Here is a 230,686-nt window from a genome sequence, read left to right on the forward strand (position 1 = left end):
TCTGTAGAAGAGAACATAAAAGTTCTGGGTTTCGGTTATACCGTAAACTTTGTCGTCAACAACCATCGGTAACAGAGTTTCCACGTTTATATTCTTTTCAGCGAACGTGAAGAAGTCGGGGAAGTATGAAAGCGGGAATAGAGCATTTCTTATTGCAAGTTCAAACGGTATCCAGTTGCTGATACTCATTGCAACGTCAGGTACTGTGTTTGCAGCACTTGCTAAGACAAGCTTTTGCTCGTTCGGCATTATGGAGAATATAACCTTAATGCCTGTCTTTCTCGTAAAATCACTGTCTGTGAGATACTGCAATGTCTCAACGTATTGGACTGGTCTGTTAACCCAAACTCTCAAGCTTGCCTCATCGACCTTTTCATATATGGAATAAGCTTCGTTCTTGTTGAAAAGAGAAAGCCATAATTTTTGTAGTTCTTCATAGGCCGTAATCAAGAATGTTGATTTCGGGTAGGCAAATCTATCGAGACTTCCTTGAAAAACATAAATCTTGTCTATGCCCATCGGTTGTTCTTTTAGTCTCATGGAAAGTTCTGAAAGCCTTTGGGCAATGGAGGAAGCTCCTTCGCTAAGAACGTCGATGTAGAACGGCAATTTTTCAGGCTTTCGTAGGATGTTGTCTATTATCCCAGCGCAGACAAGCATATCTGCAATCGATGGAAGTCCCTGTTTGCCGACGATACCGACCAGTTTTTCATGTTCCGCTTTTAGGCTTTGAGATATGTGCGTTAGATCCGGTACTGCGTTTGGCATATATTTCTCAATGTTCCATGTCCTGTTTGGGTCTAAATTATTCCCAACAAGCTTTCTCAATTCCAAACCTATTTCTTGTAACTTCTTTACACTATTTTGTAGAAACTTGATCGTATCTTCGTACATTCCGGTGGTAACTTCCATCGAGAGAATGTGGAACCCTTTGTCGAGATAAACTTCCAGTGGTTCATTTTGCTCATTTTTCAGTACATAATCTTTCCAAGTATAGCCCGTGTAGGGAAATGGATATTCCACGAACTCTTTGAATGGAACTTTGCCGTCTAAGTAAATCCTTCTAAAGATTGGAATACCTCTGTTCGTTGCTTGCTTGTATCTGAACGCGATCTTGTAATAACCCGGAGTCTCAACGTAGAAACTCCAAAAAATCTCTTGCCCGGACTGTTTGAAAGTAGTTTCATCTATAACGTTTATCTTTCTTCTCAGAATTTCATAAGGCGTTACTAAAGCGGTTTGTTCATTGGTTAACGATATTAGCGAGTCTGACTTAAATGAAATCCCTTCAGCTTCTATCACGATAATATCTTCACCGCTTTTACCTTCGTGCCTTTTTACACTTCTATACTCAGCGTACGGTTGACTAACAAACAGAGAGGATCCAGCCACCAAATAAATGCCTTCGATAACTATCGGTGAACGTGTGTTCTTTACAGAAATTAGATTCTCCCCTGCGTTAAGTTTAAGAAGCAGTGGATAGTGTGATATCCTACTTGCGTCTTTGACAAAGGTTAGGTACGTTCCTTCAAAGGGTTTTTGCTCTGGTGTTATTTCATTACCGTATCTATCGTAAACTTTTTCATTGAAGTCATAATAAGTAAAGTTATCCAGAATTCCAAGGTAGGTCTTTTTCTCTACTTCGAACTCCAAAGTTCCACTACTTGTTGTGAAGTTATCATACCTGTATTTAATAACTACCGCATACTCACCATCGTTAGGAACAGAAAAAAGAATTGTCGTCGTTTCATCGTTTCCAAGGACCAGTGGATTTTCAAGATCTAACTTAAACACAGCATTGTTCGTTGTATCAGAAAACCTCAGTTCAGAAAGTTTTTTGTACGCATCAAAACTAGAGATAGTAGATATACCTTGCGATTTGCTTGTGGACTTTTCCACAAGCTGTGCAATTGCGGTAATAAATCTTGTATATACACTTCTACCAGAGAAATAAAGGACTAGCATAACAGCAATTACTGTTAAAGCTATTATCCCAGACCAAATCAGAATTTTCTTCACGTATAATCAACCCCTCATCTGCTTTTTATCTTCCCTTATGATTTTTCACATAAACCCGTCGGCTGGCAGCTATATGAGATTCACCAGAGCGTTTCAGCCGACGGGATGAATCAACAAGATAAAATCGTATTCAGTGTGAATTACTTACCTTCTATCTGTTTTCTTAGTTGTGGGAATTTCTTCTCTGCGTCTATTAACTTCTTTTCGAAAATTGCCCAGTTCTCTTTGATTACTTTATTTGCCTTTTCTTGAGTTTCTGCAGCGACTGCTTCAGGTGTTACCTCTCCGCGCCTAATCTTTTCATTAACGGGGAATATAACATCCCATATTGCTTCGAACCATCCAGGAACGATTTTCCACATATCGACTCGGACACTTTTATCAAGGTTTTTCAGCATCCATTTAATTCCATTCGGTATTTTTAGTGTGTCAAAATACTTCACCACGTCTGGATGCATTGTTGCCGGGATAAACCAATCAACTAGTCTTCCTTTTTCGATACCTTCCGACTCGTAAAGTTTCAGCCTTGCAACGACACCCCTTGGATCGTAAGATAGGAATTTAGCGAAGAGGAACGCTTCTTTTGGATACTTCGTTGTTGCGCTTACAAAGGTGTAATTAATATGTACCGGAAGTCGTATACCAATCTTCGGGTCGAACGGAAGAGGATAATAATCAAAGTTCCAAGGTACTGTATGTAGCCAGCTCCAATCGTAGGTTGCTTCAAATCCCATCAACACTTTTGATTCCCTGAAAGCATCAGCATCTTTTCCGAACTTCTTCTGGTAATCATCGAGCTGACCCTGATTCCTTAGTTCCTGATTTATAAGGTCATCTGATACCAAGCCAGGAATTGATTTGAGTTCTTTTTGCAACTTAATGGCCGGTATCCATCCACCGTTGACAAGGTCAAACTCCCATTTTACCGGGTCGAAACTCCAGAACGTCGTATGCTTGCTAAGAACTGCTGCCATGAATGTGTCAAATTCCCACAACTGATTTATACCAGAATATTCTTTCGTTGTAGCTCTCCGAGCGTATTGTCTGAATAAATCAACTGTCCATTCTTCGTATTTTGGTACCTGCAGATTCAACTTTTTGAGTAGGTCAAGGTTGAGTACTATACATTCAAAATGAAGTCTTTCAGGAAGTGCGTAGGTCTTTCCGCGGTACTTAAACGCTTCCTGTGCACTTGTTGGAACATATTTGTAATCTGGGTCGTTTTTCAAAAATTCGTCCAGTGGATAGACCCAACCTTGTGAGACTGGGTAAGAGAGTGGCTCCCAAGACTCCGCAACAACATCGGGAAGGGCTTGTTTTGCAGAAACACGCGCCGTTAAGAAACTGTTCACTTCCGGCTGGTTTACAACCAGCTTGACTTCGATATCAGGATAGTACTTGTTAAACTCTTTAACTAACTTCTGGTACCTATCTACGTTCCAGCTCCAGACAGAAACTGTGATCGTTGCCTTCGCAAAGAGGGAAATACTTAAGAGCGTCAAGAATAAAATCATAAATACTTTACGCATACGAACACCTCCGAAAATATTCTGCGCTTGCTGACTCTATTAGGAGTTTTATGTTTTGTTTCAACAACCAACATTGTGTTTATAATATTTCAGTAAAGTAAGCTTAATTTTCGCTATAGAACCGCTTCTTACTTCTGTGCCGAAGATCAAGTTAAGGTAGTAAAAGTCTACTAAGGAGAGTGTAAAGTTATCTCTGTCATTATCCTTTTGAATTTAAACATGGCGCAATTAATTATTCGTAGAATCTCTGGGTAACCATGCGCAGATACATGGATTACCCAGAGGGCTGGTTGTTCTCTAGCGGTTTTCAGATTTCATTTCTTAGGGCTTATTGTAATGTCATCGAAGTAAACTGTGGTTGGTACATCCTTTCCAAGTTCAAAACTAAGCGTTACGACAGGATCGCCATCTTTAGGATGAGCGTGTTCGAATGTGAATGTCTTCCACTCTGTTGTGAGTTCAACTTCTTGTGCAAAGTATACACCGTATGGTGCGCCGGTTTGAACTAGCTTAACCCAAATCTTTCTTGGAGTGTCTGCTTTTGCCTTAAATGAGATAACGTAGCTATTCCCTCTTCTCAGCTTTACCCACTGGTTGAACTGGATGTGCCATGTCTCATGTCCAGGATTTTCTACCTTTATAAATCCGATACCATCTACAACGCCGTACTTTTCCACTTTTGCGGGGCTTATATTGTAAGTTGACGCCTGCCAAATCCACCATTCAAACGGCATACTGGCTTGATCATTGATGATTCTGTAAGCAAAATCCCCATCGTTTACAAGATTGTCAGGTTCCTCTTCATCTTCGAATTCATATTCTACGGTTTCAGGTTCTTCTTCTTTGAATTCTTCTGGGACTTCCGATTCATCCACTGGTCTGAGAATGACATCGGCTATGTAAACCGTAGTTACTTCGCCTTTTCCAAGTTCAAAACAGAAATTGACGGTCTCGTCCGCTTTATCTGGGTGCTTATAATAGAACGTGTATGTCTTCCATTCCTTTGTGAGTTCGACTGTTTGAGCAAAGTAATTCACCCAAGGATCGTGGTTCATCAAAATCTTGACGTTGATCGTTCTTGGTTGGTCAGCTTTAGCTTTGAAGGAAATCATGTAGTACTGTTTTTGTTTGAGCTTTACCCACTGATTGAATTGGATGTGCCATGTATCAGACCCGGAAGCTGCGATTTTGATAAAGGCATACCCATCCTTTACACCGTATGCTGCAACACTTCCATCGCTGACGCCATATTTTGCTGCTTCCCACAACCACCATTCAAAAGGAGCGTTTACTTGGTCATTTCTGATATTCGAACAGAAATTCCAATTGTTGAGTAAGCTCGTTGCTGTACCACTTAATTGAAATTGACTGGTACCATCTGCCACCACTTCCCTGTTGTAAGCGAAGAGCAATAGAATAAGAAAAATGCTAATCAGAACCTTTGTCAGTTTGCGCATACAAATACCCCCCTTGATGTAATATTTTCGTTCAATGTTAAGAACGCCAAACGAGTTTCTGAAAAACGTGTGCCCACCAAAAATACTTCCTTCATATCCACGCGCCTCCTCTTTGTTAAGTTCTTCTGTTTCACTTGCCGCTTCGTTTGTGTTAGAAAAACAAAATTTGCATTTATTAATTAAATTAGTGAAACAATTTGAAAGTGTTCCAGCTCCTGTTACATTATACTTTTGAAACTTGTTCCACTCAAATCATCATATATACATAAAAGGTCCTACTTTTGTAGTACTACAGTCAGAAAGCGATTTAATAAAAAAGACCCGTGAAAAATCACGGGTCTTTTTATAATTTTTCGATATGATACTTATTTTCCCTCAACCTGTTTCCTTATTTCTGGAAATTTCTTCTCAACCTCTGCCAACTTTTTGGAAAATTCTGCCCAGGCTTCTTTTATAATCTTATTGGCCTTTTCTTGCGTTTCTGCCGCAACAACTTCAGGTTGTACTTCTCCTTTTCTGACTTTTTCGCTGATGGGGAATATGACATCCCAAGTTGCTTGATCCCAACCGGGTACCGTCTTCCACATGTCCACTCGTACCGCTTTATCAAGTTTCTTCAATAGCCACTTCACACCGTCTGGTATTTTCAATGTATCAAAATACTTAATCACGTCTGGGTGCATCGTGGCAGGGATGAACCAATCAATGTTCCAACCGTTTTCAACACCGTTTGCGTTGTCGATTCTCAATCTGGCCACAACGCCTCTTGGGTCGTATGTTAAGAACTTCAAGAACAAGAACGCTTCCTTCGGATATTTCGTCGTTGATGTCATAAATGCGTAGTTAACGTGAACAGGGAATCTCAAGCCGATTTTTGGATCGAGCGGAAGTGGATAAAAATCGAAATTCCAAGGCAGGGTCCTGATCCAGCTCCAATCCCACGTACCGTGCAATCCCATTAATACCTTCGATTCTCTAAACGCATCAGCATCTTTACCGAACTTCTTCTGGTAATCGTCCATCTGTCCTTTGTTTCTAAGTTCGTCGTTTTTCAAGTCATCTGATACGAGACCTGGTATTGATTTTAATTCTTTTTGCAATTTAATTGCTGGTAGCCATCCGCCATTTACAAGGTCAAATTCCCATTTTGATGGGTTGAAACTCCAGAACGTCGTATTTTTGTTGAGTACTGCCGCCATCACGTTGTCAAAGTCCCATAAATGGTTTATACCAGAATATTCACGGGTTGTAGACCTTCTCAAGTATGTCTTAAACATATCAACCGACCATTCGTATGGTGGTTTTGTTAGGTTCAGTTTTTTAAGTAAATCTAAATTGAGGTAGATGCCTTGGAAGTGAAGTCTTTCTGGAAGTGCATATGTTTTGTTGTTGTACATGAATGCTTCTTTCAATGCTTTCGGAACATACTTGATGTCGGGGTCGTTTTTCAGGAATTCGTCGACTGGATAAATCCATCCCTGTGAAACAGGATACGGTAGGGCTTCCCATGACTGAACAATAACATCAGGAAGAGGTTTCTTGGCAGATACCTGCGCTGTCAAAAAGCCGTTTACATCTGGCTCGTTCACAACGAACTGAACCTCAATATCTGGGTAAAGTTTTGTGAACTCTGCTGCAATTTTCTTGTATTTTTCTAAATCCCAACTCCAAACTGCCGCCGTAATCGTGACTTTAGCAAAAATCGAAACGCTCACAACTAAGAGTATCATCAGAACCAAAAAACTTTTTCTCATCCTTCATCCCTCCCTTTGAAGTATGGTGGTTACAAGGATATTCTTATTCCTTCCAAACAAAAGTGGCTGATGCGTAGCCTGGAAGAACATACGAAAAGAGTTCTGTATCGTCTTTGATAACCTGAATCTTTTTAGCAGTATTCGTTCTATTCGAAATGATGAGAACCTTTGAACCATCTGGGTTCAAGAACGCGACGGATTCCAGTTTGTCCATGTACGTGTAAGAATCTATTCTGTATGCTCCGGGTCGAACAAACTTACTGATGTGTCCAAGCGTGTAGTAATCTACGTTGTACTTAACTTCTCCCGTTTGTTGATTGATTTCGATTAGGCCTCTGCACGTGCTGTTCGATAATATTGTTGGACCTCTTTTCTCATCCAGCGCAATGTTCCACCATACGACGGTCTTTGCCCAATTTCTTGGAATTCTTATCACGTGCATCATTTGGTCCATATACGCGTTGAAAAACGCAGGAACCCAGTCTCCTCCAGAACCTTCTGTGAACCAGATCTCTTTGTCCTGGAACATTTCCTTTATCTTACTCATTGCCTCATGCTTTCCACCGTAGAAATGCCAAGCAGAACCTGCGACGTATTTTGAAGCTTTCTCGTTGGAAAGTACGTACGCAGCGTACGTTGTGTTATCCCAGTTATGGTCATAGCAAAGAATCTTTGTCCTAATCCCCGCACTTTCGAAAGCAGGACCTAAGTATTCACCAATGAAATCTGCTTGCTCAACCCAATCCATTTTCATTCCTGGGTATTCTTTTGGAACATACAGTGGTTCATTTTGAACTGTAATAGCATAAATCGGTATACCTTCAGCTTCGTAAGCTTTTATAAATTTCACAAAATACTGAGCGTAAACTCCGTAATAAGACCTCCTGAGAGAGCCGCCTATCATACTGCCCGTGGTCTTCATCCACCCCGGAGCACTCCACGGGGAAGCCATAATCTTTATTTCAGGATTTATTTGGATGGCTTCTTTTAATAGTGGGATAATGTATTGTTTGTCGTGCTCAATCGAGAAATACTTCAATTCGGTATCTTCAGTAACTCCCGCAGGAAGATCGTCGTAACTGTAAATCTTTGTTGTGTAGTCCGTTGCGCCCATCGGCTGTCGCAAAAACGAAATACCTATACCTTTCTCCCTATCAAAAAGCTTTTCCATAACCTCCCTTCGCTTCTCTGGGGTAAGTTTGTTGTACACAAGATAAGCAGAAGCATCAGTGAAAGAAGCACCAAAACCATCCATCTGCTGATATTTTTTCCTTTCGTCGACAACGATCTTAAACTGCTCTTGGTAACTTGAAGCTAAACTAATTGAAGGATCGACTTCTTTCAAAAGATGCTTCTGGTCAGACGTTGTAAGCCATACTTTCAACTCACTCACTTTTATCTCACCTTCCTTCCTTTCAGAGTATAAAACTGGTGTGGAGCTAGAGGAAATAAAAAGAACTATCATCAAAACGCCCATCAGAAATAGGGAATAGATTCGGAAATTACTGTGCGGCGAGAAATTTAGACGTTTTAACACTTTTTCACCTCACTTTGGGTTAGAAATTATCAACGAAGGATGTTGTGATAAGATTATATTCATGTAACATGTTACATAAAAAAACAAAAAAGTCGCTATTACTTATTGAAGCGGCTAATTTAGTTCGCTCGAATTTTGGAATCCGTTATGTCGTCAATAATGACGCTCTCTTAACACGGGGATTGTTTCTACCATTTAGCCTTTTAATCCCGTTCCAACGAGTGATTTCACAAACAGATCCTGAAGAAGGAAGAAGAGTAACAAGGTTGGGAAAAGAGCGATCATGGTAGCGGCCATAATGACGCCCCAATTATTTGATGATTCTGCGTTCATTATCATGTTTATTGCAACTTGAACGGTTTTCATATCATCTCTCATGGCAACTATCATGGGCCAGAGATACATATTCCATGCGTAAGTGAAGTTTATAATTGCTGCACCACCGATAACGGGGCGAGAAAGTGGAAGGACGATTTTAACAAGGTATTGTATAGGAGTCGCACCATCGATCTTAGCGGCGTCTTCAAAATCCCTCGGGATTGTCTTAAAATGCTGCTGAAAAAGGAAAACATTTGTTGCGCTAGCTATGAATGGCAGTATCATTGCTTGGTATGTATTTACCCAGCCGAGTTTACTAATGATTTGGAAAAGAGGAATTATCAACAAGATTTCAGCAGGCATATATAGAGTTGCAAAAATGATACCGAAGGTCAGTGAACTACCTTTAAATTTGAAATTTGCATAAGCATATCCCGCTAAAATACCCGTAATCAATTTGCCGAGTGTTATGAAAAATGCTACAACAAAGCTGTTCCACATCATCCTCAAGAAAGGAACTATTTTGAATGCCTGGGCATAGTTCTGAAGATGAAAGCCTCTCGGAAGCACCTTCGGAGGATATGCAAATATGAATTCCGGAGACTGAATACTCATTGTAAAAGCAAGGAAAATAGGAGCAAACATGAAAATAGCAAATAACACAAGTGCAATTTCTATAAGTATTGTGTTCAAAATTTTTCTTGTCTTCTTCTTCACTGTTCTCACCGCCCATTTTTTATTGATAGTGGACCGATTTTCTTCCTAGTCGGAAATATATAACCGTCACAACTACCATTATTAGGAAAAGTATTACACTTTCTGCAGATGCTATGCTGGTCCTTGAGAATCTGAACCCGTCCATGTATATTTTGTAAATCATATTAGTTGTAAAATCACCCGGTCCGCCTCTTGTCATGACATCGATAATCGCAAACGACTGGAACATAGCACTTATGATGCTCATAATTACCAAATAGTAAGTAATTGGAGACAAGAGCGGAAAGATTAACTTCCATGTCCTTGTCCACGCATTGGCTCCGTCCAATTTGGTGGCCTCGACAAGTTCATCGGGAATGCTCTGTAAACCGGCAATGTAAAATATTATGTTGAACGGTAACGTCTTCCAAATTGCGGCGGTTATAACCGCATAAGCTGCGTATGGTGCAGTTATGAGCCAGTTGGTTTGAATTCCGAATAAGCGAGTCATGAGATAATTGACATGCCCAACTACAGGGTTCAGGAGAAAACTCCAAAGCGCACCAGCAACCGCTGTGGAAACAGCGTACGGCGCGAATATCAACGTTCGAAAAACTCGCACACCAGGTACTTTTTGGTTTAGTAGAAGGGCTATAAAGAAGGCTAAAAAAATGGAAACAACAACAGTTACGATTGTAAATGTGATAGTAAACGAAAACGATTTTAGAAATCTATCGTCTGAGAACAACTCGATGTAATTTTGAAACCATACGAATTTTTTCCTGTTCCCAAACACAGAAACTTTGAAAAAACTTAGATAAAAAGAATTTAGTGCTGGCAAGTATATGAAAACAGATACTATAAAAAGTGTTGGAAGTATGAACAAATATGGCAGTATTTTTCGCATAGCGGTTCCACCCCTTATTATTGGAACAGATCTAACTGCACCTAAAAGTGTAAAAAATAGGCTGGCTGAACGCCAGCCTACAGAAAAGCCTTTCCCTAGAAGTACTGTTTAATAGCTTTGTTTGCTTCTTTTTCTGCTTCCTCAAGCGCTTGCTTTGGAGTGAGTTGCCCATTGAGCATCTTTTCTACGGCATTTTCTATGGCATTTCTTATTTCAGGAAACACACCGGTAACTGCTCCCATTGTTGCGTACGATGGTATCGTGTCAAGTAGTTGTTTAATTGCTATATAATGCAGAGGATTCTGTTTGTAGTATCCTTCCTTTTCAAGTTTTTCAATAGCATCTAACCTTACTGGGAAGTACCCCGTTCCCTTGTGCCAGGCTATTTGAGGATCAACATCCACAAGGTACTTTATCAATTTCCAAGCAGCTTCAACTTCGGCAGGGTTTTTCTGTTTGATTAACCAGAGGCTACCTCCACCGATGATAACGCCCGCCCTTTGAACTCCATCGGGAATTGGTATGTACGCAGCTCCTATTTCAAATCCTTGCTTTTGTGCTTCTGAAGTGAGTAGTGCAACATCGGATGTCGAAGTGATAATCATACCAACAGTTTGCGATATGAAAAGCTGTCTTGCGGCAGTCCAATCCCCTTTCTTCGTGTTTATCATGAGCCCTTCTTTTGTTAGCGTGTTCCAAAACTCCAAGATTTTCAAACCAGCTTCGTTGTTGAACAAAACTTTCGTTGGTTCGCCAGTCCTACCGTTGTTGTTATCAACCAAAAGCTTATTCTGTTCTGCCATCCACTGCTCGAAGAACCAAGCATAAAGTGGCCAGGTTATCCCTGTCCTCACTATATTTCCTTTTTCATCTTTCTTTAGCAGTTTTCTGGAATATGCAATAACTTCGCTAAAGGTTTTTGGAGGCTTGTTGGGGTCAAGTCCTGCTTGCTTGAACATGGTTTTGTTGTAGAAAAGCAGAGGTGTAGAACTATTCCAGGGCATTGAGTACAGTTTTCCACCGATACTGTAGTATTTCAGCACTTGCGGAACAAGCTTGTTTTTGTCAAACGTACGGTCTTTCTTTATCATGTCTTCAACGGGGACTATAACGCCACTATCGATCATCTTTTTCGTACTAATTTCGTTAAGCTGGACAACGTGTGGTGGAGTCCCTGCTTGCAAAGCAGCGATAGTTTTGGCAAGGATTTCCTCATAACTACCAACGTATTGGACTTCCACCTTGATATCTGGATTTGCTTTCATGAAGTCGTTAACCATTCCTTGAATGAGCTCGATTCTCCATCCGCCCATTGCATGCCAGAACTGGATCTTTACTTCCGAAAAACCAAAAACAACTAAAAGAGCCAGCAAAACCACCAAAAACCGCTTCATACTGCCACCTCCCTTTTTGGATGAGGAAAAAAGAGCCCAAGGTAAGTTAAACACAGAACCTAAGTTAGAGTCATAGTTGTTGCTTTAAATTTACTCGTGGTGTGTTAAGCATATATTAACCATTGATACTGGAATTATACTCTTGTTTAAGTTAAAACCTATAATAAAAAAACGCGAGCTTTCTTTAGATCCTCCGTACAATTGAAAGCTCGCGTTGTAAGGCAACAGTTTTTGAAAAAGTTCAGCGGTTTTTCGCTTACGTTAAGAACTTTCATTTTCCCTCTCTGCAGTTTCAATTGTCTCATATTCGAACGTTATTTCGTCTCCGCTGTTTAGTACGTCTGTAAAACCAACTTTTTCACCATTCTTGAGTAACGTATATCTTCTGACTTTTCTTGGATCGAAATCGAACAGTTTTAAGACGTCTGCAACGATAAAGTTCTGTTCTTCGGGGATTTGCGTTCTTATCTTGTCCCCGTCTTTGATCTCATAATCTGGTGTGACAAGCTGATCGTTGACCCAGACTAAAAACCCATCTTTTGTTAAAACCGTTGGTTGTCCGTTTACTTTTATAACAATGCTTATTTTTTCCATTTCTGGAAGGTCTCGTATCCTCGGATAGTTCAGTACAAGTGCGTACCGAAGTTCTTCTCCCGGTTCAACAGTGTTTTCGTCTCTCAGTTCCATGTCATCCTTAAAAATTTTTACTTCTCCAGCTTCTGCTTCTTTGTACACACCGTTTATGGAGTACTCAATCTTTATTAAATCTTGCGCTAAGAACTCCCTTATTTCTCGGACTTTTATCTTTTCATAAGTTATGCTATCGCCATCTTGAAGTTCAACGTTTTGGAAAACTTCCTTGCCGTTCAATTTTACTCTTGGATAGTATTCAATGACTTGCTCTGTTTCAATCGAACGAAGGTATATAGGTTTCACCATGTCGTACAAACTTGGCTTTGCATCTTCGCCATCGGTAGCCTCCCCAACTTCTATGACATCACCGTGTTTCACAGTATCACGCAATGAAGCGGGGATTCCGTTGATTTTAACGCTGGCAGGTGTTGGCATTTTACCTTTTACAACTACCGGAGTACCGTTTATTTCAATCACAACAGACTTCCCTGGTTTTCCAAGCAGGGCATGGATGTCTTTACCCATTTGTGCCAAAACTTCCCAAACGGTATATGTACCTTTGAATCCTATAAGCTGAACCCTTTCGCCATTTACAGTTACATGTTCAAAGACGCTACCAGTTTTTGTCAATGCTGTGTATCCAATTCCCAGAGGTGTTATGAATTCACTCCCAAAAATTTGACCTGTTTCGTCGATGAAATCCAAGTTCTTCGCCATCTTCAGCGAGACAAATTCTTCATCCATTTCGAGGTGTTTGGCTAAATGATGTGCAAATATCGGTATCTTCGCACCACCACCAACTATCATTACCACTTGTGGCTTTCCCCCGTTGAGCTCAACTATTTCATCTGCAATCTGTTTGGTCATGTAATCTACAATTGGTTCAATTGCTTTCAGCACGTCTGCCCGTCTTATCTCCTTCTCTTTGTCGAGGATGTTCTTAACCTTCAATATCTCGCTTGATTCGAGATTGCGCTTCACAAACTCAGCTGTTGAGAAGTCGAGCAAAAACGTCTTAGTTATGGCCTCTGTGATTTCGTCACCGGCTAACGGAACCATTCCATAAGCTATAATTGTTCCGTCTTTTGATATAGCGATATCGCTCGTTCCTGCTCCGACATCGACAAGTGCGATGTTCAGTATCCTCAAATCTTCAGGCACGGTTATGTTCACTGCAGCAATGGGTTCGAGTGTGAGATGAGTAATTGTCAAACTGACCTTCTTCAATACTGAGAGCATCGCTTCGACTACATGACTAGGCAAAAATGTAGCGACTACTTTTACACTCGCTTGATTACCTTTTAACCCTTCTATCTTTTTAAACCACATGCCGTCGAGTTCGTATTTAACTACTGAGTAACCAACACAGTACATGCTGGGTTCGACATTCTCCATCGTGTTTGCAACAGCCTCAAGTTCCAATTTCGTTACAACATCCGAAGTGATTTCACCAACTTCACTGACATCTGCGGATGCTTCCCCAAAGTACGTTTTCAAAAATCTGCCAGCAAGTGCGACCGCTACTTTGTCAAGTTTCACATTGTTTCTATTTTCCAATTCACTTTTTACAATGCTTACAGCCCTTGCAACCTTTTCAACATCGTGGATTTGACCATCGAGCATGGCTCTATGCTCATGTTCTCTCAGTATCACATCATGTACTATCATTTTTCCATTTTCGTCCATGTCAACAAGTAATCCTGCAATTTTTCTTGTCCCGATATCTAACGCAAAGATCAAGATTTCACCCCCGTTTACTTCTTTGCTTAGCACTCATAATTCGATAACGGTTACACCTACTCCGCCTTCATCTGGTCTGCCAAATCGGTAGTTCTTAATGCGTCTGTCATGCCGTAGATGGTTCCATATTCCGGTTGCAAGCTTTCCTGTACCTTTTCCATGGATTATGTAACCTATTGTAAAGTCGGACATGAGGAGCTGATCTATGAATTCATCAATCTTTTCAACAGCCTCTTCTACTGTCATACCTCGAACGTCTATTTCATTCTTCGTTAGGCCAGAAGAGTAAACTTTTGCCGGGATCTTTGGTACCTGTGTCTGGTGCTTCGTACTTTCAGAATTTAAAACATTCGGTAGCGTGATCTTTTTGAGCTTTTCGGGTTTCACTTCCAGCTTTATTCCATTAAAGTCCACAATCACTTTTGAACCTTTGATATCTACCACCTTTCCGATAGCAGTGCCATCAACAAGTGTTACGGAATCGCCTATTCCAATGCTCTTTTCTTCTTCTGAAAGAGCAGTTTCATAGAAGACTTTTTCAAGCTTTTCTTGGACCTCTTCGATATGCTTTACTTCTCCTTCAATCTCTTTCAACCTTTTTTTGATGAGTTGTTCACTTTCGGTGTTCTTGCTTTGTAGTGTGATTTGTAAGTCTCTTTTTGCCTTCTGAATGTCTTTGTAAACTTCTCGGAGTTCTTTGTCAAACTCCTCCATCTTCTTTATCTTCAAGAGCTTGTATTTCTCCTCAAATTCGCGTTTTTGCTTTTGATAGTCGCGCAAAGTGTTTTCGAGTTCTCGTTTTCTCTGCTCGAGTTCGCTTATATGTTTGTTCAAATTTTTTATCAATTCCTCTATCCTTACGTGTTCCTCATCGAGATGCTCTTTTGCCCTTTCCAAGATTCTGCTGTCCAAACCATACTTTTGTGCAATCTCAAATGCATGTGACGCACCGGGAATGTTCATAAGGATTCTGTATTTTGGTGATAGCGTTTCTGGGTCGAATTCCATCGAAGCTGTGATAAGTTTGTCGTGACTCATCGAATATAGTTTAACTGGAGTTAAATGTGTAGTAACGATGAACTTAACACGTCTTGCAATAAGTTCTTCGATTATACCAAGTGCTATGGCACTCCCTTCGTATGGATCCGTTCCAGAACCGAGTTCGTCAATGAGGACTATAGAATTCTCATCAGCTAATCTCAATGCCTTTGCGATATTTACGATATGGCCAGAAAACGTACTCAAATTTTCCAAGATACTTTGACTGTCACCTATGTCAACGTAGACATCGTAATTTGGAATTCGAGAGCTTTCACCCGCCAGAATGGGGAAGCCACTGCGCGCTAGAACTATTGATAACGCTATAGTTTTGAGTGATACAGTCTTTCCACCTGTATTTGGACCTGTTATCACTATACCGAGTTTGTCTGTTGGAAGTTCAATGTCGATTGGCACTACTTTATCTTCCGGTATAAGCGGATGTCTTGCCTTTGAGAGTTTTAGGTAATTTCCACCAGGAAAGATTATCTGTCCACCTTTCTCAATGACGTATCGCACCTTTGCAAATAACCCGTCTAGCCTTTTTAGAATCTCGATATCACCAAGAAGCGACTGAAGCCTGTCAAACACTTTTGATGTCAGTTCTCTGAGAATTCTTGCGACTTCTTTTGCCTCCTCTTCGGACAGTATCCTCAGCTTGTCGTTGAGCTGTATTAACTCTTCGGGTTCAAAATACAAAGTGGAACCAGAAGAAGAGCTTCCGTGAACAATTCCTTTCAGTTTCCCACGTTCGTTAGCCTTTACTGGCAGTACGTACCTGTCGTTTTTGATAGTGTAAGTATTCTCCTGAAGCAGGTTTTGATGCTGCGAGATGAACCTTTCAACACGTTTTCGTATTTCTCGCAATGTTTCAGAGTATTCGTTCCTGATGTTTTTTAAAAGTAAAGAGGCGCTGTCTTTTACCTTCCCATTATCGTCTATGACTTGTCTTATCCTATCTATAATCTCATCGTAGTTACCTATTTTTAGGACGAAGTTTACCACGGAGTTTTGCAGGTTAAATAATCTTTGGTTTTTGAACATTTCCCTCAAGGATTTAACACCAATGAGAAATCTTAGTAGTAATAGGAATTCTTCTCCTTCTACCAAAAGACCATCTGCGATTTTTTGCAAGATGGGTCTAACGTCGATGAAAGCATCAGATGTAGGATAACCGTTTGCCCTTACAAAATCACAGAGCTCTGAAACATATGACAACTCCTGCTGAGCATCGATGTTGTACGGAGATAATGATTCCAGGTATTCTTTACCAAGCGCAGAAAAGCAATAGGTTTTGTATTTGTTCAAAACAAGGTCGTATTCTATCTTATTCTTTAAGAATCCGAAGTATTCTATCTTTTCATGCTCCTTTTCGTTGAGACTTTTATCGTCCAAAGCTTTATCAAAGTTCCTGCCAAATTCTTCCATTTTGCTTCCTCCTGATGATTCTCTCAGATTTTGTTTAATCGATTATATACACGCTTCCGTATATTCGTTTTGCGTCGATATAAAAATCGGGATTGTGCTTTTTGCTCAAAACGAAAAGGACCCTCCTACTGACTTTCGGCAAATCAACGTATCCATCTGTGAATATTATTATGCCTTCGCTTCTAAATAGATTCTCAGCCATATCTACAGCTGGCTGGAGGTCTGTTTCGCCTCCACCGTAAATCTCAAAGTCCTTCCATCCGCCAGGTTTGTAGTCACCAACGAACGTTACGGACTTATCGACTTGTATAACCTTTAAAGAAACTTCTTGTCTTGCTATAGCATCTAATTCGCTCATAAAGGAATTAATTTCCTCCTCAAGGATGCTCCCACTTGTGTCTATGATAACGCAAAGCTTAGGGGTATATATGTACCTCCAACCAGGCTGGTCGTCATATCGCCTGTTGGGTCTTAACGGTGTGGAATACTTATCCCCTCTTTGTGAAAGCCCGACAAACCTTCTAATCGCTACTTCCCAATTAACTACTGGTTTTCTTATTGACAGCTCGATGTTTTGTTTCATTCCGGATGGCAATTCCCCGCCAAAAAGGTTGAACGCTTTTCCAACCTTTTGTTCCATCAATTCAACAACCATTTCAATCGGTACATCACTTGTAAATTCATGGTTATCTGGCAGTTTGTCAGCGATTGCCTCGATATCAAAATTTCCACGTTTCATGAATTCTTCAATTATGTAATCATGATATTCCTCAGCCGTTCTATTGAGCATAGTCATAGGCGGACCTGCAAATATGATATCGTTATCTGTTCCATGACCTTCCTCAATTAGAACGTTTAACGGGACGCTGAGTGCATCGAGTTGTGGTATGAATTGATTAATTGCAACGTCTTTTGCAAGGTCCCATACAGCCTTGTCGCGCTTATCCTTGGGTTTAATTAAGTAATGCCTATTAATAAAGTGCATTAGCTCGTGCAAGATCAGTCCTTCAATCATCACTTCGCTTTTTGTTGCTATGCTAACTGGATTGTAGATAAACAACAGGTCCCCGTTTCTTGTAACGGTCATTGTTAAGTTTTTTACGTTACCTTCTTTGTATTTAGCCCCCATCAGAATGTATCCATAAAACGCGTTTTGTTTTATAAGTTTGCCGATAATCTCGTTAATTTTTCCTTCTCCACTTGTCAATTCAAAAGCCCCCAAAACATCTAATTGTTTCAAAATCGGATTTTCAATTTTGCTTCAACGTAAGCTGAGTTCTCACCTGTTATAAACGAAGCCCTGTAAGAAAGCCAGCAAAGTGAAGCGAAGTAACCAAAAGAAATCGAGAAAGACGGTTGGATGTAAGAGACCTTGATGTTCAAAGCGGAGCGGAAGATATCGTCGGTATAGACTGTTGGGATGTTCACACTGAACGCTGGGTCGTAGAAAAGATAAAAGGCAGAATAATACGCCGATATAGCAAAGTCAATATTCTCGAAACGTATGGACGTTGCAATACCGATATTGAACCTACCAGTTTCAGTTGCTTCATCTGTTTGCACAATTCTGGTTGACAGTTCCAAAGGTATAGAGACACTTATTTTTTCAACGTTGAAATCTGGACTCAGCCGCATAAAATACGTCGACCTAATAAAATCGTACCCTCCGAATGCTGAGAGGAAGATGGTGTTGGTCTCATCCAAAGGTAGTTTGAAACCGACCTCACTATAGGGAAAACCAAGCAAATAATTAATGGAATCGAAAGAACCGGATATCCCCATCCCATCTCTCGTACTGAAGTAAAAGCTTGCACTGAAACTTAAGATACTAATCGCTGTGATGAGAAAGACAACCAATTTCGATCTGAGAAGAACAAATCTCAAAGACACAAAAGTTCCCTCCCAGTTCTAATTGTTTTAAATTTGCAACTCCACAAAGATGATTATACCACAGACTGAAAGTTCATACACACAAAGAATTCGACAACCACCACAATCTTATTCCCAATTTTCAAAAAGAAAAATCCCAGGTTTTTTTTACTCCCTGGGATTACGTTTCTTCAGAATTGGTAGGACTTGATTAAGAGTAATCAATTCTCACCTGACAAAAAAGCTGAGCAGTGCGGGTATAATAAGGTACATAGAAAAGAACTTTAGGTGCGCTGATATGGTTAGTTGTCTAACAACGATTAAAGCAACCAGACCTGCAACAAATGAGCCTCCGAACCCAGCCAATACACCTGCCGAGAAAGCAATATCTTTGAGTTCGAAAATTCCTGCTGCAAGTGTGACTGGTAAGCTTAATAAGAAAGAAAATCTAAAGGCATCAGTTCGGTTCATTCCGACCAAAAGTGCACCTATCAATGTAAAACCACTTCGAGATATCCCAGGTAATATGGCAATCGCTTGGAAAACTCCTACTATCAATGCGTCAAGGTAAGAAATATCGCTCAGTGACTTTTTTCCAGCTAGCGAGTCAGACAACCATAATGCTGCCGCTGTGACTAGAAAAAATACACCAATTAAAGCTTGAGAAGATAACACTTCCTCGATTTTCTTTTCAAAAAACACACCTACAAGGCCTGCTGGTATGGATGCAACGATGATTTTAAGTGCAAGACTCCACATTGTCGTGTCGAGCTTGATTAAGCCGGTTATAATACTCCACACATCTTCCCACAAGAGTATCAGAACTACCAAGAAAGTTGCCAAGTGAAGAAAAGCAAATAAGGAAAGATTCTGCGATAGTCCGAAAAACTTCGAGAATAAACTCAGGTGCCCTGAACTCGACACCGGAAGAAATTCCGTCAATCCTTGAACGATCCCGAGCAAGAACTCTTTCATTAAATTCTCTCCTTTCAATTCTACTTGTACAAATCAAAGATGATGCCGTTGATCTCTCCTACTTTTTCCGCAAGCTTAAGTGTGTTCTTTTCAGCCTCGATTAGTAAGTTCGTAAGTTGTTCTAATCTTTCGTCGATTTGTTCCGCTATTATGTGTAGCCTTGGCTGAGAAAGTGCGTAATCGTACTTACCAGCTAATTTGTATAAGTTCTTCTCGACATACTTCAAAACGTTTTTGATTTTTTCTTTGTACCTTTTAAGATTCTCTGATGTTGGAGACCTCACGAAATCATTTCCTGCTTCTACAACATCACTTATCATTTCTTCTATGGTCTTTCTAATTGCCTCATTTTCTGCTTCTTCAAAAACACCTAAAAATGAGCTCTTCTCACTCGAGCCTATGTGTTCTTTCTTACTTGTTTTCTTACCTTTTACAGAGGAACTCTTAAATTTTGGATCGTTCGACGGTGGTTCTATGCGCATTATTTATACCACCTTTATGTCTTAAAATTTGATTTTGGAGTTCTCTTTCACTATTTTTCGACAGCTTTCGCTACATTTTCGGCGAGTTCTCTAAATGCCTTTTCCACTTCACTTCCTCTGTAGTAAAGTGTTATTGGTTTTCCTTCGTCAAGTAGTTCGAGTGCCTTGGGGTCCATTGGAATCCTCCCAAGCACAGGCACTCCATATTCTTGGGACAACGTATCAGCACCGCCTTTTCCGAATGGATAGACGATTTCATCTTTACATCTCATGTACGACATATTTTCGACGATTCCTAATACTTTCTGATTCATTGCTCTTACAAATTCTATCGCTCTTCTGACATCGTCGAGCGCAACTTTTTGTGGTGTTGTTACCATTAACACCCCATCAGTTTGACCTATCGTTTGGAAAAGGCTAAGAGCTTCGTCACCAGTTCCCGGTGGTAGATCGAAGATCATGAAATCAAGTTCTCCCCACTTTGTATCGCCAAGAAATTGTTTAATTGCAGAATGTTTAAGCGGGCCTCTCCAAATTATAGGTTTACCCTCCTCAACCATCATGGAAATGGATAAAGCTTTCAAATTTGGTAGCACTTCTGCGGGTATTATCTTATCGTCTTCATCAACCAATGGAACAGCATTCCCACCGAGCATGCGGACTATGTCAGGACCATGTATATCAACATCAAGAATCCCAACTTTGTAACCACTTTCTGCAAGTGCTGTTGCCAGATTCACAGCAACAGTGGTTTTTCCAACTCCTCCTTTTCCACTCAACACAGCAATAAAGTGTTTGACGTTCTCTTTAAGCTCTGAAATCTTTTGATCCGGGTTCAAACTGAAATTTGTGCCCATTTGTTATCCTCCTTTTTCTCCTTTTACACTTAATGTTTTTCACTCTGATTTTGTTTTTTCAATTACCTCTTGATAGCTTTCTACCAAATATTTCGCCGCATCTTCTGGTGGTACAGGGTTGATGTAAAATCCAGAACCCCATTCAAAACCAGCAACACGTGTTAGGCGAGGAATGATTTCGACATGCCAATGGTAGTAAACTTTCCCTTCTTCCATAACTGGTGCGGTATGGATTAAGAAGTTATAAGGTGGATTGTTTAATACGACATAGATCCTATGAAGAACATTTTTCATTATTTGTGCGAATGCTCTAACTTCTTCCGGGTTTATTGAACCAAAATCGTGAGAGTGCCTTTTTGGAAGTACCCAAGTTTCGAACGGAAATCTTGCGGCATATGGTTCAAAAGCTATGAAGTGTTCATTCTCTTCAACTATACGTCTTCCCTCAATTTTTTCTTGGTTTATCATATCGCAGAAGACACATCTTTCTTTGTAGGAGTAGTAATCCTTTGCTCCGTCAAGCTCTTCTTGAACGGTCTTTGGCACAACAGGTGTGGCTATGATCTGGCTGTGCGGATGGGCAAGAGATGCACCACCTTCTTTTCCGTGGTTTCTGAAGATGAGAATGTATTTGACCCTTTCATCTTTCGCGATAGTTCTGAACCTTGTGACGTAAGCCCATATGACTTCCTCAGCTTGTTTGTAGTCAAGTAATGCGAATGTCGCGTTGTGGTCAGGAGTTTCAACAATGACCTCGTGATAACCAAAGCCCGTCATCGCATCGTACATCCCGTGCCCATACCTATCAACTGGCAGCTCGGGGTCTACAGCTGGGAACTTATTTGGCACGACCCTTACCCACCATCCAGGTGTATTGGGTTGTGTATCTGCAGGTCGGAACGCTATGATCTCTGGCGGTGTTGTATGTTCATTTCCGTAGTCAAAAGGACAAAAACCCGTTTTCACTTCCTCTGGCGTTACTTGAAAATCGTGAGGCCTTTTTGCACGTTCAGTAGAAATAATAACCCACCTTTTTACAACTGGGTCTTTTCTGTATTCAGGCATAAAGATTCCTCCCCAAGTTTTTTATTACTGAACTTTTGATTTTGCACGTTGGTAAAGTTTCACATATTCCTTTGCTGATTTGTCCCAGCTCAAATCCGTTGTCATGGCATTTCTAATCAACGTAATCCAGTGTTCTTTTTCGTTGTAGTAATACAAAGCCTTAGCTATTGCTTTTAATAGATATGCAGGGTCGTAAGGCTCAAATCCGAATCCGTTCCCATCTTTAGTCTGTGGGTCGTACTCTTTTACCGTATCAGCTAATCCTCCCGTGTACCTAACTATCGGTATTGTTCCGTATCTAAGGCTGTACATTTGTCCGAGACCACAGGGTTCGTATCTTGAAGGCATTAGGAACATGTCCGCACCAGCATAAATCCTTTGAGCAAGTACAATGTCGAATTTAAGATTTATGGAATACTTTTCCGGGTACTTTTCTCCAAGGCTTTTGAACATCTCTTCGTACTTCTCGTCACCAGTGCCAAGAAGAACAAATTGCATATCAAATAAAGAAACGTAATCCATTACCTCAGCCATTATATCGAGCCCTTTTTGGTCAACGAGCCTATTTATCATACCAATCATTGGAACATCTCTCTCTGGCAATCCAAGTTCACGTTGAAGCATTCTCTTGTTTTCTCTCTTCTTTTCAACAGTTTCCAGGTTGTAATTTACGTATATCCTCTTGTCAGTTTCTGGATTGTATTCTTCGTAGTCAATACCATTCAAGATACCGTACAAGTCTGCAGACCTTACACGCAACACACCATCAAGCTTCTCACCGTATTCCTTTGCCTGAATTTCACGTGCGTACGTAGGACTTACTGTGTTTATAACGTCCGCAAAAAGAATACCACCTTTTAGGAAATTGATATTACCGTAGAACTCTATTCCATCGATGCTAAAAAGATAGTCAGGTAGACCTGCGAATTTCATGTACGACGGTTCAAAAATGCCTTGGTATCCCAGGTTGTGAATAGTTAGAACAGAAGCTATTTTTGAAAGCTTTTCATCGTTCTTGTATACGGATTTGAGATAAACAGGTATTAGTGCAGTTTGCCAGTCGTTGACATGAATTACATCGTAATTAAAGTCCAGTTTTTTTATAGATTCAAGGACTGCATCTGAGAAGAATATTGCCTGCTCTGCCAAATCCGGTCCTTCGTAGACTTCGTTAGCGCTGAAGTAATAGCGATTGGAGATTAGGAAAACGTTCACGTTCCTGCTTCCAGGAAGTGTTGTTTTGTAGATATCAAATTTTTCTTCTGTGAGCAGTTGAGGAACAGGGATAGCTTCGGAAACTTTCTCAATCGTATACCCGAATTTTGGAGCATTCTCATCAACCTTCTTATGGTAAGGCATGAAGATGTCAACCGTCAAACCTTGCCTTTCTATGTATTTAGGCAAAGCTCCAACAACATCTGCAAGTCCTCCGACCTTCGCGAATGGATAAACTTCGTAAGAAACCATAGCAATTCTCATAATTCTCACCCCCTGAAGTAATCGCTGCTTTTTACGTACTCATCATGCGTAAAGACTATATAATCACACTTCCGACCGATAGTATTGATAAATCGAGCACAATCGTCATTCCTCAGCCATCTTATTATATCATAAAACTCTACACGATTCATAACTATGTCTCCGGTGTACAGAATTCTTCCCAAATTTTCTGTATCGATAGTAAATGAACAGTGTTCTTTTGCGTGCCAAGGGGTGTGAAATACGTGGATTTTTCCATCAAATAATTTCACTCCCGCGTCGATCTCCACCACATTTTTCCAAGAGTTTATAATTTCAAGATAGAGCTTACTCTTGATGAGGCCGAACTTATTGTACGGTTTTGATTTGTATGCGGCATGGATGTAAATTGTCGCATTTGTGAAAAGTTTCGTTGCATAAGCATGGTCTAAGTGGAGATGTGTTAACAAGATGTCTGTCACGTCTTCTAAACTGATATTGTGGCTCTCAAAATACTCTTCCAAAAAGCCAAAAGAGACATAGTCACCCGGATCGATAAGAATTATACGTTCATTGTACTTCAGCAGAACCGGTGTTGAGTAAGCTACTTCGACGCTTTTGGGGACTCTTATGCTCCCACCGTAATTTATAATCTCTGCAATCATTACTATTCCCTCCTCGTATAATAAGTTCGGTAAAAATTAAAATTGGTCTTTGAAAATTGAATGCATATTTTTTAACACCTCTGGTAAAATAGTTTCAGGTTGCCCCTCCTTGAGACTTTGTTCTCTTAAATAAGATTGCCTAACTAGAGTACAGCTTTTTACTTGCCGGAAAATGTTTTGCCTCGTTTTCTTATGTACCGCGAGGTTGTAAGGCTGTACTCAATCCGGAGGTGATTCCTTTGGCTATTTTAGCTATTGATGTCTCAAAGAACTATCTTTCTTTCTTTTCTGATTTCATCGGTAGTGGGACTGTTGAGAACTCTCCTCAAGGTATTGTTGAACTTTTTAACAAAGCTTTTGCTTCTTCTTCCGATTTTTCTCTTGTCCTTGAATCAACTGGTGTTTTTTCTTTTAATGTCGCTAACTTCTTCTTTCAAAACAACGTACCTGTCTTTTGGGTTAAAACTGATAACATTAAGCTCTATCGCAAAATTCTCAATCGTCCTAAAACTGACAAAATCGATGCTGAACTTATTTTCTCTATCGCTTCTAAATTTCCTGAGTCTTTAGTCCCTTTTGTCAATAACTCATATATCATCTCTGAGCTTCGTAATCTCACCAGACTTTATTTAAAGTTCAACGAAGATATCGCTCGATTGAAACTTAGGCGTTTCTCTTTATTTCCCTAAACTTGACTTTAAACTAAATAAGACTTTCGAATGCCTGCTTAAAGATTATACAATCGAAGAAATCGCAAACATGCCAATTGAAGAGTTATTTGAATATATTGCGAAAATTTCCAGACACAATGTCTCTTCACAAGTCTTAGCAGAAAAACTCCAAACTCTTGCTAAAGATGCCTTGAGGTTGTCTGTTAATCCTTCAAACACTCTGAGAATATCTATTGTTTCCACTATCGATTTGATACAGCACTATGAAAAACAAATCGAACTAGTAAAGAAAGAAATAAGTAAATTACTTAAAGTAATTTCGAACACACTAACAACAGTCAAAGGGATAGGAGAAATAACTGCAGCTGGAATTATAGCCGAAATAGGAGACATCAATCGTTTCGAAAAAGCCTCAGCGTTAGCATCATACGCAGGGCTTGTATGGACAATCAATCAAAGTGGAAATTACAAATCAGAAAACAACCAACTAACGAAAAAAGGGAACAAGTATCTAAGAACATACCTAGTAATGGCAGCGAACGGAGTAAAGACATACGATCCTGTATACAAAGAATATTATCGCAAAAAGTACGCAGAAGCAACAACACACAAACACATGAGAGCGCTAATATTAACTGCAAGGAAATTAGTAAATTTAGTGTATTATTTACTAAAGAACAACGTACCGTATGTACCGATGAAATAGGTAAAAAGAACGAAATCAAGTATGTGAAGAATGAAAGTGAAATATTAAGTTATTGAAAGTCAAAGTGTTGACTAGGTTTTTTATTTTTCTATTTTTTCTCCTCTTGACTTATTACCGGAAATCTTGAAATTTGTGACACGTTTCTGTGTTTTGCTGGCGATGGTCTTAGGCATAGTTTATTTTAGCACTTAACTGGGTAATTAACAACGCTCTTGCAAAATATTGGTTGAAAATCTTGGTCTTCTTGTGGTATAATACTTCTACCAAGCAACTGAATGGAGGTGGAAATATGAAGTACAGATGCACCGTTTGTGGCTACATTTACGATCCAGAGGTTGGAGATCCAGATTCTGGAATAGCACCAGGTACACCATTTGAGAATCTTCCAGATGATTGGACATGCCCGGTCTGTGGAGTAAGCAAGGATATGTTTGAACCTCTTGAAGAGTAAAACTTTTTGAGGGAAAAAGGGACAAATTGCTACAAATTCTTTCTAATTTTTAAAGTTCAGAATTCGGGGGGCATGCCCCCCGATTTATGTATAGATTAAACTAAAACTTGATTCGGAGGGATAAAAATGGCAGGTGACGGCCAGGTAAGAGTGAGATTTGCGCCAAGTCCAACGGGATATCTTCACGTTGGTGGTGCAAGAACCGCTTTGTTCAACTACCTTTTTGCGCGTAAGGCAGGTGGAAAGTTTATTCTAAGAATCGAAGACACTGATGTTGAAAGGTCTGAGAAGATTTTCGAAGAGCAATTAATCAATGCATTGCGATGGCTTGGTTTGGATTGGGACGAAGGTCCTGATATCGGTGGTCCGTACGGCCCCTACAGGCAAAGTGAGAGAACAGAGCTTTACCATCACTATGCCCAAGAATTAATAAAACAGGGAAAAGCCTACGAAGTTTACGCTTATCCTGAGGAAATAGAGCAGCTGCGCGAAAAACTACTTGCCGAAGGTAAAGCGCCACACTACACACGCGAAATGCTCGAGCCATATAACACATCGGAAAGGAAGAAAGAATACGAGGAGAAAGGATTAATGCCTGCGATATATTTCTCTATGCCAAGAAAAGACTACGTGATAAACGATGTGGTAAAAGGTGAAGTTGTTTTTAAAGCGGGTAGTGTTGGGGATTTTGCACTGCTAAGAAGCAACGGGATGCCGACTTACAACTACGCGTGCGTTATAGATGATGGTCTCATGAAAATTACGCACGTGCTTAGGGGCGATGACCATCTGTCTAACACAGTTAAACAAGTTGCACTTTACGAGGCCCTTGGTTGGCCTGTCCCCGTGTTTGGACATGTATCTATGATTCTCGGACCGGATGGAAGCAAACTCAGTAAACGCCATGGTGCCACATCTGTAGAAGAGTTCAAAGCAAGAGGTTACTTACCAGAAGCTCTGGTTAATTTCTTGGCACTACTAGGCTGGTCGCATCCAGAAGGTAAAGAGATACTCACCAAGGAAGAACTTATAAACAGCTTTTCTTTGGAACGACTAGTTAAGAATCCGGCAATCTTTAACCCAGAAAAACTGAGATGGATGAACTCCGAACACATTAGAATGAAAGACCCTAAGGAACTTGTAAAGATTGCCAAAAGCTTCATCAACAGGGAAGTGGATGATGCTTATTTGGAAAAGATTTTATCAGCTGTAAAGGACAGAATCGAAGAACTTTCGCAGCTTCCAGAACTTACTGATTTCTTCTTTGAACGACCCACAACATTACCTGAGAAGACTACCGAAGCAATTGAAACGTATAAGGTCTTACTTGATGAACTGCAGAAAGTGGAAAACTGGAGTAAAGAGAATATTTACGCTGCCTTCAAGACGGCGATGAAAGGTGCTAAATTGAAAGGTAAAGACTTCTACATGACGCTCAGGCTTATTCTAACAGGTAAGCACGAAGGTCCAGAATTGATAGACATTCTTGAAATACTTGGAAAAGAAGAAGTCTTAGCACGCATTGAAAACTTTCTGAAAGTTTGATTTTTCTGGAAAATCGTTTAAGAAGAGTGGTGAATAGCGCATGAGCAAAGTTTATATCACGGATACTTTAACAAAAGAAAAAGTTCCACTCGAACCAATTGAACCTGGTATTGTGAAGATGTACGTGTGTGGTCCTACCGTTTACAACTATATCCACATCGGAAACGCCCGTCCGATGGTTGTTTTCGATGCATTCAGAAGGTTCCTTGAATTCATAGGATACAAAGTCGTGATGGTCCAAAACTTCACGGACATAGATGATAAGATAATAAACGAAGCGAAAGAATGGGGTGTTGATTGGAAGACAGTTGCCGATACGTTCATCGCGGAGTATTTCCACGATGCACATCTGCTGGGAGTACGGGCTGCCAATTTCCATCCCAGAACTACAGATTTTGTAGATGATATTGTAAATGCCGTTCAAAAGATAATAAAGAATGGTTATGGGTACGTCGCTGCGAATGGTGATGTGTATTTCAGCGTAAGGAAGCTTGCAGACTATGGCAAGCTATCTGGAAAAAATCCGGATGATCTAAGAGCTGGCGCAAGAGTTGATGTGAACGAATTAAAGCGTGATCCGATTGATTTTGTCCTTTGGAAATCGGCTAAACCCGGTGAACCGACATGGCAGAGTCCTTGGTGCGCGGGTAGGCCAGGATGGCATATCGAATGTTCCGTGATGTCTCAAAAATTATTAGGCGACATGTTCGATATACACGGTGGTGGCGAAGATCTCATATTCCCACATCATGAAGATGAAATAGCTCAGAGTGAAGCTCTAACCGGAAAGCCTCCCGCAAAATACTGGATGCACAATGGAATGATTATAGTTCGTGGTGACAAAATGAGCAAGTCACTTGGGAATACCTTCTTGTTACGAGAAGCGGTGAGAAGATATGGAAAAGACGGTGTAAAGCTCTTCTTGTTGTCGAAACACTACAGATCGCCAATTGAATTTTCTGACGACTTACTCGACGATAATTCAAAAGCGGCGCTCAGAGTGCATGCTGCATTAAACAGGTTTAGAGAGAAATATCCATACCCACTTGTCCCAAAAGAAGATGAGGAAATGAAGGGAATGATTCAAAGGTTTACAGAAGCTTTGTCAGATGACTTCAATACTCCTGTCGCACTCTCGGTAATCTTCGATGCACTTCGCGAGTTGAACAAATCAATGGACAGTGGAAATGATGAAAGAGCGTTGAAGATGTATCACCTTATCAAGAGAGTTTTTGGACCTATTCTTGGAATTTTCGATACGGAATCTCCAAAGAAATCGGAAAGTTCAGCTGTTTCAACGAACTTAGATGTTCTGATAAAATCATTGATCGAAGTGCGGAATGAATTTAGGAAAGCAAAACAGTTCGAATTAGCCGATAAGATCAGGAATGTTTTATCCGAATCCGGTGTGAAATTGTTCGATACACCAGAAGGCACAAAATACGAAATCATCGAGCAAGAAAGAAAAATGGAGGGATAGAAATGAAGTATAGTCAACTTTACGCACCAACGCTAAAGGAGGCACCAGCTGATTCTGAAGTTCCCAGTCAGGAGTTACTAATAAGAGGGGGATTCATAAGGAAAATCGCGGCAGGAGTTTACACTTACCTACCACTTGGCAGGCGAGTGCTCCTTAAAATCGAAAGGATTGTCAGAGAGGAAATGGACAGAATAGGTGCTAATGAAATACTAATGCCAATAATTCAACCCGCTGAACTTTGGAAACAATCTGGCAGGTGGGATGACTATGGCCCAGAGATGATGAAACTCAGAGACCGACACGACAGAGAATTTACACTGGGACCAACCCACGAGGAACTAGTCACGTTCCTTATTCAAAACGAGCTCAACAGCTACAAACAATTACCAATGACACTCTATCAGATTGCAAACAAATACCGTGATGAGATTCGCCCAAGATTTGGAGTGTTAAGAGCCCGGGAGTTCATCATGAAAGATGGTTACAGTTTCCATGATAGCTGGGAATCCTTGCACGAAACGTACAAAGCTCACAGACAGGCGTATTCTAACATAATGGAGCGCTTAGGTCTCAAATACGCTATTGTGGAAGCTTCATCGGGAGCTATTGGTGGTAGTGAGAGCCACGAGTTCGTAGCTTTTGCCGACACCGGAGAGAGTAACATACTGTACTGTGACTGTGGATATTCGGGGAACGACGAACGCGTTCCATACGTTGGCGAAGTTGTTTATGAAAGTGAAGAAGAAAAACCTATCGAAAAGACTTACACACCAAACGTAAAGACAGTGGAGGATGTTGCAAATTTCCTCAACGTTCCCGTGAGAAAGATTGTCAAAACACTTATCTACAAGGGTAGAAATGGTTACTTTATGGCACTTGTTCCTGGAGACAGGGAACTTAATGAAGAGAAATTGAAAGCTTTTGTTAACGACCAGTCGTTAGTGTTTGCCACACCTGAAGAGATACTCAAAGACTTTGGAGTGCCCATTGGATTCTTAGGTCCTGTTGGTGTCAAAGGTATCAGAATAATAGCTGATACTCAAGTCAAAGGCATGAAAAATTTCGTGGTTGGTGGTATGGAAAAAGATTATCACTATGTCAATGTGAACGTTGGAAGAGACTTTGTTCCGGATGAATGGACAGACCTTGTTGTTGCCCGTGAAGGTGATCCTTGTCCAGTGTGTAGCAAACCATTGAAAATGGAGAAAGGTATTGAACTTGGCCATATCTTCAAACTGGGAACGAAATATTCAGAAGCGATGGGATCAAAATACATGGATAGAGATGGTCAATTGAAACCGTTTATAATGGGATGCTACGGCTGGGGTATCTCAAGAACAATGGGAGCTATAGTAGAACAACTCCATGACGAAAAAGGAATTATCTGGCCACTTTCAGTTGCCCCATTCACAACAATTATTACACCTGTCAGCAATAACGAAAATCTAATGAAATTCGCAACAGAACTGTATGAATTCCTGCTTCTAAAAGGCGAAGAGGTACTCTTTGACGACCGAAATGTTTCACCGGGTGTTAAGTTCAGCGATGCCGATTTGATAGGTATCCCATTCAGAATCACGATAGGTAAGACGCTAAATGAAGGATTTGTTGAGATTAAATGGAGGACAGGGTATCAACTTAGAGTAGAAGCAGACTTTGAAAAGATATACGAAGCTTTGAATGTTTCAAAAGAGAAATACAACCCACATGAAAGAGTATAAATAACATGCAAACCACCCAAGACGTAACGTCGCGGGTGGTTTGCTTTAAAATCTCTGTACGGATGTTTTTGTAACTTGGTTTTGAGGTGTTCACCTTCAAAAGGAGGTGAGTTTATGTCTGTAACAGGAGCTGAAAAAGAAGGAAAATATGTTTATAGGATCAAGAAAACAGGCAGTATGCGTGTTGACGCGATTATCCTTGCTGATTACGAGACGATAGACGAAGAAGCTATCGAACAACTCAAGAATGTCGCAACATTACCGGGGATTGTTAAAGCAGCATATGCAATGCCAGATATACACTGGGGTTACGGATTCCCCATAGGTGGTGTGGCAGCATTTGATGCAGAAGATGGTGTAATAAGTCCGGGTGGCGTTGGATTCGATATAAACTGCGGTGTTAGAATGCTAGTCGTAGATGGTGACTCAGATATTGTGAAAAGAAATTTGGAGACTCTTATCAAACGCATTTACGAGAATGTACCAGTCGGAGTTGGGGAAACGAGCGATTTGAGGTTTTCGAAGAATGATTTTAAGAAAATCGTTGAACAGGGTGCCAAAAAGGTTGTCGAAATGGGTTACGGAACAGCAGAAGATTTGTTACGAATAGAAGATGGTGGAACGCTAGAGAACGCCGATTTTTCTGACGTAAGCGAAGAAGCGTTTGACAGAGGCAAAGACGAACTCGGAACTCTTGGTGCAGGAAACCACTTCATTGAAATCCAGCAAGTTGAAGAAGTATACGACGAAGAAATAGCAACTGTGTTCGGTATTAAGAAGGGAGATATAACAATACTCATACACACAGGTAGCAGAGGATTTGGTCACCAGATAGCCACGGATTACATAAAATACATGAGGGATAATCTAAAAGAACATAACAAAAATCTTCCAGATAAGCAACTTATCAATGCGCCTTTTAAGAGCGAGTGGGGACAAGCTTACTACAGTGCGATGAACTGCGCTGCAAATTACGCGTTCGTTAATAGGCAAATTATTACACATTTGATTAGAAAAGCATTCAAAAGTGTTGTGGGAATGAATGTGAGGCTTGTCTACGATGTTGCGCACAACATTGCAAAGGTTGAGGAATACGAAATTGATGGAAAAAGAAGAAAGCTTATCGTTCACAGAAAGGGTGCAACACGAGCTTTTGGACCAGGCAATCCTGCACTTGCAGATATATTCAAAAAGACTGGTCAACCTGTCATTATCCCCGGTAGTATGGGAACAGCTTCGTACATATTGGTTGGTACAAAAAAGGCTGAAGAAATGACATTTGGCTCCACTGCCCACGGAGCTGGTAGAGCGCTTGGAAGAAGGGAAGCGACGAGGGAACTGACGGTGAACCATGTTATGCGAGAACTCGAATCAAAAGGTGTTAAAATAATGGCAAAGTCCAAAAAGGGCATAGTTGAAGAGGCTCCTGAGGCGTACAAGAATGTTGACAAAGTTGTTCAAATTGTTGATGAACTCGGAATATCACTAAAAGTAGCCAAGTGTATTCCACTTGGAGTGGTTAAAGGATGAGTACAGAAGGTGCAAGACTGAGATTGCACAAGAATAAGAACGAACTATTTCTAACACTTGAAGGTGTTTTCTCTTCGTTTTATCTGGTTTTGACTCAAACCGCGATATTTACGGCGATAGCCATATACTTTGGGCTCAACGAAGTTTGGTTGGGACTTGCGGCATCTTTTCCTATGGCTTTCCAAGTATTCCAGCTTTTTGCACCAGCTGTAATTGAAAAAATTCCGAGCAAGAAGATACTTCTCGGATTCTTCAATTCCGGACGATTCTTTTGGTTGGTGCTCCTTCCGTTCCTATTCGTTCAGCAGAGGTCTCCAAAACTGTTCATAATTATCTTCGCTCTGAGCCAGATTTTTGCGGCTTTCGCAGGTAACATTTGGGTTAGTATGATTTCTGACATGATACCTGAAGAGCGAAGAGGAAAATACCTAGGTTTAAGGAATTTCTTCGTCTCACTTGCAACGTTATTGATATTTTACATGTTCTCGGTAATAAACGATAATGTTAAAATTCCCTTCAACTTTCTTTTGATAATTACCACAGCAATGCTCGGAAGTTTTGTATCATTATTGACACTTATACCCCTCAAGGAAAGAAGAAGTAGCAAAACAGGTACAGTTAACGATTTAAAACTAGTACTTGCGGATAAGAACTTCATGAGGTTATCCAAAGCGTATTTTGCTTGGAACTTTGTTGTTCTTATGGCAGCACCTTTTTTCCCTTACCACCAACTTCATAATCTTAAATTGCCTATGACTTACATTAGTTACGTTTCTATAGCAGCTTCGGTGTTATCTATGATTTTTTACACCATTTGGGGAAAACTTTCAGATGAATTCGGCCATAAGAGTGTTTTAATCGCAGGGTTATCTATCGTTTCAATTACTCCAGCCATTTGGATCTTGATGAACGAAAAAGATTGGATTTTGGCGATGACTTTAGATGCAATACTGTCAGGTGTAGGTTGGGCTGCTGTGAATCTTGCGTTTATAACACTTCCAATGGAAACGGCTTCTTCAAACTCGCCAATGTATTTCGCAGTCTTTTCTGCACTCGGTGGACTAGGTGGTATGATAGGTTCAATTGTTGGAGGACCTATAGCAAGATTTTTCAATTCATTCGATTTCTATGCGGGAAGCTTTCACATTTACGGACTTCAAATCTTTTTCATAATAGAAAGCGTTTTGAGATACTCTGTAATTCCTCTTTTTGCAAAGATTTCGAGTAGAAAGTACGTTTCTTTGCCAACGTTGTTTACGAACGTTCTTTCTGTTTTGTCTGGTAGGCACGTTGTCAGAATCCAAGAAGGTAACCGCTCAGAAGTCATTATAGGCAGGAGAAGAGTAAATCGTTGGTGGTAAAAACTAAGGGCTGGGAAATCCCAGCCCTATTTCAAAAATTTTTGTATCTAACGTCCTGAGAATTTATTCCTTGGATTCTTCGCTTTTGATCTCCACTACTTCTGGAATTCCTTCTTCTGTTTCTTCATCATCGGACAAAATACCTTTCACGAAAACTATCCCTGGCGAAGCGATTCCGTTGAAATTCGTTCCGTACTCGGTGGTATAAGCACCAGCTGTGTGGAAGTAAACAATATCACCAAGTGTTGTACTCTTCGGCAGTTGGGCATCGTAGTACATTACATCAACGCTATCACACGTAGGACCAGCTAGTACAAAAGTATCGAGTTCTTCATCTTCTTTTCCATCAACCGTTATTCTGTATCGGATGTTTTGAATTGTTTCTGTCAAACCATGAAATACACCAGCATCAAGATACAACCAGTTTTCGTCTCCTTTTTTGCTTCGGAGAATCACTTTTGTGATCATAACACCAGCATTACCCACCATAGACCTTCCAGGTTCCACTATAACGGTTATGTTATCACCTAAGTATTCTTCAACAGCTTCATTTATAACATTCGCGATTTGTTTAACGGTTGGTATATCCCTAACGTATTTGACTGGCATTCCACCGCCCGTGTTGATCATGGACATATTAACTCCAAATTCTTTTGCTTCTTCAAAAACAACGGAAGCTTCTCTTATAGCCGTTCTCCAATTCTCTGGATTGTAGTTTTGTGAACCAACGTGGAAGCTCAATCCAATGGGATTTAATCCCAGCGTTTTTGCGTACTTCACAAGTTCAATTGCATGGCTCACACTTGTTCCAAACTTTCTTGTAAGTGGCCAGTCAGCATCATCTTCCATGCCGTTGGTGCTTATTCTAACATATATATCAGAACCGGGAGCAACCATTGCTATCTTTTCTATCTCCATTTCGGAATCCACTGCAAACATCCTGATACCGTTGTCGTATGCGAATTTTATATCTTCTATCTTCTTAATAGTGTTACCAAAACTCATTCTGTACGGTTCCACACCAAGTGAAAGCAGTTTCTCAATTTCTCCTCTTGATGCGACGTCGAAATAGCTTCCTAGGTCTCTAAGAAGTTTTACGATTTCGATGTGAGAATTCGCTTTAACCGCATAATAAACCTTACAATTCTTTATGTTCTCAATTAGGTTCATATAGTTCTGCCTGATCACATTCAAGTCCATTACCAGGACTGGTGTTCCGTAAGCTTCCGCGATTTGTCTAAGTTTTTCCATCTCTTCCTATACCTCCTCGTATAATAAGTTCGGTAAAAATTAAAATTGGTCTTTGAAAATTGAATGCATATTTTTTAACACCTCTGGTAAAATAGTTTCAGGTTGCCCCTCCTTGAGACTTTGTTCTCTTAAATAAGATTGCCTAACTAGAGTACAGCTTTTTACTTGCCGGAAAATGTTTTGCCTCGTTTTCTTATGTACCGCGAGGTTGTAAGGCTGTACTCAATCCGGAGGTGATTCCTTTGGCTATTTTAGCTATTGATGTCTCAAAGAACTATCTTTCTTTCTTTTCTGATTTCATCGGTAGTGGGACTGTTGAGAACTCTCCTCAAGGTATTGTTGAACTTTTTAACAAAGCTTTTGCTTCTTCTTCCGATTTTTCTCTTGTCCTTGAATCAACTGGTGTTTTTTCTTTTAATGTCGCTAACTTCTTCTTTCAAAACAACGTACCTGTCTTTTGGGTTAAAACTGATAACATTAAGCTCTATCGCAAAATTCTCAATCGTCCTAAAACTGACAAAATCGATGCTGAACTTATTTTCTCTATCGCTTCTAAATTTCCTGAGTCTTTAGTCCCTTTTGTCAATAACTCATATATCATCTCTGAGCTTCGTAATCTCACCAGACTTTATTTAAAGTTCAACGAAGATATCGCTCGATTGAAACTTAGGCGTTTCTCTTTATTTCCCTAAACTTGACTTTAAACTAAATAAGACTTTCGAATGCCTGCTTAAAGATTATACAATCGAAGAAATCGCAAACATGCCAATTGAAGAGTTATTTGAATATATTGCGAAAATTTCCAGACACAATGTCTCTTCACAAGTCTTAGCAGAAAAACTCCAAACTCTTGCTAAAGATGCCTTGAGGTTGTCTGTTAATCCTTCAAACACTCTGAGAATATCTATTGTTTCCACTATCGATTTGATACAGCACTATGAAAAACAAATCGAACTAGTAAAGAAAGAAATAAGTAAATTACTTAAAGTAATTTCGAACACACTAACAACAGTCAAAGGGATAGGAGAAATAACTGCAGCTGGAATTATAGCCGAAATAGGAGACATCAATCGTTTCGAAAAAGCCTCAGCGTTAGCATCATACGCAGGGCTTGTATGGACAATCAATCAAAGTGGAAATTACAAATCAGAAAACAACCAACTAACGAAAAAAGGGAACAAGTATCTAAGAACATACCTAGTAATGGCAGCGAACGGAGTAAAGACATACGATCCTGTATACAAAGAATATTATCGCAAAAAGTACGCAGAAGCAACAACACACAAACACATGAGAGCGCTAATATTAACTGCAAGGAAATTAGTAAATTTAGTGTATTATTTACTAAAGAACAACGTACCGTATGTACCGATGAAATAGGTAAAAAGAACGAAATCAAGTATGTGAAGAATGAAAGTGAAATATTAAGTTATTGAAAGTCAAAGTGTTGACTAGGTTTTTTTATTTTTCTATTTTTTCTCCTCTTGACTTATTACCGGAAATCTTGTGTAAATTGTCGGTCTTATGATAGAATATATTTGCCATAATATACATAAACACGAGTTTAAAATACAGTGCCACTATGTTACAATATGTATAACAGAACATTGGGGGGAAAAAAGTGAACAAAAAAGCTTTGATATTTGTCTCATCGTTATTTATGGCAAGTTTTGTGCTCTTGTTCTTCTCAAAGCCTTTCGTCTTTAGTTATGATGTGCGTATCATTGTGCCGGTATTAGTAGCCATGATTGTTGCTCAGTATATCGAGATTCCTATTGGTGGAATCAGATTTACTGCAAAACCTTTTTTGTACATCTTTTTAATCCCTTTCATAAGTCCTGAAACAATATTGGTGCTTTCTTTAATCACAAGTACAATCAATAAGAATGTTTCCTGGGATAGGAAACTACTCCGGCTCAGCTTTGAGTTTCTTCAGATTTCAGTTGGTACTTTCCTGTTTAAACGGTCTGTTTTTGATTATCTTTCATTAATATATTTCGCAATAGGCTTTTTCGCCACTAATGTTCTTTTAAGTTTCGTTTATGTATACTTTTTCACACGAACAAAATTGAAGAACTACATCATCGTAGCCTTGATTGTCTTTGTTTTGGGCCTTTACGCTTCACTTATAGTTACAACAATTTATCTTCTCCCGGAAGTCAAATTCTCTTACTTGGTCTTTACACTTCTATTATATGCCGGTTTTTTGGTCCAGCTTTACTACACTGTTACAGCACAGGTATGGTATCAACAATTAAAATACGAGCAGGATGAAATTAGAAGAGAAATTGAGAATCTTTCAAAAATACCGGATGTTTTAGAAAAAATCGGTTCAGAGGATGTGGATAGAATAATGAATGACCTTCTCGAGGTAGCATGCAAATTGATAGGGTTTTCCGCAGCGTTATTGAACCTTTTCGACTACAAATCAGGTAGGGTTATAAGAGTTTCAAAGTACGGAATAAAAGATGAAGATTTCGAAATGCTAAGAAGCAAACAACCTCAAATAAAAGATACTCTTTTACTCATGCAGAGTCGATTTGATTTGGGAGGAGTATACTTCATTCCAAAGGGCAGTATCGCTTTAGATCAAACTTACATTTTTAAACCTTCGGATTATGCAGCACTTGACGCCGACAATGCCTGGGATCCTGACGATTTGTTCCTGGTTCCATTGGTGTCAAATAATAGAACCGTCGGATACATAAGTTTTGATAAACCAGTAAACGGTTTGAGACCAACAAAGAGGGAGATCGAACTATCAAAATTCTTTGCTTGGCAATTTGTTCAAATTGTTAAGGAGAGCAAGTATAAGAGTTTATTTGCTGGACACTATGCAGAAGAATCGACGGTTTCTGAGTTTGTTGAAGAAATGGTAAGGGCAATAGAAACGAAGCGAACATTTTCATTCATACACTTAGATATAGACAACTTCGGCAGAATAAACCTTGAAAAGGGTTTCACCATTGGAGATGAAATACTAAGAGAGATTAAGAATGCGATAGAAGACGAAATAAAGAACTACGGGTTGTATACTCGAACTGGAGACGAATTCATGGTCCTACTTTGGACTAAGAGCAAGTCGGATGCGATGATTCTTGTTCAAAAGGTTATTGAAAACATTAAAGAGAAATATCCTTTTGTGAGTATTACAGGCGCTGTTGTGAAATATCCTGTGGATGCTGTAAATTTAGAAGAAATCTTGAACAAAGCCAAGATGGCCTTAGTTGCTGGCAAAAAATCTGGAGGTGGGCGTATAATAAACATATGAGAAGAGTCGCTATAGAATTTGCATACGATGGCTCAGATTTTTTTGGCTATCAACGTCAAAATAGTGTAAGAACTGTACAAGGAGAGCTTGAAAAAGCTCTCGAACGTGTGTTTAAAATCCCTATTCAAACGTATGCTGCAGGTCGCACAGATACGGGAGTTCATGCAACCGGGCAGGTTGCAGCATTCGATTGCCCAAATGATAAGCTTTCAGAGTCAGATATAAGAAACGCATTAAATGCCAATCTGCCAAAGGACATTTATGTAAAGAAGGTTTGGTTTGTAAGCGATAATTTTAATCCCAGGTACGAAGCAAAGTGTAGGATTTACCATTACTTTATTTTAAACTCTAAGATGAACGACATATTCCTAAGAAAGTACACTTGGTGGTTTCCGTACGAATTAGACATCTCGAAGATGAGACAAGGTGCAAAATATCTTATTGGTACGCATGATTTTACCGCTCTGAGCAAAAAAGGAGAAGAGGATACGAGAACTGAGAGAACGATTACGAACATCCGGATCGTGAGACTCAGAAAAAACCTTATACTGGTGAGAGTAGAAGGAATATCTTACCTGCGTGGTATGGTACGAAGCATTGTTGCAAACCTTGTAAAGGTGGGAATTGGTAGCTGGGAACCAGAGAAAGTACTGGAGGTGTTAGAATCAAAGGATCGCTCAAAATCGGCTGGATTGGCACCTGCGCATGGATTGTTCTTGTACAAAGTGCTCTTTTAGGGTTTATTTTCGCCGGTGTTGAGATACCAAATATAAGCCCAGATGAGCACTTGTTGGCTGTCATTGAAAAGTGGCTACAAAGACCTCAGGTTGTGATTTATGATGAAAACATCTCTCCACAACTTTCTGTTTTTGTTGCCAGAGAGCTATCCAAGATAGGTTTTTTCCCAATTAGCATATCTTTTGGCAATACGCAATGTGAAAGTACGAATTGCGTGAATTCAATGACTCTAGAGCCACTTGAAATAAGAATCGAATTGATGGAAGATAAAATCAGATTAAGAATAGGGAATAGTGTAGCTGTGTTCGATTCTGAAGATGATTTTAGAAGTCACTTCGTTAAAAACTTTATAGAAATGACTAATCTCGAGGGTCATATTATCCCGACTGTTGGTGAAACTGGAAATAACGTCCCAGAGACTGTAGTTTATGAGCCAAAGACCAGTAGAATATTTACAGTCGTTCCAGTGGGTTTGCCTTTATTGGTTGTTCCAGATTATGTAAATTTCATACCTGCGGTTGTCACTGTAGATGGAAGTTTTTACAAGAATGGCGTGCTGTACACTTCAGAAAAAAACAATATTCAAGTTGATTCCTTACCGATTCTCTACAACGGTTATTCTATTCTAACAGGCAATTACATACTTAATTTGAGAACAGGTAAGAAAGAGTTTATATCTTCGCCTCCCATATTTAGTTGGGATAAATTTTTAATCTACGCTGATGGTTCAATAACAGATACGACATTAGCCTGGAAGTTGAAGGTCTCGAATGCCCCTTTAGATTTTTTATTAATTGACAATACGCTTTTTTTGCTGGATGTGACGGAAGGTGTTTATGTGGTTAATTTGAAGAGTCGCAAAGTTTCCTTTCTAGGTAATTTCAATGGAGCTCTTTTTCTTACCCTTGACAGGAACTTAGGAAAAGTGATATTAAAGACGCTGAACGGTGACTACGTATTGACGGAAAATAACGCAACCAAAGTCGATAGTGGGTTTGAATATGTTTTTTCAAACAAGGAGGTTTACCCATACTTTACTGGAGTTGAAAATTCAAGGTCCGGCTACTTTTACAGAGGTGTTTTCTTAGGTGATTCTATCTTTTATATGTTTGTTTCAAGAGACACTTTGAACATAGTAACGGAAGTGGGAACGTGGCAGGTAACGCTCAAAAAGAGAGATTAGATGTATTCTTGGCAAGAAATGGACTGGCTGAAAGTAGGAACAAAGCTAAGCAACTTATAAAAACTGGTAATGTTATCGTCAATGGAGAGGTGTGTTTAGAGCCTTCCAAATTGGTCGGTCTTGGTGATAAAATATCAATCGTGGAGTCTCTCAAGTACGTTAGCCGAGCTGGTTATAAACTCGAAGGTTTATTTAAGAGTATGTCTCAAAAAAGCAGTATCGCGAACATAGCCATTAAGGATAAAGTTATATGCGATATTGGTAGTTCTACGGGAGGTTTCGTTGACTTTTTTCTGCAAAACAATGCTAGGAAAATTTACGCGGTTGATGTAAATACTTACCAACTGCATCCAAGGATAGCGACCAACGAGAGAGTGATAAAGATACAAAAGAATGCAAAAGATTTATTTCTTGAAGATTTGGGGGAATTTGTGGATATTGTCAGTGTTGACATTTCTTTTATCTCGGTTAGAAAGATCAAAGGTAACATTCTAAATTTACTCAAGGAAGAAGGGTATGGTATAATTCTAATAAAGCCTCAATTTGAAGTGGGCTACCAGCATCAGGGGGTAATCAAAGATAAGTTAGAACATGTGAGGGTACTGAGAGAAGTTCTAACAGATTTTTTGGCAGGCGGAGGTTTAAGACTTGTCTATGTAGACTTTTCCAAAATTCTCGGTGGCGATGGAAATATTGAATTCTTCGCGGTTTTTCAAAAAGATGCTAATTGTTCTTATAGCAATGTTCTTGATAACGAATTAGTCGAAGTAGTAAACAAAGCTTGGGAGGAGCTCTTCTGATGACAAGGATTTCAAGGTTGGCTTTCTTAAGTATTCTTCTTGTTGTTTTCTTAACAACAGTCTTTGCTGACCCGGACATACTTGACTTGGTTCACAAAGACTACGATTTTGTCATCAGAGTTTCTAATGGCGGCGCCTGGTACGACGAACTGAAGAAGGTACCTTTTTTTTCTTTCGTTCTGAATAGAAAAGGTTTGGGTTTCGAGGATACTTTTTTGCGAATACTTGAGGATATGCGCTACAGAACAGGAGTGCTTCCTTCTGTCATTCAGGAAGCACTTTCATCTGATCTTTTATTTGCTTCAAAGGGGTTACAAATTGACCTAGCGAATGTTATATCGTTTGACATAAACTATTACTTTGATTTTATCAAAACCATTGCTGCCAACAGTTTCTTTGCATTTCAAACGAAATCTCCATCGCAGCTCATAAAAGGATTGGCATACATGCTTTCGGTCAGTTACAAATCTTTGCCAAATAACCAGTATCTCTTGGGTGATTCGTTGTACTGTGGATATAATGGAAAGTATCTTGTAATCGCCGGTAGCAAGACAGCCTTGGAGCTAGCATTGAAAACTTACACGACTTCGGATATGCAGTTGTCGAAAAGTTCAAAGGTTTTTGAAAGGTTGAAGGCAGGAACATTCTTCTTGAGTGGCTACTCAAAACCAGATACTTTGAAATTCAACTTACCTGGTGCATCGATAGATTCTTCAGAATCAGAATATGTTATATTTTATTCCACCGTTTCTGCAGGGAGTCTTAGCATAACGTTTGAGCAGAAAAATAAGAAGCAAGTCACAACTAAACGCATAACTGAAAATATCGGAAACATTCCACTGGCTTGGAATTATTATTTATCGGTCCCTTCAAGTGACACGGAGAGTATTATCGAGATACTCAAACAGTGGTTGCAGGGCTCGAATGCAGATTTGGGAAGGGTTCTTGAATTCGTTTCTTCGCTTTCCAAGACCTCTTCTAATGTCTATGTTGTTGGTAGATTAGAAACTGGAGACTTTCTATTTATATTTGACAACTCAAATACGAAGAACTTGGAAACCAGCATTTCAAAACTTGGAGCTAAGTACGATCCACAAAAGCAGGAGTGGAATATGACTTTCCAAAATTTTAAGCTATACGTATATTCAAGTTCAAACAGAAGCTTTTTTGGAACGATAGACAAAACCAAGTACGAGCAATATGAAAAAACGCGAGGACGGTTGAAAGACCTGCCAGTGTACTACGACTTTTCAAAGCTGTCAACGTACGATTTTAAAATTCTTTTGGATATTGGTGATATAATTAAATCGACAACAGGCTTTAGTGTTTCATCAAAGATGTTATTTTGGAAGTACAGTTCAGGATACTTTAGCTATTATAAGATAATTGTCTCCTAAAAGGAGGGATGAGCATGGGAGAGTACAACGAATATCTCAGTGTTTTCATCGACGAATCAAAAGAGTACATCCAGCTACTGAACGATGCCTTACTAGAGCTAGAAAAGAATACCTCAGATGTTGAACAGATTAACAGAGCATTTCGTGCTTTACATACTCTAAAAGGTATGGCCGGAACTATGGGATTTGAAAGACTTGCAAAGTTATGTCATAGGATGGAAAATTATTTGGATGCTGTAAGAGGCGGGAAGGTGAAAATCACAAGCGACGAGCTGGACTACCTTTTCGCCGGTCTTGATATGATTGAAAAAATGCTCCAGTCAATTGTTACTAAAGGCTCAGATGAGTTGGAAGAAGATAGTGAGGGACTTGTAGATATATTTGAAAGGATCACAAGAGGCGAAAAGGTGGAAAAGGTTACTCAAAAAATCGGAGTACCATCGTCTGAAGAAGGAAATGTAGAGGTGGAAGCGACAACAGAAACTAGAAAACGAGTAGTTGCTGAAAGTTTTACACAAGAGGTTATCAACGACGTTTTAGAGGAAGCAGCCAAAAGAGGTGTACCAGCGTATCATATAGTTGTGAACCTCCAAGAAGGCACACAGCTTAAATCTGCGAGAATGTACATGGTTTTTCATACACTTGAGGAGATCGGTATCGAAATAATCCACTCTGTCCCATCTGTCGAAGATATCGAGAACGAGAAATTCGATTTGACGGTTGAACTCATTGGTGTTGGTAACGTGCCTCAAGAAAAGATATACGAAAAGATAATGGGTGTTTCCGAGATCAAGAGCGTCGTTGTTAAACCGCTTAAAGTGGAAGAGAGAAAAAAGGAAGAAGCTGTTACCACCGAAAGTAGAGAGGGTGAACCACAAAAGGAAAAGGAACAGAAAAAAGTAAAAATAACTCAGACTGTCAGGGTAGACACAGAAAAACTGGATACCTTGATGAATTTGATGGGCGAGCTTGTGATTGCACGAAGTAGGATAGCTGATATACTGAAAAAATACAATATAAAAGAAGTAGATGAATCACTGGCCCAGCTCAGCAGAATTACGCTAGATCTACAGAATATCGTGATGAAGGTTAGGATGGTGCCTATTGAATTTGTTTTCAACAGGTTCCCAAGGATGGTAAGAGACTTAGCAAGAAGTTTAGGAAAAGAAATTAACTTCATTATGGAAGGTGAAGAAACCGAACTCGACAGGACATTTGTTGAAGTTATCGGGGATCCTCTTGTGCACCTTATAAGGAACGCTATCGACCACGGTATCGAAACAAAAGAAGAGAGGATAGCTCTTGGAAAACCACCAATAGGTACTGTCAAATTATCAGCTCGCCATGAGGGAAATAACGTTGTTATTGAAGTTGAAGATGATGGAAGGGGCATGAGCAGAGATAAGATTTTGAAGAAAGCTATTGAAAGAGGTTTAGTAACTGAAGAGAAAGCGGCAGCTTTACCAGATGAGAAGGTTTTCGACTTCATATTCTTACCTGGTTTTTCTACAAAAGAGCTGGTCAGCGAACTTTCGGGCCGAGGAGTTGGAATGGACGTTGTCAAAAACACTATTGAATCTTTGAACGGTTCAGTTTCAATTGAGAGTAAAGTCGGGAAAGGAACAAAAGTTACAATACGCTTACCACTTACGTTAGCCATTATTCAAGCGTTGCTTGTGAAAGTAAACGACTATGTTTACGCGATTCCTATTTCAATAATCGATAGCACGTTGATCATCAGCCCTGGAGAGATAAGGGTTGTTCAAAATGAGGAGGTTATTGTAATACGTGGGGAAGTTATACCACTTATCAAACTGTGGCATGTTTTCAATTTCCCACACGAGGAAAATCCAAGCGAAATGAACGTGGTTGTTGTAAAGCATGGAAACAGAAAATATGGTCTCACAGTTGACACGTTGATTGGTCAGGAAGATATCGTTATAAAGTCGCTCGGAAAAATCTTCAGCGATGTGAAAATCTTCAGTGGCGGAGCTACGCTCGGAGATGGGAGCATAGCACTGATACTGGACGTAGCAAATGTTGTTGAAATGGCATAGAAAAGCGCACTAACCAACAACTAATTAGGGGGTGGAGCCGATGAGTGAGAGCATGGAATTTGAAGTGCTTGTTTTTAAGGCACTTAACCAAGAGATGGCAATTGGTGTTGAAATGGTAGAAATAGTGATAGAAAAGACAGAGATAACCCCAGTCCCGAGGGCTAAAAAGATAATTGAAGGTGTAATAAACCTAAGAGGAAAAATCGTTCCTGTGATAAGCCTTCCAATGTTACTCGCTAACGAGAGCAATGTTGAATACAAAAAGATAATCATCGCAAAAGTCGAAGATGTTGAGTTTGGCTTAATGGTCGATGAAGTTGTTGGTGTTATGAGAGTGAAGAGCGAGGAATTGGAAACTAACCTTGGAAAAATGAACACTTACGGCAAGAAAGCAAAAGGACTCATAAAAAAGGATTCAAGGCTGATAGTTTATCTTAACCTGGAAGAAATAGTCAAAGAAATTATAGGGTCGGAGGTGGCATAAGATGGCACGTATTCTGGTTGTTGATGATGCAGCTTTTATGCGCATGATGTTGAAGGACATTTTGACAAAGGCGGGGCATGAGGTTGTTGGTGAAGCTGCTAACGGTGTTGAAGCTGTAGAAAAGTATAAAGAACTGAAGCCGGATGTTGTGACAATGGACATCACAATGCCCGAGATGAACGGAATCGACGCGATCAAAGAAATAAAAAAGATTGACCCAAACGCCACAATTATTGTTTGTAGTGCAATGGGTCAGCAGGCTATGGTGATAGAAGCCATACAAGCCGGCGCGAAAGACTTCATAGTCAAACCCTTCCAAGCGGCTAGGGTTATTGAAGCTGTTCAGAAAGTGGTGAAATAATTCAAGACGGTTTTTTACTCATAAAATTACTAAGGGAGAGGAAGAAAAATCGGAGGGCTTGTAAGTTTCTTAATTGGCCTCATTTCAATAATAGCGATACTTCTTGGCACATACTGGTTATTGAAAAGAAAGCTCCCCAACACGGTTGGGGGGCGTTTTGCTAAGGTAATTAGCAGAGTTTACTTGGACAGAACTACTTCGTTAGTGCTTGTTAGAATTTTGAAGGAATACTACGTCATTCTTATAGGACCAAACCAGGCAACAGTAGTCAAAAAACTCGATACTATAGAAGAGGGAGAGATAGACACCGAAGCTGGCAGAAATTCGAGCTTTGAATCAATTTTACAAAAATTCGTTGGTGGTAAAAAATGAAGAGATTTGCCGTGTTGCTCTTTATCTTCTTATTAACTACCTCTTTCTTCCCTCAAGACGAGGTGCCTATACCAGGTATACGCATCCAGGTAACACCAAATCAATCCCCAAGAGACCTTGTTGCGACATTAGAAATACTACTTGTACTAACGGTGCTGACATTAGCGCCGAGTATCTTGATGCTTTTTACCTCGTTTACACGGATAATTATCGTTTTCTCCTTTGTAAGAAATGCCTTAGGTACAAGACAAGTTCCTCCAAACCAGGTGCTCATTGGCCTTGCTTTGATTCTTACCTTTTTTATTATGCAGCCTACATGGAACGAGATAAATGCAAACGCGTTGCAACCCTACATGGATGGAAAGATAACTTATCAAGAGTTTTTCTCCCGTACGATGGGAACTGTGAGAAAATTCATGCTAACAGAGCTAGTCAATCACCACAATGAAGACAACGTCTTTGTTCTTGCGAACGCTCTCGATCAAAAGGTTAACAACATAGAGGAAGCCCCAGATTCACTTTTAACGTCCGCATTTGTTTTGGGGGAAATAGAGATAGCCTTTAAAATGGGGATTCTTATTTACGTGCCTTTCATAATAATCGACATGATTGTCGCAAGCATCTTACTCTCACTTGGTATGATCATGATTCCTCCCGTGTTGGTTTCTCTGCCCTTTAAAGTCTTAGTTTTCATATTAGCAAACGGCTGGGAATCGGTGATTGTTAGCCTTGTTAAAAGCTTTGGATGATTGAGTTCCCGAAATTGTTTTGAAGAGCATTTTGACAATTACCATTTTGTGCTTTATAATATGTTTCGATATATGAACATATGTTCATTTATTACAAGGAGGCAAGAATATGCCTGAGAATGCGCAAAAGAAAAGTGTGCCTGAGTACCTTTTCTTCTATCTAAGTGATTTTTTCTCCGCTCTTTCTGATGAAACGCGTTTGAAAATCATTCTTTCACTACTGGAAGGTGAAAGAACCGTATCCGATATTGTATCGGTTATTGGAATCAGCCAGTCTGCTGTATCACATCAACTGAGGATTTTAAGACAGGTTGGAATCGTTAAGTACAGGCGAATTGGGAGGAATGTTTTGTACTCACTGGACGATGAGCATGTGAGACAGATAATAACTAAAACCATCGAACACCTAGCACACAGAGTGCGAACTCCAGATAGTAAAGTATTTGCGTTTTGAAAAGGGGCGTTCCTGGTATGACATTAAAAAATAGTGCAAAGAAAATAATCACACACAATCACGGTGGCCAAAACAACCACGAAGAGTTTAGGGAACATAATAGAAACGGTCTAATTACTTCACACAGACATTCTCATGGACATTCCCATAAGGACGGTCTCCTAAACGGCGAAATTAATATTCATCATTTCTCTATGGTTGTGCTATTAAATTTGGGTATAACATTGGCAGAGTTTGTAGGTGGTATCGTTGCGGGTAGTTTGGCTCTGATCTCAGACTCCGCCCACAACCTTGGTGACACGCTGTCTTTGATAATTTCTTACGCAGCTGCAAGGATTTCGAAACGGCCAAATAATTACCAAAAGACTTTTGGATACAAGCGTGCCAATATAGTAGCTGCGTTCTTAAACTCCACTGCTCTGTTGGTAATAGGTATAGTACTCATAATAGAAGCAATTAAGAGACTTCTTAAGCCTGTATCAATAAACACTAGTATTGTTTTTGTTGTTGGCTTGATAGGACTTATCGCTAATTTCACTAGCATGTTGATACTAAGAAAATGGTCGAAGGGGAGCCTTAACATAAAGTCAGCGTACTTACATATGTTGATAGATTCTCTGTCTTCTATCGCAGTTTTGATGAGTGCAGTTTTTATTAAGATATACAACTTCAAGTTTCTGGACTCAGTAATGACGATTTTAATTGCGGCATACGTGATTAAAGAGGGAATAGAAATCGTGAGAGATTCATTATCGATTCTTATGGAAAGTATGCCTGTAAATATTGATATAGAGAATATCAATTCCGCACTATTGAAAAACCCTGCCATAAAGGACATTCACCATCTACACATTTGGGCGCTCGATGAGAAGAACATCCTTTTTGAAGCTCATGTGAATTTAAAGGAAGACGTTAAGGTAAGCGACACAATGAAGGTATACACTGAAATCAAAGCGGAACTTGAAAAGGTTGGTATAAACCATGTAACTATTCAATTCGAATATAATGGTTGCAAAGGCCAAGGATTGATATCGTGTTACTGAGTGTCACAAAAGCGAAACCATCGATAGGATTCTTCATTCTTTTGATACTAACAAAAGCCCCCACCTTTGTAAGTGGGGGTAACATTATTTTCTTAGCTTTTTTTGTGCTCTTTATAGCCATTTGTTATTGGCAGTCTCCTATCCTTTCCAAATGCTCTTTGTGTAACCTTTGGTCCTGGTGGTGTTTGCCTTCGTTTATATTCGTTTATATTTACCATTTTTGCAACTTCTTTCACTGTTTTTTCATCAAATCCGAGCTTCACGATTTCTTCAACGCTACAATCTTCTTCGACATAGAGTTTCAATATTTGGTCAAGGACTTCGTAAGGAGGCAATTTGTCTTGGTCCGTTTGATTTTCCCTCAATTCTGCACTCGGTGGTTTTATGAACACCCTGTGCGGTATGATCTCTCTTCCAGCCTTCTGGTTTACATATTCGCTTAGTTTGTAAACCATCGTCTTGTACAAATCTTTGATTACCGCGTACCCACCTGCCGTATCGCCGTACAGTGTGGAGTACCCTGTTGCACTTTCGCTCTTATTGCCTGTTGTCAAGACGAGCCAGCCGAATTTATTAGAGAGAGCCATAAGTATAACTCCACGTATCCTTGCCTGTAAGTTTTCTTCTGTTGTATCGAACGGTAAATCGCCAAAAACAGGCTTTAACGTTCGCAATAAGGTATTGTACGCATCGACAATAGGGATTGTCAAAAATCTTATTCCAAGATTTTCCGCAAGTAATTGTGCGTCTTCCTTGCTATGTTCAGACGAAAATGGTCCGGGCATTGAAACGCCAATCACGTTTTCCCTGCCTAACGCGTCAACAGCAATGCAGGCCACTAATGAACTATCAATCCCACCGCTAAGTCCTATCACAGCCTGCTTCATTCCGTTCTTTGTTGCATAGTCTCGTAAACTAACAACCAGTGCGTTGTACACTTCAGCGACATCCGAAAGCAGAGGTTCCACTCGGTTGGTTATTTTGTTCTTCTTTTCTTTTCTCTCAAATGGAATTCCGACAAACTCGATGCACTCTAAATCTTCTTTTGTTACCATAAGTTTATCTTGCCTTCTTCTCGGATCTTTTAAACGCGCTTTATCTACACTATCAACATCCACATCAACTATGAGCAAATCTTCTTCAAATTGCTTTGCTCTAGCCAGAAGTTGCCCAGCTTCATTTAGAACAATACTCGCACCATCGAAGACAAGCTCGTCTTGACCGCCGACAAGGTTTACGTAAGCCACGACTGCAAGGTTGTCGTTTGCTCTTGTGGAAAGCATTTTCTCCCTCCACAGAAGCTTCCCTTGATAGTATGGTGAGGCCGAAAGATTCACTAAGATCTGCGCATCAGCGTAAAGAGCTTCTGCTCGTGCAGGTCCACCAGGATACCAAATGTCTTCGCAAATAGTTACACCCATTCGCACATTATCAAATTCGATTACCAGCGCTCTATTGCCCTTTTGAAAGTATCGCATTTCATCAAAAACACCGTAGTTTGGCAAATAATTCTTGTGATATTTCGCCACAATCTTGCCATCGTTCACGACCGCGGCTGCGTTGTAAATATCTCCATCCTTATCGACAAAACCAATAACAGCGATAAGTGATCTTGGTACGTGCATGGCAATTTCCTCAAGCGCCTTTATGTTGTCCTGAACGAAGTGAGTTTTGAAAAGCAAATCTTCCGGAGGATAGCCGGTTATCGACATCTCCGGAAAAACCAGCACATCTGAATCGTACTCTGCAGCTCTCTTGATAAATTCGATAATCTTTTGTTTGTTGCCATCTACATCACCAACAGTTGTGTTAATTTGTGCCAATGCTATTCTTACTTTTTTCACGAAGAGTCGCCTCCTATCCTAATTATTTCTTGTTTTCGTGATGTCCTTTTTTAAGCCTTTAACCTTCTCAAGTGACAGAAGATAAGGCAACACAGTCAATGTTAATAATGCGGCAGTGGATATTCCCAAAGAAACAAGTATTGCGATTCTTTTGAACATACTCAACTCGCCACCTATTAACAACGTCAAGAACCCTCCTACAATTCCTAGAGCGTTCCCTAATATCGCTGGTCCAACGTTTTTTATCGTTGTGAAGATATTCTTTGTCTTACCGTAATCGTGACCGACGTGGATAGAATAATCAATAGCAAGTCCAATTATTATGCTCGAAGTAAGCGCCGTGGAAATCTCAAGTTTCATCTTGAAAACAGACATATAAAAGAAATTAAGTACAGTTGCAAAAAGCACGGGCGATACCAATTTTAAAGACTCTGAGAAGTCCCTGAATACTACGAGTAGAGTTACGAATACTATGATAAGCGCCGCTACTAAACTTTGAATTTGACTCGCAAGTATATTATCATTTACAGCTTTCCACACAAACGGACTGCCTGCAAGATAGTATTTATAGTTGTATTTTTTCATAATTTCATTGACGACTTGGGTGACTTTCTCCAGATTCTCTGAGCCCATAGGCGAGAGATTTATTGAAAGTCGGATTGTCTTTCCATCGGCTATGTAATGCCTCAACAAAGGTTGTGTCCGTGATGCTAATACAAGTACTGTAACTGGGACTGTTCTCGGAAAGTCAACGCTGCTTATTTCCGGGTATTTCGAAAGCTCTTTAATTATCTCATCTATGTTTTTGTTATCAAACGGTAGAAAAACACCATTTTCTTTTTCTAAAACCAGATAGATAACGTCCTTCATACCGAACTTTTCTTCTAGAAGGCTATACGCTTTCGTTATATCGGAGTTTTTTGAAAAATAATCCGTACTCGTTAGTCCTACCTTTATCTTTGGAATGAAAAAGAAAGACAAGATAATGAAAAACAAGACAGTTGCCAGTATTCCCAAAGCGACCTTATTACCAACGTACCTTATCCCAAAAGAGCTGGGCATTCTTTTTGTCTTCGAACGAGCGTGTAACAATAGTTCGTTTCCGACAGTCATGGTAAGTGAAAAATCAAAAAGAAGTCCAATAGAAACAAGAATTCCGAATTCTCTAAATGCTGGTATCTTTACGAACAAAAAAGATAAGAATCCGACCGCTGTTGTGAACATCGAAAAGAATATCGGAGCGAACATGTGCTTTCGAGCATCTTGGGCTCTGAACAAAGCGTTATAGTAGTGCAGCGGATATGCAGAACCAATGATAATCAAGAATGATGCTATCATTGAGGTTAGGATGTTAAGAATGCCTCCGAAAGCGAAGTGTACAGCATAGGTGTAGATGGAAGCTATTATAGGTATAAAAAGCGAAACCAAGGTAGCTCTGAAAGAGCGAGTTTGATAGAAAAATATTGCAAATATCACGCCGAACATAACAACTGGATAAAACAGCATCGATCTTCTAAGTTCGTCAAAGAGTTTATTGTTAACAGAAGCCTCTGACAGAACGACAACGGGTTCACCTTTTAGTTCATTCGTTATCCTTCTCACAATTGGTTCTACCATTTTATCAACGGAGAGTATAACCAAAAATAGTGCGTATTTACCATCGGATGACACGAAACTATGTAACTCGTTTGGTAAGTTCAGCAGATCCAGGGCATCGTTTTGCATATATCTTTCGGAACCAGGGTAGTTCAGTATAGAAATAACCATTTGAACGTTGGCAAGACTTTCAAGTTTTTTATGTAACCTTTCTAAATCTTTCAAACTTCCAGCATTATCTAAACTGTTATGAGATTTGTATATAATAGACACCGTGTATCTATCACCAAATTTCATGCTCATCTTTACAAGATTTTGCACTGCCGGGTCTTCAATTTCCGTTATTGGTCTTCCGGGTTTGTAACCCGGCAAAAAGGTCTCTATTCTTGTCTCAACCTTACCGTTGTTCAGAATAATAATAATGGAAAGAATTAATAAAAGGACTGAGATGATTAAGAATTTGTATCTGAATATTAAGTCTGGTAGTTTTGATAATGATCTCATCTATTCTTTCACCTCTCCAGTGTTCAAGGAAGTTTTTTTAGACTTTAAATATAAATCATTTTCTTAGTCATCCCGCCATCAACTACGAAATATTGCCCAGTTATAAATCCGCTTTTTTGCTCATCTACCAAGAATGCAACCATCTCAGCTATATCGGAGATTGTTCCGGCACGGCCCGTCAGATGTTGAGAATGTTCTCTTTCTGATATAATCTCACCTTCATGCAAGATCCAGCCAGGACATATCGCATTAACTCTTATTTTTGGTCCTAAAGAATTTGCCAATGCGTGTGTTAATCCTAAAATTCCGGCTTTTGATGCACTATAAGCTTCGTTCCCTGGCTCGGACATCAGAGCACGAGTCGATGAAATATTAACTATGGCTCCTTTTCCCACTGTTTCGAGGATTATCGGGACACCGAAGCGGGCCATCAAAAAATATCCTGTGAGGTTTACATCAATGACCCTTTTCCATTCAGAAACAGAGAGGTCCAGGAAATCTTTGAACCCACCAATCGCGGCATTGTTAACAATTGCATCAAGTCTTCCAAACCTTTCTTTAAGCTGTATATAGAAATCACTTACCGAATACTCATTAGCGACATCTCCGTGGTACAGAAAGACGACCGTTTCATCTTTGACTGGAAAATTCTCAAGGGCCTGTTTGTCATAGTCAATTATACCCACCTTCCAGCCAAGTTCAAGAAATTTCAGAGCAATCCCTTTTCCTATATTCTTAGCACCACCTGTAACTACTATTATCTTGCTCGTGTTATTATCCATGCTATCACCCCGCACTTTCTGATATCCACGAACAATTATATCACTCCTTCCTAAAAGTGGTATAATTTAAAAAAGGCGACACTTCTTAAAGTGGGAGGTGGTCCTCCTGAAACCAAGAAGTGGTCTTCATAAAATTTCAAGAATGCTATTATTGATTTTGGCAATTGTTGGGATCTTCATCATGGATTCTCTATTCTCAAGTGCATCAGTACCTAAGCAAAAAAAGGAGTCAACTATGCAAAATTAAATTTTTGTTTTGAGTGTGAGATAGCATAATCAATATTGAACTTCTCTTTCTTTCTCAACATTGCGTACAACGTTCGCAATAACTTGTGTACTACTGACATTATCGCTTTTTTGTACGGTATACCTTGCTGCCTTTTTCGTTCATAGTATGTTCGGAAATATTCGTTGTGAATCACTACACTCACTGCCATTAGCCATAGTATTCGTCTTAGGTGGGCATTGCCCCTTTTCGATATGTGTCCTTCTACTTTGCTTTTGCCTGATTGGGCAATGCTTGGATCGAGTCCACAATACGCAATGAGTTTTTTGTATGTACTAAATCTTGAGATATCTCCAACTTCTGCCAAGAAATGCATCGCGCTGTTTTCACCAATACCTGGTATTGACGTGAGTATCTCGATATCAAGGTTTATCGCACTACATTCGCAATATTCTTTCATCATCTTGTCGTATTCTTCAAGCTGTTGCTGTAAAAATTGTAGTTCTTTGATATTTTGCACAAGAATCTTTTCTTTCATCGGCCAATATTGAGCAATCGAGTTATTAGCGAGTTCTTTAAGTTTTTGAGCATTAAGTTTTGTACTTCTGCCACGGTCTTTGGAAAAGAACACATCCAGATTACGAGCCTTTTGAATAGCCTTGGCAGAAGGGAAATGAGAAAGAAGATTGAGGATAGTGTCACTGTAGATATTGGTAACTCTTTCGAGTTCAGGGAAAAGAACGTTGAGCAGTTTTTCGATATTGTCTTTAACTTTTGCGATGCGGTGGATAATGTTTTCGCGTGCTCTGACAATATCACGAAGCTCAGAGTTGACAAAAGCAGAAGAAGGAATTTGATGTTGTAGGTAAAACAAAGCAGTAGCGATAATGCGAGCATCGATTTTGTCGGTTTTGGTCTTTCGAAGAGAAGCAAAGTTTTTAACAGTTAGAGGATTAAAAACAGCGCAAGCAAAGTCGTTGGAAGAAAGGAAAGCCAGAAGGTTGAGATGATAACAGCCAGTAGATTCCATAGCGATGATGATGGATTGTTTTGGGAAGGCAGAGAGTTTGTTTGCGAAGGAGGAAAAGCCTTGCTGGGACATATCGAAAGAAGATTCGAAGATGATGGAACTGGGATTAGAGATAGCGCAGACGTTGAACTTATCCTTGGAAACATCGATGCCGACGAAAACAGGGAAGTTATCCATGAAAAATCCTCCTTTCGAATGATGAGGGCAGGGAGCCTGCTGAACCAATCCTCCATGCTGACGAGGGCTGAAAGCCCAACCAACTAATCATGGTTAAAGGCAGGCAACAGACTCCTTAAATGGCTTAAAAGCCAAGGTGACATAAGTTGTCCTGCCCTCAATTTTTTTAAGCTAAATTATTTATACCATATTTTTATGTAGGAGGTGAAACGTATGATAGTTACCTCTGTCTTTAAAAACGGAGACTTTATACCCAATAAATATGCTTGTGAAGGGCAGGATATCAATCCTGAATTGGCCATTTCCAACATACCAGATGGTGCGAAGACAATAGCAATAATATGCGACGACCCGGACGCACCAATAGGCATCTTTGTTCACTGGGTGCTTTGGAATTACCCAGTTACAGATTCAACAATGAAAATACCAGAAGGACTTCAAAAGGTTGAAAAGCTGCCAAACGGCGCAATGCAAGGATACAACGATTTTGGAAGGATTGGATACAATGGCCCATGTCCACCAAAAGGTCACGGTGTTCATCATTACCACTTCAAGGTTTACGCAGTGAATACCTTCTTGGAGCTGAAGGGGAAAGTTACGAAAAAGGACCTTGAAAAGGCGCTCAGTGGTAAGATCATCGCACAAGCTGAGCTCATTGGGTTATACGAAAGAAGATAGAGTCAGAATCTCAAGTAGAAACCTCCAACAAATGTTTTGTTGATGTAGTTTGCGCTTATTCTCAGGTTGTAGAATTCAAGCGTGCCACCGACCCTTGGAAGTAGGGCAAATTGAAAGGTGTTCTCAGAAAACAAGAAAGAAATCTGCCCCAAGTTGAATTTTAGGTAAAATGGACCAACGTTTAGGAATCGATAAGCTCCGAAGGCTCTTAATTCGAAGTAGACGTCTGAAAGGCTTTGTGGGACCGGTAGCAATCTGGTGACGGCTTCAGCAATTAATGAAAAATCTTCAACCTGAAGTTCATAGCCTACAGTTCCAATGAAAATGATTACAGGTACAAAGAGAACGAGCGTAATAAGCATTTCGATACCAGCATACATAAAAGCACCTCCCCGAATGAAGGTAGGTTTATTCTTTACATTTTCATCTCAATTGATTAGACTTCTGAAACGCGTGTTTCGTTTAACATATTTCGAAACTGAACGAGTATTAAACTTTCAGAACCTTTTCATTATCAAAAGCAAGTGGTAAAATTAAAGTTGGTTGATCCACCAAAATAGAAAACTTGGAGGGATTTTGTGGAATCTGTCGTTGTTGTAAGGTATTCAGAGATAGGTTTGAAGGGAAAAAACAGGGAATGGTTTGAGAAAAAACTGATCGATAACATCCTGAAGATTGTCAGACCTGCCGCAGTGAACAAAAGGTACGGAAGGATAATAGTTCGCATCGGGAGGAATGATCCTGAGGTAATTTTAGAGCGGTTACATTATGTTTTTGGTATTCAAAACTACAGTTTGGGATATGCCGTTGGACATGATTTGGAAGAACTGAGGCGTGTGGTTCTTGATTTAGCAAAAAAACATGTAGATGAAGGACTGAAGACGTTTAAAATCAACACACAAAGAGGCTACAAAGATTTCCCATTGACAAGTCTTGAGATTAACCGGGAGTTTGGGGCGTACGTACTCGATGCCTTTCCTCACTTGAAAGTAGACGTCCACAATCCAGAATTTGAAATTGGGATCGATGTGAGGGAAAAGGAGATCTTCGTATTCTCAGGGAAAATACAATCTGCAGGTGGTTTGCCTGTAGGTGTATCGGGCAGGGCTCTGTTACTTTTAAGCGGTGGAATTGATAGCCCTGTTGCAGGATGGTACGCGATGCGTAGGGGATTAGAAATTCAGACAATTACATTCCTAAGTCCACCTTTAACAACTGAGAAATCTGAAGAGAAAATCCTGAGTGTAGGAACAGTTCTGAGTAAATACTTGCCAAATGGGCTGAGGATGTGGATCGTCCCGCTGACTGAAGTTCAAACTTACATAAAAGAAAATGCGCCCGATGAGTATTCATTGATACTCCAAAGAAGGTCTATGATGAGGATTGCGAGTATGATCGCGCGAAGGGTAAAGGCAAAAGCACTCATCACAGGCGAAAATCTTGGACAGGTTGCAAGTCAAACGATAGAAAACATGGCAGCCATAGAAGAAGCAAGTTCACTTATTGTGTTAAGGCCTCTCGTAGGCTTTGATAAAGTGGAAATCACGAAGAAGGCAAAAGAGATAGGAACTTTTGAAATATCGATTCAGCCGTACATTGATAGTTGCGTTGCGTTTGCACCAAAGCATCCGGTGACAAGAGCTAACATAAATGAACTGAAAGGGCTAGAAGCTAAGCTTGAAAAGTTGCATGAACTGGAGTTTGAAGCGTTTAAATCAAGGAAGAGTTATAGAATAGTGAATGAAGAACAATGAGGCACTCACATTGTATTAAAAGGAGGCGATAAACATGCCGGAATTTTCAAACGCATTTAGTGGGCAGAAGTATGAAAGAAAATTAACAAAGGAAGAATTGGTAAGGGCGATCAGGTTTATGATAGCAGCTGAATATGAAGCGATACAACTATACACTCAGCTTGCTGATTCAACGGACAACGAGTTGGCGCGTGAGGTGTTGCTGGATATAGCAAATGAAGAACGTGTTCACGCAGGTGAGTTTTTGAGATTGCTTATGGAGCTTGATCCCGATGAGATGGAGTTTTACAAAAAAGGTTATGAAGAAGTAGAAGAAGAGATAGAAAAACTTAGCTCCAAAGAGTCTGCGGGCAAGAAAAGACAGACAAAAAAGAGTAAATAATTATAAAAAGGGGGCGCTTTTACTTGCGTCCCCTTTTTCTTTTTAACTTCTTATTTTTCCTTGATTATGGTATAATTTTCTCAGGTTGCGTTCGAATTCCTCTAAGAAAATTCATTATCTGAAAGGAGTGGAAAGCATGTACGTGAACACCAAGGATATTTTGGAAAAGGCAAGTAAAGAGTATTACGCAGTTCCTGCTTTCAACATCAACAACATGGAGTTCTTCCATGCAATTCTTGACGGAGCTTTGGAAAAGAGAGCACCACTTATTATCGAAACAAGCGAGGGTGCAATAAAATATGCAGGAAACGGGGACATATTTAAGGGTGCACGATATTTCGTCGAATTAGTAAGATTATTTGCCGATAGCGTCGATATACCAATCGCCCTCCACCTTGACCATGGTAAGCACTTTGAGTATATAATAGCAGCGATAAAAGCAGGTTATTCTTCAGTTATGATTGACGCTTCAGAAAAGCCATTCGAAGAAAACTTGAAAGAGACAAAGGAAATAGTCAAAATAGCTCATGCTGCTGGTGTATCCGTTGAAGCCGAGCTCGGTCAGCTTGCAGGTGTCGAAGATAACGTTGTTGCTGCTGAATCGGTGTTGGTTGATCCAGAACAAGCAAAAATTTTTGTAGAGGAAACAGGTGTTGATTTCTTAGCCCCGGCTATTGGAACGAGCCACGGTGCTTTCAAATTCAAAGGAGAAGCAAAGCTCGATTTCGAGAGACTTAAGAAAGTTAAAGAACTAACAAAGATACCGCTTGTATTGCATGGTGCCTCAAGTGTTTTGCCAGAATATGTAGCGATGGCAGAAGAATACGGCGCAGACCTTGGCGGTGCAAAGGGAGTTCCAGAAGACCAGCTCAAAAAATGTGTTGAACTAGGGATAAACAAAGTCAATACAGATACGGACTTGAGAATTGCGTTCATTGCTGGACTTAGGAAATTTTTGAAAGAAAATCCAAAAGAATTTGACCCAAGACACTATCTTGGAGCAGGCAAGAAGTTAGTCAAGGAAGTTGTTATGAACAGACTTGAATTCCTTGGAGCCGCAGGAAAGGCATAACTTTGCTTGGCGATGGTTGCACGGTTTCAAACATACATAGGATAGAGGAGGGATCCAAGTGCGAGTCTTAGTTGTGAACTGTGGAAGTTCCTCAATTAAGTACCAGTTCCTCGACATGGATACAGAGCAAGTTTTGTGTAAAGGACTTGCTGAAAGGATAGGAATTCCAGGGAGCAGAATTGTTCACAAAAAGGATGACCAAAAGGTTGTCGTTGAAAGACCAATGAAAGATCACGAAGACGCGCTTAAGTACGTACTTGAGTTGGTAGTTGATGAAAAAGTAGGAGGAGTAAAAGACCTTAGTGAAATTGATGCTGTTGGTCACAGGGTTGTCCATGGTGGTGAAAAGTTCTCCGGTTCAGTACTTATTGATGATGAAGTTATGAGAGCACTCGAAGAATATTCATATCTTGCCCCACTCCACAATCCACCGAACATAATGGGTATCAGAGCTATGATGAAACTTCTGCCAGGCGTCCCAAACGTAGCGGTCTTTGATACCGCATTCCATTCGAAGATGCCTGCGAAAGCGTACCTCTATGCAATACCTTACGAGTATTACAAAAAGTACAAAATTAGAAGATACGGATTCCATGGCACAAGCCACAGATATGTATCAAGAAGAACTGCTGAAATTCTTGGACTTGACTACCACAAATCAAAAATCATTACTGTTCATCTTGGTAATGGAGCTTCAATTGCTGCTGTTATGAACGGTCACAGTATCGATACATCAATGGGATTCACACCACTTGAAGGATTGGTCATGGGGACAAGGAGTGGAGATATTGACCCATCGATTGTTACTTTCCTCATGGAAAAAGAAGGTTTGACTGCAGAAGAGGTCTACACAATTCTCAACAAAAAAAGTGGCGTGCTTGGGTTGACCGATGGCTTTAGCTCTGACATGAGAGACATAGAGGATAAGGCTCTTGAAGGAGATCCGGTTTGCAGACTTGCATTAGATATTTACGAATACAGAATCGCAAAATACATAGGTGCTTACGTGGCAGCAATGAACGGTGTTGACGCAATAGCATTCACAGCCGGTGTTGGTGAAAACTCGCCGGTTACAAGAAAAGAGGTTTGTGAAAACTATCTTGGATACCTTGGTATAAAAATTGATGATGAGAAAAATAACATAAAGGGTGAAGAAAGAATTATCACAACACCAGATTCAAAAGTGAAGGTTCTTGTGGTTCCTACAAATGAAGAACTCATGATAGCAAGAGACACCAAAGAAATTGTAGAAAAAGGTTTAAAGCAACTTGAGTATTAAAAACAAAAACATTCTGTGTTATAATAGATGTGAAGATGTTGGGCACTAAGCAGGTGCCCAACATTCTTTTGGTAGAAAAAACATAATTGAGAAGGTGAGGAGTTTGATAATAAAGAAAAGATACGTTTATCTTGATGCTCCTTTAAAGATTGAGAATAAACCGGATATGCCTTCCGAAGGCAAAACAGAGCATGAAGAGCAAAAGGAGAAGCAACTTCTTGAGATTGTTGCAAAAGCCAACCGCGAAGCTGAACAGATAGTGCTAGAAGCTCAAAATCAGGCTCAACAAATCTTGTTCCAAGCTCAGGAAGAGTACAACAGAATCATTGAAGAAGCAAATCAAAAAGCTAATTTAATTTCCCAACAAGCAGAGCAGAGTGCTAAGAATATGCTTGCGGATTTCAGGGCGCAAATAGAACAACTACTTGGTTCTTTCGAAGAGGAATTCAACAGCTTTTTTAACGAGTACTGTGAAAAATTGACATCGATTTCTGTAACTCTTGTCGAGAAGTTTTTAGAGAAAAATGTAGACCCTGAGGTGACGAAGAGAAAATTCGAAAAGCTTCTCACACACTTAGCAGGTTCAACGAAGGTTAAGATACATATTAATCCAAAAGATGTGAAACTTATAGACGAAGAAACACTAGAATATGTGAGGTCGAAAGGATACGAAATCATTTTAAACGATAAAGTTGATTACGGTGTAATTGCGGAAACTGAGCTTGGAACAATTGACGCGACTTTGAGATTTCAACTTACTTTGCTCGATGAGATTTTTGATGAAATATTCAAGAAAGAAGAATGAATTCTCTGAGGGAGATAAGCCCTATGGCTAATAAGAGCATAAACTTTAGAAAATGCTATTCGTTTAAGTTGATGGAACTGTTTGAAGAGAAGGTAAGGGAGATAAACCCATACGAATACATCGGAGAGGTTCAGAAAATCATCGGTCTCACGATAGAATCAAAAGGACCTGATGCTGCTTATGGGGAGCTTTGTAAAATCATCGTCGGAAACAAGAAAGCTCTCGCTGAAGTTGTTGGATTTAAAGAGGATATGACCGTCTTAATGCCTTTAGAAGATATAACAGGTTTGAAAAAAGGGTGCGAAGTTATAAAGACCAACAAAACTGTGAGTGTACCAGTTGGCGAGGAACTCAAAGGAAGAGTTATTGATGCACTCGGAAGGCCGATCGATGGTAGAAGGCTTGTTCTTAGAGAATATAGACCTATTGTGAACGAGGCACCGAATCCCCTTGTTCGGAAAAGGATATTGGAACCGCTCCCAGTTGGAGTTCGTGCTATCGACGGATTTCTTACGCTTGGAAAAGGGCAGAGAATAGGTATATTTGCTGGAAGTGGTGTTGGGAAAAGTACCCTTCTTGGAATGATCGCGCGAAATACAACGGCTGATATAAACGTCATTGCGCTGATTGGAGAACGAGGAAGAGAAGTTAGGGAATTTATGGAAAAAGACCTAGGTGAAGAAGGCTTAAAACGCTCGGTTGTGGTAGTGTCAACATCAGACCAGCCCGCATTACTAAGAATAAAGGCGCTTTTGACAGCAACAACCATAGCTGAATATTTTAGAGACAAAGGTTACGCTGTTATGCTAATGGTTGATTCATTAACAAGATGGGCAATGGCTCAACGTGAAGTTGGACTCGCCATCGGTGAACCTCCAACAACCCGAGGTTACCCACCCAGCGTTTTTGCTCAACTTCCGAAAATTCTTGAACGTGCTGGTAATTCGGACAGAGGAAGCATCACTGGAATATACACAGTTCTTGTCGAAGCCGATGATTTTAACGAACCTATATCAGATACTGTTCGCGGTATTGTTGATGGACACATTATACTTTCGCGCCGGCTTGCAGAATCGAATCATTATCCAGCCATTGATGTTTTGATGAGCATAAGCCGTTTGATGACGGATGTGGTCAAATCTGAACACCTTCAAGCGGCACGTTTGCTGAGAGATGTAATTGCTACGTACAACGATGCGAAGGATCTTATAGATGTTGGAGCATACAAGAAAGGAACGAACCCAAAAATAGACAAAGCTGTGGAGCTTATAGACGAAATTAATAAATTCCTAAGACAGGGAATAAGAGAAAAGATGACGTTTGAAGACACTGTTGAATATTTGTTGTCCATTGCGAGAAAAGTTTGAACTGAAGGGTGATGCTCTGTGGAAATTGAAAAACTTGCCCAGATGTTGAAAAATTCAAGATTTGTTGTTGCCCTAACGGGGGCAGGTGTGAGTGTTCCAAGTGGAATCCCAGACTTTCGAAGTCCCAATGGCCTTTATGCAAAGTACGGTCAGGACATTTTTGACATCGAGCAATTTTATAAAAACCCAGACAGGTTCTACAATTTTGCGAAAGAAGGCCTTATTTCGATGTTACAAGCCGAACCCAACGAAGTCCATCGTATGTTAGCTAAGCTGGAAGAAAAAGGACTTCTGAAAGGGGTTATCACTCAAAACATCGATGGGTTGCATCAAAAAGCAGGTAGCAAGAACGTAGCTGAAATTCATGGTAGTGTAAGAGTTTGGAATTGTTTGAAGTGTGCTAAAAGGTACGAGATTCTTGATGAAAGTCATAGAGAATTTTTATTATCTCGCGACTTCAGGTGTTCTTGTGGCGGACTCACAAAGCCTGATATAACGTTCTTTGGAGAAATGCTCCCCATGAACGAATTTACAAAAGCTCAAAAGTGGGCAGAGAGCAGTAATTTGTTTATTACGTTAGGTACTTCACTGGTCGTTTATCCAGCTGCTCAACTACCAATATATGCCCTAAGAAACGGGGCTAAGCTTGTTATCGTGAACAGAGGAGAAACACCTCTTGATACTTACGCAACGTTTAAATTCGACACCGATTTGGTGGAATTCTCGATTATACTTTCTGAACTTCTTGGCATCTCGTTGAAATGATGAAATAATATAGCTTATTAATATCTTAGAATATCTTCCTTCTAAAATGGCAGTATGGTGCCTTTCCCGTTTTCTCGTAATAATCCTGGTGGTAATCCTCCGCAACCCAAAATGTCGATGCTTTTCTTAACTGAGTTGCAACCTTATACTTCTTCTTCAGCATTTCTATTACGCTCTCAGCCACTTCTTTCTGCTTGTCGTTTGTATAAAAAATAGCGCTTTTGTATTGCTCACCGATGTCTGGTCCTTGCCCATTTTCCTGTGTGAAGTCGTGGATTTCAAAGAAATACTTAACTAATTCTTCTTCACTTATCATTTGTGGGTCGAATATCACTTCTACGGTTTCCAGATGTCCTGTTAATCCTGTACAGACATTTTCGTAAGTTGGATTTGGCCAGTGCCCTCCCATGTATCCAACCCTTGTATCCACGACACCGGGCAATTGTTTGAAAAGGTGTTCAACACCCCAAAAGCAACCACCGGCAAAAAACATCCTGTCGATGGGTGGTTTTTGGCCATCTGGTATAAACCTCAGTGAAACAGAATTCACGCAGTGCCGTACGTTCTTTTTAGTGAATCCTTCTCCATAGAACACATGTCCAAGGTGAGCTCCACAGTAAGCGCAGACAATTTCAGTTCTTATTCCATCCTTATCAACTTGTTTGAACACAGCTCCAGGGATTTCATCATCGAAAGCAGGCCAGCCACATCCAGAATGAAATTTATCGGAAGCATTGTAGAGAGGAATACCACAGTTCTTGCACACATAGATGCCCTTTTCGAAATGGTTCTCGTATTCTCCTGAAAACGGTGGCTCGGTTCCCTTTTCAAAAAGGACAAATTTTTCGAAGTCGTTCAAATTTGGATTGATAAACTTCTTTTTCATATTCCTGCCTCTTTTCGTTTGTGATTTATTCCGAATTTCGCTTTCAAACTTTTTGATTTATTGAGATGACACTTTACCAAGGAATCCGTCCCGGTGCAGACTTTTTTTCGAGTGCTATCCTTGCTTCGGAGATTACAAATTGGTCAGCTGAGTAAACTACGACACCTGACGTGGAAAATGGTTTCCTTACATTTATTTCTCCAGGGCTTATGTAGATGATCGAATTTAACAGAACGCTCCTTCGTAAAGATTCAATTTCTGGTGGTTTAATGGACCAATATAACATCTTCGGTAATCCATTTAGAAACGTGAACCTGTCACCAATTCTAACGATAAAAGTACCTCTGTATCCAAGATTTTGAAGCAAGGTTGCTTTCCCTTGGTCTTCAACTAATACGGGATATGTGAGTTTGCGAGTGATAAGTGATGAAATTAAGTTAGCATCGATTTTTCCCGTACCATCAAAGACAGGAATGATACCAGCGATTGAAAGTCCTGCTGAAAATTTCTCGTAGACATCGGCGGTGATGTAAGGAGATTTATTAACACGGTAAAAGTAATCCTCATCATCAATACTTAGCGTGTCAAGTGGACCGACGATGTAGTAAGAAAAACCTCTCGATTTCACATACCAACCAACATATTTTCCAATGTCCTGAGCAAGCGAAATATTCCCAAGACTTCCTAAAGTTAGCAAGCTGACATCAGCGATGATTTCTTCTAGCCTTAATGTACAAATTACATTACTCTGCAGCTTTATTGTCGCTGGTTGTGTTAACAATATTGGAGTTTGTGTGTCCGCTGGAAAAGTCAATTCCCCGAACATACTCAGGGAAAAGATGCACAAAAGCGTGAAGAACACCATTTTCTTCGTTAGATTTACTAACAAAGTCAGCCACCTCTTTTAACCGCCATACGGCATTCGAAACGGCGATCCTTTTACTGGCCACTTTGAACATATAAATATCGTTCTCGTTATCTCCAAACACGATAGTGCTGCCGAGGTCAAAATTCAGATAATCTGCCAGAAACTTCAACGCGATACCTTTATTAGCATCAGCTGGAACGATGTCTAAGAATATTGGGAAACTTTTGAAAACATTTGCTTTACCGTCCACGATTTCTTTAAGAGGTTCGATTAGCGAATCCAAAATCGCTTCCTCTGCTATTGCAAGCATCTTAATCGGAGGATGCTCAAGAGCTTTTAGGTCTTCTACAACATAGTAAGGGACGTCCGCATGTTTTGCATAAAGCCTTATCTCGTCGTCGTCCTTTTCGCTGTAGAGATTGTCGTCAACGTATGTTTGAATGTGTATGTTCTTTTCTCTCAGAAAATCTATCACTTTATACGCCGTTTCTATATCAAGTGTCTTTTCGTATATAAACCCTTCGCCCGGAACGTATATAACTGCTCCGTTATATGAAATAATCGGAAATATATCTTCACCGAACACATTGTCCAACAGTTTCTTAGCAGATATGTGCATTCTTCCAGTTGCAAAAACAACATTATCACCGTTGCCTACGATATTCTGGACTAAAGTCTTTGTTTCCTTGGGGAACTCGTTTTTAGAATTCAGCACTGTGCCATCCAAATCAAATACAAACGTTCTTTTGCACTTTGATTTATTGCTCAACTCTTCTTCCCTCCATTCCTTCATTTTCCGCCTGTTAACTTCAACCATATTCTCCACAAAGACAAGAATTGTTCTTCTGTGAGTTGTTCGGGCCTTGCGGTTGGTTGTATAATTGCTTCTTCTAACATCATGGCGAGTACCTCATTGTCACGAACAAAAGCTCTCAGGTTATTATATATCGTCTTTCTTTTCTGGGCAAAACTATCGGAAACAAATTTCCAGAACGACTCAAGCTCTGAATCATCTGAAAACGGAAACGGTGTTTTTCTTGTTATTTTCAAAACGACACTATCTACTTCTGGATTAGGAACGAACGCACTTTTGGGAACTGTGAGGAGCTTTTCTATATCCCCAACAGTCTGCAAGACAACGGTAAGAAAACCTCTATTTGAACTGCCCGCTTTTTCAAGCAATCTTTCGCCAACTTCTTTTTGCATCATGATAAAAAGAGCGGAAAAATGAGTAAAAATAAGTTTCTTTAGTATAGGGGCAGTGATGTAGTAAGGAATATTAGACACGCATTTATAACCATCTGGGAGGAAGGATATATCGAGTGCCAAGAAATCAGAAAAAATCAAATGGACATTTGGAAAGATTAAGAGGCGCTCTTCCAAAACAGGCTTAAGCCTTTCGTCAATTTCTATAGCATAAATTGTTGCGCCAGTTTCCGCTAGCGCAACGGTTAAAGTACCAGCACCAGCACCTATTTCCAGTACGGTATCATTTGGTTTTATCTGCGATATCTCAACGATCTTTTTTGCGTAAACCTCGTTCGATAAGAAGTTCTGCCCAAGCGATTTTTTTAAAGTGATTCCGTACTTTTTTAAGTAATCCGATGTCTTCAGTTAAGAACTCACCATCCTGTAGTTTTTACTTTTTCGACTTATTTGCCACCCTTGGAAGTCGGTTGTGCGTTTTGTTGATTTTTTGTTGTTGGATTGTTTGCTGTGTTTCCCACCTGTTCACTCTTCTTTTGAACGACTCTTTCTACAACTATCCCGTTGTTGTATTCCATCTTCACTATTCCGCTTTTATCTGTGGTTATCTTAATGTCTGTACCTTCGTAACTCAACATATATACATTTTCCGAAAGACGCTTTAACTGAGCAACTCCTGAAGCCTTATCTGTCTTCGATGGATTGAAGAGTGCTTGTGGTATGAGGATCTGGAATTGTGGTTGTGGCATCTTTAACAACATCTCAAAATGAGGAATGATGAAGTTGTTATCAAGCAGGACTATATTTTGCTCTGTAAACGTGAATGTCTTTACTGACGGTGATTTTGGATCGTAATACGCGTACAAGGTTATCGTCGTCTTACCTGCCCTGTTCACGCCGAGAATCTTAGCGACGAGATCTCCATTTGTTTTAAATGTCGCCTCGTATATTTCAAAAAAACCGTTCTTGCCATAGACTGTTCTCGTCTCTATCGTGTACTTCTCACCATACTGTATTTCGCTGACACTTATCCATCCGTTTTTCGTGAACTCGACCTGTATTCTACCTAATTCCATGTTATCAATACGCGCTCTGTACTCGATACCGAATGCCGTTGCAGAAAAGGTCAAAATCATTACGCCGATGAACAACAACTTTGCAATTGTAGAAGACTTGATAATGCTCATATTATCCACCTCCAGTTTAATGATACACTAAGAACCTTAAAAAATCATTAGAAATCTGAAAATCTTAGTTTGAATAGTTTCATTCCAATACCTTTTCAATCGTTCCATAGAGCGGGCCGGCTGTGATTTTAGTTACCTTCACTGCAACTGTTTTTCCAATAAATTCTGGAGAACCTTCAAAGGAGATAATTTTATTCCGTATATCTCTTCCGTAAAACAAACCGTTATTTGCCTGAGCCTCAACTATTACCTCAATTGTCTTATCTTCGTATGCCTCATTGAGTTCTCTGTTTATCATCTTCTGCAAGTTCAAAAGATAAGACATTCTCCGAACCTTGATCTTATGAGGCACGTCGTCTTTCAGATACTTCCAGGCAACTGTTCCCTCTCGCGGGGAGTAAATCGCTAGGTTGAGCCTTTCAAACTTAACTGTCTTGACAAGTTCAACGGTGGCTTCAAAGTCCTCCTCTGTCTCACCAGGAAATCCCACGATAATGTCACTCGAGATCGAGGCATCTGGGACGATCTCTCGTATGCTATTTATGAGCTCTATGTACTCATTGCGAGTGTATCTTCGGTTCATAGCTTTCAAGATCCTGTCACTACCATGTTGTACGGGAAGATGTATGGATTTTGCGATTCTCGGATTCTCGACCATCGCCTTCGGTATTTCAAGAGAAAAATCGGTAGGGTAGGATGTCAAAAACCAAAGTCTTTTCACACCTTCTATTTTTCCTGCTTCTCTCAGTAATTTAGCTAATGATGTACCATCGTTTAAATCTTTTCCATACGCATCCACATTTTGTCCGAGGAAGGTGAATTCCTTGTATCCCTTTTCTACGAGAGTACGCACCTCAAGTAACACACTTTCAATAGGTCTTGATTTCTCCCTACCTCTTGTGTACGGCACTATACAATAAGTGCAAAACCTGTTACAACCGTATATGATAGTTATCCAGGCGTGGTGTTTTGAACTTCGAGTATCAACGAGATGATACTGGATTTCATCAAGCGTATCTTCGAGATAAATCCTTCTAGTTCCATTTTTTGCATCAGATAAAGCTTCGGGCATTTTTGCGAGTGCGCGAGTACCGATAACAAAAGATACACCTCTTTTGAAGAGGTTTTCTTTCTCTTTATCGGCAACGCAACCCATTATACCTATCTTCTTTCCCTTTTTTCTAAGTTTTCCTATGTGACTGTAAACCTTATCTTCTGACTTTTTTCTCACGGCGCATGTGTTCAGTATTACCACATCAGCTTCGTCTTCGTTATCGGTAAGCTCGTGTCCTTCATTTAAAAGTAATTGTTTCGCTATTTCCGTATCATTTTCATTCATTTGACAACCGTACGTGTGAATATGAACCTTCATATCAAACCTCCCCAAGACACCTCACTACATATATTTATGCACATACTTGTTCGTAGACTAATTATACTTGATTTTCTGAAAATTTCAATCAAAACAAAGTATATTGTAAAACACAAAACGCCCATCTTCTTAAAAGTCGATGGGCGTTCTTAATTCCTGTTTATAAAAACTATATCAAATTTTGAACGTATTCGACAACGACTTCGATGGCTTTTTCGTTGTATCCACCACGTGGGATAATAATATCTGCATGTTTTTTCGTAGGTTCGACGTACGCGTCGTGCATAGGCTTAACAGTGTTCAAATACTGATCAATGACAGATTCAATAGTTCTCCCACGTTCAAAAATATCTCTTTGCAACCTTCGTATGAATCTTTCATCTCCCTCGGTGTCGACATATATTTTCAGGTCGGCTAGTGCTCTCAGCTCGTCGTAGTAGAGAGCGAAGATGCCTTCAATCAACAGGATAGGTTTTGGTTCAATTTTCGTAGAACTTTCTACCCTTGTGTACAGTGCAAAATCATAATCTGGTAAATCTATTGTTTTACCTGTTAAAAGCTCCTTGACGTGTTTGACAATCAGTGTGTGTTCGATCATATCTGGATGGTCGTAGTTGTATTTCCTTCTTTCTTCTAAAGTTACATGAGACATGTCCCTGTAATAATTATCCATGGGAAGCATAACGCATTTGTTAGTCCCCAGACGTTCCATGATACGTTTTGCCACAGTTGTCTTTCCTGATCCAGTTCCCCCTCCAATGAGTATTATGTACATTTCCAACGCCTCCTGACTATAACTTTCGCGATTTTGAAAAACTCTTTTTTACGTAATTCACAGCTGCCTCCAAAGAGACGCCCCTTTCAACAGCATCCTGTACATGGCCATATCTGACAGAGAGGTTGAAATTTGGAGATAAACTTTTTGCCTTTATTTCCAGTTGATGAGCTAACCATTCGGAACTTCCCTCGCCATAAATAGCGACATTGTTAACTCCCAAGATTAGTGATAAGTTTCCAAGCACGTATGCGAGTCTATCTATGATCTCAGCATAAATTTCCTTTGCCCTACCTTCGTCTGCTTTATGTAAATTCCTTATTATCTTCAAATCGTTCAAATATTTCTCTTCATGCGTAATGAATTCAACAAACGATACCGAACTCTTTGTGTATTTCTTAAAAGCAACATAGTCAGACGCAACCGTTTCTAGACATCCACGAGCTCCACAATAACATTTTTCGCTACCATCGAAATAAATGTGTCCTAACGGTATATTCTTAAACTCGTCTTTGCTAAAAAGTGCGTGATACTCATAGTAACAAGCACCAATGCCTGTTCCGTAATTCAAGACAAAAACACGTTCCTTTCCAGTGGTTTTTGACTCATACGCAGCGATTGCTTCAACATCAGACAGAATTACATACGGAATCCCCAGTGCTTTAAGCTTTAAAGATTTCACAGGGTCATATCGCTCGAGTTTGAGAATTTTTGAGTACACCTTATCATCGACAACGGTTCCTGAAAACGCAATTCCAAGGCTATCGTAATCGTAAAACTTTTCCAATGTTTTTCTTAGCAGTTCGTTTATACCTTCGTTGTTTAGGAACTCGCCTCTAACCTTGTACTCAGTACTTTCCAGTTCTTCGCCTTTACCGTTGTAAACAACCGCCCTAATACGTTCCCTTCCAACGCTCACAGCCAGTATATGCCATGCTTCTTTCGAAATAGAAACGAGTTGAGGAGGCTTCCCCATTGTAGAGGAATCCTCCTCAATCTCAATGTAGTCTTTTAACTTATCGAGAAGATACGTCATTGTCGAAGGATTTACACCGACAATCTTTTCTAATTCTTTCCTTCTTATCTTCTTTTCTCTAAGAATATGGAGTAGTATTTTTGCTTCGTTTTTCAACTCCCTACCCCCAGTTCAAAGTTGGATGTGGATAACTCGAGTTCGTACTCTTTCTTCTCCGAGGTATTATTATACAGCACAAATTTCATTTAACAACAGATTTTATAACTTCCAAATATCTTCTTACATGCGCTGTTGACAAATATGTCCTTCTTACCTTTTCTTTAGCGCGTTTTCCAAATTCGCTAAGTTTCTCCTTGTTTTCCAAAAGGTCACAAATAGCATCTGAGAGTTCCTCGACACTTGTTCTCAAATAGCCGTTGACTCCATCATCAATCTGTATCTTAACGCCACCAACAGGTCTTGCAACAACAGGATGTTCCTTCCACATCATTTCGCTTATTACAAGTCCGAATCCTTCTCTTGTTGCAGTGTGCAATCCCAATGTAGACAATCGTTGGATAGCGTTGACTTCTAAATGCCCAACTCCTTTGAGATCCGTTAGGAAGAGGATATCTTCATCTACACCAGCGTATCGTAGAACGTCTTCAAAGAATATCCATCCTTCTGGGTCATCCTTTGCCATTGCTGAAACTATCGCAAGCTGAACATCATGTCTTTCCTTCACTTTACGATAAACATCAATGGCGGAGAACAAGTCCTTCCATGGATCAAATCTGGCAACAACAGTTATAAGTGGTTTTGAAGTATTTATTTTGAAACGCTCAGCTATGATTTTTAACTCCTCTTCCAACAGCTCTCTGTTCTTTGGGCTAAGAGGATCTATACTTGGGGGAAATTCAACAGCTATTTTATCGAATGGCGGCCTCACGTATTCCAGGATGTGGAAGAGCGCCTTTTGATATTTTGTCATTTTCGAAGTCAAGCGGTTCCACACTTTGAGATTAGGAGTACTTGTATCTATATGGCATCTCCAAATATACTTTGTGTTTGAATCAGGCCTGTAGTATGGTATGTAAGCTGGTTGTGGATCGTGAATTATTACAACATCAGCATCGAGATTGAGCAGTCTTGCATTCTGCTCATTTACTCTTTCAAATAGTTCCCACTCTTCTTCGGATATTTCTATATCTGCACCTTGAAGCGTGTTGTGGAGCTTCTTTGTAACGTTGAAGAATTCCATAGGCGCCTCGAGTACTTCCCAAGAGGCATCTAAACCAGCATCTCGCATCAGCGGGACGATGGTCATAAGCAGTTCAGCAACACCGCCACCATAAGCAGTAGCGTTCACATGTACAACCTTAAGTCCCTTCAACTCTTTTCCAAGTTCGAATATGGCTTCCACGTCTTCCTTAGAAAACACACTGTAATCGGAAAGCTTCTTAACAGGTAGTTCCACAGTCATACGCAACGCCTCCTTTTAAGGTTTCTGGCTTTGGAATACTATTATATTTTTCCATACTAACTTCAAATTTCGAACATTATACTAAACATATTGTACTACACGCTCTTGCTACCATGCTAAGCTAAAAAGTGTCAAAAAACAGTTATAAACGTTCAATAAATAAAACTACATTACAAAAGCTTTACCTAGCTATATAATACACTTCATTATTCGTGATTGACATATTTCACGATTTCATAGTGGCTGTGCTATACTACATTTGAATTTCGAAGATATCCACACTACTCAACGGGAGGTGGCAGTATGAGAAGGTTCTTATTAGTGGTTCTGTTATTAACACTTGCGGTGGTAGCGTTTTCTGCTTCGAGGGTTACCATAACAATGACGGCGGGTGCAGTCGGTAAAGAACTTGAAGTTCTTTATGCTCAACTTGATGTTTTTATGAAACAGAATCCAAACATCAAAGTCTCAGTCATGCCGATGCCGAACTCATCAACGGAAAGACATGACCTTTATGTTACGTACTTGGCTTCTGGTGAAAAAGAGCCGACAGTCTTGATGCTTGATGTTATTTGGCCAGCGGAATTCGCGCCGTACCTTGAAGACTTAACAGCTGATAAAGACTATTTTGAACTTTCAAAGTTCCTTCCAGGTACAGTTAAGGCAGCAACTGTTGGAGGAAAAATAGTTGCTATCCCATGGTTCACAGATGCTGGAATTCTTTATTACAGAAAAGACTTGCTTGAAAAATACGGTTTCAAGAACCCACCAAAAACATGGGATGAACTTGTGAATATGGCAAAAACAATAACAGCAAAGGAAAAGAACATGTACGGTTTTGTATGGCAGGGCGCAAGGTACGAAGGTTTGGTATGTGACTTTATGGAATATCTCGTTTCGTTTGGTGGAGACGTTCTTGATGATGCAGGAAATGTTGTCATTAACAGCCCAGCTGCTGTAAAAGCTCTTCAATTCATGGTTGATCTCATTTACACACACAAGATTTCGCCACAAGCGGTAACAACGTACATGGAAGAAGAAGCAAGGAGAACATTCCAAAACGGTCAAGCTGTCTTCATGAGGAACTGGCCATACGCTTGGGCACTTTTGAACGATCCAAAGGAATCGAAAGTTGCTGGTAAGGTTGGAGTTGCACCACTTCCAGCAGGTCCAGCAGGAAAGTCTGCGGCAACACTTGGTGGATGGATGCTTGGTATCAACAAGAATGCAACACCAGAAGAGAAAGAAGCAGCTAAGAAGCTTATCAAGTTCTTAACAAGCTATGACCAGCAGCTTTACAAAGCAGTTAACGCTGGTCAAAACCCAACAATGATGGATGTTTATAAAGACCCGGCCCTGAAAAAGGCGGCTCCATTCATGTTTGAATTGTATGGAATGTTTGTTAACGCAGTTCCAAGGCCAAGAACAGCAAAGTACAGTGAAATCTCCGACGTTATCCAGAAATACGTTCATGCAGCCTTGACGAGACAGACAACACCACAGAAGGCAATCGAAGATATGGCAAAAGAATTGAATAAAGTGCTCGGAAAGTGAAATGGTAAAACCAAGTAAAACCACGAGTATCAATACCGGGGGTTCATCCCCCGGTTTTTTAAGAACACGGAGGTGGAGCTTTTGAGAGCAAAAACAAGAGAGACAGTTGTGGCATGGTGGATGGTTTTACCTGCACTTTTGGTAATCTCTGTCATTGCGTTCTTTCCTCTTTTTAAAACGTTTTACGATAGCTTCTTTGAATTTGGACTTAGGCCAGACATTGAAAGAAAATTCGTAGGTTTCGTAAATTACATAGAGCTTTTTCATGACGAACGTTTTCTTGCAGCGCTGAAAACAACGATAATATTTACTGTCGTATCAGTCGCACTTGAAACTGTTCTTGGCCTTTTGATTGCTGTTATTGTAAACCAGCCTTTCAAATTCAGAGGAGCTGTGAGGGCTGCCATGCTCATTCCTTGGGCTATACCTACAGCAATATCATCGCAGATGTGGAAATGGATGTTCAACGACCAGGGAGGAATTATGACAAAACTCTTAGAAACGTTGCACATCGTAGAGCCTGGATTCCCAATTCTTGGCTCGCCTGATACCGCACTTTGGGCAATTATCGCAGTGGACGTATGGAAGACCACACCTTTTATGGCCTTACTCATACTTGCAGGTTTGCAGTTGATTCCAGAAGAGTTGTATGAGGCCGCAAGAATAGATGGCGCAAATTTATTCCAGAGATTTACAAGAATTACTTTACCTATGCTGAGTTCAACGATAGCTGTAGCGCTAATCTTTAGAACGCTGGATGCTTTAAGAGTGTTTGATGTTGTATTCATAATGACTCGAGGAAGCGTAGGCACAGAAACACTGGCAGTTTACAACCGAGTCTTGCTGATGGATAGAGCATTCACAGGAGCATGGTTTGGTTACGGTTCTGCCCTATCCGTGGTTATCTTCTTGTTGATTTCTATATTTGCAATAATCTACATAAAATCGCTGAAGTTAAAACTAGACTGAAAGACCTGAAAGGCAAGAGGTGATTGCTATGTCTACAAAAACGAAGAGATTAATTTACAAAGTAACGTTAACTATAGCTGTTATATTCATTTTGCTTTGGTGCATTTTTCCGTTCTATTGGGCTATTATTTCTTCCTTAAAGCCTAACATAGAGCTCTTTGATCCGAATCCAACATTTTGGCCAAGGAATCCAACGCTTTCAAATTACGTAAAAGTTTTCTTGGAGAGGCCGTTTCATGTAAACATCTGGAACAGTATAGTGGTTTCCGGTATAACTACGCTTACAACACTTATATTTGGCTCCTTTGCAGGCTATGCAATAGCACGACTGCACATGAAAGGTAAAGCATTTGTCATGGCCCTTATTCTTTCCGTCAGCATGTTTCCTCAGATTTCTATCTTAGGTTCGCTTTTTGTAATACTTCGAAAGCTTGGGATGATAAACACTTACCAAGGATTGATCCTTCCGTACGTTGCTATCACGTTGCCGCTCACCACTTGGATATTGCAAAACTTTTTCAGAGATCTTCCAAAGGAGATAGAAGAAGCAGCCGCTATTGACGGTTGCTCTCGTTTGAGGACACTTTTCCAAATCGTTTTTCCTATGTCTGCTCCAGGTCTTGTTGCCACAGGACTCTTAACATTCATAACCGCATGGAACGAGTTCCTTTTTGCTTTTACATTTATGCAGAAACCGCAATATTACACAGTTCCTGTTGCCATAGCTTTGTTCGCTGGAAGGACTCAATATGAACAGCCTTGGGGTCAGCTGATGGCCGCCGCCGTCATTGTTACAGTACCGTTGGTAGCGCTGGTTTTGATATTCCAAAACAGAATAATATCAGGACTAAGTGCAGGTGCAGTGAAAGGATGAATCTGACATGATACTTTTTTTTGGAGAACTTTTAGCGGATTTGATAACCCAGGAAGATTTTACCAGTGCAGAACATTTCACTTTAAAAGTGGGGGGTTCACCGGGGAATATCGCAAGGTTTGCATCCCAACTTGGTGTTCCAACTAAAATTGTATCGCGTGTGGGAAATGATCCCATCGGTAATAGGATTGTGAAAAAATTAGAACAGGCGAAGGTAGATATTTCTTCAGTTCAGATAGACAACAAATATGGAACAACTCTTGTCTTTGTTCAGAAGACTGTGGAAAGTCCTGATTTTTTTGTAATTCGAGGAGCAGATAGGTTTCTTAGGTTGAGCGAAGATGAGATAGACAAGATTTTGGATGGAATTAGTATTGTTCATGTAAGTTGTTGGACATTAACTCACAAAGACCTATACGAGATGACAATGAAAGTAGTTAGAAAGGCTGTAGAAAGAGGAATTTCTATCTCTTTTGACCCAAATTGCCGAGACAAGTTGTTTGAGTGCTCAAAAATAGAACGCGATAGAGTGTTTGAACTTTTGAGATACACAACGTACTTAAAACCTTCTCTCGACGATGCGATGGCGATTCTTGGAACACCGTCAAACGAATCGAGAGAATCGAACGAATTCACTGAGAATGTGGTCAAATATTATGTAGAGCAATTTCACAAATGTGGTGCCAAATACGTGGTTTTGACAGCTGGTAGAGGTGGAGCTTTTGCATCCGTTTTTGATGAAAGCAAGTCAGTAACCCATATACCGGCTGTAGCCGAGAGAGTTGTCGATGCAACCGGAGCTGGTGATGGATTTTGGGCCGGTATGTACTACGGGCTAATCAACAAGTACGATTTTATCGAGGCTTGTAAGATAGGTGCGATGGTTGCCGGTTACATCGTACAGTTTGTTGGTGCAGATGTCGATATAAGTGCGTTAAAAGGAGAAATTGAAAAGCAAATTGGAAAAAGATAGAGGTGAGACCTTGAGCGAAAGGTATTTGGTGAAAAAAATAGCATTCTTCAATCCGCAGGGAAATTTTGATAAGAACGATAGTCATCTAACCGAGCACCCAGATTTTGGAGGGCAGCTAGTTTATGTCAAAGAGCTTGCAAAGGCGATGAGCGAGCTGGGGATAGAAGTCGACATTATTACAAGGCAGATAATTGATAAAGATTGGCCGGAGTTTGCGGAAAGCTACGATTATTATCCTGAAGCACCAAATGTTCGTATTGTTCGAATACCGTTTGGAGGGCAGAAGTTTTTACCAAAAGAAGAGCTCTGGAAGTATCTTCCTGACTATGTTGAGAAGATCTACGAATTTTACAAGTCAGAAGGCAGATTTCCAGATTTTGTGACAACCCACTATGCAGATGGTGGTATTTCAGGAGTAATGTTCCTTGAGAAAACGGGAATACCATTTTCATTTACGGCACATTCACTTGGGGCATGGAAGCTTGAAAAGCTTTTGGAATCTGGGATGTCTCAAGAGGCGGCCGAAAAGAAATACAAGTTCTCCGTACGGCTTGCTGCAGAAAATCTTGCTATAAAATACGCTTCTTTTATAGTTTGTAGTACAAATCAGGAACGATATGAGCAATATTCACACAAATTATATGAAGCGGATCCATACATTGACAAATTCAAAGTTATCCCTCCTGGAATAAACCATAAAATCTTCAACCAGGAACCAAAGCCTGAAGATAAACAAATAAACGACTACATCGAACAATTACTTTCAAAGTCTCCTGTAAAAAGGCACAGATTACCGTTTATAATAATGTCCAGTAGATTGGACAGAAAAAAGAACCACATTGCTGTAGTTAGAGCTTTCTTGCAAAACGAAGATTTGAAAGAGAAGGCTAACCTACTTATTGTCGTACGTGGCGTTAACGATGTCTTAGAGTATGTAAGTAGAGAAAGATCAGAAGATGCTTTAATTTTGGAAGAGATCATCGAAGAAGCCGGAAAGGAAATAGGAAAGAGTGTATTCTTTGCTAATATATCGGATCAGAAACATCTGGCCAGTTTATACCGTGTATCAGCTGCAAGAGGTTCTGTATTTGTCTTGCCAGCGCTTTATGAACCATTTGGACTTGCGGTTGTTGAAGCAGCTGCATGTGGTTTGAAAATTGTCGTTACGAAAAACGGAGGGCCAGCTGAGATATTTTCAAATGGCGAAGGATTATTAATAGATCCGACCGATACCAAAGATATTGCTGTGAAATTACTGGTAGCTTTGGAGAAGTTTGATTCCAGAAGATCCATAGAACTTGCACAAAGATATAGCTGGAAGAACACAGCATTGGGATATTTGGAAAATATTCAAAGGGAACTCTCTGAATCACATGGGATAAGGAGCGTAGATGAGAAAGACCTTAAGAAATTCTACGACTTGATTGCTAAACTTTAGAAAGATAAAAAGTGCGAAATTTCTCACTTTTGAGTCCCTCAGATAGTCTGAGGGACTTTTTGTTTAAATCAAAGATCTAAGAATTGCAACAAAAATTCAAAACCATTAGAAAATGGTTTGAGAAGTGCTAAGGTCCCGTCCTCTTGAAGGACTCCGAACTGGTCGGCAGTTGAATAATTCTATAGCGGTGATATAATTTTAACAGCTGACCTAAACTTGCGCTAGTAAAAGGGGTGGATTATTTTGAAACTAAAGCATCTTTTAGAAGCCATCCAAAAGTTTATCGTTTTTGACAACATACCTGAAGAACTAAGAGAAAAGGAAATCACCGGAGTTTACAACAATTCAAAGAAAGCTACTCCCGGTTCATTGTTTATTTGTAGAAAGGGAACCAATTTTGACTCACATACCATAGTCGAGACCCTTTACAGAGAAAATGGAGTTATTGCGTTCGTCACTGAAAGAGAGATTAACAGTAACCTCCCTTATGTTCAAGTTTACGACAGCAGACTTGCTGAAGCCTTCCTCGCTGCAGAATTCTACGAACATCCATACAACAAACTGATAACCTTCGGAGTGACTGGCACGAATGGCAAAACCACGTGTGCTCATCTCTTCCACCATATAATGCAGCAACTTGGCCTTACAGGAAGCTTATCAGGAACGGTCATAAACGATATAGTGGGTGATAAGTTCTACATACACAATACTACCCCTGATGCACTAACAATTATGGAAAACATGTCTAAAACTGTTAAGAAGGGTGGAAGCTATTATTCTATGGAAGTTTCCTCCCATTCGCTTCATCAAGCACGAGTTGAAACCATCAGATTTGATATAGCAGGCCTTACAAATATAACCAGGGATCACTTAGATTACCATCCGACTTTCGAACACTACGTAAACTCAAAGCTTCACCTGTTCGATTTGCTCAAAAAGGACGGAATAGCTGTGGTTCACGAGGATTACGCGCCACTTTTGGTCAGTAAAAAAGTACCAAGGCTCATAACATTCGGTACGAGTGACAGCGCGATTTACAAGATTTCAGATATATCAACCACATGGAATGGAACAACCTTTACGTTAACCTCTCCTTATGGTACGAAGAAAGTTTACACGCAAATGATAGGTGACTACAATGCGTTCAATGTTACTTTAGTTGTTGCAGGATTATTCGAGTTAGGATACGAGCCGGACGAGATTATCAGCTACGTTAGCACATTTAGAGGTGTGGACGGACGATTCGAACCAATACCTGAAGCAAGGAAACTGGGAATTGAAGTGATTATAGATTTTGCTCATTCTCCCGATGCGCTTGAAAAGGTAATACTTGCTGCAAGGAAGTTGGCAAAAGGAAGGATTATCGTTGTTTACGGTGCCGGAGGACAAGCTGATAAAGGGAAAAGGCCGATGATGGCTGAAGTCGTAACAAAACTTGCTGATATTGCAATACTTACAACAGACGATCCTCGCGGTGAGGACCCGGAGGCGATTATAAAAGACGTTGAAAAAGGGGTTCAACCCAATTCACTTTCACTCACTGTTCTTGATAGGCGTGAAGCAATAGACACAGCTATAACTTTGGCAACACGCGGAGATGTTGTAGTTATCACAGGTAGAGGTCATGAACCTTATCAAATATTCACAGAGACATTAAAAGTTCCTTTCAAAGACAGAGATGTCGCTTTGGATATAATTCTTTCGAAGATCAACAAGAATCATATAAGAGACCTGGATAAATAGACAAGTTTAATGGAGTGTGAGAGAACAAAATGGAACTTACGGATCTCGTTGGTCATCGATTTGTTACAGATTCCAGAGAAGTAAAGCCAGGTGATGTGTTTGTCGCTATAAAAGGCAATCGAGTTGATGGGCACGATTTTGTTAAGCAAGCCCTGCAAGCGGGAGCATTTGCAGTTGTTGTAGAACGTGACTTAGGATTGCCAAATCAATTGATCGTTCCGAGCACAGTTGGTTTCCTCGGTATGTACGCAAGCAAGATATTGGAAAAATTCAATCCAAAAATTGTTGGTATAACGGGATCTAATGGTAAGACGACGACAAAAGAGATTGTTGCTGAGGTGCTCAGTGCTGAAATTCGGACCTTTAAAAATGAAGGAAACCTCAATTCAGAAATTGGACTGCCGCTTTCGATAATTAATTCCTACCGTGGAGAACAGATCGTTGTTTTAGAAATGGCTCAAAGAAACGTTGGTGACATTGAATACCTTTGCAAGCTATTCCCTCCCAACATAGGAGTTCTCCTAAATGTGGGAAGTGCACATGTGGGCGTTACGGGAAGCGTGAATGAGATCTTCAAAGGCAAATGGCAGATTGTTGAGAATTCAAAGCAAGCTTTGGTTAATTTTGATGATGAAAGAATGAGATGTGGAAACTGTAAATACTTTGGTACAAAAGGTGGCGATTATGTTCTAAAGGAAAGAACTTTTGATGGACGGAGCACATTATTGACTTTCGAAACGATTGAAGGAGAATTTTATTATTCCCTGCCTGGTTTCTGGACAAAAGCCATGGCGACTTCTGTGCTTGTTGCCTTTGCAGTTGCTGATATGCTTGATATTTTATTTAACCCAATAAGACTTTTGAGTTTTAAACCGTTAAAAGGACGTTTCAACATACATACCTGTGGCAAAGCTTACATAATCGACGACACTTACAACGCCAGTTACGAATCCTTTAAGCATGGGATAGAGGAAGTTAAAGAACATTTTCCAAGGCCTGCCTACGCAGTTGTTGGAGCAATGAAAGAACTCGGTGAGTACTCAAAGCACTACCACGAAATGCTTTCAAATTTACTTGAAGAAGTTGACGGTGTTGTTGTGTACGATAAAGAAGAGGAATCAAAAGATATCACTCCGTCAAATCTTATTTTCAGAAGTGATAAGCAAGAGGAAATCGTAGAGTTCCTTAAGAAAAAAATACTCACCTCCGAATTTTCAGGTACGCTGTATTTCAAGGCATCACGAGCAGTCGAACTGGATAAGATTGTAAATGAACTTCTCGAAAATTCAAACAAATAAAAAAGTTTGAGGAGGAAAGCTAGATGCAGACATCGAATTTATTTTCCGGAATAGTTTTGATAGCCGAATTCCTAATAGGCCTTTTCGTTTTTCCTCGCTATATTAATTACATGAAAAAACTAAGACTTGGACAGTACATCAGACAAGAAGGTCCAGACTTGCATAATTACAAAGAAGGGACTCCTACGGCTGGAGGCATTGTATTTTTAGCGATAGCACTGGTTGCAGGTATTGTGCTTGGTGTAAAAAAAGAACTTTTGTTAACGATGCTGTTCTACGGCTTTATTGGATTTTTGGATGACTTTGTTAGTATAGCGAAAAAACGCTCTCTTGGACTGAGAGCTTGGCAAAAACTCGCATTGCAGATGTTATTTTCGATATGGGTGGCTTACACGGTGCTCCAATACCGCGAGAGTACAGTGTTTGGTTTTTCGGTTCCAAAATGGTTCTTCTACATATTCACAATGTTCTTGATTTCCGGATACTCCAACGCAACCAATCTCACAGACGGGCTCGATGGACTCGCCGGATGGGTGTTCATAACAAGTGCGACTCCTTTCCTAATGCTGGTAAGAAATTACAATCAGGCAATTTCATTGTTGATTCTGGTTATGCCCCTGCTTGCATTTCTCGTATACAACACAAGACCAGCAAAGGTATTTATGGGTGACACGGGCTCATTAGCTCTGGGCGCCTACATAGCAACGTACGCACTGATAACAAGCAATGAACTTCCTCTTATCTTTTTCACCAGTATATTCTTGCTCGAAACGATTAGTGTGATTCTACAAGTCGGTTCCTATAAAATCAGGGGAAAAAGGATATTCAAGATGGCACCTATCCATCATCATTTTGAACTGCTTGGTTGGACTGAAGAAAAGATAGTCGGTGTCTTCAGCGCGTGGAATCTCGCAATTGCCATCACCTATCTTTCTTTTGTTCTGAAATTTTAGAAATGTAGAAATGGTTGATAACGGAGGCTCTTCACTTGAACCAATATTTGGCTGGGTTTACTATTAGTATAGTCTTAAGTGTATTTCTTTCTATCTTGTGCAAGAGATTTAACATCTTGCTTGACCATCCATCGGAGAGGAAAGAACATTCAAAACCAGTTCCACTTGTTGGTGGTCTGGTTCTTTTTGCGTTTGTGATTTATTTGAAGTCAAGTTATGGGTTTTCGGATCTAAAAAGAGAACTAGCGTTATACATAGTGTTTGGAATAGGTTTAATCGATGATTTGATAGAGCTGCCTTATTACACAAAATTGGTTTTACAATCCATCGCAGGTCTTCTTTTTGTGAGCACGTCTCATTTTATATTTACAAACAACTTTGGTCTTGATAACTTGCTTACTTTTCTTTTATTCGTTGCACTCTTGAATGCTTTTAACCTTATCGATGGCATCAACGGACTTCTCGTCGGGGTCGCTATAATTTATTTCGCTTTCAAGCTTGATTTTGTGTATCTTCCTGTCCTTTTTGTTCTGCTTTTTTTCAACATATTCGATCGACTGTTTATGGGTGATTCCGGTGCATTTCTGATTGCCTATTTACTTATTTCACACCAGAATACCACAAGAGATCTTACAAAAGCGATTGTGTTCTTTGGTTACCCGATGTATGAAATAGCCTCCTCATTTCTGAGGAGGCTGGTTTTGGGGAAGAACCCATTCAAACCTGATAGATTCCATCTACATCACATAGGAACGTTGCTTTTTGGAGATGTGTTCTTTTTAATCATCGCTTACTCACTGACATTAGGTTTTGTTTTACTATCAACCAAGAAATTCGGGTTGTTCATATACCTCGGTATCAGCTTTTTGATTTTCTTTTTCCAGCTTTGGTTCATCAGAAACAACAGGTTCATTAACTCCAATGGCGTGTCTAAGGGAGACGAGGGCAACCTCGAGTTGTGAGTCGTCAGGCTCGGCGGTCGTAAGTTTTTGCAAAACCATTCCGGGAACCGCCAAAAACCTCGTTCGCGGATATTTGTCAAAGAGCCTCAAGAGTTCGTAAGAAATACCTGCAACTACGGGTATTGCAACGATTCTGAAGATGATTCGACCAAGCATCGTAACTCCAAAAAGTCCGTAGAGACTATGCACTAGAATTGCGATGATTAAAAATATCATGACGAAATTCGTTCCGCACCTTGGGTGTATCGTTGAATATTTCCTCGCATTTTCGACCGTTAATTCTTCGCCGTTCTCATATGTATGGACAGCTTTATGCTCTGCACCATGGTATCTAAAGACAGTTTTGACATCTTCGAATAGTGAAATAAAGAATACATAGGCCAAGAAAAACCCCAATCTAATCAAACCATCGACTAGCGAAAACAAAAACTCGTTATCCTTAAACCCTAACCACTTTGTTATGTAAGCGGGAAGAACTACAAACAATCCAACTGCCAGTAAAATGGCAAAAAGGATCGAAAAGAAGCCTTCACCCTTTTTCATCTTTTCATCAGAAGATATCTCAGCACTTAAATTCAAAGCTTTCATACCAAAATAAAGCGAATAATAAAGGCTTACAAAACCTCTCAGGAATGGTATTTTCGCCCATTTCCCACGAACATTTGGATAACCAAGCTCACGAATTTCGATCTCACCTGACCGGGTTCTAACAGCTACTACTACCTTTTTTCCCATCATCAAGACACCATCAATTACTGCCTGACCACCGACTTTCAATGTTGTCACCTCTTTCATTTGTGATGTGTTTAAAAAAGGTGCCTGAACGGCACCTATTTTCAAAAGAGCTTATTGTCCTTTTCTGTTTTTGATTTCCTCGTACAGTTCAAGAACTTTCTTGGCATTTTCATCTTCCAATATGATTTTGTAAAACTTGTACGCCTCCATATCTTCCGGTGAATTTCTTGCCATGAAATAACCGACAACCTTGCTACGAAAGTTCTGCAAATCTCCTTCTGACATCCGTGAGATTGTATAAACTATTTCATAGATTCTGTTATCTGTTATACAAGCACTTGCGATAGCCTTGAGCTCTTCCAAGCGTTCCTCCATCTTCCATTACAGTCTTTCGGTTCCAAATAGAACCTTAGAGTTCACTTTTTTTGGAGATAAACTTTAAAAGATATACCTGTTCGTGTTTCGTTACCGATTTGAATTTCAATAAATGCTGGAACTACGTACAAATCCAAGCCTTCTTGCTCCAAAAACCTTCTTGCAACAGCCAAAGACTTAGATGCTTGGTTAACTGCACCCGCACCGATAGCTTGAATCTCAACCTTCTCGTTCTTCTTGAGTGAGCCGACAATAGCACCCGCAACTTTGTTTGGACTTGACTTTGAACTGACCTTCAAAATCTCCATAATGCCTATCCTCCTTGTTCTGTAGAGATTAAAGCTAGTATCATATGTTAATTGGTTTGGCTCTATTTTACCATAAAATTATCAAAAAGGCAAATTCTTTTTGCAAACGCCTGGGTTTGGAGCAGAACAACATAGAAAACAGCGAAAGTTGTCAAAGTTATTTATTTAAGCCAAAGAAGAAAATTTTGGAAACAACAATCGTGGAAAATTTGACATGGTACGTGCTGAAGTGATATACTATGAGCAGTAATGGGGGTACTGGGGATAGGTGGGAGCTGTCTCTATACTGTTGTGTGCACGCCACGGGCGTGCACACGTTTGTTTTTTACACAGGCCACCTGCTCAGCTTATTAACCCGGTAAAACAGAAATGTACTTAGAACCATCGTCTGGAAACACCGTCGCGACGCGTTCTAAATTATACTTCTTTCTAACCAGTACACTTGCAATCAAATTAGCTGCGGCCGAGATACCTGCGAATATACCTTCTTTCCATAACCTAGTTGTCCATTCGATAGCTTCCTGGTCATCTACTTGAACTATTTCATCGATGATTCCGATGTCCAATATTTTCGGTACAAAACCCGCACCAATTCCCTGTATCTTGTGTTTTCTAGCTGTTCCACCACTTACAACAGGTGATTGTTTCGGTTCCACTCCGATGATTTTGATATCAGAACGAAAACTTTTGAGAAATTTTCCAACACCTGTTATCGTTCCACCAGTTCCGATTCCTGCAACAAACGCATCCAGTTGATAATTCATTTGAGTTAGTAACTCTGGACCCGTGGTTAAAAAGTGAGCTTTAACGTTTTCCGGGTTCTCGAACTGGTTTGGTATAAAAGCAGATTTGGAGGAAACGATTTCTCTGGCTTTTTCAATAGCCTTCGTCATATCTTCAGTTAACACAACGTCCGCTCCCAAACTTGTCAAAAGCTGGCGACGCTCGATGGAAACAGTTTCAGGCATGGTAATTATCACTTTTATCCCGAGCTTTGCACCGATCCAAGCAAGTGCAATTCCCGTATTACCGCTTGTCGGTTCGACGATAACAGTATCAGAATTTATCAATCCGTCCTGTAAGGCCCTTAATACCATAAAATACACAGGTCTATCTTTAATGCTTCCAGTTGGATTATTCCTTTCAAGCTTAGCGTACACTGAGTATTTTTCAAGGTACACAAGAGGTGTCTGTCCAATCATTACATTCCGAATTGCGGTTATATTTTTAGAGATTGTCTGGTTAAGAGAAGACGTATTCATTGCTTAGCAACCTCCAAATTTACTAATTCTTCTGGACAAAGGTCATCAGACCTTTCAGATTTTTCTTTTTTATCAGTATACGAAGAAAAAGAGACACTTAGTTTCTCATCATCGCGATAATTTTTATTCACTATTCGCGCTGGAATACCTACGGCAGTGGCATTATCGGGGATATCGGAAATAACAACGCTGTTTGCACCAATTTTTGCATTATCACCGATGTTCACAGGGCCAAGCACTTTTGCTCCCGCTCCTATGATCACGTTCTTTCCAACAGTTGGATGCCGTTTGCCTTTGGTTATGTACTTTGCACCGAGTGTAACGCCGTGGTATAGCACTGTGCCACTACCAACTATAGCCGTGGAGCCAACGACAACACCCGCACCGTGGTCTATCACAACACCTGGTTCCAAAACAGCTGCCGGATGAATATCAACGGTGTACAACACGCGGTTAATGTGGTATATAAAATAGGCTATGAATTTAAAACCAGATACGTAAAAGGCATGCGAGAGTCTGTAAAGCTTTAGCGACCTGAATCCAGCATGAAAACGGTACTGATAAGAAACTTCAAAAGAAGGATCTAAGCGCTTGAGGTATTCTTTATCCAGTTTAATTGCTCTATACATGTTTCTTAGCTCTTTGAAAAGCCTTCTAAGATTTTCCAAAAAACGCACCCCATTCATCATCACTCCCTATACATATGAAGTCACTTACTTAGGTAAGACTAATTTCAGTGTACCACAATCGATTAGAATTGTCAAATACAGAATTAAGTCGCAAGTGTCTTAGAAAATTCACAAAAGTATAACAGAAAAGCTTACTTGAAATCGTTTCATATTCGTGGTAAAATAAACTTGGACTTTGTAAAATTTTATACCGATAACGGGAGGCGGCTGAATGGTACAGATTGATACGAGAAGCGAAATACGCGAATTGTTGAAAGAAAAGGGAGTAAAACCAACGGTTCACAGAGTGGAGATCCTAGAGTATCTCCGTAATACGTATTCACATCCGTCTGCGGACGAAATTTACGAGCATTTTGTAAGAGAGCAGAAATTATCAGTTCTTTCAAGGGCGACTGTTTACAATACTCTTAGAGCCTTAGCAGATGCTGGTTTAGTTAAGGTTATTATCACTCCTGATGCCATCAGGTACGACTTTGTTAGAGAAAATCATCACCACTTTTATTGCACAAAGTGTAAGAAAATATACGATATTGAGCTTAACGTTGAACTGCCCAACATTTCGAATATCGATGGGCACGAAGTGCACAATGTCCAGCTTACTTTGGTCGGTATTTGTAAGAACTGTTTGGGTCATTAATGCAATGAATAAGAGCGAGTGGCAGCTCCCTTTCTCCTTAATATGAAAAAAGGGAGCTGTTTACTAAATTTCAAGGGGAGGTGTGAACATGAGGGATATGACGAAAAAGTTCTTGGAAGATGCTTTTGCAGGCGAGTCTATGGCACACATGAAGTATTTGATCTTTGCCGATGAGGCCGAGAAGTCCGGTTTAAAGAAATTAGCAAACCTTTTTAAGGCTATTGCTTATGCAGAGTTTGTGCACGCAAGAAACCACTTTAAGGCGCTCAAGAAGTTGGGGGATAATCCAGCAAATATTCAATCTTGTATAGCCGGTGAAACGTTCGAGGTAGAAGAAATGTATCCCGTTTACAACGAAACAGCTAAACTGCAGGGGGAAAAGGAAGCTCAAATCAGTACTCACTACGCTCTTGAAGCGGAAAAGATTCACGCAGAAATGTATAAGAAGGCGCTTAATCTTGTGAATGAAGGAAAAGATTACGAGGCTGAGAAGATTTACATCTGTTCAGTCTGCGGTTATACGACGGAAGATGAAGCACCTGAAAAATGTCCTGTGTGCGGAGCTCCTAAGTCCGCTTTTGTTGAATTCTAATTTTCTTGCTTACGGAAGCTTAAGAGACTGAGAGAGGAGGGAGAAAATGATAGGTGATTTTGTAAAATCTGGTGATTTTAAAGGAGAAAAGCACGTTCCAGTTATTTGCGCTCCGGAAAAAGTTAAAAAGGGTGAGTGGTTTGAGGTAGAAGTATCTGTTGGAAAAGAGATTCCGCATCCAAACACAGTGGAACACCATATCGCATGGATCGAACTCTACGCTATGCCGGAAGGTGCACCGTACATCCTTAGAATAGGACGCTACGACTTTTCACCTACACTTGAGGAACCTTTTGTGAAGGTAAAAATAAAACTTGAAAAGACTTCAAAACTTATAGCTCTCTCATACTGTAACATCCATGGTCTTTGGGAAGGTTCAGCTGACGTTGTTGTAGAAGAATAAAATTATTTCTTTATCACAAAGGCCCCCGACTCGGGGGCCTTTTTGTGTTATTTTAAGAAGCTTGTAAGAAAGGTGAGCACAGGTGAAACCAAAAGTGCAGGTAGGTAATTTCCAACTTTCGGATCCTTTATTTCCAATATTCTCAAGCCAATCCCAAAAACCATTAATCCACCTACGGCAACCAAGTCATTCAAGTAAACAGGCGATGTTAAGAACGTGAGTAAACTAGCAAAGAGAGTAATACCGCCTTGTATGACCAAAACACTCAATGCCGAAAGCATAACCCCTAAACCGTAAGTTGAAGAGAGCACTATTGATGAAATAAAATCGAGCAACGATTTGGTGTATATGATATTTCCATCCCCATTTAATCCTGCCGTTATTGAACCTACAATGGTCATAGGTCCAACAAGAAAAAGCAGAGATGACGTTACAAACCCTGTTGAGAAGTCCCCTTCCTTGATGTTGTCACCAATGGCTTTCAGTTTTCCTTCCAAATCAAAAAACTCTCCAATCACACCACCAACAACCATTGAAAACAACACAATAAGAAAGTTATTAGCTCCAAGAATCATCTTTAAACCTATACCGATTGTAGAAAGCCCTACGGCAGCAAAAAGTACCCTTCGAAATCTTTCGGATATTCCTTTTCTGAAAAGGAAACCTATTGAACTTCCAAAAACCACAGCGACCGAGTTAACAATCGCAGGAAGAAGGTACGACAGGTTTCTCATAGTATCCCCCTTTCGTAGGTTAATAAATATGTGGAGAATGACGTTCCACTAAGTGATCTCCGTCAGAACGGCAAATAAACAGCAAAGTTTATAAAACTCTCAGGTTTATCAAACAACTTTTTACCACCAGCTTCTAACAAAAATAATAAATTTTCAGCACCAGAAACTTTGAATGTATACCCCACAGAAAAGTTAACAAATAATGGGGAAGCGTATTTCATATAAAAACCCGGAGAAATGTACAGACCCTGCAATTGTTTAGAGGACAATCTCAGTCCAAAAGTAAGCTGATTTATACCTATATTGGCGTAAAGGTGCGAATACGTATCCGTCGATGCTCTCAACTCCACGCCCACGAAGTTATCTGTACTCAAGAAAACAAATAGCTTTGTCGTAGCACTACTTGCGAAGACGGGACCACAAATGAAGAGTATGAAGATTACTGAGATGAGAAAACCTTTGGTAATTTTCCTTTCCATCGATGTTGTCATCTTTTCCACCTCCATGTCAACTAATCAAAAATTTCGATTAGACCCTTATAAAGCATTTCGTGCAATCTTCTATCGGTTGCTTTAGGGAGTATCATGTATCTGCTTGGCTCCACAGTTTTTGATATGATTTCAGCCGCTTTCAAGAGTATGGTATGTGTAATCTTTCTTTGTTTTTCTACTGCAGCTCGCATAATTCCTGGAAATGCAAGGAGATTATTCACCTGATTTGGAAAATCAGATCTACCTGTTGCAACAATGAACGCACCGTTTTCATAAGCTGTATCAGGCATTATCTCTGGTGTCGGATTTGCTAAGGCAAATATTACGGGATTCTTTGCCATTTGTTTAATATCCTCACCTGTCAGTAGATTACCTTTCGAAACCCCAATAAAGACATCTGCGTCTTTTAAACACTCTTTGAGCGTTGCACTTATATTCTTTGGATTAGTTAACCTGGATATTTCTAGATGATACTCGTGTAAAGCTGTGGATTCATTCAGTAATCCGTACACGTCACAAGGATATACGTTCTTCGCACCGTATTCTAGAAGTAGTTTGGTGATATTATACCCTGCAGCACCGATTCCATTCACCACTATCTTTACATCGGATATTCTCTTACCAGCCAATTTTAGTGCATTTTGCAATCCCGCAAGTACAACTACAGCTGTCCCTTGTTGATCATCGTGGAATACGGGGATTGAAGTTTCACTATCCAAATGTTTCAGTATCTCAAAGCATCTTGGTGCGGAAATGTCTTCTAAATTTATCCCGCCAAACGAAGGTTCAAGTGCTTTTACAATGCTTATTATTTCTTCCGTATTCTGAGTACCAAGACATACTGGAAATGCATCCAAGTTTCCGAATTCCTTGAAAAGCATCGCCTTTCCTTCCATGACCGGTAGTGCACCATATGGTCCTATATTACCCAATCCAAGAACGGCGCTTCCGTCACTTACAACTGCTATTACATGTTTCCGCCTAGTATATATGAAGGCATTACTTGGCTCTTTTGCACACTCCAATGCGACTTCTGCAACTCCTGGTGTATAAAGGTATTTCAGATTTTCTTCTGTAACTTCCAAGGGTATGGTTATCTTGTACTTTCCTTGCAGTAATTTGTGAATATCCAACGGTCTCATCGACGGCACCTCCAGGTTAGTGATCAGAAATTATAGTGCATGACAGAATATCTAGCATATTTTATCTTAATTTTACAATGTTTCCACATTATGTCGCACAAGTTTGCTTTAAGATATGTTATAATTTTTTTGGAAATGGTTTCAAAGAACTTATGAAAACGGCTCAAGAGGAGTGGTTGATATTACGTTGGTTATCAATAAAATATTGGCCTTGGCAGGCGTACTGGTATCTGTTGTTAATTTTGCGTATGTTTTGGATAGAAAGGTTTATAAGATTTCGAAGGTTGCTCTATATATCGCTGTTTATCTGCTACTGTTTAGTGTTATAGAATTTTTCAAGTATGAGGTGTCAGATATTCTATCTCTGGAAAAAGTTCAGCACATATTGCTGCTTTTTCTTCCTGTTGCTTTGTTTTCCTTTACTCTCGACCTGTCTGGCTTTAAAAAATCAGATAGGAAAATGGCAATTATATATTCTGTACCAACATTCTATCTAATTTTAGCATTTACTAACCGATTTCACAAGTTAATTTGGAGTGGCAAGGTAAAAACTTGGTTTTACGGCTCCGAAAAGTTTAGACCCGACGGTACGTTTGTACATTGGATATACTTTACTTTTGCGTTGTTCATACTCATGCTGGCTGCAGGACAAATAATCAAAAGTAAAAAGATCGACAAACAGACGAAGAAATTTGTCGTTTTAGCGTTCGTTTTTGGCATATCTGGTGCCATTGCGGTATATCTTATGAATTTCAACTACACACTGCTTTCTTTCATCTTATCGCATACAATAATGTTTTTAAATCTCTTGACCATAAACTACGTATGGCGAAGGATTTTGCTTTCAGCAAGGTTTAAGGCATACGAACACTCCAAAGATGGATATATTGTGGTTGATAGCGTTAACGAACGTGTTCTTGATATGAACGAAGCTGCCGCAAAACTTCTTGGTTTGGAGAGGGAGGCTACAATTGGTAGAGTAGAAGAAAAGATGAGAAATTTAATTAAGAAAAACGGGGAGGTAATTTCCGAAAATAACAAGTTCCTTAGTATTTCCACAACCGACTTCGAAAAAGATGGTACAGTGCTTGTTATTGTAAAGGATATAACCAGTGAAATGGTTTCAAAGAGGAACATTGAAAAAACTCAAGCATTCTTCAAAACACTTTTCGAGAACATTCCTGATGGTGCTGTGATATTGGACAAAGATGGGATAGTCAAAGAGTGCAACAACCAATTTCTCACCATGTTTGGTTATACCAAGGAAGAAGTTCTTGCGAAACCTATAGACGAATTAATATTGCCAAGAGATTTGGAAACAGAGTCTGATAAACTTAGGAAGTTAGCTCTTGAGCAAAACTTCTTAAGAGTTGAAACGACAAGGCGAAGAAAAGACGGCACGCTGGTTGATGTGAGGATTACGGTCTCTGCAATTGAAAATGATGAAGAAGTGCTTATATACGCAATATACACGGATATCACTGCTGAAAGGGAAGCTATGAACATTGCAAGGAATATTTTGCAAAGAGACACACTAACAGGACTATATTCAAGACACTATTTCATAAGAAAGCTATCCTCAACGATTGAGTTCTCTTCTATAGATGACTACAACGCAGTTATCGCCATAGATATTAGGGATTTCTCCTTGTTCAACAGTACCAGGGGCCATAGCTTTGGGGATGAATTGCTAAGAGAAATTGCAAAAAGATTAAAACAGGTTCTTCGAGAGGGAGACACTATAGGAAGACCTTATGCAGATGAGTTTTGGATTTTGCTCGAAAAAGTTGGAAAAGACTACAAACAAGCAAGGGCAACTGTTGCGAACATCGTGGGAAAGCTTGAAGGAGAATTAAGAAAATTCTACAACGTAAACGGTGAAATCGTGGAGATAAAGTTTTCAACAGGGATACACATCTTTAGCTCGATGGACAATGCGGAAGACGTATTGAGAAAGCTAAACCTTGCACTTTCACGAGCAAAGTCGTCAAGAGATGGTACAGTCTATTACAATGCCCTTATTGACAACGAACTCCAAGAATTGGCAGCGAAGGAGCGGGCACTAAAAGAAGCTGTCTACAATGGCGAGCTGAAGATCTTCTTGCAACCTATTTGTAACTCTTATTCAGAAATAGTTGGAGCAGAGGCGCTCCTACGCTGGTTTCGAAAAGATGGCTCCGTAGTCCCACCACTGGACTTTATAAGAGTTATAGAAGAAAATGGGATGATAATACCTGTTGGTGAAGAGGTGCTAAGGCAAGTCTGTGAGTTCATAGCTAATAACGACGATTCTATAGCATTTGTCGATGTAAATGTTAGCCCAGTTCAGTTAAGACATCCAAATATGGCTGAACGGTTCATTGAAATCATTTCGGCTTATGCGATAAAACCCAAAAAGATAGTTATTGAATTTACAGAAAACATACTTATCGACATGAACCAAACAGTGAGAAGCAATATTGAGAAGCTCTTGAACTTTGGTTGCCAACTGTGCATAGACGACTTCGGAACGGGCTATTCTTCACTATCATACTTAACAGTGCTACCCTTGAAAAAGATAAAAATTGACAGGTCTTTTGTATCGCGAATACCGGATGATTCACGCTCAGTGAAAATACTAGAGGCAGTCTATAACATAGCAAGGTCATTCAACTTAGATGCGATTCCTGAAGGAGTAGAAAATGAAAAGCAGCTCGAAATATTGACGATGATCGGTTACAAGTTGTTCCAAGGTTACTACTTTGGTAAACCTATGTCTGTTGATGATTTTACCAAGGTTTTACACGAAAGGTCTAAATTTACGAAAAATTAATACTCTGTACTAATTGCTACAATACGTTTTTCACTTAATCCCACCTCAGAGGTGTATAATTGTCTCTGAGGTGATTTTTTTGCTTTACACGTTCTTCAACTACAAAGAAGTGGAGTTATTTGAACGGAAAATAGATTCGGAAGTACCTGACGTGATTAAATATTTCGATATTTCGGTAGTAATTGATGTACTACGTGCAACTTCTACGATAATTACTGCCTTATCGAATGGTGCAACATGTGTTATACCGGTTTCAGATATCGCGCAAGCCTTGAGTCTGAAGTATTATAACCCAGGTTATCTTCTGGGTGGTGAACGAGGAGGACAGAAGATTGAAGGTTTCGATTTGGGGAATTCTCCTTTCGAGTACGATGAAAAAACTGTAAAGGAAAAAACTGTTATTCTGACTACAACAAACGGAACTAGTTCTATACTCAGTGCTTCAAGGATAGCTCAGAAAGTTCTATTAGCTTCTTTCCTCAATTTAAGTTCGGTGGTCAACATGCTCAGCGGTTACGACGCTTATACAAATATTGCGATTATTTGTGCTGGGAACAACGGTGAAGCATCTTACGAAGACATCCAAGTTGCAGGAGCGATTATTTTTGGAATTGTTAGAAAACGTTCTCACCGGTTGTCAGATAGCTCCATTATAGCGTTAAAACTCTGGGAATCACTGAAACGTCCAGATTTTTCAGGAGAGCACGCACACAGGTTGCGAGAACTGGGCTTTGAGAAAGATTTGGAATTCTGTCAGATGATAGATCATTTTCGATTAATAGCCAAGTTCGAAAATGGAAAAATAGTCAAAATAGGATAATAAAATTGTTGGACGAGGTGAAAAGGATGTTAGAGCTGGTTGATATATCCTACAGAACTAATGAAAAAGAGATACTAAGTGATGTGACTATGAAGTTTTTACCAGGTTATAAATACGCAGTAATTGGAACAAACGGTGCAGGAAAGAGCACGATAGGATACGTTATAATGGGGCTGAGTTCGTACAAACCCTACAAAGGGAAAATCATGCTTGACGGCAAGGACATTACCAGTTTAACAGTAACAGAAAGAGCCAAGCTTGGAATTACCTTAATGTGGCAAGAGCCTGCAAGATTTGAGGGAATGACCATAGAAAGTTACTTGACATTAGGTGGGAAACTCGCACTCCAAAAAAACGAGGTTATCGAGGCAATGGAGTTCGTAGGGCTCAATCCCAATCTTTATCTTAAAAGGTTTGTTGACAAAACGCTGAGTGGTGGAGAAAGAAAGCGCGTAGAGTTGGCATCAATAATATTGCTAAAACCAAGATACGCGATATTAGACGAACCGGATTCCGGGATCGACTTGATGAGCTTGAACATAATCAACGATGTTGTTAATTACATCGCGCAATATGGTGGAACACCAATTATAATAACACACAGAGAAGAGATGGCTTACAACACAGACTACGGTTATCTAATATGCGCTGGCAAGGTTTTAATGCACGGTAAAACAGAAAATGTCTTAAACGCATTCCGAAATACCTGTGAAGCTTGTACACATCCGAATATTCCTCAAAATAACGAACTCGGGAAATAGGGAGATGAAAGTATGGATGTGAAAAAGGAATTTGAGGCAATTGTTAAAACAGCGGAAAAACTTGGAACTGATGCTTCGAACTTTATGGATAAAAGGATAGCTTCAATCATAATAAGCGGTAACCGTGTAATAGGTCTTAACAACGTCCCAGGTTTGAAATTAGTTCCCACAACAATGCAAGATGGTGTCCAGGTCGATATGGAAATAGAGGAGAATGTCCAAATTCCGTTTCCTATTCATGTTTGCACAGGCTATTTAGAAAAGAAGGGCTACCAGCGTGTTGTGTTCAACATAAGAGTGAAGAAAAACGCCAAGGTTAAATTCACCGCTCACTGCGTTTTTCCGCAAGCTGAGGAATTCACACACGAAGCCGTTTCCAACGTAGTTGTCGAAGAAGGAGCCATCATGGAATATAACGATGAACATTACCATAGTGATGCGGGGACAATAACGCTTAAGACAACAACTAATGCTGTAGTTGAAAATGGTGGAGTATACAGGAATACGTTCCACCTTACAAAGACAAGAGTCGGAAGACTGGAAGTGAAAATGAACCTAACCTTAAAAGAAAATGCCGTAGGTGAACTTGTCAGCAAAGTAAAAGCTTCCAAGAATGATGAAGTGGACATAAACGAAGTAGTTTATCTAAATGGAGAAAGAGCGAGGGGCCTTGCCAAGACTGTTGTTGTCGGACTTGATGAATCTAAAGTAAATGTTCTAAACGAAGCTTACGGCAACGCACCTTATTCCAGAGCTCACATCTCTTGTGAGGAAATTACAAAAGGCGAAAAAGTTGTGGTATCAACTACCCCTATTCTAAAAATAACAAATGACCTTGCAGAGTTGACCCATGAAGCTTCGATAGGCCGTGTAAGTGAGAAGCAACTTGAAACACTTATGGCAAAAGGATTGACAGAAGATGAAGCTACTGAGCTGATTATTAAGGGCCTTCTTATGTGATTTTTCTATCTTCATCGTCCGACGGGTGATATGGATGATAGCAACGATAATCACGATTCATCTGTTTTTCGCTACCGTGTATCTTGTTATAAAAGAGCCTGAAGTTGTTTTTAGAAACAAGAGAGTAGTTTTAGACTACGCAAGAGTATCCTTAGGAGTACTTGGATTGTTGATAGCCTCAGGCATTGCGTCGTTAACGACCATAAAGACAGCTATAATGCCGCAGATGAATATAGTTCCCTGGCAGATACTGATAATATTCTTTGGTTCGGCTTACATATGTGGTTCTCTCGATGCTTCCGGAGTCCTTAAGCTCATTGCGTACAGATTTGCAAGCGTTTCCAAGACGGGGAAAAAGCTGTTTGTAAATCTCGTCCTTATTGCTGGTGTACTTACGATCTTTACATCTAACGATATCGTGACTTTGACACTTACGCCTATTATCGTTTACATAAGCCAGTACGCAGGAATTAATCCGATACCGTATTTGATTTCTGTCTTCTTTGCATCAAATACTTGGAGTATGTTCTTTTACATCGGCAATCCAACAAATGTCATAGTGGCTCAGGCTTATTCACTTAAATTCAACCAATACACCAAGCTGATGTTCCTTCCAACAATTGTAGCCATAATCACATCATTTTTTGGTTTTTATTTCAAGTACAGAAATGTGTTGCCAAAAGAAATCAATGTTGTACTCGGCCCTAGGAACACCGAGAAGGGTGGAGTGGAACTGCAAGATTCAATCAAAGACAAACGATACGCATTCCTGTCGAGTGGTTTTTTTGTGTTATTCTTTATCACAATAGCGATAGGTGATTTGATTGGTCTACAACTTTGGAAGGCAATTTTGATATTTTCAGGGATATATCTTCTTCTGAATACGGCCTTCTCAGATGTACTTTCTGAAAGAGATGAAGTCGTAGTTGAAGTCGGAAGGTTTGATTACAACCTTACTTTCTTAGTTGATACATTAAGACGAGTCCCTTGGAAGATGCTACCGATGGTGTTAACGTTCTTTGTATTTGTGCATATTTTTACAAGGTTTGGAATAACGAAATACGTAGGCTCGCTTTTTAACTTCAAAAACGAACTAGTTGGCACCGTATTGACGACGTTTATTACAGCTTTCGCTGCGAACGTGATGATAAACCAGCCAATGACTATATTCTTTGCGCAAGCATTACACAAAAAGCCAATAAACTACGCTATGAGCCTTGTTGTTGGTTCAAACATAGGTGGAAACATAACACTCATAGGTGCGTTGGCAGGTATCATGTGGTCAAGGATACTGAAACTATACGGTATAGAAATGAACAACAAAATATTTGTGAAAGAAACTTTCTTTGTTGCTGTGCTCACATTATTCACAACAAGCATAGCGATCTATTTGGTCTATGCTCTTTCGCGTTCTTAATATTATGTAGATTCGGCATAATTGGTGGAAAGAGGTGATACAAACTATGTACACATACACCGAACATGGAAAAGCTGTGGTCATTAAGATTGGTGGATCTATCGATATACAAAATGCGCAAAGTTTTAAGGACTGGGTTATCTCTGAATTCTTAGAGAATGGAAAAAAGTACGTAATACTGGATATGACACACGCCACGAATATTGACAGCTATGGTTTAGGTATTCTTGTCGGTATTTATAAAAGATTGGTTTTACAGGACGGATATCTAAAGATTGTTGCCCCCAACAAGAATATTCGAACATTATTCGAGGTAACTGGTCTAGATAGAATCATAAGAATCTACGAGACAGTCAGTAATGCCATTAAAGATGAATAATCAAAGTTAAAGAAGAAGGTTAGGGAGGTATTGGTATGTTCAACGTTTTTGTGCTGTTTTTGGAGTACATGCTTTCAACCTTGATTATTCTTTTGGCACTTCGGTTTATGAAAAGAGAAGGAGCTTACGTAGCTCTAGCCACGCTTATCATAGCATCGAACCTTGGTGTTGCGAAGCTATTCAAATTATTCGGTCTTGAAGTAACTGCTGCCAACATGAGCATGGGCATGGCATTCGTTATCTATTCTATTTTGACAGAAGTTTATGGTAAAGAAGAGGGAAGAAAAGCTGTTTGGACTGGATTTTTTGCGCAACTTGCCTTTGTTTTACTTGGCCTCGTCTATACAAGCTATGTTCCATCTAAAAACGACTTTGCACAGAGCTATCTATCACAAGTCTTTGCTTTGACTCCCAGAATAGCATTTGCAAGTTGGACCGCTTTTATACTCTCCGGTTACACGGCAGTCTGGATACATCACGCTCTTAAAGGAAAAACAAAACTCTGGGTGAGAAATAACGCTGCAACAAAGATAGGACAAATTGTCGATAACCTCATATTTGTGACAATTGCATTCCTTGGACTTGTTGATTTTAAGACGTACCTGCAAATTTTTCTAACAACCAGTGTTGTGGAATTCGCACTTGACTATGTCGATACCTGGGTCGTGTACCTTGGAGTTAATTTTTTGAAAGAAGACGATAGAAATTTTGAAGTGGCAAAGCTTTAACAAGATGCAAAATCAAACAAAATTTCGTGGACTTTTTGTTGGTCTGGTCTTGAGATATGATGAAAACGAAATTACTTAAATATTCGAATTAAAACGAGGGCAAAGCCCCTCGTTCTTTTTTTCTAAATGAACGAACGTTATGATAGAATTATCTGTGTAGAACTTAGTGGACTCGGAGTTACTATTTCTTTAATGTATAAGGAGTCAACTATGCAAAATTAAATTTTTGTTTTGAGTGTGAGATAGCATAATCAATATTGAACTTCTCTTTCTTTCTCAACATTGCGTACAACGTTCGCAATAACTTGTGTACTACTGACATTATCGCTTTTTTGTACGGTATACCTTGCTGCCTTTTTCGTTCATAGTATGTTCGGAAATATTCGTTGTGAATCACTACACTCACTGCCATTAGCCATAGTATTCGTCTTAGGTGGGCATTGCCCCTTTTCGATATGTGTCCTTCTACTTTGCTTTTGCCTGATTGGGCAATGCTTGGATCGAGTCCACAATACGCAATGAGTTTTTTGTATGTACTAAATCTTGAGATATCTCCAACTTCTGCCAAGAAATGCATCGCGCTGTTTTCACCAATACCTGGTATTGACGTGAGTATCTCGATATCAAGGTTTATCGCACTACATTCGCAATATTCTTTCATCATCTTGTCGTATTCTTCAAGCTGTTGCTGTAAAAATTGTAGTTCTTTGATATTTTGCACAAGAATCTTTTCTTTCATCGGCCAATATTGAGCAATCGAGTTATTAGCGAGTTCTTTAAGTTTTTGAGCATTAAGTTTTGTACTTCTGCCACGGTCTTTGGAAAAGAACACATCCAGATTACGAGCCTTTTGAATAGCCTTGGCAGAAGGGAAATGAGAAAGAAGATTGAGGATAGTGTCACTGTAGATATTGGTAACTCTTTCGAGTTCAGGGAAAAGAACGTTGAGCAGTTTTTCGATATTGTCTTTAACTTTTGCGATGCGGTGGATAATGTTTTCGCGTGCTCTGACAATATCACGAAGCTCAGAGTTGACAAAAGCAGAAGAAGGAATTTGATGTTGTAGGTAAAACAAAGCAGTAGCGATAATGCGAGCATCGATTTTGTCGGTTTTGGTCTTTCGAAGAGAAGCAAAGTTTTTAACAGTTAGAGGATTAAAAACAGCGCAAGCAAAGTCGTTGGAAGAAAGGAAAGCCAGAAGGTTGAGATGATAACAGCCAGTAGATTCCATAGCGATGATGATGGATTGTTTTGGGAAGGCAGAGAGTTTGTTTGCGAAGGAGGAAAAGCCTTGCTGGGACATATCGAAAGAAGATTCGAAGATGATGGAACTGGGATTAGAGATAGCGCAGACGTTGAACTTATCCTTGGAAACATCGATGCCGACGAAAACAGGGAAGTTATCCATGAAAAATCCTCCTTTCGAATGATGAGGGCAGGGAGCCTGCTGAACCAATCCTCCATGCTGACGAGGGCTGAAAGCCCAACCAACTAATCATGGTTAAAGGCAGGCAACAGACTCCTTAAATGGCTTAAAAGCCAAGGTGACATAAGTTGTCCTGCCCTCAATTTTTTTAAGCTAAATTATTTATACCATATTTTTATGTAGGAGGGGGACATGTGGTCTATAAACTGCTGCTTTTTATTTCTACTTCTTTCATATTTTTTGGTCTGGTGGTAGGAAATGTAGACTTATTATCGGAGCTAAGTGCTATCATTCACTCACCTGACTATTTAATTACAGACTACTTGGAAATTGCGGGTGTTGGAGGTGCCTTTCTTAATAGCGGTCTCCTTATGCTTTTATTTATACTGTTACTCAAAACACTAACGATACAGCCTACAGGTGTTTCCATTGCTTCAATAATGACAATCGGTGGATTTGCACTCTTTGGAAAGAACATATTCAACGTCTGGCCACTTGTTGCTGGAGTGTTTCTGTATACGTTGTTAATCGGTGAGAATATTAGAACATATCTCTATGTTGCGTTATTCGGTACGGCACTTGCACCTATCACTACACATCTGGTTTTGAACAAGGGATTTAATTTGACGGGATTAGTCTTGGCATTACTAATTGGTTTCTTCTTACCACCTCTTGCAAGTTTCTCGTTAACTTTGCACCGCGGTTACAACCTTTACAATATAGGATTCACAGCAGGATTGCTTGGAATGTTTATAGGTGCACTTTTGAAAGCGTATAACCTCCATCCGGAGCAACGACTTATCTGGCACAGAGAACATCAGCTATTACTTGCAATATTTATATACGCTCTTTTCTACGCGATTTTATTATACGGATTAAAACTAAACAACTGGTCGTTCAAAGGTTACAAAAACATATTCAATTACTCCGGCAAATTGTTGACAGATTTTATACTTTTGGAAAATGCGGCAGTAACATTTATAAATATTGGAATTCTCGGACTTGCTGGTACAACATTCGTACTTCTCATCGGTTCAGAACTAAATGGGCCAACAATAGGCGGCATAATGACGCTTGCCGGTTTTGGTGCACTCGGAAAACATCCGAAGAACATATTACCAATTGTAATTGGCGTACTTATCGGTGCTTTTACTAACGCCCAGGAATTCAACAGTCCTGCCATGGTTTTAGCGGTACTCTTTGGCACAACACTTGCACCAGTAGCTGGGGAATTTGGATTTATTTGGGGAGTTATCGCTGGATACTTGCACAGTGCTCTTGTGCTGAACATAGGTACTTTACACTTTGGGATGAACTTGTACAATAACGGTTTTTCCGGAGGATTCGTAGCACTCTTTTTGCTACCAATAATCGACGCGTTTAAGAACCTGAAAGATACTATTATTAAGAACTTGCTTGAAAAATGGAATAGTGGAAGGGGGCAAAACTGATGGAACTTGAAAAGCTGCTCGTATCGGTGATAAACGAAATGACTTACTATTTACTGAAGAATGGTGCACACATTATATCCTCTGAGATCGTTGCACTTGAAAAGAATTTTTACATAGTCATTGAAGCAAACATGAATATAACAGAAGATATGATGATCGAACTAAAAAAACTTTCGAAAATAAAGGATCATCCTGAATTAAAATACTATTCCTCATTAGCAACACACGTAGGGAATCTACAAGATATATACGCTATTGCACCGTATTTGAAAAAACTCGAAGTTTCAAACGATGAAAACGTGATAAAAATAGAAATTTACGTTGACAGGTGAATCCAGAAGCTAACACTTTTAATACAGTGGGAGTGTGATCATTTGTGTTCTACCTTGAGAAAACAAAGCATCCTCTTACCATATCTAGTCCCGCTGTTTTAATCGTTGATGTTCAGAATTACTTTTTTGATAAAAATTCCCCCGCTTACCTTAGAGGCTCTGAAAGTGTACTTGAAAGAATAAAAAACTTCATCGAAAGTATTCGAGCAATAAACAAATCCCTACCTATAATAGCCACTATTCACAAAAACGGGAGCAACAACATGAAAAAATGGTGGGGTAACATCGTCGAAGAGCAGTGGACGAAGTTATGTATTGACGAAAGGCTAATGGACTTTAAGATAGAAAAGGAAACGTACGATGCGTTTTATCAAACAAATCTCGATGAACTTCTAAAAACACATGGTATTAATCAACTCATTATCACTGGTGTTATGACCCACCTTTGCTGCGAAACCACAGCACGTTCTGGTTTTGTGCGAGGATATGAAATTGTCATGGTGGAAGACTGCCTGTGGGATAAAGACGAGTGGTACCATTACGCTTCACTAAAAAATTTGGCCCATGGTTTTTCAACAATTTCCACGAGCCAAGAAGTTGTTGAAAAGCTTAAAGCATTCTAATTGTTCTAAAACTATAAACAATTCATCCATGTCGAACACTGGTAGAACGCTTCCTAAAAGAGAGTAATATACCAAGAAAAACGGACAACAACGCAGCAACCAGAACTCTATAACTAGCAGGCAGCAAAAATGTTATCGTATGAGCAGGAATCCAGAAAAGTGGAATTGTTTTACCGAGTACGAATTTCACGAAAAAATTCCAATCCACTGCTCGTAAGACTTCATCGAAACTTGTTGAAAACATCTTTCTCAATCTCCCACCAGATAAGTCAATATATCCGTCGGTAATTCTGTGAAATGACATGAACGTTGGGGCAAAGATCAAGTTCATAAGAAGGCTTGTATAGAACGCCTGAAAGAATGCTCTTGCGCTTTCTACATAGGGCAGTAAATTCTTATCTAACAAGACTTTTGTTCCCAAAGCGAAGAGCTCAAAAACAGCCACAAATACGATCCCTAAAAATCCCCAGACTAGGAATCTGTAAAGTACTCCAACTGGAAGAATATATTTCCCCTTAGTTATTCTTAACGACAGAACCTCACCAAATGTGGCCAGAATCCCCACCTTTAGGAAACCCAACAAATATGGATGTGCGGAATTGAGGCTAACGTACGCATTTCTTGTTCTTTCGTTTAACAAAATAACGGCCAGTAGTATGAAGATAAGAATAGACACAACATCTCCCATTTGAAATACCGAAACCCTTTTTGATACTTCCTTACTGTTCTGACCATTTTTCTCCATCTTGTAATCCTCCTTGAAAAATCAGCTATTCAATCCAATTACAACGGCGAACCTTTTCTTTGTCTTTTCTTTGCGGTAAGAATAGAAAAATTCGGTGTGAATATATGTGTCTATGTTTGAGAACTCTATTCTAAATACCCCAACCGAGTTCAGCGTAAGCTGGACAGCTCTCCATAAGTTTACGTATATCTTTCCTTCTACTTCCTTGACAACTTCCTTACCAAACTTCATCAAGAACTCCGCTGCAACCTCTGGACCAACTTCGAAGCTATCAGGTCCAATCGACGGACCGACGGAAACAAATATCTCAGCCGGTTCACTTCCAAATTCTTCGTTCATTTTCAAAATGAGCTCTTTTGCAATTTCCAAAAGTGTTCCCCTCCAACCTGAGTGGGCAACACCTACGACTTTCCTTGTTGGGTCGTACGCAATTATAGGCATGCAATCAGCGTAGGTAGTAACAAGGTAAAGTCCCTTTTCGCTTGTTATAAGTCCATCTACTTCCCGAAGCTTTCTGTTCCAGTAAGGTTCTCCGATATCCTCACTTGTAACCACCTTGACATTCCTGCTGTGAACCTGGTGTGAAAAAACGGACCTTTCTGGAGTGATCCTTACCTTATTTGCAAAGAATTCAAAATATTTCGGAAAATCTTCACAACTGAGAGCCAAATTAAGCTCAGTGAGGTCGGTAGGTTCAGCTTCTGGTGAAATTTTACGTGTGGTTACATAATGTGTAATTTCCGGAAACTGCTCGAGCAATGGTGATTTTGCAACCCAAACGCCGTTGATTTCTTTAAGGATGTAATTTCCTATGTGTTTTGTATTGTTCATGTATTCCACCCTTTCCAATTTCACAGATTCTAAATACCAGCGAAATCGATCCACATCGTCGAGGCCAACTTATTATTAATTATATCATGTTTTCAAATACTATCTAACCATACTTTACGTATTGTTACAAACAGAATAGGCTACTTAGTTCAAAACAAAACCGCTTCTTTCTAACAGCATTAAGATTTCTCCTTTCTAACTTTTCCTTCAGAAATCTCTTTTTTGCTTAAGTATGCACTGAAAATTGTGAGTTCTCGATGTTAGAAAGCGCATGTTAACAATGATATACTGAATATTGGAAGAACGTGAATAATTTGAATTCTTCAATCTTACATTATTGTAAAGGGGGGAACGGACTTGAAAGTAATATCCTTTGACGATGTTGTTGAATTTATCAAGCCAGGAAGCACCATAATGGTTGGTGGTTTCCTCGGTGTAGGTACGCCAGAAGGAATAGTTGACAAAATTGTTGAAAGAGGCATCGGAAATCTGACCATTATTGCAAACGACACTGCATTCGAGGATCGCGGTGTTGGTAAGCTTGTTAAAAACAAGCTCTGCAGAAAAGTCATAGTTTCCCACATAGGTACAAACCCAGAAACGCAAAGACAGATGATTGCTGGTGAATTAGAAGTTGAGCTCGTTCCACAAGGCACTCTTGCTGAACGCATTAGAGCGGGTGGTGCTGGCCTTGGCGGAATTCTTACTCCCACTGGTGTTGGTACCATTGTCGAGAATGGGAAGCAAATCATTGAAATCGACGGAAAGAAATACTTGCTCGAGTTACCTTTGAAAGCAGATATTGCACTGATAAAGGCGAAAAGATGTGACTATTATGGAAACCTTGTTTACAACTTCACGGCAGAAAACTTCAATCCTTTAATGGCAATGGCAGCTGAACTTGTTATTGTTGAGGTTGAAGAGATTGTTCCGGTTGGTACGTTGGCACCAAATGAAATACGAACACCCGGAGTACTTGTAGATTATGTCGTGGTCTCTCAGGGGGTGAAGTGATATGCCAATTGACCCAAAAGAAAAGATAGCAAAAAGAGTTGCTCAAGAATTAAAAGAAGGAGATTTGGTCAACCTTGGAATTGGACTTCCTACACTTGTAGCTAACTACATTCCCAAGGGCGTTCACGTCTTTTTCCAAAGCGAGAACGGAATAATCGGAATGGGGCCAGAACCGGAAAAAGGTTTTGAAAACAAAGATTTGACGAACGCAGGTGCAGGTTTTGTTACCGCGCTACCCGGGGCGATGACTTTCGATAGTGCATTTTCATTCGCAATGATTCGAGGAGGACATTTGGACGTAACTGTTCTTGGAGGCCTCCAGGTTGATGAAGAAGGACACCTTGCGAACTGGATGATACCCGGCAAGATGATACCGGGCATGGGTGGTGCAATGGACTTAGTTACAGGTGCAAAACGAGTTATCGTTGCTATGACCCATACAGCAAAGGGAGAACCGAAAATAGTTAAGAAGTGCACGTTGCCATTAACTTCTATCCGACGAGTTGACCTCATTGTGACAGAACTTGCCGTTATCAGACCAACCGATGAAGGGCTCGTACTTGAAGAAATAGCTGAAGAAACGACACTTGAAGAAGTACTGAAATTGACGGAAGCGAAATTGACAGTCTCCGAAAACTTAAAGAGGTTTTAGTCAAAGATTTGCTGTGGAGGATGAGAAAATGGAAAATGCAAAAAACTCACAGTTGCCGAAAGCAATGATTAGAGTTCGTATGAGCCAAGCAGATGCACACTATGGAGGAAACTTAGTTGACGGTGCTAGAATTTTGCAACTTTTTGGAGATGTAGCCACTGAACTCTTAATCAGATACGATGGAGATGAAGGACTTTTTAGAGCGTATGACAATATAGAGTTTCTCGCACCTGTCTTTGCCGGTGACTATATCGAAGTCTACGGGGAAATTGTGGAGGTCGGTCGGACTTCAAGAAAGATGAAGTTTGAAGCTTACAAAGTCATTCGTTCGAGACCAGATATAAACGATAGTGCGGCTGAGGTTTTGGATGAACCAATTCTTGTTTGTAAAGCAAGCGGAACTTGTGTTGTTCCAAAAGATAAACAGAGATTTAAACATGACGAATGATGAGAAAGCAAACAAGAACAAAACCTCCCCAAATTAGTGAATCAGTTAATCGGTTAACATGCGGGGTGAATACCTATGGAAAAGCTAATTATCACTGTTGCGGTTACAGGTGCAGAAGTTACAAAAGAACAACAGCCTAATCTTCCAATAACTCCTGACGAAATCGCTGAGGAGGTCTACAGGTGTTGGCAGGCGGGTGCTTCTATTGCACACATCCATGCGAGATTGCCGGATGGAACTCCTACTCAATCAAAAGAAGTGTACGCCGAGATCAAACGTAAAATTCAAGAAAAGTGCGACATAATAATACAGTTCTCGACAGGTGGAGCTGTATGGCATACACCAGAAGAGAGAATTCAGTGCTTGGATGCTATGCCGGAAATGGCGACGCTTTCTGCCGGTTCATGTAATTTCGGCAACGACGTCTTCATGAACTCCCCGTCGTTTATGGAACTGCTTGCCAGAACCATGAAAGAAAAGGGTATCAAACCGGAAATAGAAATATTCGAGCCGGGAATGATTGAAAATGCTCTGAGACTTGTTAAGAAAGGATTATTAGACTTACCACTTCACTTCGATTTTGTTTTGGGTGTTCCCGGTGCAATGACTGGAACTATAGAAGATTTGGTCTTTCTTGTCAACAAGCTGCCAGAAGGCTGCACGTGGTCGGTAGCAGGGATCGGAAGGTATGAATTACCACTTGCTGTCCATGCAATAGTTATGGGCGGACACGTGAGAGTGGGGTTTGAAGACAACATCTACTACAGAAAAGGTGAGCTTGCAAAAAGCAATGCGCAGCTTGTTGAACGCATCGTACGTATCGCAAAAGAAGTGGACAGAGAGATTGCAACGCCTGATGAAGCAAGAAGAATATTGGGGATTAAGAAATAAAACGTTGAATTAGTGGAGGTATAGGTATGAAAAACGTTAAAGGGTGCCCATTTGGAACGCACAGGGTTATTGAACCCAAAGGAACACTACCACAAGCTGCAACGAAAATTGACAATACAATGGAGATTTATACCAACGAGATGCTGATTGATGTTAAAACGCTCAATGTCGACTCTGCAAGTTTTACGCAAATTAAAGAGTCTTGCCACGGTAATGTTGAATGCATAAAAGACACAATACTGAAAATCGTTGCTGAACGTGGAAAGTTGCAAAATCCTGTCACAGGTTCTGGCGGCATGTTGATAGGCTTAGTTGAAGAGATCGGTCCAGATTTTCCAACAGACTTAAAAGTAGGCGACAAGATAGCAACGCTTGTTTCTTTATCGCTTACGCCTTTGAGAATAGACAAGATTCTCAATGTGAACATCGACACGGACCAAGTAGATATAGAGGGTAAAGCTATCTTGTTTGAAAGTGGTATTTATGCTAAGCTACCCGATGATATACCTGAAAAGCTCGCGTTGGCTGTACTTGATGTAGCTGGAGCACCGGCACAAACACGTAAACTCGTCAAACCAGGTATGACTGTTTGTATTATTGGCGGCGGTGGAAAATCAGGAATACTGTGTGCATACGAAGCGATGAAAGCGGTTGGAAAAGATGGAAAAGTAATCGTTGTGGAATATTCCCCAGAAAATGCAAAAAGAATAGAGGATCTCGGACTTGCACATCACGTTATCATCGCAGATGCTACCAAGCCTGTTGAAGTATACCAGAAAGTTATGGAAATCACCGGTGGTCAGTACTGCGATGTGGTCATCAACAACGTTAACGTACCCGCTACGGAAATGTCTTCGATACTTATCACAAAAGATGAGGGAATCGTCTATTTCTTCAGCATGGCAACATCATTTACAAGAGCGGCTCTTGGTGCTGAAGGCGTGGGAAAAGATGTCACGATGATAATTGGCAACGGCTACACAAAAGGTCATGCGGAAGTCGCACTCAACATTCTCCGAGAGTCAAAAGAAATAAGGGAACTATTTGAAAAGTTGTACTGCTAAACTAAAGGAGGTATTTCGAGAATGGCGAGACACTTTAAGGAAATTCCACTTTGGAAAAACGTTACAGAAGAAGAATGGAACGACTGGAAATGGCAATTGAGAAACAGAATTATGGATGTTGATACGCTAAAGCAGGTTATAAATCTTACACCTGAGGAAGAAGAAGGCGTAAGGAATGCTCTTAAAACACTTAGAATGGCGATTACTCCTTACTATGCCAGCCTCATGGATCCTGATAATCCAAAATGCCCCATCAGACGTCAGGCGGTTCCAACTGCTAAAGAACTTTACGTATCTCCTTGGGACATGACAGACCCACTTCACGAGGATGAAGATTCACCTGTACCAGGTCTTACACACAGATATCCTGATAGAGTCTTAATGTTGATCACAGATATGTGCTCTATGTACTGCCGACACTGTACGCGCAGAAGATTTGCAGGCCAACATGACAGGGCAAGGACAAAACAAGAGATTGATGCGATGATTGAGTACATAAGGGAAACACCTCAGGTAAGGGATGTTCTGCTATCTGGTGGAGATGCCCTACTTGTTGGTGTTGACATGCTCGAGTATATTCTAAAAGAACTTAGAAAAATCAAGCATGTAGAAGTTATAAGAATAGGAACAAGAGCGCCGGTTGTTTTGCCTCAAATCGTTACTCCAGAACTTACAAACATGCTTAAGAAATACCATCCAATATGGTTGAACACCCACTTCAATCATCCAAAAGAAGTAACACCAGAATCCTCAAGAGCATGTGAAATGCTTGCAGATGCAGGTATACCATTGGGTAATCAAACGGTGTTGCTTAGGGGCATTAATGATAGTCCTTACATAATGATGGAACTTGTACATCAACTTGTGAAGATCAGGGTAAGACCATACTATATCTACCAATGTGATCTTTCTATGGGATTAACTCATTTCAGAACTTCAATTAAGAAAGGTCTCGAGATAATGGAAGCCCTTATTGGGCACACCTCTGGTTTCTGCGTACCATCGTTTGTTGTCGATGCACCAGCAGGTGGTGGAAAGATAAGGGTTATGCCGAATTATGTGATATCAATGTCCGACCACACTGTAATACTCAGAAACTACGAAGGTGTTATTGTTGCTTACCACGAACCGGAGGATACCACATCTGATGTTGACGATTCCGAATACAGAGCAAAATACAAATTCTCAGGTGTTGCAAGCTTGTTCACTGACAAGAAGATAAGTATTGAACCCGCACACCTTGAAAGACATGAGAGGATTATGGAATGGAAGGAGAAAAAAGGAGGAAAAGGTGATGAACATTGATGACATTTACGTTGGTCAAGTTTACGAGGTAAAGAGGATTGTGACGGACGAAATGGTCAAGCTCTTTGCAGAAGCCACAGGGGATAAGAACCCTGTTCATCTCGATGAAGAATACGCAAAAAATACCATATTTGGTGGAAGAATAGCACACGGGATCTTATCGCTCGGCATCGTTTCCTCAGTTCTCGGTATGGAGTTCCCAGGCTCAGGGACAATTTATCTGATGCAAAATGCAAAATTCAAAAGACCTGTGTATATAGGCGAGGAAGTTACCGTAAGGTTAGTGGTAAAGGAGATAGATAAGGAAAAACGAAGAGTACTTTTGGAAACATATGTTGTAAAGCAAAACGGGGAGAACGCCATAGAGGGTGAGGCACTGGTAAAGATTTGAGAGCAGTATGGAAAAGACATCGGGAGAACTGAGAAGTTTGGAAAAAGACTTCGATAGGCTTGTTTCTGAAATTCTCAAGAAAAATGTTATTGCAATCATTGGACTTGAGAAAAACACCGGTAAAACAGAGACTCTGAATTTTATCGTGAAAAACGTAAAGTCTAAAAAAGCACTGGCACTTACTTCAATTGGTACGGATGGCGAGGAAAAAGACCTGGTCTTTGGTACATTTAAGCCATCCGTACATGTTGATTATAGTTTCATATACACAACAACTGAACTGTTTTTCAAGAAGAAAACGGTGCTTTCGGAAATCCTTCACGTTTCTCAGCAGCAAACACCAACTGGCAGGATTATCATCGCTAGGGCACTTGAACCTGGAAAAGTTGTACTTTCTGGTCCTCCTACGGCTGCTTGGATGGAAGAAACCGTAGGAATGCTAAAGAAATTGTCAGAACTGGTCATCATCGACGGAGCGCTGTCCCGTTTCAGCCAGGCAACACCTTTCATCGCCGATGGAATAATACTTGCAACAGGTGCAGCTTATTCACTTGATAAGAGGGAGATAATAAAGCATACGAGGTACATCTATTCACTCTGCCAGCTGAGTGAAGCAAATGAGAATGATAAAGATGCTTTAAGCAAAGCATCTACTGTCCACGTTTTTCAAAATGGAAGCTGGAAAGATTTGGGTGTTGAATCGGCACTTCACTTGAGTAAACAGTACGATACGACACAAATAGAGGGCCTGCGCGAAGGAAATGCTATAAACGAAAAGATACAAAAGATATACATTCCAGGTGCGCTGACTGATAGCGTTTTGAAATTTATAAACAGCAAGGGCATCGAAGAAATAATAGTTAGGGACTTCACCAAGGTCTTTGTCTCGTACGAAAACTACGTAAAGTACAAACCAAAAATAAGTGTACTGAAGAGTGCAACGATAATAGGAATAACGGTCAACCCGTTCTCACCGACCGGTTATGTACTGAACTCACTTGAAATCATCCAAGAGCTAAAGAAACACGTTGACGTTCCCGTGATTGATGTTAGGCTTGAAACAGAATCGATTAACTAAAGTGGGTGGACAATCCAATGACACTAACAACAACTCTTCCAAAGAGGGAAGAATTTGAAAGACTGACGGGATTTGAATACATCAAAAACAAAATCGATCCCAAAACTCCTATGGGGAAAAGATATTTTAAATACCTTCAACCTTTAAATTATGAACACATATTAGAACATCTTAACGATACTGAATTTTTCCTCCACCTTTTGAAGAGCTATCCTAAAGTTGTAGAAGAGCTTGAACACGATCTAGAATGCATTGTCGATGTTTCAAGAACGATTGAAAGAATATCAAATGGTGAAATCCTCGATGAGATAGAGCTCTTTGAATTGAAAAATTTCGTCCTTGTTGCTCAAGAAATTAAAAACAAGAACGAGGATTTAATCTCTGATCATGAACGTTTTACACTCCCAGATTTAACAGAAATAATAGACCTCCTTGATCCCGAACAGCTTAGATTACCAACATTTTACATTTACGATGCTTATGATGAGAGGCTTCGCGACATCAGAAAAAAGAAGCGAGAATTACTCCAAAATGTAGACGCACAAAATACCGAAAGTTACATAGCTGAGCTTACTCAGCGAGAAAAGACCATAGAAGAAGAAGTGCTGGAGAAAATATCGAAAAAGCTCCATGATCGTGCTCAAATTTTGCATGAGTCAATCACCAGAATTAAATACATTGATATCATATTAGCAAAAGCTAAATTGTCAAAGGAAATTGGTCTGACAAAGCCTAATTTGTATCCCAAGGAATATCCCATAGACGAGATGCGCATAATGGGAATGTTCAATCCGCAGCTTAAAGATGAGCTTGAAAGGCGTGGCAAAAAATATCAGCCTGTGGATATAACAATCAAACGTGGCGTAACTGTAATTGTCGGTGCCAACATGTCAGGTAAGAGTGTTATTTTAAGAACTGTTGCACTTATTCAGTACATGGCCTCGCTTGGCTTCTTCGTACCATCACAGCATGCTGAACTCCCATTCGTAGAAGTTATAGCACTGATAACTGAAGATTTTCAGCGACCGTTGAGTGGTCTTTCTTCATTTGCATCGGAGATAACGCTGATAAACGAAGCTTACAAACATGCTTTAAATAACAACGCACTCGTGTTAATAGACGAACCTGCAAGAACCACAAACCCGTACGAAGGAACAGCCATCGTCAATGCGCTTGTCAAATGCTTTGAAAAAACAGAAAAGTTCGTGCTAATCGTTACGCACTTCGACGACGTAGAATGTCCGATGCGTTTCAGAGTTAAAGGATTGAGGGAGAATGCTCTAAAAAGTGTTCAGTCTTTCAACGATATTCAGGACCTGATGGATTACGAACTTGTCCCCGATGACGGTAGTTCTGTTCCGAAAGAAGCGATAAAGGTTATGGAATTACTTGGCGTGAATGAAGAAATAATCTTGCAAGCTAAGAAGATTTTGGAAAGTAGGAAATAATTAATGATGCCAACAAAATGAAAAGACAGCGAGGAGGGAAGAATAGATGGAGCATTTCGAAAGTAAACTCGGAATAGACCCAAAAAAGGTTGAGAAGGCTCGACAATTGGCAAGAGACATAGCACTCGATGTTACAAATTTCGTTCAAAAGTACTCAACTGTGAGTGTTGAAAGAACGATTTGCAGGTTCTTTGGTATAGACGGAATCAACGATGAAGGTGTGCCTTTACCAAATGTTGTTGTTGATCATTTGAAAGAAAAAGGTGCTCTTGAAAATGGTGCCGCACTGTACATCGGCAATGCTGTACTCGAAACAGGTATGACTCCTCAGGAAATTGCAGAAGCCGTTGCAAGTGATAAACTTGATCTTACCAAATTGCCAATGCACAGTGTGGATGACATTAAGGGTGTTGTTGATGAATTAGCTGACAAAGCTATTGGAATAATAGATGAAAAAAAGGCGGAAAGACAAAGAATGCTTGAGGAACTTGGCGATCCACCACAACCGTACATATACGTCATAGTTGCAACTGGAAACATATATGAAGACGTTGTGCAAGCGCAAGCTGCGGTAAGGCAAGGAGCAGACATTATTGCAGTTATAAGGTCAACTGCCCAGAGTCTGCTCGACTACGTTCCTTACGGAGCAACTACCGAAGGTTTTGGAGGAACGTATGCAACACAAGAAAACTTCAGAATCATGAGAAAAGCCTTAGATGAAGTTGCTAAGGAAGTGAGAAGGTACGTAAGACAAACGAACTACAGTTCTGGCTTGTGCATGCCAGAAATTGCGGCCTTGGGTGCACTTGAAAGACTGGATGTCATGTTAAACGATGCACTGTACGGAATTTTGTTTAGAGATATAAACATGATAAGAACTATGGTGGACCAGTACTTCTCAAGGATCATCTTAGGTTACGCAGGAATTATCATTAACACGGGTGAAGACAACTATTTGACAACAGCCGACGCTTACGAGCAAGGCTATACCGTTATATCTTCGCAACTAATAAACGAACAACTCGCACTTTTAGCAGGCATACCGGAAGAACAGATGGGGCTCGGTCACGCATTTGAAATGGATCCTTCATTGGAAAATGGATTTTTGTACGAATTAGCTCAGGCACAATTGTCAAGAGAGCTCTTCCCGAAAGCACCTCTCAAATACATGCCACCAACAAGATTCATGACGGGCAACATATTCCGCGGTCTTGTTCAGGATGCTATGTTCAATGTTGTCGGTATATGGACAAAACAAGGTATCCAGCTACTTGGTATGATGACCGAGGCGATACACACTCCGTTCCTCTCTGACAGGTACGTAGCTATTGACACGGCAAAGTATATATTCAATAATATGAGAAACATCGGTGACGAAGTCATTTTCAAACCTGGTGGTATAATCCAAAGAAGAGCTCAGCAGGTGCTCGATCAAGCAATTGAACTGCTTGAAAAGATGAGGGAAGATGGCTTGTTTAAATCTCTCGAAAAGGGAGTTTTTGCAAACACAAAACGTCCAATAAACGGAGGAAAAGGACTTGACGGTGTTTTCGAAAAGGGCAAACATTACTACAATCCGTTCATAGAGAAAATGCTCAAAGACAAGAAAGATTAAAAACAGTTTTGTGAGGTGAAAATGCATGGGTGGAGGTCTCTATTCACTTGAAAAGAAGGACTTTGATAAGACACTGAATTTAAAAGCCATAAAACCTTACGGAGACACGATGAACGACGGTAAAGTGCAGGTAAGTTTCACACTCCCGGTTCCTGATGGAGACGAAGCTGTGGAAGCAGCAAAGCAGCTCATGAAAAAAATGGGATTGGATAACCCCATGGTAGTTTATCATCACGAACTCACTCCCGGTTTCACGTTCTTCATAGGTTATGGTGATTGTGTCCATACGGTAGACTATACAGCCATAAAAGTTCCAAAGGTCCAAGTGCACAAGATGACTATGGAAGAGATTGATGACTTTATAGAAAAAAACATCGGCAGAAAACTTGTTGTTGTTGGTGCAACAACGGGCACAGATGCGCACACGGTTGGACTTGATGCAATATTGAACATGAAAGGATTCGCTGGTCACTACGGTCTTGAAAGGTACAGAATGTTTGAGGTATACAACATGGGCAGCCAAGTCCCAAATGAAGAATTCGTAGCCAAAGCTATTGAAGTAAAAGCTGATGCTTTGCTTGTTTCACAAACAGTAACACAAAAAAATGTACACATAAAAAATTTAACACATCTGATAGAACTACTTGAAGCAGAAGGAATTAGAGACAAAGTCATAGCCATAGTAGGTGGTCCGAGGATTACCCACGAGCTTGCAAAAGAGCTTGGATTCGATGCTGGATTTGGTCCTGGTACATTTGCAGAAGACGTCGCGGCATTCATTGCTCAAGAGTGGGTCAGAAGATTCGGTAGTAAAAAATAAAAATATGCAAAAGAAAAAGGAAAAAGCCCTGGGTTAACCAGGGCTTTTGATCTAATTGGTGGAGCCGATGGGATTTGAACCCACGGCCTCTACCGTGCGAAGGTAGCGCTCTCCCAGCTGAGCTACGGCCCCACATATTACCGTTTGTTCACAACAGCACACGTTTTTGATACCTTCGAAATTTTAACATATAACTTCCGTTTTTTCAAGAGGGTGTCGAACACAAAACCAAAGAAATATTCAGAAAGCGTTAGTTAAAGATTTTTGAAAACGGTGTATAATTATATCAGAGTCAATGATTGATATACGCTCAAGGAGGTATGGTACATGAAAAGGTACAATCTGAAGAAAGGCAAGCGATACACTTTCTTCTCAGTAATTGTAATCGGTATAGTTGCTGTTATGTTGCTCTCAGTGGTTTACTACAATTCACTGAAACAGATTGTAGACAAGCCGTTCAATGATTTCAAGGTGCTAACAATCAAAGAAGCCTTTGAAAATGCATTTAAAAATGTGTCTATTCAGCCGTCAGGCTTTGGGATAGTAAATATAACGGGGATGGATGAGATGAACAATGTTTATACAGCGAAAGTGACAAAAGAAGGGTTATTGAGTATCAGTATTAATAACGAAAACGTTCCTAATCCAGAAGAATTGTATAGAGAAATATACGCAAAGGCGTTTTACAACCTAATTCTTACCAAACCCATAGCCGATTACGAATCATCAGATCCGAAGAACGTGTTGAACTATATACGCAATGTTAGTTACGACTATTTCCAAGAAAACGATCGAGAATACATTAGTTTGATAGGAAAGGACGAAAATGGAAATACCGTACAGATTATTTATAACATCGCTAAGGTTGATGGTAAGCTTCGAATAGTCCCTGACAAGGTATTTGTAAATAATAAGCTATTGAACAGTACTGAAAAAAGGATTTTTCTTGCAAAGGTTTATAAAAAGTCTGTTGACAGAGATCTTATCGAAGTTGTTAAAAACAGCTTCCTAAAAGAGTATCCATACGAATCGATCGAGCAAGTTCTTTCCAAAGTAAACAATGCAAGATGGACGATAAAAGATGAGAACAGAAAAATGGTTGAATTCAACGGAATGGACAACATAGACAACAAGGAAGTAGTCATAACGATTGGGTTTAGGATAAATGAAGACGGAGAAACCGTTGTGGAATATGCTCAGCTAAATGGACAGGATGTGGAAGCTGGTGATATACCATATTTAATATCATACCTGTACAGTCGGTACTCATCTATTGACAAGAATAGGGATATTGAAAGATATAAGCAGATCATCTTTTCTACCAAAGTTCCAAATTCAACAAAGACTTTTGGAGAGTTCTTCACACAGTATGTTAAGAACGACAAATGGGATATTCAATATGCAACCAACAATGTTAAACTTTTGGTTACTGCGGAAACAGCTTCAAATGATAAAGTTTACATGGAATTCCTTTTCACAAAAGGTGGGATTTACCTCTCAAAAGCTATGCTCAACAACGTAGAGCAAAAGTTTGACGAGCTAACCAGCAAGATATTCACTGCTGGAACAATTCAGCAGACAGGTCCCGTAGCTCAGACAACAAGCCCCGAAGGGGTTGAGAAAATAGAAAAGATTAAATCAGGAAAGATAGTTAAATACTCGAGTTTTGCAAACAACGAGGAGGCATTTAAGAGCTATCTTAGGAATTTGTCTTGGTCATACGATGCACAAAAAGACAGGGTTGTATTGACAGGTGTTGGAAAATATGGAACAAAAACCTGGAATTTCAAATTTGTTTTCGACCTTTACTTTGGTAGGGAACCCGTTCTTGAAGATATGTTTATGGACGGTATTAACGTAATTGATGAAGTCTCAGATTACGTCATCTCAAAAATCTTTAGGGTTGATACTTTAGGCAACAACATTGTAGAACTTGTCAAAAACACCGTATTCACTTTCAGAACGTATGAAGAAATACTCGGGCCTATTGGTTGGAAAATCGATAGAAACAACGATAGGGTTGTCTATACAAGCGATAATCTGCAAATCAATTTTGCAGTTGAACCGGCCGGACAAGTCAAAGTTGTCCAGGTTCTCTACAAGGGCCAGGACTGGACAACAAGATCTTATGAGATCTTAAAAACACTTGAAAACGGTGGTAACCTTGCTTCTTTAGAGCAATCACCGCAAAAAACACAAGAAACAAAAAAGGAACCTGTGAAACCGGCAACTGAACAGCCAGTAGAACAGCCTTCAAAACCTCAGCTTGAACAAAATCAAGAAGAAATCCCAGAGACACAACAGTATGGCCAGTTTTAACGCACGCAATCTTTAGATCTTTGGAACGAATGACGGCAGGTACACCTGCCGTCACTTTTTTCATTACTCGTTTCTTATTGGCATTGAGCAGAATTTATTCCTGTAGAGTTGGAATACAGCAATTGCGATCAGTAAAATTCCACCAATTATTGCTATCTTAGGCAGTAGTGTGTATTGATTGTTGAATCCCCCCGGTGAAGTGAGATTTTTGTAAATTCCAAAATACGCCCATGCAATGGGTAGAGGGAAGATTGCATTCTTTATCCTTGTCAAAACCAGCCATGTGAGTACAACGGCAACAAGAAGTATCACAACACCCCATATTTCTGGATTGATTCCAAAGCCGTTCCAATTAATACTTACGAGCCAAAGTGTGATATTTGCAACCGTTGCTATAAACAACCAGCCAGAATACAAACCAAAGGTCACTGGAAACAGAAATCTTCTTTGAGTTTGAAGTTTCCCAATTCTTTGAACTATCAAGATATCTACTATGAGCAATCCAAAGATAGCTAAAGTTGAAAGCCCAATTAAATCAAAAGAGAATAGTACTATCCAAATAATATTGAAAATACACGACAACCAGAAGAGTGGAGCTATTTCGTCGATAATATTTCCGTAATACTCATCATTTGCTCGGACTATCATAACAATAACTGAAGAAATCAGCAGAATATAAATCAAGCTCCATATACTGAACGTAGAAGGTGCAGGTGTTATCAACGTGGGATATGAATCGGAAATATCCTTTTGAGAACGACCGTTAATAAAACCAAAAGCACCCAAGGCGTTAACAACAAGTGTTAAAACAAGAAGAAGACCGCTGATCAAAGCTTTTGTTCTTCTACTCATGCTCCCTACCTCCTCTTGAAATCTTGATGATGTAGATGGGGCATAAATAAAGTACCTTGCCCTCACAAAATTTGATTTTACTTGTTAATACTCGTATCCTCATGAGTGTTTGATGTAAGCTTTCTGAGGAGATAGAAACCTGATAGGCCAACCTCAACAATTGCAAAGCTGTAGAGAATTATCATCGCCGTCACCAATACAGCAAGCCACCCCCTAAATTTTCTTTCGCCTGAGGCAAGGCCTGTTATCTCAGCTATTGCCTGACCTCCAAATAAAAGTGCAATTGCTGAAAACAAACCAAAGCCGATTTGTTTGACGTAGTTTTTCGTTCTTATCGCAACCAAGAGAAGAAGTATAGCACCTGGTAGAAAGACCAAAAACAATTCAGCAGGCATTAAAAAGTCAAACAGGAATCTGCCTCTTTCTATAAGGGCTATTATAGAAAAGAAAACAGGAGATATCACTGGAATCCACACAAGAAACAAACCTATTACTACAAGAACCTTATTCGATCGACCAGTCATGCAATTCACCAACTTTTTTGAATGTGTTCGAAACCTTTCTTTCTGGACATCGTCAATAGAGGTTCTTTCTGCCATCTTGCTCACACACTGCTCCGAGAGCATTTCTTTATCCATGTTCTATATGAACCCAGTCCATTTCATATTTGCGTAAATACAAGACATGCAATCAAACACAATATCAAATTCTATGTTCAGGGTTTTTTGGATTTGTTCATACACTCGATGAACACTTCAACTATAGTAGGGTCAAACTGAGTTCCTGCATTCCTTTTTAGCTCCTCTATTGCTTCTTCGTGTGTCTTAGGAGTGTTGTATGGTCTTTGACTTGTCATAGCATCATAAGCATCTACAATGGCTAATATTCTGCATTCTATAGGTATTTCGGTACCTTTCAACCCCATTGGATAACCATTTCCATCCCATCTTTCGTGATGATGCAAGATTAGATCGGCAATTTTTGATAGCTCCGGTGAGTTAATTGCTATCTTGTATCCTTTTTCAGAATGGCTCTTCATGATTTCCCATTCCTCCTTTGTTAACTTTCCCTTCTTGTTTAAGATATCATCAGGTATGCCAATTTTTCCTATATCATGTACCTGTGCTAAGAGAATCAACTTTTCTCTTTCATCTTCACTTAGATTCATTTTTGCAGCTATCATTTTACACATGGACATAACTCTTTCGGTGTGACCTGACGTTACGTAATCTCTTTCTGACAGCGCAGACATTAGTATGTTTATAACCTGATTCTTATTGCTCATTTCTTCCAACAGTTTATTTCTGTTCATCATGTCATCTGCTTCCTTTAATTTCAATCTATAGTCGTCATTCTCAGTTTCCAAAAGACTATATCCGTAAGAAACGCTTAACGTTAAAATCTTATCCTCATCTTTTAAACTCTCATTATAAACCTCAAATGCACTTTGAATATTCCTTATGACATTCTCAACAGTCGGCTTGTCAGCGTTTTTCAGTAAGATCAGAAATTCATCACCACCAATTCTGAACAACAGATTTTCCTTTCCAACAGAGGTTTTCAAGATCTCGGCGAAAGTTTTAAGCAGTCTGTCGCCACCATCCCTTCCGAGAGAGTCATTTACAAGTTTCAAACCATTAATATCAAAAATCAGCATTGCCATTGGCAACATTTTGTTATCGATATTTTTGCTTGTATAATCAACAAAGTAATTCAGATTATAAAATCCAGTCAGAGAGTCTTTGATTGCAATTTCTGAAAGCTTTTGCTCATATTGTTTGTTTTCTGTTATATCAGTGCATATAATAAATCCACCTATAATAGTTCCACCTATATAAATTGGAGTGCTTTTAACAATGACACTGATTGGATTTCCATCCTTTGTATGCCGAATTGACTCTTTATTAATAACTACCCCCATTAACGTTTCACCAATTTCCTTTGCAAAATCGTATCTGTCCTTTTCAAAAACAACCTCATCGAGTGGCTTATTTTTCACATTCATTTTCGTATATCCAAACAATTCTTCAAACTTCTTATTTATGTTGACTATGTTTCCCTCAAGATCAAACTCAACAATTGCGTCTTGCGAATTATCAAACAGAGTCTGATATTTTTCTCTCTGCTTTTGTTCATTAATCTTTTCACGTTTCAGCTCGTCTGTTCGCTCTTCAACCTTCTTTTCAAGTTCTTTATTGTATCTAATAATCGCTGATTGCAGTTCCTTTAATTGACTTATTTCCCTTAACAAAAGCAAATATCCGTAGCTATCTCCAAACTTATCCTTGGTCTCTTCAACATTTAAAAGGATAGGTACCCTTCTACCAGTTTTGGTTATAATGTTCATTTCGCTGCTCTCTCGACAGGAAAGATCTATTTCTGTGTCAAAGATACTATCTAAAGTCAAGGTACAAATCTCATCTTTTTCGTATCCTGTTAACTCTAACATACCTTTATTCACGTCTCTGATCCTTAGATATGGATCTAGTATTATCATCCCTTCCTTCATCATCTCAAGCACTTCAGTAATAAGTTCCTCTACTTTGAGATTCATCAACTTGTACTTTTTCATTGAATACCAAATGCCAATTATAGGTATGTTGAACAATATGACAGAAATTGGTGGTAGAGCTATCTTCTGCATCATTGGTATAACTATATCACTTACACTTCCTATGGCAAAGGGTGCAAGAATAGTTTCAATTAAAATCTTGGCCTGCTTTTTCTCTTTCAGGTATTTTGAATCTTTAGACCATTTAACTAACATGTAGAGCCCTGTTGCAGTGTAGGAAATATAGTAAATGTGGAAAAAATAATCCAGAATTAAGTTGTTATATTTTGGATATATGTAAACGTAACCCAATGAAGTTTTTACATGATCTGCTACCGTGACAGGCTTATAGAAAAAGTAAAGATATATAGAAATGAATGCAGGAATGTAAAAAAGGAATAGTTGGAGCATATTTCTTAAATACTTATCCTTTTTAACCAAAACCAAAATAAAGTGCAAAAGTATGGCATACATCAAGCTGTAGAATATAGTTCCAACTCTATGAAACGCTGTTGCTACAGCAACATCCTGAGAAATATTCATCAGTGAGTACGTAAACGCCCATGCACTGATATCAAGAGTTAACACGAAGAAGATCTTGTTTAGTCTATCTTTTGGATTGCTTAGCAAACTGTTTGCACCTAATGATAAACTTGTTATACTGGATAAGACAAACAACGCAGAAAGAAAAACCACTAATACCACCTTCTATTGATGTATAATTTTCTTCATTCTCATAAATGGTCTGGGGTTCTTGGTTTCTTGTATAACAATTTTCAAGATGCGAGGATTACTCTTGAACATTATTGTAACACAGAGAGAGGATATTAGTGCTATTTATCACAATCCCAAGAATGGAACATGATTTTCGGCAACCGTTCTGTAAGTCTAACGCTTATTAAATGAAAGAGAAACTTACTAATTCGTTGCTTTAACAAAGCTTATCGTGGGAAACATCCGCGTATCTATTTCTGAAAACAGGAGCTACTACCGAATCTAAACAAGGATTATACCTATAACTATTAAGAATTCACTGAGCTTTTTCACCATATACTTCAGCTCTGTGCTCTAAGTATAACACTTATTCTCGTACTAGGGTAAGACTGTTCCTAATAGAGAATTGCATATTATATCCGATAACAGAAGAGTACAGGATTTTTTAGCATTAGGCCGACCCTTAAGACAGCTTTTGAGACAAACATGGACCTGCTTTGGTTATTTTTTAGCAAGTCAATTTATCAAGACAATCATGGTCTATTTGCGTTTTCACTCATTGGTATAAGTGAATTAAATACTACCTTATGTACAAATCCACTCGTAGTATCTTGTTATAAAGGGGCTTCTAAGTTCCATTGTGAAAGCACTTGGTATATAATTGAGGTATAAGTATATAACTTTGGCAAAATCAACCTTCGAAAGGATGACACTGCATGGAAAAAAACACCAACTCAAGGTATTTCTTATTGGGAATTCTATTTGTCGTAGCAATAGTTGCATATGTCCTCAGTATGCAGAAAGGAGTTGTGGAAATAGTCGAGACAAAATCCGAAGATGACTTCGTGAAAATCACTATTCAAATTCCGAAGCTAAAAAACACACGAGATATCGATTTAGAAAATCAATTTAATAACATGATTCAAGACAAACTAAAAGCAATCGTCGAAGATGTCAAATCGATGGCACAGGAAGCCGCAAATGACGACATGCTTCATGGAAAATATGAGGTTCACATCTCTACACAAGTTAAGTACCAGTCAAGAGATTTCGTAAGTCTTGTTATGTATTACTATACGTTTACAGGTGGAGCTCACGGCAACACAATCATCGAGACATACAATTTGGATCTTAGCACTAACAAAATCATCACGTTAAAGGACATTTTCAACTCCAATTGCGACTATGAAACAATAATAAAAGAGGAAATTCTAAAACAGATTGAAGAGAGAATGACTGATTTCTTTGAAGAATCTATTGAATACGTGAAGAATGAGAACATATCAGAACGTACGTTTACAATAAGCAAAGATGGCTTAGAAATCTATTATCAGGACTACGAGATAGCCCCACACAGCAGTGGTTTGCCGGTGTTCAAGATTGATATAACTAAAATCAGAAATTGTCTAAAGTATAATCTGAAGTGAATGAAAAAAGTAAGATTACACAAAACTTAGATACATCCAAACCGGCACTTAAGTGCCAATTTGCTTTATATAAATCCGAGAGAAAAGTGATCGTGCAACAAATCTACTGCTCAATGTGTCTGTGCTGCACATGTCTAACGTAAGATGTCAAAAGGAAGAATCTTTACCCGCTACACATTGGTAAAACAGGCACTCGAATAGTTGCCCTAATATCATTGCCAACCGAAACAAAAAGAGCAGAAAGTACGATGTGCTTTGACCAGGCACTCTAAATCTAAAGACGCAAAATTGGGCTCAAGATAGAACGAAATGCAAGTTGAAGTCATAACAATTCCTACGTAAGTCATCTAAATTATATTAGCTATTCCTACTTATCTTCTAGTTTCTGTTTTTATTCGCTCTAGCTAATTAAATTGATAAAACTATTCAATTGTTGTTTTACTAATTCTTATTATTTACGGCATTGTCTTAGATAACAAGATGTTGCATAGGTATGTCTAAGTGTACATTATGGTCCTTACTTCCACAGTATTCACTATTGCACATAATTGCACCGACTTTCCGAAGATTTTGTCAGTTCACGAACTTTGATACCAAAAACAGTTTGGAACCCAATACGTGACCATGTTTGGATATTTCACGCAGAACAAAGCGAGCGCCCCTTCAATTACATCCTTTTATTTTGACCTATAACATTCTCGGAATTACACAAATGTACAAAACTACTTTCCAAACTTTTGGAATGCGTTATAACCGATTTTAGAAGCAAGCCTTCAAAAGAGGTTTATTTATCAATATTTTTTACCAATCTAACCTTTCATTCCCCCACCGAGACCTTGTCTTTAGAAATTGCAATATAAGGTATCTTATATTGCAGTTTTTGTTCCCAATGTCAATCTTCATATAAACAATTAATTTGAGATTATTTCAAGCCGATTTAAAACACCATCCTTTTTATTTGACCTATAAAGCATTTCATGACAGCCGATAATTCTTAATATATCTTCTCGTTTTTGAATGTGTTATAGGGCATTTTACAAGGGTGGCGTTCAAAAACTTTTATTTATACTATTTGTTGCGCGGTATGTTATGTGATTAGCATACAAACAATTGAGAAGTGCGGTGCGAAGGATAGTATTTAATACGATAATAGACGACTGTAAGACCGTACTCTGTTTTCTTATTTGTCTGTAAGATAAATACTGACGAAATGTGAATTTAAGAGCCTAAGAATAAGGGAAGACCATATAACTTAGGTATAGCTATGTTATATCTATGGTAGAAATTACACAGTTCTGACTAAGAAAATAATATATAAGAAAAGTACATTTGTCAGGCATAATAAAGTAGTCAAGATATATACAGTGTGGTTAAGCGCCGTTACTTGCTATTGGCATACTAAATTGTGTCATGGTAATCATGATAGATATACTAAGTAACAATATGAGCACTAATGAAATTTATATCTCAAACAGGTTTCAAGTTTTCAAAATGGAATTTCGAAGATTGGCATACCAGTTAAGTAAGGGGCAATCTCGTAATCTTGGTAGCATATTTGCAAGGCACCTTTTGTTATCGTAAATGGTCTTTGTGACAGGGAGGCTTTTTCAACATACGCAACGGTATCTTCGAAGTGAACATCTTTCTGCAAATTGATTTTGAGTTCACAAAAAACACTGCTAATAATCAATACGACAATAAATGCTACCAAAAGTGTGATTAAAAAACCAAAGTTTTTCCCTCTGTTTCCTCCCACATTAGATGAAGGAGTATGTCTTCGCATACATTATTAATTATACAGCGCACGATAAAGGCCATGGATTCGAATTCCATCGGCTCCACCAGATTTAACAACATATTGATGCGATGGATATGAGCCTTGAGAAATCAAGCCTATGCGTTTTAAAGGATGAACAAAGATAAGGTGAAAAATGAAGTGGTTCGACAGCAAAGCAAAAGCGTTGAAAGGTCTAAAAAGTTGATTGAATGTAAAGAAAAAAGAAAGTATTTGAAATGTTTTTGCGGTAACGATATGATATAATTGTAATAGAATACTAAAGTTGTAACATATCAACAGATAGAATAAATCTATAAGAAATGGCAACTACCTATGCAAGAATATTAGGTTAATTGGTTAAGCGGAAAATATGGAGTTTCATTTAAAACAAACTTAGCTATTGTGATAGTAGTACTTTATTTTGTTAATCCCATAGATGCCCTACCAGATGGCATTCCTTCTCTTGGCATAACAAATGATGCGGATGTATTTGCGCTCATAATAAACCAAATTAGAGTTGAGTTGGATAGATACAAAGAATGGAAACGATGACTTATTCATCTTGCGAACCTACCTTTTTCAAGAGTTGTTTGTGAGTGTCTCATATTTAAAGGATAATGTGCTTTTTGGAAAGTTTCAATAGTTTTAATAAACATTATAATAAATTTATTAATTGGAGGGATCGATTTGGCTGGTGACAAAATAACCTTAAGACAGCTTGAAACACATCTTTTCAAAGCAGCTGATATACTCAGAGGTAAGAATGTTATAATATATGAGAAGAGCTTTTTCTTTGATTCAACGGTGGAATATCAAGACAACTTTACAAAAAGCAGTGGGATCAAAAAGAAACTATCGACGTCCGGCTTAAAATTTTTTAATGATATTCGATTTCCGTCATGAAAGTGCGTGTTGGACAATATGGAAAGGAGGGGGAGTGAAAATAAAAAAGAGCAAAACTATTGTGAGTCCTTGGGTACCTTTCAACACAAAAGTTGTTGGTTTTGGATAGGAAGCTGGAAAAAAGAAAGGAGAAGTTGATATGAAGAAATTGGTTTGGCTTTTTCTTTTGGCAGCGTTGATTTGTACTGCAGCAAGTATTACTGAATTTGAGATATCTGTAAGTCCTGCGAGCGTTTTAACGATTTATCAAGGAGAAAGCGGAAGCATAACGCTGACGGTAGTAAGAAAAAACTTGGATCAACCAATCGTGTTAAGTTTAGAAGGTGCGCCAAGCGGAATAACGCTGAGCGGAATAACACTGAGCCCAACAACCGTGGTTAGATATGCAAGCGATGATATTAGATATGGAGAAAATATAAAACTCGTATTATCAGTACCATCAAGTGTGTCGGTTGGGACATACAACATGAAAATAGTTGTGAACAGCGGTGAAATTACTAAAAAAGCAGATATAACAGTTGCGGTTGCGTCTCGAGGTGGTTCAAACACCCCAGTTACGGTTGTGACTTCAGGACTTGCAAACAGCCCTTGGCCTATGTTTAGAGGAGATTTACAACACACAGGAAGGAGCAAATATATTGGATCGCAAGTTGCAAACGTGAAATGGTATTATCAAACCAATGATAGGATCAACTCCTCTCCAGCAATAGGCCCTGACGGAACAATATATGTTGGATCAACAGACGGAAATCTCTACGCCATAAATCCCGATGGAACTTTAAAATGGAAGTATACTACCGATGATCGGATCATCTCCTCACCAGCGATAGGATCAGACGGTACAATATATGTTGGATCAACAGACGGAAATCTCTATGCTCTAAACCCAGATGGAACTTTAAAATGGAAGTATACTACCAGTAGTTGGATCGCCTCCTCCCCAGCGATAGGCTCTGACGGGGCAATTTATTTTGGATCCAATTATTTTAGATCTTATTCAGTTGGATCTGAATCAGGATACTTTTATTGCCTAAACCCAAATGGAACATTGAAATGGAATGTTTTTATAGGTTCATATGTTGACGAGGATGGAAAAGCCTGGTCCGGAACCGAGTCGTCGCCTGCAATAGGTGCAGACGGAACGGTATATATCGGTGCTTACGACGGAAAACTATACGCAATTGGAGACTGAAACTTGAGGTGCAAAATTATTATTTGTATCACTTGAAAGAATTTGCTGAATCCTTCGGTGGAACACACCGAAGGATTTAATTTATACGTTTTGTTTCCTTCCTAAAATTCTTTTTGTTCTGCTGAAGGCTTTCATTAAACACACGATCAGCAGTGCAACAATCGTTCCAAAACCAGCTCCTGTCATGTCGATTATAACATCGTTCAACGATGAACCGCGGTTGTAAAAAAGCTGGTTGTATTCATCGAGGACCGCTGTAACAGTCGGAATAGAAACTCCAGAAAGAGCTGAGAAAATAACTCTTTTGAGTTTGTGGGTTTCTTTAAGTGCGTAAAACAAGACAAGTGTAGTAAGAAACCCAAGTCCGAAATAGAGCCCAAAATGAGCTGATTTTCTAAGAAGCATCTCAGTTGGAACGTATTCGGTCTTGAACCACCAGCGTTTTAATTTTGTTTCTAAAGAGATAAACCATCTTGTGTTTGAAAAATCTACTATGCTGTCAATCTTTTTTAGTGCGCGGTAAACAAACCTTGCCTGCCTTTCAGATTCTTGCGGAAGGCTTGATGAAAAATAAAAAATCATGCCGATCCACAGAAGCACAGCTACAATTAAGACTGCGTACACAACGCTTCTAACCTTGACTTTCAATTTCGTTTCCTCCTCGGTTCAGAAGCTCTACAAGTCTTTCGAAACTTGTTTTTAGATTTTTTTCGTCAAACGGAATATCTCTTTCCAAAGCGTATTCATATCTTACAAAAAGATTTGTGAAAAACTCGAAATCATCATTCTTAAATACTTCTAATAGCTCGTAAGGTGTTAGATGATCAAAGCTTTTAAAAAATTCTTTTCGAATGTAAAGATAAGCGTGCTTTACAAATTCAAGTCCTTCAAGCTGGAGTATCTCTTCAAAAGAAAAATCGGTTTTGAAAAACAACGGCGCTGCATCTTCATTTTCTTTTTCAACCAAAACCGTACTTTCACCACTTTCTAAAAGGATTTTAAAAAGCGGAATTAGAGAACATATAATCAAACATGTTCCAACTACGTTCAAAATCGTTATAAGTCTTGAATAGTTCCTTTGGGAAGCTAAATTTTTCTGGTTTTGAGCGTACCAAGTTACCGTTGCTTGTTTGGATATTATTTCTCTTTCAATTTGATCTGTTGAATTTGACTGATAGAGATTTGTTTGGTAATTAATTCTCGAGATCGTGAAAAGTATCGTGGAAAAAATAGTAACTGCAAAAATAATCAAAAGCCCCAACGCAGTTCCTTTTGTGAATTTTAGTTTAGCTTTGACAGCTGAAATCAGTATAAGAGCGAATGTTAGTAAAAGCTGGATGGAGAGAATTATTTCTCTTACCAAAAGATCTTTTCTTTCCTTTTCAGATATCTCAAGGTCGCTTGTTTGAAGTTCCCCAGTTCTTGCTTCATTTTGCGGCTTTTCTTGACGTTTTACCTCAACATTGAGATTGTACTCTTCAGCAGGTTTTATTTCAGGAACTAGAGCAGGAGCTAATTTAAGAGTCGTTCCTGAAAGTGGGATCAAAAGTATTAAAGGGAGAATGTAGAGAATTTTTGAATCTCTAAAGTTTTTCAAAGCGTAAATTAAAAGAGTACCAGCTTGGAAAATAGGAAGATAAGTAAAATTATTGTTCAGTCCAGAGAGCGGTGTTGAAAGCAGAAGAATTGAAAAGATCAAAAACGGGGTATACTTGTTCTTTGCTCTTTTGTAAGTTAAAACAAAAATCAGACTTGCTGAAGCGAAAAAGTTTGACTGGATAGCTACAAAGACCGCATAACCCAAACTTAGAATAAAGGTTTCTATTTTGCTTTTCGTCTTAAAAATTCTAAAAAGCAAAGCGAAAGAAACTATTGATAGAAGATTGATTTTAGTTGAAAAAGAAAGAAAAGACAGTGCGATTATCAGGCCATCCAGCAGTATATCTACCATATTGCTTCGATCCATTCTTGCAGAGCTGTATTTTCGTACCATATCTGAACTGAGATATGTTCTTGAGCTAAGATTTTTGCGTACTCATATGTTTTTCTGACTTCAAGTGGTAAGTCAAAATAGCTTTTAAACTTTCCTGTAACACTTTTTCTGTAGCCGTAGGGCATAAGCATAACTATCACTTTTCCAGAGTGCGATTTAAGCCTTATCAACTCTTCAACTTCTTCGACAGTTAAGTACATTCCTATCAGTATAACCGTATCCGCTGGTGTTAGAGAATCTTTTACACTTCCAAAAAAGTCTGAAGTAAGGTTTTGATTTTCTATCGTTCCTTGTGCAAGTGCTAAGGGTTCATAGTAAAGTGAAGGGTCTTTGAATCTGTAAGTGCTAACACCGTTTTTGTCTGAAATTGAAAGTTGGATAGGGATATGTTTGGCGCTTAAATAGTTCACAAGACCAGCTACTGCGCTGACAGCATCTTCTTCGTATTTTTTTCTTATACTTTCCCAAGCTTTTTTGGAATAAACCGCGCCGGAAAGATTAAGATCAAGGAGTACGAAAACCTTCGCACTTGAAGTGTATTCGTACTCCTTGACCATCAATTTATCAAATATGGACGCCTCTGAATATAAAGAATATATTTTTGGTATGCTTTTTCTAAAATATGCATCAGATGTCTTTGAGGAAAAAAGACAGGAGTTAAAAGATACCTATAAGCTCATGGGATTTTCTGAAGAGCAAATACATGAGCTTTTAGAAGATCCAATCTCTTATGGCGATGCCTTTTTTGTACCTGAAAAGGCAAGATGGGAAAATATTTTGAAATTAAAAGAGGATGTAGGAAATCAACTAAATAAAGCCCTGAGCGCTTTAGAAGAAGCAAATCCAGAGCTTGATGGAGTTTTGAAACACATAGATTTTAACGCAGTAAAGGGAAAAACCCGACTAAAGGATCAGCAGCTTATTGACCTTATTAATCATTTCAACAAGTATAAACTGACACCTTCAAACTTTGAATTTCCTGATCTGCTTGGTGCTGCTTATGAGTATTTGTTAAAGGAATTTGCCGATTCAGCTGGTAAAAAAGGAGGCGAATTTTACACACCGCCACATGTCAAAAAATTAATGGTAAGATTAGTTAAGCCCCGTGAGGGCATGTCAATTTATGACCCAACTGTGGGCTCTGGTGGTTTTTTGATTGAAGCGTTCCACTACGTTGAGGAACAAGGACAAAACCCAAGAAACTTAGCTCTTTACGGGCAAGAACTCAATGGATTGACATGGTCTATATGCAAAATGAATATGATTTTGCATGGCATCAATGATGCAAAAATTGAAAACGAAGACGTACTAACAACCCCCATGTTTTTGGAAAATGGATACATAAAAAGGTTTGATAGAATATTAGCCAATCCACCTTTCTCAGAAAATTATAGCCGCGCAAATATGCAGTTTGAAGAAAGATTTAAATATGGCTTTACTCCTGAGAATGGGAAAAAGGCAGACCTTATGTTTTTACAGCACATGATTGCAAGCCTGAAAGATGACGGAGTAATGGCAACAGTTATGCCCCATGGAGTTTTGTTCAGAGGTGGACAGGAAAAGGTTATAAGGGAAGGGATTGTAAGAGATGATTTGATTGAGGCAATAATAGGACTGCCACCGAAGCTTTTCTACAACACCGGAATACCTGCTTGTATTATTGTGATTAATAAAAACAAGCCAGAACATTTAAAAAATAAGATCTTGTTTATTAACGCTGATAGAGAGTATGGAGAAGGTAGAAATCAGAATTTCTTGAGACCAGAGGACATAGAAAAAATAGTTACAGTGTTCGAAGAGAAAAAAGAGATACCTAAATACTCAAGGCTGGTTGATATAAAAGAGATAGAGGAGAATGATTTTAACCTAAATATCCGACGGTATGTGGATAATTCCCCAGACCCTGAAATCGAAGATATTCGTGCCCATCTTTTTGGTGGCGTACCGAAGAGTGAAGTATTGCTGTATGAAAAACAGTTGAGGAAATTTAACTTGAGCTATGATATTTTGCTGGCAGAGAAGAGTGAAGATTATTTGGAGTTTAAAAAGGACATTACTGACAGAAATCAAATTAGGGAACTGATTGATAATTGTACTGAAGTGAAAGCTACAATAGAAAAACACAAAGAAAAACTTTTGGAGTGGTGGCAGGTTGTAAGGACTGAAATTGAACAGTTTTACAGTAAAAACAATCTTTGGAAGTTTAGAAATGAAGCTTTAGAAAAATTGAAAGATAGCTTATTGCCAATAGGAACATTTGATGAGTTCAAAATAGCGGGCATATTTGCAAATTGGTGGGAAGAACTTGTTTATGATTTTAAAAGTATAGTTTCTGCGGGTTGGAACAAGAATTTGGTTGAAAGAGAAAAAATTAAAGAAAAATATTTTAAAGAAGATATAGAAGAAATTGAAGATCTTGAAAGCAGGCTTGCAGAACTTGAAGCAGATTTAAGTGAGCTTTTAGAAGAGGTTGAAGACTGGGATGAAGAAGAGCAAGGGGATAAAACTGCAAGCAAGGTCAAAGAGTTTCTGAAGGACTTGGTTAAAGATTTAAGATCAAAAGACAGCGAGGCTGCAAGAAGGGAAGCAAGAAAATGGGAAGATTTGTTAGAAAATATTGCTCAAAAAGAAAAGGAAATTAAAAATGTAAAAAGTGAGATAGGCAGAAAGCAAAAGGAACTTGAAAATAAGATTGATGAAAAGATTGAGTCAATTACCCAAGAAGAAGCGAAGGAGCTATTAATCGAAAAGTTCTTCGAATTAATTAGCAATCAACTTGAAAAGTACTTAAATGCAGAGAAAAAAGAACTGATAAAGATTTTTGAAAAGCTTTGGGATAAATATCATGTGTCTCTTGAACATCTTTTAAAGGAACGAGAGCAGGAAGTCAGTAGGTTAAATAAATTTTTCGAGGAACTTGGATACTATGAGAGAGTCTAAACAAGTGGAATTTGAAGTACAGAAAAACAAAGAGTATATTAAAACAATCTGGGCATTTTAATACTATGCAATAGGTATATTTCTTATATGTTTTACCTTATAGACTGATTGAGAAATAGAGAAGCGACACAAAAAGAAGGTTGAACTTTGCAAAGAAGCGGGAGTTCCAGAATTTGAGTTTAATGAAGAAGACGGTTTTGTGGTCGAATTTTATAAAGACATAATACACAGAAGAGTATTTAAGCAAGCTTGGGTTAAATGGAAGGCAGATAAAGACAGTTATGTATGTAAAGGAGAAAGGAAAAATAACGAATAAGGAGTATCAGGGAATTGTAATATTTCAAAAGCAACAGCTATGAGATATTTGCCATAACTTATCAATATAAGTATTTTCTTACTTTGTGGTGAGAGTAAAAGTATGTTGCATTATATAATTATGAACCAAAAGTGAGTCCAAAATAGTCCGAATGAGTTAAAAAAGCCAAAGGAATTAAATGGAGGTATGACTGTGAAAGTGGATAAGAGAAAACTTCCTGAAGGTTGGAAATTGGTAAAGTTGGGGGAAGTGATAACTTTTATTAAAGGCAAAGTTCCCAATAAACTATCAAACATTCAAGAGCATAGTATGGTAATATACTTATCACCAGAATATTTAAGAGGAAACATCAACGAAACATTTTTCTGCAGTGTAAAAAATGTTATTTTAGCAGATAATGACATAATAATATTGTTTGACGGTTCAAATGCTGGAGAAATATTTTTTGCAGAGAAGGGTGCAATTGCTTCAACTATGGCTAAGGTAGACATTCAGACAAAATTTATTCATAAAATTTTTCTTTATTATGTTCTAAAATCATATGAAAGGTTAATAAAATCCCAAATAAAAGGTTCTGGCATTCCTCATGTAGAAAAAAATATTTTCGAACTACTTTTTGCACCTCTCCCCCCTCTCCCCGAACAACGCAAAATCGCTGAAATACTTGAGACAATTGATATTGCAATTGAAAAAACTGACGCCATTATAGAAAAATACAAACGCATAAAGCAAGGTTTGATGCAAGATTTGCTTACTAAAGGAGTGGTAAGTGAGGGTGAAGGTGAAAGTGAGAGGTGGAGGTTGAGAGATGAGAATATTGATAAATTCAAAGACTCACCGCTTGGTAGGATTCCTGAAGAGTGGAAAATTCGTAAATTAGATCACCGTGAGATAACTATTATGATAACAGATGGTTCTCACTATTCACCACAACCGGTTGAAAATAGTGAATATTATATAGTAAATATTGAGAACATAATTAATGGAAAAATTGAGTTTGAAACATGTAAAAAAATCTCACCAAAAGATTACAAGAAATTAGTTTCTAATAAATGCAATCCAAAATACAGGGATGTATTATTTACAAAAGATGGGACAGTTGGAATTACTCTTGTTTTCAGTGGGGAAAGAAATGTGGTGTTATTGTCTTCTATTGCTATTATACGTCCTTCAAATTGTTTAGATTCATCTTATCTCAAATATTCTTTGGAGACAGAACAGATTAAAAAACAAATTGATATCTTAATAGGTGGAAGTGTATTAAAGAGAATTGTATTAAAAGATATTAAAAGTTTATTAATATTTATTCCCCCTCTTCCCGAACAGCAACGCGTAGCTTCAATTTTATCCCAAATAGATGAAGTCATAGAAAAAGAGCAAGCCTATAAGGAAAAACTTGAAAGAATAAAAAAAGGCTTAATGGAAGATTTGCTAACAGGCAAAGTCAGGGTAAACCACCTTATTGAGGAGGAATAAAAATGAACAGTGATATACAAGTAATTTTACAAGAACGTAAAAATTATTTAGTGGAAAAGTTCGGAGTAATTGAAATTGCTGTCTTTGGCTCCTATGCAAGAGGTGAACAAAGAAAAGATAGTGATGTAGATATCATTGTTGATTTTAAAGAGGGTTACAAAACTTTTGATAATTACATGAATTTGAAATTCTACCTTGAAGAACTTTTTGGTAAAAAGGTTGACCTTGTGATTAAATCGGCTATAAATCCACGCATAAAACCTTTCATAATGGAGGAAGCAGTATATGTCTAACAGAATGGAAGAAAATCGCTGGTTTAAGAGATATTCTTATTCATGAGTATTTCGGAATAGATGCTGAAATAATCTGGGAGGTTATCAAAAAGAAGCTGCCGGAACTTGAAAAGGCAGTAAAATTCCTTCTTGAAAAGGAGAGTTAAAAATGTTTTACAAACTTGACGAAGAACATTATGTTGAAAATCCATTCCTCTTTCAGCTTCAAAGGCTTGGATGGAAGATTTACAGACAAAACAAAGATAACCCTGAGGATACAAAAGAAATAATATCGTTCACTTCTTCATTAGAACCTGAATATGGTAAAAGCCAAAAATTCAGAGAAAGTTTTAGAGAAGTAATCCTTGAGGGAGTTTTAAGGGAGTCTTTAAAGAGAATAAACCCATGGATAGAAGATGACCAAATAAGTGAAGTTGTTCGAAAAATTACAACACCACAGACAAACTCTCTTTTAGAGGCAAATAAAGAAATCCACGACTTGCTTTTAGAGAACACCTCAGTTTCTGAAAATAGAAAAACAGGAGAAAAAAGCCCAACTGTTAAGTTTATTGATTTTAAAAATCCGGACAATAATTCATTCATTGCTATATCACAGTTTAAAGTGAATATAACGGGGACTGAAAAACATATTGTTCCCGATATAGTTCTTTTTGTAAATGGTTTGCCTCTTGTGGTGGTTGAATGCAAATCTCCAGCCATTGCTGACCCAATTTCTGAAGCAATTACTCAGCTTATGCGCTATTGTAATAGACGCGGCGCAATTGAGGGAAATGAAAAGCTTTTCTGGTACAATCTATTTGTAGTAGCTACGTCCAATCAGGTTGCGAAGTATGGTACAATAACCTCAGACTACGAGCACTTTGTTGAGTGGAAAGACCCTTATCCTTTTTCACTGTCAGACGTAAATCCAGATGGAAATGTAACAAGCCAGCAAATTTTGATTCATGGTATGCTTTCAAAAGAAAACCTTCTTGATTTGCTTCATACATTTACCATCTTTAAAGAAGATCCAAAGAGCAAAATGATTAAGGTTGTTGCAAGATATCAGCAATTTAGAGCAGTAAAGAAGATGATAAAAAGATTAAAAGAAGGCAAAACACCAAACGAAAGAGGAGGAATTGTTTGGCATACTCAAGGTTCCGGTAAATCTTTGACAATGATGTTTATGGTTCGAGAGCTTTATCACAATCCTGAGTTTGGAAACTACAAAGTTGTTTTTGTCACAGATAGAAAGGACCTTGAAAAACAGTTAAATGAAACATCAAGAAGTGTTGGATTTACAGTTAAGTTAGCAAGAAGCATACAAGAGCTTAAAGAACTTTTAAAAACTGACACACCCGAACTTGTTATGGCTATGGTTCATAAATTTCAAGAGAGGGAATTAAAAGGAGAATTTCCCGTACTTAATACATCACATAACATATTAATAATGATAGATGAAGCACACAGAACCCAATACAAGCTGCTGGGTGCAAATTTAAGAAAAGCTCTTCCAAATGCAACGAAAATAGCATTTACAGGTACACCTATAGAAAAGACAGAGATGACGTTTGGCGACTACATCGACAAGTACAGTATAAAACAGGCAGTTGAAGATGGTGTGACTGTTGAGATTGTATATGAAGGAAGAGTACATAGCGCAGAGCTTTCAGACGAAGAGGCAGCAAATGCAAAGTTTGAAGATGTTTTCAAAGACGCTGATAAAGATACAAAAAGAATGATAATGGGAAGATTTACATGGAGAGCATATCTTGAAGCTGAAGAAGTTATCCGTGACAAAGCAAGAGATATGATAGAGCACTATATAACTCATATATTTCCAAATGGATTTAAAGCTCAAGTTGTTACAGTATCTCGTCTTGCTGCAATAAGATATAAAAAAGCACTTGAAGAGGCTCTCAAAGAAAAGATTTCTGAATTGGAAAAAGAAAATAATTCAAAAATAGATTTAGAAACATTGAAAAAGTTAGAGGTTGGTGTGGTTATTTCAGGAGCTCAGAATGACCCACCTGAGTATCATCCTTATACTGACCCAAATGATCACGAAAGGATAATCAAAAGTTTTAAACTCCCATTTGACAAAGTAGATGAAAATGGTATCAACGGCAATGTTGGTATTTTAGTTGTTCAAAATATGCTAATAACTGGTTTTGATGCACCTGTAGAGCAGGTTATGTATCTTGATAATGTGATTAAAGGACATAACTTGCTGCAAGCTGTTGCAAGGGTGAATAGAGTATACAAAAATAAGTCTTGTGGTTTTGTTATAGATTATGTAGGTGTTTTGAAACATTTAAGAGAAGCACTGGCTATTTACACAGATGAAGATATTGAGGAAATTTCAGAGGTTGTTAAGAACAAAGCTAAGAGCATTGATGAGCTAAAGTATGTTCACAATCTTATTGAAGAGTTTTTCGAAAAATATGGCATCAATGACTGGCACCAGAATGTAGATGAATGCATTGACATTCTTGTTGATGAGCAGGTCAGAAATGAATTTATAGCTATTGTAAGATGGTTTAACCGTTGTATGGACGAGGTTCTTCCTGACCCTGCAGCACTAAAATACCTTACTGACTTGAAAATTCTTGCCTTTATAAAAGAATCTGCTCGAAACAGATACAGAGATAACAAGCTGAGTATAAAAGATGCAAGTAATAAAATAAGAGGAATTTTAGAAGAATATCTGATCTCTCGGGGAATAGATCCCAAAATACCACCTACTCCACTTTTTGAAGACAAATTTCTCGAGAAACTTCACAAAAAATCAAGCAAGGCAAAAGCTCAAGAACTTCAACATGCGATAATTGAGTATATTGATGAACATTGGGAAGAAGACCCAGAACTCTATGAAAGATTTTCTGATAGGTTGAAAAGACTACTTGAAGAATATAAAGAAAATTGGGACGTTTTGTATGATGAGCTTGAAAAATTAAGAGGAGAGATGAAAAAGGGAAGAGAAGTTGAACAAACATTTGGACTTGATCCTAAGAAAGAAATGCCATTCTTTGGTCTGCTCAAAAGTGAAATATTTGGTAAAAAACCTGTCAGTGAACTAACTGATAGCGAGATAGATTTTCTTGTTAACACGACTAAAGATATTATAGAAATAATAAGTAGAGAGGCTCAGAATGTTGATTTTTGGGAAAATGCAGTCAAACAAAAGAGGCTTAAATCTCATATAACTTCACAGTTGCTTAAGAAAATATCATCTTCTACTCTTAAAAATAATGATACTGTAAGTGAAGAGACTGTACCTTATATGGTTAATTCTATAACCGATATTGTATTCGGCAAAAGAAATGAAATAGCTCAAAAATTAATAGAACTTGCTTATCATCACTTCAGGAAGTGAGATTAATGGAAGACATAAAAATTGAAAAGATAATACGCTCGAAAAGAAAGACCATAGCTTTGCAGATAACAGAGAATGCAACGCTAATCGTTAGAGCACCATTTGAGTTAGATGAACAGACTATTTGGAAAGTTATAAATAAACATAAGAAATGGATTTATAAAAATAAAAAAGAGATAGAAGCAAGAGATCCCAAAGCCTTGCCAAAAGAATTTGTCAGCGGAGAGGGATTTTCATACCTTGGCAGGTATTATAAACTGCACATAGTGGAAAACCAAGATGTACCTCTCAAATTCGAAAATGGCTTTTATCTTTCGAAAGATGCTTTGCCAGAAGCAAAAAATGTATTCATAGATTGGTATAAAAAAGCAGCCTATGAGAAGATTCTTGAGAGAGTAAACTGGTGGGCTCAAAAAAGAGGTTTTAAATACAACAAAGTAAATATAACAAATGCCCAGAGAAGATGGGGTTCTTGTTCTGCAAAGGGTAACTTGAACTTTTCTTGGCGGCTTATTATGGCACCGCTGTCTGTAATAGACTATGTTGTTGTCCATGAGCTTGTGCATCTTGAAGAGAAAAATCATGGAAAAAATTTTTGGACAAAAGTAAAACTGCTCATGCCTGATTATAAAAAACATGAGGATTGGTTAAAAAAGAATGGGTATTTACTGAAACTCTAATGAAATTTGTGGAGGGTGGTAAAGTGCAAGAGATATTTAAAAAATATAAAGAAAGGTTGGTTAATTTAAGCGGCAGAAACAGAAGTTTGATGATGAAAAAGATATATAAAAAGCATTCATTTGATTTGTATCTATTAAAGAACTTTCAAGATAAAGATATTTATGCAGGAGGTATTATTTATGAACAATTCTGAATACGAATCTGAATATGAAAAATATAGAAAGAAAGCTGAAGAATATATAAATGATAGAGAAAAAACCAGGAATCTTTTAGATCAAGCTGCGAAAAAGGCTAAAAAACAAGGGCCTTTAGACAAAATATGGGATGATATTCAACTTATGTTTGGATTATTAGGCGATTGGTTAAGTGGAACATATAAAGTTTCAACAGGAACAATCTTAGCTATTTTGGGAGCAGTAATTTATTTTGTTACTCCCATTGACGCTATAGTAGATTTTATTCCTGTTCTTGGTTGGATGGATGATGCAGCTGTATTTACGCTAGTAATAAACCAAATTAGAGCTGAGTTGGATAGGTATAAAGAAAGGAAACGATGAGTTATTCATCTTGGGAAACCTGCTTTTGTCAAGAGTTAGTTGGGGGTGTTACCTATTTAAACGGTAATGCGGTTTTTGGAAAGTTTCAATATTTTTAGTTAACATTATCTTACTAGAAAGAGGAGGAGTTATTTGTGATTGAAACAGACATTTTAGTTATCGGTGGTAGTGCAGGTGGTATACTTACAGCAACCACGGCAAAAAAAATCTATCCAGACAAGAAGGTCGTCATGGTAAGGAAAAATAAAACAGTTATGGTTCCTTGTGGGATTCCTTACATTTTTGGAACCCTCTACGACACATCAAAGAACAGAATCCCAGATGAGATGGTTAAAAGTGCAGGTGTTGAACTGATTATAGACGAGGTCATTAGTATTGACAAATACAGCAAGGTAGCGGTTTTGAAGAGTGGAGAGGAAATCAAATGGGACAAACTTGTTCTCGCAACAGGTTCACTTCCAGTTATTCCAAAATGGCTACCTGGACACGACCTTGAAAATGTCTTCCCAATTATCAAAGATGAAGAATATCTTTCAAACATGCTCAATAAGCTCAAAGAGATTAATGAAGTTGTTATAATTGGTGCAGGTTTTATCGGTGTGGAATTTGCTGAGCAACTTGCACTTGCTGGTAAACACGTAACACTTGTTGAAATAGCCCACAAGATACTTTGGCAAGCGTTCGATGATGAATTTGCAGCAATTGCAGAACAAGACCTTGAAAGCCACGGGGTTATACTAAGATTAGGAACGAAGGTTAAAGCCATTCTTGGAAATGAAAAGGTAGAAGAAGTCGAATTTGAAAGTGGAGAAAGAGTTAAAGCAGAAGCAGTCATACTCTCCATGGGTGTCACGCCAAATACAGAGCTTGCAAAACAGCTTGGACTTGACCTCACAAGAAAAGGTGCCATAGTAGTTGATGAATACATGAGAACAAGTGCTCCTGACATCTTTGCTGTAGGTGATTGTGCACTTAAAAGAGACTTCTTTACCAGTAGACATGTTCCAATACTTCTTGCATCAACTGCAGCTATGGAAGCAAAAATTGCAGCAGCTAACCTGTATGGTATCAAGTTCATAAGAGAAAACAGAGGCACTGTAAGCGCATTCTCTACGAAGATATTTGATAAAACTTATGGAGTTGCTGGTATAATCGAAAGATTTGCCAAAGAAGATGGATTTGATTACGTAATTGGAAAGGCCGTATCTATGGATAGACATCCGGGGTCTTTACCAGGTGCAAAGAAAATCGAAGTTAAACTCATCTTCTCAAGAACATCTGGAGTTCTTATAGGTGCCCAAGTAGTTGGAGGCGATGGTGTTGGAGAAATGATTAATATACTAAGTCTTGCGATCCAAAAAGGTCTGACAGCTAACGAACTCAACACTATGCAAGTTGCAACTCACCCACTCGTGACTGCTTCACCTGTGACTTATCCAATCAATGCAGCAGCACTCGATGCGCTCGTAAAAATCTGCAATAGATAACGTTGGTTGATTACATATCTTAGAAAGCCTTGGGGTTGCACTAAATCCCGAGGCTTTTTTATTTGAAACAGCAAGCATACCTCTCCAGAAATTACTTTCATATCATGCTTCTGAGGAAAGTTTTTAACACAACGATAATGCTCAGAGTACTGAAAATAGATTGCTTTGTTCAACTTTTTGCATTATCATGTTCTCTAACGAAGAAACTAAGTCTTGACTAATTCACTATATGTGATAAAATTATCATGTACGATTTACGAAAAAAGAAAAACCACCAACAAAAGGGAGGAAGAATAATGGACGCAAGAAAATCAGTAAATGACTTTATGAAGACAATGAAAGAGCTTTCGGCATTTGACAAAGGATATGTCGATGCATTTATGAACTTCTTCAAAGAAGCAGAAAAACCAGGAGCATTGAGTGCAAAGCAAAAAGCACTTATTGCGGTTGCAGTTGCTGTATCTGAAAGATGTTCTTACTGCATAGCGGTTCACACAAAAAACGCACTTGATGCAGGTGCAACACGTGAAGAAATTCTCGAAGCTGCTGAAGTGGCAGGTCTCATGGGTGGTGGACCGGCAATAGCGTATATAACGCTTGTATTGGAAGCATTAGATGCGTTTCAAGCGAAATAATACAAGGTTTCATAAAGAACTAGAAAATCTCGGGGAAACCCGGGATTTTTGTTTTTAAAAATTCGTAAAAAAGAGTGGTATAATACGTTTAGGAAATTCTTGAAAAGGAATTTATCGTAACTGGCTGAGCTGACAAAAGTAAGTATAATGAACGCTCTCAACGATAACAACTCAAAAAGAGCAGGTGGGTTAAGCTATCTCGATCTTTGGAAAGGGGGTATGGATATGAAAGGTAAACTTTTTACGGTTGCTTTGCTTGTTCTTTTTTCCTCGCTTTATCTTTTTGCAATTTCTGTGATTGTTCCTGGAAACTCCGACTTTGTCATGTATCTTGACCTGAGTGTACTTGAAAACCAGGATTGGCTTCCTGTCTTTCAAGAAGCGGGGATTCCAACAGTAGTGTCTGTTTATGGAAAACTATCCTTAGGAAATGCGCTGGGGTTTTTAAATCTGGATGAAAGTGCAGAATTTTCACTCAAAAATTTGCTCGGCTTACCTTTAGGAATCGTTCTTCCAGGGAACATCGGTGATAAGAGCCTTGGATACGTACTTAGCTCGCTGTTTGATTCAACTATCGAAGTTCCTAAACTAACGATTAATGAACCTTCCATTATCTTACTTAAAAGCCAAAAACTTTACATCATACGTTCCAAGGATAGTATTTATCTTTGCTTTAATAAAGATATCTCCACCTTCACAAAAGACATGCTTACTGGAAAAATCTCGAGCATACCGCTGTCAACAAAGGACGGTGTTGTAGTTTATTTTAAAACATACAAAAAGTCCCTTATAGGAGAGCTTCTCTACATTACTGGTGATTACATTGGAATTCCGATTTCTGACGAGCTTATCATTACTAAGAAAGATGAAAAATACCGATTTGAAGCGACTATTGTTAAAACATATTCAGACTACGAGAAAAAGCTCGCGCTTGCAAAAAGAGGCATTTTGAGAGACCTATCTTACATCGACAGCGCTAACATTATAATCGCATTCGATACAAGCAACATGGGCGACAGCCCCTTGTTAACTGCAGACCTGGACGTCGATATTCCGGAAGAAATCCAAAAACTGTTTTCTTTCATCGAAATTTTCAGAGCTGTCTCATTCTCCCTAACTATTGACGGATATTTTACATTTTCTGGAATTTACAAGCCAGAGTACGAACAAGATGCAAAACTTACTGCTTCATTCATGAAAAAACTACTCGGAGATCAAGGCTACCAAGTTTCCCTTGAAAACCGCGTTATCAATATCTATCCATCTGAAATCGACAAGTCTTCCTTGAAAAAGATAAATGACAATAGCTACCTTTTGTTTGAATTGAACTACTCAGACGAAGAAGAATCCGCAAAAATCGTCATGAAAGCAGAAGTACTGGACACCGGCAATCTCTTTATATCTGGTGAATTTAACAACTTAGTCTGGTTCTTGAACAAGATAGCCGAGCGAGCTTCGAGAAGAGAGTACGAAGAAGAATGGGATTACGAAGAGGAAGAGTATTACGAAGAATCTGAAGAGGATGCAGAAGAGGGATACGAAGAAGAATATTATGATGAATATGAAGAGGAATACGAAGAAGAGTACACAGATGAGACCTACTACTCTGAACTCGAATACGAATTGGCTGATAAGATAGCTTACATATTTAACACTTGTGCCGACCTCATTAACAACGAGAGACCACAAAATGTTACATTAGGAACTTTGTATGAATACGGTTATATCGATTATATACCCGACGACATCGACGTGAAAAGTGTAGTTATGAACGATGGTACAATTTATGTTATCATCCACACAGACGTTTCTTACTACGATGTTGCACCGGAAAACGTAGTGGATATACTCTATGAAAAAAATGGCATCTATTCAGAGATTATCAACGGAATGATAAGTGTAATCCTCTATGTTGAACCAAGAAGTGAATATGCCGAGTAAAATTTCTGATAGGTGAATAATCAAAGAATTCAGCGCCCTGGGATTCCCAGGGCGTTTCTTCCAACTTTCAATCGAAGTAGTATAATAGTGATGGTGCAATTAAATGAAAATTCTAAATCTTCTGGAGGTTTCAGCATGAAAAATGCGTCAACAACGATTAATATTAGTTCATCAACACTAACAATTCTCTGCAACGACGAACTCAACCCACCGCTCCATTCCGAGCACGGTTTCTCCATACTTATCGAAAAATCCGGTGAACCAACGGTCTTGTTTGACACTGGAACGACTGATGTATTCATTAAGAATGCATTCATTTTTGGCAAAGATCTTTCGAAAGTAGAATACATCGTCATAAGCCATGGCCACTACGATCACGCAGGAGGGCTGAAGTACCTGACTACATTCGGAAAGAAATTCAAAGTCTTCTTAAGGAAAGATGCCTTCCTACCAAAATACAGCGGCGAGAGGTTCACAGGAATAGATTGGGAATCTATAAAGGATGCATTTGAGTTTGTGATTATAAACGAAAAACTTGTCAAAATTACAAACTCAATCTACGCATTTGGACCAGCCTGGATGAAGAATAACTTTGAGGAGCCAGATCCGAATTTTCAGGTTATAAAGAATGGAGAAAAAGTCAGAGACTTTTTTGAAGAAGAGCTGAACCTCGTCATCGATGAAGGTGATGGTATAATCCTAATAACCGGCTGTGCACACAGGGGGATAATAAACATTGTTCAGGATGCTATTGAACTGTTTGGCAAGAAAGTCAGACTTCTAATCGGTGGCTTCCATCTGTACAAATCACCAAGAGAAAAGATTCAAATGGTTGTTTCTATCCTCAGACAACTCTCCATTGAACAAATAATCCCACTCCACTGCAGCGGGGAATTGATTAGGGAGATTTTGTTATAATCGTTCGAAATTCTTAACCACACCTCTTTAGCTCAAAAGTTTGAAGGCTATTAAATAGAAGCCTACAATTAGTGATGTCGAGACGTACATACGTACATTGATATTCAAATTACTCATCCATCAGCAGCTTCTAAAAAACTTTGTCAGGTGGGGAAAATTAGGTGTATAATAAAATAATAGCAAAATGTTTGTTAACAATTTATGTTCAGCAAGTGGCTAAGGGGGAGAATTGTTGGGAAACATAACTTTACACCAACATCAAATAGAAGCTATTGATGCCTGGTTTGCTAATAATTGCAGAGGAATAATATCGATGGCAACTGGTACAGGAAAAACATTTACCGCAATTGGAGCTTTGGAGCGTTTAATCCAAGATCAGCAAAAACATGTAATATTTATCTCAGCACCATATGCTCATTTAGTTAACCAGTGGCAGAGTTCAATTAAAAAGTACGGTCTTCACGTTGACGTCGTGTTAGAGTGCCACTCAAAAGCTGCCAAATGGCATGAAAAAGCTGAAAATGCGTTAAGGAAACTTCGAATAGGTATCTTTAAAAGATTGATCTTCCTATCAACTCACAACACGTTAGTTGGTGAAAAAGTGAATCAACTGATCAGCTCATTGCCTTCAAACTCAGAAATTAATCTCACGATTGTTGCCGATGAAGTTCACGGGATTGGTTCTGAAATGAGAAGAGAAAATCTCTCAGACGCATTCAATTATAGATTAGGGCTCAGCGCTACACCCAAGCGAATGTATGATGAGATTGGAAACAGATTTTTGCGCTATTTCTTTGGTGATGTGATTTATGAATTTTCTTTGTGCAAGGCCGTGAACAATATAAATCCTGACACTCAAAGAACGTACCTAACACCGTACTATTATTATCCAATTCCGTGTTATTTAACTGATGATGAAATGAGAAAATACCGAATTCTGACAGAAAAAATAGTGAAAAGGGTTCGAAATTTGGACAACATTACTTATGCCGACCTTGAAGACGACCCAGAGATCAGAAAACTACTATTTCAACGAAGCAAGATCTTGAAGACCTCAAGCTCGAAGTACTCAGCGCTAAAATATATCCTAAACGAAATCAAAAGTAATGGAAATGTGGAGAGGACAATAGTCTTTTGTGACGAAAAGCTTATTGACAGGGTAATGGAAATTTTACAAGATGAAGGTGTAATAGCCCAGAAGTTTGTTCAAGAGCTCTCATATGCTGAAAGGAAACATATTTTAAAACTTTTTGAATCAGGGTTGATTGAGGTGCTCGTAGGGATAAAAATGTTAGACGAAGGTGTCGATGTTCCAGGCGTTGATAAAGCAATAATACTTTCAAGTTCTACAAATCCACGAGAATACATCCAAAGACTGGGACGTGTATTAAGAATTTCTCCTGCAAAAGATTATGCATATGTGTATGATGTTATTGTACTTCCAAAGCTTACAGGTTTTGAAGATAACCGTGTTTATAAGCGCATCTTAGAAGTTGAGTTTTCAAGAGTTGAAATCATGGCTCAGTGCGCTGAAAATTTGTATGAAGCAATTCAGGTGGTTAACAATATTGAAAGGGGGTACATAGTATGAGTACCTCGAAAATTTCCGAGTTTCTTTATGATATATTAGTAGATGAGGCATCTCAACACTTTGGAAATGATAGTGAAATTGTAGCCAACTTCATACTTGAACTCCTGAGTTATTACCTTAGTGAGGCAAGATTTTCAGAGAGCAATGAGCGAAAATTGTTGGAAAAAGTCAGGGAAAAGATAAGCAGATTTGTTGAGAATGAGTTAGTTTAACCCTTTACTGAAGCTGGATTTAACTTCTCATATATAAAGGGGATGTAGTTTATGCGCCTTGAGAGTGTTGAAATTACTAACTATCGTCAGTATGTTGAGGGAAGGTTTCTTTTTACAAAAAATGATAGCCAAATTGGAGATTTACACGTTATCGTTGGAAAAATGGGGTCGGGCAAGACGACATTCCTTGAAGCCGTAAACTGGGGGCTTTTTGGTGAAGAACTCTTCTCATCCAGACGTCCTTACCCTCCTGATACGACGTCAGAAATTCCGAGTTCAATAGGAAAATATCAACAATCCTCAGCAAGCATTTTGTCAAAAGTGCGTTTAGTATCTGATGGTGAATATAGGACCACAGTAAAGTTGCTTTTCAGAGATTCATATGAGACATTCAGGGTCATTCGAAGCTACAAATACTCGGTTTCTGATGGTCGCGTAAGTCCAAGCTTGGATGGGCTGACACTTAGTGTCCATGTCAATGATTCTATTTCAATTGCAGACAAAGAATTAGAAATAGAGAAGCGCTTTCCAAAAGCGTTACGTGAACACTTTTTCTTTGATGGTGAAAGTCTGGATGTTTACCTTAAGGAAGTCAGAGGCATGCATATTAAACCTACAGTTGAAAAGTTCTCAAAAATAGCAGATATTGAAGCTTTTCTAAATTTTCTTGGAAACGTGCGGACGAAGTTAATTTATAAAGACCTACGAGATAAAGAGAAAAATAATAGGCTTATAGAGCAGCTTTCAAAACAGATAGAGGAAACTGAGAGAACTCTCAAATCACTTCGTGAAAGACTTGAACAAGCAAAACAACAAGAAGCTCAGATAAACGATGACCTTAGAGAAATATACCAAAAGCTGGAAGCCCTCAGAAACTATGAGAAGTATAAGTCTGAATTCGAAGATCTTGTAAAAGAAGAAACGAAAAAGCGTGACGAATTGAGTGAACTACTCAGAGTTAAAGCACAACTACTCTTAGATCTTGGTTGTTATGTCTTTGGCTGGAATGCTATCGACGAAGCGTACAATATGAGAAGTACAAGTACCATATCCATACCTATCATGTTGCCAAAAAGTGAAATTGAGAAGATGTTATCTGAAAAAACCTGCGCCATTTGTGGCAGCCGGCTTCATGAGCATGTCCTTGAACAACTCAAGGCACTTTTAAATTCAGACCATGTTGTTATTACGGAAGATTATCACAGAGTCCTGAAGAAAAACATTAGGAACAACATGCTCCAGGTAAGGAGAACAAATGATAGAATAGGAACACTCGAAAAAGAAATAGCAGATATACAGAAGCGTATAGAAGAACTTGGAAAACTTCTTCCTGAAGATATATCTAACAAAATAGAGTACTACCATAAAGAAAGGGAACGTTTAGAAAGTTTTAAGTCAGACATACAACGAAAAATATTTGACCTTGAGAACAACATAAAGGAGACTGTAAGCAGTCTTAACAAGTACAAGGAAGAGCTCGATAAGAACCTTACTGAAAACGAACGATTGGATTCTATCAAAAAACAGCTCGATTTTGTCCAAAAAGTGGAAGATATTATCCAAAAGAGCGTTGAGAGGGTTCGTAAACGCATATGTACGGAGATTACGAAACATATGAGAGAATTTATTAACCGAGTAATGTGGAAAAAAGAACTTATAGAAAACATTTCACTATCAGAAAACTTCGATCTTACGGTCACGGACAAATTTGGCCAAGTTCAAATTAAAGAGCTTTCCGGAGGCGAACGTTCCATTTTAACTTTGGCTCTTGCTTTAGCAATACATCAAGTAGCAGGTGTTGAGCTTCCCATCTTTATAGATAGACCCCTGACTAACATTTCAGGAGAAGCATATTATGAACTCATACATCTTCTCTCAAAACTTTCCGAAGAAAGACAAATCATTATCACAATGACTGACCAGGAATACAACAGCTTAGAGAAAGAACTTATGAACTATTCATCAACTATTCATTATCTCGAACCACAAAACAGAGGAAGTTATTACGTGACAAATGTTATAAAAATAAAGTAAGGAGCTGTGAATACAATGGGGGCAGAAACAATAATACTTAAGCTTGATTCTGAAAGAAACAAAAAATTAGATGAGATAATCTCCAGGACGAAAGAAATTTTATCGCAGGTACGAAAGATAAAACTTTATCTACTTGCAGGTTTTTATGGTTTTTATCTTAGCGAACGCAGAGTTTCAAATGGTGATAAAGTAGACGTTTCACGTGGTGAATTCCTTGAAAAAGATGAGTACAAGGACTTCCAAAAATACATTGCCGCAATATATGAACTGACTTCTAAGAACGATGCAGAGGGCAGTGAGAAGAAATCATCGAAGGATATGTATGCTGTTTTCGAAGAATTTGTGAACACAGGTGTTGATGAACTATATAACCTGCTTCAAAATTGCAAAAGCTCAGAGGAATTCCTCGAGGAATTAGAGCTTCGAATTCAGGAAGCATATGAGAGTCTCGGGTTTGAATCCTTAGAACAGGAGGAAATAGACTATGGAAATGAGTAAGTTCGAATCGGATTTCTATAAAGCCCTTGAGGATCTATTCATTGGTGCTCAAATTGAGGGTAAATCAGGATACATCAACCTCATGAAATTCAAAAGCGCATATTACAACAATGTCGTTAAACCAAAACTTGCTGATCTAATAACTCAGGAACTTGAAACTAAAGGCATAGAAGATTTCAGAGAAGAACTGTTCGAGAAACTATATACTTTCTTCAAACGATACTTTTCTGAAAGTGGGTCGATCTACTTTACATACACTTCTTGGAGTGAGAAGATATATGAACGCATATATGATCCAGAAAACGATGTTGCGCTTTTTTGGAAGACACGAATGCTTTATTACGTTAAAACAGAAAAAAGATATCAGAGCATGGAAGTAAAAATCAAAGGGATTAACGGTACTGATATTGTATTCTGGTTCGATGTCAGTAACCTGGAGCACAAAAAGGCTAATGAGAAAAAAGAGATGAACTTCACATTCAAGGGAATAGATGAAAAAGGCAGAATAGTACTTGAAGGTTACTACAAAGAGGGTAATAAGCAAACAAATGTTGAGGACATAGTCAGGCAGGTAAGAGCACAATCTAAGCAGATTCAGTCACATGAGATTGCAGAGATGCTTGAGAGAGTAACTACGGATGATGTGGAGAAGGCTATAAGCATATTTAATAAGCAATCTGAAGTGGATTATTTCATAAACAAGGATGCAGAAAAGTTCCTCAAAGAACAACTTGATATGTTTGTATATCAATACATGTTTGATTCAGAGAATATTTGGACACCGAAAAGAGTAATGGAAATACAAACATTTAAGCATGTAGCGGGGAAAATAATTGAATTTATAGCTCAATTCGAAAATGAGTTAGTAAAGATTTGGAACAAGCCTAAGTTTGTCTTCAACAGTAACTATGTTATCACAATAGATAGACTCCCCAATGAAATCATTAACAAAATTGCGAATCACCCGAACTTAGGGCTGCAAGTAAAAGAATGGGTCGAACTTGGCATCGTAGAAGAAGGATTTACGTTTGGAGATGTTCTGAACACGGATCTTTTCGAAACAAAGAACAAAAAGTACAAATATTTGCCTATAGATACAAGATACTTTAAAGACTTAGAACCTGAAATTCTATCCCTTTTTGATAATTTAGACGAAGCTCTTGACGGAATACTCATTCGCAGTGAGAACTACCAAGCACTGAAAACAATTTTGCCGAAGTTCAAAGAAAAAGTTCAAACAATATATATTGATCCTCCATTTAACAAAGAACAAGATGCTGATTACTTGTATAACGTTAAATACAAAGACGCCACATGGGCTTCCATGCTTGAGAACAGGTTAACGTTAGCTCGCGAGTTTTTAAAGGATAGTGGTAGTATTTTTGTAAGATGTGATTACAACGGTAATTGGATAGTACGGGGAGTGATGAACGAGATTTTTGAAGCAAAAAACTTTAGAAATGAGATAACAGTTAGAAGATTTAAGAAAAATGTTATGGAAAACAATGTTAAAAAGCTACCCGAAGGGTTAGATACGATCTTTTTATATGCTGTAAGTAGCGCATTTTCATTTGTGAACCCATATAAATTAAGATCCGAAAAGAGGCAAGGTTTCTGGAGACACATGGGAGACTCATCTGGTCAAGGCACACCTAAAGTATTTTTTGGAAAACACCTTTCTCCACCGGAAGGTAAACACTGGAAGTTTTCTCAAGAGAGAATAGATCAAATGATAAGTGAAGGAAAATTGATTCTGGAATGCAGAAATTGTGGTTATATCCACGATAAAACGAAAGGGTTGTGGAATGGTTGTCCGCAATGTGGTTCTGACGTCCCAGTTCCTAAGTATTGGGTGGAGGAAGAAATCAAAGAAGTTTTGGATTCGAATTGGACGGATATTTATGGTTACTCAACATCTTGGGGTTTCCCTACCGAAAACTCTGAAATTCTCTTAAAGCGTGTTATTGAATCCACGTCCAATGAAGGTGACCTCGTAATGGACTTCTTCCTTGGTTCTGGAACAACAATAGCGGTTGCCCACAAGCTTAAGAGAAAGTGGATAGGAATAGAAATGGGAGAGCATTTCTATACGGTTATACTACCAAGAATAAAGAAGGTATTAGCATACGATAAGTCCGGTATTTCGAAAGAACAGGATGTTAAGGATAAGTATAACGAAAAGAATGCAGGTGGATTTTTCAAATATTACGAACTCGAACAATATGAGGACGTGCTAAGAAATACAAAATACGAGCACGCTGATATATACTTGCGACCTTCAGCTGGAAAAGATGAATTTAGCGAGTATATCTTCATGAGAGCACCTAAATTTGTGGAAGATGTTGTTAAAAAAGAAAACAACGAATTTAAGATATCTTTTGAAAAGCTGTATCCGGAGAAAAGCATTGACATTGCCGAGACTTTATCAAATGTTTTAGGCGAGAAAATAATCAAGATTTCAGAGAATTACGTTGTTTTAGAGAAAACAGGCAGGATAGATTTCGATAAAATCCCTGTAGAGTACATAAGCAACTTGATATGGTGGTGATTATATGCCAGCTTCAGTGACAAGAAGAAAAACAAGGAATAGAAACGACGAGGTAAAAATAACACCTTTACTTAGAGAATTCATAGACGAATACGCACCAAGCTATGAAGAACTTCCAAGAGAGTGGAAAGATATAGACATTGAAGGTTTCTCTAAAGAGAAAAGGCTTTGGGATTTCCAAGTGGAAGCAATAGAATTCGCAATTCGTGCACTGTATTATTACTATGCAGTCAAAGATGCCGACAAATTGTCTTTTTGGGAAGAGTTCAAAGATTATTGTTTAGAAAGGTATGACTTAGACGTTGATGAATTGTTGAGTATTAAAGTCTCAGATAGTGAAATCTTTAGTATCCTAAGCAGCTTCTTCTACAGCGTTGAGGACAGGATATCATTTGGAAACTTCTGCAACAGAATGGGATTTTGGATGGCAACTGGCAGTGGTAAGACGCTATTGATAGTAAAACTAATTGACATCTTGGCAACATACATGGAACGTGGACTAATGCCAAAAAAGGACATTCTATTCCTGACCTATAGGGATGACCTGATTGAACAATTTGAGAGACACTTCACAGAATACAAATTTAGCACCGGTAAGACACCTAAGCTATTTGAATTAAAGGACTTCGGTAAAGCAAAAGAATTAAACGACTTTCTGGTTTTTCCAGTTTTCTACTATCGCTCGAATAACATTAAAGACAGACAAGGGGACAAAACCCTTGACTTTAAGGACTACGACAACCACGGGAATTGGTACATCATACTTGACGAAGCTCACAAAGGTGATAAGGAATCCAGCAAAAGCCAGCAGTACTTTTCGATATTGTCAAGAAATGGATTTCTTTTCAACTTCTCTGCTACGTTTACTGACATCCGCGATATTTTAATGACAGTGTATGAATTCAACCTTAGTTCATACATTCGAGAGGGCTATGGAAAAGTTTTGAGAATATTCGATGAAAACATTAAATTGTCTGCTAAGATTTCTAAAGACAGCAAAGACTTCACCATAGAAGAGAAAGAAATTATTTTTCTAAAAATACTCATACTTTTAGCATACCTAAAAAAGAAGTCACGAGAATTAAGGTCCAACGAAGAACTAATGGTTGAGTATCATTCGCCCCTTGCCGTGTTCCTCGGAAACTCAGTAAACGTTGAGGATTCAGATGTTAAACTAATATTTGAAAGGTTGAGGTTTTTGTCCTCAATAGAAGGTTTTGAAAACTACCTCAATGGAAAGCCTTTCCTCGAGGCGAAAGAGTCGTTAATCAACTCAATCCCAAATCATCCATTTGATGATGAAGAAGACCCGAGGTTTAACAAGAACGAACTCTCCGAGGTAACACCCGGTGATGTACTGCGAGAAGTTTTTAACGCAGAAGCTCCCGGAGAGATTGAAATGATTACATCCACTTCAGGAAAAGAATTTGCCATCAAGCTGATGACAAGCGACAAGCCATTTGCTCTTGTCAAAGTTGGTGAAGCCAAGAAACTTGTTGACACGCTCGTCCAAGAGTTTGGCCTAAGGATTCAGGAGCGTTTTGAAAACACTGAGTACTTTGCAACCTTGGACGAACATGAGTATATAAACATATTAATAGGTTCAAGGGCATTCTACGAAGGTTGGGATTCAAACAGGCCAAATGTTATTGTGTTTGTCAATATAGGAACAGGGGAGGATGCTAAAAAATTTGTGCTCCAATCAATAGGAAGGGGATTGAGAATCCAACCAACAAAAAATGGCGACAGAAAAAGATTGGAAATGGACAAGAAGTTCAGAAGGTACATTAACATAATAAAACCGATAGAAACACTTTATGTTTGGGGAACCAAAAAGGATGTAATACAGAAAATTCTTGAAGGTGTTAAGACGCTTAAAGAAAGCTCTGGAACTGAGGTAAGATTGTACAAAAATGAACGTAGAATTGCTAACAACCGGGTATTCATACCCGTATTCGTAAAGGTGCCTACAGATCTCGATTTTGACGCAATACAACGGTTTCATCCAATACAAATCTCTGAAAGCGACTACATAGATGCGAGAAACGTTGTTATGAATATGTCAGACGAAATGCTTTACTTTATGTTCTTCTTGAAGAGCAAGAGTGCTGCTAAAAAAATAGAACTGCTGAGAGAAATATTTGACGAAGCAAACAAAATAAGATTCTTTATCATCGAAAGGAACACGAACAAACATATTGGATGGTACAACACAATTCGTACGGTTGTCAAAGCTATTGAAAGAGAGTTTGGTTACAAATACGAGCTGACGTTGTCTTCAGAAGATGAAGAGTACATTCAGCACTACAAAAGGATCGTAATTAGACTTCCAGAGAAGAAAGTAGAAAGAGTAAGTGAGTCAATAAAAGAAGTATACTTTGGCCCAAAAAGACAATCATTTGTACCTGTAGTTATGGAGGATAGTATGGATTTACTAATAAGGTTCATACAAGAGCATTACTACATCCCAGTTTTAGAAGCCTTGAATAGAGAAGCTTTAGCTGGTAAGATACTGGACATTATCAAAGAGAGAAGTGAGATTAATTTTATCGATGACCTCATGTCCGTTTCCGATAGGTTTGAGGTAGATTGGTGGCTATTCAGCAAGATAGTGGAGAAAAAGGATAAAGTTTTCGTTCCTTATCGCACTAAGGAAGGCGAAGAGGCTTATTTCTACCCAGATTTCATTTTCTGGTTTAGAAAAGGAAGTAAGTACCTTGTTGTTTTTGTCGATCCAAAAGGGACAGAGCATACTGATGCTGAAAGAAAGATAGATGGATTCGAAGAACTCTTCGTTGAAAATAGTGTTCCCAAGAAGTTCAAAGCAGAAGGGTATGAAGTTAAAGTCAAGCTGTATCTTTATAAATCAGACCAAAACATAGAAACGCCGAGGAAATATGCTGATTACTGGCTCAACAGCATTGATGATCTCGTGAACCGTGTCAATCAGGAATTTCAAAGCAACTGGTAGTATTCTTTAGAATTGCACAAAAATTCAAACCCCCCCAACTCTCGGGGGATTTTTTACCATGACTTTTCCACTGTGAACTTATAGATTATCTTTCCATACTCATCGGTTTCAGATTCAAGGTCGTACTTTTCGATATCACTTAGGATTTCGAATAGTGTATTCTTGAAGACTTGATATTAAAAAATTGCGCAAAATAAGGAGATATAAAAGAAACGCGAATTCAAATCACAAATTGCCGAAATCAAACCGCGCCACCGGGTAGTGGCATGGTTGTTATTGACCAATATTGTGAGTTATTTGCTCAACAATGTCTTTGCTTCTTCCAACGTCGGAACTTTTCCACTTAGAACAACTTTTCCATCGATGGCTACTGCTGGTGTCGCAACTACTCCTCTTGAGATTATCTCGTTAATGTCGTCTACTTTTTCAACTGTTGCATCGACGCCGAGTTCTGCAATTGCCATTTCCATGATTTTTACGGTCTGTTTGCATTTTGGACATCCCGAACCAAGTACTTCTACCTTCTTCACCATTTTTGAATCCCTCCTGTTTTGATAGTGATTTATGCCAATAGCCCGTAAATCATTCCAAACAGTGTTGAGAAGAGAATGACTAAGCCAAAGTATGTGAATGCCTTCTTCTTACCAAGAAGCCGAGTAATCACTATCATACTCGGTAGGCTCAAAGAATTGCCAGCCATAAGTAGTGCAAGCGTAGGACCTTTTGCCATGCCAAGTTGTGTAAGGGCCTGAACAATCGGAACTTCTGTAAGTGTTGCAAAGTACATAACTGCTCCTATAACTGAAGCAAAAAATGTCGAAACTACGTTATTTTTCCCAAGTAATAAGATTACTACATTCTGCGGCAGAAGTTTCGTTATTATCCCAGCAAGGAAGACACCAACGAATAGATATGGGGAGATCTTTTTTGCAAAATCCCATGTTTCAGCAATCCACGATTTTGTTTCTTTTCTTTCAAATCCGAAGAATGCCATACCTAAAACCGATATTCCAAGTACTCCTAAACCTGCGTTTTTAATCGTTTGGTCTATCTTAAGTCCACTTAGCACAAGGAAGAAAAGTTGAAGAACGAAGAATACGAAGGCTTTTCCATTGCTTGTGCTTGCTTCCGTTGTCTGCACGAATCCTCCGCTGCCTTTTCCTTTGTATATAGCTTCCATGACAAGGCCTATTAGTATTGACGCAGTTATTGTTGCAACCATTCTTGCAATTCCAAGGTTCCAACCAAGAACGCGCGCAGTTAAGAATATCGCTGCAATGTTAATCGCTGGACCTGCGAAAAGGAAGGTTGTGGCAGGACCGATTCCAGCACCTTTTTTGTATATGCCACCGAAGATTGGAAGTATTGTACAAGAGCAAACTGCAAGAATTGCACCACTAATTGCAGCTAAAGGATATGATATGATTCTTTTTGCATCAGGGCCAAGGAATTTCAGTATGGCATCCTTTTTCAGCATCACAGAAATAGTTCCTGCAATGAAAAAAGCAGGAACAAGGCATAACAAAACGTGCTGCCTTGCGTACTCATTGAGCATCTTGAAACCATTCAGGATGCTCTGCTGGACTATCTCTGAGTCAAACGGAACAAAGTAAAATAACAAGAATACAGCAACAATTAAAACGAAGAGTTTTATTTCGCTCAATCCGAATGCACCTCCTGCTTTTGTTCGGCTTTTAGTAAATCCAACAGTTTGTAAAGAAAGTCGTTTTCCGGTAAGCTATAATACACCGTAGCACCTATTTTCTCAGATTCAATGAGTCCACTTAACCTCAATATGCTCAGATGTTGGGAAAGATTTGGTTGACTGATTCTGATTCTTGGTAGCATCTCGCATACGCACAGTCTTTGATGTTCTCTTAGTAAAAGAAGTATCTGCAATCTAACAGGGTGTCCTAATATTTTGAACATTTCCGCGTACTCGCTAAGTTTGTCCATCTCTTCACCACCTTCCTTAACACTTTCTAATTTCATTATATAAGAATATTCGAATATGTCAATATAGAACTTGAAAGAAAACCGGGCGTCTCTGGAGCCCGGATAGTAGGATGCAATTAGTTCATCTTTTTATAAGTATCATCGTTATATCGTCTTCTTGCAGTCCTGAGGCGCGCTGTGACATTGTTTTTAGGTAGATTTTAGATGGATTATCATCAGAGGAAAGTAAGTTCAGTAAGCCTTCTGTGCCTAACATTCCTGTTTTTGTTTTCATTTCAGTGAGTCCGTCTGTGAACAAAAGTAGGTTCCCACTGGACAAATCATGGGTGTTTATCACCGTTGAATCGTATTCTTCTGATAAACCAAGTCCAACTGGGACAACATTCTTTGTGTCCAGTACGATTTTCTTCGTTACATTAACGGGAGATGGATGTCCCATGTTGATAAAGTGAAAAATTTCTTCATTCAGTTGGCCAATGATACCTGTAAGGTAAATATTTTGAAGGTCAAACTTTTTGAGTTCGTTCTCCAACAAAAATGGTAGTCCGTTAAGTTGTGGATCGAATGCTATTATTTGGTCCAAAATAGTGCGAATGAGCATACTGACAAGTGCGGCGGCAATTCCATGTCCGCTGATATCAATGATACCAATCCATGGAGGATTGTAGTAAATCATATCACCGCCAAGTCCGCTTGAAGGGCGATAAAAGAAGTCAATGTTATCGGTACTCTTTGGAACAAAACTTTCTTGAACCTTTATTGCAACTGCCATGTCTGCGTCTATTTTCTCGGCATCGGTGAATAGTTCGATAGCACCTATAACCTTGTTTTCAACCTTTATTGGCAAGCCTTCCACGGAGAACGGTCGTCTTTTCCCAGACTTTGTAAGTCCATAGACTGCAAAAGGTACCTGAACAGGGATTCCGTTTTTGATAGATTGGTACAAAGGGCACAATTCTGTAGAACACACAGGAATACCGCTTCTATCGACATGATTTAAAACCTGCTGAGCGCACGGTTTACCAATCACCTCAGAAGCCTCGTAACCTGTTAGTTTTGTGGCCTGCTTATTCCAATAAACAATTCGTCTCTCTGTGTCCACAACATATGCTGGGATTTCTATTTCGTCGATGAAATCAATTACTTTTGCGTTTCGTAGGTACTCGATAAGTTCTGAAGAAACCATAGCACCACCACCTATACTTTTCAGTTAAGCTATTCTATAACTGAGATGAGATTGTTTAACCATTCTTTATACAGTGCTTCGTCGAGTAGTTGTTTCTCATCAGGGACTTGGTCAATTAAATGGACTTGGTCATCGCTTGGTGAGTGTTCAACGATTACTTTTGATAAAGGCATAACTATGTAACTTCTCGTGTTGGGAAGGACCTTCCAAAATTCATCTGTGTAAAATGAAAGGTTTGAGAGAATGCTATCTCTTGCACTTTCGGTTGTTAATATTTTGGCAGTTCCGTTCGAAGCTACAAAAGCAAGCAGCGTCTTGTGAGGCGTGTAGAAGCACGAGCTGTCCACAAGAAAATAAACCTTCGCATGAATCCTATCTTGGTCGGGTTCGATAGGGAGCTGTTCCTTTTCAACCTGGCGATATTTGTGGCGTGTTAACAATTTGGGATAAAGATTTGTTGGTTTATCTATGAGCTTTGAAATAATCGCTGAAGGAATGGTGTTGTCGCCGTCATAAGCGTAGCGCAAATCGAAGATTACTTTTTGTATTTCGTTTGATAGTTCTTTGAATATGTTTTCAACAACTTTCATATCTTCCCTTTTTGAAATGCTAAACGTGTTGATCCTCACAACTTTGCACTGTTCAAAGTCGTACAACTCCACAGGGGCGATATGCATAGACTCTTGGAATTCTTTAAAAGAAATGGCTTTTATGTAGGACGTACGCTGGGCAATGGAACCGGGAAGCTGGTACTTGATTTGCAAAGTACTCGCATCGATTATTTTGGGATAGTACGGCAGTAGTTTGTCGACAAATGAGTATTTTTGCTGGAAGTCATCGAGTGTTGGATACAGGCCTTTGTATTTTTCTAATATATCGTCGATAGGGAAACCGTTTATAGCTAATATAACCGAACCGACAGGTATTTCACATTTACTCATCGATACAAAAACTTTTTCGTTGATGTACTTGAATCTCAAAGGCAACACTTTATCCGTAGATTTTAGAGGGACTTCCAAACGCGTCACGTCGTCTTCCAAGAGTGAGAGCATTGGATAAACTGAAAGTGCAAATTCATACGCCGTCTGTCGTCTGTTGATTAATATTTTGGAACTGTTGATTTTTTCTATGGTATTTAGGTCAACAAGGTCAACATGTCTGTCTTTAAGCCATTCTTTGATTACTTCTAAATCTACTTGCAGACCGTACGGCGAGTATCTAAAGTGCTCATATGCATAGATTGCAAATCCACCTATTACAAATACAGCAATTATGAAAATAACTGTGAAATTAAAACCTTTCATTCTCATCCCCACCTCCAATTTGAGACACTCAATTTTATTATACTACTTTCTCAGTAATTGGGTGCAACTGTCCGCGGCTGGTTGGATTGAAAAATGTATTGTGGAGAGTATAATCTTTATAGAGTGCTTGTATTGGGGGCGTTGATATATGAGAAGCTGCACTTTTTTGAGAAGTTTTGTCTTTATTATATTCTTTTACCTATTCGTGTCAGCTAATGTCAATATATCCTTTGCTCAAGCATACGCTGAGTCTAACGAGAAATTCGAAATAAAGCATGAGCTATTTCAAATAGCAAGTTCTGTTGGTTCTCAAATGCCCTTGTTTTCATTAGGTATCCTCTCTTTTGCTTTTGATGAGCCTATTAACGGAGCTTTCCCAAGATCTGATTTTCTTAATGCGCTGAACAATATGAATATTTTCCATTTCGCCGTGCTTTCGGTAGCTGTTGCGGGCTTAGTGCTTCCATTTGACAGTTATACCGCGCTGGCAGTTCTCGAAAGTTTCGTTGTGAGCGCGGCCATTACTGGTGTCGTTAAGTTTCTTGTAGGACGTGCAAGGCCGTATGTTTCTGACAGCCCGTACACTTTTAAGTTCTTTTCCACAGACGAGGCTTACCAATCTTTTCCTTCAGGACACAGTGCACTCAGCTGGGCGATATTTACACCCGTTGCAAAGAAATTTGGTGAGTTCTGGTACAGTATCCCAACGCTGTTTGCGTTGCAAAGACTTTGGTCAAATAATCATTGGTTTTCGGATGTTTATTACGGAAGTCTTATTGGATACACGACAGGTGTTGTCTTTTACGATTCTAAAAGCCAATGATTGGACTAATTGATGGACTGCTGTTATCTTAATGGGGGGATTGCTTTGTTCATATACGAATACGATAAGACGGTACCATTTAATCTGAAAGTTGAAAGAACTGAAAAATACGACCTTTTATCGTACGATACAGTCTACGAGCCTGATATTCCAGAATCAAAGCGTATCTACACATATCGGTTCCATTCAGAAAGTCCGTGGGCAAAGTTGATATTCTTGCACGGGATAGGAAACGGGCATGTACCTTATCTGATGTGGTTTGGTGAATATTTTGCCTCAAGAGGTATTGAGACATTCTTTATGATTCATCCTTACCATATGCAACGCGCAAAACCTGATTGGAACGGTGGCGAGCCGTTTTTCCACCATTCTCCAGCCCACTGCATTGTCAGGTTCCATCAAGCAATTAAAGACGTCCGACGAACTCTTGATTTGATAGAAACGTTTGAGGAAGTAGCGAACCTTCCGACTGGGATTATGGGGTTCAGCTTTGGCGGCATGATAACAGCGATGAGTTTGGCTTTGGATAAGCGTCTGGAGGCTGGAATTATAGCGTTCTCAGGTGGGGACTGGCGCTGGATAAATTGGTATTCACCGTACGTTGAACCAGTTAGAGAGGGCTACAAGAAGTACAGCAATGAGTGGGGCTGTAAGGATGAGGCAAAGTGTGTTGAGTTGAGGAGTGCAAGCAGGAAGAAAGTCCACGCATTGAAAAGTATAGAGGAGATATTCTCGCTTACACCTACGTGCTTCCACTACGACCCCATATCGTATGCGAAGTTTATTAATCAGCCAGTTCTAATGTTCACCGGTGTGTTCGATAAGGTTATACCTCATCAAGCATCCAACGGATTTTACAGATTGCTACCGAATGCTAAAAAAATTCCTGTACCATCAGGGCACAAGTCGTCTTATTTGTTTAGAAGATTCATTGGTAAGGCAAGCGAGAAGTTCCTAAAGGAGCATTTGGTCGAAAAGAGAACTCAAAACCTCAGCTCAAAAGCTATTTAAGGATGTCTTGGCAAACGTTGATAGTGTCTCATGGATAGCCCTTCAATCGTAGTCCTAGAAGAAACCAAAGTTTGCTGAGGATAACAACGGTTATGATTAGAATGACAAGTACAGCAACAAGCACACTCCCGCGTCTGAACTTTAAATTCGTGTCTGAGGAAGTAGATTTCCTTAACTTCATGGAATTTTCCCCCATCCACAGAAATGTTGCACAGCCCCCAATGTTAGTATATCACAAAATACGAAAAATCCCCTGACCTTAGGCCAGGGGATTTTTCTGGTAGAGTTATGATTATTCTCTAAAGAACGTCAGATATGCGATAAAGAGGATTGCGAGCATCCATGTGAACCAGTGGACTTCTTTGCGCTTTCCAGAGAGCGTTTTGACGATAGGATATGTTATTATTCCAAGGGCAATACCGTTTGCAATCGAGTACGTGAACGGAATCATCGTAAGTGTGACAAACGCAGGAACCGCATCGGTTATATCATCCCATTTGATGTTCAAAAGGCTCTTAACCATGAGGACGCCGACGAATATGAGAGCTGGGGCTGTTGCTGCTGCTGGTACGGTCAGTGCAAGTGGCGAGAAGAACAACATGGCAAGCATGAGTAAGGCAACGACAACAGCGGTTAAGCCAGTCCTTCCTCCAACTGCAATACCTGTGCTACTTTCAATGTAAGTTGTAACTGTCGAAGTTCCAAAAAGAGCTCCTACAACGGTTCCTATTGCGTCTGCAAGATACGCCCTTGTTCCTCTCTCGAGCTCGCCGTTCTTCTTTGTGAATCCAGTACCTTCAGCAAGTCCAGTTAGAGTTCCCAATGTGTCAAAAAAGTCAACGAAGAAGAAGGTTCCAACAACAACCCAGAAAGTGCCCGAAAGCAGCGTCTGTGCATCAAATCTAAGTTTGAGGAATGTTGGAGATATATCGGGTATTTTGCCTATTATTCCTTGATAGTGAGTAACATTGAAGAGAGGAGTTGCACCAATTATCGTTGTGAAAATGATACCAAGAAGAATAGAGCCTGGAACATTCAAGGCGAACAGAACAACGGTTATAAAGAATCCTACGATGGCAAGTAATGTGTCTGGTCTGTTCAGATGACCGAGCGTTACAGCCGTTACCGGATCGGCCATGACAATCCCAGCATTTTTCATACCTATCAAAGCGATGAACAGTCCAATACCTGCACCAGTTGCCGCTTTCACTGGTTGTGGAACTGCTTTTGCAACGAACGCTCTGGCACCTGTTACCGTTAGGAAGACAAATATGAGACCTTCGATGAAAACCGCGGTTAAAGCTAACTGCCAAGGAATGCCGAGCTTCAAACACACTGTGTAGGTAAAGTAGGCATTGAGCCCCATACCAGGTGCAAGTGCGAATGGGTAATTTGCAAACAATCCCATGATGAGCGTTGCAATGGCACCGCCAGCTATCGTTGCGACCATAAATGCACCGTAGTATGTGTTGTAAAGAGCTTGGTCGAGAACTTTTCCAGTTTGGTCAAATATGCCTGGGATAGCTTGGACAAGGATGGATGGGTTGACAAAAACGATATAAGCCATCGTCAGGAACGTGGTAATACCTGCCACGATCTCTCTTCGGACCGTGGAACCTACCTGTGAAATACCGAAGTACCTGTCGACACTTTCCATGCTCTTTCCCCCCACGCTAAGATTTTGGGAATTCTTACTGGGAAACTTTGTTTTTCTCTCTCTTGTTTCCCAGTTTTCTTTATACTATCCTATTTCAATTTAATCTTTGTTTTGTTCTCAAACTCTACAACGACACCATCAACGATTATATGGTCGATATCAGTGCCCTCGACCATTTGGATAATTGCATCCTCAAGGTCCTTCTTTTCTTTGTTCAGCTCTTTGATTGTCTCTTTCACTCTCAAGTACCTTCTCACGAAGTTTTCGAGTGTTTGCAAAAACTGTTCTTTCTGCGCATCGTTGATAATTTCTGCCATGTTATAACACCTCACTTATTTTTTCTACAACGAATTGAACTTCTTCATCGGTTAGTTCTGGGAATATTGGTAGCGCAAGTGTCGTTTTTGATAACCTTTCTGCAACCGGGAAATCCCCTTCCTTGTAACCGTATTCGCTGAAACACTTCTGTAAATGCAGAGGAAGTGGATAATACAATGCAGTGCCGATTTCGTTCTTGGTCAAGTGTTCCTTGACCCTATCTCTTGCTTTTTCATCTTCAAATTCAACAACGTACTGGTGATAAACGTGTACTTTATAATCTTTTTCTTCCACTTTTGGATATTTCACAGGGAGTTTCTTTTCTTCAAAGAGCTTTTGATAAAGCTTTGCTATTTCTATCCTTCTTTGTGTCCATTCGTCTAAATATTTAAGTTTGATGCTGAGTATCGCCGCGTGCATGGAATCGAGTCGTGAATTGTAGCCAACCATTTCATGGTAGTACTTTCTTTTTGAACCGTGCTGTCGCAGCATCCTTGCACGTTCAGCTAATTCGTCATCGTTTGTTACTATCGCACCTGCGTCGCCATAAGCACCAAGGTTTTTCGTTGGGAAGAAAGAAAAAATACCAATATCACCAAATGTTCCTGATTTTTTGACGATATTGCCGATTTTGCCTTCGCTTCCTATCGATTGCGCGGCATCCTCCAATATTTTAACACCAAACCTCTGTTTGAGAAAGTCCATTTTTTCAAAATCAACTGTTCGGCCGAATAAATGAACGGGTATAACAACCTTCACTTTTTCTTTCTTTAGCACGCTTTCAACTTGATCAAGGTTAATATTGTATGTGTCGGGTTCTACATCTACGAATATGGGAACACCACCGTTCCTGACGATACAAGAAGCCGTGGCGAAGAAGGTGTACGGTGTGGTTACGACCTTTTCACCTTTCTCTATTCCAATGGCATGGAGAGAGATAACTAATGCATCGCTTCCGTTTGCTACTCCGATAGCGTGCTTAACATTTAAATATTCAGCGAGTTCTTTTTCAAATTTTTCTACAGCAGGGCCAAGTATAACTCTTCCGTCTGATAGAACTTGGTCCAGAGCCTCTAAGACTTCGCTTCTAATTTTCTGGTACTGTCTTGTCAAATCAAAGAGAGGAATCATATGAACGACCTCCTACATAAAAATATGGTATAAATAATTTAGCTTAAAAAAATTGAGGGCAGGACAACTTATGTCACCTTGGCTTTTAAGCCATTTTGGGAGTCTGTTGCCTGCCTTTAACCATGATAAGTTGGTTGGGCTTTCAGCCCTCGTCAGCATGGAGGATTGGTTCAGTAGGCTCCCTGCCCTCATCATTCGAAAGGAGGATTTTTCATGGATAACTTCCCTGTTTTCGTCGGCATCGATGTTTCCAAGGATAAGTTCAACGTCTGCGCTATCTCTAATCCCAGTTCCATCATCTTCGAATCTTCTTTCGATATGTCCCAGCAAGGCTTTTCCTCCTTCGCAAACAAACTCTCTGCCTTCCCAAAACAATCCATCATCATCGCTATGGAATCTACTGGCTGTTATCATCTCAACCTTCTGGCTTTCCTTTCTTCCAACGACTTTGCTTGCGCTGTTTTTAATCCTCTAACTGTTAAAAACTTTGCTTCTCTTCGAAAGACCAAAACCGACAAAATCGATGCTCGCATTATCGCTACTGCTTTGTTTTACCTACAACATCAAATTCCTTCTTCTGCTTTTGTCAACTCTGAGCTTCGTGATATTGTCAGAGCACGCGAAAACATTATCCACCGCATCGCAAAAGTTAAAGGCAATATCGAAAAACTGCTCAACGTTCTTTTCCCTGAACTCGAAAGAGTTACCAATATCTACAGTGACACTATCCTCAATCTTCTTTCTCATTTCCCTTCTGCCAAGGCTATTCAAAAGGCTCGTAATCTGGATGTGTTCTTTTCCAAAGACCGTGGCAGAAGTACAAAACTTAATGCTCAAAAACTTAAAGAACTCGCTAATAACTCGATTGCTCAATATTGGCCGATGAAAGAAAAGATTCTTGTGCAAAATATCAAAGAACTACAATTTTTACAGCAACAGCTTGAAGAATACGACAAGATGATGAAAGAATATTGCGAATGTAGTGCGATAAACCTTGATATCGAGATACTCACGTCAATACCAGGTATTGGTGAAAACAGCGCGATGCATTTCTTGGCAGAAGTTGGAGATATCTCAAGATTTAGTACATACAAAAAACTCATTGCGTATTGTGGACTCGATCCAAGTATTGCCCAATCAGGCAAAAGCAAAGTAGAAGGACACATATCGAAAAGGGGCAATGCCCACCTAAGACGAATACTATGGCTAATGGCAGTGAGTGTAGTGATTCACAACGAATATTTCCGAACATACTATGAACGAAAAAGGCAGCAAGGTATACCGTACAAAAAAGCGATAATGTCAGTAGTACACAAGTTATTGCGAACGTTGTACGCAATGTTGAGAAAGAAAGAGAAGTTCAATATTGATTATGCTATCTCACACTCAAAACAAAAATTTAATTTTGCATAGTTGACTCCTTCTAAAATTGTTATTTTACGTGCGAGTAACTTATTTTGCAGTGTTCTTCAGAAAACATTAGTCGCACAAATTCGACGTTCCTGAAATTCACATAGATGTCGTATCCTGTGTTTTCTTCAATGAACTGCAGAATGCTCTTTCCCTCACCAACTGGTTGGAAATCGGTAGGTACACGAATGAATTGTTCCATCCCTATTTTGGACTGTTTTAGCGGTTTTGCGTATAGTTTGTACGCCCCAACTTGCTTTTCAAAAGCACTTAAATACTGCTCAGCAAGGGTGTGGTTCTTCATGTTTAGATAAAGCATTCCTAAAAAGAGTTTACCTTCTGGTGTTCTTTCGAATCTTCTTACTTTGTTCAAATCAACTTGATATCCTGCGAGAAATTTCCTAGCCTCTAAAGCCAACTGACCGAACACGCACCATTCAGGAGCGATTATCGTCTCGCCACGCAAGTAAGCTTTATGGACGTTCAGACAAGTGTGATTTTGGATAGGATAATCCCTGCTGCTATCGATATACACTCCCAAAAGCACAATTAGTGAAGCAAAACCTTTTTCACGAACTGCGGCGGCCAAGCTATCTTCGCTTGCTTTCCCCAGGTACAGTTCGTAAATTAGGTTCCATATTGTTGACTTTCTTGAAAGCAGTATCAATAGTTTTTCGATCCCTTCACCTGTTCCCTTAAGTAGCTCCCTTTCGAGTAAAAGAAGTAGTGAGTAAATCTGCTCAGGATATGTCTTTAAGAACATCACGGCTTCTTGTGATATATCCTCGCCGTTGTACATCGCTGCCAGCAATGTGTTGTATTTTGCTTCGACACCAGTTGCTTGTTGAAAAGACTCTTTTGCTTTTGCTATATTTCCCTCAAGTAGCCGCGACAAACCTTCATAGATGATTTTCAAATTCATGTTCGTTGTTTTGTTCATGAAGGTCCTAAGTGTTTTGATGACGTCGTCAATGCTTGCGTCATAATCCTGGCAGTTTATGTCGTAAAGCGTTAAACTCTTCTCTTCTGATAAATGGGCTGTTGTGACAACGCTTTCTTTTAGCTTCTTAATTGTTTCCTCGTCGGTACTCGCAACTTTTTGTTTCTCAGTTTTCTTCTCTTTTAGTAAGCCTTTCTTTTTCAAATCTTTTTCAAGTTCTTCTTTGAGCTTTAATAAGTTTTTGAGTTTTTCATCTTCATTTTCAAAACCACCAGACATATTATCACCTCTTATCGCATCTTGCTATACCTATATTATTGTCGTAAGCGTTGCATGATACTGTAGTAGGTATTTCCTATTACAACATGGTCATGGACCGTTATCCCCAGAAGTTTTCCAGCTTCAATGATACGCTTTGTGATTTCTACATCGTCTTCACTTGGCGTTGGGTCACCTGATGGATGATTGTGAACAATGATTACGCCGTGTGCATTTCTTAAAATGGCTTCTCTAAAGACATCTCGTGGGTGAACTATAGACGTCGTTAACGTGCCTTTCGAGATATCTGAAGAGCCGATGATTTTTAGTTTTGAGTCAAGGAATATAACCCTCACAACTTCTTGTGGCAAATTCTGCATATCCAAGCAGTATTGAAAAACGTGCTCAGGTGAACTTAGTGACTTCTCTGTATTTCTTATTTCTTCTTTTACTAATCTCTTCGCTATCTCCAATGCCGCAAGCAGTGTTACTATTTTGACCATTCCAAGACCCTTTACTTTTTTTAAGTCTTGTATCGTTGCCCTTGATAATTTGTACAAGCTTTTTCCGTGCCGTTCATATATTTCTTTCGCAACTGTTAAGACGTCCTTGTTTTTCGTTCCTGTTCGCAAAAGTATCGCAATTAGTTCTTCAGTACCAAGAGACTGTGGGCCCTCTTTAAGTAATTTCTCCCTTGGACCGTTTTCGAGTGGCATATTTCTCTATGACCCCCCTATCAAATAGTACCTGCCACAGCTTTGGCATAGGTAACCCCACAACGTTTGTATAATCCCCCACGATTTTTTCTACAAAAACACCACCGAGTCCTTGTATACCATATGCACCAGCTTTGTCTAACGGTTCACCTGTGGAAATATAGTACGAAATTTCTGAGTCGCTTAAATTTCTGAATTTGACTTCTGTTTCTTCGAAGAATTTTATCTCTTCATTTGATATTTTAACATACACTCCCGTGAAAACCTTGTGCCAATTTCCAGAAAGTTTTCTGAGCATCCTCCATGCATCTTTTTCATTTAGAGGTTTGCCGAGTACCTCTCCCTCTAACCAGACAATCGTATCGGCCGCGATAATTGCATCGACTTGGTCAAGAGCTAATTCATTCATTTGGCTTCTTACTACTAATTTCTCAAGAACATTTCTTCCTTTCAGTTCCGCAAGGTGTATAACTACCGAGGCAGGATCGTAAACTCTGTTCTCAGGGAGATGTTCGTTAACATCAGGTTTGACTACCTCGAAAGGCAAATTGAGTAAAGACATTAGGTGAACTCTCCTTGGCGAGGAACTACCGAGTACTATCAAGGCGATACCTCCTACAATTATACGATTTAGTATGATTCAAACTTTTCGTATCAGAACTTCAAGTCATACCATATGTTTTTGATATCCGTATTGTAATCCTTAAATTTATCTTTTGAGCAGACAACACCTTTTACCTCTTTTGCAAGGCCCAGTATCAGTTCATCGGCAGGTGAGTGATAGTAGGTGCGTTTGTAATTGAAATAACTCGTTCGAAATTTATATTTTGCGTTAGCATCGAAGACCAGATAGAACGGGAAATAGGTGGGAGCCAATCTTGAAATGTGCTCCAGAAGTGAATCGATCTTGTCAGGTCCTCTCAATTCAGGTGCAAGAAGAACGTTATTTCCATCTATTATAACGGGGATATTCTGCTCCTTCGAGCTCAAAACCTTCCACACGTAAGGATGGACCTTCTTCTTTATTTCACTCTTTTCTATTGGGCTTAGGTATTCAACAAAATCTTTAACCCAAAGGTATTCTTCCAAATTTTCCGGATTAACTTTGAAAATGGCCTCCTTAACATCCTTCAAGAAATTTTCGCTTTCAACACTTTCGATGGCGTAAAGTTGAAGAAAGTTCTCTAGTTTTATCTCTTTTAGTTTTAGACGCTTTTTCGAAATGAATGCCTTGTAGTTCTCTATTCGTTCGTTTGGAAAAGGATATGCAGAAGGCTTTGCCCAAAATAGAATTTCGAAAAGTACATACCGCGATATCCTATTTTTTTCAAACTCCGCTATTTTTATCTCAATATTCTCTTGAATATTAAAAAGGCTATCAAGCAGAAATGAAAAAATAATAGGATTGATTTTTCTCAATCCTTGACTATCGGGATGTTCAAAATTGTTGATTAGCACTTCTACTTTAGCCCTATCGATATTTTTATAGTTTTTCAAAATATCTACAATAACCTTTCGCTTAATCTCTAGGCTCTTTAGTCGTTCCAAGTAAGACTGGTCGTATATATCCGTACTTCTTGAGTTTTTTGGCAACATACCACTCCCTAAAACGTCACTTGAAAAACGGGTTTAGTTCAAACAATCTCTTAATTGTAACGAGCTCACCGTGTCCTGGGCATATATACCACTCTTCGGGGAAAGATTTGAAAAGGTCTCTCAACCTTTTTATTGTTGCTGTCATTTGCTTTCTCATTGCAGCTTGTTCCGATTTATCTACATAGAGATCCACTCTACCGATGGAATTTGAAAAGACCACATCACCTGTAAAGATGACTCCATCGAAGATTACTATCCTTGACCCCGGTGTGTGCCCTGGTGCCAACACAGTTTGAAAATATTCGTCTATATTATACCACTCTACTTCAAAAGCGAAAGGTTCTGTAAAAAACACTGAAAGGTTTGATGTTGGATCCGTGAGTGCGATACTATCCTCAGGCGAAACGTACACCTTTTCAAATTCGATTTCGGGAAGTCCACTTATGTGATCGTAGTGACCATGCGTAATGATAACATCTACCCTTTCTTCTTCTCCGAGGAACTCACCAATTCCAAAACCCGGGTCAATAACATGAATTATATCGTCTAATTTGAATTTGTAAGTGTTGGTCTCGAATTCCCCAGATGTCTTTAAGATTTCGATTGATGAAACGCTGAGTTTTGTAAGGTTCATGAGGAGCCCTCCTTGTATAGTAAAAGTTCCGACTTTTAGATGAAAAACCTGTACAAAATATTTGCTGAAAATCCAGCAACTATTCCACCAATTGTGTGCGATACAATTGCTTTACTTGTGAGGTACCGGTATCCTAATGCATCCATCATGCCTACATGTGTGCTAAGATATCCGCTCCAAGTCATTCCCACAGCTGTGAAGACAGCTACGTCGCTCGGTTTGAGTAATCCGTGTTCTAAGAATTTTGGAACTAGTGCGAGTGCTGCACCTGTTGAACCAAGGCAAGTGATGGGGAATGCGATAAGCTGTGGACTATCAAATCCAAAGAGAGCCTTAATCGGCCAGTATAGTAACTTACCAAGTTTGTCAAAAAGTGCAATACCCTCGTAAGGTAAACCTTGATAGCCAACTGCCGGATTCTTTGGACCGAATGTGAGCATCATGACCAGTGTGCTTATGACAAGCACACCTGGGATTATGCCAAGGCCTATGTCAACACCTGTCTTACCGCCATCAAGCATGGCTTCAAGTAACCTTTCAAACGCGTTACCTTCGCGTACGTCCCTAAGGTGCGGAACACTCTTGTCAACATCTTTATGAACACTTCCCAAACGTCTCTTAGTCCAGAAAGAAAATAACCTAACACTCACAATGCTACCAATGATTGTAGCTATATTTCCTACTACAACCGCTGGGAGTAAATTCATGCCAGTCTTACCACCTTGTGCGATGAAAAATGTTGAAACTATCATACCCATTCCAAATGATGTTCCTAGGTTGCACAGCAACGGTTCCTGCCATTTTTCAAAATGTGAAATGAACGCTTTATCTTTCGCAAGAGCAATTATTGCGGGGTTATCCGAAAAGTAAGTCGATATTATTCCCATCGCTGCGATCCCGGGAAGACCATACAGAGGGCGCATCAGTTTGTCGAGCAACAGGTGAATCCAATGAACTATACCAAATTCATATAACAATCCAGCGAAAGCACCTGTCAGAACGGCAACGGCCATGATGAAAAAGACCGTGTTGAGCAGCAGGTCATGTGCGGTTGCCATGAGTGTTTTGAAAAAGTTCGCACTACCCATAACAGCGATAAAGCCCCAGAGGAATATGAGTACAATAGCCAAGAAAACAAAGCTTTCCAATGAAAAGATATGCTTCTTCTGCACAAGACTACCTCCCTTTAACTTTCTACTTCTTAAGCTCCTAATGGAAGTCTATCATCTACAGGGAACATAGTCAAAACTTTTTGAAATGAAAAATCAGGAATGTCTTCTTTTTAATCGCAGGATAGTAATTAATGTTTTGTAGCATTCAACGGCACTTCTGTATGGTATAATTAATAGTGAAGAAGTGAAAAAAAGATAAATGAGGAGGGGGCTTTTGTGTTAAAAAAATCCGAATTGAAAAACTTTTTCAAATCTCCAGAGTATAGTCCCATGACGTTCAAAGAATTGTGCAGGCATTTTGAAATCACTGAGCAAAGAGACAAACAAAAACTCAAAGCGATGCTCGAAGATTTAGTCAATCAAGGGTACATTTTCAGAGGCGACGACGGGAGATACACGCTAACTAAAGGGAATCTGCTCACTGGAATAATTGAGTTCACAAGAAGCGGTAATCTCGCTTTCGTAACGACCGATGACGGGTCAGAAATCGCTGTTCCTGTTGAGAAAACAAATTATGCAATGCACAAAGATAAGGTTTTAGTTCAGATTATAGGAAAATGGTACGAATTACCGGAAGGGAGAGTTGTCAAAGTACTCGAGAGAGGGATTAAGCAATTCGTCGGCGTTTTCCAAACAAGAGGACAATTTGCTTTCGTCATCCCCGATGATCCGAAACTGCCGTTCGAGTTCTCTATCCCAGTCGAGGAGATAAATGGTGCGAAACCTGGAATGAAGGTTGTCGCTGAAATCATCAGATATCCATCTCCAACGAAATCTCCTCAAGCGCGCGTGGTTGAAGTGCTTGGAAAAGTCGAAGACCCGGCTACTGATTTCCCAACAGTTGTTATTAAGCACAATCTCCCCGTCGAATTTCCGGAAGAAGTGCTTAAAGAAGCTGCTGCTTTACCAGATAGCGTTCAAGAAGAAGACCTGGAAGGTAGATGGGATTTTAGAAATGAAGTGATAGTAACAATAGACGGACCTGATGCAAAGGATTTTGACGATGCGGTACAGGTAAAGAAGCTCCCAAACGGTAATTACCTTCTTGGTGTACACATTGCAGATGTATCACATTACGTAAAGCCGGGGACTGCACTGGATAACGAGGCGTACAACAGAGCAACGAGTGTTTACTTAGCAGATAGGGTTATCCCTATGCTACCATTCAAACTTTCGAACGGTTTGTGTAGTCTTGTGCAAGGTGAAGATAGGCTTGTGATGTCGTTGATTATGGAAATCAACAAACAAGGTGACGTTGTAGACTACAAGGTTGGAAACGGGGTGATCCGAAGTTACAGAAGGCTCGTGTACGATGATGTCAATGCCTTCCTTGAGGGCAGAACAGAAGGTGATAAACTCAAAGACTTGGCCGAACACATATATTTGATGAAAGAATTGAAAGACATTCTGAGGGAGAACAGAAGAAGAAGGGGTGCTATACTCGACATCGAAGGCGATGAGGTAAAAATCATCCTTGATGAGAAGGGTCACGCAGTTGATATAGTACCGAGAAGACGCGGTGAGTCCGAGGTAATTATCGAAGAGTTCATGATAAAGGCAAATGAAACCGTTGCCGAAATATTCCACAACGCGGGCATTCCTTTTATATACAGAATACACGAAGAACCAGATTTTGATACGATGCTCCAGTTAAAGAACTACCTAAGTGCGCTGGGGATAAAAATGAAACTCCCGCAACAAATACACCCAAGAGTTCTCCAAGAACTTCTTGAAAAGACAAAGGACCACCCTCTCAGAAGCAGTATCCAAAGGCTCTTGGTTCGTTCAATGAAACGCGCGATATATTCACCGAGCAATGTGGGACATTTTGGCCTTGCATCAGAAGCTTATACTCACTTCACTTCACCAATTAGAAGGTATCCAGACTTGATTGTCCACAGATTGCTGAAGCTGTACTTGGAAACTGGTGGCGCAATATCTAAAAAGGAGCTTAAAAAGCTCGAAAAGTACCTCGCCAAGGCTGCTGTTCACTGCAGCAAGAGAGAAAGGGTTGCCGATGAGGCAGAGTGGGATTACGAGGCATTGAAGAAGATCGATTACATCTCAAGGCACATTGGTGAAGTGTACGATGTTGTTGTAACATCGGTCACAAAGTTCGGTATGTTTGTTGAAATACCTGATAAATATATCTCCGGTTTAATCCACGTTTCAACTCTTGATGATTACTATTACTACGATGAGGTCAAAAGCATTCTCGTCGGTAAACGAACTGGAACGGTTTATAGGATCGGTGACGTGCTGAAAGCGAAAGTTGTAAGAGCAGATAAGGTGAGAATGGAGATCGATTTTGAAATAGCTTCAGCTGAAGACCTTAAAAAGCTTGAGAAACAAAAATCGGGTAAATCAATCCAGGCAGAAAGTGAATCAGAAATAGATAAGCTTATAGAAGGCGTGAAAATCAAGGAGAAACCAAGTAAGAAAAAGGATAAGAAGGATAAAAGAGGGGATGGCGATGGTTCCAGAAAAAATAAGGGAAGAGGTAGAAAAGCTAAGAAGAGAGATTGAGTATCATAACTATCGTTACTACGTTTTGGCAAGCCCAGTTATAACCGATGAAGAATATGATAAATTAATGCAAAGGCTTATCGAGCTTGAGGAAAAATATCCGGAACTCAGAACGCCAGATTCACCAACCCAGAGGGTTGGTGGTCAGCCTATTGAAGGTTTTGAAACAGTTGAGCACAGCGAACCAATGCTGAGCTTGGATAACACCTATAACGAGGCTGAAATACTGAACTTCCATGAGCGCGTCAGAAAAACGGTTGGAGATGTTGAGTACGTTGCCGAACTGAAAATAGATGGAGTTTCCATTGCTCTCAGGTACGAGAACGGATTGTTGTTAAAAGCAATTACAAGAGGTGACGGATTAAAAGGTGACGATGTTACAGCTAACGTGAAGACCGTGAAATCTATCCCTCTTAGACTGCCGGAGCCGATTACGATAGAAGTTCGTGGCGAAATATTCATGCCCGTGAGTTACTTTGAAGAGTACAACCAGCAAAGGGAAGAAGAAGGCCTTGCGCCCTTCGCAAATCCAAGGAATGCAACTGCAGGTACGCTCCATCTATTAGATCCGGCAGAAGTTGCAAAGAGAAATTTGGACTCGTTCATGTACTACGTAGTTAAACCACAGCAGTATGGGTTGAAGAGTCAGTGGGAGGCCTTGGAATTTCTCAAAAAATTACACTTCAAAGTAAACCCACACAACAAACTGTGTGAGTCGATAGAAGAGGTCATTGAGTACTGGCGCAAGTGGTCCAAGGAAAGAAGCAATCTTGAATACTGGATCGATGGTGTAGTTGTAAAGGTAAATGATTTTGAAAAACAAAATGAACTTGGCTGGACTGCAAAATCACCGCGTTGGGCTATCGCATTTAAATTCCCCGCTCAACAAGCACGGACAAAAATTATAGCTGTGTCCTATCAAGTGGGCCGCACAGGTGTGATAACTCCTGTTGCCGAATTCGAGCCCGTTGAACTCGAGGGTACTATCATTAAAAGAGCTTCTTTGCATAATTTTGACTATATAAAGGAAAAAGACATAAAAATAGGTGATTATGTTTTGATAGAAAAAGCCGGGGGTATAATTCCTCAGGTCGTCCATGTGGTTAAAGACTTAAGAACTGGGCAGGAACAACCTATAACCGTTCCCGACAACTGTCCTGTATGTGGTGGTCCCGTAGGAAAGGAATCAAAGGAATACGTTGCGTACAAATGTTTAAATCCACACTGTCCGGCGAAGTTGAAAAGACATTTGGAGGTTTTCGTTTCGAGGCAGGCACTCGATATACAAGGTCTCGGACCGAAAATTATTTCAAAGATCGTTGATGCAGGTTTAGTTAAAGACATAGCTGATATATTCTACTTGACAGTTTTTGACCTCGCACAAATTAGTGGTCTTGGACCTAAGATGATTTCAAACATACTATCGCAAATTGAGAAAGCAAAATCCGTGAGTTTTGACAGATTGATTGTTGGACTTGGAATTCCTGGTGTTGGTGAGCGCACAGCCAAGATATTGGCAAGGAAATTCCGCTCGCTGGATGAAATCACGAATTCTACAATAGCTGATTTATTGTTAATAGAGGGCATAGGTGAGGACACAGCAAAGAGTATATACGACTATTTCAAACTTCCAAAGACGAAGGAAATTATAGAAAAACTTAAAAAGGCTGGTGTGAACACAAAGAGCGATATCGAAGTCAAGGAAGATGTGCTAACTGGTTTAACTTTTTGCGTAACAGGAACGCTTAAATCTTTCTCAAGGGAAGAAATAAAGAGATTCATCGAATCTTTAGGTGGTCACTTCACCGATAATATTTCCAAGAAAACGGATTATCTAATCGTTGGTGAAAACCCCGGAAGTAAGCTACAAAAAGCGCAGAAATATGGGGTCAAAACCATAACTGAAGACGAATTTCTACAAATGGTAGAAGAAAGAAGAGCGCAAAAGGGTGGACAACAGGAATGAGCCAAAAAGAAAAAGTTTTTGCTCTTTTGATGTTTGGTGGCATTGGTTCACGATTTGGCTGGGATAAACCTAAACAGTTCTACGTTATCGACGAAATTCGCAATAAAACTCTGTTGGAATTCGTTGTTGAAAAGTTTGTTAATTTCAAGCTTTTTGATAGAATAATTATTGTCTGTCCCGAAAACTATTTGAGTGAATCAAAGACATTGCTTAGTGATTACATTAATCTGGTTGATTTTGTTACTGGCGGGGGCACTAGAGAACACTCCGTTTGGAACGGACTAAACTTTTTAAAAGATTTAGCAGGTCAAGAGGATATCGTTGTTATTCACGATGGGGCAAGACCTCTTGTAAGTAAGAAGATTGTTCAGCAAAATATAGAGGCTGCAAGGGGATATGGAGCTGTGGTGACTGCGATAAACACGACGGAGACAGTAAGCTATTCGGAAGACGGGAGTAAGGTCGATGAAATAATTCCACGCAGTAAGGTGTTTATCCATCAAACACCGCAAAGTTTCAAGTATCACCTTATCAAATCAGCTATGGAGTCCCAATTAGATTCTTTGCATCTTTTTACCGACGAAGCGTCGATAGTATTAAACGCAGGGCATGATGTTTACTACGTCACTGGAAGCAGGTTAAACCTAAAAGTTACAACAATGGAGGATATGATTTTTCTTAAAAGACACTTGGAAGATGATAGTCTTATCTAAGGAGACGCAATAATCTTAGCCGATATAGGAGGAGATTTGCTTGGATGTAAAGAAGATTCTGAAAAACGTACTAATAGCACTGGTAATAGGAATAGCCATAGTGAATATCATAGGCATCTTCTTTGCAAAACAGAATCCGATAATAGCGCTCAAGACCTATCCTTTTAAAGCCGTTCTGGTTCTCATACTTTTACTTAGTTTGGATTATGCTTCACAGTCCATAAGAACGGTAATAGTCTTGCGTAGTTTGGGCTACAAAATAACATTCTTTCAATCCCTTGAGAACTTTTTTCTTACCGTGTTCTTTTCCTTCGTAACCCCAATGTCAATAGGTGGTCAACCTCTGCAGATCTACCATTTTACCAAATTGGGAATTCCCTCCCACGAAGCTACTAACATTTCTTTGACGCGAATGTTCGAAGGTGTGTTTATTACATTTACAGTAAACATGATAATGTTGAAAACAATACTCAGAGAACTTAAAAACACAGTAGGTTTGTCCGTGATAATGGTTGGCTTTTTAGTTACGCTGGGAATAACAGTTGCAGGTATTTTAGCTTTTACTAACAAGAATTTTCTTTTCTCTGCTTTTAAATTCTTCTCACGGATGACGAAATCAAAGAAACTTGAGGAAAAAGAGAAAAAGGCATTAGAATGGCTTGACAAAATGACAAAGTCCACAAAAGAACTGTTTCGCAAAAACTACTGGACCCTAATAATAGATTTCGTACTCGGGTTGGTGATATCGCCTATCCCGGCGTTTATGCTGAAATACTCTATCGAAGCGGTGAGCAGTGTAAAAGTGCCACTTACAGTTATCTGGGGTGCGTTTAACATGCTTAACACTATAGTGTTTTATATCCCAACACCAGGTTCAAGTGGCGGTGTTGAGGGTTTTTACCAACTGATTTTCTCCCATCTCTACGATCCGAAATCTGCAATGACTGGGATATTTGTATTCAGGCTTGTAACTTATTATCTAATTATACTACTTGGAGTTTTCTTTATGTGGAGATTTGCAAGATTCAGGGAGGAGGTGTCGCACGTTGATGGAGTCAAGAATGAAAATGAATCAATCCAATCTTCTGTGGATGATAATAAGTGATTCGCATGATAACATATCCAATGCGAAAAAATTTATGGAAATAGCGAGACAAAGAGGAGTTACCCACATATACCATTTAGGAGATATCGTTTCACCTTTTATGGCTCCGTACTTTCTTGCAGAAGAAATCAAGTTCTTCGGGATATTTGGTAACAACGATGGTGAGAAATTATTCCTGATGCAAAAATTTCAAAACACGCTTCACAACCAACCGTACGAAAAAGAAGAAGAAGGTTTCAGAATTTTTCTTATGCATGAACCGTACGCGCTGCTTCCTGCAATAAAGTCCCAGTTGTACGACTTCGTGTTTTACGGTCATACACACCAATTGGATATTAGAACTGAAGGAAGAACATTGGTGATTAACCCAGGCGAATCCTGTGGCTACCTCACTGGAAGGGCTACGGCTGTTATTCTTAGGCCTGAAACACGTGAGTATGAAGTCATCGAGATTTAGGGTTTTTAGAAAAAGTTTATCAGTAGTCAGTAATGCGTTTGAAAGTTTCCTCGAAAACCTCCTAAATCTGGTCACGGATACTGAGTGTATAGTTTGTGGTTCACCAAGCCATGGAAAAAGGCTTTGCACTGAATGTGCATTAGTTATAGACGGACCTCCTGCTGTAACGACCAAGAGAATTGGTACAGCTTCAGTACACTATTTTGGATTCTACGAGGAAAGGCTCAGGGAGTTCATAATATCCTACAAATTCAAAAATCATCACTCGCTTGCCAAAGCTTTTGCAAAAATGCTTTACAGTACCATTCAATCAAACAAGCTTTCAATAGACCTAATCACTTACGTGCCAGCTACAAGGAGTGCAAAGAAGAAACGTGGATACGACCATATGAGACTGATAGCAAAAGAGCTCGAAGTCATATCAGGTCTACCTTCGATAGACGCATTAAGAGCCGTCCGTGAAACCGACCAATTGCTAACAAATGATAGAGCAGAAGCTGTTAAGGGGAAGTTCGCTTTAACGGATAATTCGACGTATCTGAACGGCAAAAAAGTGCTTTTAATAGACGATGTTTTAACAACGGGGAATACTATGCTGGAAGCTGCGAAAATCTTGAAAGGTGCAAAACCAAAGGAAATCTATCTTTGTGTGATAGCTCTAAACAGGGGTTAATAAAAAGTCATAAGGTGTTGGGAGGGAATCGTATGGATAATGCTCATAACATGCAAGAGGTATACATAACAGAGAACACAAGTTTTGAAGAGATCGCAGAACATTTTCCGTACTTAATACAGCCTTTACTTGAAAGAGGTATTAAAGTAATAGTATGCGGAGATGTCAAATGGGGAACGATAGGCGAAGAATTAGAGAGGTTAGGCTTGGAAAAACAAGAAATTTTGAGGGAACTGAATGAAATTGCAAGAAAACAGGGTGGACCCGTCCGATCCTTCAAACTGGATATTTAAAAATGTTAATGAAATCTGAGTGGTTTGGTGGTATAATAATTTGCTACGGTGTACGAATTTCGAGAATATTATTCCCATCCAAAACATCACTTTTTATAGCAGGAGGTGCAGGGTATGAAGAAGTTCCTTTTGGTTCTATTGTTGGTTCTCTCAGTAACGTTCTTTGGTGCAACGAAAGTAGTGTTCTGGCACGCTATGGGTGGAGCACAAGGAGACACACTTAACCAGATCGTGAAGGCATTCAACGAATCGCACCCAGATATCGTTGTTGAAGCAGTTTACATAGGCAACTATAACGCTCTGCAACAGAAATTACTTGCAGGTGCTCAGGCAGGGCAACTTCCAACGATTTCACAAGCGTACGCAAACTGGACAGCGAAATTGCTCCAGAGCAAGATCGTCGAACCACTGAACAAGTACATGAACGATCCAAAGATAGGTATTACAAAAGCTGAGTGGGAAGATGTTTTCAAAGCATTCAGAGACAACTGTACATGGGGTAACACAGTTTATGCCGTTCCGTTCAACAAGAGCCTTTACATCATGTACTACAATGCAACCGCACTTTCAGCAGCTGGTATAAGCGTTCCGAAAACAATCAACGAACTGCTCTACTCTGCAAGAGCTCTTACTAAAGATAAGAACAAGGACGGAAAACCTGATGTCTACGGTTTTGCATTCAGAACAACGGTCGATACATTCCAGATATTCCTAATGATGCGCGGTGGGGATATTGTCAAAAAAGACAGCAGTGGAAAATACGTCTCTGCTATTGACTCACCTGAAACAAGAGAAGTTCTTTCTTTCTTCAAAAAGCTACTCGATGATAAAATCGCATTTGCACAAGGTGGATACCTCAACGATATATTCGGTCAGGGTACAGTCCTTATGTACATAGATACGATTGCAGGAAGAACGTACGTTGAACAATCAGCAAAAGGTAAATTCCAGTGGTCATGGGCACCAGTTCCCGTTTGGAAAACAAGAAACGTCCCATTTGCAGGAACAGACGTAATCATGTTCTCAACAGCCAAAGAAGAAGAAAAACGCGCCGCTTGGGAATTCATGAAATACCTCATTTCTCCAGAAGTTACGGCCTACTGGGCGGTTAACACAGGTTATCTACCGGTTAGAAGGTCAGCACTTCAAACAACAATTTGGAAGCAAGCAGCAAAAGCCGACCCACTTATCGAAATCCCACTGCAACAGATTGATAACGCAAAGATGGACCCGCAACTATCTGTTTGGACGGAAATTAGAAACGTTGTTAGCACAATGTTTAACGACTTCATAAACGGAAAGGTTGACATGGAAACTGCAATAAAGAAAGCAGACGCCGAAATTAAGAAATATCTTGCAGAAGAATACAAATAATTTTTAAAGAACTAAGTCCCCCTTTCGGGGGACTTAAAGATTTTTAGCAAATCCCACTTTTCGAAAAATGAAAAGTGGGATTTTATTTTCGAAGGTACTTTTGAGAAAAATTCTAATAAGACTTTCAGATTTTTCCCTTTCTAGGATCTCATTCCCAGTTTTTCCGTGTCAAGCTTGCCAATTTCTTTAAATTAAAGTAAAACGTGTAGTGACCAATAGCATTTGCGTCTATACCTTTTCTGTTCCCCTCGGGGTTGTCCGTCTCAGTCTCTGTTTCTCATTTAATCTACAAGTACCTTCTGTATTACTGCATTCTTGCAAATAAGAACAATATGAATAATCTAAAACCTAAATCCGATGCGTCTAGTTCAGGTCTACCCACATCTTTTCACCCTGATTAGTAAGCCACAGAGATTAGACTATTTTGGAAATCTACTGGTATAAATACATACAATGCTATCTAATGCCTTTTATTCCTCTACAAGTACTTTTTCATACTTTCCGTTGTTCGCATTTGCTTTGAAGCTTTCAAAATGGAAAAAGTCAGAAATACATACCGAGCTGGAATACAATACCAGTGGGACCGTTCGTGCCTAAATAAAGTGAGTATCCAACACTACCGTACACTCCCATCCTTGGATTGAATTCATATGTGACTAATGCTCCGCCAAAAGCACCAAATATATAGCTTAGGGATTCAAATGTATCCAGGTCAACTAAACCTATCAAAGAAAGTCCACCGTTCATGCCAACAGTTATTCTCCCCATTTCGAGAATATTTAAACCTGCTCCCATATTGAGATACACAGGCGTATAACCAGCGATGGAACCTAAGAATGTTCCAACACCAATGTAAAGCGGCAATGGTATCTCTTCTGTACTTCCCCATGCTGAAATACCAAGTCCAAAGTAGTTAGAAAACATTCCTAATCCGATACCGCCCTTAAATGGCATTACCGGAAATTCGGTTGCTACATCATATTCAGAAGGCATCGCTCCATACATAAAGGTAGTTATAACTGTTCCTTCGCTCTTGTTGTATCCGACAACCTTTACGTATCCAATTTCTCCTGAGGAAGTTTCAATTTGAAAAATGTATCCCTTCTTTACAATTTTTGGATCGACGCCTGATAATACTACCGTGTTGCCATTTATAGACTTCACATAAGCTTCCAGTTTGAAAATCTGTCGTAGTTCATACCATATGTCATTTGCAGTGGTTCTGAGTGCTTCGCTGATAGCTTTTTGAGCAGAATCTTTCGACGAACCCTCAGACTCCAATGTCTTGGATGCCAGTAAGCTACCATCTTCGATGTTGTAAAGCTTAATAGTGTAGCGCGAAACAGCAATGTATGACTTCGACTGGCTGCTCCAAAATGACGATAGTTCAGTCAAAGTCAGGAGCAATGCATACTTTGAACCTCCAAGCTTTCCAATTTGCAGTGCTTCTGATACACCAAACTCGCTCATGTTCCTTTCTTTCATAATCTGACTAAGATCCGCTCTTGGAAATAGTTGAAATCTTCCAAGTTCAAGCGCCTGCTCTTCCAATATCGCAAGAAGGTAGTCTACCTCATCCATGTTCCAACCACTGCCAACTTTAGCAGGTAGGATTACGAGTTTCACCTTTTCTGTTAAGGAAATCCCACCCGCTGAAAAAATTAGAGTTAGGAAAACTAACAAAAAAGCTCCGACAAGCAACTTAGATAAACTTGTTCTCATGCACAATCCCTCCCTTCGAGTTTTATAGGAAGTTACAACTTGGTCAATTATCCTAAACAATTATTTAGATTTGCTACTTTCGATTTTCGTTCAAATAAGTCCTGAAACTAACCTGCAAAAAATGCGGTACTTTAGGCAAGTTGTAGTGTTTTGCATTCCAATAATAACTTCAGAACATGGTATAATTGAATTAATCCTTAAGTAATCCTGAATGGATATTTGAATAAGCTTAAAAGAGGTGATAGAATGCTGTTAAGTGTCTCAAACTTGACCAAGTACTATGGAAAAAAGGTAGGAGTAGAGAATATCAGCTTTACACTCTCAGAAAAAGAAATACTGGGATTTGTCGGGCCGAACGGTGCGGGAAAGAGCACAACAATCAGGTGCATTATGGGGCTTTTAAGACCAAATAAGGGTTCCATTACGATGTTCAACCAGAAATTGGATAAAAGTAATTTCCAAAATCTCGTAAAGATGGTTGGATATGTTCCTGGAGAGGTTAGCTATTATGATGACGTAAGGGTAGAAGACATACTGAAGTTTTACAAGTCTTTCTACGAAAACTTTGATGATAATTACTGTGAAGAGCTTTGCAAAAGGTTTGATCTGCCCTTAAAAAAGAAGTTTGAAGAATTATCAACGGGAAATAAGAAAAAGGTCGCAATCGTTCAAGCAATTGCACATAAGCCAAGACTTATCATTATGGATGAGCCAACTAACGGTCTTGACCCATTCATCCAAAAGATGCTTTATAAAACACTTATCGAATTAAAAGAAAGTGGTGTTGGCATTCTCTTTTCATCTCATATACTGAGCGAAGTTCAACATCTCTGTGATAGGGTGATATTTATTAAAGAAGGGCACATGGTCGAACCGAAAGATTTCAGAAGAGACCTCAAGAAGATAGTGTTGACAGTTAATGAAAATTCCGCAGGTCTAGAGAAGATTATCGAGCGATATCCCGAAGTAACGGATTTGATAATTGAAAATAGCACAGTAACCCTTTATTTCAAGTGGAATAGCGTAAATTTCAAAAAGCTCATCAACGAACTCGAATTTGAAAACATTACCATTGAAGCTAAAGACACTCTCGTGTCCTCAGACATGAGTAGGAGTTAGTATGTTAGACAGCGGCTCATCTTCATAGAGCAAGAGGCTACGTTTATTCCATTCAATACCATATCGTCTGGTGCGTTAAGTACAGGCACAAAATCCTTACTGGAGACATAGAACGCAAGCTAATCGATATCCTCTACGAAATTGCAAAGGAGCAGGGTGTAACTGTACTAGCCTTACAGGCAAGCTTAGACCATGTGCACATATTAGTTGACGCATCGCCTCAGGTCTATATACCAAACCTTGTGAAAGCTCTGAAAGGTGTAAGTGCAAGGAGGTTGTTCCAAGCTTTTCCTGAACTGAAAACTCGTCTCTGGGGCGGTCATTTTTGGAATCCAAGTTACTTTGTGGTAAGTGTTGGCAACAACGTAGAAGAAAAAGTCAGACAGTATATTCTCTCACAAAAGGAGAGAAGTTAAGTTGATAGTCACGTACAGATATAGGATATATCCAAACAAGCAACAAAAACTACAACTTTCCAAAACATTCGGCTGCACAAGATTTGTGTGGAACTATTTTCTTGCTTGGAGAGAGGAAAGATATAAAGAACAAAAACTCGCAACCACTGAGGCTGAGTGTAGAAAACACCTAAATAGTGTGCTCAAAGAGCAGTATCCTTGGCTTAGGGAAGTCGATAAGTTTGCTCTGGAAGATGCATTGATAAGATTGGATAATGCATATAACAGATTCTTCAAGGGTCTATCCGGTAAACCTCACTTTAAGAAGAAAAAATCACACAGGTTTTCATATACAACGTATTCTACAAACAACAACATCCAGATTGATTTCGGAGTTATGGCAAAAGATAAGACCAAGAACCGCTGTTGGGGAAAAATAAGACTACCGAAACTTGGTTGGATTAAAGCACGAATACACAGAACGTTCAACGGTAAGATAAAGACTGCAACAGTTACGTTACTTCCCAGTGGACACTACTACGTTTCAATCGCTGTTGAGGTTGATAAAGTTAATAACAAAAACCAAACACCAGAGCCAATCAACTATGCAGTTGCACTCGACCTTGGACTTAAAAGTTTCCACGTGGATAGCAACGGTAATCGTGTCGAAGCACCGAAGGTGCTTGCTAGATATGAGAAAAAACTAAAGAAACTGCAAAAAGATTTATCAAGAAAGAAAGTAAAAAGCAAGAACTTTGAAAAAGCCAGAATCAAACTTGCTAAGCTGTATCAGAAAATATCAAATATCAGAAATGATTTTCTGGAGAAATTATCCTTGCAGGTGATTAACGAAAACCAAGTAATTATCTGCGAGGATTTGCGTGTTAAAAACCTGGTAAAGAACAGGCGGCTTGCAAAGAGCATACATGATGCATCATGGTCGAAATTTTTGCGAATGCTCAAATACAAAGCTGAGAGACGAAGCAGGATATTCATACAGGTATCGCCCAACTTTCCATCATCACAAACATGCAGTGATTGTGGATACAAGAACGAAGAAGTGAAAGACCTGAGTGTGAGAATTTGGGAGTGTCCAAGGTGTGGTAGTGTACACGACAGAGATTTCAATGCGGCGAGGAATATACTTGCAGAAGGTCTGAAGTTGCTTAGCGAGATTAATAAACCCGTAGGGCTGGGACGGTCCGAGCCGGAAGGCGATGCCTGTGGAGGCAAGACCTCTACTATCGGTGGTACGTCACTGGTAGCAAGTCTTGTCTGTGAAGCAGGAAGCTCGTGACTTCAGTCATGAGCAGTTCACAAGACCTTACTGGTTACCACAAATTTACTGATCTACGACTTGGCTATTGCGATATCTCTTTTCTACATGTGCAACACTTACAAGGTCAAGCCTTTTAGTACTACGCAATTCTGGTACATTGCACTTTCCTTCGGTGTTCATTTCTTTATGGCATTCATCGGAATAATTGCCTCAACGGTTACGCGAAAAAGGGTCTCAGCTGATGCAATTACAATTTTCTTGCTTGGCTTTTTCTATATAATTGGACTTATAGCCAGGATTTACGAAAAATATGCGTATTTGAAAAATCTAACACCATTTGGGGTATTTGACCCGGCCGATATAATAAAGACGGAATCATTCAATAACCTTGCCCTGATTTTGGTTTTTATCTTATACATTGCTGGAATTCTCTTTTCAGTAGTATATTATGAAAGAAAGGACATATACGCTTAGGTATTAGATGGAAAAAGCCCGCCGTTTTGGCGGGATTTTTGCTCTAAGGTTATTGAGGAAGATAACTTACAGGCTACCTGGGAAGTGACAAGCGACAAAATGCTCTGGCTTTACTTCTCTCAACTCTGGCTTTTCTTTCGAACAAGTCGGCTTTGCAACCGGACATCTTGGGTGGAATGGACATCCACTTGGTGGATTGACTGGACTTGGTACATCTCCCTGAAGTATTATCCTCTGCTTCCTGAACTCCGGATTTGGAACAGGAATAGCGCTCATAAGGGCCTTTGTGTAAGGATGCAATGGCTCGTCAAATAAATCTTTCTTCGGTGCAGTTTCAACAACCTTACCAAGGTACATAACAACAACCCTACTTGAAATGTATTTGATAAGCGACAGGTCGTGCGAAATGAAAAGATACGTCAAATCGTGTTCTTTTTGCAGATCCATCATCAAGTTTATAACCTGCGACCTGATTGAAACGTCAAGCGCTGCAACGGCTTCGTCTGCAATTATAAGTTTTGGGTTCATCAAAAGTGCCCTCGCGATACCAATTCTTTGCCTTTGACCACCTGAGAACTCGTGTGGAAATCTGTACATGTGGGTTGGGTGAATTCCAACCTCTTGGAGAGCCTTTCCAACAGTATCAATTGCTTGCTTTTTAGTTATCATTTTGTGAGCGAGTGGTCCTTCGGCAAGTATATTTTTAATCCTCATCCTTGGGTTTAGAGAACTGTAAGGATCCTGGAAAACTATCTGGATCTCTCGCCTAAAAGCCAGCCTTTTATCTTCGAGGTCACCTGTTAGATATTCAAGAAGGCCGTTTTCACCCTTCTTAGTGAATATATCGAAATACTTCTTATCGATATCGTCCTTTGGAACAAACCCTTTCTCTTTAAACCTCTCTATGTATGTTTTTCTTACGTAATTCTTAGCCTTCCATGTAGGAAGGAAATAGTGAGTGGTATCTTCTCCTTCCACAATTATTCGTCCGGATGTGGGTTCATAAAGTCGCAGCAGCGTCATACCAACCGTAGTTTTACCACAGCCGGACTCTCCAACAAGTCCTACGGTTTCACCTTTGTAGACATCGAAGCTTACACCGTCAACTGCCTTCACCCACGCCACTATTCGTCTAAAAACACCTGCACGGATGGGGAAATACTTGACAAGGTTATCTATTCTCAACAAAACTTCTCGTTCCGGTTTAACAACGCTGCCATTTTGAATAGCTGTCTGCTTGTTTTCCGTCATGCACCCTCACCAGCCTTGATTATCTTTTGAGCTTCCTCCAATTTGTGATAGAAGAAGCACCTTGAATGGTGTCCTGGCTCAACCTCGTAGAGATCAGGCATTTCGATTGTACATCTCTCTTCTTTGAAGTCGCACCTATTACTGAATCTGCATCCTGGTGGGAAGTGTAATGGGTCTGGAACCATACCCGGGATACTGTACAGCCTTTCTTGTTCAATGTCGAGCCTTGGTATGGCATTCAAAAGTCCCCAGGTGTAAGGATGTTTTGGCTTCTTAAATAGTGTCTTTACATCCGTAGTTTCCATAACCTTTCCGCCGTACATAACAACGACTCTGTCAGCATTCTCGGCAATAACGCCTACGTCGTGTGTAATAAGAATTATAGCCATTCCGTATTCCTTTTGAAGCTCTTTCATAAGCTCGAGTATTTGCGCCTGAATTGTAACGTCAAGTGCAGTTGTTGGTTCGTCGGCAATCAAAAGTTTAGGTCTACAAGAAAGAGCCATAGCTATCATTGCTCTTTGCCTCATTCCACCAGACAACTCATGTGGATATTCATCGACGCGCTTTTCCGGTTCTGGGATTCCAACTTTTCTCAGCATATCGATGGCCATCTGTCTCGCAGTCTTCTTATCCACATCCTGATGCAGGAGGATAGCCTCCATTATCTGCTCGCCAATTGTGAAGACTGGATTGAGAGCCACCATCGGTTCTTGGAATATCATAGCGATTTCATTTCCTCTAATCTTCCTCATTTCATCATCGCTCAGTTCAAGTAGGTTCTTCCCATTGAAGATTATCTGGCTACCCTCTTCAATCCTACCTTTGGGGTCAAGTAATCTCATGATGGCAAGGGAGGTAACACTCTTACCACTTCCGGATTCACCAACGATCCCAAGGGTTTCTCCTTCGTAAACATCGAAGTCAACACCGTCAACTGCTTTTACAACACCGTCTTCTGTATAGAAATACGTTCGCAGATTTCTTACGCTCAAAAGTGGTTGCTTGCTCAATTCATTCACCTCCAGCCATTCCACCAATTATTTCAATCTTGGGTCGAATACGTCTCTTAGAGCATCACCGACAAGGTTCCAAGCAAGAACAAACAAGACCATTGCCATACCTGGATAAAAGACAGCATACCAATAAGTGAAAGCAGAACCACTTGTTCCAAGAATCCAGTTCCTTGTGAAATTAAGCATCGAACCCCAGTCAGCGTATCCAAGTGGTGCACCAAGTCCCAAGAATGAAAGACCTGCTGCAGTAATAACGAGCGAACCCATACGCATCGATGCCTGAATGAGAACTGGGAATATCGTATTTGGTAACACGTGTCTCAAAATTATGAACAGGTCCTTAATTCCCAATGCCTTTGCTGCAAGTACGAACTGTTCCTCTTTTACTTGCAAAATATTCGCCCTGATAAGCCTTGCTGCACCCATCCAGCCGAAGACAGTCATAGCGATCATAACCTTATCAAGACCGTTACCAAGAATAGTAGTCAAAACCATCGCCGCCAAAAGAAACGGGATGGACATAAATACATCGGTAATTCTCATCAATATCTCGTCAATCCAGCCACCGTAATAACCTGCGATCGAGCCGATAATGATACCAAAGAGCGTTGAGAGTATCGTAACTGTCAAACCTATGTAAAACGCTGTCCTTGTGCCCCATACAACACCATAAAAGATGTCTCTTCCTTGGATCATACCAAACGGATGCTCGCGTGATGGTGGTACGGGCTCAGAACTCCATGTAATAATAGGCATTATGTATGGATTATCTAGTTTCATAGGCTTCCCATTTTCATCAATCATCATAGGATTTAATGGTTTTGCAATGACTGGTGCTAATATGGCAACTACGATAAAAAATATCAGAAGAGAAAATCCAAGAACTGCAGAAGGATTTCGAAGTATTTTCCTTAAAACACGTCTAAATTCTGTGTTCATCTTTGTTTTTGTTGCCGTCTCACTCATCTTTTGGCACCTCCTTAACCAAGTCTGACTCTTGGGTCAAAGACTGCGTAAAGTATATCGATAATGAGGTTACCGAGAACAAGAATTATCGAATAGAACAAAGTTGTTCCAAGTACCGTTGCATAATCGAGCTGAACAGCAGCTTCTGCTGCAAGCCTTCCTATACCTGTTCTATTGAATATAACCTCGATTATAACCGTACCGGACAACAACCCAATGACCATAGCACCTGCTACCGTTACAACCGGAATCATAGCGTTCCTTTTGGCATGTTTGTGAATAACGTCTTTTTCAGGAACACCTTTTGCCCTTGCTGTTCTGACATATTCTTTCGAAAGAACTTCAAGCATGCTGGACCTTGTAATTCTCAACAAGTACGCCCACCAGAGGAACGAAAGCGTTATAACAGGTCCGATAATGTGCCTAAGTGCATCCCAGAATATATCGAGCCTACCATTAATTAATGCATCAATCGTAAGAAGATGTGTAACTTTTAAATAGCCAGAAGATTTGACAATTTCTTCCGCCCACTGAGAAAGATTTCCTGGAGGGAACCAACCGAGAACGGAATAAAAGACCATCAGAACAAGCAAACCAAAGACAAAATCTGGGAAAGACCATCCAATGATCGCAATAATTCTGATGAAGTGGTCCAAGAACTTATCACGATTAACCGCGGCCGCTACACCGAGCCAAATACCAACTCCTACCACTGGGAAGAGCGCATAGAGTGCCAATTCCAAGGTGTATGGGAATCTGCTCCAGATAGCTTTCAACACAGGTTCTTTTCCTACCTGAGACCAGCCTAGGTCACCTTTGAGGGCATTAAACAACCATTTGGCATACCTCTCCACAAAAGGTTTGTTCAGCCCGTACTTCTCTTTCAGAGCCTCCAATTCGGACGGTGTCATCTTGTCAAACACGTTTGGGTTGACGTACGAAGCAAGAAGCTTATCTGGACCAAGTATTTGGAAGAGTGAGAAGATGATCAGTGATACACCAAGAACGATGAGTGGTAGCAAAAGCAGTCTTCTGATGATAAACGTAGTCAACTACATCCACCTCCCGAGGATATTTTGACGAAATTGCTTATTTAGACTAATTCTTAACTACATGAAACATTGCCGAGTTTTCCCTTGGTTAAATTATAACACCAATGAGCCGTTTATCAACTTACTTAACAGTATTTTAAATGTCTTTCAGGTAAGATAGTTCGTTTAATAAACTTTCAGCTGCCTTTTTTCCAATTAATTGCTCAATTTCTTCCCTTGACGCTTTTTTCAATTCAGCAATCGAAGAGTAACGCTCGAGCAATAATCTCTTCTTCTTAGGTCCTATCCATTTTACCTCATCCAAGAAACTCCTCAGTGACCTCTTTGTTGCCAGCTGTCTTGCAAACGTATTCGCAACCCTGTGCGTTTCGTCTCTGAGCTTAACCAAGAGTCTTAAAACGGGATGCTCGTAATCCAACCTTATATTCCCGTGGTTTGTTACGATGATTTCTTCTTCTTTGGCAAGACCGACCACGTCGCACTTTTTACCTATAATTTCAAGTGCCTCGTACGCTGCGTTGACCTGCCCAATACCACCATCAACGAATATTAGGTCTGGTAACTCATGTTTCGTGTATCTTCTTTTAATAAGCTGCCTTATGCTCTCGTAATCGTCTAATATATCACCCAATTTGTACCTACGGTATTCATCCTTTTTGACTTCCCCGTTTTCAAAAACAATAAGCGAAGCAACTGTGTTCTTACCGGATGTGTGAGATATGTCAACACCTTCTATTCTGTACGGAACCTTACTCAGTCCCAAGAGCTCTTTCATCTGCCTGAGCACTGCTTTGCTGGACAGAATGAGTCCGATCTCGTAGTTGAGATTTTCCACGGCTTTATCGAGCAGTTGGTAATAGAGCTCATCCTTTTGCGTTGGAACTAAAATCTTTATCCCAAGTATTTTCGACAACTTTTCCAGTTCTTTAGTCTTGTGCTCAACCAAGACAATCTCAGGTGTTTCTGAACCTTTCGACACATAGAACTGTTCTACAAAGTCTTCCAGAGTGCCTTCAAATTCGTAAAGTAGTTTACCAATTAGATATCCTGAGCGTATCCTCAAGACCAAATAAGTGTTGTCCTTACCGGCTATGACATCGATATTAACTTGCTCTGGTAGTACAACTCCCTGTGTTTCCATGACCTTATTGAAGTTCAACAGTACGTCTCTGTATTTTGCGGCATTTTCGAAATCAAGAAGTTTTGCGTGTTGCTCCATTTTAGATTTTACGTATTCAACAACATCCGAAAATTTCCCGCTCAAAACTGTCCTTAATTTCTCTAATCTTTTTTTGTATTCTTCAGTACTTTCTTCACCCACACACACTCCGGAGCATAGTCCGAGGTGATAATCCATGCAAGGTTTCTTTATCAACTTTAAATCTCTCTTACATGTTCTGAATTTGTAAACTTTCCTAAGTACTTCGAAAAGTTGGCGTGTAAAAGTAACATTAGTATAAGGACCGTAGAAACTGCCAGCACCTTTGCGAGAACGAACAATCTCCAAGTACGGAACCTCTTCATCACTTATGCGTATATACGGGTACACTTGCGTATCTTTTAGCATAGCGTTGTACTTAGGCTTGTATTCAAAAATCAAATTTGCTTCGAGAATGAGTGCTTCCTTCTCGTTTGAAACAAGTATTACTTCAAGGTCATCCGCTTCCTCAACTATTAACTTACTTTTTCCCGCAGTCGCCTTGAAGTGAGATGTCAAACGCTTTTTTAAATCTTTCGCCTTACCTATGTAAATATATTCCTTTTCTCTTTTGAACAAATAAACCCCAGGTTTGTGCGGAATATCATTTAAAACATCTACACTGAGCATAGCACACCTTCTCACCTCTTCTTTGCTCGATCACATTTACCTGCTGCATGTTCTATTATACTACCCTTCACTCAAGTTGCATATTCAACGCAAAAGTTAACTAAAGTTAATGAGTTTTTCCTTGAAGAAAAATCTATTTGAGAGTAAACTTAACATTGATTGGGTGAATTAGCTAAAAAAATCTCACACTGCTTGGTGGGGGTGCAATGATGCCTGAAAAGTATATAGTGGTAACAGGCGGTGTTCTAAGCGGAATAGGCAAAGGGATATTCTCAGCATCGCTTGCAAGGTTGCTGAAGGAAGTCGGAGTAGATATAAACGTTTTGAAGATCGACCCGTATCTGAATGTGGATGCAGGTACGATGAACCCAAATCAGCACGGGGAAGTCTTTGTTACCGACGACGGTTACGAAGCTGACCTCGACCTTGGCCACTACGAAAGATTCCTCGGTGTCAGCATGTCCAGAAGGAACAATATCACAGCAGGGCAGATCTATTCGACAATAATACAACGCGAACGCGAAGGAAAGTACCTCGGCTCTACTGTCCAAGTTGTTCCACACGTGACGTCTGAGATAAAGGAAAGAATCACCTCCATGCCAGGAAAGGTCCTATCGATCGAAATTGGTGGGACCGTCGGTGACATTGAGGGTGAAGTCTTCCTTGAAGCTGTAAGGGAACTTGCGTTTGAGAAGAACAGAAACGATTTCCTATTTATCCACGTTACATACGTGCCTTATCTCAGAGTAACAAACGAGTTTAAGACAAAACCAACTCAACAGTCTGTCCAATTACTTAGGAAGATAGGTATCCAACCCGATGTTATTGTTGTTAGAAGTGAAATGCCCATAGACTCCCAAAGCCTATACAAAATTGCGCTCTTCAGCGGAGTTCCAAGGGACATGGTCATTAATCTGCCGGATGTTGGCAACGTTTACCAAATTCCAGAAACACTCTATGAAGCACAAGTGCACAAGCTTGTTGCCAACAGATTGAACATCGAAATTCAAGACAAACCACTGAACTGGACTTATCCAAAGTCTTTCAAACCTTACAGAATAGCACTCGTTGGTAAATACCTTGGAACCGACGATGCTTACAAAAGTATCATTGAATCGATCTTCCTTTCCGGCGTTCAAAAACCAGTTGTGATAGATGCGCAGGAACTTGAGGAATTAGACGACGACGGCGTTGCGCAAAAGCTCTCCAGCTTCGACGCACTGATTATCCCTGGTGGATTTGGCAGGCGCGGAATAGAAGGGAAGGTAAAGGCTATCAAGTACGCAAGGGAAAATAAAAAGCCAATTTTGGGAATCTGCCTTGGAATGCAGCTGATGGTGATAGAATTTGCAAGAAATGTCTTCAACTTGAAAGGTGCGAACTCAACGGAATTCGATGTTGAAACACCTTATCCGGTTGTCAACATGATGGAAGAACAGAAGAAGATTATGAACCTCGGTGGTACTATGCGCCTTGGTGCGCAGAAAATGCAGGTCCTTAAAGGAACGAAGCTCTACAACATCTACGGACTGGAAGAGGTTTACGAAAGGCACAGGCACCGATACGAAGCAGACACGATCAATTTTGGCTACATGTACAAACTACCAGGAGAAGAAGGTTACAAGCTGACGATATCTGGAAGGTCCGAATTCCTTGAAGCGATTGAGCTCGATGACCATCCGTTTTTCGTAGGTATTCAGTACCATCCGGAGTACAAGTCAAAAGTGGGGTCACCGCATCCGCTTTTCACAGCATTAATTAAAGCGATAGAGGAGGTTACTAGGTGAGCGCGAAGAAGACAATCATCGCTGACTATCATATACATAGCCGTTTCTCCCCAGATTCTGAGTCGGAGATAGAAGATATAATCGAAACTGCATCTGAAAAAGGCATAAGGTACATCATCATCACGGACCATTACGAACTTGCCGATCAACATGCTAACACGATAAATGTGGATCTCTACCGAAACGTAATGGAGAAATACTCCCTTCCAGTTGGAGTAGAGCTGGGTTGGGATGGAATCAAAGAACTGAACATAGATACCAAAAAGTTCGATTACGTTCTACTATCACATCACTATGTGGAAGAACCCATAACCCAAGAGAGTTACAAAAACTACCTGTTCAGGCTGCTGGATATTATGCAACGTTTTGACGAATACCATGCGCTTGCGCATCTTGATTTTCCAAGAAGATACCACAGAACAAAAGAACCATTCTCGGTAGAGCTCTACGACCTAATAAGCGAAATTCTAAAGCTGGTTATAAAGAACGGGAAGATGCTTGAAGTCAACACCGCTACAATAGAACTCTACGGTGAACCGCATCCTTCAGTGGAAATACTAAAGCTATACAAATCACTTGGAGGGCGAAACATAACCATCGGTTCCGATGCGCACTCACTTGAGCAAATTGGCAGAGGCATCGAGAAAGGTATTGAAATACTCAAGGAATTAGGTTACAATAATATCTTAGTGTTCGACACTGAATGGCGAGAAGTAAGAATTTAAAAAGTTCTATCAAAATTATCTTCAAATACATCACATAGAGGAGGTTGGAAAGCATGCAAATTAGCGCTCAGATGGTTAAAGAACTTCGCGAAAGAACAGGCGCAGGTATGATGGATTGTAAAGCCGCACTTGAAGAAGCCAACGGCGATATGGAAAAGGCTATTGAGATACTCAGAAAAAAGGGTCTCGCAAAAGCTGCAAAAAAAGCGGGAAGAGAAACAAAAGAAGGTCTCATCATTTCTTACATTCACCACAACGGTAAAATTGGAGTCCTCCTTGAACTCAACTGTGAAACAGACTTTGTTGCCAGAACAGATGAATTCAAAGAACTTGGAAACAAAATCGCAATGCACATCGCAGCTATGTCTCCAAGATGGGTTAAGAGAGAGGACGTACCTGCGGATGTAATTGAAAAAGAGAAAGAAATCTACAGAGAACAACTCAAAGACTCAGGAAAACCAGCACAAGTTATCGAAAAGATAATCGAAGGTAAACTCGAAAGTTTCTATCAAGACAACTGTTTACTCGAACAAAAATACGCACTCGACCAGACAATAACAATCAACGACATGATCCAGCAAGCAATCGCAAAGATAGGAGAAAACATCCAAGTCTCAAGATTTGTTAGAATGCAGGTAGGAGAATAAGGCTTACACAAGGACAATCACAAACCACCGCAAATTTCTGATTTTGTTGCGGTGGTTTTTTATTTTCTTACTTTCATTTGCCATTTTCCGCAGTTCATCCTCTATTTTCTTCCTTTCATCCCGCCAGCGATAAAATTCGAGTGAATCGTGGTATAAAATATGCGTACACTATCAAAGATTAATATTTTAAACCTGGGGTCTAATTTTTCTCATTCGTCTTATCAAAACGAGGGGAAGAATGACTGTGAAAAACCTGAAAACTCTTAGCAGTTTGAAAAATTCAAAATCAGGCTTTACAATGGTAGAACTTCTGGTAGCGATTGCTATAATAGCCCTTCTTATCGTCGTTGCGGTATACCTAACTCCCGCCCGTTCAGTTGTGTCCAATACCAAAGCTGTCCAAGTTGCCCAAAACTTTGTAAATTTAAAAAAGGCTGTTGAGGCGTATTTCCAAACCGAGGATAATGCCCTCTCAAACGTTCAAGAACTTGCCGATAAAAAGTACATATCCCATGTTCCTAATGGGTTTTCAATCATTGTCGACGGCTCTGATGAATTGGGCAATTACAAAGTTCAAATTATTTATTTGAAAGACGATGTCGACTTTGAGAAAGTAAAAGGTATGTTGCCAGATGTTGAGGAAGGTACTTCAAATGGAACAAGAGCAATAGTTTACACGTTCAACGTTCGAAAGTAATCTTTTTTGCATACATCCCTACACTACTGCTGTTCGTCCTTGATTTCTTGCATTTCATCTTTGAATTTGAGCGGTTCAACCACGGAGTGGTATAACTTTCGAAAATTGTGCGATAATATGAATGTAGAGTTTAAACATTTCGGTTTCAAGGTAGAGAAAAACTAAAACCCTAAGAGAAGGAGGTCGGTAGTATGAGGAAAGGTTTTACGACGATTGAACTTTTGATCGTCCTTGCGGTTATCGCGGCACTCATGTCGGTTGCAACACCACTTGCGTTGAACGCTGTAAAAAACGCAAAAGCAAGCCAAGTTGCACAGAACTTGAGGGCCTTAAAAACAGCTGTAGAGAATTACTTTTATGCGGAAAAAGCACTACCGGGCAGCACTGAAGCAATTGTGTCATACATTAGTGCAAATTTCGACTGGAGTAAGTATGACTTAGACCCAACTGATGACGAATTAGAAGATGGTACCGGAAAAGTAGTTATATCCTACACAGGTGGGGATGTCAAGTATCAAGATGTGGTGAAACACCTTCCGGAAACCACAAAGCTTGAGAATGATAAACCGGGTGTCGAAGTACTTTTGAGAAAGTACTGGTGATACTTGTCTGCAGCAAACAGCTACGCAGAGTATTTGTAAGCTTTTCGCAGTTCTCTCAACCATGATGATATTGCTTGGTACTTTTTCAGATACCTATCAACACCTCCCGTTATGGGAGGTGTTGATTTTTCTATACGATGAAAGAAATAGGCAGATGGTATTAATTTCAGCAAGTATGGTAGTAAAGGTAATTGAGCAAATACTGAAAAACGGAAATGCTAATTGTTGTTCAAAGATTATTTTGAGGATACGAGTTACAAAATACATGAACTTATTTTCCGTGTAAAAGAAATTCTTTGGTAAATAAGCACCAAATGGTACTTTAATATACAGAAAGAAAAGTTATTGATTGTCGCTAAGTTGATTCCCCGGTCTGAAGTAAACTCCCTCGCACTAACCACCAATCCCCACTATGCACGCCGTCGTCTTCCTTGGAATCATCAGGCCAGTATCGAGCACTCTTACTTTATCAGCTATGCCCAGCAGTTCAACGTAGATTTTATTCACACTGATGTGTAAATCACCGTATCCAGGAGAAAATCTCATCGTAAGCTTGCTGTTGTTTTGCTTTTTAAACACATCCTCAAAGCTGTCGTTGAGCTTTTCTAAGGCTTCCGAGCCCCATGCATCAAGGAGTGCTGCTTCAAGTGTTGAAACATGCGAAAGTCTTTCGATCTCTTCGTCGATTTCCGCACCAAGCGTGGAAACGCAGATGAGAAAAGTTTCGTAACTTTTGTAAACCCCCGGCACTGCATTTTTTGGAAGCTGGTGTTTTTTGAAAACCTCCCAATACACCACCGGTCTTGCGATATCAAGCCCTCTCAGGTATATCCTGTTGGCAACTTCCATCAAAGTTTCATCGTTCAAAATCTTTGAATAAACCGCCCCTGCTCGCGCAAGGAAGATTTTCTTGGATGGCATGTACTGGTATTTTTCTGGAATGAATATTTTCAATCCAGACACCTCCGGCATTTAACATTGAGTATTTACGCGAAAAGGTGTAAAATATATGTAGTAAATGCATCTTCATTTTATAATATCACAAAATCTCGCCAAGTTAAGATTCAAGATTTTTACTTAAGTCAGGAGGTTCTGTCGATGAGTAAGCCCATAGGTGTTGAAAATCCCGAAATTTGCAAAGTCTGTGGTGGGAAGTGTTGTAAAACCTACCCGGGGCTTGCTACACCCGAAGATTTTGGAGCACCGGATGTTGAGAAATTGGGAGAGAATTTATTTAAAGCTCTATCTTCAGGCAGGTGGACGGTTGATTGGGTCAGCCAAGATGAAGGGCTGTATTTTGTTAGGCCTGCTGTGAAGGGATTTGAAGGCAGTGTGTTCGACCACAGGTATTCTGGAGAATGCACTTTTCTAACACCGTTAGGTTGCGAGCTTGCTTTTGAAAATCGACCAGAAAGTTGCAGGATGCTTGTGCCGAAGGTCGATGAAAGGTGCGATCCGCAGGGTTATACACGGGCCGTTGTGTCGCAACGCTGGAAGGAATACTACGAAATTCTTATGGATGTGGCTATCGAAGTGGAAAGTGTCAGTTTCTGAAGAACTGAGATTGGAAAAAGGGGGATGGGGTATGAAAAGCATCGTTATCTATTACTCTCTTGAAGGACACACGAAGTTGGTTGCGCAGCTTTTAGCAAAGGAGTTGAAAGCAGAGGTACTTGAGCTGGAATTGGTCAAGCCGTTTCCAACAAGAGGTTTCAGCAAGTTCTTCTGGTGCGGGAAATCCGCCGTGTTCAATGAAAAACCTGAGTTGAAAACCAAGATTCCTTCTCTGAAAGACTACAACATCATTGTCATAGGAACACCTGTGTGGGCTGGAAAGTGTGCATCACCAATTAATTCACTTTTGGTAAGTATAACCAAAGACCAACAAATCAAGGGCAAGAAAATAGGCGTACTGGTCACCAACGGTGGTGGGTCAATAAGTAAGTGCGTCAAGCAGATTCAAAAGACACTTACGGGCAACGAGTTCTTAGAACCCCTTCATTTTGTTAACCCTTCGAAAGATAAAGAAGAGGAAATTGTCAGGAAGATAAGAGATTGGGTTCAAGCAACAAATAACTGATAGAATAGATTACGGTATCGAAAACTATCGATTTTGATTGAACGTGTTGCCGTTACAATCAATCGCTACAATTAGTGGAAAGTCTTCGACGGTGATTTCATAAATTGCTTCTGGTCCAAGTTCTTCGAACGCCACGATTTTCCATCCCAATATCTTTTCCGACAGGTATGCGGCACAGCCACTTGGAGCAACGAGATACGGTGCTCTGTATTTTTTTATAATCTCTACTGCTTTGGGTGTTCTTTCGCCCTTTCCGATGGTTGCTATGACACCTTTTGAAAGTGTGTATTCCAAGAATTTATCCATTCTCCTTGAAGTCGTCGGACCTATGACCATCTTTTCGTTCGAAAACGTTGGACCTGCGTAGAATATAATTCTGCCGTTGAGAGGTAGTGGCAGATTTCCCGTTTGGTTCTCAAATTCTATAATTTTCTTGTGCGCTGCATCCCGCATAACAATAAGTGTGCCCGAATAGTAGAAAGGTTCTCCAGCTTTCAACATGCACAAATCTATTTCACGCATTTATAATCACTCTCCCTGTGCGTGAAAGGTAGCAGTCCACACTTATTGCAAGGGGTAGTGTTGCTATGTGAGTCGGATATGCGTAAACCTTTACCGCATTGCAGGTAGGTCCAGCACCGAGCGCTTGAACACCGATGTGTAGGTCGTTGATTAATTCTTGCAGTTTTTTTGCGAGGTTTTCGTATTTCTCAAGGTAAGTCAATTTAGGGTTGTATTCATCACCAGTAAAAAGAGCGAACCTTGATATGAGTATAGCCATGTCGGCTGTTCCTCCTATACCTATCCCAACGTTAATTGGTGGGCAGGCATTTGGTCCGTTCTTTTGAATGTGCTGAGTCACTACGACGATCACTTCATCCTCTGAAGAAGACGGTGACATCATGTACAGTGCGGTTAAATTTTCGCTCCCCCCACCCTTGGCAATCATCCAAATTTCCAATTCGCTTGAGTTTTCAACTTCGAATTCGTGGATCACAGCTGGTAAGTTGTCGAGGTTGTTCTTTCTTGAATACAGCGGATCTAAAACAGTACTTTTACGATAGCCGTTCTTTTCGTACGTGTCTTTAACTGCTTTGGATAAAGTTAGTTGAAGCGGTTCTTCGAGCAGCAAATCATAAGGTCGGAACACGAAGAACTCAACCATCCCTGTATCTTGGCATAGCGGAAGCTTTTTCTCCGCTGCAATTTTTATGTTTTGCCTGATTTCATCAGCGAATGGTCCGGAGTAATTTTCAAAAACCTTTCGCATGTCTGGGTTTAGTCTTGTATTCATCTCTACAAGTTTTTCGCAAACCTTTTCGTATATCTGTTGATTTGAGACCAGTCGCATTGATATCTCCCCTTGTTAGTAATTTTTATAGATGCTCTTCAGGGATAGTTAGCCCAATATCACTTTCTGTGCCTTCTTTGCCTTCTATGGTCACATTCTTTATCCACTTTTTTCCTCTTATTCTTAGCAGAACAATTATAGCCTTTACAATTTCATCGGACAGGGTTAGGAAATAGACCCATGGAAGCGATAATTTCAATACAAATGCTCCAACTAAGGTAAGCGGTATACCAATAGCCCAGAGTGTGAATGTTTCAAGAAGGAACGCGAATTTCGCATCGCCCCCGGCACGCAAGATTCCGACAATACCAGCACCGTTGAATGATTTTATAGGCGCACCGACAAGCATGACCCACATGGTAGCTGTGAGCATTCTTTTTGTTGCAAGGTCTATCTTAAAAGTCGGGAGCAACGAATAATAAATAACGATAATTATTACTGCTGATACTAAGCCGGTTACCGAATTTGTGACCAACATCTTTGCACTGAACTTGTGAACTCTTTCGTACTCCAACCTACCTATCATCTTTCCCACCATGACAGAGGCAGCTATGACCAAACCAAATGTGATTGTCCAGACGTAGTTCTCGAAAGAAGATAGAATGTTCCTTGCGGCGTACACGCTGACTCCCATGCGGCCAAAGATGATGCCGTATACGGTCATCCCCAAGGACCACGAGATTTCGTTGAGTGTCGTAGGTGTCGCAAATTCGAAGAATTTCTTCACAAAATTTCTATCGATGTGCGAGAATGCAAAGCTGTAAGGAACCCTCAAGAAAGATGCGCGTATTATTTGATATACCGGGATGAAAAACCTTGCAACCGTAGTAGCAATCGCTATTCCAAGCAGTCCAAGTCTTGGAAAGCCTAACAATCCGTGAATGAGATTATAGGCAAGAAAAATTTGCAAAGCTGTACCGAAAACGTAGGATTCCATAGGAATAATAGCAAGTTCTATGCCACGTAGAAGTGTTCTGAACGCAATTTCCAAGGCAAAACCAAAATACGAAATCGAGATAACCTTGAGAAAAGGTACAGAAGCTGCTATAACCTCTTTGTCTTTAGTAAATATTGAAGAGAACATTTCTGGAAAGAAGAAAGTGAGAACAAAAAAGCCAAGTGCGATTATTAAAGATGAGTAAATCATCAAAGTTGATGTGCGCTTAATTCCTTCTCTGTCCTTTTTACCCCAATACTGCGAGACAAAGATAGCTCCACCTGTGTTCAAACCGAAAAGAAAAAGAATGACGAGAAAAGACCCTTGATTAGCAATTCCGTTCACGGTAACTTGCTTTTCTCCCATTCTGGAGAGAAAAACAGTGAGTATGAAAGTACCGGTATTAGCTATCAGGTTTTCTACCGAAACGGGTATCGCTATTTTGAGAATGTCTTTGACAGTGCTACTCATATGCAGCTTTTTCACCTCTCTGTGAAGAATTTTAGCCGAAATTCTAAACAATCCCCTTGCCGAATTCACAGTTTTGTTCGAGGAGCGAAATTGTCACTTCCTATTCTACCATAGAGAGTGTATAATTCAATGTGAGGAGGTTGATATGGTATGGCAAAAAAATACGACTTACGAATATATCGATGGGCACTCGTGACTGGGGCTTCTTCCGGAATCGGTAAAGAATTCGCTTACCAGCTTGCCAAAAAGGGGCTTAATTTAATACTGATAGGAAGGAGTATGCCCGCATTAACAAGTGTAGCAGATGAGATACATAAGATATCCAGTTCAAGCGTTGTCATATTACAGGCAGACTTAACCAAGGATTTGGATATGGTATTCGATAACACTTCAAGATTTAACATCGACCTACTTGTAAACAACGCAGGTTTTGGACTTTACGGAGACTTCTTTAGCAACTCTTTGGACGACTACATTAGAATGATTAATTTGAATATCTCTGCACTGACGAAGCTTACGCATTATTACGGTGCGGAGATGGCTAAAAGAAAAAGCGGCGGGATTATAAATATCGCATCAGTTGCAGGATTTTTCCCAATTCCACATTTAGCCGTTTACTCCGCGACGAAGGCATATGTTTACAGCTTGTCAATGAGCTTATGGGCGGAGTTGCAGGACAAGAACGTCAACGTGCTTTGTGTTGCACCCGGTCCCACAGAGACAAGGTTTTTCGAAAGAGCACGGATGGAGACAAAAGGGAAATTAATGAAACCCGAGCATGTTGTTGCAGGTGCACTAAAAGCATTTGAAAATGGTAATCCACTATACGTGCCCGGTTTTGGGAATAAGCTGACTTACTATTTCGTTAGAAAGTTCTTTGGTGATAAGTTCATTGCAAACTTTTTGGCTAAGTATTTTTAGCCTCTAGTATTATGATGGAAAAAGTTGTAAAAGTCGAAGGTGTGAAAGATGGTAATTTCGAGTAAGGATGTAAAGACCATATACTTTTGCCCAAGAAAGGCGAAGTTCGAAATAAGAAGTAGAAAGCAGACATCTGGTTTACAGTCAAGCGGCATGAACTTTCAGACGGATGCATTCGGTTGCACGCTTGTCGCAGATGTGGACGAAGTTGTTTCGGAAAAGCCGCTTATCGTGAAAATATCAAAGACCGGCAAGAAGTTAGCAGAATACCACATGCTGGAAAGTGCGTTTGTAGGGTACGTCATAGAAAGCTGCGGGAAGCATTTAGAATCAATAATAGTCGAAAGTCCATATTACAGCGTGACCGTTAATTGGAAACCATATGTCAGTAAGATGCTCTCGATGATAGGAACTTTTTGCGAAACAGACGATTTCAGGGTAGTGAAAACACACTTGTGTCGCACATGTCAGTATTCGGCAGAATGCTTTAGAGAAATAGTGAACACAGAAAGCCTAACGTTCCTTCACGGCGTTAAGGAAAAGACTTTGGAAAAATTGAAATCGTATGGAATCAGGACTTTGAAGGATGTAATCAACATGAGCCCAATTATTGAAGAACTCATCGGTAAAGAGAAAACCAAGCGACTTGTCTTCCAAGCGCAGAGCATTTTGAACAATAAGCCAATACTCATAAAACCGCTCCCTAAGATTTCTGAGGGGCTGTATCTTGATATTGAAAGTTATACTCCCATAAGCTTCGATTACCTTTTTGGGATCTTGGACAACGGTTTGTATGTACCATTCTTAGCCCCAGACCCAAATCATGAAGAGGACACGTTTAAGAAAGTGATAGAATATATCTCTAAGAGTGGCAATCCCGTATACCATTTCCATAACTACGAAGTAAATCGATTCAAGAAGTTAGCTCGAAGGTACAACATAGAACTTCCCAAAAGTTTCTTCAGTCGGTTTATCGATGTTTACAAACTGTACGTTGACTACGTAGCTTTGCCAGTCCCATCGTATTCGTTGAAGAGCATTGCACGATACTTTGGCTTTAATTGGCGCACTCAATTAAACGGTCAGCTTGTAGTACATTCCTATGCTGAGTATTTGGCCACAGGTGATGAAAGAATACTGCAAGAGATACTCATGTACAACGAGGACGATGTGCGAGCAACGGAATTTATATTGAAAAAACTGAAAGAAATTTTCTAAAATACATGATAAAAAAACCTTCCGGAAAGTTCAAAAAACCGAACCTTCCAGAAGGTTTAATTTTTTCTTGGCGCTTTTGACTATTTTGCTCTTTCGCTTTCCAATCTTGCTATGTAACCAGTCAACACTTCACTGACAATATATCAATTCAGAAAGAAAGTCCAAGTGCAACGTAGAATAAACTTGGGTTAAAGCTAAATCCGAATTCCGGATCGCCGAACAGGTAATAAATCCTTACTCCGGCCTCTGCACTCAGAATAAACAGGTCGATCCCAGCGCCTACTCTTCCAAATATACCTAACTTGTTTGTCTCAGTAAAGCTCATCACATCGCCAACAGTTGTGTAAGCCGCACCTCGTAGATAGAACATGCCGAGTGGTAGCTTCAAATTCAGGCCGAAATAGAGATTTTCAACGTTGAATTCTTGTGATAGACTGAACTCCTGTGTCTCGAAATCGTAATACCCCACAGGATACAAGAACGCTAATATACCTGCATCAAAGCGCGCATAGAGTTCATACATTTGTTCTTGAAGGTTGGCCGCTTCAACACCAATGAACGATAATCCAACAGTTGATAACACCAAAAGAACAGCTACCAACAGCAACTTTCTCATCTTTATCCCTCCTCCGAATGTGGTGTGAAAATTGAAAACTCTTCGTTGCTAACTTTTATTACTCATTAATTTAGACCTTCTGAAAATGAAAATCGTTCAAGCACAGTCGTTGTTTAAACTCGGGCAGAAAAATGTCTTATTACCTCTTCCGGTGATTCAATAACAGGACTGTGCCCAATGTCTTTTAGCACTATTAACTTACCATTTGGGAAAGCCGCTGCGGTTTTCTGCATACTTATGTAATCAAGTATCACGTCCTTGTCGCCGTAGATGACAACAACAGGAATCTCAACGTTCTTGGCTTTGTCAGAATAGTTGTATTCAGCCAGTGCCTTTGCGTTGCCTATAAAGGCTTTCTTTGCCATTCTAAGAGCATCTGCTGTTATTCTTTCGAAGAATTTTTCATCATCGTAAGTTGGAGCGTTCATCATTAAGGCTCGTTTAATCAGCTCCGGATTTTTCCTGTAGACATCTATAATTTTGTAGGTTGATTCATCGTATCGCGGCATACCGAAGACGGGTGCTGGGTCAACTAAAATCAATTTAATCAGATTCTTGGGGTTTCTCACAGCGTAGCCCATAGCAACTGCACCGCCAAGCGAGTGACCAAGTAAAATGAAATTCCTTATCCCGAGAGTTTGTACAAATTTTTCCAGCGCATCAACGTATTTCTCAATGCTAACATCTCCTGGGAGTTCGTCTGAGAAACCGAAATTTGGCAAGTCAAGCGCGTAGACTGTGTATTTCTCTTGAGGAATTTTCTTTATAAGTGGTTCAAAAAATCTTGCTGAAGCGAAGTTCCCGTGAACCAACACGATAGGAATATTCCCATTTCCGTACTTTATGTAGTGAATCCGTCCAGCTGGAGTCTGAACAAACATCCCATACGGCCTTCTGGATTTCTTTAAATGCACAAGTAGTGCGTTGAGATAGTTCATTCTGAACATTCTAATGTAGTAGCTAATTCCTAACGGCATGAAGAGGACAACAAAGATCAAAAGAGCGCCGAAGATTATAGAAAGTGGGACATTGGATCTGCTGAATAGAAATGGCATAGCAACGTAAATAAGTGCTCCGTAAAATGGTCCATCAACGGATGCCATTCCACCAATGACCGAGACTGCCAATAGATCGAGTGACTTGGCAATTCCAAAATCGCTTGGTGCTATGTAACCTATAACATGCGCATAAAGTGCGCCGGCAAGTCCTGCGAACATGGAACCTACCGCAAAAGCAAGTACTTTGAACCATGCGTTGTTTACTCCCATGACTGCAGCAGCTGTTTCGTTCTCTCTTATTGCCATCCAAGCCCTACCGGTTCTCGAATTTATCAACCTCTCAGAGATGACATAGCTCACAAAGAGCACAGAAAGCACGAGGAGGTACTTTTCCACATCAGAATTCCACAAATGTGGAAACGGGATATTCCTTATACCTGCATGTCCGCCGGTTATATGTTCGAAGTATCCAAAAATCTGCTCAATAGCTACGACAAATCCCATAGTTGCAATGGCTAGGTAAAATCCGGATAGCCTTAATGCAGGAAAACCTATCAAAATGCCGAAGGCAAATGCAATTAAACCACCGATTAACATCGCAAAGACAAGAGGGACATTAAAATTCATTACCAGTAGCGTTGAGGTATATGCACCTATGCTCATAAAAGCGGCATGCCCTATTGAAATCTGACCTGAATAGCCCATTATCAAATTCAAACCTAAGGCGGCGAGTGCGTAAATCCCAACAAGGCTGAGTATAGTTATCATAAACGCGCTCTTCAAAAGCAAGAAAGGCAGTAGTGCAAGTAACAGCCAAGTCCACAGCATCAAGCTCGCCTCCTTAATCTTCTTCCAAACAGCCCGTTCGGGAAGAAAATTAATACCAAAACGATTATGACAAGTGAGAAGGAAGCCTTAAAACCTTCGGAGATGTAGTTACCTACAATTTTCTCTAAGACACCAAGCAACAAGCCACCAAGAACAGCTCCTGTGAAAGTTTCAAATCCTCCTAAGACAGCGGCGGTGAAGCCTTGTATTTGATAAAATGTAAGCATTGTAGGCGAAACAAACACTTTTGGTGCAGAAATCACACCAACAATCGCCGCCATGGCTGTTCCAAAAGCCCATGAAAATGCAAGCACAGATCCAACATTTATTCCCATGTAACCGGCGACTTCCTCATTTTCAGAAACTGCACGCACAGCAATCCCAAATTTTGTGAATTTCGTGAATAGAGCTAACAAAAGGGAAATGATGGCAAGTATTGAGAATACAAGAATATCCTGCCTACGAATAACCACAATACCGAAATCTCCGCGGATAACAAACGGTGTACCCGTAACGATTTCAGGGAATGCCTTGTATTGGGTTCCCCAAATTTCAACTGCGAGACCTTCTAAAATCATCAAAATTCCGAATGTGACGATTAGCATTGAAGCATGCGAAAGATGTCTTATAGGGCGCAGACCATAGCGTTCAACAGCGATACCCATAATCGCCGCGAAAATTATCCCTATAGCTATTGAGAAATACAAATTCAAACCCGCGGAAGAACTCAACCACCAGATTACATAAGTTACAAACATCCCCATATTTCCATACGCAAAGTTCATCACACCGCTCACTTTGTACATCATGACGAGCCCTATAGCAACAAGAGAGTAAATGGCACCTGTTGAAAGTCCAAGAAGGATTTGGTTTATCACTTTTTAACACCCCCAAGATATTTCTCACGCACGACAGGATTGTCTCTGAGCTCCTCGGCTCTTCCCTGGAGTGCAACTTTTCCATTTTCTAAAACATAACCATGGTGAGCGATACTCAGAGCCACAGAAGTATTCTGCTCCACCAATATTACGGTGATCTTTAAATTCTCGTTTATGTATTTTATGACGTCCGTGATTCTCTGAACAACGATAGGCGCAAGGCCTAGAGAAGGTTCATCTAACATTAGATACTTTGGGGCTGCCATCAGTGCACGTGCTATTGCCAGCATCTGCTGCTCCCCACCAGACAAAGTACCGGCAATTTGATTGAGCCGTTCCTTCAAAAATGGGAATATGCCAAAAACGAAATCGAGGTTCGCTTTTTTATTTGTGTAAGCACCGGCCAGAAGATTTTCTTTTACCGTCATATGGTAAAATATCCCTCTGCCTTCTGGACAGAGAACAAGACCTTTTCTTACCCTTTCATGCACGGGCAGTCTATCGATAGACTCATCACCGACAATTATTGTCCCTGAGTATTTCACACTTCCCGCAAACGCCTTCAACGTTGAACTCTTGCCTGCTCCATTTGCTCCGAGGATCGCTGTGATACTTCCAGCTGGAATGCTAAGTTCAACACCCTTAACTGCATGCACTGGTCCATACCATACATTAAGGCCTTTAACGAGGATATCTTTCACATCTAAATGCTCACCAAGTTTTTCATTCTCCATCAATTTCACCTCACTATGCTAATGCAACTGGATGTGATCATTGAACTGTTACAGCTGTTCCCAAGTACGCTTTAATAACTTCCTCGTTATTTACCACATCCTGTGCTGTTCCCTCTGCGATCTTTTTGCCGAAGTTGATCACGGTTATTCTGTCTGATATATCAAGGACCATTCTCATATCGTGCTCAATGAGAAATACCGTAATGCCGTTGTCTCTTATCCTAATGATTTTCTCTTTAAGGATATCTGATTCCTTCTCCGTTAAACCCGCAGCAGGTTCGTCGAGAAGGAGTATTTTTGGCTCCGTCATAAGTGCTCTTCCTACATCGATAAGTTTTTGAAAACCATAAGGAAGCGTTCCAGCGTAAACTCCCAATATGGTCTTAATACCAAGCAAATCGGCAACTTCTATGGCTCTCAATCTCGCTTTACGTTCCTCTAAAGTAAATCTATTTGTGTAGACAATTTCATCGAAATGATTGTATTGAAGTTTCGAATGATAACCGATCATCAAGTTCTGCAACACAGTCATGTACTTGAAGATAATGATATTTTGGAAGCTTCTTCCAAGACCATGATAGACTCTTTTGTGCACTGGTAAGTGTGTGATATCCTTGCCGTCAAGAAGGACTCTACCATCGTGTTTTACTAAGCCGGATATAGCATTAAAAACCGTTGTTTTTCCCGCTCCGTTAGGACCTATTAACGAATGTATCGTTTTATCTTTAACCTCCATAGTAAGGTTGTCAACAGCAACAAGACCCGAAAACCTTACACTTATATTCTCAAGTTTTAGCATCTCTTCTCAACTCCTGTCTTTATTGTTCTTGTCGCTAAACAGCTCTCTATGATACGTACTTTTACTTACAAAAGCCGCGGGCTTCATCGGGAGGGGTCTGTAGTTAACCTTAACCTTGTAGCCCGCGGCGTACCACTTTTAGTAGCCAGCTGTTTGGTATATAGTTTCTTTATAGTATTGGAATTACGGTGATCACGGCCTGATTAAATCGGTAAGAGGTACAAACTGTCCATTTTTCACAACCATGAAGTACATGGACGTCTTACCGCGTCTGAGATTCGGGCCCCACGTGATATCTTTGGCAAGTATACCGTTCCAGTTCTTGAAGCTTTCAAGTGCTTTTACAAGCCCTTCTCTTGTTAGGTTCTTTCCTGCCCTGACCAAACCTTCCGTGAAAACTTCAGCGGCAATGAAACCTGCAACTGCGTAGGATGTCATAACTTCTTTTGGGTACGTCTGTTGGTAAATGGAAATTGCCCTTTGATAGTCTCTTACAAATTCTGGTCTGTCTGGTGTTGCAAGTGGTACCCAACCAGTGAAGATGATACCTTCAGCGTACTTTCCAGCAAGTGTTATAAATGATGGGTCTGCGTTCGGATATATCGTAATTATCTTGCTGTTGAGACCGTAGTCACGAATGGTCTTTATCCAGCGGATTGTATCTGTAATTAATCCGTAAATAACTATCACATCTGGGTTCTTTTCAAGAAGTTTTACAACAAGCCCGCTGTAATCCGTATCTGCTGGATTGTAAGAAATTTCTACAATTGGCTTCATCTTGTAGTCTTCCAGCTTAGCCTTGAACGCTGCGTATCCTTCCAAACCAATATCGTTGTTCATGTAAATAATCCCCGGGTTCTTGAATTTTGCAATCTCTCCGACGTACTTGGCAATCAGTGTTCCTTCAAGTGTATAGTCTGGTTGGACTCCGAAGATGTACTTTTTCGGTGGGATAACAAGTTTTGATGTACCTGCACCTTGGTACACGAATGGAACTTTGTTCTGCTCAAGGTAATCCATAACCGCTAAACAACCGTACGTTCCAAGTCCACCAACTATTGCAAAGACTTTGTCTTGTTCAACTAACCTCTTGACTTCAACAACAGTTTTTGCCGGGTTGAGTTGGTCGTCAGCAATTATGAGCTCTATCTTTCTTCCGTAAACTCCGCCTCTGCTGTTAATCCAGTTGAAATATGCCTTCATACCTTTGCTCATCTCTTGGCCAATAATCGCATATGGACCGGACAGTGCTTGGAAAGTTCCAATGACTACTTTGTCATCGTAAACCCCAACTTCCGCAAACAAGCTTACCAAAAATACAAGCATAAGAATAACACTTAGAAACTTTTTCATATGACACACCTCCTCTGATGGAATAGGAAAAGCTTAAAATCAGATTAATCCTAGTTTTTGGGCTTCTTTGGTTAAATAATCGCGAAAATCCGGATGGGCCACCGATATCAGTGCAAGTGCACGTTTACGCGTTGGTAGTCCTCTAAGTCGCACAGCACCCCACTCTGTTACAACATAATCAAGTTCTTGCCGTGGGACTGTTACCGGCGAACCTTGAGGGAGCAGTGGTACTATCGTTGAAATTTGTCCGTCTTTTGCAGTTGACCTTATCGCAATGATGCCTTTTCCATCTTTGCTCTTTACAGCTCCCCTGTGAGTATCAAGCTGACCTCCAGTACCACTGTAATGACTGGTTCCTATCGCTTCCGAACATACGTTTCCAGTTAAATCAACCATAAGTGCAGTGTTTATACTAACCATCTTTTCATTTTGTGCGATTACGTATGGATCATTCACGTAGCGTCCTCTTAAAAACAACACAGCTGGGTTATCATCGATGAATTTATACATTCTCTCACTGCCGTAAGCAAACGTACAGACAAATTTCCCGTTCCAAAGCGTCTTTCTTTTATTCGTTATGGCACCAGCTTCAAAGAGATCTATCATGCTTTCGGTGAACATTTCCGTGTGGATGCCCAAATCTCTTTTCTCAACCAGAAATTTTGCAACGGCGTTTGGAATTCCTCCAATACCAAGCTGGATAGTGGAGCCATTTTCTATTAGTTCAACAATATGCTGTGCTATTTTCTCCTCTACTTCAGCTGGTTCAAGAAGTTCGGCTTGTGGCAAAGGATAGTCTACTTCGATTATGTAATCAACTTCAGAGATGTGAACATGTGTATCACCATGTGTTCTCGGCGCGTTGGGATTCACTTCGAGGATAACTATATCAGCATTCTCAAGCACATCCTTTTCGTAAACAACGCTCGCCGACAGCGTGAAGAAACCTTTCTCATCCATGGGAGACGCTACACCAACGAAAACGTTGACTTTTGTGGACTGTATCAAATTCACTCCAGCTTGGTGCAGGTTATTTGGAACGTAGTATGTGTTCTTCGAAAGCTTTCGATTGAAGGGTCCAAAAAACCAAGAATAGTTGTAGAATCTATTGGAATATTCTTCTTTTGAACAAAATTCATAAGGTTCTGTGTTCAAACACGTGAAAACTTCCAATCCGCTCGCTTGCGTTCGATGAAGGTTTCTGAGAAAAACCTTAGGTTCCATAGGAGTCATTCCGACAACTATTGTCCAATTGTCCTGTAGGATTGAGAGTACGTTTTCGATATTTGTGAGTCTTTTTTGATATTCATCTTTGAAATCCACGCTACTTCACCCCCAGCCCTTCCGACAGGTAAACAAAGATCTCCTCTAAGAAATGTTCCAATTTTTTTGTATCTGTAACCTTACCAGCAAGAACATATCTTTCGCCCAAGTAGTGACCGATTCCCATGAAAATCATGGCGATGTAACTTAGAATACGTTCGGAATCTACATTATCAAGGTGTTCCATGTCCAAGTCCAGTTGACCATCTTGAATTGCAGTTTTCAGGGCTTTGCAGTAGGATTGAAAGATTGAAGAGTAGTATTCTTTTGCGATCTCCAAGTCAAGCGATTGACTTTCTCTCACGATTTTGTACATACTCGCATGGCTTTTGAAAAACTGAACAAAAGCATACAATCCAGCAATTTCCTGAATCAACCTTGGGTAATTCTTAACATTTTCCAGCGCCTTTCTGACGTTGTACCTTAATCCCTTGTTTATCCATCGAACCAGTTCACGTAAGATTTCCTTTTTGTTCTCAAAGTACAGATAAATAGTTCCAACTGCAATTCCAGATGACCTTGCGATGTCGTATATCTGTGTTTTTTGGTAACCATAAGTGCCAAAGAGCGTTTCTGAATTCGCAAGTATTAGTTCTCGCTTTTCGTCAATTTCTAGAACGTGCTTTTCTGGTTTGAATTCAAATATTTCCTTAGGAAGTTTTCGGGAACCTTTTTCTTTTCTTTGAAGACCGTTCATGATAAGTGAGATAAAGGCTTTCGGCTCTACTTCAACGTTCAAAAGATCGCCAAAGTTCACTACAAACCTTATAGGTGACCAGAAATAGAACTGCCCAACATCCGTTAGCCCATACTTTTCTGAAACAGAGTATATGAGCTCTTCGAACTCGTTTCGTAGCCATTCAAAATGGTACTCGTTAAGGTGAATCGCTTGAATTAAATCTTTGTTTAACCTACAAAATTCGAAGTATTTCAAAGCAACTTCCGTTATAGAATCACCATTTAGCGTTGTTTTGAGATTTTCCATCAATTCATCAACAATTTCTCTGAACAATTCGTCTTTATTAATGTAGTATTGATAAAAAGCGGCGGTGCTTAGACCAGCATGTTTAGCGATCTGAGAAATGGACACATCAGCAAAATTGTTTTCACTAAAAAGCTTAATAGCAGCCATTTTAAGCTTGCCTTTTGATTCAATTCCATCTACGCGCTGAGGTATTCGTTTCATCTTTTTTGAACCATTAGATAATTGTTCAGCTTTCAAAACGCCTTTTTTCAATACCGGTCCCTCCACACCTTCCCTAAGTGATTCAGTAAACATGGTAAATAATTCATGCTTTACAAAGAATTCGAATGTACTACATTCTGAAAGCGGTAGCAACTTGTTGATATCCCACACCGGATGTTAAGAAAATGACCACTTTTCCTTTCAACTCCTCGATTTTCCCTTCATCGAAAGCGTCGTCGTAAGCCATGTATACACACGCAGAGCCCGTGTAGCCGTATTTGTGCATAATCATGTGCGCTCTTTCAACAGGTAAGCCCAATATCTCCATAACCTTCTCTATCGTCTTCTTTCTCACCTGCGTGAAGAAAATCATGCCTATCTCGTCCTTCGTGATACTGTATTTCTCCATGAGCCTATTAATCAGCATCGGCCAGCCTTCTTCGTTAACCGTCGACGGATATGCTGCCCTAAGGTCTAATTTGTGGAGGCCTCTTTCGAAACCTGCCAAATTCATTGTACCAGCACCCATATAAATTCCCCAATTCTGCCACCAGCTGCCATCAGCACGTGCCACACTACCTATGTATCCTGGTTCATCAGATGACGTAAGTAAAAGTGCACCTGCACCATCGCTGAAAAGCGCTTCCCAAGAATATTTCCAACTTAAGAATTTCGTCATTGCGTACGTGCCTATTACAAGGACGTTTTTGTAATCCCCCATAGCGATGTATCTCGCAGCGATGTCGAGCATTAGTGCTCCATTCGCACACGAAGCATTCACGTTGAATGCGAGAGGTTCTGCCTTGTGTGCGCCTATGAGATACTGCACTCTCGGTGCATCCGGTGGGGATACAGATTCCGGAGTATCTGTACCAACGATTATTAGGTCAACTTCCTCAGGCTTCATACCGACTCGTGCAAGTGCTTTTTTTGCAGCTTCCGCTGCCATATATGTAGGTGTTTCCCAATCTTCAGAAACATGTCTGTGGTTGATACCAATCACATCAGAAAAATACGGATCGATAGTGAACATCGTAAGCTTTTCGAACTCAGCATTCGTCATGACTTTCTGCGGAACGTACATGCCTGAAGAAATGATCTTAGCGTACTTCATAACCAAACCTCCTATTCTTAAATAAAAATGTATTCTAACAAATACTTCGTTGAAAGGTGAATCATATGTCATATTTCATGTGAATCACCTTTCACATTATAACACCCGTAGCACGAAAGAACGATATATCGAAATAAGGAGTATTCCGGAAATAAATCGAAAGAGGTGATAATAGAAGTAGTATATTCTAAATATTGTAGTGTTTCTTCCTTATCCTGACTCTCGGAATGGGAAATAAAAATCCCGCCCTCAATGGGCGGGAAGTTGAAGCAACTTACAAATCTAAAGAACTCTCAAATCTCAAGGTAATTTTTTATATTACTATTTTCGTCAATAACGGGAACAATTTTCCCTTCTTTGGAAGTCATTATTATCACCATACCTGGTCCATGACCGGTCTTAAAACAATCTGAATGGACTACGACACCTATCGAAAGTGCTCCGCCTTTGTAGCCTCCAGCTCCATAGCCATTATAGTGGTCTGATATAGCAACTAAATCCCCGATACGCACTTTGTCAAGACCATACTTTTTTATTTCCTCCTTATCGAGCGTATTCATATCGTAGTCGGTTGCTGCAGGATTACCTGCCCCTATACCAGAGCCTGTCAAATGCGCAGGAACTACAGCGGTAACTGGCACGTGGAGTTTTCCTTTCTTGAGCTTTATTGGAATTTTTTCAAACAGGCATGGGTCTATGTTCATAACCTTCACTTCTGGATAATCAAGAAGTTCCAAACCCTGCCCCCACGCTTTTATCTGTATCTTATCACCAATTGCTAACTTTTCCTTTTCAGGGAACCAAATAAGAATGTGATCTATACCTCCATGTTTTCCAATCACGTAGCCTTTCATGCCTTTTGCATCTCCGGATACTACCGTTGCTTCATTTCCTATGCATGCAAGAGCCATGCATGTGGGATTCAAATCTTTGTCTTTGTTCTTTGTGCTAACATCAGGTTCGATGTGATCACCGTGCATTTTGAAAGCGTTATCACCAAGCCCGAAGTTGTAAGTAATGCCTCCAACTCCCGGAAAGTAGAACGAATTACCATCACCATCGACAACAGGCATGCGAACCACAGGATGCGCTACTTCAACCAATATCGAAAGCTGGACAACCTGGTCTTTGTTGGTTTTAAGTATATCCGTTGTTTTCTCTTTTTTTAGTTCACCCATGTCTTCATCTCCCTTCCATCTGTAAGGCTCTTCGAAAAACGATCTATGCAATTTTTACCACTTGCTAATGTGGATTTTCTTTTCATCAACTTCTTCCAAAACGTGTGTGTCTTTTTGCTCGTCAGGATAACCGATACCTATCACGCACAAGACCCTATAACCTTCCGGAATGTGAAGTATTTCTTTAATCTTGGCTTCAACGGAAATACCATCTTGGAAACGTTCGTGTGCGTGACCCCAGCAACTGCCAAGTCCGTTTTCAACGCACAGAAGCTGTATGTATGTGGCCACGATAGAAGCATCTGAAAGCCAGGTAGAACTAGCTTCGTTTGCAGCAACAACGATACATGCAGGTGCTGTTTCAAGAAATGAAAACGCACCCTGCCTTGCTTTTTTAATTTCTTGGATCTTATCTCTATCACTCACAATAACCAGATCAACAGGTCTTGAGTTTCGGCCACTTGGAGCTAACAGGGAGTATTTTGCAATCTCTTTTAATAAATCGAAAGGCACGCTTTCCTGTTTAAATTTCCTTATACTTCTTCTTTTCAAAATCACTTCCCGAAGTTCCATTCTGTTCCCTCCCCTCAAAAAACAAATTGAAAGATTAGTTCGCTATTCAAACTTTCCAATATTTATTATACTACTTGTCTTAAGTTTTTGAACGATAAAAAGAAAGCTGTACACTATGTTGAAATGAGAAACTTTTCGTCAAATATCAAAGGGAACCGCTAAGCCTCAAATTTAAACGTTTTTTGGGATATTTTCCTAAACTTGACAAAACCGATTTCAAATGGTAAGCTCAAGTTAGACAGTTGAATACTATTAGCCCGAGGGGAGCTCCTGAATGCGGGGCTGAGAGGAAGGAGTCAATCCTTCGACCCTTCGAACCTGATCCGGGTAATACCGGCGGAGGGATTGGGCAAAAATGTGAGACAACTTGTATTACAAGCAGAAAATCAAATGTAGAAAGGTCCCTCCGAAGATGAAATTCGGAGGGACTTTTTTTTACACACTAAAAAAGGAGGTTGAACAACTTATGGGGAAAGATCTTACGATTTCAAAGCTCATTGTTGAGAACTTCTTCGAAAAGCTTTCAAACGCCTTGGAAGTTGATGTGGCAATTGCCGGATGTGGTCCTAGTGCTCTCACGCTTTCACTGGAGCTATCTAAGAAGGGCTACAAAGTTGCTATTTTTGAAGCAAAAAACGAGCCTGGTGGAGGTATTTGGGGCGGTGGAATGATGTTCAACGAAGTCGTGCTGGAATCTGAACTGGAAGGTTATCTTAAAGAACTCGGTATAAGGTTCAAAAAATTCGACGAGTTCATCGTTACCGATTCTGTTCATCTTGCTTCAGCCCTGCTCTACCATACAACGCTTGCAGGGACGATGATTTTCAACAACGTGTTTGTCGAGGACTTGGTGATGTACGATAGGAGAGTTTCTGGAGTCGTAATCAACTGGACACCAACTTTAAGGGAAAAGCTACACGTTGATCCAATAAGCATTGTCTCAAAGTTCACGGTCGATGGAACAGGTCACCCAGCCAATCTCGTGAAATTGCTATCAAAACGTGGGATAATTTCATCCATTGGTGGTTCCACCGAAGCTTCCTACAACTTCGGAATAGTCGGATACGAGTTTCCGATGGATGCAGAAAACGGCGAAAGATTTGTTGTTGAAAATACAAGGGAAATCTACCCCGGATTGTACATTGTCGGAATGGCGGCCGTGAGCGTTGGAGCAGGGCCAAGGATGGGACCGATATTCGGAGGAATGATAATGTCCGGTCTAAGGGCTGCCGAACTCATATCCAACGAACTAAGAAAGATGGGAGGGAGCGACGATGAGCGATAGGTTCATGACACAAATGCAGATGGCTCGGAACAATATAGTTTCTGAAGAGATGAGAATCTGCGCGTTGGGTGAAGGAGTACCTGTCGAAGTGATTATGGAAAAGCTGGCAAACGGTCAGGCTGTCATTCCAAAGAACAGATTGCACAACATCAGTAAACCGAAGGTTATCGGTTCTAATTTCTCAGTAAAGGTGAACGCGAACATAGGAACGTCTTTTGGGTACTCGTCTCTCAAGGAAGAACTGGAAAAGTTGAACGTTGCCCTTAGTGCCGGTGCTGATTCAGTTATGGTGCTATCAACTTGGGGTAATCTATCGGAGATGAGGAGAATCATCGTTGAGAACTCACCGGTACCCGTTGGCTCGGTTCCCATTTACGATTCGGCGGTCAAAGCATATGAGGAAGGAAAGAACGTCATCGATTTTTCAGAGAAAGATTTTATAGACATGGTTTATGCTCATGCCAAAGATGGCATAGATTTCATGACCATCCATGTTGGAATCACTAAGGATGTGTTAAAAAAGCTCAAAGACAGTAAGCGGATTCTAAAGATCGTGAGTCGAGGTGGGGCTATTATCGCAGGATGGATGATAAAGAACAATAGGGAGAATCCGTTCTATGAGCATTTCGATGAGATACTTGATATAGCTGCGGAATTCGACATCACGCTGAGCTTAGGCGACGGGATGAGACCAGGCGCTGTGGTTGATGCAACCGACCCTCAGCAGTTGGAAGAGCTCTTTGTCATGAGTCAACTTGTGGATAGGGCAAGGGAAAAAGGTGTCCAAGTGATGTTAGAAGGTCCTGGACATGTACCACTGAACGAGATAGAAACCAACGTGAAGTTGATGAAAAAGATAGGTAAGGGAGCTCCCATATTCTTACTTGGCCCACTTCCGACAGACCGAGGAGTGGGGCATGATCACATAGTGAGCGCAGTTGGAGCCGCCTTCGCTGCTTATCACGGCTGCGATTTCATCTGTTACGTAACTCCTGCCGAACACGTGGCACTACCGGATGTAGAAGATGTTAAGTACGGCGTAATTGCTTCAAAGATAGCTGCGGTTATCGCTGATGTTGCAAGGGGCAATAAGAAAGCGCTGGAATTGGAACATCAAATGGCTTTGGCGCGAGCAAGATTCGATTGGAACAAAATGTTCGAACTCGCGATACATTCCGAGGATGCAAAAAAGAAACTGAAATCCAGACCATACGAGTCTGAAGGATGTTCCATGTGCGGTCCTTTTTGTGCTATTAAAGTCACTAAAGATTTTTCGGAAGGTAAGATAACAGTTATGATGTAACTGTTCAGGTGATGTGGCACTATGAGCTTGAAAAGAAAAAGAAAATGTGTTTCTACAAGTTTAATTCGAGCTAATGTCTCGCTTCTCAAAACTCTTCCAAATTCAACGCATTACGAACTTACCTTTTTCAAAAAGGAGGACCTTCCAGTTGTCCTTGATTTTTTAAATGAGAAGGGTGCTACTTTTGGTATTCACGCACCGTTTGTTTTCAGATACCAAGCTGTTCATCCCAATCCATCTTCGCTTTCAACCGAACTAAGAAAAGAAACTTATGAAAAGAACGAACAATGCTGCAAATTAGCAAAAGAGATAGGAGCTGAGTATGTCGTAATCCACTTTCCAAACGCAAAGCAAACAGAGAATTGGTTGAAGGACAAAAATATCTTGAAGGAAGCAATTGAACACGTTAGAAATTTGAGCAATTATTGTCAGGTAAGAATAGAAAACGTTTACTACAACGAATATTTCCACAACGCAAAAGACTACAGATGGTTTCTCGAGCAAACTGGTACAACTCTCTGTCTTGACTTAGGCCATCTGTTACTCGATAGCGAACGATACGGCTTTAGCACTGTGGAGTTCGTGGATGTTGTTGAAGAATACATCTCCGAAGTGCACCTTTACTACGCTGATTCAAAGGTTTACGAAAAGTGTCACCATGCCCCTTGGGGGTGTTCTGCGGAATTCAAAATACTACTCGAACGAATAAGGTCACTAAATTGCGATTTTACGCTTGAAGCATCGAACGATTGTCAAGAGGGACTTGAAAAACTTATAGCCTTTTGGGAGGGATTATGATGCTACTTGTGATATCTGGCTTTGACCCGTCTGCGGGAGCGGGTATACTTCAAGATATAAAGTCTGTTTCGCTTCTTGGGATAACGGCATTCGGGGTTGTAAGCTGTTATACCGTCCAAAATAGCGAGAGAGTTTTCTCTATAACTTTCAGGAAGTGGGAAGAAATTGAAAGAGAGTTGTCAGTTCTTCCGGAACCTAAGGTGATAAAAATCGGACTCATTTCACCTGAGTTTGTAAAGTTTATAAGAGAGAAGTTCCCAAATGCTAAAATCATTTGGAACGTGATTCTTAGCTCAAGTTCTGGTTACTTTTTTGAATCTGCCGAAATAGTGAAGGAAAATCTTGATTACGCAGATCTTGTTGTTCTAAACAACAACGAAGCTGAAAAGCTTCAAGTTCTCCACATAGCAGAGCGCGATTTTGATAAGAAGTTCGTAATAACATTTGGACATTCGAACGATCATTCTGACAGAATTTCTGTTTTGTACTCGGGCAAGTACTTTGCAGAAGAAAGAATAATCCACAATGGTAAATCGCACTTTCACGGCACTGGTTGCGCATTCAGTAGTCTGTTAGCAGGATTCATCTATTTTGGATATCCACCGAACGAAGCCATAACTGAGACAATGAGAATCATGAAAAAGATTCTCATACTCAGCGGAAAGGAGGAACCGTTGAGACAAGTACAGACTGAAAAACTTGCTCGTGAATGGATGAAATATGAAGCTTTGGAAGAACTCGAAGAGATAGTCGAAGAGCTTGTGACAATAGGAAAGTACACGGTACCTGAAGTTGGGCAGAACGTGTCGTATGCTCTGCCTTGGTCAGAAAATGAATACGAAGTAGCTAAATTCCCCGGAAGAATTAGGCTCAAAGAAGGAATTCCAACATTTGTGTCAGGACCTGCTTTTAAAGACAAGTCACACACAGCAAGAATGTGTCTAACAGCAAAGAAATACGCTCCACAGATTAGATGTGTTAGTAACATTAGGTACCTCCCTGAATACATAGAAAACGCAGTGAATGCTGGGCTGAAAGTTTTCAAGTACGACAGAGCAAGTGAGCCAGATGAGGTTAGAAATGAGGATGGAAAATCGATGGAATGGATGATAAAAAGTGCTGTGAGAACTTCGGAACAGATACCGGACATCATTTACGACGAAGGATGGTTTGGAAAAGAAGCGATGATAAGAGTTTTTGGAAGAAGTCCAAAAGATGTTATGGAGAAGATCAAAAAGGTCGTCGGAAAAACAACTCAAGTTAGGTTATAAAGAAACTCAAAAAACATTTTCTTAAGATAATTAAAAGTACTTCGGTTAGAAAAATAAAGAGAGTCGTTCACGGTCCATTTGTTAATTACGATGTTTCGGATATCTTTGCCAAGATACTTGAAACGACTATTGAATCTTGTCCAGTTGTTCAAAATTAAGTTTTTACCACTCAAAAATTGCGTCATTTCTCACTCAATTCAACAACAAGTGCCCTGCAAAGGGGCACTTGTTGTTGGTTTCATATTTTTTATTCAGCAAATTCTTCCGATTTTTTATTAATCGTTCTCACTCTTGGAACTCTATCAATGCGTACTTTCCGTTCTTTCTGTAGAGCATATTAATTTCTCCGGTATCAACATTCCTGAAAACGAAGAACTGATGTTCCATGACGTCCATTTGGGCAATCGCTTCTTCCAGCGAAGCTTGCATAAGATAAACTCTTTTTACACTGTCAATTTTGTCTTCTTCGTCTTCAATTTCATACCTGGGAGAAAGTTCTTCGGCCATCGCTTCTGTTAAACCTTTCACACTCGATTTGTGGTAGGACTTGTGCAGTTCTCTTTCTCTTTTAATTGCTTTTTCAAAATTATCACATGCGATGTCGATAACTCCATAAATGTCGTTTGCTTTTTCCTGGACAACAATATCCTTACCGTTAATGTGTGTCATCAATCTTAAGGTATAGTATGGTCCGTCTTTGTCAAAACGTGCTTCAATGTGCACGTCATCCCGTGAAACGAACATTCCTAGAGCTCTTTTCACCTTTTCAAGTTTTCTGTCGAGGTAACTTTCGATAGCTTCTGAGAGTTCAAAGCCGCGAGCGAATGTCTTGACGTCCATAGAATCACCTCCGTATGATTTGTTCGTTCAGCTCGGTCACAAGTTCCATCGTGTAGAAAGACAGAGTGATGAGGAAATATGAAACAGTTTTACCAACAAGTAATTTCTCTTCGCCAAGAATGAATTTCTTCGCAGTCAAAATCAATGCTATGATAAGTGCAACGGTTACAAGGAAAAGGAATGGAACGAAGTAAGACATGAAAGCAAAAATCAAAGTGAACGTAAGATAGAGATTGGCAAGTGCGTAAAGTTTTTCATCCGTATTCTTAAACCACTTAGAAATTACAATACTTACTCCAACAACACCTATAAAGAAGACAGTGTTCGCAATTCCAATGAAAACTTTAACCACCGGATGGTCAATGAAGAAAAACGCGTTCGAGATAATGGAGAGAACAAATCCTATTGAAAAAATCACGGCTGAGAACACGATAAAATCCTTAGAGGATTTTTCTTCAATAACGCTGTTCAAATAATCTTTAATCATCAATCAAAACCCCCTTCCAACAACTAGGCCGAAGACTTCTGGCCCAACATGAGCAGCTATTGCAGGTCCAATTCGCGCCACTGAGTGAACATTGAATCCTTTCAAAAGTTTGTCAAGATATTCTTTCATGTGAACAACTCCGTATCCACCAATTACTATCGGATTATCTACTTTTGCCATGAACTCTTTTGTTAGCTCCCTCATTCGGTTTATAAGTCCGTCATGGGTTCGTTCCATCCCGAGTGAAGCTGTATAACCTTCGTCGTTCGTTGTGAGTATAGGTTTGATTCTTAAAAGTTTTCCGAGCAACGCTTTAGCATGACCTATTCTTCCACCACGCTCGAGATACTCAAGCGAGGAAACGGAAAAAACTAATAGACTCTCCTTAACAAATGTATCAACTATCTCTTGAGTTACTTTGATGCCATTTTCGGCGGCGTTGATCACGCGCTGTAACACGTAAGTTGTCTTTACGCTACCACTCTTCGAGTCAAGGACAGCCACGTTTTTCAGTCTCTCATCTTTGACAATAGACGAGATGGTATCATATGTTCCACTCAATTTTTGCGAGATAGTGACCACGTAAACATCTTCGAATTCTTTAGAACATTTTTTCAACTTGTCCCTCATCATTTCTGGATTCGGTTGAGAGGTCGAAACCTTCGCCCCAGCGAGGCAAAACTCATAGAACTGTTCGTCAGTAATAGTAACTTTATCGATATATTCCTTACCGTCCACATACACACGAAGTGGAAATACGTCAGTTGGGACCCCGAAATCAAAGCCAGGCTGGTAATCTACAGAACTGTCAAAGAGGTAAATATTTTTCACACAGATCCACCTACCTCGTTGTGCAATAATAACGCTGGGAATCAAAAATCCAAACCTACGAGTATTCCAAATCCTTCTGTCCCAACATGTGTTGTAACAGCTGGTCCTATATCAACAAAGTATGGTTTAACATCGTACATTTGTGCTACTTCGTACACAAAATCCTTATATTCTTCCGTTCCAACTGCCCCATAAACCCTTATTCCCCTATTTTTTTGCCTGGCCTTTTCAACAAACTCTTGAACCTTTTCTCTAATAATGTCTTTCACCTTTTTGATGCCAATGGCCTTTTGTACTAATTGAACTTCTCCATTTCGCGCTATAGTAAGTATAGGTTTGATGTGCATCATTTTACCTATCAACGAGGTAACTTTTCCAATCCTTCCACTTCTTTGAAGCTGTGTTACGTCAAAAACGGAAATCAGAAAGAGAGAATCATCTCTATAAGATATTATATCATCTTCTTCTATTTTTTTGCCAAGCGATATATCATTTACCATCCTCTCTAAAACGTATGTATTTTGAATACTAACGGTCTTTGAATCAAAAACGAACACGTTCTCGTATTTGTTCGCTATTGTGTAAAAAAGGTTATACGTTCCACTGAGTAAAGAGGAGATGGATAAAACATAGACAACGTCATATTCTTTTCGTAGTCGTCCCAGCAAATCCTCGACAAGATCCACACGTGGTAGAGAGGTCTCTACTTTTTCACCCCTATTTAGCGCCTCAAGAATCTTATCCGTTATCTCTTCTGTGTCATCAAACTCTTGGTCGTTTATGAAGACCCGGACAGGCACGGTGTATATATCAATGTTTGGACGAAAATCGTCTCTTAACTTTGTAGTGCTGTCTATCACTATGGCACTCTTCAGATGAATTCACCTCTTCAAAGAATTTGTAATTTTGCATTGCCGATCAGATATAAGCGCATTGCAAGACTTGTCTACGTCTTTTTATTCCTCTTTTCGAAATTTGTGAGGATCAAACTCCTCAGGTCTTCCAACTTCCTCTGTGAGTATAACAACGGTGCTGCTTCCATCACAGTGGAGAAAGCCATCGATAACCTTGAGTTTCTCCTCGCCACTTTCTGTCTGAATACGAACATCAGATATTGCCAGTTTTGTAATAATGGGTGCTCTCTTATCGAGAACACCCATCTCTCCTTCGACAGTTTTAAAAACTATCAATTTGGCATTGTCGAATTCAACAATTTTATACGGAGTTACTATTTTTATCTTCATCGAAATCAACTCCTAAGCAGTATCATTTCCTCTTTATCTTTTAAATAACAGCTGACTTCATAAGTTTTTTCGCTTTTTCAACAGCCTCATCTATTGTTCCAACCATATAGAATGCAGCTTCTGGTAAGTCATCGTATCTACCTTCCAATATTTCTTTGAAACCCCTTATTGTTTCTTTTATTGGAACATAGACCCCTGGGATTCCAGAGAACCTTTCTGCAACGTGCGTTGGCTGTGTGAGGAATCTCTGGATCTTTCTCGCCCTTTGAACTATCAATTTATCTTCTTCAGAAAGTTCTTCCATACCGAGTATAGCAATTATGTCTTGCAAATCTTTGTACCTCTGCAGCACTTCCTGAACACCACGTGCAACTTCATAATGCTCTTTACCAACGATGTTTGGATCAAGAATTTTAGAAGTGGAGTCAAGTGGGTCAACAGCCGGGTATAGACCAAGCGCTGCGAGTTGCCTTGAAAGAACGATTGTAGCGTCAAGATGTGTAAATGTTGTGGCAGGCGCCGGATCCGTGATATCGTCAGCAGGAACGTAAATAGCTTGAACAGATGTAATAGATCCTTTCTTAGTTGATGTTATTCGTTCTTGGAGTTCACCCATATCAGTTGAGAGTGTTGGTTGATAACCGACGGCTGATGGCATTCTTCCAAGTAAGGCTGAAACTTCGCTACCAGCCTGGACAAACCTGAATATGTTATCTATGAAAAGTAACACATCTCTACCTTCCACGTCTCTGAAATATTCAGCTATTGTCAATGCAGTTAGTGCAACCCTAAACCTCGCTCCAGGTGGTTCATTCATCTGGCCGAAGACAAGAACTGTGTTGTTTAAAACCCCTGCTTCTGTCATTTCAAGGTAAAGGTCGTTTCCTTCCCTTGTCCTTTCTCCAACACCTGCAAATATGGAAAATCCATGGTGCTCGATCGCTATGTTTCGGATCATTTCCATAACAAGAACGGTTTTTCCGACACCTGCACCGCCGAAGAATCCGATCTTACCCCCTTTTGGGAATGGGGCAAGCAGGTCTATAACCTTCAAACCTGTTTCGAGAATCTCTATCTCAGTTTTTTGTTCTGTCATACTCGGCGCAGGCCTGTGAATTGGCCAATATTCTATGTCCTTCAATTCACCCTGCTCGTCGATGGGTTCACCTATAACGTTAAACATTCTTCCCAAAACTCCACGGCCAACAGGAGCTTTGATTGGTTCGCCAGTGTTCTCTACTTCTAACCCACGAACTAAACCATCTGTGCTGTCCATAGCAACGGTCCTAACGATGTTGTCACCTATGAGTTGTTCAACTTCAAGAATAAGTTTCTTGCCTGTTTGCGGGTTTATTACAACGAGCGCATCGTATATGTCTGGTAAATCTCCTTCTTGAAATTTCACGTCCACAACAGGTCCTATTATTCTTACAATCTTACCTACGGACTTTTTGGACACGCTTACCACGCTCCTTTTTATAAACAACTCGAAATTACTTTATTACTCTTCCTTCAATGCATCAGCACCGGTTACTATTTCTATTAGCTCTTGAGTAATTGAAGCTTGACGTGCCTTATTATATTCAATGGTCAATATTCTGACCACTTCTTCAGCGTTTTCGGTAGCATTCCGCATAGCATTCTGGCGTGCGTAGAGCTCACTAATTTTCGTCTCAAAAGCTAAAGAATACAAAACACTTGAAGCGTAAAATTCAACAAGTGCGTTTTGGAAACTCTCTTCAGATGGCTCGAATTCGTACCTGTCGCCTTTTTCAGTTGATCCTGATACTGAACTTGTTTCTACCTGTATAGGTGTCAAATCGTACACGTCTGGGACCTGAGCTAATTTATTTTTAAACCTTCCGTATATGACCTTTACCTTTCCAGCGCCGTTTGCTAGCAAGTCGTTAACCAATGTTTTAGTGAAATCAAAGGTTGGTGTTTCATATACGTGCTCGTATATTCGAACAACTTTCGGATTATTTCTAAAAACAGGCGCAATCTTTGCTCCGACGATGTACAGTTGATCGAAATTTTCCTTCTTATCGAGTGAAATCGCCCTTTTTGCAATCTCAGTTGGGAATGAACCGCACAATCCCATATCGGTCCCTATGACAATAAGGACCTTTTTGCCGTTTCCCGTCACGAACGGATGTTTGACTTCAAAATGGACACGCGCGACTATTTTTTTAGTCTCATTGAGGAACTCCCGTGCCATCTGAAGTCTTTTTTCGACCTTCTTAATGCGGGCAGTTGAGACCATTTCCATGGCTTTTGTTATCTTTTGGAGTGACTGTGTAGCGTTGATTTTTCTTTTTATTTGAAGCAGTTTACCTCTGCTCATTTAATATCACTTCCCGTAAACCTTTACAAACTCTTCTTTGAACTCCTTGACTATGCTATGCAGTTTCTCTTCCAATTCTTTTGAAATCTGCTTTGTCGTCCTTATTTCGTCCAATATTTCTTTGTACTTTTCCTTTACAAATTTCAAGAATCCATCTTCGAATGGACGGACCGCAGATAGCGGCAGGTCGTCGAGATAGCCATTAACACCTGCAAATAGTACCACGACTTGCTCTTCAACTTCCATAGGGCTGTATTGCGGTTGTTTCATGAGCTCCATCAATCTCTGACCTCTTGTTATTTGAGCTTGCGTAGCTGGATCAAGCTCGGTTGCAAACTGAGCAAATGTTTCAAGCTCGCGGTACTGCGCCAAATCGAGCTTCAAAGAACCTGCGACTTGCTTCATTGCTTTGATTTGCGCAGCTCCACCGACACGAGAAACTGACAGACCTATGTTAACGGCAGGTCTTTGTCCTGCGTAAAACAGGTTAGGTTCAAGGTATATCTGACCATCTGTGATGGAAATAACGTTTGTTGGAATATAAGCAGAAATATCGTTTGCCTGCGTCTCAATTATTGGAAGAGCGGTCAGAGAACCGCCTCCGTAATCCTCATTCAACCTTGCCGCACGTTCAAGTAATCTTGAGTGCAAGTAGAACACATCACCAGGGTAGGCTTCCCTTCCAGGTGGCCTTCTCAAAAGCAACGAAATTTGCCTGTAAGCAACCGCGTGCTTCGACAGGTCGTCGTAAACTACGAGCGCGTCCTTCCCATTGAACATAAAGTATTCGCCCATTGCACAACCGGCGTACGGTGCAAGGTACTGCAATGTTGCAGGGTCAGACGAAGCCGCAACAACAACGGTTGTGTATTCCATAGCACCTGTTTGCCTGAGCTTTTCGACTATTCTTGCCACTGCAGAGGCTTTTTGCCCTATTGCAACGTAGATACAATATACTCCTTTACCTTTTTGGTTGATAATTGTATCTATTGCTATAGCTGTCTTACCTGTCTGCCTATCTCCGATTATTAGTTCCCTTTGCCCTCTTCCAATGGGTATCAAAGAATCTATAACTTTGAGACCTGTTTGAAGTGGCGTATCGACAGGTTTCCTATAAATAACACCAGGCGCCTTAAATTCCACAGGTCTTGTTTCTTTGTACTCAATAGGGCCAAGTCCATCGAGCGGTTCTCCAAGAGGATTGACGACACGACCAAGGAGCCCTTCTCCAACAGGAATTTCCATGATTCTATTAAGCCTTCGAACCGTATGACCTTCTTTTATCTCTTTGTAATCACCGAGTATAATGATACCAACGTTATCTTCTTCCAGGTTGAAAGCCAATCCTTTGGTACCGGTTTCTACAAATTCAACCATTTCGTTGGCCATTACGTTGTTCAATCCATAAACTCTTGCTATGCCATCTCCGACTTGTATAACCTTTCCAACATCTTCAAGCTTTATCTCTTCTTGATATTCTGCTATTTTACTTTCCAATACTCTAACAATCTCTCCAGGGTTTAATCTCAAGGTATCACCCCTCTCTTCTCAGCACGTTGCGGGCCAAGTTCTCAAGTCTTCCTTTGATGCTTGCGTCAAACCTTTTACCAGCAAATTCCATAACAACCCCTGCAATCAAATCTTCGTTTACGGCCATGCTGAAAACAGGTTCTCTACCTGTGTATCTTCTAACAAAGTCGGCCAGCAATCTTTCTTCTTCACCCGTGAGTTCGATAGCTGCTGTCAAATTGACAGGTATCAAGCCTTTGTCTTCAAGCATGGTGTAATCGAAAAATGTAGCAATTTGTTTGATGTACTTAAGTCTCTTGTTAGCAATTAGAAGGTAAACGAAACGGCTAAAAACATGATCTACTGTTAATCCAAGCTCGTTCATTATTTGGCAGACGACTTGTGCACGGTTTTCCGGTTTTATCGCCTGATTGTTTAGAAAGACAGACATGTAGTCGTATATTTGTGTAAAAACTTTCAAGTTTTCCTTGTATTCTTCCGTTTTGTTATTAACTTTTGAAACGTTATACAAAGCCATTGCATATTTACTCGCTATAGCCGAGTATATCATTTTTCATGCTCCCTTATGATTTTCATAAGGTATTCTCTTTTTGCCTTTTCATCAACGACATCCTTGAGTACCTTCATCGCAAGGCTAATAGCAAGTTCCGTTGCAATGGATTGGACTTGGGAGATAGCTTCTTGCTTTTGCCTTTCTATTTCTGCTTGTGCATTTATTATAACCTTTTCAGCTTCTTTTTGAGCTCTTTGTTTAGCTTCATCGACAATCTTTTCCGCTTCCCTCTCTGCTGCAGCTATGATTTGTTCTGCCTTTTGCCGTGCAGCTTTGAGTTCCTCTTCTGCTTGCTTTTTCATTGCATCAGCGCTTTTACGGAGCTGTTCGGCTTCAGCCAGGTCACCCTCTATTTTTTCTCTCCGTTTATCCATCATGGAAAAGAAAGGCTTGTAAAGAAGCTTGTTCAACATCCACAACAAAAACAAAAAGCTCAGAAGTTGAACAGCAGAGGTTAAATTGATCTCAAAAAGATCCATAAGGACCGCCTCACAACGCGAAGAGTATCAAGAACGCAATAACAAGGGAATAGATACCTGTTGTTTCAGCAATAGCATCTGCGAGAATCATACGCGTTGTTATGACGTTCGTAAGCTCTGGCTGTCTGGCAATAGCATCCATAGCGTGTGCACCAATACTACCTTCACCGACACCAGGACCAATAGCACCAATACCCATAGCAAGCCCTGCACCTATGGCTTTACCCGCTACCATAATCGCTTTTGCAAGTTCTGCAGAAAATTCCATAAGCACTCCCTCCTCACAATAAGTTTAAGTTCGGATAGTATATTACTGCCTCTTCATATGCATCCACTAACCTTCGATCTGAGAAGACATGTAAGCAATTGCTAACGTGGAGAAAACAAAAGCTTGAATTAAGCCAGAGAATATTCCGAAATATGCCCACAGAAATGGTGGTAGGAACATATACTTTACAAGATAACTGATAACGAGTACCAGTATACCTCCACCTGTTATGTTACCAAAAAGACGCATCGCATGAGAAAGCGGTTTTGCAAGCTCACCCACGATGTTCATCGGAAGCATAAAGGCAACGGGTTCAAGGAATCCCTTCAGCCAGCCTTTAACACCCTTTGTCTTTATGGCAAAATACTGACTAATGATGAAAACCATAACTGCATACGTAAGATTCGTGTTTAAATCCCCTGTTGGTGGGAACCATGTATCGTTGAATAAAACAAACTTGACAGCCCTTGTTCCATTTTCAGCTATCGATACATCTACAGAAACTCCGGGAATAAATCCTCCAATAAGATTTGAAACGGCAATGTACAAAAACAAAGTCATAGAGATTTTGAAAACCGTTCTTGCATACTTTTCATTAGGAACGCTACTTTCCACAATCTCGTATAGAAAATCCATGAGGGATTCGGCAAACGCCTGCTTTCTATTGGGAATAAGTTTAAATTCCTTGTGAACGGACTTTGCAAAGGCAATTATGATGGCAACTACAGCAACAGACATGATTACAGTCATCGGGTTAATTCGGTAATACCAAGCATCTTTAGGACCAAACTGAACGATCCAGCGATTTGCTATATTTTTAAGCGCTTCTGAGGGTGGAGCGGTCATTAACTTGGCATTTAAGAGTCCCACGACAGTGTAGATTACCAAGAAAATAATCAGCTGAATTTTCGCCTTCTTACTCATCTTCTTCTTGCTCAAAGTTTCCACCTCCAGGCAAAGAGAAATACAACTATTTTTAGACTCATCAATCCAGCGAAAACACCCAAAATACCCTCTGCCGGATCATTTGAAACAACGGCTGCTAACAAAAAGAGCGATGAATAAAGTGCATATCTCAAAAAATAGCCTGTTCTGAAATACCCTTTTCCAAACTTGAAGTATCGATCTTTTGTAGTGATAATTGAGATTAATCCAATTATAACACCTGTTTCGCCTATAATCACACCAAGTGCAAAATCAAATTGCTTCAATGCAGCTCCTATCAGGAAAAATACAAGCGAAATGAAGGACGAGTAAATAATCATTTTCTTGACGAAACCTACAACTACTTGCTTGTCAGAACTATTCATCGTTTTGTTTGCCATCGTCTTTACTCTTTTCTTGATCCTTTGATATAGCCAAGTCCTCAGTCTTTTGTTTCTCAATTTTATCATATCTTTCGAGCTCTTTGATAATATAGGTTATCCCGTTGTATACACCTGATAATGTTCCAAGCACAATGAAGATAATCTTAAAAATCTTCGTTGTGGAAAATAGGCCATCTAAAAAAGCCCCAAGAAGGTAACCAACCAAGACATTCGCTATTATTGTGAATCCCAATCCCGAGATAAGGTTCAGTTTTGTAAGCTCTTTGCCAAGACCTTTTGCCGTACCAGACTTCTTGTGTTTATAAACATCTCCAGACAAGCTTTTCATTCCTTCAAATAATAATTAATTCCCTCGGAAGGCTGGTTAATATTTCGCAGCCATTTTCTCTAACTACAACGTCTTCCTCAATCCTTATACCAAATTCACCTTCGAGGTATATGCCCGGTTCTACTGTAACAACCTGCCCAGGTTGCAAGGGCTTGTCCCATCTGAAACTAAGCCCTGGATTTTCATGTACTTCAAGACCTAGGCCGTGACCTAAACCATGGCCGAAATATTCACCGTATCCAGCCTCTTGAATGTAATTTCTTGCTATAGCATCTATTTCTTTTCCGGTAACGCCGGCTTTTATAGCATCCAGTGCTTTCTGTTGAGCTTCAAATACTATCCTGTGCACTTCCTTGACGTTGGAAGAAGGTTCTCCTACACAAAATACACGTGTTAGGTCACTGTTGTAGCCTTTATACCTTGCTCCCCAATCAACAACAACAGGCTCACCTTTTTCAATACTTTTATCAGAAGCGCGCCCGTGTGGAAGGGCTCCCCTGTAACCAGATGCGATAATAGTATCAAATGCGATATCATCCGCTCCCAGTAATTTCATTTGGTATTCAAGATAAGCTGCGAGTTCTTTTTCTTTGATACCAGGTTTCGCAATTTCCAACATCTTTTTGAATGCTTCCTGAGCAATCTCTACAGCAACTTCTATCTTTTCTATTTCATCTTCATCTTTGACAGACCTAACATCAACAACTAAGGATGATATATCCTCGAACTCGCAGTCGTTGAGCTTATCTTTCAGAGTTTCAAAAATGCTTGCAGAAATCCTTTCTTTTTCAATTGCTATTTTTCTCAAATCTAAGTTCTTGATTAACTCAACAACGGTATCCAAAAAACTTCTTGGTGGTACGTACTTTACCAATTCAAAGGTGCTTTCTTCCTTGACTTGTGTCCAGTACCTTGAGTCAGTTATAATTATATGCCTTCTTGGCGTAATCAAAAGTGCAGAAAAACTTCCCGTAAAACCGGACAGATATCTAGTAGTAACAGTATTAGAGTTTTCGATATTAATAACAACTATAGCGTCTACTTCCTTTTCAAAAACGCGTTCCTTTACTTTCTCTAGTTTTGAATTTGTCGCTCTCATATAACTTTCCTCCTTTGATTTCTAAGCCTATACTACCAATCTTTGCCGATTTCGAATTTTGTTTTTTCTTGGCGTGCTCGGCGGGACTTGAACCCGCAATCTTCGGATCCGGAGTCCGACGCTCTATCCAATTGAGCTACGAGCACGCGCCGATTGATGATTATTTGATTAAGCTAGTTCTTATAGATATACATCAATTATTTTACCACGACTTTGAAAAGAGTGACAATTTTTTCCAATCCTTCAATATCTAATTCTGACAAAAGTAGTCTATATTCTTCATTCATTATAACCGATTCTGGGAGTTTTTCAAGCGACTCAAGAGCTTGACAAAAATCTCTCCAAACTCTGTATACGAAAATACCATTTTTGAACAATGTATAAGCGATGTATAGATCTTTTGAAAACCCTATGCCTTGCCTTACTGAGAACGCTTCGACAAATGGAACTTCTATAAAAAGTGCAAAATCGCATGAAATTTGCCTTGGTTCTATCACTTCATGTTTTCTTAATTCAACAGCGCTTGTAGGGTTTTGGATATACTCAAGGAGTAATTGCTCCGCACTAAACCTATCGTCGTCCTTCTTCTCAAAAGTTTTTGCCATTTTAGTGGTTACCCTCTCATCTACAAATAATACGCGCTTGCCGCGGTCTTTTACTTTAAGCGCGAACTTTATCACTTCAAATGTTTGTGTTGAATAATTTCCGCTCATAGAAAGAGGCAAGCCGAAAACAACAGTATCGAAGTTCTCGATTTTTCTTAATAATTCCGATGTTTTCAGCGTCCCACTTTCTGATACAAACACGCTTCCAACTGCATAGCCAGATTTACTTTTTCCATAGTCAACCACTATAAATGACATTTTCTGTTCTCCTTGTTTGTAATTTAAATTATTATTTCTGAATCGTACAAGTATCTTTCATCGATGAGTTTAAACATCTCTTTTACATTGAGCGATTCTATTTGAAGTGTGTATCTTTCAAAATATCCCAATTCTATATCACGCTCTTTGAGTCTTGTTATCTTTTCTGGCTCGAAATCAACCGCACGAACTAAATTGTCTCTAATACCATCAAGGTCCTTGTAAACACTCTTTATGACCCCCTTCGGTACGTTATAATTACCAAGGAATTGCTCAAATTCTTCCATTTTCATTGGCAGGTATATATTCAACTCTTCGATGATTTTTTGAAGCTCTTCTTTAGAGGGAAAAAGTTTTTTTAGCGAATCACGTTTTCTAAAAACATCTTGCTTTGAGTAGTTAAGTTGTAGCAGTACATTTCCTTCACCACTAACTGTATCGATTATTTCGCTCAGTGTGTACGGGAAGTCGAAAAGCCTAACTTCGACTTTTCCAAAAAGTGAAGGCAAGGAATCATTGTTGGTTGATGAGACTAACCGCTTTACTTTTCTCTTTCTTACCAGATGGGAAATTATCAACCTCTGGAATGGCTCAAGTTGAGATGAGTAAAAAACCGTATCCCTGCTTGATACTCGCTTTATGTAGTTGTTGAAAAAGATTTCTACCGAGTTATGTGTAGAGAAGAGATAAACCAACGGAGAGTTAGAATTATTCAATGATTTAGGTTGGTTTCTCTTATCTTCGATCGAAAAATCGCTCTTTCCAATAACTTCGTACACTGGGAGGTTTGATTCAAATGTATACAATGTTGTGAAAAACGCCCTGTTCCCAAACATTCTAAGAATCTTTTCATAAAGATCTGGTTCGAATTTGCTCAAAAACTGAATTTCGTTGAGCACAACAAAATCAAAATCAGAGATGGAATTGATAAACTTTTCTGCATATACAGCGTTGGTTATTAAGTGCCTTCCATCAACACGATTGATTGAGTTTGCCAAAGTCAATCCCGATATATTGTGCCTTTGCAGGCTTTCATACACGTGCATTGCTTCTGTGCTAGAAGGATTGATAATGAGAGTCCTGCCCTTTCTCATCAAGTGGAAGAAGAACGCATTTCTGTACGGTATATCAAACCGTATCAACGCAGGCCTTTTTACATCACTAAGCTCCGCAACGCGGGGTAATCTCTGGTATACATCATCTTCGATTCGATGTTGATCATAATCTTCTTCTTTTTGTTGTCGCCAATTTGATATGAACGAGTGAATAAAGGTTCTATCAGCTAAATCTTCATCGTTAACGTGGGTGACTCTTAAGTCCAACAGATTTAACTGTAACCCTGTTTCTCCCATCCTCAAATTACCGACAACGTCCATCCTGAGGAATTGTGGCTGCAATCCATACAATTCAGACGGTTGAATTTTTAAGCCAAAGCCCACACCTTCTATACTTTTATTGTTACCTTTTAACGTCACACGTACATTGTACCCAGTCTCACCAAAAATCTTAAGCCTTTCTACAGCGCTGTTCTGAATCAAGAATACGGGTTCTGGATTGCCATGTCCGTATGGCTCAAGCAACTCAATTGCTTTTATGATACTGTCGTCAATCTCATCAATTGTTATCTTTTCGTCAATCATAACAACCGGTTCAACCCTTACGTCATCCTCTGTTACATGTGTCTTAATCGCTTCAATTAACTCGGGTATTTTTTCTTCCTTAAGACTAAAACCTAAGGCCATTGTGTGACCACCAAAATCCTCAAAAATGTCTCTGAACCTTTCAAGAAGCTCTATTATATTCACCCCTTGCACACTTCTCGCAGAACCCCTTGCAATACCATCTTCTTCGACGGAGATAACCATCACAGGCTTGTTGTAGAGATGAACCAACCTTGTCGCAACAATACCAATAACGCCCAAATGCCATCCGCGGCCATAGGCAACAACAATTGGAAGTGAGCTCAGTCCCTTTTCTTCGACCATTTGGACAGCTTCATTGTAGATCTTTGCCTCTATGCTTTGCCTCGTCGTATTGTATCCAAGCAACAGCTCAGCAAGTTCCGTAGCACTTGCTTCATCTTTAGTGATGATGAGCCTGAACGCATCGTCTGGAGAATCGAGCCGTCCGGCAGCATTCAACTTTGGAGCTATTCGGTAGCCAATATCACGGGAGCTTATCATCGATATTCCGAGTTTTTGAACTAAACGAACGATACCGAGTTTTGCAGTGTTGTTTAACCTTTTAAGTCCTTCTTTAACTATGTACCGGTTCTCGTCAAGTAGTTCAACCATGTCAGCAACCGTACCCAGTGCAACAAGGTCAAGCAATTCATCAACAACAGCAGGGTGGATGTTAAGCTTTTCAGCTAATGCCGATACAAGCTTGTAAGCCACACCAACACCTGCAAATTCCCTGAAAGGATATTCTTCATCATGGCGTTTTGGATTAACAATAGCATCAGCATTTGGAAGAGTTTCTTTAGGCTGGTGATGATCGGTGATAACAACCTTCATCCCAAGTTCTTTGGCTTTTTCAATAGCCTCGAATGCTGTGATTCCACAGTCCACAGTTAAAAGTACTCTTACACCGCTTTTGTAGGCATCTTCTACGAATTGTGGTTGAATACCGTAGCCGTCATCTGCACGCTTAGGAATGTAATAATCGACATCCCAACCATTCTCAGAAAGGAACGTGTACAAAACAGCAGTTCCAGTTATTCCATCAACATCGTAATCACCGTGTACCATAACTTTTTCGCTGTTATCTCTCGCTTTTAAAAGTATTTCAACAGATTTGTCCATATCCTTCAATAAAAAAGGTGAACGCAAAACCTTCCTTGTCGGATACAAGAAATTCCGAGCTTGTTCGGAGGTCTTTATACCCCGAAGCACCAACAACTTTGCCACCAAACGATCAATCTCCAGCTCTCTTGTAAGCTGGTCGACAAGTGATTCATCAACCTCTCTTAATTCCCATCTCATCAGCTCCTCAACCTTTCTTTCTTAGATTTTTAAATTCTACTTTGAATTTTACCACAAATTCAGAGTTTTTGGCTATGTAACAAGGTTAAATTTCAGAAAAAATCAAAAATTCTTAGTTCGCTTTACGAATTAAAAGTGTTATAATTATTTTGCGTGTTGTTAGATAAACAAGACAAGGGGTGAGGAAGAGTATGAAAACACTTATAAAGGGAGGAACACTCGTAACAATTACATCTGGTACATTTGTTGGTGATATCCTTATTGAAAACGGAAAGATCGCGAAAATAGGTAAATCTATTAAGTTGAAAGACAAAATGGTTGAGGTTGTCGATGCAGCTGGGAAATTCGTCCTTCCAGGATTTATAGACGCACACTCACATATTGGTCTGTTTGAAGAGGGAATAGGATTTGTTCAGGATGGAAACGAAATGACAGATCCTGTAACCCCAGATGTCCGTGCAATTGACGCTTTCAATCCGTACGATACGGCCATTAAACGTGCTTTAAATGGTGGCTTTACGACCGTTATGATAGTTCCTGGAAGTGCAAATGTCATCGGTGGACAAGGTGCTATCTTAAAATTTAAGTCACATATCGTTGATCATTGTATAGTAAAATCACCAGCCGGTTTGAAGATGGCTACAGGTGAGAACCCAAAAAGAGTTTACGGTGAGATGAAGAAGATGCCCTCTACTAGAATGGGAATCGCCGCGGTGATGAGAAACTACTTCATGAAAGTCCAAGATTATAT

Annotated in this window: 213 protein-coding genes, 2 tRNA genes, 4 pseudogenes and 1 riboswitch (2 of these 220 running past the window's edge); of the genes and pseudogenes, 113 read left to right on the plus strand and 106 right to left on the minus strand. The window is 39.7% G+C overall.

The window, feature by feature from the left end:
* From NA23_RS02550 to NA23_RS02635, 18 genes are all read right to left on the minus strand, one after another.
* Window positions 1–2,019, minus strand: the 5' portion of a protein-coding gene (locus NA23_RS02550; RefSeq protein ID WP_033191222.1) for an extracellular solute-binding protein. Its footprint begins 948 nt before the window's first position; 2,019 of the gene's 2,967 nt are visible here — the first part of the coding sequence; it begins with the start codon at window positions 2,017–2,019; its stop codon lies beyond the left edge, outside the window.
* 140 nt (window positions 2,020–2,159) lie between these two features.
* Window positions 2,160–3,548 (minus strand): ABC transporter substrate-binding protein, encoded by a 1,389-nt coding sequence (locus NA23_RS02555; protein WP_033191221.1) that lies wholly within the window; start codon window positions 3,546–3,548, stop codon window positions 2,160–2,162.
* A 314-nt stretch (window positions 3,549–3,862) separates the two neighbouring features.
* Window positions 3,863–5,005: a carbohydrate binding domain-containing protein gene (locus NA23_RS02560; protein ID WP_033191220.1), complete on the minus strand. Its 1,143-nt coding sequence runs from the start codon at window positions 5,003–5,005 to the stop codon at window positions 3,863–3,865.
* Between the two features lie 365 nt (window positions 5,006–5,370).
* On the minus strand, window positions 5,371–6,759 hold the full coding sequence (locus NA23_RS02565) for an ABC transporter substrate-binding protein (protein WP_033191219.1): 1,389 nt from the start codon (window positions 6,757–6,759) through the stop codon (window positions 5,371–5,373).
* Between the two features lie 43 nt (window positions 6,760–6,802).
* The gene (locus tag NA23_RS02570; protein WP_236938492.1) at window positions 6,803–8,152 is read right to left on the minus strand and encodes a glycoside hydrolase family 30 protein; all 1,350 of its coding nucleotides are present in this window, start codon (window positions 8,150–8,152) and stop codon (window positions 6,803–6,805) included.
* Between the two features lie 339 nt (window positions 8,153–8,491).
* On the minus strand, window positions 8,492–9,331 hold the full coding sequence (locus NA23_RS02575) for a carbohydrate ABC transporter permease (protein ID WP_033191218.1): 840 nt from the start codon (window positions 9,329–9,331) through the stop codon (window positions 8,492–8,494).
* A gap of 19 nt (window positions 9,332–9,350) precedes the next feature.
* The gene (locus NA23_RS02580) at window positions 9,351–10,217 is read right to left on the minus strand and encodes a carbohydrate ABC transporter permease (RefSeq protein ID WP_033191217.1); all 867 of its coding nucleotides are present in this window, start codon (window positions 10,215–10,217) and stop codon (window positions 9,351–9,353) included.
* Between the two features lie 95 nt (window positions 10,218–10,312).
* Complete coding sequence (locus NA23_RS02585; RefSeq protein WP_033191216.1) at window positions 10,313–11,611, minus strand: ABC transporter substrate-binding protein; 1,299 nt, start codon at window positions 11,609–11,611, stop codon at window positions 10,313–10,315.
* A gap of 261 nt (window positions 11,612–11,872) precedes the next feature.
* Window positions 11,873–13,984 (minus strand): cell division protein FtsA, encoded by a 2,112-nt coding sequence (locus NA23_RS02590; protein WP_033192451.1) that lies wholly within the window; start codon window positions 13,982–13,984, stop codon window positions 11,873–11,875.
* Between the two features lie 33 nt (window positions 13,985–14,017).
* Window positions 14,018–16,450 carry an endonuclease MutS2 gene (locus tag NA23_RS02595; RefSeq protein ID WP_084384022.1) on the minus strand — a complete coding sequence of 811 codons (2,433 nt, stop codon included), beginning with the start codon at window positions 16,448–16,450 and terminating at the stop codon, window positions 14,018–14,020.
* A 34-nt stretch (window positions 16,451–16,484) separates the two neighbouring features.
* Complete coding sequence (locus NA23_RS02600; RefSeq protein WP_033191215.1) at window positions 16,485–17,657, minus strand: vWA domain-containing protein; 1,173 nt, start codon at window positions 17,655–17,657, stop codon at window positions 16,485–16,487.
* Between the two features lie 29 nt (window positions 17,658–17,686).
* Window positions 17,687–18,340, minus strand: a complete 654-nt coding sequence (locus NA23_RS02605; RefSeq protein WP_033191214.1) for a hypothetical protein — start codon at window positions 18,338–18,340, stop codon at window positions 17,687–17,689.
* 207 nt (window positions 18,341–18,547) lie between these two features.
* A complete protein-coding gene (locus NA23_RS02610; protein WP_033191213.1) occupies window positions 18,548–19,294 on the minus strand; it encodes an undecaprenyl-diphosphate phosphatase in 747 nt (248 codons plus the stop codon).
* 20 nt (window positions 19,295–19,314) lie between these two features.
* A complete protein-coding gene (locus tag NA23_RS02615) occupies window positions 19,315–19,776 on the minus strand; it encodes a YaaR family protein (protein ID WP_033191212.1) in 462 nt (153 codons plus the stop codon).
* A 50-nt stretch (window positions 19,777–19,826) separates the two neighbouring features.
* The gene (locus NA23_RS02620) at window positions 19,827–20,633 is read right to left on the minus strand and encodes an Mrp/NBP35 family ATP-binding protein (protein WP_033191211.1); all 807 of its coding nucleotides are present in this window, start codon (window positions 20,631–20,633) and stop codon (window positions 19,827–19,829) included.
* 39 nt (window positions 20,634–20,672) lie between these two features.
* Window positions 20,673–21,698, minus strand: a complete 1,026-nt coding sequence (galT, locus tag NA23_RS02625; RefSeq protein WP_033191210.1) for a galactose-1-phosphate uridylyltransferase — start codon at window positions 21,696–21,698, stop codon at window positions 20,673–20,675.
* Between the two features lie 24 nt (window positions 21,699–21,722).
* Window positions 21,723–23,177, minus strand: a complete 1,455-nt coding sequence (locus NA23_RS02630; protein ID WP_033191209.1) for a glycogen synthase — start codon at window positions 23,175–23,177, stop codon at window positions 21,723–21,725.
* Between the two features lie 5 nt (window positions 23,178–23,182).
* Window positions 23,183–23,821 carry an MBL fold metallo-hydrolase gene (locus NA23_RS02635; RefSeq protein WP_033191208.1) on the minus strand — a complete coding sequence of 213 codons (639 nt, stop codon included), beginning with the start codon at window positions 23,819–23,821 and terminating at the stop codon, window positions 23,183–23,185.
* A 239-nt stretch (window positions 23,822–24,060) separates the two neighbouring features.
* Between NA23_RS02635 and NA23_RS10690 the strand changes: the two are divergent.
* From NA23_RS10690 to NA23_RS02675, 7 genes and pseudogenes are all read left to right on the plus strand, one after another.
* Window positions 24,061–25,198 (plus strand): annotated as a pseudogene (locus NA23_RS10690) (IS110 family RNA-guided transposase).
* 289 nt (window positions 25,199–25,487) lie between these two features.
* Window positions 25,488–25,649: a rubredoxin gene (rd, locus tag NA23_RS02650; RefSeq protein ID WP_033191207.1), complete on the plus strand. Its 162-nt coding sequence runs from the start codon at window positions 25,488–25,490 to the stop codon at window positions 25,647–25,649.
* 126 nt (window positions 25,650–25,775) lie between these two features.
* Window positions 25,776–27,194 carry a glutamate--tRNA ligase gene (gene gltX, locus NA23_RS02655; RefSeq protein ID WP_033191206.1) on the plus strand — a complete coding sequence of 473 codons (1,419 nt, stop codon included), beginning with the start codon at window positions 25,776–25,778 and terminating at the stop codon, window positions 27,192–27,194.
* A gap of 40 nt (window positions 27,195–27,234) precedes the next feature.
* Window positions 27,235–28,674 (plus strand): cysteine--tRNA ligase, encoded by a 1,440-nt coding sequence (cysS, locus tag NA23_RS02660; protein ID WP_033191205.1) that lies wholly within the window; start codon window positions 27,235–27,237, stop codon window positions 28,672–28,674.
* A gap of 2 nt (window positions 28,675–28,676) precedes the next feature.
* Window positions 28,677–30,395: a proline--tRNA ligase gene (locus tag NA23_RS02665; protein ID WP_033191204.1), complete on the plus strand. Its 1,719-nt coding sequence runs from the start codon at window positions 28,677–28,679 to the stop codon at window positions 30,393–30,395.
* 114 nt (window positions 30,396–30,509) lie between these two features.
* Window positions 30,510–31,925, plus strand: a complete 1,416-nt coding sequence (locus NA23_RS02670; RefSeq protein WP_033191203.1) for an RtcB family protein — start codon at window positions 30,510–30,512, stop codon at window positions 31,923–31,925.
* A complete protein-coding gene (locus NA23_RS02675; protein WP_052107083.1) occupies window positions 31,922–33,286 on the plus strand; it encodes an MFS transporter in 1,365 nt (454 codons plus the stop codon). The genes NA23_RS02670 and NA23_RS02675 overlap by 4 nt, the downstream gene beginning before the upstream one ends.
* A 63-nt stretch (window positions 33,287–33,349) precedes the next feature.
* On the opposite strand, the gene NA23_RS02680 is transcribed toward NA23_RS02675, so the two are convergent.
* Window positions 33,350–34,537 carry a type III PLP-dependent enzyme gene (locus tag NA23_RS02680; RefSeq protein ID WP_033191202.1) on the minus strand — a complete coding sequence of 396 codons (1,188 nt, stop codon included), beginning with the start codon at window positions 34,535–34,537 and terminating at the stop codon, window positions 33,350–33,352.
* A 242-nt stretch (window positions 34,538–34,779) separates the two neighbouring features.
* On the opposite strand from NA23_RS02680, the pseudogene NA23_RS10695 reads away from it, so the two are divergent.
* The 13 genes and pseudogenes from NA23_RS10695 to NA23_RS02750 all read left to right on the plus strand — a co-directional run bounded on the left by NA23_RS10695 (window position 34,780) and on the right by NA23_RS02750 (window position 47,446).
* Window positions 34,780–35,917: pseudogene (locus NA23_RS10695) on the plus strand (IS110 family RNA-guided transposase).
* A 241-nt stretch (window positions 35,918–36,158) separates the two neighbouring features.
* Window positions 36,159–37,808 carry a sensor domain-containing diguanylate cyclase gene (locus tag NA23_RS02695; RefSeq protein WP_033191201.1) on the plus strand — a complete coding sequence of 550 codons (1,650 nt, stop codon included), beginning with the start codon at window positions 36,159–36,161 and terminating at the stop codon, window positions 37,806–37,808.
* Window positions 37,805–38,545 carry a tRNA pseudouridine(38-40) synthase TruA gene (gene truA / locus NA23_RS02700; protein ID WP_033191200.1) on the plus strand — a complete coding sequence of 247 codons (741 nt, stop codon included), beginning with the start codon at window positions 37,805–37,807 and terminating at the stop codon, window positions 38,543–38,545. Before NA23_RS02695 ends, truA begins: the two co-directional genes overlap by 4 nt.
* A gap of 53 nt (window positions 38,546–38,598) precedes the next feature.
* Window positions 38,599–39,729, plus strand: a complete 1,131-nt coding sequence (locus NA23_RS02705) for a hypothetical protein (protein WP_033191199.1) — start codon at window positions 38,599–38,601, stop codon at window positions 39,727–39,729.
* A complete protein-coding gene (locus NA23_RS02710) occupies window positions 39,699–40,529 on the plus strand; it encodes a TlyA family RNA methyltransferase (protein ID WP_033191198.1) in 831 nt (276 codons plus the stop codon). The genes NA23_RS02705 and NA23_RS02710 overlap by 31 nt, the downstream gene beginning before the upstream one ends.
* A complete protein-coding gene (locus NA23_RS02715; RefSeq protein WP_033191197.1) occupies window positions 40,529–41,926 on the plus strand; it encodes a hypothetical protein in 1,398 nt (465 codons plus the stop codon). The genes NA23_RS02710 and NA23_RS02715 overlap by 1 nt, the downstream gene beginning before the upstream one ends.
* A gap of 14 nt (window positions 41,927–41,940) precedes the next feature.
* A complete protein-coding gene (locus NA23_RS02720; RefSeq protein WP_033191196.1) occupies window positions 41,941–43,983 on the plus strand; it encodes a chemotaxis protein CheA in 2,043 nt (680 codons plus the stop codon).
* Window positions 43,984–44,023: 40 nt separating this feature from the next.
* Entirely contained in the window at window positions 44,024–44,467 is a 444-nt protein-coding gene (locus tag NA23_RS02725; protein WP_033191195.1) for a chemotaxis protein CheW, read from the plus strand.
* A 1-nt stretch (window position 44,468) separates the two neighbouring features.
* The gene (gene cheY / locus NA23_RS02730) at window positions 44,469–44,828 is read left to right on the plus strand and encodes a chemotaxis protein CheY (RefSeq protein ID WP_033191194.1); all 360 of its coding nucleotides are present in this window, start codon (window positions 44,469–44,471) and stop codon (window positions 44,826–44,828) included.
* A 120-nt stretch (window positions 44,829–44,948) separates the two neighbouring features.
* The gene (locus tag NA23_RS02735; protein ID WP_158510122.1) at window positions 44,949–45,200 is read left to right on the plus strand and encodes a flagellar biosynthetic protein FliO; all 252 of its coding nucleotides are present in this window, start codon (window positions 44,949–44,951) and stop codon (window positions 45,198–45,200) included.
* On the plus strand, window positions 45,197–45,949 hold the full coding sequence (gene fliP, locus NA23_RS02740; RefSeq protein WP_033191192.1) for a flagellar type III secretion system pore protein FliP: 753 nt from the start codon (window positions 45,197–45,199) through the stop codon (window positions 45,947–45,949). Before NA23_RS02735 ends, fliP begins: the two co-directional genes overlap by 4 nt.
* A gap of 109 nt (window positions 45,950–46,058) precedes the next feature.
* On the plus strand, window positions 46,059–46,403 hold the full coding sequence (locus NA23_RS02745) for an ArsR/SmtB family transcription factor (protein WP_052107081.1): 345 nt from the start codon (window positions 46,059–46,061) through the stop codon (window positions 46,401–46,403).
* Between the two features lie 194 nt (window positions 46,404–46,597).
* On the plus strand, window positions 46,598–47,446 hold the full coding sequence (locus NA23_RS02750) for a cation diffusion facilitator family transporter (RefSeq protein WP_033192447.1): 849 nt from the start codon (window positions 46,598–46,600) through the stop codon (window positions 47,444–47,446).
* A 92-nt stretch (window positions 47,447–47,538) separates the two neighbouring features.
* On the opposite strand, the gene NA23_RS02755 is transcribed toward NA23_RS02750, so the two are convergent.
* The 4 genes from NA23_RS02755 to NA23_RS02770 form a co-directional block, all read right to left on the minus strand.
* On the minus strand, window positions 47,539–49,290 hold the full coding sequence (locus NA23_RS02755; protein WP_033191191.1) for an NAD+ synthase: 1,752 nt from the start codon (window positions 49,288–49,290) through the stop codon (window positions 47,539–47,541).
* 18 nt (window positions 49,291–49,308) lie between these two features.
* Complete coding sequence (locus NA23_RS02760) at window positions 49,309–51,390, minus strand: efflux RND transporter permease subunit (RefSeq protein ID WP_052107079.1); 2,082 nt, start codon at window positions 51,388–51,390, stop codon at window positions 49,309–49,311.
* A gap of 44 nt (window positions 51,391–51,434) precedes the next feature.
* Window positions 51,435–52,172 (minus strand): SDR family oxidoreductase, encoded by a 738-nt coding sequence (locus tag NA23_RS02765; RefSeq protein ID WP_033191190.1) that lies wholly within the window; start codon window positions 52,170–52,172, stop codon window positions 51,435–51,437.
* A 233-nt stretch (window positions 52,173–52,405) separates the two neighbouring features.
* A complete protein-coding gene (locus NA23_RS02770) occupies window positions 52,406–53,605 on the minus strand; it encodes an IS110 family RNA-guided transposase (protein WP_236938321.1) in 1,200 nt (399 codons plus the stop codon).
* A gap of 213 nt (window positions 53,606–53,818) precedes the next feature.
* Here NA23_RS02770 and NA23_RS02775 point away from each other — a divergent pair, with 213 nt between their 5' ends.
* Window positions 53,819–54,283 carry a YbhB/YbcL family Raf kinase inhibitor-like protein gene (locus tag NA23_RS02775; protein ID WP_033191189.1) on the plus strand — a complete coding sequence of 155 codons (465 nt, stop codon included), beginning with the start codon at window positions 53,819–53,821 and terminating at the stop codon, window positions 54,281–54,283.
* Between the two features lie 2 nt (window positions 54,284–54,285).
* Here NA23_RS02775 and NA23_RS02780 read toward each other — a convergent pair whose 3' ends face one another.
* Window positions 54,286–54,663: a hypothetical protein gene (locus NA23_RS02780; RefSeq protein WP_033191188.1), complete on the minus strand. Its 378-nt coding sequence runs from the start codon at window positions 54,661–54,663 to the stop codon at window positions 54,286–54,288.
* A gap of 198 nt (window positions 54,664–54,861) precedes the next feature.
* Here NA23_RS02780 and thiI point away from each other — a divergent pair, with 198 nt between their 5' ends.
* The 7 genes from thiI (at window position 54,862) to NA23_RS02815 (ending at window position 61,707) form a co-directional block, all read left to right on the plus strand.
* A complete protein-coding gene (gene thiI, locus NA23_RS02785) occupies window positions 54,862–56,037 on the plus strand; it encodes a tRNA uracil 4-sulfurtransferase ThiI (RefSeq protein ID WP_033191187.1) in 1,176 nt (391 codons plus the stop codon).
* Between the two features lie 34 nt (window positions 56,038–56,071).
* Window positions 56,072–56,419, plus strand: a complete 348-nt coding sequence (locus NA23_RS02790) for a ferritin family protein (RefSeq protein ID WP_033191186.1) — start codon at window positions 56,072–56,074, stop codon at window positions 56,417–56,419.
* 136 nt (window positions 56,420–56,555) lie between these two features.
* The gene (gene fba / locus NA23_RS02795; protein ID WP_033191185.1) at window positions 56,556–57,491 is read left to right on the plus strand and encodes a class II fructose-1,6-bisphosphate aldolase; all 936 of its coding nucleotides are present in this window, start codon (window positions 56,556–56,558) and stop codon (window positions 57,489–57,491) included.
* A 58-nt stretch (window positions 57,492–57,549) separates the two neighbouring features.
* Complete coding sequence (gene ackA, locus NA23_RS02800; RefSeq protein WP_033191184.1) at window positions 57,550–58,770, plus strand: acetate kinase; 1,221 nt, start codon at window positions 57,550–57,552, stop codon at window positions 58,768–58,770.
* 94 nt (window positions 58,771–58,864) lie between these two features.
* A complete protein-coding gene (locus NA23_RS02805; protein WP_236938496.1) occupies window positions 58,865–59,575 on the plus strand; it encodes a FliH/SctL family protein in 711 nt (236 codons plus the stop codon).
* Window positions 59,576–59,646: 71 nt separating this feature from the next.
* Entirely contained in the window at window positions 59,647–60,942 is a 1,296-nt protein-coding gene (fliI, locus tag NA23_RS02810; protein WP_033192445.1) for a flagellar protein export ATPase FliI, read from the plus strand.
* A gap of 24 nt (window positions 60,943–60,966) precedes the next feature.
* Complete coding sequence (locus NA23_RS02815; RefSeq protein WP_033192444.1) at window positions 60,967–61,707, plus strand: SIR2 family NAD-dependent protein deacylase; 741 nt, start codon at window positions 60,967–60,969, stop codon at window positions 61,705–61,707.
* Window positions 61,708–61,732: 25 nt separating this feature from the next.
* Here NA23_RS02815 and NA23_RS02820 read toward each other — a convergent pair whose 3' ends face one another.
* The 9 genes from NA23_RS02820 to NA23_RS02860 all read right to left on the minus strand — a co-directional run bounded on the left by NA23_RS02820 (window position 61,733) and on the right by NA23_RS02860 (window position 70,439).
* Window positions 61,733–62,593, minus strand: a complete 861-nt coding sequence (locus tag NA23_RS02820) for a bifunctional methionine sulfoxide reductase B/A protein (protein ID WP_033191182.1) — start codon at window positions 62,591–62,593, stop codon at window positions 61,733–61,735.
* Window positions 62,594–62,666: 73 nt separating this feature from the next.
* A complete protein-coding gene (locus NA23_RS02825; RefSeq protein WP_249477122.1) occupies window positions 62,667–63,374 on the minus strand; it encodes a hypothetical protein in 708 nt (235 codons plus the stop codon).
* Entirely contained in the window at window positions 63,337–64,230 is an 894-nt protein-coding gene (locus NA23_RS02830) for a Cof-type HAD-IIB family hydrolase (RefSeq protein WP_084384111.1), read from the minus strand. The genes NA23_RS02825 and NA23_RS02830 overlap by 38 nt, the downstream gene beginning before the upstream one ends.
* 20 nt (window positions 64,231–64,250) lie before the next feature.
* Window positions 64,251–65,075: a 16S rRNA (adenine(1518)-N(6)/adenine(1519)-N(6))-dimethyltransferase RsmA gene (rsmA, locus tag NA23_RS02835; RefSeq protein WP_033191181.1), complete on the minus strand. Its 825-nt coding sequence runs from the start codon at window positions 65,073–65,075 to the stop codon at window positions 64,251–64,253.
* A gap of 38 nt (window positions 65,076–65,113) precedes the next feature.
* Window positions 65,114–65,854 carry a hypothetical protein gene (locus NA23_RS02840; RefSeq protein ID WP_236938500.1) on the minus strand — a complete coding sequence of 247 codons (741 nt, stop codon included), beginning with the start codon at window positions 65,852–65,854 and terminating at the stop codon, window positions 65,114–65,116.
* 79 nt (window positions 65,855–65,933) lie between these two features.
* Entirely contained in the window at window positions 65,934–67,226 is a 1,293-nt protein-coding gene (miaB, locus tag NA23_RS02845) for a tRNA (N6-isopentenyl adenosine(37)-C2)-methylthiotransferase MiaB (RefSeq protein WP_033191180.1), read from the minus strand.
* A gap of 169 nt (window positions 67,227–67,395) precedes the next feature.
* Window positions 67,396–68,001 (minus strand): uridine kinase, encoded by a 606-nt coding sequence (gene udk, locus NA23_RS02850; protein ID WP_033191179.1) that lies wholly within the window; start codon window positions 67,999–68,001, stop codon window positions 67,396–67,398.
* A gap of 16 nt (window positions 68,002–68,017) precedes the next feature.
* On the minus strand, window positions 68,018–69,133 hold the full coding sequence (locus NA23_RS02855) for an ROK family transcriptional regulator (RefSeq protein ID WP_033191178.1): 1,116 nt from the start codon (window positions 69,131–69,133) through the stop codon (window positions 68,018–68,020).
* 85 nt (window positions 69,134–69,218) lie between these two features.
* Complete coding sequence (locus NA23_RS02860) at window positions 69,219–70,439, minus strand: glycosyltransferase (protein ID WP_033191177.1); 1,221 nt, start codon at window positions 70,437–70,439, stop codon at window positions 69,219–69,221.
* A 303-nt stretch (window positions 70,440–70,742) separates the two neighbouring features.
* Between NA23_RS02860 and NA23_RS02865 the strand changes: the two genes are divergently transcribed.
* From NA23_RS02865 to NA23_RS02905, 9 genes and pseudogenes are all read left to right on the plus strand, one after another.
* A complete protein-coding gene (locus NA23_RS02865) occupies window positions 70,743–71,993 on the plus strand; it encodes an ABC transporter substrate-binding protein (protein WP_033191176.1) in 1,251 nt (416 codons plus the stop codon).
* Window positions 71,994–72,113: 120 nt separating this feature from the next.
* Window positions 72,114–72,962 carry a carbohydrate ABC transporter permease gene (locus NA23_RS02870; protein WP_033192440.1) on the plus strand — a complete coding sequence of 283 codons (849 nt, stop codon included), beginning with the start codon at window positions 72,114–72,116 and terminating at the stop codon, window positions 72,960–72,962.
* Between the two features lie 28 nt (window positions 72,963–72,990).
* Complete coding sequence (locus NA23_RS02875; protein ID WP_033191175.1) at window positions 72,991–73,836, plus strand: carbohydrate ABC transporter permease; 846 nt, start codon at window positions 72,991–72,993, stop codon at window positions 73,834–73,836.
* A gap of 7 nt (window positions 73,837–73,843) precedes the next feature.
* Window positions 73,844–74,809, plus strand: coding sequence for a carbohydrate kinase family protein (locus NA23_RS02880; RefSeq protein ID WP_033191174.1), 966 nt, complete (start codon window positions 73,844–73,846; stop codon window positions 74,807–74,809).
* Window positions 74,810–74,819: 10 nt separating this feature from the next.
* Window positions 74,820–76,247 carry a glycosyltransferase gene (locus NA23_RS02885; protein ID WP_236938502.1) on the plus strand — a complete coding sequence of 476 codons (1,428 nt, stop codon included), beginning with the start codon at window positions 74,820–74,822 and terminating at the stop codon, window positions 76,245–76,247.
* Between the two features lie 243 nt (window positions 76,248–76,490).
* On the plus strand, window positions 76,491–77,990 hold the full coding sequence (locus tag NA23_RS02890) for a UDP-N-acetylmuramoyl-L-alanyl-D-glutamate--2,6-diaminopimelate ligase (RefSeq protein WP_033191173.1): 1,500 nt from the start codon (window positions 76,491–76,493) through the stop codon (window positions 77,988–77,990).
* Window positions 77,991–78,019: 29 nt separating this feature from the next.
* A complete protein-coding gene (locus tag NA23_RS02895; RefSeq protein WP_033191172.1) occupies window positions 78,020–79,288 on the plus strand; it encodes a UDP-N-acetylmuramoyl-tripeptide--D-alanyl-D-alanine ligase in 1,269 nt (422 codons plus the stop codon).
* A 23-nt stretch (window positions 79,289–79,311) separates the two neighbouring features.
* Complete coding sequence (gene mraY, locus NA23_RS02900; protein ID WP_033191171.1) at window positions 79,312–80,241, plus strand: phospho-N-acetylmuramoyl-pentapeptide-transferase; 930 nt, start codon at window positions 79,312–79,314, stop codon at window positions 80,239–80,241.
* Between the two features lie 257 nt (window positions 80,242–80,498).
* Window positions 80,499–80,834, plus strand: a pseudogene (locus NA23_RS02905) (MraY family glycosyltransferase); the annotation flags it as partial.
* A 228-nt stretch (window positions 80,835–81,062) separates the two neighbouring features.
* Here the strand turns inward: NA23_RS02905 and NA23_RS02910 are convergent.
* The 5 genes from NA23_RS02910 to epsC form a co-directional block, all read right to left on the minus strand.
* Window positions 81,063–81,980: a DUF1385 domain-containing protein gene (locus NA23_RS02910; protein WP_033191170.1), complete on the minus strand. Its 918-nt coding sequence runs from the start codon at window positions 81,978–81,980 to the stop codon at window positions 81,063–81,065.
* Between the two features lie 69 nt (window positions 81,981–82,049).
* A complete protein-coding gene (locus NA23_RS02915; protein ID WP_033191169.1) occupies window positions 82,050–82,301 on the minus strand; it encodes a hypothetical protein in 252 nt (83 codons plus the stop codon).
* 53 nt (window positions 82,302–82,354) lie between these two features.
* A complete protein-coding gene (locus NA23_RS02920; RefSeq protein ID WP_033191168.1) occupies window positions 82,355–82,621 on the minus strand; it encodes a stage V sporulation protein S in 267 nt (88 codons plus the stop codon).
* Window positions 82,622–82,971: 350 nt separating this feature from the next.
* On the minus strand, window positions 82,972–83,883 hold the full coding sequence (locus NA23_RS02925; protein ID WP_236938504.1) for a PLP-dependent cysteine synthase family protein: 912 nt from the start codon (window positions 83,881–83,883) through the stop codon (window positions 82,972–82,974).
* Window positions 83,880–84,560, minus strand: coding sequence for a serine O-acetyltransferase EpsC (gene epsC, locus NA23_RS02930; protein WP_407918643.1), 681 nt, complete (start codon window positions 84,558–84,560; stop codon window positions 83,880–83,882). Before epsC ends, NA23_RS02925 begins: the two co-directional genes overlap by 4 nt.
* A 223-nt stretch (window positions 84,561–84,783) precedes the next feature.
* Between epsC and NA23_RS02935 the strand changes: the two genes are divergently transcribed.
* The 3 genes from NA23_RS02935 (at window position 84,784) to NA23_RS02945 (ending at window position 86,204) form a co-directional block, all read left to right on the plus strand.
* Window positions 84,784–85,209: a Fur family transcriptional regulator gene (locus NA23_RS02935; protein WP_033191166.1), complete on the plus strand. Its 426-nt coding sequence runs from the start codon at window positions 84,784–84,786 to the stop codon at window positions 85,207–85,209.
* Between the two features lie 88 nt (window positions 85,210–85,297).
* The gene (locus NA23_RS02940) at window positions 85,298–85,801 is read left to right on the plus strand and encodes a rubrerythrin family protein (protein WP_033191165.1); all 504 of its coding nucleotides are present in this window, start codon (window positions 85,298–85,300) and stop codon (window positions 85,799–85,801) included.
* 46 nt (window positions 85,802–85,847) lie between these two features.
* Entirely contained in the window at window positions 85,848–86,204 is a 357-nt protein-coding gene (locus NA23_RS02945; RefSeq protein WP_033191164.1) for a class II SORL domain-containing protein, read from the plus strand.
* Between the two features lie 47 nt (window positions 86,205–86,251).
* Here the strand turns inward: NA23_RS02945 and NA23_RS02950 are convergent, their stop codons facing one another.
* The 3 genes from NA23_RS02950 to NA23_RS02960 form a co-directional block, all read right to left on the minus strand.
* Window positions 86,252–86,938, minus strand: coding sequence for a DUF554 domain-containing protein (locus tag NA23_RS02950; RefSeq protein ID WP_033191163.1), 687 nt, complete (start codon window positions 86,936–86,938; stop codon window positions 86,252–86,254).
* 62 nt (window positions 86,939–87,000) lie between these two features.
* A complete protein-coding gene (locus NA23_RS02955) occupies window positions 87,001–87,429 on the minus strand; it encodes a hypothetical protein (RefSeq protein WP_033191162.1) in 429 nt (142 codons plus the stop codon).
* 20 nt (window positions 87,430–87,449) lie between these two features.
* On the minus strand, window positions 87,450–88,571 hold the full coding sequence (locus tag NA23_RS02960) for an NAD(P)-dependent malic enzyme (RefSeq protein ID WP_033191161.1): 1,122 nt from the start codon (window positions 88,569–88,571) through the stop codon (window positions 87,450–87,452).
* Window positions 88,572–88,758: 187 nt separating this feature from the next.
* Here NA23_RS02960 and NA23_RS02965 point away from each other — a divergent pair, with 187 nt between their 5' ends.
* The 7 genes from NA23_RS02965 to NA23_RS02995 all read left to right on the plus strand — a co-directional run bounded on the left by NA23_RS02965 (window position 88,759) and on the right by NA23_RS02995 (window position 96,448).
* Window positions 88,759–91,383 carry an EAL domain-containing protein gene (locus NA23_RS02965; protein WP_203225732.1) on the plus strand — a complete coding sequence of 875 codons (2,625 nt, stop codon included), beginning with the start codon at window positions 88,759–88,761 and terminating at the stop codon, window positions 91,381–91,383.
* A gap of 79 nt (window positions 91,384–91,462) precedes the next feature.
* Window positions 91,463–92,203: a 2-phosphosulfolactate phosphatase gene (locus NA23_RS02970; RefSeq protein WP_062946212.1), complete on the plus strand. Its 741-nt coding sequence runs from the start codon at window positions 91,463–91,465 to the stop codon at window positions 92,201–92,203.
* 26 nt (window positions 92,204–92,229) lie between these two features.
* Window positions 92,230–92,964: an ATP-binding cassette domain-containing protein gene (locus NA23_RS02975; RefSeq protein ID WP_033191159.1), complete on the plus strand. Its 735-nt coding sequence runs from the start codon at window positions 92,230–92,232 to the stop codon at window positions 92,962–92,964.
* 12 nt (window positions 92,965–92,976) lie between these two features.
* Window positions 92,977–93,924, plus strand: coding sequence for a SufB/SufD family protein (locus NA23_RS02980; RefSeq protein WP_033191158.1), 948 nt, complete (start codon window positions 92,977–92,979; stop codon window positions 93,922–93,924).
* 34 nt (window positions 93,925–93,958) lie between these two features.
* Window positions 93,959–95,341, plus strand: coding sequence for an ArsB/NhaD family transporter (locus NA23_RS02985; RefSeq protein WP_033191157.1), 1,383 nt, complete (start codon window positions 93,959–93,961; stop codon window positions 95,339–95,341).
* Window positions 95,342–95,387: 46 nt separating this feature from the next.
* Window positions 95,388–95,720, plus strand: coding sequence for an STAS domain-containing protein (locus NA23_RS02990; RefSeq protein WP_033191156.1), 333 nt, complete (start codon window positions 95,388–95,390; stop codon window positions 95,718–95,720).
* A gap of 35 nt (window positions 95,721–95,755) precedes the next feature.
* A complete protein-coding gene (locus NA23_RS02995; protein WP_033191155.1) occupies window positions 95,756–96,448 on the plus strand; it encodes a queuosine precursor transporter in 693 nt (230 codons plus the stop codon).
* 208 nt (window positions 96,449–96,656) lie between these two features.
* Here the strand turns inward: NA23_RS02995 and NA23_RS03000 are convergent, their stop codons facing one another.
* Entirely contained in the window at window positions 96,657–97,856 is a 1,200-nt protein-coding gene (locus NA23_RS03000; RefSeq protein WP_236938321.1) for an IS110 family RNA-guided transposase, read from the minus strand.
* 212 nt (window positions 97,857–98,068) lie between these two features.
* Here NA23_RS03000 and NA23_RS03005 point away from each other — a divergent pair, with 212 nt between their 5' ends.
* Genes NA23_RS03005 through NA23_RS03015 form a run of 3 tightly spaced genes read left to right on the plus strand, consistent with a single transcriptional unit; the run spans window position 98,069 to window position 100,280 of the window.
* The gene (locus NA23_RS03005) at window positions 98,069–99,325 is read left to right on the plus strand and encodes a DUF1576 domain-containing protein (RefSeq protein WP_033191154.1); all 1,257 of its coding nucleotides are present in this window, start codon (window positions 98,069–98,071) and stop codon (window positions 99,323–99,325) included.
* A complete protein-coding gene (locus NA23_RS03010; protein WP_033191153.1) occupies window positions 99,325–99,657 on the plus strand; it encodes a hypothetical protein in 333 nt (110 codons plus the stop codon). Before NA23_RS03005 ends, NA23_RS03010 begins: the two co-directional genes overlap by 1 nt.
* A 44-nt stretch (window positions 99,658–99,701) precedes the next feature.
* Window positions 99,702–100,280 (plus strand): cysteine hydrolase family protein, encoded by a 579-nt coding sequence (locus NA23_RS03015; protein ID WP_033191152.1) that lies wholly within the window; start codon window positions 99,702–99,704, stop codon window positions 100,278–100,280.
* A 22-nt stretch (window positions 100,281–100,302) separates the two neighbouring features.
* On the opposite strand, the gene NA23_RS03020 is transcribed toward NA23_RS03015, so the two are convergent.
* Together NA23_RS03020 and pgeF are read right to left on the minus strand one after the other, a co-directional pair.
* Window positions 100,303–101,025, minus strand: a complete 723-nt coding sequence (locus NA23_RS03020; RefSeq protein WP_052107073.1) for an Mpv17/PMP22 family protein — start codon at window positions 101,023–101,025, stop codon at window positions 100,303–100,305.
* 21 nt (window positions 101,026–101,046) lie between these two features.
* Window positions 101,047–101,856 (minus strand): peptidoglycan editing factor PgeF, encoded by an 810-nt coding sequence (pgeF, locus tag NA23_RS03025; protein WP_033191151.1) that lies wholly within the window; start codon window positions 101,854–101,856, stop codon window positions 101,047–101,049.
* A gap of 357 nt (window positions 101,857–102,213) precedes the next feature.
* Here pgeF and atoD point away from each other — a divergent pair, with 357 nt between their 5' ends.
* The 11 genes from atoD (at window position 102,214) to kamE (ending at window position 112,582) form a co-directional block, all read left to right on the plus strand.
* On the plus strand, window positions 102,214–102,870 hold the full coding sequence (atoD, locus tag NA23_RS03030; protein ID WP_033191150.1) for an acetate CoA-transferase subunit alpha: 657 nt from the start codon (window positions 102,214–102,216) through the stop codon (window positions 102,868–102,870).
* A gap of 1 nt (window position 102,871) precedes the next feature.
* Window positions 102,872–103,522, plus strand: coding sequence for a 3-oxoacid CoA-transferase subunit B (locus tag NA23_RS03035; RefSeq protein ID WP_033191149.1), 651 nt, complete (start codon window positions 102,872–102,874; stop codon window positions 103,520–103,522).
* Window positions 103,523–103,550: 28 nt separating this feature from the next.
* A complete protein-coding gene (gene kal / locus NA23_RS03040; protein WP_033191148.1) occupies window positions 103,551–103,970 on the plus strand; it encodes a 3-aminobutyryl-CoA ammonia lyase in 420 nt (139 codons plus the stop codon).
* A gap of 75 nt (window positions 103,971–104,045) precedes the next feature.
* Window positions 104,046–104,861, plus strand: a complete 816-nt coding sequence (gene kce, locus NA23_RS03045) for a 3-keto-5-aminohexanoate cleavage enzyme (RefSeq protein WP_033191147.1) — start codon at window positions 104,046–104,048, stop codon at window positions 104,859–104,861.
* A gap of 26 nt (window positions 104,862–104,887) precedes the next feature.
* Window positions 104,888–105,925, plus strand: a complete 1,038-nt coding sequence (gene kdd / locus NA23_RS03050; protein ID WP_033191146.1) for an L-erythro-3,5-diaminohexanoate dehydrogenase — start codon at window positions 104,888–104,890, stop codon at window positions 105,923–105,925.
* A gap of 21 nt (window positions 105,926–105,946) precedes the next feature.
* Window positions 105,947–107,230, plus strand: a complete 1,284-nt coding sequence (kamA, locus tag NA23_RS03055) for a lysine 2,3-aminomutase (RefSeq protein ID WP_033191145.1) — start codon at window positions 105,947–105,949, stop codon at window positions 107,228–107,230.
* Complete coding sequence (locus NA23_RS03060; RefSeq protein WP_033191144.1) at window positions 107,220–107,621, plus strand: MaoC family dehydratase; 402 nt, start codon at window positions 107,220–107,222, stop codon at window positions 107,619–107,621. Before kamA ends, NA23_RS03060 begins: the two co-directional genes overlap by 11 nt.
* A gap of 7 nt (window positions 107,622–107,628) precedes the next feature.
* Entirely contained in the window at window positions 107,629–108,699 is a 1,071-nt protein-coding gene (gene kamB / locus NA23_RS03065) for a lysine 5,6-aminomutase reactivase subunit KamB (protein ID WP_052107072.1), read from the plus strand.
* Between the two features lie 17 nt (window positions 108,700–108,716).
* Entirely contained in the window at window positions 108,717–110,147 is a 1,431-nt protein-coding gene (gene kamC, locus NA23_RS03070; RefSeq protein WP_033191143.1) for a lysine 5,6-aminomutase reactivase ATPase KamC, read from the plus strand.
* 46 nt (window positions 110,148–110,193) lie between these two features.
* Window positions 110,194–111,762 (plus strand): lysine 5,6-aminomutase subunit alpha, encoded by a 1,569-nt coding sequence (gene kamD / locus NA23_RS03075; protein ID WP_033191142.1) that lies wholly within the window; start codon window positions 110,194–110,196, stop codon window positions 111,760–111,762.
* Window positions 111,763–111,787: 25 nt separating this feature from the next.
* Window positions 111,788–112,582, plus strand: a complete 795-nt coding sequence (gene kamE, locus NA23_RS03080; protein ID WP_033191141.1) for a lysine 5,6-aminomutase subunit beta — start codon at window positions 111,788–111,790, stop codon at window positions 112,580–112,582.
* A gap of 56 nt (window positions 112,583–112,638) precedes the next feature.
* Here kamE and NA23_RS03085 read toward each other — a convergent pair.
* Window positions 112,639–112,714, minus strand: a tRNA-Ala gene (locus tag NA23_RS03085).
* Window positions 112,715–112,909: 195 nt separating this feature from the next.
* Here NA23_RS03085 and NA23_RS03090 point away from each other — a divergent pair.
* Window positions 112,910–114,901: a hypothetical protein gene (locus NA23_RS03090; protein ID WP_033191140.1), complete on the plus strand. Its 1,992-nt coding sequence runs from the start codon at window positions 112,910–112,912 to the stop codon at window positions 114,899–114,901.
* Window positions 114,902–114,964: 63 nt separating this feature from the next.
* Here the strand turns inward: NA23_RS03090 and NA23_RS03095 are convergent, their stop codons facing one another.
* The 3 genes from NA23_RS03095 to NA23_RS03105 all read right to left on the minus strand — a co-directional run bounded on the left by NA23_RS03095 (window position 114,965) and on the right by NA23_RS03105 (window position 119,000).
* Window positions 114,965–115,753: a TspO/MBR family protein gene (locus tag NA23_RS03095; RefSeq protein WP_033191139.1), complete on the minus strand. Its 789-nt coding sequence runs from the start codon at window positions 115,751–115,753 to the stop codon at window positions 114,965–114,967.
* A gap of 77 nt (window positions 115,754–115,830) precedes the next feature.
* Window positions 115,831–116,361 carry a hypothetical protein gene (locus NA23_RS03100; protein WP_062946213.1) on the minus strand — a complete coding sequence of 177 codons (531 nt, stop codon included), beginning with the start codon at window positions 116,359–116,361 and terminating at the stop codon, window positions 115,831–115,833.
* Between the two features lie 107 nt (window positions 116,362–116,468).
* Window positions 116,469–119,000 carry an HD domain-containing phosphohydrolase gene (locus NA23_RS03105; protein WP_052107071.1) on the minus strand — a complete coding sequence of 844 codons (2,532 nt, stop codon included), beginning with the start codon at window positions 118,998–119,000 and terminating at the stop codon, window positions 116,469–116,471.
* Window positions 119,001–119,734: 734 nt separating this feature from the next.
* Here NA23_RS03105 and NA23_RS03110 point away from each other — a divergent pair.
* Entirely contained in the window at window positions 119,735–120,445 is a 711-nt protein-coding gene (locus NA23_RS03110; protein WP_052107070.1) for a DUF3298 and DUF4163 domain-containing protein, read from the plus strand.
* 1,486 nt (window positions 120,446–121,931) lie between these two features.
* On the opposite strand, the gene NA23_RS03115 is transcribed toward NA23_RS03110, so the two are convergent.
* Window positions 121,932–122,201 carry an RsiV family protein gene (locus tag NA23_RS03115; protein ID WP_014451152.1) on the minus strand — a complete coding sequence of 90 codons (270 nt, stop codon included), beginning with the start codon at window positions 122,199–122,201 and terminating at the stop codon, window positions 121,932–121,934.
* Window positions 122,202–122,624: 423 nt separating this feature from the next.
* Between NA23_RS03115 and NA23_RS03120 the strand changes: the two genes are divergently transcribed.
* The 3 genes from NA23_RS03120 (at window position 122,625) to NA23_RS03130 (ending at window position 124,317) form a co-directional block, all read left to right on the plus strand.
* Window positions 122,625–122,774, plus strand: a complete 150-nt coding sequence (locus NA23_RS03120; protein ID WP_158510125.1) for a YkvA family protein — start codon at window positions 122,625–122,627, stop codon at window positions 122,772–122,774.
* A 135-nt stretch (window positions 122,775–122,909) separates the two neighbouring features.
* A complete protein-coding gene (locus NA23_RS03125) occupies window positions 122,910–123,125 on the plus strand; it encodes a hypothetical protein (protein WP_033191137.1) in 216 nt (71 codons plus the stop codon).
* Window positions 123,126–123,264: 139 nt separating this feature from the next.
* Entirely contained in the window at window positions 123,265–124,317 is a 1,053-nt protein-coding gene (locus tag NA23_RS03130) for an outer membrane protein assembly factor BamB family protein (protein WP_052107069.1), read from the plus strand.
* Between the two features lie 81 nt (window positions 124,318–124,398).
* Here NA23_RS03130 and NA23_RS03135 read toward each other — a convergent pair whose 3' ends face one another.
* Genes NA23_RS03135 through NA23_RS03145 form a run of 3 tightly spaced genes read right to left on the minus strand, consistent with a single transcriptional unit; the run spans window position 124,399 to window position 126,867 of the window.
* Entirely contained in the window at window positions 124,399–124,965 is a 567-nt protein-coding gene (locus NA23_RS03135) for a VanZ family protein (protein WP_033191136.1), read from the minus strand.
* Window positions 124,949–126,268, minus strand: coding sequence for a hypothetical protein (locus NA23_RS03140; RefSeq protein ID WP_014451289.1), 1,320 nt, complete (start codon window positions 126,266–126,268; stop codon window positions 124,949–124,951). Before NA23_RS03140 ends, NA23_RS03135 begins: the two co-directional genes overlap by 17 nt.
* Window positions 126,262–126,867: a DUF58 domain-containing protein gene (locus tag NA23_RS03145; RefSeq protein ID WP_052107068.1), complete on the minus strand. Its 606-nt coding sequence runs from the start codon at window positions 126,865–126,867 to the stop codon at window positions 126,262–126,264. Before NA23_RS03145 ends, NA23_RS03140 begins: the two co-directional genes overlap by 7 nt.
* A gap of 13 nt (window positions 126,868–126,880) precedes the next feature.
* Between NA23_RS03145 and NA23_RS03150 the strand changes: the two genes are divergently transcribed.
* From NA23_RS03150 to NA23_RS03235, 18 genes are all read left to right on the plus strand, one after another.
* Complete coding sequence (locus NA23_RS03150) at window positions 126,881–129,250, plus strand: type I restriction-modification system subunit M (protein WP_236938513.1); 2,370 nt, start codon at window positions 126,881–126,883, stop codon at window positions 129,248–129,250.
* 508 nt (window positions 129,251–129,758) lie between these two features.
* Window positions 129,759–131,042: a restriction endonuclease subunit S gene (locus NA23_RS03155; protein WP_033191135.1), complete on the plus strand. Its 1,284-nt coding sequence runs from the start codon at window positions 129,759–129,761 to the stop codon at window positions 131,040–131,042.
* A gap of 2 nt (window positions 131,043–131,044) precedes the next feature.
* Window positions 131,045–131,335 (plus strand): nucleotidyltransferase family protein, encoded by a 291-nt coding sequence (locus NA23_RS03160; RefSeq protein WP_033191134.1) that lies wholly within the window; start codon window positions 131,045–131,047, stop codon window positions 131,333–131,335.
* Window positions 131,326–131,481, plus strand: coding sequence for a HepT-like ribonuclease domain-containing protein (locus NA23_RS10605; protein WP_275060696.1), 156 nt, complete (start codon window positions 131,326–131,328; stop codon window positions 131,479–131,481). The genes NA23_RS03160 and NA23_RS10605 overlap by 10 nt, the downstream gene beginning before the upstream one ends.
* Before the next feature lie 2 nt (window positions 131,482–131,483).
* Window positions 131,484–134,690 carry a type I restriction endonuclease subunit R gene (locus NA23_RS03170; RefSeq protein ID WP_033191133.1) on the plus strand — a complete coding sequence of 1,069 codons (3,207 nt, stop codon included), beginning with the start codon at window positions 131,484–131,486 and terminating at the stop codon, window positions 134,688–134,690.
* A 5-nt stretch (window positions 134,691–134,695) separates the two neighbouring features.
* The gene (locus NA23_RS03175) at window positions 134,696–135,370 is read left to right on the plus strand and encodes a M48 family metallopeptidase (protein WP_033191132.1); all 675 of its coding nucleotides are present in this window, start codon (window positions 134,696–134,698) and stop codon (window positions 135,368–135,370) included.
* 23 nt (window positions 135,371–135,393) lie between these two features.
* On the plus strand, window positions 135,394–135,564 hold the full coding sequence (locus tag NA23_RS03180; protein ID WP_155804085.1) for a hypothetical protein: 171 nt from the start codon (window positions 135,394–135,396) through the stop codon (window positions 135,562–135,564).
* On the plus strand, window positions 135,551–135,928 hold the full coding sequence (locus NA23_RS03185) for a YkvA family protein (RefSeq protein ID WP_033191131.1): 378 nt from the start codon (window positions 135,551–135,553) through the stop codon (window positions 135,926–135,928). The genes NA23_RS03180 and NA23_RS03185 overlap by 14 nt, the downstream gene beginning before the upstream one ends.
* Before the next feature lie 134 nt (window positions 135,929–136,062).
* Entirely contained in the window at window positions 136,063–137,415 is a 1,353-nt protein-coding gene (locus NA23_RS03190) for an FAD-dependent oxidoreductase (RefSeq protein ID WP_084384026.1), read from the plus strand.
* Between the two features lie 296 nt (window positions 137,416–137,711).
* On the plus strand, window positions 137,712–138,050 hold the full coding sequence (locus NA23_RS03195) for a carboxymuconolactone decarboxylase family protein (protein WP_033191130.1): 339 nt from the start codon (window positions 137,712–137,714) through the stop codon (window positions 138,048–138,050).
* A gap of 225 nt (window positions 138,051–138,275) precedes the next feature.
* Entirely contained in the window at window positions 138,276–139,991 is a 1,716-nt protein-coding gene (locus NA23_RS03200; RefSeq protein WP_062946214.1) for a hypothetical protein, read from the plus strand.
* A 135-nt stretch (window positions 139,992–140,126) separates the two neighbouring features.
* The gene (locus NA23_RS03205) at window positions 140,127–140,909 is read left to right on the plus strand and encodes an MBL fold metallo-hydrolase (RefSeq protein ID WP_052107066.1); all 783 of its coding nucleotides are present in this window, start codon (window positions 140,127–140,129) and stop codon (window positions 140,907–140,909) included.
* A 232-nt stretch (window positions 140,910–141,141) separates the two neighbouring features.
* Window positions 141,142–142,500: a DEAD/DEAH box helicase gene (locus NA23_RS03210; RefSeq protein ID WP_052107065.1), complete on the plus strand. Its 1,359-nt coding sequence runs from the start codon at window positions 141,142–141,144 to the stop codon at window positions 142,498–142,500.
* Window positions 142,497–142,712, plus strand: a complete 216-nt coding sequence (locus NA23_RS03215) for a hypothetical protein (protein WP_033191128.1) — start codon at window positions 142,497–142,499, stop codon at window positions 142,710–142,712. Before NA23_RS03210 ends, NA23_RS03215 begins: the two co-directional genes overlap by 4 nt.
* A gap of 51 nt (window positions 142,713–142,763) precedes the next feature.
* On the plus strand, window positions 142,764–144,746 hold the full coding sequence (locus NA23_RS03220; RefSeq protein ID WP_033191127.1) for an AAA family ATPase: 1,983 nt from the start codon (window positions 142,764–142,766) through the stop codon (window positions 144,744–144,746).
* Window positions 144,747–144,761: 15 nt separating this feature from the next.
* A complete protein-coding gene (locus NA23_RS03225) occupies window positions 144,762–145,244 on the plus strand; it encodes a hypothetical protein (RefSeq protein WP_033191126.1) in 483 nt (160 codons plus the stop codon).
* A complete protein-coding gene (locus tag NA23_RS03230) occupies window positions 145,231–147,792 on the plus strand; it encodes a site-specific DNA-methyltransferase (protein WP_236938521.1) in 2,562 nt (853 codons plus the stop codon). The genes NA23_RS03225 and NA23_RS03230 overlap by 14 nt, the downstream gene beginning before the upstream one ends.
* Before the next feature lie 4 nt (window positions 147,793–147,796).
* Entirely contained in the window at window positions 147,797–150,763 is a 2,967-nt protein-coding gene (locus NA23_RS03235; RefSeq protein WP_033191125.1) for a DEAD/DEAH box helicase family protein, read from the plus strand.
* A 293-nt stretch (window positions 150,764–151,056) separates the two neighbouring features.
* Here NA23_RS03235 and NA23_RS03240 read toward each other — a convergent pair whose 3' ends face one another.
* The 5 genes from NA23_RS03240 to NA23_RS03260 form a co-directional block, all read right to left on the minus strand.
* Window positions 151,057–151,296 (minus strand): thioredoxin family protein, encoded by a 240-nt coding sequence (locus tag NA23_RS03240; RefSeq protein ID WP_033191124.1) that lies wholly within the window; start codon window positions 151,294–151,296, stop codon window positions 151,057–151,059.
* 29 nt (window positions 151,297–151,325) lie between these two features.
* Window positions 151,326–152,417, minus strand: a complete 1,092-nt coding sequence (locus tag NA23_RS03245) for a permease (RefSeq protein ID WP_033192425.1) — start codon at window positions 152,415–152,417, stop codon at window positions 151,326–151,328.
* Between the two features lie 5 nt (window positions 152,418–152,422).
* The gene (locus NA23_RS03250) at window positions 152,423–152,755 is read right to left on the minus strand and encodes an ArsR/SmtB family transcription factor (protein WP_249477124.1); all 333 of its coding nucleotides are present in this window, start codon (window positions 152,753–152,755) and stop codon (window positions 152,423–152,425) included.
* A gap of 85 nt (window positions 152,756–152,840) precedes the next feature.
* A complete protein-coding gene (locus NA23_RS03255; protein WP_052107063.1) occupies window positions 152,841–153,905 on the minus strand; it encodes a SpoIIE family protein phosphatase in 1,065 nt (354 codons plus the stop codon).
* 29 nt (window positions 153,906–153,934) lie between these two features.
* Complete coding sequence (locus tag NA23_RS03260; RefSeq protein WP_033191123.1) at window positions 153,935–155,209, minus strand: S41 family peptidase; 1,275 nt, start codon at window positions 155,207–155,209, stop codon at window positions 153,935–153,937.
* Window positions 155,210–155,357: 148 nt separating this feature from the next.
* Between NA23_RS03260 and NA23_RS03265 the strand changes: the two genes are divergently transcribed.
* Together NA23_RS03265 and NA23_RS03270 are read left to right on the plus strand one after the other, a co-directional pair.
* Window positions 155,358–156,032 (plus strand): phosphatase PAP2 family protein, encoded by a 675-nt coding sequence (locus NA23_RS03265; protein WP_052107062.1) that lies wholly within the window; start codon window positions 155,358–155,360, stop codon window positions 156,030–156,032.
* 45 nt (window positions 156,033–156,077) lie between these two features.
* Window positions 156,078–157,043 carry an alpha/beta hydrolase family protein gene (locus tag NA23_RS03270; RefSeq protein ID WP_052107061.1) on the plus strand — a complete coding sequence of 322 codons (966 nt, stop codon included), beginning with the start codon at window positions 156,078–156,080 and terminating at the stop codon, window positions 157,041–157,043.
* Window positions 157,044–157,071: 28 nt separating this feature from the next.
* On the opposite strand, the gene NA23_RS03275 is transcribed toward NA23_RS03270, so the two are convergent.
* The 4 genes from NA23_RS03275 to NA23_RS03290 all read right to left on the minus strand — a co-directional run bounded on the left by NA23_RS03275 (window position 157,072) and on the right by NA23_RS03290 (window position 160,149).
* Complete coding sequence (locus NA23_RS03275) at window positions 157,072–157,224, minus strand: hypothetical protein (protein WP_158510126.1); 153 nt, start codon at window positions 157,222–157,224, stop codon at window positions 157,072–157,074.
* 111 nt (window positions 157,225–157,335) lie between these two features.
* Entirely contained in the window at window positions 157,336–158,700 is a 1,365-nt protein-coding gene (locus NA23_RS03280) for an NCS2 family permease (protein ID WP_033191122.1), read from the minus strand.
* A gap of 89 nt (window positions 158,701–158,789) precedes the next feature.
* Window positions 158,790–159,017: a hypothetical protein gene (locus NA23_RS03285; RefSeq protein WP_052107060.1), complete on the minus strand. Its 228-nt coding sequence runs from the start codon at window positions 159,015–159,017 to the stop codon at window positions 158,790–158,792.
* A 1-nt stretch (window position 159,018) separates the two neighbouring features.
* Entirely contained in the window at window positions 159,019–160,149 is a 1,131-nt protein-coding gene (locus tag NA23_RS03290) for a DegT/DnrJ/EryC1/StrS family aminotransferase (protein ID WP_033191121.1), read from the minus strand.
* A 213-nt stretch (window positions 160,150–160,362) separates the two neighbouring features.
* Between NA23_RS03290 and NA23_RS03295 the strand changes: the two genes are divergently transcribed.
* On the plus strand, window positions 160,363–161,562 hold the full coding sequence (locus NA23_RS03295; protein ID WP_236938522.1) for an IS110 family RNA-guided transposase: 1,200 nt from the start codon (window positions 160,363–160,365) through the stop codon (window positions 161,560–161,562).
* Between the two features lie 19 nt (window positions 161,563–161,581).
* Here the strand turns inward: NA23_RS03295 and NA23_RS03300 are convergent, their stop codons facing one another.
* The 6 genes from NA23_RS03300 to NA23_RS03325 are packed head-to-tail and all read right to left on the minus strand — an operon-like array spanning window position 161,582 to window position 166,875.
* Window positions 161,582–162,778, minus strand: coding sequence for a hypothetical protein (locus NA23_RS03300; protein ID WP_033191120.1), 1,197 nt, complete (start codon window positions 162,776–162,778; stop codon window positions 161,582–161,584).
* A gap of 35 nt (window positions 162,779–162,813) precedes the next feature.
* A complete protein-coding gene (gene radC / locus NA23_RS03305) occupies window positions 162,814–163,473 on the minus strand; it encodes a RadC family protein (protein WP_033191119.1) in 660 nt (219 codons plus the stop codon).
* On the minus strand, window positions 163,436–164,077 hold the full coding sequence (locus NA23_RS03310; protein WP_033191118.1) for a Maf family protein: 642 nt from the start codon (window positions 164,075–164,077) through the stop codon (window positions 163,436–163,438). Before NA23_RS03310 ends, radC begins: the two co-directional genes overlap by 38 nt.
* A gap of 50 nt (window positions 164,078–164,127) precedes the next feature.
* A complete protein-coding gene (locus NA23_RS03315) occupies window positions 164,128–165,066 on the minus strand; it encodes a ribonuclease (protein ID WP_033191117.1) in 939 nt (312 codons plus the stop codon).
* A 19-nt stretch (window positions 165,067–165,085) separates the two neighbouring features.
* Complete coding sequence (locus tag NA23_RS03320) at window positions 165,086–165,703, minus strand: MBL fold metallo-hydrolase (protein WP_033191116.1); 618 nt, start codon at window positions 165,701–165,703, stop codon at window positions 165,086–165,088.
* Window positions 165,704–165,738: 35 nt separating this feature from the next.
* A complete protein-coding gene (locus tag NA23_RS03325) occupies window positions 165,739–166,875 on the minus strand; it encodes a CD0519/CD1768 family membrane protein (protein WP_033191115.1) in 1,137 nt (378 codons plus the stop codon).
* 216 nt (window positions 166,876–167,091) lie between these two features.
* Between NA23_RS03325 and rnr the strand changes: the two genes are divergently transcribed.
* The 8 genes from rnr (at window position 167,092) to NA23_RS03365 (ending at window position 175,982) form a co-directional block, all read left to right on the plus strand.
* Complete coding sequence (gene rnr / locus NA23_RS03330) at window positions 167,092–169,401, plus strand: ribonuclease R (protein WP_033191114.1); 2,310 nt, start codon at window positions 167,092–167,094, stop codon at window positions 169,399–169,401.
* Window positions 169,349–171,367, plus strand: coding sequence for an NAD-dependent DNA ligase LigA (ligA, locus tag NA23_RS03335; RefSeq protein WP_033191113.1), 2,019 nt, complete (start codon window positions 169,349–169,351; stop codon window positions 171,365–171,367). Before rnr ends, ligA begins: the two co-directional genes overlap by 53 nt.
* Window positions 171,364–172,080 carry an IspD/TarI family cytidylyltransferase gene (locus NA23_RS03340; protein WP_033191112.1) on the plus strand — a complete coding sequence of 239 codons (717 nt, stop codon included), beginning with the start codon at window positions 171,364–171,366 and terminating at the stop codon, window positions 172,078–172,080. The genes ligA and NA23_RS03340 overlap by 4 nt, the downstream gene beginning before the upstream one ends.
* A 40-nt stretch (window positions 172,081–172,120) precedes the next feature.
* Window positions 172,121–173,185, plus strand: a complete 1,065-nt coding sequence (locus NA23_RS03345; protein WP_033191111.1) for a lysylphosphatidylglycerol synthase transmembrane domain-containing protein — start codon at window positions 172,121–172,123, stop codon at window positions 173,183–173,185.
* Entirely contained in the window at window positions 173,130–173,642 is a 513-nt protein-coding gene (locus NA23_RS03350) for a metallophosphoesterase (protein ID WP_236938657.1), read from the plus strand. The genes NA23_RS03345 and NA23_RS03350 overlap by 56 nt, the downstream gene beginning before the upstream one ends.
* Before the next feature lie 289 nt (window positions 173,643–173,931).
* On the plus strand, window positions 173,932–174,315 hold the full coding sequence (locus NA23_RS03355) for a ComF family protein (protein ID WP_249477126.1): 384 nt from the start codon (window positions 173,932–173,934) through the stop codon (window positions 174,313–174,315).
* 32 nt (window positions 174,316–174,347) lie between these two features.
* Window positions 174,348–174,608, plus strand: coding sequence for a hypothetical protein (locus NA23_RS03360; protein ID WP_033191110.1), 261 nt, complete (start codon window positions 174,348–174,350; stop codon window positions 174,606–174,608).
* Between the two features lie 114 nt (window positions 174,609–174,722).
* On the plus strand, window positions 174,723–175,982 hold the full coding sequence (locus tag NA23_RS03365) for an ABC transporter substrate-binding protein (protein WP_033191109.1): 1,260 nt from the start codon (window positions 174,723–174,725) through the stop codon (window positions 175,980–175,982).
* 543 nt (window positions 175,983–176,525) lie between these two features.
* Here NA23_RS03365 and NA23_RS03370 read toward each other — a convergent pair.
* Window positions 176,526–177,704 carry a hypothetical protein gene (locus NA23_RS03370; protein WP_052107059.1) on the minus strand — a complete coding sequence of 393 codons (1,179 nt, stop codon included), beginning with the start codon at window positions 177,702–177,704 and terminating at the stop codon, window positions 176,526–176,528.
* Window positions 177,705–177,950: 246 nt separating this feature from the next.
* On the opposite strand from NA23_RS03370, the gene NA23_RS03375 reads away from it, so the two are divergent.
* The 4 genes and pseudogenes from NA23_RS03375 to NA23_RS03390 all read left to right on the plus strand — a co-directional run bounded on the left by NA23_RS03375 (window position 177,951) and on the right by NA23_RS03390 (window position 180,971).
* On the plus strand, window positions 177,951–178,823 hold the full coding sequence (locus NA23_RS03375) for an ABC transporter ATP-binding protein (RefSeq protein WP_033191108.1): 873 nt from the start codon (window positions 177,951–177,953) through the stop codon (window positions 178,821–178,823).
* A 14-nt stretch (window positions 178,824–178,837) separates the two neighbouring features.
* A pseudogene (gene tnpA / locus NA23_RS03380) lies at window positions 178,838–179,239 on the plus strand (IS200/IS605 family transposase); the annotation flags it as partial.
* A 1-nt stretch (window position 179,240) separates the two neighbouring features.
* Window positions 179,241–180,515 (plus strand): IS200/IS605 family element RNA-guided endonuclease TnpB, encoded by a 1,275-nt coding sequence (gene tnpB, locus NA23_RS03385; protein ID WP_203225733.1) that lies wholly within the window; start codon window positions 179,241–179,243, stop codon window positions 180,513–180,515.
* 87 nt (window positions 180,516–180,602) lie between these two features.
* A complete protein-coding gene (locus tag NA23_RS03390) occupies window positions 180,603–180,971 on the plus strand; it encodes a hypothetical protein (RefSeq protein WP_249477128.1) in 369 nt (122 codons plus the stop codon).
* Between the two features lie 66 nt (window positions 180,972–181,037).
* Here the strand turns inward: NA23_RS03390 and NA23_RS03395 are convergent, their stop codons facing one another.
* The 5 genes from NA23_RS03395 to uvrC form a co-directional block, all read right to left on the minus strand.
* Window positions 181,038–182,222, minus strand: a complete 1,185-nt coding sequence (locus NA23_RS03395) for an ABC transporter ATP-binding protein (protein WP_052107056.1) — start codon at window positions 182,220–182,222, stop codon at window positions 181,038–181,040.
* Window positions 182,219–183,235: an ABC transporter ATP-binding protein gene (locus NA23_RS03400; protein WP_033191106.1), complete on the minus strand. Its 1,017-nt coding sequence runs from the start codon at window positions 183,233–183,235 to the stop codon at window positions 182,219–182,221. The genes NA23_RS03395 and NA23_RS03400 overlap by 4 nt, the downstream gene beginning before the upstream one ends.
* Window positions 183,236–183,262: 27 nt before the next feature.
* Window positions 183,263–184,177: an ABC transporter permease gene (locus NA23_RS03405; RefSeq protein ID WP_033192413.1), complete on the minus strand. Its 915-nt coding sequence runs from the start codon at window positions 184,175–184,177 to the stop codon at window positions 183,263–183,265.
* 41 nt (window positions 184,178–184,218) lie between these two features.
* A complete protein-coding gene (locus NA23_RS03410) occupies window positions 184,219–185,256 on the minus strand; it encodes an ABC transporter permease (protein ID WP_033191105.1) in 1,038 nt (345 codons plus the stop codon).
* Between the two features lie 136 nt (window positions 185,257–185,392).
* Window positions 185,393–187,084 (minus strand): excinuclease ABC subunit UvrC, encoded by a 1,692-nt coding sequence (uvrC, locus tag NA23_RS03415; protein WP_033191104.1) that lies wholly within the window; start codon window positions 187,082–187,084, stop codon window positions 185,393–185,395.
* A 209-nt stretch (window positions 187,085–187,293) separates the two neighbouring features.
* On the opposite strand from uvrC, the gene pyrG reads away from it, so the two are divergent.
* The 5 genes from pyrG (at window position 187,294) to NA23_RS03440 (ending at window position 191,542) form a co-directional block, all read left to right on the plus strand.
* Window positions 187,294–188,871, plus strand: a complete 1,578-nt coding sequence (gene pyrG, locus NA23_RS03420; RefSeq protein ID WP_033191103.1) for a CTP synthase — start codon at window positions 187,294–187,296, stop codon at window positions 188,869–188,871.
* Window positions 188,868–189,596 (plus strand): PHP domain-containing protein, encoded by a 729-nt coding sequence (locus NA23_RS03425; RefSeq protein ID WP_203225734.1) that lies wholly within the window; start codon window positions 188,868–188,870, stop codon window positions 189,594–189,596. The genes pyrG and NA23_RS03425 overlap by 4 nt, the downstream gene beginning before the upstream one ends.
* Before the next feature lie 53 nt (window positions 189,597–189,649).
* A complete protein-coding gene (gene tsf, locus NA23_RS03430) occupies window positions 189,650–190,243 on the plus strand; it encodes a translation elongation factor Ts (protein WP_033191102.1) in 594 nt (197 codons plus the stop codon).
* Between the two features lie 244 nt (window positions 190,244–190,487).
* On the plus strand, window positions 190,488–190,940 hold the full coding sequence (locus NA23_RS03435) for a type II secretion system protein (RefSeq protein WP_158510127.1): 453 nt from the start codon (window positions 190,488–190,490) through the stop codon (window positions 190,938–190,940).
* 191 nt (window positions 190,941–191,131) lie between these two features.
* A complete protein-coding gene (locus tag NA23_RS03440; protein ID WP_033191101.1) occupies window positions 191,132–191,542 on the plus strand; it encodes a type II secretion system protein in 411 nt (136 codons plus the stop codon).
* Window positions 191,543–191,935: 393 nt separating this feature from the next.
* On the opposite strand, the gene NA23_RS03445 is transcribed toward NA23_RS03440, so the two are convergent.
* Window positions 191,936–192,505, minus strand: coding sequence for a methionine synthase (locus NA23_RS03445; RefSeq protein WP_145974443.1), 570 nt, complete (start codon window positions 192,503–192,505; stop codon window positions 191,936–191,938).
* 135 nt (window positions 192,506–192,640) lie between these two features.
* Here NA23_RS03445 and NA23_RS03450 point away from each other — a divergent pair, with 135 nt between their 5' ends.
* Window positions 192,641–193,096, plus strand: a complete 456-nt coding sequence (locus NA23_RS03450) for a YkgJ family cysteine cluster protein (protein WP_033191099.1) — start codon at window positions 192,641–192,643, stop codon at window positions 193,094–193,096.
* A 31-nt stretch (window positions 193,097–193,127) separates the two neighbouring features.
* Complete coding sequence (locus tag NA23_RS03455) at window positions 193,128–193,622, plus strand: flavodoxin family protein (protein ID WP_033191098.1); 495 nt, start codon at window positions 193,128–193,130, stop codon at window positions 193,620–193,622.
* Between the two features lie 24 nt (window positions 193,623–193,646).
* Here the strand turns inward: NA23_RS03455 and NA23_RS03460 are convergent, their stop codons facing one another.
* The 3 genes from NA23_RS03460 to NA23_RS03470 are packed head-to-tail and all read right to left on the minus strand — an operon-like array spanning window position 193,647 to window position 196,381.
* Window positions 193,647–194,144, minus strand: a complete 498-nt coding sequence (locus NA23_RS03460; RefSeq protein ID WP_033191097.1) for a FumA C-terminus/TtdB family hydratase beta subunit — start codon at window positions 194,142–194,144, stop codon at window positions 193,647–193,649.
* A complete protein-coding gene (locus NA23_RS03465) occupies window positions 194,137–194,973 on the minus strand; it encodes a fumarate hydratase (protein WP_052107054.1) in 837 nt (278 codons plus the stop codon). The genes NA23_RS03460 and NA23_RS03465 overlap by 8 nt, the downstream gene beginning before the upstream one ends.
* 25 nt (window positions 194,974–194,998) lie before the next feature.
* Window positions 194,999–196,381, minus strand: coding sequence for an MATE family efflux transporter (locus tag NA23_RS03470; RefSeq protein ID WP_052107053.1), 1,383 nt, complete (start codon window positions 196,379–196,381; stop codon window positions 194,999–195,001).
* Window positions 196,382–196,531: 150 nt separating this feature from the next.
* Here NA23_RS03470 and NA23_RS03475 point away from each other — a divergent pair, with 150 nt between their 5' ends.
* A complete protein-coding gene (locus tag NA23_RS03475; RefSeq protein WP_033191096.1) occupies window positions 196,532–197,302 on the plus strand; it encodes an SDR family NAD(P)-dependent oxidoreductase in 771 nt (256 codons plus the stop codon).
* 48 nt (window positions 197,303–197,350) lie between these two features.
* On the plus strand, window positions 197,351–198,520 hold the full coding sequence (locus NA23_RS03480; protein ID WP_033191095.1) for a TM0106 family RecB-like putative nuclease: 1,170 nt from the start codon (window positions 197,351–197,353) through the stop codon (window positions 198,518–198,520).
* Between the two features lie 148 nt (window positions 198,521–198,668).
* On the opposite strand, the gene NA23_RS03485 is transcribed toward NA23_RS03480, so the two are convergent.
* From NA23_RS03485 to NA23_RS03535, 11 genes are all read right to left on the minus strand, one after another.
* Window positions 198,669–199,136, minus strand: coding sequence for a hypothetical protein (locus tag NA23_RS03485; protein WP_033191094.1), 468 nt, complete (start codon window positions 199,134–199,136; stop codon window positions 198,669–198,671).
* A 113-nt stretch (window positions 199,137–199,249) separates the two neighbouring features.
* Window positions 199,250–200,962: an alpha/beta fold hydrolase gene (locus NA23_RS03490; RefSeq protein ID WP_033191093.1), complete on the minus strand. Its 1,713-nt coding sequence runs from the start codon at window positions 200,960–200,962 to the stop codon at window positions 199,250–199,252.
* The gene (locus NA23_RS03495) at window positions 200,962–201,840 is read right to left on the minus strand and encodes a branched-chain amino acid ABC transporter permease (protein ID WP_033191092.1); all 879 of its coding nucleotides are present in this window, start codon (window positions 201,838–201,840) and stop codon (window positions 200,962–200,964) included. Before NA23_RS03495 ends, NA23_RS03490 begins: the two co-directional genes overlap by 1 nt.
* Window positions 201,837–202,574, minus strand: coding sequence for an ABC transporter ATP-binding protein (locus tag NA23_RS03500; RefSeq protein ID WP_052107052.1), 738 nt, complete (start codon window positions 202,572–202,574; stop codon window positions 201,837–201,839). Before NA23_RS03500 ends, NA23_RS03495 begins: the two co-directional genes overlap by 4 nt.
* Before the next feature lie 37 nt (window positions 202,575–202,611).
* The gene (locus NA23_RS03505) at window positions 202,612–203,373 is read right to left on the minus strand and encodes an ABC transporter ATP-binding protein (protein WP_033191091.1); all 762 of its coding nucleotides are present in this window, start codon (window positions 203,371–203,373) and stop codon (window positions 202,612–202,614) included.
* 192 nt (window positions 203,374–203,565) lie between these two features.
* On the minus strand, window positions 203,566–204,726 hold the full coding sequence (locus NA23_RS03510) for an ABC transporter substrate-binding protein (RefSeq protein ID WP_033191090.1): 1,161 nt from the start codon (window positions 204,724–204,726) through the stop codon (window positions 203,566–203,568).
* 39 nt (window positions 204,727–204,765) lie between these two features.
* A complete protein-coding gene (locus NA23_RS03515) occupies window positions 204,766–206,049 on the minus strand; it encodes an acetyl-CoA hydrolase/transferase family protein (RefSeq protein WP_033191089.1) in 1,284 nt (427 codons plus the stop codon).
* 1 nt (window position 206,050) lies between these two features.
* On the minus strand, window positions 206,051–207,286 hold the full coding sequence (locus NA23_RS03520) for a TetR/AcrR family transcriptional regulator (RefSeq protein ID WP_236938527.1): 1,236 nt from the start codon (window positions 207,284–207,286) through the stop codon (window positions 206,051–206,053).
* Window positions 207,287–207,365: 79 nt separating this feature from the next.
* Window positions 207,366–208,349, minus strand: a complete 984-nt coding sequence (locus NA23_RS03525) for a 3-oxoacyl-ACP synthase III family protein (RefSeq protein WP_033191088.1) — start codon at window positions 208,347–208,349, stop codon at window positions 207,366–207,368.
* A gap of 293 nt (window positions 208,350–208,642) precedes the next feature.
* Window positions 208,643–209,527, minus strand: coding sequence for a DUF4438 domain-containing protein (locus NA23_RS03530; RefSeq protein ID WP_052107252.1), 885 nt, complete (start codon window positions 209,525–209,527; stop codon window positions 208,643–208,645).
* Between the two features lie 54 nt (window positions 209,528–209,581).
* Window positions 209,582–210,100, minus strand: a complete 519-nt coding sequence (locus NA23_RS03535) for a nitroreductase family protein (protein WP_033191087.1) — start codon at window positions 210,098–210,100, stop codon at window positions 209,582–209,584.
* 250 nt (window positions 210,101–210,350) lie between these two features.
* A riboswitch (TPP riboswitch) is annotated at window positions 210,351–210,463 on the plus strand.
* Window positions 210,464–210,566: 103 nt separating this feature from the next.
* On the opposite strand from NA23_RS03535, the gene NA23_RS03540 reads away from it, so the two are divergent.
* From NA23_RS03540 to NA23_RS03555, 4 genes are read left to right on the plus strand one after another with little or no spacing between them, the layout of a single operon-like run.
* Complete coding sequence (locus NA23_RS03540) at window positions 210,567–211,385, plus strand: sulfide-dependent adenosine diphosphate thiazole synthase (RefSeq protein WP_033192405.1); 819 nt, start codon at window positions 210,567–210,569, stop codon at window positions 211,383–211,385.
* A gap of 4 nt (window positions 211,386–211,389) precedes the next feature.
* Complete coding sequence (gene thiC / locus NA23_RS03545; protein WP_033192404.1) at window positions 211,390–212,688, plus strand: phosphomethylpyrimidine synthase ThiC; 1,299 nt, start codon at window positions 211,390–211,392, stop codon at window positions 212,686–212,688.
* Between the two features lie 21 nt (window positions 212,689–212,709).
* Window positions 212,710–213,486 carry a TIM barrel protein gene (locus tag NA23_RS03550; RefSeq protein WP_033191086.1) on the plus strand — a complete coding sequence of 259 codons (777 nt, stop codon included), beginning with the start codon at window positions 212,710–212,712 and terminating at the stop codon, window positions 213,484–213,486.
* Window positions 213,486–214,757: a thiamine-phosphate synthase family protein gene (locus tag NA23_RS03555; protein ID WP_033191085.1), complete on the plus strand. Its 1,272-nt coding sequence runs from the start codon at window positions 213,486–213,488 to the stop codon at window positions 214,755–214,757. Before NA23_RS03550 ends, NA23_RS03555 begins: the two co-directional genes overlap by 1 nt.
* A gap of 285 nt (window positions 214,758–215,042) precedes the next feature.
* Here the strand turns inward: NA23_RS03555 and NA23_RS03560 are convergent, their stop codons facing one another.
* The 18 genes from NA23_RS03560 to recJ all read right to left on the minus strand — a co-directional run bounded on the left by NA23_RS03560 (window position 215,043) and on the right by recJ (window position 229,935).
* Window positions 215,043–215,597, minus strand: coding sequence for a ribosome hibernation promotion factor (locus NA23_RS03560; RefSeq protein WP_033191084.1), 555 nt, complete (start codon window positions 215,595–215,597; stop codon window positions 215,043–215,045).
* 4 nt (window positions 215,598–215,601) lie between these two features.
* Entirely contained in the window at window positions 215,602–216,084 is a 483-nt protein-coding gene (locus NA23_RS03565) for a hypothetical protein (RefSeq protein WP_033191083.1), read from the minus strand.
* 3 nt (window positions 216,085–216,087) lie between these two features.
* Window positions 216,088–216,915 carry a DegV family protein gene (locus tag NA23_RS03570; protein ID WP_033191082.1) on the minus strand — a complete coding sequence of 276 codons (828 nt, stop codon included), beginning with the start codon at window positions 216,913–216,915 and terminating at the stop codon, window positions 216,088–216,090.
* A gap of 41 nt (window positions 216,916–216,956) precedes the next feature.
* A complete protein-coding gene (locus NA23_RS03575) occupies window positions 216,957–217,775 on the minus strand; it encodes a DegV family protein (protein WP_236938531.1) in 819 nt (272 codons plus the stop codon).
* A gap of 96 nt (window positions 217,776–217,871) precedes the next feature.
* Window positions 217,872–218,159 (minus strand): F0F1 ATP synthase subunit epsilon, encoded by a 288-nt coding sequence (locus NA23_RS03580; protein ID WP_033191081.1) that lies wholly within the window; start codon window positions 218,157–218,159, stop codon window positions 217,872–217,874.
* A gap of 40 nt (window positions 218,160–218,199) precedes the next feature.
* On the minus strand, window positions 218,200–219,618 hold the full coding sequence (gene atpD / locus NA23_RS03585; protein ID WP_033191080.1) for a F0F1 ATP synthase subunit beta: 1,419 nt from the start codon (window positions 219,616–219,618) through the stop codon (window positions 218,200–218,202).
* 42 nt (window positions 219,619–219,660) lie between these two features.
* Complete coding sequence (gene atpG, locus NA23_RS03590; RefSeq protein WP_033191079.1) at window positions 219,661–220,503, minus strand: ATP synthase F1 subunit gamma; 843 nt, start codon at window positions 220,501–220,503, stop codon at window positions 219,661–219,663.
* Between the two features lie 6 nt (window positions 220,504–220,509).
* A complete protein-coding gene (gene atpA / locus NA23_RS03595; RefSeq protein ID WP_033191078.1) occupies window positions 220,510–222,033 on the minus strand; it encodes a F0F1 ATP synthase subunit alpha in 1,524 nt (507 codons plus the stop codon).
* A 4-nt stretch (window positions 222,034–222,037) separates the two neighbouring features.
* Complete coding sequence (locus NA23_RS03600; protein WP_033191077.1) at window positions 222,038–222,583, minus strand: F0F1 ATP synthase subunit delta; 546 nt, start codon at window positions 222,581–222,583, stop codon at window positions 222,038–222,040.
* On the minus strand, window positions 222,580–223,065 hold the full coding sequence (gene atpF, locus NA23_RS03605) for a F0F1 ATP synthase subunit B (RefSeq protein ID WP_033191076.1): 486 nt from the start codon (window positions 223,063–223,065) through the stop codon (window positions 222,580–222,582). Before atpF ends, NA23_RS03600 begins: the two co-directional genes overlap by 4 nt.
* 10 nt (window positions 223,066–223,075) lie before the next feature.
* Window positions 223,076–223,333 (minus strand): F0F1 ATP synthase subunit C, encoded by a 258-nt coding sequence (locus NA23_RS03610; RefSeq protein ID WP_033191075.1) that lies wholly within the window; start codon window positions 223,331–223,333, stop codon window positions 223,076–223,078.
* A gap of 66 nt (window positions 223,334–223,399) precedes the next feature.
* On the minus strand, window positions 223,400–224,257 hold the full coding sequence (gene atpB / locus NA23_RS03615; RefSeq protein WP_033192402.1) for a F0F1 ATP synthase subunit A: 858 nt from the start codon (window positions 224,255–224,257) through the stop codon (window positions 223,400–223,402).
* 11 nt (window positions 224,258–224,268) lie between these two features.
* Window positions 224,269–224,658, minus strand: coding sequence for a hypothetical protein (locus tag NA23_RS03620; protein WP_033191074.1), 390 nt, complete (start codon window positions 224,656–224,658; stop codon window positions 224,269–224,271).
* Window positions 224,636–224,989: an AtpZ/AtpI family protein gene (locus NA23_RS03625; RefSeq protein WP_052107050.1), complete on the minus strand. Its 354-nt coding sequence runs from the start codon at window positions 224,987–224,989 to the stop codon at window positions 224,636–224,638. Before NA23_RS03625 ends, NA23_RS03620 begins: the two co-directional genes overlap by 23 nt.
* Before the next feature lie 4 nt (window positions 224,990–224,993).
* Window positions 224,994–226,088 (minus strand): M24 family metallopeptidase, encoded by a 1,095-nt coding sequence (locus NA23_RS03630; RefSeq protein WP_033191073.1) that lies wholly within the window; start codon window positions 226,086–226,088, stop codon window positions 224,994–224,996.
* Between the two features lie 69 nt (window positions 226,089–226,157).
* Window positions 226,158–226,234 (minus strand) — tRNA-Arg (locus tag NA23_RS03635).
* Window positions 226,235–226,285: 51 nt separating this feature from the next.
* Window positions 226,286–226,951, minus strand: coding sequence for a Holliday junction resolvase RuvX (gene ruvX, locus NA23_RS03640; RefSeq protein WP_033191072.1), 666 nt, complete (start codon window positions 226,949–226,951; stop codon window positions 226,286–226,288).
* Between the two features lie 23 nt (window positions 226,952–226,974).
* Complete coding sequence (gene recJ, locus NA23_RS03645; RefSeq protein WP_033191071.1) at window positions 226,975–229,935, minus strand: single-stranded-DNA-specific exonuclease RecJ; 2,961 nt, start codon at window positions 229,933–229,935, stop codon at window positions 226,975–226,977.
* 191 nt (window positions 229,936–230,126) lie between these two features.
* Between recJ and NA23_RS03650 the strand changes: the two genes are divergently transcribed.
* A protein-coding gene (locus NA23_RS03650; RefSeq protein WP_033191070.1) for an amidohydrolase crosses the window boundary here: on the plus strand, window positions 230,127–230,686 show its 5' portion. It continues 628 nt past the right edge of the window; only the first 560 of its 1,188 coding nucleotides appear in the window; it begins with the start codon at window positions 230,127–230,129; its stop codon lies off the right edge, out of view.

This window comes from Fervidobacterium islandicum, assembly GCF_000767275.3.
Taxonomy (GTDB): Bacteria; Thermotogota; Thermotogae; order Thermotogales; family Fervidobacteriaceae; genus Fervidobacterium; species Fervidobacterium islandicum.

What these genes read in the sequence shown, in the direction of transcription:
- NA23_RS02555 (WP_033191221.1), bottom strand. Translation starts at nt 3,548, where the DNA reads ATGCGTAAAGTATTTATGATTTTATTCTTGACGCTCTTAAGTATTTCC.
- NA23_RS02560 (WP_033191220.1), bottom strand. Translation starts at nt 5,005, where the DNA reads ATGCGCAAACTGACAAAGGTTCTGATTAGCATTTTTCTTATTCTATTG.
- NA23_RS02565 (WP_033191219.1), bottom strand. Translation starts at nt 6,759, where the DNA reads ATGAGAAAAAGTTTTTTGGTTCTGATGATACTCTTAGTTGTGAGCGTT.
- NA23_RS02580 (WP_033191217.1), bottom strand. Translation starts at nt 10,217, where the DNA reads ATGCGAAAAATACTGCCATATTTGTTCATACTTCCAACACTTTTTATA.
- NA23_RS02585 (WP_033191216.1), bottom strand. Translation starts at nt 11,611, where the DNA reads ATGAAGCGGTTTTTGGTGGTTTTGCTGGCTCTTTTAGTTGTTTTTGGT.
- NA23_RS02595 (WP_084384022.1), bottom strand. Translation starts at nt 16,450, where the DNA reads ATGGAAGAATTTGGCAGGAACTTTGATAAAGCTTTGGACGATAAAAGT.
- NA23_RS02610 (WP_033191213.1), bottom strand. Translation starts at nt 19,294, where the DNA reads ATGAAAGAGTTCTTGCTCGGGATCGTTCAAGGATTGACGGAATTTCTT.
- NA23_RS02615 (WP_033191212.1), bottom strand. Translation starts at nt 19,776, where the DNA reads ATGCGCATAGAACCACCGTCGAACGATCCAAAATTTAAGAGTTCCTCT.
- NA23_RS02620 (WP_033191211.1), bottom strand. Translation starts at nt 20,633, where the DNA reads ATGGGCACAAATTTCAGTTTGAACCCGGATCAAAAGATTTCAGAGCTT.
- galT (WP_033191210.1), bottom strand. Translation starts at nt 21,698, where the DNA reads ATGCCTGAATACAGAAAAGACCCAGTTGTAAAAAGGTGGGTTATTATT.
- NA23_RS02630 (WP_033191209.1), bottom strand. Translation starts at nt 23,177, where the DNA reads ATGAGAATTGCTATGGTTTCTTACGAAGTTTATCCATTCGCGAAGGTC.
- NA23_RS02635 (WP_033191208.1), bottom strand. Translation starts at nt 23,821, where the DNA reads ATGATTGCAGAGATTATAAATTACGGTGGGAGCATAAGAGTCCCCAAA.
- rd (WP_033191207.1), top strand. Translation starts at nt 25,488, where the DNA reads ATGAAGTACAGATGCACCGTTTGTGGCTACATTTACGATCCAGAGGTT.
- gltX (WP_033191206.1), top strand. Translation starts at nt 25,776, where the DNA reads ATGGCAGGTGACGGCCAGGTAAGAGTGAGATTTGCGCCAAGTCCAACG.
- cysS (WP_033191205.1), top strand. Translation starts at nt 27,235, where the DNA reads ATGAGCAAAGTTTATATCACGGATACTTTAACAAAAGAAAAAGTTCCA.
- NA23_RS02665 (WP_033191204.1), top strand. Translation starts at nt 28,677, where the DNA reads ATGAAGTATAGTCAACTTTACGCACCAACGCTAAAGGAGGCACCAGCT.
- NA23_RS02670 (WP_033191203.1), top strand. Translation starts at nt 30,510, where the DNA reads ATGTCTGTAACAGGAGCTGAAAAAGAAGGAAAATATGTTTATAGGATC.
- NA23_RS02675 (WP_052107083.1), top strand. Translation starts at nt 31,922, where the DNA reads ATGAGTACAGAAGGTGCAAGACTGAGATTGCACAAGAATAAGAACGAA.
- NA23_RS02680 (WP_033191202.1), bottom strand. Translation starts at nt 34,537, where the DNA reads ATGGAAAAACTTAGACAAATCGCGGAAGCTTACGGAACACCAGTCCTG.
- truA (WP_033191200.1), top strand. Translation starts at nt 37,805, where the DNA reads ATGAGAAGAGTCGCTATAGAATTTGCATACGATGGCTCAGATTTTTTT.
- NA23_RS02715 (WP_033191197.1), top strand. Translation starts at nt 40,529, where the DNA reads ATGACAAGGATTTCAAGGTTGGCTTTCTTAAGTATTCTTCTTGTTGTT.
- NA23_RS02720 (WP_033191196.1), top strand. Translation starts at nt 41,941, where the DNA reads ATGGGAGAGTACAACGAATATCTCAGTGTTTTCATCGACGAATCAAAA.
- NA23_RS02725 (WP_033191195.1), top strand. Translation starts at nt 44,024, where the DNA reads ATGAGTGAGAGCATGGAATTTGAAGTGCTTGTTTTTAAGGCACTTAAC.
- cheY (WP_033191194.1), top strand. Translation starts at nt 44,469, where the DNA reads ATGGCACGTATTCTGGTTGTTGATGATGCAGCTTTTATGCGCATGATG.
- fliP (WP_033191192.1), top strand. Translation starts at nt 45,197, where the DNA reads ATGAAGAGATTTGCCGTGTTGCTCTTTATCTTCTTATTAACTACCTCT.
- NA23_RS02745 (WP_052107081.1), top strand. Translation starts at nt 46,059, where the DNA reads ATGCCTGAGAATGCGCAAAAGAAAAGTGTGCCTGAGTACCTTTTCTTC.
- NA23_RS02750 (WP_033192447.1), top strand. Translation starts at nt 46,598, where the DNA reads ATGGTTGTGCTATTAAATTTGGGTATAACATTGGCAGAGTTTGTAGGT.
- NA23_RS02760 (WP_052107079.1), bottom strand. Translation starts at nt 51,390, where the DNA reads ATGAGATCATTATCAAAACTACCAGACTTAATATTCAGATACAAATTC.
- NA23_RS02765 (WP_033191190.1), bottom strand. Translation starts at nt 52,172, where the DNA reads ATGGATAATAACACGAGCAAGATAATAGTAGTTACAGGTGGTGCTAAG.
- NA23_RS02770 (WP_236938321.1), bottom strand. Translation starts at nt 53,605, where the DNA reads ATGGATAACTTCCCTGTTTTCGTCGGCATCGATGTTTCCAAGGATAAG.
- NA23_RS02775 (WP_033191189.1), top strand. Translation starts at nt 53,819, where the DNA reads ATGATAGTTACCTCTGTCTTTAAAAACGGAGACTTTATACCCAATAAA.
- NA23_RS02780 (WP_033191188.1), bottom strand. Translation starts at nt 54,663, where the DNA reads ATGTATGCTGGTATCGAAATGCTTATTACGCTCGTTCTCTTTGTACCT.
- NA23_RS02790 (WP_033191186.1), top strand. Translation starts at nt 56,072, where the DNA reads ATGCCGGAATTTTCAAACGCATTTAGTGGGCAGAAGTATGAAAGAAAA.
- fba (WP_033191185.1), top strand. Translation starts at nt 56,556, where the DNA reads ATGTACGTGAACACCAAGGATATTTTGGAAAAGGCAAGTAAAGAGTAT.
- fliI (WP_033192445.1), top strand. Translation starts at nt 59,647, where the DNA reads ATGGAACTGTTTGAAGAGAAGGTAAGGGAGATAAACCCATACGAATAC.
- NA23_RS02820 (WP_033191182.1), bottom strand. Translation starts at nt 62,593, where the DNA reads ATGAAAAAGAAGTTTATCAATCCAAATTTGAACGACTTCGAAAAATTT.
- NA23_RS02840 (WP_236938500.1), bottom strand. Translation starts at nt 65,854, where the DNA reads ATGAGCATTATCAAGTCTTCTACAATTGCAAAGTTGTTGTTCATCGGC.
- miaB (WP_033191180.1), bottom strand. Translation starts at nt 67,226, where the DNA reads ATGAAGGTTCATATTCACACGTACGGTTGTCAAATGAATGAAAATGAT.
- udk (WP_033191179.1), bottom strand. Translation starts at nt 68,001, where the DNA reads ATGTACATAATACTCATTGGAGGGGGAACTGGATCAGGAAAGACAACT.
- NA23_RS02860 (WP_033191177.1), bottom strand. Translation starts at nt 70,439, where the DNA reads ATGACTGTGGAACTACCTGTTAAGAAGCTTTCCGATTACAGTGTGTTT.
- NA23_RS02865 (WP_033191176.1), top strand. Translation starts at nt 70,743, where the DNA reads ATGAGAAGGTTCTTATTAGTGGTTCTGTTATTAACACTTGCGGTGGTA.
- NA23_RS02870 (WP_033192440.1), top strand. Translation starts at nt 72,114, where the DNA reads ATGGTTTTACCTGCACTTTTGGTAATCTCTGTCATTGCGTTCTTTCCT.
- NA23_RS02875 (WP_033191175.1), top strand. Translation starts at nt 72,991, where the DNA reads ATGTCTACAAAAACGAAGAGATTAATTTACAAAGTAACGTTAACTATA.
- NA23_RS02880 (WP_033191174.1), top strand. Translation starts at nt 73,844, where the DNA reads ATGATACTTTTTTTTGGAGAACTTTTAGCGGATTTGATAACCCAGGAA.
- NA23_RS02895 (WP_033191172.1), top strand. Translation starts at nt 78,020, where the DNA reads ATGGAACTTACGGATCTCGTTGGTCATCGATTTGTTACAGATTCCAGA.
- mraY (WP_033191171.1), top strand. Translation starts at nt 79,312, where the DNA reads ATGCAGACATCGAATTTATTTTCCGGAATAGTTTTGATAGCCGAATTC.
- NA23_RS02920 (WP_033191168.1), bottom strand. Translation starts at nt 82,621, where the DNA reads ATGGAGATTTTGAAGGTCAGTTCAAAGTCAAGTCCAAACAAAGTTGCG.
- NA23_RS02925 (WP_236938504.1), bottom strand. Translation starts at nt 83,883, where the DNA reads ATGAATACGTCTTCTCTTAACCAGACAATCTCTAAAAATATAACCGCA.
- NA23_RS02935 (WP_033191166.1), top strand. Translation starts at nt 84,784, where the DNA reads ATGGTACAGATTGATACGAGAAGCGAAATACGCGAATTGTTGAAAGAA.
- NA23_RS02940 (WP_033191165.1), top strand. Translation starts at nt 85,298, where the DNA reads ATGAGGGATATGACGAAAAAGTTCTTGGAAGATGCTTTTGCAGGCGAG.
- NA23_RS02945 (WP_033191164.1), top strand. Translation starts at nt 85,848, where the DNA reads ATGATAGGTGATTTTGTAAAATCTGGTGATTTTAAAGGAGAAAAGCAC.
- NA23_RS02950 (WP_033191163.1), bottom strand. Translation starts at nt 86,938, where the DNA reads ATGAGAAACCTGTCGTACCTTCTTCCTGCGATTGTTAACTCGGTCGCT.
- NA23_RS02955 (WP_033191162.1), bottom strand. Translation starts at nt 87,429, where the DNA reads ATGACAACATCGATGGAAAGGAAAATTACCAAAGGTTTTCTCATCTCA.
- NA23_RS02960 (WP_033191161.1), bottom strand. Translation starts at nt 88,571, where the DNA reads ATGAGACCGTTGGATATTCACAAATTACTGCAAGGAAAGTACAAGATA.
- NA23_RS02975 (WP_033191159.1), top strand. Translation starts at nt 92,230, where the DNA reads ATGTTAGAGCTGGTTGATATATCCTACAGAACTAATGAAAAAGAGATA.
- NA23_RS02980 (WP_033191158.1), top strand. Translation starts at nt 92,977, where the DNA reads ATGGATGTGAAAAAGGAATTTGAGGCAATTGTTAAAACAGCGGAAAAA.
- NA23_RS02985 (WP_033191157.1), top strand. Translation starts at nt 93,959, where the DNA reads ATGATAGCAACGATAATCACGATTCATCTGTTTTTCGCTACCGTGTAT.
- NA23_RS02990 (WP_033191156.1), top strand. Translation starts at nt 95,388, where the DNA reads ATGTACACATACACCGAACATGGAAAAGCTGTGGTCATTAAGATTGGT.
- NA23_RS02995 (WP_033191155.1), top strand. Translation starts at nt 95,756, where the DNA reads ATGTTCAACGTTTTTGTGCTGTTTTTGGAGTACATGCTTTCAACCTTG.
- NA23_RS03000 (WP_236938321.1), bottom strand. Translation starts at nt 97,856, where the DNA reads ATGGATAACTTCCCTGTTTTCGTCGGCATCGATGTTTCCAAGGATAAG.
- NA23_RS03010 (WP_033191153.1), top strand. Translation starts at nt 99,325, where the DNA reads ATGGAACTTGAAAAGCTGCTCGTATCGGTGATAAACGAAATGACTTAC.
- NA23_RS03020 (WP_052107073.1), bottom strand. Translation starts at nt 101,025, where the DNA reads ATGGAGAAAAATGGTCAGAACAGTAAGGAAGTATCAAAAAGGGTTTCG.
- pgeF (WP_033191151.1), bottom strand. Translation starts at nt 101,856, where the DNA reads ATGAACAATACAAAACACATAGGAAATTACATCCTTAAAGAAATCAAC.
- NA23_RS03035 (WP_033191149.1), top strand. Translation starts at nt 102,872, where the DNA reads ATGCCAATTGACCCAAAAGAAAAGATAGCAAAAAGAGTTGCTCAAGAA.
- kal (WP_033191148.1), top strand. Translation starts at nt 103,551, where the DNA reads ATGGAAAATGCAAAAAACTCACAGTTGCCGAAAGCAATGATTAGAGTT.
- kce (WP_033191147.1), top strand. Translation starts at nt 104,046, where the DNA reads ATGGAAAAGCTAATTATCACTGTTGCGGTTACAGGTGCAGAAGTTACA.
- kdd (WP_033191146.1), top strand. Translation starts at nt 104,888, where the DNA reads ATGAAAAACGTTAAAGGGTGCCCATTTGGAACGCACAGGGTTATTGAA.
- kamA (WP_033191145.1), top strand. Translation starts at nt 105,947, where the DNA reads ATGGCGAGACACTTTAAGGAAATTCCACTTTGGAAAAACGTTACAGAA.
- NA23_RS03060 (WP_033191144.1), top strand. Translation starts at nt 107,220, where the DNA reads ATGAACATTGATGACATTTACGTTGGTCAAGTTTACGAGGTAAAGAGG.
- kamB (WP_052107072.1), top strand. Translation starts at nt 107,629, where the DNA reads ATGGAAAAGACATCGGGAGAACTGAGAAGTTTGGAAAAAGACTTCGAT.
- kamC (WP_033191143.1), top strand. Translation starts at nt 108,717, where the DNA reads ATGACACTAACAACAACTCTTCCAAAGAGGGAAGAATTTGAAAGACTG.
- kamD (WP_033191142.1), top strand. Translation starts at nt 110,194, where the DNA reads ATGGAGCATTTCGAAAGTAAACTCGGAATAGACCCAAAAAAGGTTGAG.
- kamE (WP_033191141.1), top strand. Translation starts at nt 111,788, where the DNA reads ATGGGTGGAGGTCTCTATTCACTTGAAAAGAAGGACTTTGATAAGACA.
- NA23_RS03090 (WP_033191140.1), top strand. Translation starts at nt 112,910, where the DNA reads ATGAAAAGGTACAATCTGAAGAAAGGCAAGCGATACACTTTCTTCTCA.
- NA23_RS03095 (WP_033191139.1), bottom strand. Translation starts at nt 115,753, where the DNA reads ATGAGTAGAAGAACAAAAGCTTTGATCAGCGGTCTTCTTCTTGTTTTA.
- NA23_RS03110 (WP_052107070.1), top strand. Translation starts at nt 119,735, where the DNA reads ATGGAAAAAAACACCAACTCAAGGTATTTCTTATTGGGAATTCTATTT.
- NA23_RS03130 (WP_052107069.1), top strand. Translation starts at nt 123,265, where the DNA reads ATGAAGAAATTGGTTTGGCTTTTTCTTTTGGCAGCGTTGATTTGTACT.
- NA23_RS03140 (WP_014451289.1), bottom strand. Translation starts at nt 126,268, where the DNA reads ATGGTAGATATACTGCTGGATGGCCTGATAATCGCACTGTCTTTTCTT.
- NA23_RS03145 (WP_052107068.1), bottom strand. Translation starts at nt 126,867, where the DNA reads ATGGTCAAGGAGTACGAATACACTTCAAGTGCGAAGGTTTTCGTACTC.
- NA23_RS03150 (WP_236938513.1), top strand. Translation starts at nt 126,881, where the DNA reads ATGGACGCCTCTGAATATAAAGAATATATTTTTGGTATGCTTTTTCTA.
- NA23_RS03160 (WP_033191134.1), top strand. Translation starts at nt 131,045, where the DNA reads ATGAACAGTGATATACAAGTAATTTTACAAGAACGTAAAAATTATTTA.
- NA23_RS03170 (WP_033191133.1), top strand. Translation starts at nt 131,484, where the DNA reads ATGTTTTACAAACTTGACGAAGAACATTATGTTGAAAATCCATTCCTC.
- NA23_RS03175 (WP_033191132.1), top strand. Translation starts at nt 134,696, where the DNA reads ATGGAAGACATAAAAATTGAAAAGATAATACGCTCGAAAAGAAAGACC.
- NA23_RS03185 (WP_033191131.1), top strand. Translation starts at nt 135,551, where the DNA reads ATGAACAATTCTGAATACGAATCTGAATATGAAAAATATAGAAAGAAA.
- NA23_RS03195 (WP_033191130.1), top strand. Translation starts at nt 137,712, where the DNA reads ATGGACGCAAGAAAATCAGTAAATGACTTTATGAAGACAATGAAAGAG.
- NA23_RS03200 (WP_062946214.1), top strand. Translation starts at nt 138,276, where the DNA reads ATGAAAGGTAAACTTTTTACGGTTGCTTTGCTTGTTCTTTTTTCCTCG.
- NA23_RS03205 (WP_052107066.1), top strand. Translation starts at nt 140,127, where the DNA reads ATGAAAAATGCGTCAACAACGATTAATATTAGTTCATCAACACTAACA.
- NA23_RS03215 (WP_033191128.1), top strand. Translation starts at nt 142,497, where the DNA reads ATGAGTACCTCGAAAATTTCCGAGTTTCTTTATGATATATTAGTAGAT.
- NA23_RS03220 (WP_033191127.1), top strand. Translation starts at nt 142,764, where the DNA reads ATGCGCCTTGAGAGTGTTGAAATTACTAACTATCGTCAGTATGTTGAG.
- NA23_RS03225 (WP_033191126.1), top strand. Translation starts at nt 144,762, where the DNA reads ATGGGGGCAGAAACAATAATACTTAAGCTTGATTCTGAAAGAAACAAA.
- NA23_RS03230 (WP_236938521.1), top strand. Translation starts at nt 145,231, where the DNA reads ATGGAAATGAGTAAGTTCGAATCGGATTTCTATAAAGCCCTTGAGGAT.
- NA23_RS03235 (WP_033191125.1), top strand. Translation starts at nt 147,797, where the DNA reads ATGCCAGCTTCAGTGACAAGAAGAAAAACAAGGAATAGAAACGACGAG.
- NA23_RS03240 (WP_033191124.1), bottom strand. Translation starts at nt 151,296, where the DNA reads ATGGTGAAGAAGGTAGAAGTACTTGGTTCGGGATGTCCAAAATGCAAA.
- NA23_RS03250 (WP_249477124.1), bottom strand. Translation starts at nt 152,755, where the DNA reads ATGAAATTAGAAAGTGTTAAGGAAGGTGGTGAAGAGATGGACAAACTT.
- NA23_RS03255 (WP_052107063.1), bottom strand. Translation starts at nt 153,905, where the DNA reads ATGGTTTCTTCAGAACTTATCGAGTACCTACGAAACGCAAAAGTAATT.
- NA23_RS03260 (WP_033191123.1), bottom strand. Translation starts at nt 155,209, where the DNA reads ATGAAAGGTTTTAATTTCACAGTTATTTTCATAATTGCTGTATTTGTA.
- NA23_RS03265 (WP_052107062.1), top strand. Translation starts at nt 155,358, where the DNA reads ATGAGAAGCTGCACTTTTTTGAGAAGTTTTGTCTTTATTATATTCTTT.
- NA23_RS03275 (WP_158510126.1), bottom strand. Translation starts at nt 157,224, where the DNA reads ATGAAGTTAAGGAAATCTACTTCCTCAGACACGAATTTAAAGTTCAGA.
- NA23_RS03280 (WP_033191122.1), bottom strand. Translation starts at nt 158,700, where the DNA reads ATGGAAAGTGTCGACAGGTACTTCGGTATTTCACAGGTAGGTTCCACG.
- NA23_RS03285 (WP_052107060.1), bottom strand. Translation starts at nt 159,017, where the DNA reads ATGGCAGAAATTATCAACGATGCGCAGAAAGAACAGTTTTTGCAAACA.
- NA23_RS03290 (WP_033191121.1), bottom strand. Translation starts at nt 160,149, where the DNA reads ATGATTCCTCTCTTTGATTTGACAAGACAGTACCAGAAAATTAGAAGC.
- NA23_RS03295 (WP_236938522.1), top strand. Translation starts at nt 160,363, where the DNA reads ATGGATAACTTCCCTGTTTTCGTCGGCATCGATGTTTCCAAGGATAAG.
- NA23_RS03300 (WP_033191120.1), bottom strand. Translation starts at nt 162,778, where the DNA reads ATGTCTGGTGGTTTTGAAAATGAAGATGAAAAACTCAAAAACTTATTA.
- radC (WP_033191119.1), bottom strand. Translation starts at nt 163,473, where the DNA reads ATGCCACTCGAAAACGGTCCAAGGGAGAAATTACTTAAAGAGGGCCCA.
- NA23_RS03320 (WP_033191116.1), bottom strand. Translation starts at nt 165,703, where the DNA reads ATGAACCTTACAAAACTCAGCGTTTCATCAATCGAAATCTTAAAGACA.
- ligA (WP_033191113.1), top strand. Translation starts at nt 169,349, where the DNA reads ATGGTTCCAGAAAAAATAAGGGAAGAGGTAGAAAAGCTAAGAAGAGAG.
- NA23_RS03340 (WP_033191112.1), top strand. Translation starts at nt 171,364, where the DNA reads ATGAGCCAAAAAGAAAAAGTTTTTGCTCTTTTGATGTTTGGTGGCATT.
- NA23_RS03350 (WP_236938657.1), top strand. Translation starts at nt 173,130, where the DNA reads ATGGAGTCAAGAATGAAAATGAATCAATCCAATCTTCTGTGGATGATA.
- NA23_RS03355 (WP_249477126.1), top strand. Translation starts at nt 173,932, where the DNA reads ATGCTTTACAGTACCATTCAATCAAACAAGCTTTCAATAGACCTAATC.
- NA23_RS03360 (WP_033191110.1), top strand. Translation starts at nt 174,348, where the DNA reads ATGGATAATGCTCATAACATGCAAGAGGTATACATAACAGAGAACACA.
- NA23_RS03365 (WP_033191109.1), top strand. Translation starts at nt 174,723, where the DNA reads ATGAAGAAGTTCCTTTTGGTTCTATTGTTGGTTCTCTCAGTAACGTTC.
- NA23_RS03370 (WP_052107059.1), bottom strand. Translation starts at nt 177,704, where the DNA reads ATGAGAACAAGTTTATCTAAGTTGCTTGTCGGAGCTTTTTTGTTAGTT.
- NA23_RS03375 (WP_033191108.1), top strand. Translation starts at nt 177,951, where the DNA reads ATGCTGTTAAGTGTCTCAAACTTGACCAAGTACTATGGAAAAAAGGTA.
- NA23_RS03390 (WP_249477128.1), top strand. Translation starts at nt 180,603, where the DNA reads ATGTGCAACACTTACAAGGTCAAGCCTTTTAGTACTACGCAATTCTGG.
- NA23_RS03395 (WP_052107056.1), bottom strand. Translation starts at nt 182,222, where the DNA reads ATGACGGAAAACAAGCAGACAGCTATTCAAAATGGCAGCGTTGTTAAA.
- NA23_RS03405 (WP_033192413.1), bottom strand. Translation starts at nt 184,177, where the DNA reads ATGAACACAGAATTTAGACGTGTTTTAAGGAAAATACTTCGAAATCCT.
- uvrC (WP_033191104.1), bottom strand. Translation starts at nt 187,084, where the DNA reads ATGCTCAGTGTAGATGTTTTAAATGATATTCCGCACAAACCTGGGGTT.
- pyrG (WP_033191103.1), top strand. Translation starts at nt 187,294, where the DNA reads ATGCCTGAAAAGTATATAGTGGTAACAGGCGGTGTTCTAAGCGGAATA.
- tsf (WP_033191102.1), top strand. Translation starts at nt 189,650, where the DNA reads ATGCAAATTAGCGCTCAGATGGTTAAAGAACTTCGCGAAAGAACAGGC.
- NA23_RS03440 (WP_033191101.1), top strand. Translation starts at nt 191,132, where the DNA reads ATGAGGAAAGGTTTTACGACGATTGAACTTTTGATCGTCCTTGCGGTT.
- NA23_RS03450 (WP_033191099.1), top strand. Translation starts at nt 192,641, where the DNA reads ATGAGTAAGCCCATAGGTGTTGAAAATCCCGAAATTTGCAAAGTCTGT.
- NA23_RS03455 (WP_033191098.1), top strand. Translation starts at nt 193,128, where the DNA reads ATGAAAAGCATCGTTATCTATTACTCTCTTGAAGGACACACGAAGTTG.
- NA23_RS03460 (WP_033191097.1), bottom strand. Translation starts at nt 194,144, where the DNA reads ATGCGTGAAATAGATTTGTGCATGTTGAAAGCTGGAGAACCTTTCTAC.
- NA23_RS03465 (WP_052107054.1), bottom strand. Translation starts at nt 194,973, where the DNA reads ATGCGACTGGTCTCAAATCAACAGATATACGAAAAGGTTTGCGAAAAA.
- NA23_RS03470 (WP_052107053.1), bottom strand. Translation starts at nt 196,381, where the DNA reads ATGAGTAGCACTGTCAAAGACATTCTCAAAATAGCGATACCCGTTTCG.
- NA23_RS03475 (WP_033191096.1), top strand. Translation starts at nt 196,532, where the DNA reads ATGGCAAAAAAATACGACTTACGAATATATCGATGGGCACTCGTGACT.
- NA23_RS03480 (WP_033191095.1), top strand. Translation starts at nt 197,351, where the DNA reads ATGGTAATTTCGAGTAAGGATGTAAAGACCATATACTTTTGCCCAAGA.
- NA23_RS03485 (WP_033191094.1), bottom strand. Translation starts at nt 199,136, where the DNA reads ATGAGAAAGTTGCTGTTGGTAGCTGTTCTTTTGGTGTTATCAACTGTT.
- NA23_RS03490 (WP_033191093.1), bottom strand. Translation starts at nt 200,962, where the DNA reads ATGCTGTGGACTTGGCTGTTACTTGCACTACTGCCTTTCTTGCTTTTG.
- NA23_RS03500 (WP_052107052.1), bottom strand. Translation starts at nt 202,574, where the DNA reads ATGGAGAATGAAAAACTTGGTGAGCATTTAGATGTGAAAGATATCCTC.
- NA23_RS03505 (WP_033191091.1), bottom strand. Translation starts at nt 203,373, where the DNA reads ATGCTAAAACTTGAGAATATAAGTGTAAGGTTTTCGGGTCTTGTTGCT.
- NA23_RS03510 (WP_033191090.1), bottom strand. Translation starts at nt 204,726, where the DNA reads ATGAAAAAGTTTCTAAGTGTTATTCTTATGCTTGTATTTTTGGTAAGC.
- NA23_RS03525 (WP_033191088.1), bottom strand. Translation starts at nt 208,349, where the DNA reads ATGAAGTACGCTAAGATCATTTCTTCAGGCATGTACGTTCCGCAGAAA.
- NA23_RS03530 (WP_052107252.1), bottom strand. Translation starts at nt 209,527, where the DNA reads ATGGGTGAACTAAAAAAAGAGAAAACAACGGATATACTTAAAACCAAC.
- NA23_RS03535 (WP_033191087.1), bottom strand. Translation starts at nt 210,100, where the DNA reads ATGGAACTTCGGGAAGTGATTTTGAAAAGAAGAAGTATAAGGAAATTT.
- NA23_RS03540 (WP_033192405.1), top strand. Translation starts at nt 210,567, where the DNA reads ATGGGGAAAGATCTTACGATTTCAAAGCTCATTGTTGAGAACTTCTTC.
- thiC (WP_033192404.1), top strand. Translation starts at nt 211,390, where the DNA reads ATGACACAAATGCAGATGGCTCGGAACAATATAGTTTCTGAAGAGATG.
- NA23_RS03550 (WP_033191086.1), top strand. Translation starts at nt 212,710, where the DNA reads ATGAGCTTGAAAAGAAAAAGAAAATGTGTTTCTACAAGTTTAATTCGA.
- NA23_RS03555 (WP_033191085.1), top strand. Translation starts at nt 213,486, where the DNA reads ATGCTACTTGTGATATCTGGCTTTGACCCGTCTGCGGGAGCGGGTATA.
- NA23_RS03560 (WP_033191084.1), bottom strand. Translation starts at nt 215,597, where the DNA reads ATGGACGTCAAGACATTCGCTCGCGGCTTTGAACTCTCAGAAGCTATC.
- NA23_RS03565 (WP_033191083.1), bottom strand. Translation starts at nt 216,084, where the DNA reads ATGATTAAAGATTATTTGAACAGCGTTATTGAAGAAAAATCCTCTAAG.
- NA23_RS03580 (WP_033191081.1), bottom strand. Translation starts at nt 218,159, where the DNA reads ATGAAGATAAAAATAGTAACTCCGTATAAAATTGTTGAATTCGACAAT.
- atpG (WP_033191079.1), bottom strand. Translation starts at nt 220,503, where the DNA reads ATGAGCAGAGGTAAACTGCTTCAAATAAAAAGAAAAATCAACGCTACA.
- NA23_RS03600 (WP_033191077.1), bottom strand. Translation starts at nt 222,583, where the DNA reads ATGATATACTCGGCTATAGCGAGTAAATATGCAATGGCTTTGTATAAC.
- atpF (WP_033191076.1), bottom strand. Translation starts at nt 223,065, where the DNA reads ATGGATCTTTTTGAGATCAATTTAACCTCTGCTGTTCAACTTCTGAGC.
- NA23_RS03610 (WP_033191075.1), bottom strand. Translation starts at nt 223,333, where the DNA reads ATGGAATTTTCTGCAGAACTTGCAAAAGCGATTATGGTAGCGGGTAAA.
- atpB (WP_033192402.1), bottom strand. Translation starts at nt 224,257, where the DNA reads ATGAGTAAGAAGGCGAAAATTCAGCTGATTATTTTCTTGGTAATCTAC.
- NA23_RS03620 (WP_033191074.1), bottom strand. Translation starts at nt 224,658, where the DNA reads ATGGCAAACAAAACGATGAATAGTTCTGACAAGCAAGTAGTTGTAGGT.
- NA23_RS03625 (WP_052107050.1), bottom strand. Translation starts at nt 224,989, where the DNA reads ATGAAAAGCTTGTCTGGAGATGTTTATAAACACAAGAAGTCTGGTACG.
- NA23_RS03630 (WP_033191073.1), bottom strand. Translation starts at nt 226,088, where the DNA reads ATGAGAGCGACAAATTCAAAACTAGAGAAAGTAAAGGAACGCGTTTTT.
- ruvX (WP_033191072.1), bottom strand. Translation starts at nt 226,951, where the DNA reads ATGTCATTTATAGTGGTTGACTATGGAAAAAGTAAATCTGGCTATGCA.
- recJ (WP_033191071.1), bottom strand. Translation starts at nt 229,935, where the DNA reads ATGAGATGGGAATTAAGAGAGGTTGATGAATCACTTGTCGACCAGCTT.